The 230,686-nt window shown below is 56.0% G+C and carries 204 protein-coding genes, 1 tRNA gene, 1 other RNA gene and 1 riboswitch (1 of these 207 cut by a window edge); of the genes, 99 read left to right on the top strand and 107 right to left on the bottom strand.

The annotated features are described in order from the left end of the window. Positions 1-130 precede the first annotated feature (130 nt). From LEP6406_RS0214430 to LEP6406_RS28195, 7 genes are all read right to left on the bottom strand, one after another. Positions 131-1,279 carry a hypothetical protein gene (locus LEP6406_RS0214430; protein ID WP_008315091.1) on the bottom strand — a complete coding sequence of 383 codons (1,149 nt, stop codon included), beginning with the start codon at positions 1,277-1,279 and terminating at the stop codon, positions 131-133. Positions 1,280-1,391: 112 nt separating this feature from the next. Further along, complete coding sequence (locus tag LEP6406_RS30355) at positions 1,392-4,412, bottom strand: alpha/beta fold hydrolase (RefSeq protein ID WP_008315088.1); 3,021 nt, start codon at positions 4,410-4,412, stop codon at positions 1,392-1,394. Then, positions 4,409-7,702, bottom strand: a complete 3,294-nt coding sequence (locus tag LEP6406_RS0214420; RefSeq protein ID WP_008315086.1) for a non-ribosomal peptide synthetase — start codon at positions 7,700-7,702, stop codon at positions 4,409-4,411. The genes LEP6406_RS30355 and LEP6406_RS0214420 overlap by 4 nt, the downstream gene beginning before the upstream one ends. Positions 7,703-7,793: 91 nt before the next feature. Continuing rightward, positions 7,794-8,636 (bottom strand): methyltransferase, TIGR04325 family, encoded by an 843-nt coding sequence (locus tag LEP6406_RS0214415; RefSeq protein ID WP_008315083.1) that lies wholly within the window; start codon positions 8,634-8,636, stop codon positions 7,794-7,796. After that, entirely contained in the window at positions 8,633-15,460 is a 6,828-nt protein-coding gene (locus LEP6406_RS28200; protein WP_008315081.1) for a type I polyketide synthase, read from the bottom strand. The genes LEP6406_RS0214415 and LEP6406_RS28200 overlap by 4 nt, the downstream gene beginning before the upstream one ends. A gap of 342 nt (positions 15,461-15,802) precedes the next feature. After that, the gene (locus LEP6406_RS0214405) at positions 15,803-17,248 is read right to left on the bottom strand and encodes a PP2C family protein-serine/threonine phosphatase (protein WP_008315080.1); all 1,446 of its coding nucleotides are present in this window, start codon (positions 17,246-17,248) and stop codon (positions 15,803-15,805) included. A gap of 312 nt (positions 17,249-17,560) precedes the next feature. Then, complete coding sequence (locus tag LEP6406_RS28195; RefSeq protein WP_225886694.1) at positions 17,561-18,376, bottom strand: cobalt-precorrin-6A reductase; 816 nt, start codon at positions 18,374-18,376, stop codon at positions 17,561-17,563. A 169-nt stretch (positions 18,377-18,545) separates the two neighbouring features. Between LEP6406_RS28195 and LEP6406_RS0214395 the strand changes: the two genes are divergently transcribed. The 8 genes from LEP6406_RS0214395 (at position 18,546) to LEP6406_RS0214365 (ending at position 26,859) form a co-directional block, all read left to right on the top strand. Then, entirely contained in the window at positions 18,546-20,726 is a 2,181-nt protein-coding gene (locus LEP6406_RS0214395; RefSeq protein ID WP_027269136.1) for a pentapeptide repeat-containing protein, read from the top strand. 36 nt (positions 20,727-20,762) lie between these two features. Further along, on the top strand, positions 20,763-24,500 hold the full coding sequence (locus tag LEP6406_RS28190) for a HEAT repeat domain-containing protein (RefSeq protein ID WP_051463696.1): 3,738 nt from the start codon (positions 20,763-20,765) through the stop codon (positions 24,498-24,500). Next, complete coding sequence (locus LEP6406_RS0214385; protein ID WP_008312489.1) at positions 24,501-24,740, top strand: antitoxin family protein; 240 nt, start codon at positions 24,501-24,503, stop codon at positions 24,738-24,740. Beyond that, entirely contained in the window at positions 24,737-25,153 is a 417-nt protein-coding gene (locus LEP6406_RS0214380) for a type II toxin-antitoxin system VapC family toxin (RefSeq protein ID WP_008312490.1), read from the top strand. The genes LEP6406_RS0214385 and LEP6406_RS0214380 overlap by 4 nt, the downstream gene beginning before the upstream one ends. A gap of 137 nt (positions 25,154-25,290) precedes the next feature. Beyond that, positions 25,291-25,488, top strand: a complete 198-nt coding sequence (locus LEP6406_RS0214375; protein ID WP_008312492.1) for a hypothetical protein — start codon at positions 25,291-25,293, stop codon at positions 25,486-25,488. Then, positions 25,463-25,825, top strand: a complete 363-nt coding sequence (locus LEP6406_RS28185) for a type II toxin-antitoxin system VapC family toxin (RefSeq protein ID WP_008312495.1) — start codon at positions 25,463-25,465, stop codon at positions 25,823-25,825. Before LEP6406_RS0214375 ends, LEP6406_RS28185 begins: the two co-directional genes overlap by 26 nt. Beyond that, the gene (locus LEP6406_RS35660) at positions 25,803-25,967 is read left to right on the top strand and encodes a UPF0175 family protein (protein ID WP_202807532.1); all 165 of its coding nucleotides are present in this window, start codon (positions 25,803-25,805) and stop codon (positions 25,965-25,967) included. The genes LEP6406_RS28185 and LEP6406_RS35660 overlap by 23 nt, the downstream gene beginning before the upstream one ends. A 316-nt stretch (positions 25,968-26,283) precedes the next feature. Beyond that, positions 26,284-26,859: a L,D-transpeptidase gene (locus LEP6406_RS0214365; protein WP_008312497.1), complete on the top strand. Its 576-nt coding sequence runs from the start codon at positions 26,284-26,286 to the stop codon at positions 26,857-26,859. A gap of 130 nt (positions 26,860-26,989) precedes the next feature. Here the strand turns inward: LEP6406_RS0214365 and LEP6406_RS0214360 are convergent, their stop codons facing one another. The 3 genes from LEP6406_RS0214360 to LEP6406_RS0214350 all read right to left on the bottom strand — a co-directional run bounded on the left by LEP6406_RS0214360 (position 26,990) and on the right by LEP6406_RS0214350 (position 28,920). Further along, on the bottom strand, positions 26,990-27,532 hold the full coding sequence (locus LEP6406_RS0214360; RefSeq protein WP_008312500.1) for a late competence development ComFB family protein: 543 nt from the start codon (positions 27,530-27,532) through the stop codon (positions 26,990-26,992). A gap of 193 nt (positions 27,533-27,725) precedes the next feature. After that, positions 27,726-28,682 carry a M23 family metallopeptidase gene (locus LEP6406_RS0214355; RefSeq protein ID WP_008312501.1) on the bottom strand — a complete coding sequence of 319 codons (957 nt, stop codon included), beginning with the start codon at positions 28,680-28,682 and terminating at the stop codon, positions 27,726-27,728. A gap of 28 nt (positions 28,683-28,710) precedes the next feature. Then, the gene (locus tag LEP6406_RS0214350) at positions 28,711-28,920 is read right to left on the bottom strand and encodes an Hfq-related RNA-binding protein (RefSeq protein ID WP_008312504.1); all 210 of its coding nucleotides are present in this window, start codon (positions 28,918-28,920) and stop codon (positions 28,711-28,713) included. Between the two features lie 161 nt (positions 28,921-29,081). On the opposite strand from LEP6406_RS0214350, the gene dapF reads away from it, so the two are divergent. After that, complete coding sequence (gene dapF, locus LEP6406_RS0214345) at positions 29,082-29,936, top strand: diaminopimelate epimerase (protein WP_008312506.1); 855 nt, start codon at positions 29,082-29,084, stop codon at positions 29,934-29,936. A gap of 72 nt (positions 29,937-30,008) precedes the next feature. On the opposite strand, the gene LEP6406_RS0214340 is transcribed toward dapF, so the two are convergent. Beyond that, on the bottom strand, positions 30,009-30,503 hold the full coding sequence (locus tag LEP6406_RS0214340; protein WP_008312508.1) for a TM2 domain-containing protein: 495 nt from the start codon (positions 30,501-30,503) through the stop codon (positions 30,009-30,011). A 259-nt stretch (positions 30,504-30,762) separates the two neighbouring features. On the opposite strand from LEP6406_RS0214340, the gene LEP6406_RS28180 reads away from it, so the two are divergent. After that, complete coding sequence (locus LEP6406_RS28180) at positions 30,763-31,311, top strand: pentapeptide repeat-containing protein (protein WP_008312509.1); 549 nt, start codon at positions 30,763-30,765, stop codon at positions 31,309-31,311. Between the two features lie 7 nt (positions 31,312-31,318). On the opposite strand, the gene LEP6406_RS0214330 is transcribed toward LEP6406_RS28180, so the two are convergent. The 3 genes from LEP6406_RS0214330 to trpA form a co-directional block, all read right to left on the bottom strand. Next, a complete protein-coding gene (locus LEP6406_RS0214330) occupies positions 31,319-33,034 on the bottom strand; it encodes a diflavin flavoprotein (RefSeq protein WP_008312511.1) in 1,716 nt (571 codons plus the stop codon). Positions 33,035-33,122: 88 nt separating this feature from the next. Continuing rightward, complete coding sequence (locus tag LEP6406_RS0214325; RefSeq protein WP_008312513.1) at positions 33,123-33,662, bottom strand: VUT family protein; 540 nt, start codon at positions 33,660-33,662, stop codon at positions 33,123-33,125. Further along, complete coding sequence (gene trpA / locus LEP6406_RS0214320) at positions 33,659-34,456, bottom strand: tryptophan synthase subunit alpha (RefSeq protein ID WP_008312515.1); 798 nt, start codon at positions 34,454-34,456, stop codon at positions 33,659-33,661. The genes LEP6406_RS0214325 and trpA overlap by 4 nt, the downstream gene beginning before the upstream one ends. A gap of 319 nt (positions 34,457-34,775) precedes the next feature. On the opposite strand from trpA, the gene LEP6406_RS32890 reads away from it, so the two are divergent. Beyond that, positions 34,776-34,943 (top strand): hypothetical protein, encoded by a 168-nt coding sequence (locus LEP6406_RS32890; RefSeq protein ID WP_315874574.1) that lies wholly within the window; start codon positions 34,776-34,778, stop codon positions 34,941-34,943. Positions 34,944-35,044: 101 nt separating this feature from the next. Here the strand turns inward: LEP6406_RS32890 and LEP6406_RS0214310 are convergent, their stop codons facing one another. The 12 genes from LEP6406_RS0214310 to LEP6406_RS0214260 all read right to left on the bottom strand — a co-directional run bounded on the left by LEP6406_RS0214310 (position 35,045) and on the right by LEP6406_RS0214260 (position 52,244). Beyond that, on the bottom strand, positions 35,045-35,371 hold the full coding sequence (locus LEP6406_RS0214310; RefSeq protein ID WP_008312517.1) for a hypothetical protein: 327 nt from the start codon (positions 35,369-35,371) through the stop codon (positions 35,045-35,047). Positions 35,372-35,620: 249 nt separating this feature from the next. Then, entirely contained in the window at positions 35,621-35,995 is a 375-nt protein-coding gene (locus LEP6406_RS33855; protein ID WP_008312518.1) for a type III secretion system chaperone family protein, read from the bottom strand. A 70-nt stretch (positions 35,996-36,065) separates the two neighbouring features. Further along, entirely contained in the window at positions 36,066-36,704 is a 639-nt protein-coding gene (locus tag LEP6406_RS0214300; protein ID WP_008312520.1) for a hypothetical protein, read from the bottom strand. Positions 36,705-36,741: 37 nt separating this feature from the next. After that, positions 36,742-37,884 (bottom strand): type III secretion system chaperone family protein, encoded by a 1,143-nt coding sequence (locus LEP6406_RS32190; protein ID WP_051463694.1) that lies wholly within the window; start codon positions 37,882-37,884, stop codon positions 36,742-36,744. A gap of 338 nt (positions 37,885-38,222) precedes the next feature. Continuing rightward, positions 38,223-38,651 (bottom strand): hypothetical protein, encoded by a 429-nt coding sequence (locus tag LEP6406_RS0214290; protein ID WP_008312523.1) that lies wholly within the window; start codon positions 38,649-38,651, stop codon positions 38,223-38,225. A gap of 424 nt (positions 38,652-39,075) precedes the next feature. Further along, a complete protein-coding gene (locus LEP6406_RS32885) occupies positions 39,076-39,648 on the bottom strand; it encodes a hypothetical protein (RefSeq protein ID WP_008312525.1) in 573 nt (190 codons plus the stop codon). A gap of 11 nt (positions 39,649-39,659) precedes the next feature. After that, positions 39,660-44,180, bottom strand: coding sequence for an eCIS core domain-containing protein (locus LEP6406_RS30345; protein ID WP_008312527.1), 4,521 nt, complete (start codon positions 44,178-44,180; stop codon positions 39,660-39,662). 518 nt (positions 44,181-44,698) lie between these two features. Continuing rightward, complete coding sequence (locus LEP6406_RS28155) at positions 44,699-46,123, bottom strand: trypsin-like peptidase domain-containing protein (protein ID WP_008312529.1); 1,425 nt, start codon at positions 46,121-46,123, stop codon at positions 44,699-44,701. 355 nt (positions 46,124-46,478) lie between these two features. Further along, complete coding sequence (cobA, locus tag LEP6406_RS0214275) at positions 46,479-47,198, bottom strand: uroporphyrinogen-III C-methyltransferase (protein WP_008312531.1); 720 nt, start codon at positions 47,196-47,198, stop codon at positions 46,479-46,481. After that, positions 47,195-49,207 carry a sulfite reductase, ferredoxin dependent gene (gene sir, locus LEP6406_RS0214270; RefSeq protein ID WP_008312533.1) on the bottom strand — a complete coding sequence of 671 codons (2,013 nt, stop codon included), beginning with the start codon at positions 49,205-49,207 and terminating at the stop codon, positions 47,195-47,197. Before sir ends, cobA begins: the two co-directional genes overlap by 4 nt. Positions 49,208-49,365: 158 nt before the next feature. Then, a complete protein-coding gene (locus LEP6406_RS0214265; RefSeq protein WP_008312535.1) occupies positions 49,366-50,712 on the bottom strand; it encodes an SLC13 family permease in 1,347 nt (448 codons plus the stop codon). Between the two features lie 101 nt (positions 50,713-50,813). Beyond that, positions 50,814-50,947: riboswitch (cyclic di-AMP (ydaO/yuaA leader) on the bottom strand. 199 nt (positions 50,948-51,146) lie between these two features. Beyond that, positions 51,147-52,244 (bottom strand): P-loop NTPase family protein, encoded by a 1,098-nt coding sequence (locus tag LEP6406_RS0214260; RefSeq protein ID WP_008316468.1) that lies wholly within the window; start codon positions 52,242-52,244, stop codon positions 51,147-51,149. An 88-nt stretch (positions 52,245-52,332) separates the two neighbouring features. Between LEP6406_RS0214260 and LEP6406_RS0214255 the strand changes: the two genes are divergently transcribed. The 3 genes from LEP6406_RS0214255 to LEP6406_RS0214245 all read left to right on the top strand — a co-directional run bounded on the left by LEP6406_RS0214255 (position 52,333) and on the right by LEP6406_RS0214245 (position 56,286). Next, positions 52,333-55,236 (top strand): cation-translocating P-type ATPase, encoded by a 2,904-nt coding sequence (locus LEP6406_RS0214255; RefSeq protein WP_008316470.1) that lies wholly within the window; start codon positions 52,333-52,335, stop codon positions 55,234-55,236. A gap of 189 nt (positions 55,237-55,425) precedes the next feature. Continuing rightward, positions 55,426-55,848, top strand: coding sequence for a YeeE/YedE family protein (locus LEP6406_RS0214250; RefSeq protein WP_008316473.1), 423 nt, complete (start codon positions 55,426-55,428; stop codon positions 55,846-55,848). Positions 55,849-55,863: 15 nt separating this feature from the next. After that, on the top strand, positions 55,864-56,286 hold the full coding sequence (locus LEP6406_RS0214245) for a DUF6691 family protein (RefSeq protein WP_008316476.1): 423 nt from the start codon (positions 55,864-55,866) through the stop codon (positions 56,284-56,286). Between the two features lie 264 nt (positions 56,287-56,550). Here the strand turns inward: LEP6406_RS0214245 and malQ are convergent, their stop codons facing one another. Further along, the gene (malQ, locus tag LEP6406_RS0214240) at positions 56,551-58,065 is read right to left on the bottom strand and encodes a 4-alpha-glucanotransferase (RefSeq protein ID WP_027269132.1); all 1,515 of its coding nucleotides are present in this window, start codon (positions 58,063-58,065) and stop codon (positions 56,551-56,553) included. Between the two features lie 270 nt (positions 58,066-58,335). Here malQ and LEP6406_RS0214235 point away from each other — a divergent pair, with 270 nt between their 5' ends. Next, positions 58,336-58,764: an NUDIX domain-containing protein gene (locus LEP6406_RS0214235; protein WP_008317150.1), complete on the top strand. Its 429-nt coding sequence runs from the start codon at positions 58,336-58,338 to the stop codon at positions 58,762-58,764. Between the two features lie 11 nt (positions 58,765-58,775). Further along, positions 58,776-59,168: a RidA family protein gene (locus LEP6406_RS0214230; protein WP_008317152.1), complete on the top strand. Its 393-nt coding sequence runs from the start codon at positions 58,776-58,778 to the stop codon at positions 59,166-59,168. Between the two features lie 4 nt (positions 59,169-59,172). Here the strand turns inward: LEP6406_RS0214230 and LEP6406_RS0214225 are convergent, their stop codons facing one another. Then, a complete protein-coding gene (locus tag LEP6406_RS0214225) occupies positions 59,173-59,442 on the bottom strand; it encodes a YkvA family protein (RefSeq protein WP_008317154.1) in 270 nt (89 codons plus the stop codon). Positions 59,443-59,877: 435 nt separating this feature from the next. Here LEP6406_RS0214225 and LEP6406_RS30340 point away from each other — a divergent pair, with 435 nt between their 5' ends. Further along, a complete protein-coding gene (locus LEP6406_RS30340) occupies positions 59,878-62,157 on the top strand; it encodes a diguanylate cyclase domain-containing protein (protein WP_051463692.1) in 2,280 nt (759 codons plus the stop codon). On the opposite strand, the gene LEP6406_RS0214210 is transcribed toward LEP6406_RS30340, so the two are convergent. The 3 genes from LEP6406_RS0214210 to LEP6406_RS0214200 form a co-directional block, all read right to left on the bottom strand. Further along, complete coding sequence (locus LEP6406_RS0214210; protein WP_008317162.1) at positions 62,154-63,446, bottom strand: aminopeptidase P N-terminal domain-containing protein; 1,293 nt, start codon at positions 63,444-63,446, stop codon at positions 62,154-62,156. The genes LEP6406_RS30340 and LEP6406_RS0214210 overlap by 4 nt on opposite strands. A 132-nt stretch (positions 63,447-63,578) precedes the next feature. Then, complete coding sequence (locus LEP6406_RS0214205; protein ID WP_008317166.1) at positions 63,579-64,370, bottom strand: MBL fold metallo-hydrolase; 792 nt, start codon at positions 64,368-64,370, stop codon at positions 63,579-63,581. Positions 64,371-65,107: 737 nt separating this feature from the next. Continuing rightward, complete coding sequence (locus LEP6406_RS0214200) at positions 65,108-65,767, bottom strand: riboflavin synthase (protein ID WP_008317168.1); 660 nt, start codon at positions 65,765-65,767, stop codon at positions 65,108-65,110. Between the two features lie 315 nt (positions 65,768-66,082). Here LEP6406_RS0214200 and LEP6406_RS0214195 point away from each other — a divergent pair, with 315 nt between their 5' ends. Continuing rightward, positions 66,083-66,595 (top strand): bifunctional nuclease family protein, encoded by a 513-nt coding sequence (locus tag LEP6406_RS0214195; RefSeq protein ID WP_008317172.1) that lies wholly within the window; start codon positions 66,083-66,085, stop codon positions 66,593-66,595. 10 nt (positions 66,596-66,605) lie between these two features. Further along, positions 66,606-67,739, top strand: a complete 1,134-nt coding sequence (locus tag LEP6406_RS0214190) for an aldo/keto reductase (RefSeq protein WP_008317175.1) — start codon at positions 66,606-66,608, stop codon at positions 67,737-67,739. Here the strand turns inward: LEP6406_RS0214190 and gyrB are convergent. Beyond that, complete coding sequence (gyrB, locus tag LEP6406_RS0214185; protein WP_008317183.1) at positions 67,736-69,676, bottom strand: DNA topoisomerase (ATP-hydrolyzing) subunit B; 1,941 nt, start codon at positions 69,674-69,676, stop codon at positions 67,736-67,738. The two genes, LEP6406_RS0214190 and gyrB, sit on opposite strands and share 4 nt — an antisense overlap. Before the next feature lie 156 nt (positions 69,677-69,832). On the opposite strand from gyrB, the gene miaA reads away from it, so the two are divergent. After that, a complete protein-coding gene (gene miaA / locus LEP6406_RS0214180; protein ID WP_008317184.1) occupies positions 69,833-70,819 on the top strand; it encodes a tRNA (adenosine(37)-N6)-dimethylallyltransferase MiaA in 987 nt (328 codons plus the stop codon). Between the two features lie 74 nt (positions 70,820-70,893). Further along, the gene (locus LEP6406_RS0214175) at positions 70,894-71,457 is read left to right on the top strand and encodes a peroxiredoxin family protein (RefSeq protein WP_008317185.1); all 564 of its coding nucleotides are present in this window, start codon (positions 70,894-70,896) and stop codon (positions 71,455-71,457) included. Positions 71,458-71,606: 149 nt separating this feature from the next. On the opposite strand, the gene aroH is transcribed toward LEP6406_RS0214175, so the two are convergent. Both aroH and sppA read right to left on the bottom strand, forming a co-directional pair. Then, the gene (aroH, locus tag LEP6406_RS0214170) at positions 71,607-72,059 is read right to left on the bottom strand and encodes a chorismate mutase (protein WP_263971178.1); all 453 of its coding nucleotides are present in this window, start codon (positions 72,057-72,059) and stop codon (positions 71,607-71,609) included. A gap of 32 nt (positions 72,060-72,091) precedes the next feature. Beyond that, on the bottom strand, positions 72,092-72,943 hold the full coding sequence (sppA, locus tag LEP6406_RS0214165; RefSeq protein WP_008317187.1) for a signal peptide peptidase SppA: 852 nt from the start codon (positions 72,941-72,943) through the stop codon (positions 72,092-72,094). Between the two features lie 258 nt (positions 72,944-73,201). On the opposite strand from sppA, the gene LEP6406_RS28145 reads away from it, so the two are divergent. Beyond that, positions 73,202-74,230: a DMT family transporter gene (locus tag LEP6406_RS28145; protein ID WP_008317188.1), complete on the top strand. Its 1,029-nt coding sequence runs from the start codon at positions 73,202-73,204 to the stop codon at positions 74,228-74,230. Between the two features lie 178 nt (positions 74,231-74,408). On the opposite strand, the gene grxD is transcribed toward LEP6406_RS28145, so the two are convergent. After that, the gene (grxD, locus tag LEP6406_RS0214155) at positions 74,409-74,732 is read right to left on the bottom strand and encodes a Grx4 family monothiol glutaredoxin (RefSeq protein WP_008317189.1); all 324 of its coding nucleotides are present in this window, start codon (positions 74,730-74,732) and stop codon (positions 74,409-74,411) included. Positions 74,733-74,838: 106 nt separating this feature from the next. After that, positions 74,839-75,105 (bottom strand): BolA family protein, encoded by a 267-nt coding sequence (locus tag LEP6406_RS0214150; RefSeq protein ID WP_008317191.1) that lies wholly within the window; start codon positions 75,103-75,105, stop codon positions 74,839-74,841. 352 nt (positions 75,106-75,457) lie between these two features. Here LEP6406_RS0214150 and LEP6406_RS0214145 point away from each other — a divergent pair, with 352 nt between their 5' ends. Then, a complete protein-coding gene (locus LEP6406_RS0214145; protein ID WP_008317198.1) occupies positions 75,458-76,657 on the top strand; it encodes a glycosyltransferase in 1,200 nt (399 codons plus the stop codon). Between the two features lie 71 nt (positions 76,658-76,728). Further along, a complete protein-coding gene (locus LEP6406_RS0214140; protein ID WP_008317200.1) occupies positions 76,729-77,157 on the top strand; it encodes an NUDIX hydrolase in 429 nt (142 codons plus the stop codon). A 129-nt stretch (positions 77,158-77,286) separates the two neighbouring features. On the opposite strand, the gene LEP6406_RS0214135 is transcribed toward LEP6406_RS0214140, so the two are convergent. After that, on the bottom strand, positions 77,287-78,285 hold the full coding sequence (locus tag LEP6406_RS0214135; protein ID WP_008317203.1) for a Gfo/Idh/MocA family protein: 999 nt from the start codon (positions 78,283-78,285) through the stop codon (positions 77,287-77,289). A gap of 499 nt (positions 78,286-78,784) precedes the next feature. Between LEP6406_RS0214135 and LEP6406_RS0214130 the strand changes: the two genes are divergently transcribed. Then, a complete protein-coding gene (locus LEP6406_RS0214130; RefSeq protein ID WP_008317205.1) occupies positions 78,785-79,084 on the top strand; it encodes a ferredoxin in 300 nt (99 codons plus the stop codon). A gap of 148 nt (positions 79,085-79,232) precedes the next feature. On the opposite strand, the gene LEP6406_RS0214125 is transcribed toward LEP6406_RS0214130, so the two are convergent. Further along, on the bottom strand, positions 79,233-80,879 hold the full coding sequence (locus tag LEP6406_RS0214125; protein WP_225886537.1) for a SpoIID/LytB domain-containing protein: 1,647 nt from the start codon (positions 80,877-80,879) through the stop codon (positions 79,233-79,235). Between the two features lie 391 nt (positions 80,880-81,270). Between LEP6406_RS0214125 and LEP6406_RS0214120 the strand changes: the two genes are divergently transcribed. The 3 genes from LEP6406_RS0214120 to sipA all read left to right on the top strand — a co-directional run bounded on the left by LEP6406_RS0214120 (position 81,271) and on the right by sipA (position 84,098). Then, a complete protein-coding gene (locus LEP6406_RS0214120) occupies positions 81,271-82,875 on the top strand; it encodes a mucoidy inhibitor MuiA family protein (RefSeq protein ID WP_162160880.1) in 1,605 nt (534 codons plus the stop codon). After that, a complete protein-coding gene (gene purU / locus LEP6406_RS0214115) occupies positions 82,868-83,764 on the top strand; it encodes a formyltetrahydrofolate deformylase (protein WP_225886529.1) in 897 nt (298 codons plus the stop codon). Before LEP6406_RS0214120 ends, purU begins: the two co-directional genes overlap by 8 nt. Before the next feature lie 85 nt (positions 83,765-83,849). After that, positions 83,850-84,098: a regulatory protein SipA gene (gene sipA / locus LEP6406_RS0214110; RefSeq protein ID WP_008317216.1), complete on the top strand. Its 249-nt coding sequence runs from the start codon at positions 83,850-83,852 to the stop codon at positions 84,096-84,098. A 702-nt stretch (positions 84,099-84,800) separates the two neighbouring features. Here sipA and LEP6406_RS0214105 read toward each other — a convergent pair. Together LEP6406_RS0214105 and LEP6406_RS0214100 are read right to left on the bottom strand one after the other, a co-directional pair. After that, complete coding sequence (locus LEP6406_RS0214105; protein ID WP_008317221.1) at positions 84,801-85,211, bottom strand: putative toxin-antitoxin system toxin component, PIN family; 411 nt, start codon at positions 85,209-85,211, stop codon at positions 84,801-84,803. Further along, positions 85,208-85,420, bottom strand: coding sequence for a ribbon-helix-helix domain-containing protein (locus tag LEP6406_RS0214100; protein WP_008317223.1), 213 nt, complete (start codon positions 85,418-85,420; stop codon positions 85,208-85,210). Before LEP6406_RS0214100 ends, LEP6406_RS0214105 begins: the two co-directional genes overlap by 4 nt. 137 nt (positions 85,421-85,557) lie before the next feature. Between LEP6406_RS0214100 and LEP6406_RS35480 the strand changes: the two genes are divergently transcribed. The 6 genes from LEP6406_RS35480 to LEP6406_RS0214075 all read left to right on the top strand — a co-directional run bounded on the left by LEP6406_RS35480 (position 85,558) and on the right by LEP6406_RS0214075 (position 89,733). After that, positions 85,558-85,740, top strand: coding sequence for a hypothetical protein (locus tag LEP6406_RS35480; protein ID WP_027269128.1), 183 nt, complete (start codon positions 85,558-85,560; stop codon positions 85,738-85,740). Positions 85,741-85,855: 115 nt separating this feature from the next. Beyond that, positions 85,856-85,972, top strand: coding sequence for a DUF3368 domain-containing protein (locus LEP6406_RS35475; protein WP_263971177.1), 117 nt, complete (start codon positions 85,856-85,858; stop codon positions 85,970-85,972). 377 nt (positions 85,973-86,349) lie between these two features. Continuing rightward, the gene (locus LEP6406_RS0214090) at positions 86,350-87,009 is read left to right on the top strand and encodes a TetR/AcrR family transcriptional regulator (protein WP_008317225.1); all 660 of its coding nucleotides are present in this window, start codon (positions 86,350-86,352) and stop codon (positions 87,007-87,009) included. Next, a complete protein-coding gene (locus LEP6406_RS0214085; protein WP_008317228.1) occupies positions 87,002-87,853 on the top strand; it encodes a bile acid:sodium symporter family protein in 852 nt (283 codons plus the stop codon). Before LEP6406_RS0214090 ends, LEP6406_RS0214085 begins: the two co-directional genes overlap by 8 nt. Before the next feature lie 154 nt (positions 87,854-88,007). After that, positions 88,008-88,718 (top strand): Coq4 family protein, encoded by a 711-nt coding sequence (locus tag LEP6406_RS28135; protein ID WP_008317235.1) that lies wholly within the window; start codon positions 88,008-88,010, stop codon positions 88,716-88,718. A gap of 229 nt (positions 88,719-88,947) precedes the next feature. Beyond that, positions 88,948-89,733 carry a M48 family metallopeptidase gene (locus LEP6406_RS0214075; RefSeq protein WP_202807531.1) on the top strand — a complete coding sequence of 262 codons (786 nt, stop codon included), beginning with the start codon at positions 88,948-88,950 and terminating at the stop codon, positions 89,731-89,733. 358 nt (positions 89,734-90,091) lie between these two features. Here LEP6406_RS0214075 and gltB read toward each other — a convergent pair whose 3' ends face one another. Next, the gene (gene gltB / locus LEP6406_RS0214070; protein ID WP_008317239.1) at positions 90,092-94,768 is read right to left on the bottom strand and encodes a glutamate synthase large subunit; all 4,677 of its coding nucleotides are present in this window, start codon (positions 94,766-94,768) and stop codon (positions 90,092-90,094) included. Positions 94,769-95,586: 818 nt separating this feature from the next. Here gltB and LEP6406_RS0214065 point away from each other — a divergent pair. Then, on the top strand, positions 95,587-97,248 hold the full coding sequence (locus LEP6406_RS0214065) for a D-Ala-D-Ala carboxypeptidase family metallohydrolase (RefSeq protein WP_008317241.1): 1,662 nt from the start codon (positions 95,587-95,589) through the stop codon (positions 97,246-97,248). Positions 97,249-97,747: 499 nt separating this feature from the next. Next, positions 97,748-98,515: a hypothetical protein gene (locus LEP6406_RS0214060; RefSeq protein WP_008315643.1), complete on the top strand. Its 768-nt coding sequence runs from the start codon at positions 97,748-97,750 to the stop codon at positions 98,513-98,515. 19 nt (positions 98,516-98,534) lie between these two features. On the opposite strand, the gene LEP6406_RS0214055 is transcribed toward LEP6406_RS0214060, so the two are convergent. The 3 genes from LEP6406_RS0214055 to LEP6406_RS0214045 form a co-directional block, all read right to left on the bottom strand. Continuing rightward, on the bottom strand, positions 98,535-99,656 hold the full coding sequence (locus LEP6406_RS0214055; protein WP_008315645.1) for a beta-ketoacyl-ACP synthase: 1,122 nt from the start codon (positions 99,654-99,656) through the stop codon (positions 98,535-98,537). A 527-nt stretch (positions 99,657-100,183) separates the two neighbouring features. Continuing rightward, complete coding sequence (locus LEP6406_RS0214050) at positions 100,184-100,957, bottom strand: peptidylprolyl isomerase (protein WP_008315189.1); 774 nt, start codon at positions 100,955-100,957, stop codon at positions 100,184-100,186. A 467-nt stretch (positions 100,958-101,424) separates the two neighbouring features. Continuing rightward, a complete protein-coding gene (locus tag LEP6406_RS0214045; protein WP_008315237.1) occupies positions 101,425-101,991 on the bottom strand; it encodes a photosystem I assembly protein Ycf4 in 567 nt (188 codons plus the stop codon). 267 nt (positions 101,992-102,258) lie between these two features. Between LEP6406_RS0214045 and psbD the strand changes: the two genes are divergently transcribed. Further along, the gene (gene psbD / locus LEP6406_RS0214035; protein WP_027269127.1) at positions 102,259-103,317 is read left to right on the top strand and encodes a photosystem II D2 protein (photosystem q(a) protein); all 1,059 of its coding nucleotides are present in this window, start codon (positions 102,259-102,261) and stop codon (positions 103,315-103,317) included. Next, positions 103,301-104,683 carry a photosystem II reaction center protein CP43 gene (gene psbC, locus LEP6406_RS0214030; RefSeq protein ID WP_008315387.1) on the top strand — a complete coding sequence of 461 codons (1,383 nt, stop codon included), beginning with the start codon at positions 103,301-103,303 and terminating at the stop codon, positions 104,681-104,683. Before psbD ends, psbC begins: the two co-directional genes overlap by 17 nt. A gap of 154 nt (positions 104,684-104,837) precedes the next feature. On the opposite strand, the gene LEP6406_RS0214025 is transcribed toward psbC, so the two are convergent. Then, positions 104,838-106,037, bottom strand: coding sequence for an IS4 family transposase (locus LEP6406_RS0214025; RefSeq protein ID WP_027268829.1), 1,200 nt, complete (start codon positions 106,035-106,037; stop codon positions 104,838-104,840). Positions 106,038-106,215: 178 nt separating this feature from the next. Here LEP6406_RS0214025 and LEP6406_RS0214020 point away from each other — a divergent pair, with 178 nt between their 5' ends. Beyond that, complete coding sequence (locus LEP6406_RS0214020) at positions 106,216-107,010, top strand: hypothetical protein (RefSeq protein ID WP_008311378.1); 795 nt, start codon at positions 106,216-106,218, stop codon at positions 107,008-107,010. A 585-nt stretch (positions 107,011-107,595) separates the two neighbouring features. On the opposite strand, the gene glgA is transcribed toward LEP6406_RS0214020, so the two are convergent. From glgA to LEP6406_RS0213995, 5 genes are all read right to left on the bottom strand, one after another. Then, on the bottom strand, positions 107,596-109,017 hold the full coding sequence (glgA, locus tag LEP6406_RS0214015) for a glycogen synthase GlgA (RefSeq protein ID WP_008311375.1): 1,422 nt from the start codon (positions 109,015-109,017) through the stop codon (positions 107,596-107,598). Between the two features lie 69 nt (positions 109,018-109,086). Continuing rightward, the gene (locus LEP6406_RS0214010) at positions 109,087-109,863 is read right to left on the bottom strand and encodes a DUF4058 family protein (protein ID WP_008311372.1); all 777 of its coding nucleotides are present in this window, start codon (positions 109,861-109,863) and stop codon (positions 109,087-109,089) included. A gap of 26 nt (positions 109,864-109,889) precedes the next feature. Then, positions 109,890-110,771: a lysophospholipid acyltransferase family protein gene (locus LEP6406_RS0214005; RefSeq protein ID WP_008311370.1), complete on the bottom strand. Its 882-nt coding sequence runs from the start codon at positions 110,769-110,771 to the stop codon at positions 109,890-109,892. A gap of 251 nt (positions 110,772-111,022) precedes the next feature. Beyond that, positions 111,023-112,192: a PD-(D/E)XK nuclease family protein gene (locus LEP6406_RS0214000; protein WP_008311369.1), complete on the bottom strand. Its 1,170-nt coding sequence runs from the start codon at positions 112,190-112,192 to the stop codon at positions 111,023-111,025. A gap of 176 nt (positions 112,193-112,368) precedes the next feature. Further along, positions 112,369-113,385 carry a glycosyltransferase gene (locus LEP6406_RS0213995; protein WP_008311367.1) on the bottom strand — a complete coding sequence of 339 codons (1,017 nt, stop codon included), beginning with the start codon at positions 113,383-113,385 and terminating at the stop codon, positions 112,369-112,371. Positions 113,386-113,497: 112 nt separating this feature from the next. Between LEP6406_RS0213995 and LEP6406_RS28130 the strand changes: the two genes are divergently transcribed. After that, the gene (locus tag LEP6406_RS28130) at positions 113,498-113,797 is read left to right on the top strand and encodes a hypothetical protein (protein WP_008311365.1); all 300 of its coding nucleotides are present in this window, start codon (positions 113,498-113,500) and stop codon (positions 113,795-113,797) included. Between the two features lie 176 nt (positions 113,798-113,973). On the opposite strand, the gene LEP6406_RS0213985 is transcribed toward LEP6406_RS28130, so the two are convergent. The 4 genes from LEP6406_RS0213985 to LEP6406_RS0213970 all read right to left on the bottom strand — a co-directional run bounded on the left by LEP6406_RS0213985 (position 113,974) and on the right by LEP6406_RS0213970 (position 118,589). Further along, positions 113,974-114,648 (bottom strand): cofactor assembly of complex C subunit B, encoded by a 675-nt coding sequence (locus LEP6406_RS0213985; protein WP_008311363.1) that lies wholly within the window; start codon positions 114,646-114,648, stop codon positions 113,974-113,976. 390 nt (positions 114,649-115,038) lie between these two features. Further along, positions 115,039-116,316, bottom strand: a complete 1,278-nt coding sequence (gene ahcY / locus LEP6406_RS0213980) for an adenosylhomocysteinase (RefSeq protein ID WP_008311361.1) — start codon at positions 116,314-116,316, stop codon at positions 115,039-115,041. Between the two features lie 153 nt (positions 116,317-116,469). After that, positions 116,470-117,252, bottom strand: coding sequence for a 3-methyl-2-oxobutanoate hydroxymethyltransferase (panB, locus tag LEP6406_RS0213975; RefSeq protein ID WP_008311360.1), 783 nt, complete (start codon positions 117,250-117,252; stop codon positions 116,470-116,472). A gap of 203 nt (positions 117,253-117,455) precedes the next feature. Next, positions 117,456-118,589 (bottom strand): ligand-binding sensor domain-containing protein, encoded by a 1,134-nt coding sequence (locus LEP6406_RS0213970; protein WP_008311357.1) that lies wholly within the window; start codon positions 118,587-118,589, stop codon positions 117,456-117,458. 746 nt (positions 118,590-119,335) lie between these two features. Between LEP6406_RS0213970 and LEP6406_RS0213965 the strand changes: the two genes are divergently transcribed. The 4 genes from LEP6406_RS0213965 to LEP6406_RS0213950 all read left to right on the top strand — a co-directional run bounded on the left by LEP6406_RS0213965 (position 119,336) and on the right by LEP6406_RS0213950 (position 123,511). Beyond that, the gene (locus LEP6406_RS0213965) at positions 119,336-120,766 is read left to right on the top strand and encodes a form I ribulose bisphosphate carboxylase large subunit (RefSeq protein WP_008311353.1); all 1,431 of its coding nucleotides are present in this window, start codon (positions 119,336-119,338) and stop codon (positions 120,764-120,766) included. A gap of 186 nt (positions 120,767-120,952) precedes the next feature. Continuing rightward, a complete protein-coding gene (locus tag LEP6406_RS0213960) occupies positions 120,953-121,381 on the top strand; it encodes a RuBisCO chaperone RbcX (RefSeq protein ID WP_008311351.1) in 429 nt (142 codons plus the stop codon). Between the two features lie 20 nt (positions 121,382-121,401). Then, the gene (locus LEP6406_RS0213955) at positions 121,402-121,749 is read left to right on the top strand and encodes a ribulose bisphosphate carboxylase small subunit (protein WP_008311348.1); all 348 of its coding nucleotides are present in this window, start codon (positions 121,402-121,404) and stop codon (positions 121,747-121,749) included. Between the two features lie 172 nt (positions 121,750-121,921). Then, the gene (locus LEP6406_RS0213950; RefSeq protein ID WP_317133838.1) at positions 121,922-123,511 is read left to right on the top strand and encodes a cation:proton antiporter; all 1,590 of its coding nucleotides are present in this window, start codon (positions 121,922-121,924) and stop codon (positions 123,509-123,511) included. Positions 123,512-123,989: 478 nt separating this feature from the next. Here LEP6406_RS0213950 and LEP6406_RS33595 read toward each other — a convergent pair whose 3' ends face one another. Both LEP6406_RS33595 and msrA read right to left on the bottom strand, forming a co-directional pair. After that, entirely contained in the window at positions 123,990-124,130 is a 141-nt protein-coding gene (locus LEP6406_RS33595; RefSeq protein ID WP_008311344.1) for a hypothetical protein, read from the bottom strand. A 160-nt stretch (positions 124,131-124,290) separates the two neighbouring features. Continuing rightward, positions 124,291-124,908 carry a peptide-methionine (S)-S-oxide reductase MsrA gene (msrA, locus tag LEP6406_RS0213935; protein ID WP_008311342.1) on the bottom strand — a complete coding sequence of 206 codons (618 nt, stop codon included), beginning with the start codon at positions 124,906-124,908 and terminating at the stop codon, positions 124,291-124,293. Positions 124,909-125,086: 178 nt separating this feature from the next. Between msrA and fabD the strand changes: the two genes are divergently transcribed. The 7 genes from fabD (at position 125,087) to LEP6406_RS0213900 (ending at position 132,700) form a co-directional block, all read left to right on the top strand. Beyond that, on the top strand, positions 125,087-125,977 hold the full coding sequence (gene fabD / locus LEP6406_RS0213930) for an ACP S-malonyltransferase (RefSeq protein ID WP_008311339.1): 891 nt from the start codon (positions 125,087-125,089) through the stop codon (positions 125,975-125,977). A gap of 1 nt (position 125,978) precedes the next feature. Continuing rightward, entirely contained in the window at positions 125,979-126,620 is a 642-nt protein-coding gene (locus LEP6406_RS0213925) for a lysophospholipid acyltransferase family protein (protein WP_008311338.1), read from the top strand. Positions 126,621-126,679: 59 nt separating this feature from the next. After that, positions 126,680-126,997: a DUF2288 domain-containing protein gene (locus LEP6406_RS0213920; RefSeq protein ID WP_027269125.1), complete on the top strand. Its 318-nt coding sequence runs from the start codon at positions 126,680-126,682 to the stop codon at positions 126,995-126,997. Positions 126,998-127,337: 340 nt separating this feature from the next. Continuing rightward, a complete protein-coding gene (locus LEP6406_RS0213915; RefSeq protein ID WP_008316990.1) occupies positions 127,338-128,342 on the top strand; it encodes a homogentisate phytyltransferase in 1,005 nt (334 codons plus the stop codon). A 60-nt stretch (positions 128,343-128,402) separates the two neighbouring features. Beyond that, a complete protein-coding gene (locus LEP6406_RS0213910) occupies positions 128,403-129,626 on the top strand; it encodes an aldo/keto reductase (protein ID WP_317133837.1) in 1,224 nt (407 codons plus the stop codon). A gap of 361 nt (positions 129,627-129,987) precedes the next feature. Beyond that, positions 129,988-131,730 (top strand): ATP-binding protein, encoded by a 1,743-nt coding sequence (locus LEP6406_RS33340; protein WP_008316987.1) that lies wholly within the window; start codon positions 129,988-129,990, stop codon positions 131,728-131,730. A gap of 205 nt (positions 131,731-131,935) precedes the next feature. After that, on the top strand, positions 131,936-132,700 hold the full coding sequence (locus tag LEP6406_RS0213900; RefSeq protein ID WP_162160878.1) for a DUF3153 domain-containing protein: 765 nt from the start codon (positions 131,936-131,938) through the stop codon (positions 132,698-132,700). A gap of 290 nt (positions 132,701-132,990) precedes the next feature. Here LEP6406_RS0213900 and LEP6406_RS0213895 read toward each other — a convergent pair whose 3' ends face one another. After that, positions 132,991-133,326 carry a hypothetical protein gene (locus tag LEP6406_RS0213895; RefSeq protein WP_036028448.1) on the bottom strand — a complete coding sequence of 112 codons (336 nt, stop codon included), beginning with the start codon at positions 133,324-133,326 and terminating at the stop codon, positions 132,991-132,993. A 111-nt stretch (positions 133,327-133,437) separates the two neighbouring features. On the opposite strand from LEP6406_RS0213895, the gene LEP6406_RS32175 reads away from it, so the two are divergent. From LEP6406_RS32175 to LEP6406_RS0213875, 5 genes are all read left to right on the top strand, one after another. Further along, positions 133,438-133,689, top strand: a complete 252-nt coding sequence (locus tag LEP6406_RS32175) for a Uma2 family endonuclease (RefSeq protein WP_008316980.1) — start codon at positions 133,438-133,440, stop codon at positions 133,687-133,689. Between the two features lie 367 nt (positions 133,690-134,056). Further along, entirely contained in the window at positions 134,057-134,221 is a 165-nt protein-coding gene (locus LEP6406_RS31270) for a DUF433 domain-containing protein (RefSeq protein ID WP_071992237.1), read from the top strand. Continuing rightward, the gene (locus LEP6406_RS35270) at positions 134,221-134,427 is read left to right on the top strand and encodes a DUF5615 family PIN-like protein (protein ID WP_162160877.1); all 207 of its coding nucleotides are present in this window, start codon (positions 134,221-134,223) and stop codon (positions 134,425-134,427) included. The genes LEP6406_RS31270 and LEP6406_RS35270 overlap by 1 nt, the downstream gene beginning before the upstream one ends. After that, positions 134,393-135,448 carry a dipeptide epimerase gene (locus LEP6406_RS0213880; protein ID WP_027269122.1) on the top strand — a complete coding sequence of 352 codons (1,056 nt, stop codon included), beginning with the start codon at positions 134,393-134,395 and terminating at the stop codon, positions 135,446-135,448. The genes LEP6406_RS35270 and LEP6406_RS0213880 overlap by 35 nt, the downstream gene beginning before the upstream one ends. Next, positions 135,429-136,490, top strand: a complete 1,062-nt coding sequence (locus tag LEP6406_RS0213875) for an N-acetyltransferase DgcN family protein (RefSeq protein ID WP_008313706.1) — start codon at positions 135,429-135,431, stop codon at positions 136,488-136,490. The genes LEP6406_RS0213880 and LEP6406_RS0213875 overlap by 20 nt, the downstream gene beginning before the upstream one ends. Before the next feature lie 28 nt (positions 136,491-136,518). On the opposite strand, the gene LEP6406_RS0213870 is transcribed toward LEP6406_RS0213875, so the two are convergent. Continuing rightward, positions 136,519-139,074: a glycogen/starch/alpha-glucan phosphorylase gene (locus LEP6406_RS0213870; protein WP_008313705.1), complete on the bottom strand. Its 2,556-nt coding sequence runs from the start codon at positions 139,072-139,074 to the stop codon at positions 136,519-136,521. On the opposite strand from LEP6406_RS0213870, the gene LEP6406_RS0213865 reads away from it, so the two are divergent. Continuing rightward, on the top strand, positions 139,073-139,327 hold the full coding sequence (locus LEP6406_RS0213865; RefSeq protein ID WP_027269121.1) for a hypothetical protein: 255 nt from the start codon (positions 139,073-139,075) through the stop codon (positions 139,325-139,327). The genes LEP6406_RS0213870 and LEP6406_RS0213865 overlap by 2 nt on opposite strands. A 355-nt stretch (positions 139,328-139,682) precedes the next feature. Then, positions 139,683-140,054, top strand: an RNA gene (gene rnpB / locus LEP6406_RS30705) — RNase P RNA component class A. A 235-nt stretch (positions 140,055-140,289) separates the two neighbouring features. Here the strand turns inward: rnpB and LEP6406_RS0213860 are convergent. The 4 genes from LEP6406_RS0213860 to ebsA form a co-directional block, all read right to left on the bottom strand. After that, positions 140,290-140,781 (bottom strand): YajQ family cyclic di-GMP-binding protein, encoded by a 492-nt coding sequence (locus tag LEP6406_RS0213860; protein WP_008313704.1) that lies wholly within the window; start codon positions 140,779-140,781, stop codon positions 140,290-140,292. Between the two features lie 187 nt (positions 140,782-140,968). After that, positions 140,969-141,484 (bottom strand): DNA-processing protein DprA, encoded by a 516-nt coding sequence (locus tag LEP6406_RS0213855; RefSeq protein WP_008313703.1) that lies wholly within the window; start codon positions 141,482-141,484, stop codon positions 140,969-140,971. A gap of 131 nt (positions 141,485-141,615) precedes the next feature. Beyond that, positions 141,616-142,704 (bottom strand): phosphotransacetylase family protein, encoded by a 1,089-nt coding sequence (locus LEP6406_RS0213850; RefSeq protein ID WP_008313702.1) that lies wholly within the window; start codon positions 142,702-142,704, stop codon positions 141,616-141,618. A gap of 653 nt (positions 142,705-143,357) precedes the next feature. Next, positions 143,358-143,738, bottom strand: coding sequence for a type IV pilus biogenesis protein EbsA (gene ebsA, locus LEP6406_RS0213845; RefSeq protein WP_036028444.1), 381 nt, complete (start codon positions 143,736-143,738; stop codon positions 143,358-143,360). Between the two features lie 706 nt (positions 143,739-144,444). Here ebsA and LEP6406_RS0213840 point away from each other — a divergent pair. Then, entirely contained in the window at positions 144,445-145,845 is a 1,401-nt protein-coding gene (locus LEP6406_RS0213840) for a glycosyltransferase family 2 protein (RefSeq protein ID WP_008313700.1), read from the top strand. Between the two features lie 51 nt (positions 145,846-145,896). Here the strand turns inward: LEP6406_RS0213840 and LEP6406_RS0213835 are convergent, their stop codons facing one another. The 3 genes from LEP6406_RS0213835 to sigC all read right to left on the bottom strand — a co-directional run bounded on the left by LEP6406_RS0213835 (position 145,897) and on the right by sigC (position 150,074). Beyond that, complete coding sequence (locus LEP6406_RS0213835; protein WP_027269119.1) at positions 145,897-146,472, bottom strand: DUF2808 domain-containing protein; 576 nt, start codon at positions 146,470-146,472, stop codon at positions 145,897-145,899. Between the two features lie 121 nt (positions 146,473-146,593). Further along, positions 146,594-148,390: a phosphodiester glycosidase family protein gene (locus LEP6406_RS0213830; RefSeq protein WP_027269118.1), complete on the bottom strand. Its 1,797-nt coding sequence runs from the start codon at positions 148,388-148,390 to the stop codon at positions 146,594-146,596. Between the two features lie 352 nt (positions 148,391-148,742). Beyond that, positions 148,743-150,074: an RNA polymerase sigma factor SigC gene (gene sigC, locus LEP6406_RS0213825; RefSeq protein ID WP_008313692.1), complete on the bottom strand. Its 1,332-nt coding sequence runs from the start codon at positions 150,072-150,074 to the stop codon at positions 148,743-148,745. Between the two features lie 419 nt (positions 150,075-150,493). On the opposite strand from sigC, the gene LEP6406_RS0213820 reads away from it, so the two are divergent. Further along, the gene (locus LEP6406_RS0213820) at positions 150,494-151,147 is read left to right on the top strand and encodes a CHRD domain-containing protein (protein ID WP_008313690.1); all 654 of its coding nucleotides are present in this window, start codon (positions 150,494-150,496) and stop codon (positions 151,145-151,147) included. A gap of 389 nt (positions 151,148-151,536) precedes the next feature. Here the strand turns inward: LEP6406_RS0213820 and LEP6406_RS0213815 are convergent, their stop codons facing one another. The 3 genes from LEP6406_RS0213815 to recA form a co-directional block, all read right to left on the bottom strand. Then, positions 151,537-151,920 carry a cupin domain-containing protein gene (locus LEP6406_RS0213815; protein ID WP_155834817.1) on the bottom strand — a complete coding sequence of 128 codons (384 nt, stop codon included), beginning with the start codon at positions 151,918-151,920 and terminating at the stop codon, positions 151,537-151,539. A 462-nt stretch (positions 151,921-152,382) separates the two neighbouring features. After that, positions 152,383-152,958 (bottom strand): thioredoxin family protein, encoded by a 576-nt coding sequence (locus LEP6406_RS0213810; RefSeq protein WP_008313686.1) that lies wholly within the window; start codon positions 152,956-152,958, stop codon positions 152,383-152,385. Between the two features lie 4 nt (positions 152,959-152,962). Beyond that, entirely contained in the window at positions 152,963-154,009 is a 1,047-nt protein-coding gene (gene recA, locus LEP6406_RS0213805; RefSeq protein ID WP_008313684.1) for a recombinase RecA, read from the bottom strand. Between the two features lie 160 nt (positions 154,010-154,169). Here recA and xseA point away from each other — a divergent pair, with 160 nt between their 5' ends. Both xseA and xseB read left to right on the top strand, forming a co-directional pair. Then, positions 154,170-155,447, top strand: a complete 1,278-nt coding sequence (gene xseA / locus LEP6406_RS0213800; protein ID WP_008313682.1) for an exodeoxyribonuclease VII large subunit — start codon at positions 154,170-154,172, stop codon at positions 155,445-155,447. 112 nt (positions 155,448-155,559) lie between these two features. After that, positions 155,560-155,793: an exodeoxyribonuclease VII small subunit gene (gene xseB / locus LEP6406_RS0213795; RefSeq protein ID WP_008313680.1), complete on the top strand. Its 234-nt coding sequence runs from the start codon at positions 155,560-155,562 to the stop codon at positions 155,791-155,793. Positions 155,794-155,854: 61 nt separating this feature from the next. Here xseB and LEP6406_RS0213790 read toward each other — a convergent pair whose 3' ends face one another. Further along, a complete protein-coding gene (locus LEP6406_RS0213790; RefSeq protein WP_008313678.1) occupies positions 155,855-156,577 on the bottom strand; it encodes a hypothetical protein in 723 nt (240 codons plus the stop codon). A gap of 510 nt (positions 156,578-157,087) precedes the next feature. Here LEP6406_RS0213790 and LEP6406_RS0213785 point away from each other — a divergent pair. Together LEP6406_RS0213785 and LEP6406_RS0213780 are read left to right on the top strand one after the other, a co-directional pair. After that, positions 157,088-157,282 carry an NblA/ycf18 family protein gene (locus LEP6406_RS0213785; protein ID WP_027269116.1) on the top strand — a complete coding sequence of 65 codons (195 nt, stop codon included), beginning with the start codon at positions 157,088-157,090 and terminating at the stop codon, positions 157,280-157,282. 279 nt (positions 157,283-157,561) lie between these two features. Next, positions 157,562-158,449, top strand: coding sequence for a universal stress protein (locus tag LEP6406_RS0213780; protein ID WP_008313674.1), 888 nt, complete (start codon positions 157,562-157,564; stop codon positions 158,447-158,449). Here LEP6406_RS0213780 and menB read toward each other — a convergent pair. Continuing rightward, positions 158,446-159,279: a 1,4-dihydroxy-2-naphthoyl-CoA synthase gene (gene menB / locus LEP6406_RS0213775; protein ID WP_008313672.1), complete on the bottom strand. Its 834-nt coding sequence runs from the start codon at positions 159,277-159,279 to the stop codon at positions 158,446-158,448. The genes LEP6406_RS0213780 and menB overlap by 4 nt on opposite strands. 187 nt (positions 159,280-159,466) lie before the next feature. Between menB and hemJ the strand changes: the two genes are divergently transcribed. Further along, positions 159,467-160,087 (top strand): protoporphyrinogen oxidase HemJ, encoded by a 621-nt coding sequence (hemJ, locus tag LEP6406_RS0213770; RefSeq protein ID WP_317133836.1) that lies wholly within the window; start codon positions 159,467-159,469, stop codon positions 160,085-160,087. A 121-nt stretch (positions 160,088-160,208) separates the two neighbouring features. Here hemJ and LEP6406_RS28115 read toward each other — a convergent pair whose 3' ends face one another. After that, positions 160,209-160,562, bottom strand: coding sequence for a CU044_2847 family protein (locus LEP6406_RS28115; protein WP_155834692.1), 354 nt, complete (start codon positions 160,560-160,562; stop codon positions 160,209-160,211). Positions 160,563-160,614: 52 nt separating this feature from the next. Then, positions 160,615-161,439 carry a class I SAM-dependent methyltransferase gene (locus LEP6406_RS0213760; RefSeq protein ID WP_008313665.1) on the bottom strand — a complete coding sequence of 275 codons (825 nt, stop codon included), beginning with the start codon at positions 161,437-161,439 and terminating at the stop codon, positions 160,615-160,617. A gap of 58 nt (positions 161,440-161,497) precedes the next feature. Here LEP6406_RS0213760 and LEP6406_RS34815 point away from each other — a divergent pair, with 58 nt between their 5' ends. Then, entirely contained in the window at positions 161,498-161,629 is a 132-nt protein-coding gene (locus LEP6406_RS34815; protein ID WP_008313664.1) for a hypothetical protein, read from the top strand. Here LEP6406_RS34815 and LEP6406_RS28110 read toward each other — a convergent pair. The 5 genes from LEP6406_RS28110 to LEP6406_RS0213730 all read right to left on the bottom strand — a co-directional run bounded on the left by LEP6406_RS28110 (position 161,626) and on the right by LEP6406_RS0213730 (position 166,157). After that, a complete protein-coding gene (locus tag LEP6406_RS28110; RefSeq protein WP_008313662.1) occupies positions 161,626-161,922 on the bottom strand; it encodes a hypothetical protein in 297 nt (98 codons plus the stop codon). The genes LEP6406_RS34815 and LEP6406_RS28110 overlap by 4 nt on opposite strands. 189 nt (positions 161,923-162,111) lie before the next feature. After that, positions 162,112-162,912, bottom strand: a complete 801-nt coding sequence (locus LEP6406_RS28105) for an NYN domain-containing protein (protein ID WP_008313660.1) — start codon at positions 162,910-162,912, stop codon at positions 162,112-162,114. Positions 162,913-163,930: 1,018 nt separating this feature from the next. Next, positions 163,931-165,097 carry an NAD(P)/FAD-dependent oxidoreductase gene (locus LEP6406_RS0213740; RefSeq protein ID WP_008313658.1) on the bottom strand — a complete coding sequence of 389 codons (1,167 nt, stop codon included), beginning with the start codon at positions 165,095-165,097 and terminating at the stop codon, positions 163,931-163,933. A gap of 93 nt (positions 165,098-165,190) precedes the next feature. Beyond that, on the bottom strand, positions 165,191-165,835 hold the full coding sequence (locus LEP6406_RS0213735) for an HAS-barrel domain-containing protein (protein WP_008313656.1): 645 nt from the start codon (positions 165,833-165,835) through the stop codon (positions 165,191-165,193). Between the two features lie 130 nt (positions 165,836-165,965). Then, positions 165,966-166,157, bottom strand: coding sequence for an NAD(P)H dehydrogenase subunit NdhS (locus LEP6406_RS0213730; protein ID WP_008313654.1), 192 nt, complete (start codon positions 166,155-166,157; stop codon positions 165,966-165,968). A gap of 374 nt (positions 166,158-166,531) precedes the next feature. Between LEP6406_RS0213730 and murG the strand changes: the two genes are divergently transcribed. After that, the gene (gene murG / locus LEP6406_RS0213725; RefSeq protein ID WP_008313652.1) at positions 166,532-167,599 is read left to right on the top strand and encodes an undecaprenyldiphospho-muramoylpentapeptide beta-N-acetylglucosaminyltransferase; all 1,068 of its coding nucleotides are present in this window, start codon (positions 166,532-166,534) and stop codon (positions 167,597-167,599) included. Positions 167,600-167,811: 212 nt separating this feature from the next. Here the strand turns inward: murG and LEP6406_RS0213720 are convergent, their stop codons facing one another. Next, positions 167,812-168,255 (bottom strand): DUF4079 domain-containing protein, encoded by a 444-nt coding sequence (locus LEP6406_RS0213720; protein WP_008313650.1) that lies wholly within the window; start codon positions 168,253-168,255, stop codon positions 167,812-167,814. A 424-nt stretch (positions 168,256-168,679) separates the two neighbouring features. On the opposite strand from LEP6406_RS0213720, the gene LEP6406_RS0213715 reads away from it, so the two are divergent. Beyond that, the gene (locus tag LEP6406_RS0213715) at positions 168,680-169,678 is read left to right on the top strand and encodes an IS110 family RNA-guided transposase (protein WP_027268693.1); all 999 of its coding nucleotides are present in this window, start codon (positions 168,680-168,682) and stop codon (positions 169,676-169,678) included. A 47-nt stretch (positions 169,679-169,725) separates the two neighbouring features. Here LEP6406_RS0213715 and LEP6406_RS0213710 read toward each other — a convergent pair whose 3' ends face one another. The 3 genes from LEP6406_RS0213710 to LEP6406_RS0213700 all read right to left on the bottom strand — a co-directional run bounded on the left by LEP6406_RS0213710 (position 169,726) and on the right by LEP6406_RS0213700 (position 171,001). Further along, positions 169,726-170,472, bottom strand: a complete 747-nt coding sequence (locus tag LEP6406_RS0213710; protein WP_008316406.1) for a gas vesicle protein GvpF — start codon at positions 170,470-170,472, stop codon at positions 169,726-169,728. A gap of 19 nt (positions 170,473-170,491) precedes the next feature. Continuing rightward, positions 170,492-170,563: transfer RNA gene (locus tag LEP6406_RS0213705), tRNA-Cys, on the bottom strand. 66 nt (positions 170,564-170,629) lie between these two features. Then, entirely contained in the window at positions 170,630-171,001 is a 372-nt protein-coding gene (locus tag LEP6406_RS0213700) for a hypothetical protein (protein ID WP_008316409.1), read from the bottom strand. Positions 171,002-171,127: 126 nt separating this feature from the next. On the opposite strand from LEP6406_RS0213700, the gene LEP6406_RS30325 reads away from it, so the two are divergent. Then, positions 171,128-171,928, top strand: coding sequence for a lysozyme inhibitor LprI family protein (locus tag LEP6406_RS30325; RefSeq protein ID WP_008316411.1), 801 nt, complete (start codon positions 171,128-171,130; stop codon positions 171,926-171,928). A gap of 22 nt (positions 171,929-171,950) precedes the next feature. Next, complete coding sequence (gene recN / locus LEP6406_RS0213690) at positions 171,951-173,801, top strand: DNA repair protein RecN (RefSeq protein WP_008316413.1); 1,851 nt, start codon at positions 171,951-171,953, stop codon at positions 173,799-173,801. A gap of 457 nt (positions 173,802-174,258) precedes the next feature. Here recN and LEP6406_RS0213685 read toward each other — a convergent pair whose 3' ends face one another. After that, entirely contained in the window at positions 174,259-175,614 is a 1,356-nt protein-coding gene (locus tag LEP6406_RS0213685) for an IS110 family RNA-guided transposase (RefSeq protein WP_008307734.1), read from the bottom strand. Positions 175,615-175,929: 315 nt separating this feature from the next. Between LEP6406_RS0213685 and LEP6406_RS0213680 the strand changes: the two genes are divergently transcribed. The 10 genes from LEP6406_RS0213680 (at position 175,930) to LEP6406_RS0213635 (ending at position 187,669) form a co-directional block, all read left to right on the top strand. Beyond that, complete coding sequence (locus LEP6406_RS0213680) at positions 175,930-176,958, top strand: endonuclease/exonuclease/phosphatase family protein (protein WP_008315955.1); 1,029 nt, start codon at positions 175,930-175,932, stop codon at positions 176,956-176,958. Then, positions 176,955-178,868 carry a serine/threonine-protein kinase gene (locus tag LEP6406_RS0213675; RefSeq protein ID WP_008315957.1) on the top strand — a complete coding sequence of 638 codons (1,914 nt, stop codon included), beginning with the start codon at positions 176,955-176,957 and terminating at the stop codon, positions 178,866-178,868. Before LEP6406_RS0213680 ends, LEP6406_RS0213675 begins: the two co-directional genes overlap by 4 nt. Positions 178,869-179,359: 491 nt before the next feature. Next, on the top strand, positions 179,360-180,271 hold the full coding sequence (locus tag LEP6406_RS28095) for a pentapeptide repeat-containing protein (protein WP_008315287.1): 912 nt from the start codon (positions 179,360-179,362) through the stop codon (positions 180,269-180,271). Between the two features lie 151 nt (positions 180,272-180,422). After that, on the top strand, positions 180,423-181,097 hold the full coding sequence (tsaB, locus tag LEP6406_RS0213665) for a tRNA (adenosine(37)-N6)-threonylcarbamoyltransferase complex dimerization subunit type 1 TsaB (RefSeq protein ID WP_008317017.1): 675 nt from the start codon (positions 180,423-180,425) through the stop codon (positions 181,095-181,097). A 122-nt stretch (positions 181,098-181,219) separates the two neighbouring features. Continuing rightward, positions 181,220-181,579 carry a dihydroneopterin aldolase gene (folB, locus tag LEP6406_RS0213660; RefSeq protein ID WP_008317016.1) on the top strand — a complete coding sequence of 120 codons (360 nt, stop codon included), beginning with the start codon at positions 181,220-181,222 and terminating at the stop codon, positions 181,577-181,579. A gap of 616 nt (positions 181,580-182,195) precedes the next feature. Beyond that, positions 182,196-183,587, top strand: coding sequence for an NAD-dependent succinate-semialdehyde dehydrogenase (locus tag LEP6406_RS0213655; protein WP_008317013.1), 1,392 nt, complete (start codon positions 182,196-182,198; stop codon positions 183,585-183,587). Positions 183,588-183,596: 9 nt separating this feature from the next. Then, on the top strand, positions 183,597-184,256 hold the full coding sequence (locus LEP6406_RS0213650; RefSeq protein WP_008317011.1) for a type II toxin-antitoxin system toxin DNA ADP-ribosyl transferase DarT: 660 nt from the start codon (positions 183,597-183,599) through the stop codon (positions 184,254-184,256). A 16-nt stretch (positions 184,257-184,272) separates the two neighbouring features. Next, a complete protein-coding gene (locus LEP6406_RS0213645; protein WP_008317008.1) occupies positions 184,273-185,352 on the top strand; it encodes a type II toxin-antitoxin system antitoxin DNA ADP-ribosyl glycohydrolase DarG in 1,080 nt (359 codons plus the stop codon). A 72-nt stretch (positions 185,353-185,424) separates the two neighbouring features. Beyond that, on the top strand, positions 185,425-187,062 hold the full coding sequence (locus LEP6406_RS0213640; protein WP_008317006.1) for an acetolactate synthase large subunit: 1,638 nt from the start codon (positions 185,425-185,427) through the stop codon (positions 187,060-187,062). A gap of 127 nt (positions 187,063-187,189) precedes the next feature. Further along, the gene (locus tag LEP6406_RS0213635; RefSeq protein WP_036028438.1) at positions 187,190-187,669 is read left to right on the top strand and encodes an AAA family ATPase; all 480 of its coding nucleotides are present in this window, start codon (positions 187,190-187,192) and stop codon (positions 187,667-187,669) included. Positions 187,670-187,751: 82 nt separating this feature from the next. On the opposite strand, the gene LEP6406_RS0213630 is transcribed toward LEP6406_RS0213635, so the two are convergent. Further along, on the bottom strand, positions 187,752-188,546 hold the full coding sequence (locus LEP6406_RS0213630) for an IS5 family transposase (RefSeq protein WP_027268711.1): 795 nt from the start codon (positions 188,544-188,546) through the stop codon (positions 187,752-187,754). 291 nt (positions 188,547-188,837) lie between these two features. On the opposite strand from LEP6406_RS0213630, the gene LEP6406_RS28090 reads away from it, so the two are divergent. The 9 genes from LEP6406_RS28090 to LEP6406_RS0213575 all read left to right on the top strand — a co-directional run bounded on the left by LEP6406_RS28090 (position 188,838) and on the right by LEP6406_RS0213575 (position 194,567). After that, positions 188,838-189,347: an ATP-binding cassette domain-containing protein gene (locus LEP6406_RS28090; RefSeq protein WP_263971176.1), complete on the top strand. Its 510-nt coding sequence runs from the start codon at positions 188,838-188,840 to the stop codon at positions 189,345-189,347. A gap of 412 nt (positions 189,348-189,759) precedes the next feature. After that, positions 189,760-190,158, top strand: coding sequence for a hypothetical protein (locus tag LEP6406_RS28085; RefSeq protein ID WP_008315871.1), 399 nt, complete (start codon positions 189,760-189,762; stop codon positions 190,156-190,158). 10 nt (positions 190,159-190,168) lie between these two features. Further along, on the top strand, positions 190,169-190,555 hold the full coding sequence (locus LEP6406_RS28080) for an LIM domain-containing protein (RefSeq protein ID WP_008315873.1): 387 nt from the start codon (positions 190,169-190,171) through the stop codon (positions 190,553-190,555). Next, positions 190,552-190,923 carry an HNH endonuclease gene (locus LEP6406_RS30320; RefSeq protein ID WP_008315875.1) on the top strand — a complete coding sequence of 124 codons (372 nt, stop codon included), beginning with the start codon at positions 190,552-190,554 and terminating at the stop codon, positions 190,921-190,923. The genes LEP6406_RS28080 and LEP6406_RS30320 overlap by 4 nt, the downstream gene beginning before the upstream one ends. 685 nt (positions 190,924-191,608) lie before the next feature. Further along, complete coding sequence (locus LEP6406_RS31260) at positions 191,609-192,553, top strand: IS630 family transposase (protein ID WP_027268853.1); 945 nt, start codon at positions 191,609-191,611, stop codon at positions 192,551-192,553. Then, a complete protein-coding gene (locus LEP6406_RS28065; protein WP_008309280.1) occupies positions 192,543-192,869 on the top strand; it encodes a type II toxin-antitoxin system VapC family toxin in 327 nt (108 codons plus the stop codon). The genes LEP6406_RS31260 and LEP6406_RS28065 overlap by 11 nt, the downstream gene beginning before the upstream one ends. Positions 192,870-193,066: 197 nt before the next feature. Then, positions 193,067-193,303, top strand: coding sequence for a type II toxin-antitoxin system Phd/YefM family antitoxin (locus LEP6406_RS0213585; protein ID WP_008309278.1), 237 nt, complete (start codon positions 193,067-193,069; stop codon positions 193,301-193,303). Then, positions 193,300-193,563: a Txe/YoeB family addiction module toxin gene (locus LEP6406_RS0213580; protein WP_008309276.1), complete on the top strand. Its 264-nt coding sequence runs from the start codon at positions 193,300-193,302 to the stop codon at positions 193,561-193,563. Before LEP6406_RS0213585 ends, LEP6406_RS0213580 begins: the two co-directional genes overlap by 4 nt. Before the next feature lie 455 nt (positions 193,564-194,018). Further along, complete coding sequence (locus tag LEP6406_RS0213575; protein ID WP_155834691.1) at positions 194,019-194,567, top strand: hypothetical protein; 549 nt, start codon at positions 194,019-194,021, stop codon at positions 194,565-194,567. Positions 194,568-194,668: 101 nt separating this feature from the next. Here LEP6406_RS0213575 and LEP6406_RS0213570 read toward each other — a convergent pair whose 3' ends face one another. Both LEP6406_RS0213570 and LEP6406_RS0213565 read right to left on the bottom strand, forming a co-directional pair. Further along, a complete protein-coding gene (locus LEP6406_RS0213570; RefSeq protein WP_008309272.1) occupies positions 194,669-196,273 on the bottom strand; it encodes a bifunctional ADP-dependent NAD(P)H-hydrate dehydratase/NAD(P)H-hydrate epimerase in 1,605 nt (534 codons plus the stop codon). 43 nt (positions 196,274-196,316) lie between these two features. Then, complete coding sequence (locus LEP6406_RS0213565; protein WP_027269113.1) at positions 196,317-197,147, bottom strand: hypothetical protein; 831 nt, start codon at positions 197,145-197,147, stop codon at positions 196,317-196,319. 215 nt (positions 197,148-197,362) lie between these two features. Here LEP6406_RS0213565 and mnmA point away from each other — a divergent pair, with 215 nt between their 5' ends. Next, positions 197,363-198,457, top strand: coding sequence for a tRNA 2-thiouridine(34) synthase MnmA (gene mnmA, locus LEP6406_RS0213560; RefSeq protein WP_008309268.1), 1,095 nt, complete (start codon positions 197,363-197,365; stop codon positions 198,455-198,457). A 142-nt stretch (positions 198,458-198,599) separates the two neighbouring features. Continuing rightward, a complete protein-coding gene (locus LEP6406_RS30315) occupies positions 198,600-198,878 on the top strand; it encodes a hypothetical protein (RefSeq protein ID WP_008309266.1) in 279 nt (92 codons plus the stop codon). 357 nt (positions 198,879-199,235) lie between these two features. Here the strand turns inward: LEP6406_RS30315 and LEP6406_RS0213550 are convergent, their stop codons facing one another. Continuing rightward, a complete protein-coding gene (locus LEP6406_RS0213550; protein ID WP_008309265.1) occupies positions 199,236-199,496 on the bottom strand; it encodes a hypothetical protein in 261 nt (86 codons plus the stop codon). A gap of 177 nt (positions 199,497-199,673) precedes the next feature. On the opposite strand from LEP6406_RS0213550, the gene LEP6406_RS28055 reads away from it, so the two are divergent. Both LEP6406_RS28055 and LEP6406_RS0213540 read left to right on the top strand, forming a co-directional pair. After that, positions 199,674-199,826, top strand: coding sequence for a plasmid partition protein ParG (locus LEP6406_RS28055; RefSeq protein ID WP_155834690.1), 153 nt, complete (start codon positions 199,674-199,676; stop codon positions 199,824-199,826). A 273-nt stretch (positions 199,827-200,099) separates the two neighbouring features. Beyond that, positions 200,100-201,161 (top strand): adenosine deaminase, encoded by a 1,062-nt coding sequence (locus LEP6406_RS0213540; RefSeq protein WP_008309263.1) that lies wholly within the window; start codon positions 200,100-200,102, stop codon positions 201,159-201,161. Between the two features lie 156 nt (positions 201,162-201,317). Here LEP6406_RS0213540 and LEP6406_RS0213535 read toward each other — a convergent pair whose 3' ends face one another. Beyond that, positions 201,318-201,791: a DUF4399 domain-containing protein gene (locus LEP6406_RS0213535; protein ID WP_008309261.1), complete on the bottom strand. Its 474-nt coding sequence runs from the start codon at positions 201,789-201,791 to the stop codon at positions 201,318-201,320. 307 nt (positions 201,792-202,098) lie between these two features. On the opposite strand from LEP6406_RS0213535, the gene LEP6406_RS30310 reads away from it, so the two are divergent. Then, positions 202,099-203,223: a GGDEF domain-containing protein gene (locus LEP6406_RS30310; RefSeq protein WP_155834689.1), complete on the top strand. Its 1,125-nt coding sequence runs from the start codon at positions 202,099-202,101 to the stop codon at positions 203,221-203,223. 14 nt (positions 203,224-203,237) lie between these two features. Here the strand turns inward: LEP6406_RS30310 and LEP6406_RS0213525 are convergent, their stop codons facing one another. The 13 genes from LEP6406_RS0213525 to LEP6406_RS0213465 form a co-directional block, all read right to left on the bottom strand. Further along, a complete protein-coding gene (locus LEP6406_RS0213525; RefSeq protein WP_008309257.1) occupies positions 203,238-203,900 on the bottom strand; it encodes a Na(+)/H(+) antiporter subunit B in 663 nt (220 codons plus the stop codon). After that, a complete protein-coding gene (locus LEP6406_RS28045) occupies positions 203,897-204,553 on the bottom strand; it encodes a DUF4040 domain-containing protein (RefSeq protein WP_008309255.1) in 657 nt (218 codons plus the stop codon). The genes LEP6406_RS0213525 and LEP6406_RS28045 overlap by 4 nt, the downstream gene beginning before the upstream one ends. Next, positions 204,550-204,846, bottom strand: a complete 297-nt coding sequence (locus LEP6406_RS0213515) for a monovalent cation/H(+) antiporter subunit G (RefSeq protein ID WP_008309253.1) — start codon at positions 204,844-204,846, stop codon at positions 204,550-204,552. The genes LEP6406_RS28045 and LEP6406_RS0213515 overlap by 4 nt, the downstream gene beginning before the upstream one ends. Positions 204,847-205,580: 734 nt before the next feature. Further along, entirely contained in the window at positions 205,581-205,832 is a 252-nt protein-coding gene (locus tag LEP6406_RS0213510) for a hypothetical protein (RefSeq protein ID WP_008318024.1), read from the bottom strand. Then, positions 205,829-206,212, bottom strand: a complete 384-nt coding sequence (locus LEP6406_RS0213505) for a Na+/H+ antiporter subunit E (protein ID WP_008318022.1) — start codon at positions 206,210-206,212, stop codon at positions 205,829-205,831. Before LEP6406_RS0213505 ends, LEP6406_RS0213510 begins: the two co-directional genes overlap by 4 nt. Further along, complete coding sequence (locus LEP6406_RS0213500) at positions 206,197-207,669, bottom strand: cation:proton antiporter (RefSeq protein ID WP_008318020.1); 1,473 nt, start codon at positions 207,667-207,669, stop codon at positions 206,197-206,199. Before LEP6406_RS0213500 ends, LEP6406_RS0213505 begins: the two co-directional genes overlap by 16 nt. Further along, positions 207,666-208,001: an NADH-quinone oxidoreductase subunit K gene (locus LEP6406_RS0213495; RefSeq protein ID WP_008318017.1), complete on the bottom strand. Its 336-nt coding sequence runs from the start codon at positions 207,999-208,001 to the stop codon at positions 207,666-207,668. Before LEP6406_RS0213495 ends, LEP6406_RS0213500 begins: the two co-directional genes overlap by 4 nt. A 280-nt stretch (positions 208,002-208,281) precedes the next feature. Continuing rightward, positions 208,282-209,190, bottom strand: coding sequence for a beta-carboxysome assembly protein CcmO (locus tag LEP6406_RS28040; protein ID WP_008318015.1), 909 nt, complete (start codon positions 209,188-209,190; stop codon positions 208,282-208,284). 97 nt (positions 209,191-209,287) lie between these two features. After that, a complete protein-coding gene (locus LEP6406_RS28035; protein WP_008318012.1) occupies positions 209,288-209,908 on the bottom strand; it encodes a beta-carboxysome scaffolding protein CcmN in 621 nt (206 codons plus the stop codon). A gap of 21 nt (positions 209,909-209,929) precedes the next feature. Further along, a complete protein-coding gene (locus tag LEP6406_RS0213480; protein WP_225886527.1) occupies positions 209,930-211,885 on the bottom strand; it encodes a RuBisCO small subunit-like domain-containing protein in 1,956 nt (651 codons plus the stop codon). Between the two features lie 222 nt (positions 211,886-212,107). Beyond that, positions 212,108-212,410, bottom strand: a complete 303-nt coding sequence (locus LEP6406_RS0213475; RefSeq protein ID WP_008318008.1) for a beta-carboxysome shell vertex protein CcmL — start codon at positions 212,408-212,410, stop codon at positions 212,108-212,110. Between the two features lie 10 nt (positions 212,411-212,420). After that, positions 212,421-212,759 carry a carbon dioxide-concentrating mechanism protein CcmK gene (locus LEP6406_RS0213470; RefSeq protein WP_008318006.1) on the bottom strand — a complete coding sequence of 113 codons (339 nt, stop codon included), beginning with the start codon at positions 212,757-212,759 and terminating at the stop codon, positions 212,421-212,423. A gap of 241 nt (positions 212,760-213,000) precedes the next feature. Next, positions 213,001-213,309: a carbon dioxide-concentrating mechanism protein CcmK gene (locus LEP6406_RS0213465; RefSeq protein ID WP_008318005.1), complete on the bottom strand. Its 309-nt coding sequence runs from the start codon at positions 213,307-213,309 to the stop codon at positions 213,001-213,003. A gap of 617 nt (positions 213,310-213,926) precedes the next feature. Here LEP6406_RS0213465 and LEP6406_RS0213460 point away from each other — a divergent pair. The 5 genes from LEP6406_RS0213460 (at position 213,927) to LEP6406_RS0213440 (ending at position 221,677) form a co-directional block, all read left to right on the top strand. Further along, on the top strand, positions 213,927-215,762 hold the full coding sequence (locus tag LEP6406_RS0213460) for an NAD(P)H-quinone oxidoreductase subunit F (protein WP_008318001.1): 1,836 nt from the start codon (positions 213,927-213,929) through the stop codon (positions 215,760-215,762). A gap of 3 nt (positions 215,763-215,765) precedes the next feature. Continuing rightward, complete coding sequence (locus LEP6406_RS0213455) at positions 215,766-217,319, top strand: NADH-quinone oxidoreductase subunit M (RefSeq protein ID WP_008317998.1); 1,554 nt, start codon at positions 215,766-215,768, stop codon at positions 217,317-217,319. Next, entirely contained in the window at positions 217,316-218,461 is a 1,146-nt protein-coding gene (locus tag LEP6406_RS0213450; RefSeq protein WP_008317996.1) for a CO2 hydration protein, read from the top strand. The genes LEP6406_RS0213455 and LEP6406_RS0213450 overlap by 4 nt, the downstream gene beginning before the upstream one ends. A gap of 300 nt (positions 218,462-218,761) precedes the next feature. Then, a complete protein-coding gene (locus LEP6406_RS0213445) occupies positions 218,762-220,156 on the top strand; it encodes an ABC transporter substrate-binding protein (protein WP_225886525.1) in 1,395 nt (464 codons plus the stop codon). A gap of 90 nt (positions 220,157-220,246) precedes the next feature. Next, entirely contained in the window at positions 220,247-221,677 is a 1,431-nt protein-coding gene (locus tag LEP6406_RS0213440) for an ABC transporter substrate-binding protein (RefSeq protein WP_036030448.1), read from the top strand. A 66-nt stretch (positions 221,678-221,743) separates the two neighbouring features. On the opposite strand, the gene LEP6406_RS0213435 is transcribed toward LEP6406_RS0213440, so the two are convergent. From LEP6406_RS0213435 to LEP6406_RS0213405, 7 genes are all read right to left on the bottom strand, one after another. Next, positions 221,744-222,874 carry a DegT/DnrJ/EryC1/StrS family aminotransferase gene (locus tag LEP6406_RS0213435; protein WP_008317989.1) on the bottom strand — a complete coding sequence of 377 codons (1,131 nt, stop codon included), beginning with the start codon at positions 222,872-222,874 and terminating at the stop codon, positions 221,744-221,746. A gap of 404 nt (positions 222,875-223,278) precedes the next feature. Next, positions 223,279-223,998, bottom strand: a complete 720-nt coding sequence (locus LEP6406_RS0213430; protein ID WP_008317986.1) for an ABC transporter ATP-binding protein — start codon at positions 223,996-223,998, stop codon at positions 223,279-223,281. A 130-nt stretch (positions 223,999-224,128) separates the two neighbouring features. Beyond that, positions 224,129-225,634: an ATP-binding protein gene (locus LEP6406_RS0213425; protein ID WP_317133835.1), complete on the bottom strand. Its 1,506-nt coding sequence runs from the start codon at positions 225,632-225,634 to the stop codon at positions 224,129-224,131. Positions 225,635-225,850: 216 nt separating this feature from the next. Continuing rightward, the gene (locus LEP6406_RS0213420) at positions 225,851-226,465 is read right to left on the bottom strand and encodes a cytochrome c oxidase subunit 3 (RefSeq protein ID WP_008317982.1); all 615 of its coding nucleotides are present in this window, start codon (positions 226,463-226,465) and stop codon (positions 225,851-225,853) included. Between the two features lie 241 nt (positions 226,466-226,706). Then, the gene (ctaD, locus tag LEP6406_RS0213415; RefSeq protein ID WP_008317980.1) at positions 226,707-228,356 is read right to left on the bottom strand and encodes a cytochrome c oxidase subunit I; all 1,650 of its coding nucleotides are present in this window, start codon (positions 228,354-228,356) and stop codon (positions 226,707-226,709) included. Between the two features lie 10 nt (positions 228,357-228,366). Further along, positions 228,367-229,413 carry a cytochrome c oxidase subunit II gene (locus tag LEP6406_RS0213410; protein ID WP_008317977.1) on the bottom strand — a complete coding sequence of 349 codons (1,047 nt, stop codon included), beginning with the start codon at positions 229,411-229,413 and terminating at the stop codon, positions 228,367-228,369. A 571-nt stretch (positions 229,414-229,984) separates the two neighbouring features. Then, a protein-coding gene (locus LEP6406_RS0213405) for an iron uptake porin (protein WP_225886524.1) crosses the window boundary here: on the bottom strand, positions 229,985-230,686 show its 3' end. It continues 816 nt past the right edge of the window; the window shows 702 of its 1,518 coding nt (coding positions 817-1,518); the start codon falls outside the window, past its right edge; the stop codon is at positions 229,985-229,987.

Here is a 230,686-nt window from a genome sequence, read left to right as displayed (position 1 = left end):
AGTAGGCTGGATTTCGGCTATCTCAGCCGCCAGAAGCCCGCGCTACGGAGTAGTGGCAGCCTTACTGGCAAAGCAAAGTAATGGGGGGACGGCGCGCCCTCAGAAGAATGGCTATGACAAAGACATGATTCTACGCAGACTGAGGAGATTGGGGGCTGGGTTGTAGGGTGAATTGTTGTGCAAATACCTTGGCATTTTCTCGGAGGCTGTGGCTCTCGTACCAGGTGTGGGCTGTGGTAGCAATCCCTTGAAGTTGTTCTGGGCTCATCGATGCCCGTAGGGTTTCGGGGGTAAGGTAGTGTTGGTTGAGATGTAAGCCGTCGCCTTCCGAAGGATTGTAGACCGTAGAAATAGGCAAAACACCATGGGCTGTGAAGGCAGCAAAGACTGTGGATTTCCCGAGGTCGCCGGGAAAGCGAGTGTAGTCAATCATGCCTGCGATCGCGGTTAATAGCATCTGGCTCACCACTTCAGCAGGCTGAAACCCCATTTCTATTAAGCGAATATCCCCAAAATCTTGGGCATTTAAGGCGAGAGGTCTGCCGATATCTACAATTTCCTGAATAGCTAGGTGTTTACAGATGCTCAGGAGTTTCGGCAGATGATATTTGTAGACGCGACCACGATCATTACCGCCGAAAATAACAATACGGCGCTGGCGATCGCTCAGGGGTGGAATGATGCTGGGTTCTCCAACGGTAGAGAAATCTGGGATGCAGGGAATGGAGTTGCGAGTCCATCGCGAGAGATAGGCTTGGAACTGGGCACTATCGGTAATGACCCCGTGGGCAATTTTCGTTAACCACCGTGATATGTGAATTTGCAGGGGATTGATTATCTTGAAGGTTTTGATCTTGAGAGTGGGGAGTTCATGAAACATGACTACCAAGGGAATTTGTCGCTGGTGAATTCCTTGCTCTAGTGCTTTGGGTAGCCAGAAGGGTAGATCAAGGGGACTTTTCAAATAGGGGTAGTTGCTGTAGTGCAGGATGATACCCTGGGCGGAGACGGGGAGGGTGGAGAGCAAGGCGGTGATACTGTGCTCTGCCAGACTATGAATCGGGAAACCGCTCTCTAAGGGAGTAAATTCCAGTCCTGTGGTAAAGACCAGAAAATGGGAGTAAATGCGGTGATCGGCCCAAAGTTGTTCACTAAGCCGGAGGGCATAGTCCCCCACACCATCGGTATGGGGGGGGAGCCGGGGCACAATCTGTACAATTTCCAAGGATGCTGTCGAGGGTTGGACAGGGACGGGTAAATTGGCCGGTTGGAGTGCCATTTTCTAAGAAAAACAGGGTAGGTGCTAAGTAGGACGAAAACTCATGCGAGTTATACCAAGTCCGATGAAATGACTACACAAATGTATTTCAGGAGTAGGGGCGAAAGGCTTTTTAGCTGAGATAGCTTGACAAGGCTTTGACCAAGTGGGGCAGAGCGGCTTGATTAAATAAATTGCCGGTGAGGCCCGGAATGATCTTCAATGTCACCTGGCCAGTAAGTCCGGAGTCCCAACCCTGAAGTCTGCCATAGCGCCAATTTTCTAATATTGTACTGGGTCGCAGAATTACGACTGGATCAGGGTAAGGCTGGGGGACATAGGCTTGGCGTGCGCTCCGACAGGCTTCTTCCGCCAGAGCATAGCGAACTTCATAGGGAAGATCAGGTAGTTCGGCTTCCCTTTTGGAGGAGGAAGTTGGAGATTGGGTTTGGTATTGGCTGTAGGCTTGTTGTTTTTGGCGCGCAAACTGGGCCTTTTGCTGAGCACGCTTCCACAAGGTCAGCCATTGTTGAGTAAACTGCCCCCAGCCCTGGACTCTAAGGTAGTAGTGGTAGGTTTTTTTGAACCAGAAAATGGCTCGGTCACACTGGCAATAGAGCTGAAGTAGGGGCGCAGGTAGCTTGAGTTGGGGGACGATCGCCTCAGGGGCATAGGCATCCACTAAAGTCAGCAGGGCAACTGTTTCCCCCTCGGCGCGGAGGCGTTGGGCCACTTCCACCATTACCATGCCGCCGAAACAATGGCCCGCCAGATGATAGGGGCCGTGGGGTTGTATCTGGCGAATGTCTTCCAGGGCTAGGGCCGCGATCGCCTCTACGGAATCATCCTCTAAGGGTGGACCATTCAGGTCAGGCCGTTCTAGGGCGTAGAAGGGTTGGTCGTGCCCTAACTGGCGGGCAACGTTGGCCCAGGTCAGGGCATCGGCAGCACCGCCATGGAAAAACAGGGGGGGACGGGTGCCCTGGGGTTGAATTGGCACCAGGCTGGTCCAGGTGGGGGTCCAGTCCTTTTGGCGCAGGACCTGAGCTAGGGCCTCAACGGTGGGAGCTTGGAATAGCAGGTTGGGTGGGAGATCTTGGTCAAAGCGGCTTTGAATATCGGCAAACAAGCGGATGGCGAGTAGGGAATAGCCCCCCAACTCAAAAAAGTTGTCGCGGATGCCGATGGGATGAATTCCCAGGGTGGCTTCCCATAGTTCGACCAGTTGTTGTTCCAACCCATCGCGAGGGGCGACGGGAGCAGATCGCTGCGGTTGTTCAGCTACGCGGTCAGCATCGAGGATCAGGGTACCGTTGCCATGGCGGCGACCCGTTTGCCCGGTGGGGTAGAGGGCGATCGCGCTTTGATCGGGGCTGATTGGGTAGGTCAGGGTCGATGCTGCTGTGACGGGTAATATCCCCTGCGATCGCCCCTGTTCCGTTAAATACACCTGGCCTGGAATGCCCGTGGGTAGAAACTGGTGGTGGGTATCGAGCACCACCGCCTCCGGCCAGTCTGCCAGCATTTGCTGCTGGGTAGCGGTGGACATCAGGGGTAGGCGATCGATGGGGTGATCGGGATTCGCCACAATGCCTTCCAGCAGCGCCTGAAACTGATCAATTAAGTGCTGAATCGTGATCTGGTCGAATAGGTGGGTGTTGTAGACAAAGACCAGCCTTAGCCCTTGGTCGGTCTCCCGCATGGTGAGGGACAGATCGTAGCTGGTCGTGCCGATGTACACATAGCCAAAGAGAGAACCCAGGGTAACGCCAGGTAGCTCACATTGGGAGGTGATGCCCTGATTCCCCTTCCAAGGGGGGTTGAGGGCAAAGGCAGCTTGGAACAAAGGAGCCCCCCCCCGCACCCCATCCGGGCGCAGGTCTTCCACCAAACGCTCGAAGGGCAAATCCTGATGTTGGTAGGCGGCGAGGGAAACCTGGCGCACCCGCTCTAGGATGTCGCGGAAGCTGGGCACGACTTCAGGGTGGCTGCCCTCTAGGGACGTGCGCAGAATCAACGTATTGCGGAGATAGCCCAACATGGTGTCTACCCCCGACTGTTGGCGATTGGCGATCGCAGCATTCACCACCAAGTCCGTTTGACCGCTGTAGCGATAGAGCAACACTTTGAAGGCCGCTAGCAGGGTCATAAACAAGGTTGTACCTGCCCCCTGGCTGACTTTGTTGAGCCCGTCATTTAATGCCTTGGGCAACAGACGGGCACAGCGATCGCCTTGATTAGAGGGTTGCAGTGGGCGGGGGCGATCGGTGGGCAGGGGCAGCACAGGCAGCTTTTGGCTCTGGCTCTGCCAATAGTCCAGCAACCGTTCTAGGGTTTCCCCCTGTAGCTGCTGGCGCTGCCAATGGGCAAAGTCGGCATATTGAATGGTTAAGGGCGGCAACGGGTCTGGTTGCCCCTGGGCAAAGGCGGTGTAGAGGGCCACAAACTCCTGGAAAAAGCGATCCAGAGACGTACCGTCGCAGATGATGCTGTGGAAATTCCACAAAATAATGTGGTTGTCGGCCTCCAGCACTAGCAGGTGAAACTGCACCAACGGACCTTGGGCAAGGTCGAAGGGTAACTTGGCCAATTGGTTGGCGCGGTCCTGAGCAACGGCTTCCCGATCCTCCGGGGGGACATGGGTGAGGTCGATCCATTCCAAGGGCAGGGACAAGTGAGCGGCAATACGTTGGCACACCTGCTCACCGTCGGTAACAAACGTGGTGCGCAGAATCTCATGGCGTTGCAGGATTCTGGCCAAGCTCTGCTCCAATACCGCCCGATCTAACTGGCCTGTAAACCGATAGGCCATGGGCATGTTGAAGCCGGGGCTCTGGGGATGGAGCTGGGCCAGGGACCAAAACCGTTCTTGGGTAAAGGAGAGGGGCAGGGGCTGCTGCCGATCGACCTGGGTAATAGTGGGAACCGGATCGGTCTCGGCGGCTACGGTTTTGAGGAAGGTAATGATGTCTAATTTGCGATCGCGCAGTTCCTCCATCAGCACCGGGGTCAGGGCTCCCTTGGGGGCTTTGTAGCGGAGGCGATCGCCCTCCATCCACACCTGCACCCCAGCCTGCCGCAGATCCGTCAACAGATCAGCCAGGGGACGCGGGGGCGCTGCGGTCACGGCGGTTTCCAGGTTCAGGGTATTCACAGTTCGCCCTCCTCAAAATCAGCGTCATCATCAGCGGTCATGGCCGTGGCTGGGGTGGCCGCAGCCCAACAGATGGTTTCAATGTGGCTGGCTAGGGTCGCCACAGTGGGATGTTCAAACAGGGCGGGCATCCGCAGGTTAATGGCAAACACCTGCTGCAACTGCACCACAATCTGCACCGCCAGCAGGGAGTGACCGCCGAGATCAAAAAAGTTGTCGTGGCGGCCTACCGCGTTGACACCCAATACATCACACCAAATGGCGGCAACTTGCTGTTCTGTCTCGGTTTCCGGCACCGCGAAACGGGTCTGGGCATTGGCATCCTTTTCTGGGCGAGGCAGTTGTTTCCGATCTACCTTGCCGTTCGGCGTCAGGGGTAAAGCTTCTAAGGTCACCACTGCGGACGGCATCATGTATTCGGGCAGGCTTGCCTTCAAAAAGGCGCGGAGGTCACTGAGGGGCAACCCAGCATTATCGTCGGTCACAACGTAGGCGACTAAACGCTGATCACCTAGACTATCTTCCCGAGCAATGACAACGGACTGTTGAACCCCTGGATATTGATTGATAGCGGCTTCGACTTCCCCAGGTTCAATGCGAAACCCCCTGAGGTTGATTTGGTGATCACACCGCCCCAGAAATTCCAGGTTGCCATCCATTAACCATCGCACTCGATCACCGGTGCGATAGAGCTTTTCAGAGGATCCAGCGAGGGGATGATTGACAAATCTTTCTGCACTTAATTCAGGTCTTTGGTGATATCCAGCAGCAACACCAGGGCCGCCAATAAAGAGCTCTCCTGGCACCCCAATGGGACAACATGCTTGAACAGCATCTAAAACATAGAGCTGAACATTTTGAATGGGTCTGCCAATGGGTACCACCGGATGATTTTGAGGAATCTCCTCTAAGCTTGCAATGGCGTAGCTTGAGCAGGCAATAACGGTTTCTGTTGGCCCATATTGGTTAAAGAAGCTGGCCTGTGGCAACAGCGTTTGCTTCCAGATGAGGGCAAGATCGGTTCTAAGTTGCTCGCCTCCCATTACAACTAGGTGCGGAATCTGACTAATTTCACGTTGCCCGACTAACCCCAGAATGGTTTCTGCGTGAGCTGGGGTAATTTTGAAAACCCAGGGTTGCGTTTCGGTGCGAAGAGCTTGAATGAGGGTGTCTATCTCATGCTGTCCTGCCGGTAGCAGGGATGTCGTTTTTCCTGCGTACAGTGGCCCCAGCAATGTCGTCAGGGTTCCGTCAAAGGCCAACGATGAGCTGACAATTCCGCCTAGGGTTTGGGTGTAATAACGCTGGCTGGCATAGGCTAAATAGTTGGCTAGGCCGCGATGGGTGATGTTGGCGGCTTTAGGCTTTCCCGTGGAGCCGGAGGTGTACATGACATAGGCCAAAGAACTGGCTGTCATGGTCGTTTCTAAATTGTGGGGGGGATACGATGACAACTCAGTCCAGTCAGGGTCGAGTTCCAATCGACGTAGGGAGGAACTGAAGATATTGTCTTGCCCATGGGCGGGCACCAAGAGCAGATCAACCCCGGCATCCGTCAGCATGTATTGCTGACGTTCAGGGGGATAGTCTGGGTCGATGGGGACATAGGCTGCACCCGCTTTGAGAATGCCTAAAATGCCCATCACCATCTGGGGGGAGCGCGGTATGCAGATGCCCACGAGACTGCCGATACCAATGCCCAAAGATTGCAAATGGTGGGCAAGTTGATTAGACCGGGCATTCACCTCGCCATAGGTCCAGGTTTGGCCTTCCCCAACCATGGCTAGGGCTGTCGGCGTTTGACTAGCCCATTGCTCAAACTTTTGATGAATCGGCAGATCTATCGCCTTGGGGTCACCTTGCTGATGCCACTGATTGAGTAAGGTTTGCTCTGACTCAGGGAGTAACGGTAGCTGGGCGATCTCCCGTTGCGGGTTCTGAACCATGCCCCGCAATAGGGTTTCCAGTTCTGCCAGACGGCGCTGAATCGTGTCCCGCTGGAACAGGTTGCTGTTGTACTGGCACTCTAGGGTGACTTTGCCCTGGGCTTCTGTCGCGTTGATGAAAAACTCAAAGTTTTCAAAGGTACGGGGGTTGGAGGCAAGGGAAGCGTCGAGCCCCTCAAAACGCAATTGCTGGGGATCCAGCGCTTGATCCAGGTTGAAGGTAACGGAGACCAAGGGAATACGGCTGGCATCCCGAGGCAGCGCCAAGCGCCGCACCAAACTGCCAAAGGTAAACTGCTGGTGATCGTAGGCATCCAACAGGGCTGACCGCCGCCGTTGCAGGTAGGTTTGAACAGGCTGCTGGGGATCAATCTGGCTACGGATCGGCAGCAAGTTTACGCAGTGGCCCACCAGATGGTAAAGCCCTTGCGCCGCTTGCCCTGCGGCGGAAATTCCCACCGTTAGGTCCGCCTGCCCAGTCAGGCGATAGAGAAAAACCTCAAACCCCGCCAGCAGCGTGGTCATGAAACTACAGCCATTGGCTTTGCCCAACTGTTTCAGTTGGCTAACCAGTTCCCCATCCAGTTGCCAATCTTCGCGGGTGGAGTCAAAGGTGCGCAGGGGTGGGCGGGGGGCATCGGTGGGGAAGTCCACCACGGGTACCGAGTTCGCAAACTGATCCAGCCAATATTGCTCAATGGCAGCGGTTTCAGCGCTCTGGGCAGCGGCCTCTAGTTGTAGGGCGTACTGGCTAAAGGGCTCTGGCTCCGGCAGGTCAGCGGTTTGCCCTTGGCTGAGGGCGCTGTAGAGTTGTCCCAACTCCGGTACCATCACCCCCCAGGACCAGCCATCGCAAACGATGTGGTGGGCGGTCAAAATCACCTGGTGCAGGGCGGGCTCTAGGCACAAGATTTCCGCCCGAAACAGGGGGCCATGCTCTAAGTCAAAAGGGGTGGAAACCGCTGCGTGCAAGCAGTGATCGACCTTGGTTTGCTGCTCAGTAGGGGATAGGGTGGACCAGTCCCGCAGGGGCACCGTCAGGGCTTGCTGGACCTGGGTGCAAAGGGTGGTGCCGTCGGGACTGAGGGTGGTGCGGAGGGCTTCATGGCGATCCACTAGGGCCTGAAGGGCTGCTTGCAAAGCGTCCACATTCAACTGCCCCCGCAGGGTCAGGGTTTGGGATTCGTTGTAGGCGCAGTTAGCCTCATCCCCCATCTGCACCGAGGCCCAAATTTCCCGTTGGGACTCGGTGGCGGCGGCGGTATTAACCAGTTCCCCCTCGGCAAAGGGGTCAAAGTCAACGGCCACATAGTTGGCATTTAACGGGTTCGGAGACAGCACCATAACAACCTCAGGACGACAATCAGCGATCGCACACATCAATTCGTTGAAGCCAGACGCTGGCTACAGGTTTCAGCCACTACCGGAATGCCCATCAGGCATCCCCTCGACGAAAGTAAAAACTGTGGTAACCATTCACAAAGCGCTGGGGGTGAAAAGGAATCACACAGATTCGATCATTTTTCCAACTCTCGACCAGTTCATAACCCAGCGCCTCCAGATCACCGATGAACCGATCACGATTTTGAATCTTATAGGGGCAAATTGCGGCCAACTTATAGGGTCTTTTAGAGGCCAAAATACTTTGCAGAGTGAAATATTCTGGCCCGTCATAAAAAGGGACGCGGGCGATAAACAAATGCCTTGGTTTCTCCCCTAGAGGCGCAATTATTTCCGCTAAAGAGGGTTGGATGTATTGGAGTGCTCCGCAGGTAATGAACACATCTGCACCATCCGCCGCCTCTGGCTGGGTGGTAAATGAAAGGTTGGTCGCCCCTTTTTCCTGAGCGAATTGGGTGCCCGCCGCTACGGCGCTGGATACTTCACCCACCTGCCATTGCAGGTGGGGTGGATACTGCACATGGTTCTGATAGGTGTAGTATCCCTGGCCAATGCTGCCCCCTAGATCAAAGACCCGCTGACTCTCGGCTAAGGCACGGTTGAGGTGGGGCAACAGGGGGCGATCGCTGGGGTTAAGTTGATTGAACGTCTGCCTTCGGGATTTGTGGGCTAACGCTGTGTCATAACCTGTTTTGGCAGATTGAGGGATCGCCTTTTCGGCTGCCTCAAAGGTGGTAAAAATATCCCGAAATCCATTAGCGATGCGCGGGAAACAGAAATAGCCGTACGCATCTCGAATAGCGGGTAGGGCTAAGAATTGTCCTAACAGTTGCCGCACTTTGAGCTTGGTTGTGGAGCCGATGGCAGTGGCAGTCATGATACGGCCCCCACTTGCAGATATTTACCAGGGCGATCGAGGTCGGGAATGTACCAGGCGGGGTTGCCTTGGGGATCTTTGCCCAGGCGGGCACCCGGTTGAGGCGGGCGATTACGGTCTACCGTCCCATTGCCAACCAATCCCTGATCAGCGCTGGGGATGGACCCACTGAGGAACCCGGCGATTTGCAGTTCCGCCACGCTGTCCTTAAAGGCGCGGATGACAAACTCAATGTCGGCCTCCGTGTGGGCCAGGGTAAAGAAGCAGGGGCGGTGCTCCCACACATGCACCCCCTTCTCCCGCAGCAGATAGAACAGCAAGCCACCGTAGGGTTCGCCCTCGTCATACTTCACATAGAACATGGAGGTGAAATGGGCAATCTTGACGGGGGCCTGTACCCGCTGGAAGTGGTCGTTGAGGTGATTAGCGAACCGAGTGACCTTATCCGCCAGCGATCGCTGGGCTTCCGGTCCCAATGCCTTGAGCTTCGTTAGCACCGCTTCCGCTGCTGCGAGGGCCATGGGGTGACGCACAAAGGTGCCGGCAAAGAACGTGACCCCCACTTCCGGGATGGAATCATCGCCAAACTGCCAGAAGCCCCCATCCAGGGCATCCATATATTCAGCCTTGCCCGCCACCACGCCAATGGGCAGACCGCCGCCGATGATCTTGCCGTAGGTGGCCAAGTCCGCCCGAATGTCGAAGTAGGCTTGGGCACCACCGGGATGCACCCGGAACCCCGTCACCACTTCGTCGAAGATGAAAGCCGTGCCCGACTGTTCCGTCAGTCGCCGCAGGTCTTGCAGAAATTCCTGGGGCTGCAAATCGGGGCGGCGGCTCTGGACCGGCTCCACCAAAATGGCGGCTAGGTCATCGGCCTGACTCCGCAGCACCTCTAGGGATTCCGGGGTGCCGTAGTCCAGCATCAGCACGTTTTCCACCGCTGATGCCATAATCCCCGGTGCCGCTGGGAAGGATCGGTGGTTTGGCCCACCCCGCACAATCACCTCATCAAAGGTGCCGTGGTAGCCGCCATTAAAGATGGCCACTCGATTGCGCCCCGTCACCGTACGGGAAAGGCGCAGGGCCGCCATCACCGCCTCGGACCCGGTGTTGCAAAAGGCCACCCGCTCCATGCCCGTGAACTCGCTCACCATCTGGGCCACCCGGCCCGCCAGGGGCGTTTGGGGACCAATTTCAATGCCCCGCTCCATCTGGGCCATGACTGCCTGCTGGACAAAATCTGGGGACCAACCAAAGAAGTTGAGGCCAAAACCGTTGGTCAAATCCACATACTCGTTACCGTCCACATCCCACAGTTTGGACCCCGTCGAGCGATCGGTGGCAATGGGGTAGACCATCTCCTTCAGGAGGGGACTAAAGCCAGACACCGTGCGGGGATCCGCCAGGGCACGGCGGTGGGCTTGAGCCTGCTGCTTAGAGGTTTGGGTGCGGGTGGTGTAGCGGGCAATGAAGCGATCCAGGGCCGCCCGCTGCTCCGCCGAGAGATCGGTGGATTTGCTTTTCTCGATGCGGGCACCGGGGCCATGGATTTTCTTGGGTGCCACGGCCTCCGCCGGGGGGGCGGACGGAGGCACAACTGGAGACGCGCTAGGGGCAGGGGTGCCGTTTGCGGCTGGCACCACCGTCATTGGAGCCGCCGGAGCCGTAACGGAGCCAGCGGGGCCTGGGGCACCCTGACCCAGCAGGGCCAATTGCTGCTGCATGATCTGCAACTGCTGGGCCACCAGGGCCTGGACAGCATCTGAGGGGGGCGGGGTGGAGGTCATGGGGATGAAATTCCCATAGTGGTGGCCATTGCCATTGCCGTTGTGGCCGTTGCTGGGGGCGGTCGGCGGGGCCATGGGCTGGGGTGAGGTTGGGGCGGCGGCGACGGGCGCGACGGGGGCAAAGACCTCCGCTGGCAACACGCTATCCAGATGGGTCGCGAGGGTGTCCAGGGTGGGAAAATCCTCTAGCAACTGGCGGAAGGTGATTTTCACCCCAACTTTTTTCTTGAGGGCAATGCCCACCTGGGTCAGGGATAGGGAGTCGAGGCCCAGGTCCAGGAAGGTCAAGGTGGGATCGGCCCCGGCCAGGGCCAGACCAGAACTTTCCTCCAAGACCTCGTGGATGGCGGTGAAGATTTGGGGCTTACGGCTTTGGGTCATGGCAGAAGTGGGGTGGGAAAGTTTTGAATTTTGAATTTTGAATTTTGAATTCTCCGGCGGTGATCCATGCAGGGGATTTTCCCGGTCAACATCTACCGCTGGCAGCGGATCAATCCAGTAGCGCTGACGCTCGAAGGGATAGGTAGGTAGGGGCAGGCGATCGCGCCGTTCCTGGTGATATACCTGCCCCCAGTCGATGGCGACCCCGGCGGCCCAGAGGCGACCCACGGCTCCCCAGAGGGCCTGCCATTCCGCCCCATCCTCAGCGGTGGTACCCAGGGAAGACAGGGCCAGTTGCTGCTGGGGGTTCTGAATTTGGCGGCGGGCCAGGGTGGCGGCGGTGGTGCGAGGCCCCACCTCCAGCAGGATGCGATCGGGCTGCTGCCAGAGGGTGGCAATGCCATCGGCAAAGCGCACGGTGGCGAGGGAATGATCGGCCCAGTAGGCGGGGTCTGTGGCCTGGTCGGCGGTGAGCCAATCCCCAGTCACAGTGGAGACGATGGGGATTTGGGGCGCGGCCAGGGGCACCCCCTGCAACAACTCCAGTAGGGGCTGCCGCACCGGGGCCATCATCGGGGAATGGAAGGCGTGGGAGGTGTGGAGGGCACGGCAGGGAATGTCCGCCGCCTCTAACCGCTGCTGGCAGGCGGCGATCGCCCCGTAGGGACCCGAGATGACGCAGAGGCCGGGGGCGTTGATGGCGGCGATCGCCACCCCATCCTCTAAATAGGGCTCCACCGCCGTTGCCTCCGCCCGCACCGACAGCATCGCCCCCGTGGGGAGGGCATCCATCAACTGTCCCCGCAGGGCCACCAGCGTCAGGGCCGCCTCTAGGGGCAGGACTCCGGCCAAACAGGCGGCGACAAATTCCCCAATGCTGTGGCCAATTAGGGCGCTGGGCTGCACTCCCCAGCTTTGCCACAGGCGGGCCAGGGCATAGGTCACCGCAAACAGGGCGGGCTGGGTCCAGCGGGTCTGGGTCAACTGCTCGGTGGCGGCGGCTTCATCCTGTTGGGGGTAAACCAGGGTGCGGATGTCCCGCTCCACCACGGGCAGCAGTAGCGCTGCGCAGGTGTCGAGGGCCTCTTGGAACACGGGCTCATGGGCGTAAAGATTCGCCCCCATGTGGAGGTACTGGGAGCCCTGACCGGGGAACATGAACACCACCTGCCGGGAAGCGCGATCGCCCTGGCGACCCCCGCTGTGGTTGGGGTCCGGCTGGGCCAAGGCGGCTGCCGCCTCCCCTTGGCGACACACCCACCAGCGTCGATGGCCATAGACCCGCCGTCCCCGTTGCAGGGTATAGGCCACATCCGCCAGGGACAGATCGGGGTGGGCGGTCAAATGGGCTTGCAGGTTGCGACTGGCCTGATCCAACGCCGTCGGGGTTTTCGCTGACAGCAGCAGCAGGTGGTAGGGGCGGGCGGGGCTGGTGCAGACCGGGACCGGGGCTTCCTCTAGCACCACATGGGCATTGGTGCCCCCCACCCCAAAGGAACTCACCCCTGCCCGTCGGGGCCGATCGCCTTGGGGCCAGTCCGTTGCCTGGGCCTGCACATAAAAGGGGCTGTTGGCAAAGTCGATGTGGGGGTTGGGGCGGTGGAAATGGAGGCTGGCGGGGAGTCGGCGATGGTATAGGGCCAGGGCGGTTTTAATCAGCCCCGTCACCCCAGCAGCGGCCACCAGATGCCCCACATTGCTTTTCACCGACCCAATGGCGCAGAACTGCTTGGCCTCCGTCTGACGGCGGAAGGCTTGGGTCAGGGCTTCAACTTCAATCGGATCCCCCAGGGGGGTAGCGGTGCCGTGGGTTTCCACATAGCCAATAGTGTCTGGCACAAACCCTGCCTCGGCCTGGGCGGCGGCGATCGCCTTAGCCTGGCCGCTGACGCTGGGGGCGGTGAAGCTGACCTTATCAGCCCCGTCGTTATTAACGCCCGTGCCATGGATAACGGCGTAGATGCGATCGCCCTCGCGCTGGGCATCGGATAGCCGCTTCAGCACCACCACCGCCGCCCCATCATTAAACAGCGTGCCCTGGGCATCGGCGTCAAAGGGGCGACAGTGGCCGTTGCCGGAGAGCATACTGCCCTCCTGGTAGAGGTGGCCGCTGGCCTGGGGGGTGGTGATGGAAATTCCCCCCGCTAGGGCGATGTCACATTGGCGATCGCGCAGTCCCTGAAAGGCTTGAATCACCGCCACTAGGGAGGTGGAACAGGCGGTATTGACGCTCACCACCGGGCCTTGCAGGTTGAGTTTGTAGGCGGCGCGGGTGGTGACAAAGTCCTTCTCATTGGCCAACATCACCTGAAAGTCCCCCAGGCGACGGATCACCTCCGGGCGACCACAGAGGTGGCGGGCAAAGTAGGTGTTGTGACCCGACCCGGCATAGAGGCCGATAGTGGTGTCAGGCGTGTCGGGGCTATACCCGGCATTTTCCAGGGCTGCATAGACCACCTCCAGAAATACCCGCGCCTGGGGATCCATCACCTCTGCCTCCCGAGGGGAGATGCCGAAGAAGGCCGCGTCAAACTGGTCGGCGTTGTCCACAATGCCCCGCACAGGCACATAGTTGGGGTCCTGGCGCAGGTCGGCGGGGATGCTGGGGTCCAACTGATCCAGGCTAAAGACGGTGTGGGACTCGACGCCATCGCAGAGGTTCTGCCAAAAGCGATCGACGGAATCAGCGCCCGGAAAGCGGCCCGCCATGCCCACAATGGCGATGCCCTCTTGGCTGGGGACAGCAGCCACGGTGGGGGCAGCCAGCGCCGCCGGTTCCCCCGCCGCCAAATACCTAGCCAAAGCAGCAACGGTGGGATGCTCGTACAGTTTGACCACCCGAAAATCAGGGCTGATGTGCTGCTGAATCCGGAGGGCCACCTGCATCCCCAGCAGGGAGGTACCGCCGATGTCAAAAAAGTTGTCCTGGGTGCCGACGGTGGCCACCCCTAGCACCCCTGCCCAAATTGCCCCCAGGGTTTCCTCCAGTTCAGTTTGAGGGGGGTTACTAGGGACGCTGGCAGGGATCGGGGTTTCTGGGGGGATGGGCAGGGCGCGGCGATCGGCTTTGCCGTTGGGGGTGAGGGGCATCTGGTCCAACACAACGATCGCCTCCGGCACCATGTAGGCGGCGAGGCAATCGCGCAGTGCCGCCTTTAGCTTTGCCGGGTCCAGGGTTGCGGCATTATCCGCCGTCACATAGGCCACCAGGCGCTTGCGGCCAGGGGTGTCTTCCCGCAACACCACCAGGGCGGTGTGGACGCGCTGGTGCGCCATCAGGGCCGCCTCAATTTCCCCCAGTTCAATGCGGAAGCCCCGCAGTTTCACCTGGTTGTCTTGGCGACCGATAAACTCAATCGCCCCATCGGGTCGCTGCTGCACCACATCCCCGGTGCGATACAGCCGCGCCTGGGGATCGGCGGCGAATGGATTAGGAATAAAGCGATCGGCGGTCTTCTCCGGCAAGTTCAAATAGCCCTGGGCGAGGCCATCGCCGCCGATGTAGAGTTCCCCTGGCTGCCCAGGGGCGACGGGCTGCTGCTGCGCGTCTAGGATGTACACCTGGGTGCGGTTGATGGGGTAGCCGATGGGGATGTTGGTGCAGTCCGCAGGCAAGGGTCGAGGAATGCGGTAGCAGCAGGTGAAGGTGGTGCTTTCTGTGGGGCCGTAGCCGTTGATCAGTTGGGTATTGGGCAACCGTTCCTGGGCGCGGCGAATGTGGGGCACCGACAGGGCTTCCCCCCCCGTGAGTAATTCCTGCACCGGGGCCAGCACCTCCGGGGCCTCCATGATCAGGGTGTTGAACAGGCTGGCGGTGAGCCAGAGGGTGGTGACGCCATGGTCCCGCAGCACCCATTCCAGATCGCGGGGATCGGGTAGACCACTGCCGGGGAACAGGACGCAACGCCCGCCATTCAACAACGGCCCCCACAGTTCCAACGTGGCCGCATCAAAGGAGATAGGGGCCAGTTGCAGCAATACGCGATCGCAATCCAGCGGCGTGTAGTCTGCCCCCAACACCAGCCGTAGCACCCCTCGATGGGGCACCGCTACGCCTTTGGGCCGCCCAGTGGAGCCGGAGGTGTAATTGACGTAGGCCAGAGCATCCTCAGGTACGAAAACCGTTGTGAACTCGGTATCTGGGTGCCTATCGACCCCCCAACCCGCCTCTAGGTACATCACCGTAGCAGCACTGGCAGGTAGCCTAGCGGCAAGGGATGCCTGGGTGAGAATGACCGGAGCCTGCACATCTGCCAGCATGAAGGCCAGCCGATCCTGGGGATAGGCGGGGTCCAGAGGCACATATACTCCGCCAGCTTTCAGAATCCCTAGAACTGCGACGATCATCTCTAGGGAACGGTCTAAACAAAACGCAACAAAATCCCCAGGCTTAATACCCAGAGATTGCAGATCACAGGCTAATTTACTACTGCGAAGATTTAATTCTTGATACGTTAGGGTGTGGGGCGACGGCGAATTTTTAGCGGGTAGAATAACCGCGATCGCATCAGGTGTTTTCTGGGCTTGGATCTCGAAGGTTCTATGAATACAGCTACTTATGGAGCACTTGGGGTTGGTTTGCTCCCATTCTGGCGATGACCAGTGCTGCTCTGATTCTGATAGCTGTTGCGTTTGGCCAATCAGTTCAGCCATCTTATGTCCTCAAGCACCCTATTGCTCAAAGAACCTACAGACTATTTTGAGTATTTAGCCGCAGTTCTTATTCAGCTAAACTAGAGCCTAGGGATTGAGGTGAGCAAGAATTTGTCCGTACCTTCACTTAATCTTTATCGATAGTGCGGTGTAGCTTTATGCAACAGATAAACTCTGACACCGATAAATTCAGTAGTAATGCGGAATCATTATGAAATCGAAAACAAGAAGGTCTTCAGCAATCAAATAGGATTACTATTTGCTATCCGTCGATATTGCCTCGTCCCCTCTGCTGCAAGCTAGACTTCGCCACAGGCAGCAGAACCTCCATCACAGGGAAGCCTATTCCTGAAACAGCCGGAGCTGGAGTTCAGGCTTGACCCGCATCACCACCAGGGTGACATCATCTTCGGCAGTGCGATCGCTACCGAGGAACTTTTTCAGCAGATCAAATAAGTAATCCAGAATCTCTTGGGCAGAATGGCGGTTGCGGCAAGCCCACTGGAGGGCATTGATCAGGTTGTCCTCATCAAAGCGTTCTCCCTTGGCATTGGCGGCATCAGTAAAGCCATCGGTGTAGTAAATGACCGTATCCCCTGGCTGAAGCTGGACCCGCTCCTCGTAGTAGTGGGTTTCCATATCCAGCCCTAGCAACATCCCCACCGTATCCAGACGGGTGACAGTATTGGTGGCGGCCTGCCACAGAAAGGGGGGGTTGTGGGCGGCATTGCTGTAGGCCAACTGCCGGGATTGAGGGTCGTACTCGCCGTAAAACAGCGTGACAAACCGACTGGAGTTTTCCAAGTCGGTGTGCATTACGTGGTTGAGGTGCTGCAATATCTGGGCGGGGGCATGGCCGTGAAGCACCTCCGCCCGCAGCATTCCCCGCACCATGGTCATGATCAGCCCAGCGGGCACCCCCTTGCCCATCACGTCGCCAATGGCAAAACTCCAGGGGGCTAGGGCGGATTGTTGGGTCTTGGGTTGGCGCAACTGGCCGTAGGTGGTGGGGATGAAGTCGTAGTAGTCTCCCCCGACCTTATTCGCGGTGTGGCAACGCGCCGCCAGATCAATACCCTCAATGGCAGGAAACTGGCGCGGTAGGAGTTGGAGTTGAATTTCCGCCCCAATTTCCAATTCCCGTCCCAGGCGTTCCTTTTGGCGCAGGGCCACCGTTAGCTCTTCGTTTTCAATGGCGACGGAGGTTTGGTCTGCCACCAATCGCACCAGTTTTTGGCGGGTCTCGCTCCAGCTATAGTCGGCATCGCGGCTAAAGACGTAGAGCCGCCCCCGTTCTCCATTTCGCACGATGATGGGGGTGCCAAAGATCTGGAAGTCTGCCCCCAAATACCGATGCACATAGCGGTCGAGGGAAGTCATGGCACTGCGGGCCACGGTCACGGTGCTGTCGGCGGACGCAGAGGCAAAGGAAGCGGTCACTTGGCGGGTGGCAGCTTCTAGAGCCATTTTGACATCTTGGCAATGCTGGTTGCTCTGGCAGTGCATTCGCTCTAGCCGCACCTGACCATCGGGGCGAAACAATACGAGGGCTCCGCCAGTGGCATCGGTGACCCGGCTGGCAATCATGGGAATCAGTTCCAGGAACTGATTGAGATTATTTAGACTCCGGAGGGCAAAGCCTAGGGAACTCAGGAGGTCTTGAATTTTATATTGTTCGCGCTGAAGACGCGCCACCAGTTCCCGTAGGGCAAAGGCAGGGGTAGCCTCTGGTCGTGGGTCTTGACCAGTTGCATCAGAGGGACCAGATGGCATGGGCACAGTGGTCATGGAGGAGTCAGCAGCACAGGATAGGTCGTCAAGCACAGGCCACGATAGGCGATCTTAGGGGGCGGGGGGTCTCTCTAAGGATGGAATTAAATTAAAGATGGCGTTACTACGGTGAAATCTGGATGACGGTAGGCGGTCTCACCCTAGGGGCCAACTTTGGAGAATAAGCATAGCATTCTCGGAGAAAAGCGATCGCGGCGATCGCAAATCCTGAAAAATCCAGGGTTTACAGGACTTTGGCGGCAGAAATTTCTGCTTAGAAGCAGAGATATCCAATTCGGATTCGGTATTATTCTTTGCTCCGGCGTTATCTTAACGAACCATGGTGCCTTTGGTTGCATCCAGATGCCCCATGGTCAAGACAAATGTCCCTGCGGCCTCAAGGGTCTGGGTTTGGGCTGGATACTGCACTGGGGGGCGCGCCAACACTAGCAACCGCAGCCCCAGGCGGGCGGCTAGGTCTCGTTTTTGCGCCTCCCCCCCCGCTGTGCCGGAGGCTTTGGTCACCACCTGGGTAATTTGCCACTGCTGCCATAGGGCTGTTTCTAATTCAGGACTTACCGGAGGCCGCAGGGCCACCAATCGCTGAGGTAAAAAGCCGGCTGCCAGTGCTGCCTCTAATGCCTGGGGTTGGGGCAGAACCCGCGCAAAAAGGGTGGTTTGGTTGTGCCAGGGGGCAAAGGCGGCAAGCTGACGGGTGCCGACTGTTAATAGGGTGCGATCGCAGGGTGTCAAATACTGGGGCTGGAATAGATCGGCCCAGCGGTGGAGCAGAACTAAGCCCTCGCGATCGCAGCGATCGCGCCAAGGTTCCCCCATCGTCGTTGCCGGACGTTCGTAGCGCAAATAGGGTAGGTGGTGCTGCTGAGCCAAATCAATGGCCCGTTGGGAAATTTCCGTGGCAAAGGGATGGGAGGCATCCAGAATGGCCCCAATACTGTGGTCCTGGATAAAGGTGGTCGCCACCGCTGGAGTAACCTGCCCCACCCAGACCTGAATACCAGGATGGTCGGGATAAAGTGCGATCGCAGTTGGCGTCGTCACCGTCACCAAGAGCGGCGGGATGCCATCGGTCCCCCGCTGGAGCACCTCAGCGACAATCTGGCGACTCTCCTGGGTACCCCCAATCAGCCATAAACGAGACCAGGATTCAGGATTGCAGTAAGTATTGCAGCGAGTGTTGCAGTGAATGAAGTACCCCCTTCAATTTCCCCAGATCGGGAATACGTCCTGTCACATCTGCCCGCAAATTCCCAGTGCAATGGTACAACAGGGGCTACAGCACCCAAACTGTGCCATGCTGCGATTCTTCCGATCCGCTTCCGCGTCTACAAGTTCAGCGCCGAGTTCAGAGGCCAAAACCTCCCCCCGACCCTTTGCCCACCGCGTACCCACGGTGGGGCGACGGTGGCTTGCGTGGAGTTTAGAGGCAGCGATCCTAGCTGCCAGCATTGGCGTGCCCTTGGCCCTAGGGGGGTCTGTAAATCAGCGCAGTGCCGAGGAACCCCAGCCCCCCCTCAGCCCTGCCCTGCGGGTAGCGCAAACCCACACCGCCCGACTTTTGGGACTCCCCCAGCGATTGCTCCCCCAGTCCGCCCCCCCCCTGACCCAGGTGCTGTGGTCAGGGGCCGTAGGACTGCCCCTGATCTTGATTGGAGCCCACCTATACGGCATCAGCCGCCGGGGTAGCAGCGGCCCCAAGCGCTGGCTGGGACTCCAGATCGTGGCCCTAGATGGACAGGTGCCGGGGTGGCGGCGAATCCTCCTGCGGGAGGGTCTGGGTCGCTGGGGAGGGCCACTATTGGTGGCCTACGGTCTTTGGCGTGTGAGTGGCGGGTTTCCCAGTCTACTGATTTTCTCCGGGCTAGGGGCTTTGATACTGGTGGGCGAGAGTCTGACCGGGTTGGGAAATCGGCCCCGACGCTCCTGGCATGACTGGCTAGCAGGCACCTGCATTGTGGATTGTGAAACCGGAGCGATGGTGCGCCTTGCTGCCCGTTGGAGAGAGACAAAGGATTTGGGGGATTTGGGGTCTCCCGATCTGTCTGGAGCCTTGATCTGGACTGAGCACACGGGGGGGTTGACCTCCAGGGTCATGAGTCCTCGGCGAGAGAACTGGCAAGAGCGGCCCCGCCTACCCCTAGCTTGGATCTTGATCGGGGGCTGTCTAGTCGGCATCAGCGGTTATTCCCTGTGGCAAAACCACAGCGCTAGGTCTGCACACCAAACCCTATTTACCGATCTGGTCACCACGCTGACGAGTCCAGAGAGCAACGGGGAATCCCGACGGGCGGCGGTGTTGGCCTTAGGTACTGTGGCAGATCATCGAGTCACGCCCTTATTGGTGGATCTAATTGCCCAGGCGGAGGATCCGTTATGGCTCGACACGCTGCAACAAGCGGTGGTGCATCGAGGTCCAGCAGCTTTGCCTGCCCTCAAGCGCCTAAATCAAAGTCTCAGCCGCGATCTGACGGTGCAGTCCGATCCGGCGTTGCGGCGATCCTTGGCGATCCGGCTGCGGGCGGTAAACCGCATTCTGGCGCAGTTGATTGCCTTAGCGGGGGATCGCGCCCCTGAATTTGACCTCAGTGGGTTGAATCTGGGGTACCTCGTCGCCGATCAGGGCAACTTTGCCCTGACATTACCCCAACAAGCGCTGGCAGGAATGCGCTGGCGGGGCACAGTGATGAATCGGGCACAACTTCAGGGGGCCAAATTCTTTGCCCCCGGCCCCGACCACCACACCGATACCTATGACGACTGGATTGCGGATCTGAGTGGCGCAGACCTGACGGATGCCGACCTGAGTGGCGCAGATCTGACCCTGGTGCAGTTATCGGGGGCCAGTTTGCTCCGGGCCAAGCTGCCCCAGGCCCAGTTAACTCTGGCAAATCTAAAGGGGGTCAACCTGGAGCGGGCAAATCTGATTCAAGCCCATCTGGAGCGGGCTACCCTGACCCAGGCTCGCCTGATTGCGGCTGACTTGACGACGGCCCAACTGCCCCAGGCCAAGCTGCGGGAAGCCCGGATGCGTCAGGTCATTGCCGATGGGGCTAATTTTTCTGAGGCCGATCTCCAGGCTATTGAGGCTCAGGATGCAAGGCTTATCGCCGCTAATTTGAGTCACGCCAATTTGCAGGGAGCCGATCTGACAGGGGCTAGTTTGGTGGGGGCCAATCTTCAGGGGGCGAACTTACAGGCTGCGAGTCTTCAGGGGGCAGATTTGCGGGAAGTGCAACTGCGGGGAGCCAATCTAGCGGGGACCAATTTGGCGGGAGCCATTCTGTCTCACGAGAGCCCGATTGTGACCGATGGTTTTGTCACCCCTGTGCCGGACCTAAAGCAGGGCGATCGCTTTGCGGGGGTGGATTTCAATGTGGCCCGCAACATTGATGCGGCCCAGCTTGCCCATATTTGTGCCCAGGGAGGAATTCACAACGCCTGCGAGTCCCCTAGCCCTCTGGGAGGAGTGCCATAGTGGAAAGAGGCGTTTCGTCTTACCTGAACTGTCGCCATGATGGAATTGTGGGCTATCCCGGCGGGTATTGAGCTGGGCAAAGTGGTCTTAACCCAGGTGCTGGGCTTCACCACGGCGGCGCTAGAAAGCTATGTCGAGGATTTCTTCAAGGGCTGTCTCACCAGCGGCGTGGCCCGACTCAAGGCATCGACCCTGAAGCAGCCGATGGCGGAGGCGATCGGCTTTTTTCTCCAGCGGTTTATTCAAGAACTGAAGGACAACGAAGTTCCTGACACCAGCATCAATCACTTTTATCGGGATGCGGCAAAACAGTTTGTTAAAGATGTCAACGTCCGGCCTCTCCTGGGGCAGGCGTTTGTTGACGGCAACGCCACCGTAGACGCTGCCCGCCTCAAGCAGATTTGGGAAGAAACCTACCTCAATCCTCAGTGGGGGTTTCCCGTTGAGGATTTTCGGTGGCGGCGCATCACCCAGAAATACCAGGAGGCCGTTGTCGGCATCATTGAAGCGGATGCCGATCTGCGCGAGGTGCTGAATATTCAGCTCCAGAAGCGTCAAACCGAGAGTCTGAAGCAACTGGCTGGGCGAACGGTGGGCTTTGACCTCACCCGCTATCGCAACGCCATTCTGGAACAGTATGGGGCGCTGAAGCTGGAGAGCCTGGGCAGCAGCCAGTACGAGCGGGAGGGCACCAACTACCGCAGCCTATCCCTCTGGGATGTGTTTGTGGCCCAGGAGGCGCGGGAATGCCAAGAGTACCTGCCCCAAGCCTATGAAATTCCCAAGGAGCATTTGCGGCGCTACCAGCAGGCGGGAATGCTGGATGACCTAGCGGAAGCGGAAGTTGAACGCCGTCGGGACTTCTATCGCCAAGCGGTACCGGAGTCTGTTTTGGCGATTGTGGGGGCAACGGCAGACCTCGTCCCGGTGCAGCCCCGCCATCCCTACCTGGTGATCCTGGGGGATCCGGGGTCGGGGAAATCGACGCTGCTGCGGTATCTGGCGGTGCAGTGGGCGCGGCAGGGCACCGAGGCACAAATTCCTCTGTTGATTGAGCTGCGGGGCTACAGCCAGAGCCGGGAAAAGGGCGAATGCCAGGACTTTATTGACTTTGTTCACCGGGGCAGCAATTGGGTCAACCACCTGGATCAGCATCAGCTAGAGGACTGGCTGACCCAGGGCAAAGCGCTGGTGATGCTGGATGGGTTGGATGAAGTGGTGGATCGCCAGCAGCGGGGCACGGTGCTGACCCAGATCCACAACTTCACCCAGCGGTACCCCCAAGTGCCGGTGGTGGTCACCTCTCGCATCATTGGCTACCGGGCGGAAGCCCTGCGGGAGGCGGGATTCCACCACTTTATGCTGCAAGACCTGGAGGAGGCGCAGATCGCGGACTTTTTGCAGCGGTGGCACGACCTCACCTACCGCGACGAGGCCGAGCGGCAACGAAAACGGGAACGATTGAACGCCGCCATTACCCGCTCTAAAGCGATTCGAGAGCTGGCGGGAAACCCGCTGCTGTTGACCCTGATGGCAATTTTGAACCGGGGGGAGGAGCTACCCAGGGATCGTACCCGGCTCTATGAAAAAGCCTCGGAGGTGTTGCTGTACCAGTGGGATGTGGAGGAAAAGCTGCTGAAGGATGCCCGCCTGGAGAAATACCCCATTGAGCTAGACCACCGCGACAAGCAGCGGATGCTGCGACGGGTGGCAGCGCGGATGCAAACCAGCCCCAAGGGGCTAGCGGGAAACTTTATTCGCCACCAGGACTTGCTGGACTGCCTGACGGACTACCTGAAAACCATCAAGGAAGCCCCCAACGCCCCCAGCATTGCCACCCTGATCATTGACCAACTACGGGAGCGGAATTTTATCCTCTGCTACCTGGGGGATGATGCCTACGCCTTTGTCCACCGCACATTTTTGGAGTATTTCTGCGCCGCTGAAATCAAGGAGCGGTTTGATAAGCGGGGAGCCGAAGGAGGGTTGACCTTCGAGCAATTACGGGATCAGGTCTTTGCCCCCCACTGGCAGGATGCCACCTGGCATGAGGTGCTGCGGCTGGTGACGGGCATGGTAGACCCAGAGTTTGCAGAGGGCTTAATTCAGTGGGTGATGGCGCAGACAATCAACCGGGCCGAGCATTTGGATGAGGATTCCGATCTCCTGGAAAAGTCCGGGCTGCTGAATTTGCTCCTGGCGGCAGATTGTTTAGGGGAGGTGCGCGATCGTGCCACCCTTACCGCCCTGGATACTGACCTATTGCAGCAGTTACAAACTGAGGTCGAGCAGGAATATCCTTACAACTTCACCCTGGAGGCCGCAGAGGCCATGGTGGGGGCAATCGTGGCTCACTGGCCCGATCATCCCCCACTGCCCCCATGGCTAGAGCGATGCGTGGTTTTTTCGACTGCCTCTTATTCTTCTGTCCCAGTAGCAGCAGTGGGAGCGATCGCCACCCTCAAGGCTGGGCAACCCCAAACCCTCATCTGGCTCAAAACCTGCGCCCAAACCGATAAGAATTGGGCTGTCCGCGTTACGGCTGTGAGTGAGTTAGCGCAGGGCTGGAAAGACGACCCCGACACCTTGCCCATCCTCAAAACCCGCGCCCAAACCGATAAGGACTCGGATGTCCGCCGTGCGGCAGTGAGTGAGTTAGCGCAGGGCTGGAAAGACCACCCCGACACCTTGCCCTGGCTCAAAAGCCTTGCCCAAAATGATGAGAATTGGGCTGTCCGCAGTACGGCTGTGAGTGAGTTAGCGCAGGGCTGGAAAGACGACCCCGACACCTTACCTTGGCTCAAAAGCCTTGCCCAAAGCGATGAGAATGAATCTGTCCGCAGTGCAGCGGTGAGGGAGTTAGCACGGGGCTGGAAAGACGACTTCGACACCTTGCCTTGGCTCAAAAGTCGCGCCCAAACCGACAAGCATTGGAATGTCCGGCGTGCGGCTGTGAGGGAGTTAGCGCGGGGCTGGAAAGACGACCCCGACACCTTACCTTGGCTCAAAAGCTATGCCCAAAGCGATGAGCATTGGGCTGTCCGCAGTACGGCTATGAGTGAGTTAGCGCGAGGCTGGAAAGATGACCCCGACACCTTTCCCATGCTCAAAACCCGCGCCCAAAGCGACAAGCATTGGAATGCCCGCAGTACGGCTATGAGTGAGTTAGCGCGAGGCTGGAAAGACGACCCCGACACCTTACCTTGGCTCAAAAGCTATGCCCAAAGCGATGAGCATTGGGCTGTCCGCAGTACGGCTGTGAGTGAGTTAGCGCGAGGCTGGAAAGACGACCCTGATACCTTGCCCATCCTCAAAAACTGTGCCCAAACCGATGAGGACTTAAATGTACGCAGTACGGCAGTGAAGGAATTAGCACAGGGTTGGAAAGACGACCCCGACACCCTGCCTTGGCTCAAAAGCCGTGCCCAAAGAGATGAGAATGAATATGTTCGCCGTACGGCAGTGAAGGAGTTAGCGCAGGGCTGGGGTGCTGTCCCGGAGTTGTTTGAGTGTTTTCACAGCGTTACCCTGAACGATCCCTTTGAGCGTAAGGAAAGCTGGCAAGACAATCCTCGTCAGATTGCCCTCAAAGTACTGATCACCCACCATCGTCACCAACCCCAAACCCTTGATCTGCTGCGCGACAAAGCTACCCATGACCCCGACGAACAACTGCGGCAATGGGCACAGGATCAGTTAGAGCACTTAGAAATTCAAAATGCCCTATTGGCAGGCCGCAGCTCTACAGAATCAAAAAGCGAGGAGGATGCATAGATGGAGCAAGTTATCGAAGCAATTTATGAGAATGGTGTTTTTAGACCTTTGAAAACTCTGGAGTTTTCAGAAGGCCAAGCAGTTCAACTCATCATTCACACAAAAGCAGAAATTCCACCCGATAAGATGCTTCAGTTAGCGGCTGAAGTCTATGCAGGGCTTTCCGATGACGAAATTGATGAGATTGAGCAAATCGCACTTGATCGCAGGAATTTCTTTGAAGAAGAGACTGAATCATGACCGGAATACCTGTACTTCTAGATACGGATATTCTCTCTGCCATTCTCCGTAGAGATCCTGTCGTGATTCCCAAAGCTCAAACTTATTTGTCAACTCAAAGACAGTTCACCTTTTCCATCATTACTCGATACGAAATCCTGAGAGGGTTAAAGGCTAAGAACGCGACAAAACAATTGACGGCCTTTGAGCGCTTCTGTGACGCAAATATTGTTTTACCGCTGACAGATGAAATGATCATCAAAGCATCAGATATTTATGCATTCCTTAAACAACGTGGAAACTTAATTGGAGATGCCGATATCTTGATTGCATCCACTGCTTTGGTGAATGGTCTTCCAGTCGTGACAAATAATTTAAACCACTTTGAACGAATTTCAGAATTGTCCATCCAAAACTGGCTGCAAAATGAGTAAGGAGTTTGCGATCTTGCCATCAATGACTCCGACAAAAAATTGTGACAATGGATACAGAAGCAGCTAGAGAAATTAGAAATGCAAAATACCCTACGGGAAGGGCATAGCCCTACAGAATTCAAAGAGGAATCAAGTTTATGAAAGGCATTATTAAAGACAAAACAATCATTCTCATAGAGCCCTTGCCAGAAGGCTTTCAAGACGGGGACGAGATTGAAGTGGCGATCGTGCCCATTCGCAGAGAAGCTTATCCCTTTCCAGTCTTCGACCTCGGCATCAAAGATGACTATTTAGAGCGAGAGCATATTTATGACACAGACTCGTCTCTTTCTTGACACCAACGTGTTGGTGTATGCCCATGATGCTTCATCACAGCACCATGATACCTCTGCTGCATTATTGTCAGCGATATTTGCCAGAGAGTTTAGTGGCGTGATAGCTGAACAAAATTTATTCGAGCTTTACCGAATTCTGACCAACCCCATAGCCATGAAAAATAAGCCGCTAACCGCTGAAGAAGCTAAGGCATTGATCGAAACTGTCTATCTAGGTGGAGTGTTTCAGGTTGTATATTTAACACAACCAATTCTTCATCAAGCGTTTTCTTTGGCAGTCCAGAGAAATATCATCGTCGCGGGAGCTATCAATATTGGCAGCCGTCAAGTTGTTTGAATTAGGGAAACTGTCTTCAGGAAGAGCTGCTCAATTAGCTCAAGTGTCACGGGTTGAATTCCTCACATTACTAGGCCGATACCAGGTTTCCCCGTTTGCACTTACCCCTGAAGAACTTGAGCAAGATGTCCTTAACGCCTAACTGCTTTGAAGCTAGCAGGAGAAAATTAGTAATGATAAACGGAAATTAGCAGAGTTGGCTAGAGAGGCTTGCTCCGTCAAAGAAATTCAAAATACTTTACGGGAAGGGTACAGCCCTACAGAATTTAAAAGGGAGAACAATTCATGGGAGTGATGCCGAACTAGAAACGGTTATCCTGAGAAGTGAAGATAGCTTCGGCCAATGTGCCCACGATACCCGGCACCCCTCTGATGCTTAGGGGCAAAGTAAATTGGATCGCAGGATCGCAGTCTGGTCGTAACCAGACTGGCAACCGCTATACCGAGATTCTAGGACCATGCTGACCCAATCACCGCTTCGTCGCTGTGCTATGGCGCTCTGTTTTGGAGCGTCGGCAGTGTTGCTGTCGGGGCAGTGGAGCAATCTGCGATCGCAACCCTCACAAATCCTGTGGCAGCCCTCTTCGATACATCGCCTGGAATTCATCCTAGAGCGCTCCCCCGTAGCGGCCAGAGTGAGCCGGACCCGCGTAGTGATTCGCCTCGATCGCCGGGAACTGGAACTCTACGAAGGGGAGACCCGCATCCATACCTTCCCCGTCGCCATTGGTAAAGATGAGTGGGAAACCCCCATCGGTCACTTTACCGTGCTCGATCTACGGGAAGATCCGGTGTGGCAGCATCCTATCACCGGAGAAGCCGTCAGCCCCGGCCCAGACAATCCCCTAGGCTCCCGTTGGGTGGGCTTCGCCTTTGCCCCCAATAATTTTCGAGTCGGCATCCATGGCACCTATGCAGAGGAATTAGTCGGAGAGGCCGTGTCCCATGGCTGTGTGCGAATGCGCGATCGCGATATTCAGACCCTGTTTGCATACCTGAGCATCGGCACCCCCATCTCCGTGCGCCCGCAATAAAACCCCCAGCAGAAACCCAAAAAAAAGGTCGGCAGAGCCGACCTTAACCGAGGGAGTTGCTAGAGAGCGTTACGGACAAACTGAGAGTGGAGACAGGCAGAAACCGTTTCCTGGAAACGAGAAACCTGAACTACTTGGGCTCTAACTTGGGCTCAAACTTGAAAGCATGATCCTTCAGCAGGCTGCTGACCTGGCCCAAGACATCGTCACCCTTGCGAATAGTTTGACGCTCGGGATAAAACTCCGGCTGGTTCATATTGCAGGCAATAGCATCCTTCACTTGGTCAGAAATCAGGACCGCCAATTCAGCCCGCGCCTTATCCCGTTGATAATTGGCACCCTCCTCCGTGGTGGCATAGAGAGGCGGTAGCCGGTTGAGAGCGTAGGCCGCAATATCTCCCAAATCTAGAGTATTGTCGGTGCTAGCTTCGATTTCCGCTACCCGCGAGATGGCCTCCGTTAGCACCAGCTCCTCCATCACGTTGATGAACTGCTTGCGGGGAACCGCCACAACCTCTCCCGTGAGTAGGGCACCCATCAGGCGATCGAGGGCCATGTACTCTTCAATGGAGAGTTCAGAAGCGGTGTCACAGATTCGCCCCACCTCCGCTTCCATGGCGGGGGTCAAGTAACCGTCTTGGAGCGCCTGCTCCACAATTTTCTCAATAGTCATAATTTTGTGATGTCCCCATGCTCCGTTGTCATATCAGCGCAGATGTGGTCAGAAGCCGGGTAAGAATCAGGAACCCATCTTCGTTTTGCTGCGCCTATTGTGCCCCTGACCTACCCAAAGCTGACATGGTGATCCATAACTTTAGGGTGTTCTAGCTAAATTCCTGCCCCAGGTCTGGATAGGGCTCAACTGCCTAATCCATTCGACGGTTTAGCCACGGACCCGGATCAACCGCCACCCCATTTACATAGAGCCCCCAATGCAGGTGTGGCCCAGTGGAAGCCCCAGTGTTGCCAATGGTACCGATAGTCTGTCCGGGCTGGACAAAATCTCCCTCCTGTACCGCAATGCTGTTGAGATGGATGAAAATACTAGCAACCCCTTGGCCGTGGTCAACGCCAATGGTGTTGCCATGGAGTTCAAAGCCATCTGCTACACGCCCCACGAGGGCTACCCGACCGGCTGCAGGAGCAATAACGGGGGTACCCGTGGGGGCGGCATAGTCTATGCCCCGATGGTAATAGTTTTCAGCAAAGACGCCATTGTAGTAGCGGCGCACCCCATACTCGGAACTGACTCGCCCTTGGCTAGGCCGAAGAAAAGCCCCATTCCAATGCTGTTCAGGCGTGATCAGGGCTTTGAAGGCATCCACTCGGTTAAATTCATGATCGGTGCCCAGATTTCTGCTACTGGCGGGCAGGGTAATCCGCTGGATGCGAAAGTTCCGACGGCTGAGCCAGAAAGCGGGGTTGCGCGTGTCCTCAGGGCCAGTCACCCTGACCACATAGCGCCCCGAGGGTTGGAGCGGACTAGTGGGGACAAAGGCGCGATAGCGATCGCCGCCCAGGGCAAAGGTGGGGTAGGTCTCGCCGTTGACGGTAATGGTGGGGGGCTCAGCGGCTCCCGTGCGCCCCGTCACGAGAATCGAGACCGTGTCTCCCTGACTTGGCCCCGCCGGATCAATGGTCACTTCGTAGGCTAGGGCGGGGCCTTGACTCAGGAACACCAGCAGGGTGGTAATCCCCGCCAGTAGCAGCAACAGTCCTGATCGCCATCGGGAAGGTCGTCGTAAAAGCCGGAGTTTAGGCGTCAGGGTGCGATGGCCCATGGGGGCCGGTTGCTGACTATGGCAGTTCAGGAAATCGTTCATGGCCGGTGGCGGTGGGGGTCAGACTCCATCAGACAGCTTTAACGTAGGCGATCGCAGTGCGCCAGAGCACCACAGATTGCCCCTCTGCTTCGATACAGACACAATCTGGATCCTGCCAGCGAAGCGTCCCGTTAAAGGTATCTCCGGTGGTGAGCTTGATTTCGAGGGTCTGCTTATCCCGCAGAAACCCCTGCATCAGCTTTGTACTTGGTAGGCCCGTATCCAGTTCTAAGCTCATGGCAAGTGCTGCCCCGTCGAGCAGCCCGTAAAACACATTGGTTTTAACTTACCCGGTTTCCCCCAGGTTGAACCGGAAGCCCCAGGAAAGTTCTAGGATAGGGACGGTTTGGGGGCGATTAAAGCGCCCCATTTATGCGCATTATGCGCAGGATGAAGACCATGGCCATCGCCTTTAGCAAGTACCACGGCTTAGGAAATGACTTTGTGTTGGTGGATAATCGCCACCAGTCAGCACCCTGCCTGACCCCAGAACAGGCGGTGAAATGGTGCGATCGCAACTTTGGCATCGGTGCTGACGGCGTCATCTTTGTGTTGCCGGGGCAGCAGGGCACAGACTACACCATGCGGATTTTCAACTCCGATGGTTCCGAGCCAGAGATGTGCGGCAACGGCATTCGCTGTCTAGCTAAATTCATCGCCACCCTAGAAACGGCAGACGGCCAGCCCGCTGCACCCCCCAAAGCCTATACCATCCATACCCTAGCGGGTACCATCACCCCCACCCTGCAACCCGATGGCCAAGTCACGGTAGATATGGGCGAACCCCAGTTGCTAGCAGGGGAAATTCCCACCACCCTGGTAGCCCCAGACCAGCGGGTGATCAGCCAATCTTTGGGGGTGGATCAACAGCCCTGGGTGGTGACCGCCGTCAGCATGGGCAACCCCCACTGCATCACCTTTGTCGAGGATGTTGCCAGCCTGGATTTAGCGACCCTAGGGCCAAAATTTGAGCACCACATTGCCTTTCCCCAGCGCATCAATACCGAATTTATCGAAGTCATGGCGCGAGACTATCTCAAAATGCGGGTGTGGGAACGGGGGGCCGGAGCGACCCTGGCCTGCGGTACGGGGGCCTGTGCCGCAGTGGTGGCGGCGGTGTTGACAGAGCGGTGCGATCGCATTGCCACAGTGGAACTTCCCGGTGGTCCCCTGCGGATTGAATGGTCCGCCCCCGAGAACCGAGTGTATATGACCGGCCCCGCCGAGCAAGTCTTCACCGGAGTCATGGACTAAGGATGGGGAGATTTGTGTCTCCAGAGCCACTAGCATCAGCGAGATTCGCCTGGGGTAGGGGCTAGATTTTTCCTATACCGTCAGTTCATCGAAGTGATACACAACCACCCCAGTACTGGGATGATTGCTGACGGCAACGTAGCCCCTTTTGACCATATCCCTGAGGAGTGTTTCCGTTTCTTCAAAACCCAACTCCGTCTCCATCACCGCCTTGGTAACGGAAAGCTGACCCCCATGCTTGGCAGCGGCCCTGAGAAGTTTGGCCATTTTCTGTTCTGGGGTCTCGGGAACGGTGACGGTAGGTTGAGGCTGGGGATCTAAAGGGCCAAAGGGACTGTAGCCATATTTAGCCCGCAGTTTGAACTGCTGTTCCTCCGCCATCCCCGGTACGAAGAAAACATCTATAAACTGACCCACACCAAAAAGACCCCAGGTACATAACCACAGCAATCCACTACCAATCTTGCCGTTGTAAAGGCGGTGTAGCCCCGCAAAAGGACTCATAAATCCTGCAATCCAGAGGATGTAGGACACCGTTAACTGCCTCTGTCCTGAAGGTGCCGCCATGGATGTTCTCCCGCTGCCCGAGGTGTGGGTGGTTCACCCCCAATTATAGGCGGGAAATCTAGGAGCCTCTAGAGCCCAGGGGGCGGACTTCTCCCCCTGGTGCAGGCAGATTGCCGCCCTTCTAGCCCCGAATCCCTTGCCGACATCCTGAAAGGTTGTTACATTACTTAACGTTTGCTGTCTAACGTTATGCCGCCTGTATTCCTGGAGGGCCGCAACACTTGTCGGGGATGGGGCTGGAATTGTGGGGAACACCAAGATGGAAATGGTCCAACTCCTACGGGGTTACGCGGAGGGACGACGGGATTTTGGCCAGGTAGATCTTCGTGAAGCCTGGTTGCCGGGTATCCAGTTGCAGGGCGTGCAGCTAGTCCAAGCCGATTTAGCGGGGGCTAACCTCAGCTACGGTCTCTTCCAGGAAGCGGACTTGACCGGGGCCATGCTGTGGCGGGCCAACCTGACCCACGCCTGCCTAGAGGCCGCTTGTCTGGACCGAGCCATTTTAATTCGCAGTCAACTTGTGGCAGCGCAACTGTCGGGTAGTCGCTGCACCCAGGCCGATCTACGATTGGCTAACCTGCGGGGAGCCCAGTTGCAAAATGCGGTCTTGAGCCACAGTCGCCTGTGCTACGCCGACTTAACGGGCAGCAACCTACGGGGGGCTGACCTGCGACATGCGGATTTGACCGGGGCAATTCTTCATCGGGCGGATCTGACGGGATGCCGTTGGCAGGGGGCCTATGGACAGCGAACAGACCTGTCCCAGGCTGTTGGGGCGGATGTGGATGGTCAACTGACGCCGGTTTAATTCCGATTTAATAATGGGTGCCGGTTTTACGGGAATGGACGGCGGTTTTGCCCTCAGTCTGAAGTAATTCCCCGGTGGTTACCGTGGCGTAAACGACCCAATGATCGCCGCATTCCATGCGGTTGGCCACCTCACATTCCAGATAGGCGATGGCATCTTTGAGGATGGGGCTACCGTTTTCCCCTATCTTTGTATCCACTCCCACGAAGCGATCCTCCCCTGGGGCAAAGGGCTTGAGGAAGTGTTTCATCAACCCTAGGTGCTGACCTTCCTGGAGAATATTCAGCACAAAGGCGTGGCCGGGGTACATCAGGGACTCGATGGCCCGATCCTTGGCGACGGCAACGGTAAACCCAGGGGGGGTAAAGGTGGCTTGGGAGACCCAGGAGGCCAACATGGCGCTGCTGAGGTCTTGGTGGCGAGTGGTGACCACGCAGAGGGAACCGACGATGCGTCCCACGGCTTGCTCTACCGATGTGGCGGGGGTGCGGGGAGCTTTGGCCCGCTTTACCTTTTTCAGGGCTTGGGCAAAGTCGGTGCCCACCTCTTCACAATATTTCAGGGTGACTTCTGTGGGTTTGAATTTGACCCGAATGGGGTCAAAGGCTAGGGAATAGCCTGCGTCCTTGAGCTTGCCCTCTAGCAGGTCAATCGCTTCACCACTCCAGCCAAAGGATCCAAAGACTCCCGCCAACTGGGTTTTGGAGGCGGTAGACAGGACAATACCTAGGGCGGTTTGAATCTGGGTGGGGGCATGGCCGCCCAGGGTGGGGGAACCGATTAGGAAGCCCGCTGATTTTGCGATCGCGGATTTGATCTCGTCGGGGTCAGCCTGTTCGGCGTTGATGGCCTCCACCGTCACCCCGGCCTTCGTGATTCCCCGAGCCAGGGTTTGGGCCAGGGTAGCCGTGTTGCCGTAGGCAGAGGCGTAGATCAACGTCACAGAAAGCTCCTGCCCCGTTTGCTGTTGGCTCCAGGTACGGTAGGCTTGCACCGTTTCCCGGACACTGTGGGCGACCAGGGGACCATGGCCGGGAGCCAGTAGCCGAGGCGTCAACCCCTCCAAGCGGTCCAAAGCCACGCTGACTTGGCGCACGCTGGGGGCCATCAGGCAATCAAAGTAGTAGCGGCGATCCTCCTGGAGCGCAGCGGGATTCAGGTCATAGATGGCATCTTCGCAGCGATGTAGGCCAAAGAATTTATCGCTAAAGAGGGTCTGGGTGTAGTCGTCATAGCTCCAGAGACCACCGGGCCACCGGGCCGTGGGTACAGGCAGAAATCGGAGGCAATGGCCCTGGCCTAGATCTAGGCTGTCGTCGCTGCCTTTGATTACGAGGGAGGCATAGGGCCGATCCCCCAGCAGGTCTTCCAGGGCTTTTGCCGCCGGGTTAGAGCAGACGAGGGTAGCTTGGGGAGCTTTGTCTAGCAACACCTTAAGGGTTTCCACCCGGTTGGGGTTAACGTGGCCCAACACGATGTAATCCAAATTCTCCGGGGCAACCTGTGCCGCCAAGGCAGTCAAAAAGGCGTCGGTGAAGGAGGCTCCAGGGGGATCGAATAAGGCGATGCGATCGCCCCGAATCAGATAGCTGTTAGCGGTGGTGCCCCGCTCTAGGGCGTATTCAATCTCGAAGCGGAGGCGATCCCAACTGCGCGATCGCAGCACCTCAGTATCGGCGGCTATGGTCAGCACCTGAACATCGCGCACTGAAGCGGCAGTCATGGCAAGAATCCCTGGGGAACAATTTCCATCCCCATCCTATCGGGCCAGCTTCCCTCCCTGCTATCCACTCCCCCAATTGGATCGAAAATTAGGAGGTCTGCCAGATAAACTTGCCCTCTTTCCACAGAGCCGCGATCGCGCCAATAGCGTACTTAGTGATGGTTTCGCCAAAGAGCAGGGACACAATCTCCCAGGTAGGCAACACCCCCGCAAAGGCCACAAGGCTGAACAACAGCGTATCCAGAGGCACGGACACCGCATTGCTCCCCGCCACCCGCACGAGCCAGGGGTAGGGCAGTAGCTTTTGATAAATTTCCGTATCCGCCGTTTCCGCCAAGACGATGGCGAGAAAACTGGCCAGGATAATGCGAAAGGGCACGTCCAGGACAGCACTCATTGCCACATTAGCCAGAGCTGCTATGGCAATGGTGAGGTAAACTCCGCCCCGCCCCGCACTGTGGAGGCGATCCCGTTGGGTAAAGGTGATGCCAAAGATAAACGTCCCCACCGCCACCTGGCCAAAGAGGGGGAAGGGTAAAAACCAAGTCGCCGTATAGTTGGCCCCCAGGGTCGCCAGGATATAGATGGCTGCGTTAATCCCGTGGGCTCGGGAAAACCGTAGGGTCATGACTGAATGGCAGCCTTCAGTTCGGCACAAAAGGTTGAGAGCGCCTTCAATCCCTCCTCGGGGGAGCCCTCCGCCAGCCGTTGCACAAAGGCACTCCCCACCACCACTCCATCCGCACCCCAACTGCGAAGTTGGGCCGCCTGCTCCGGTTGGGAAACCCCGAAGCCCACAGCAACGGGTTTGTCAGTACTGGCCTGTAAATCCTGGAGTAAATCCTGAACCCGGCTCTGGATTTCCCGCCGCACCCCCGTCACCCCCGTCACACTGACGAGGTAGATAAATCCCTGGGCCTGGGCCGCGATCGCCTGAATTCGCTCCGGGGGACTGGTGGGGGCCACCAGCAAAATCACCTCTACCCCCGCCCCTTGGGCCGCCGTCAGCAGGGGATTGACCTCCTCCAGCGGCAAATCGGGGACCACCAACCCCCGCACCCCCGCAGCGGCCACCTCCTGAAGAAAGGATTCAATGCCGCGATTCAGAATCGGGTTGTAGTAGGTAAACAGAATGATGGGGGACTGGATATCCGGCGTCACTTGCCGCACCACCGTCAGCACATCATCCAGGGTGACGCCCCGGCCCAAGGCCCGCGTGGAGGCGGCCTGAATAACCGGGCCATCTGCCAAGGGGTCAGAGTAGGGCACCCCCAGCTCGATCAGGTCTGCCCCCTGCTGATCCAGCAGTTTGAGGGCAGCGATGGTAGTGTCTAAGTCGGGATCGCCAGCGGTGATAAAGGGAATCAGGGCACATTGACCGCGATCGCGCAGCGCCTGGAACTGTTCAGATACCGATTTCATTCTTGTCCCTTCCACAACCGTGGTTCTCCGCAGACAGCCCTTCTGAATCTAGGGCAAGATGCCGCCCCAGTCTATATGGAACACTCTCAGGTTGCGTCTCCCGAAGAGAGAAAACCTGGCCACTGAGTAAACCATTAATTCCCAGATCTCTAAGCGAGTTAAACTTAGAGCAGTTTGGGACTGATAAACCACCCTGGTTCAGGCTGTTTCCCAGGTCACGACATTTGATGAATTCATCGCCTGGTACCCAGAATAGGGGCGCTATGAACTGATCAATGGCAGGGTACAAGAGGTCAAGCCAACTGGAGTCTACAAGCAGGTGGGCGGCTATCTGAATGGTTGGCTAGCGGTGGAAATTGCCCGACTAGAACTGCCCTATTTCATTCCCAAGAGCTGTACGGTTAAACCCTTCAGTGAACAGTCGGAGTATTTCCCCGGTGGGGTAGTGGTGGATTCAACTCAGCTCAAACATGAACCCCGCTGGTAGCGAGAATCTACGCTGACCCGAGGGAAGTCGATGCCCTATCGCTATATCCTCAAAGCCCCCTATAGCGACTGGCATCAGCACCAGTCGCTATAGAGTCACCGCTACATTCGAGCCAGAGCAGCGACCTTTTTCTGCTTAGCAGGCTCTAGCCCCTCTAGATCTGCTAGACTGAGCCAGCCCTCACGCACCAACTGAGAAAAGACAAAGATCAGGACAGAATAACGGTAATCATACTTGCCGTCTATATCGTGGCGACGAGCACTCAGGTAGTCGTGTAAGCGCCAGAGATCCTCTAAATCTGAAATATGATTGATCTTGTCTTTTACGTCCTTCATTAAAGCACTAACTTCCTGCTCATAGGCTTTTTGAAATGCCACCTGAGCAATTTTCTTCTCCGTTTTAGTCCAGTCCTTATCAATCGCTTGCATCCGTAAACCTGAGTCTTATCAATAGTTACCATTGTGCCGCGATTTCTCGGCAAAAGCTACCCAGATCGGGAGATTTCAGCGGGTATCGCGGTCGCCAGCCTAGTACTCTGCGGCGTCAATACCCTAACCGTTCTATCGTGGTACACCTCGGCCCCTCACCGTTCGGCTGAGCTCACGCCGAAGCCCTAGCCGTCTCCCAAGGGGAGAGGGGACCGGAAAATGTTGGGCTGGTGCGACAGAATAGCAAGCCTATTTCAGCCTAGGTGTACTAGTTAGGATCCGCGCAAAACAACTCCCGTCCGTAGGGGCAACTCTTGTGGTTGTCCGCCCACCGGGCAACCACAGAGATGGGATGCTGTCTTGAATTGCACGTCCCTCAGTAGATTCTCCTGTCTCGACCCAGTGAATAGCATCCTCAGGGGTGGTGGTGCTCTCTAGCACGGCGAGGAGGCCGGGGCGATAGGTGTCCATCATCATGACGTTGGCGTAGACGAGGCGTTTGATCAGGGCAGGGGTGAGTCTGTCCCCCTCCACGTCGATGCTGGTCTTGTAGCGAATCTCGCCATCGCTCCATCGGCGATCACTATCTCCGAGCTGGTGCGTTCCCATGAAAGGGTTGGACATGAGCCCCGAAGCCTAATTGGAGTGGGAACCACTTCAGGAATGCCGCTACGAATACATCGACAAGGTTTAGTTAGGATTGCAGCATGATTAGGCGAATTTGTTTGAGGATTTTCAGGATGTCGTAGAGTTGGTTACGTTGAGGAATCAGTAACGAGAAAACGTTGGAAAGGTCATACTGGGGTAAGCCTTGGGTGACTATTTTGATAAACATAAATTCGTCCCCATTTGCGACCAACCCATAAACAGGGCGATCGGGATTGGGGTTTGCCATCATGTAGGCCATGGTTTGGGGTAAGGCGATCGAGAAGGCAATGGTGGACTTCGACTCGATGACCAAAACCCAAAACTGTTGCTGAATAATCAGCGTATCGATGCGTCCCCGCAAAATTTCATCGCGATCTTCTAGTTCAATTTCCAGACTGGGTTCTGTCGATACGAAGAATGGCGCATCATACAATCCAGCGATTGTTAGTAGCGGCGAAATCAAGAGTTGATTAATGGTGCCTTCAGCGAGAGAGCCTTGGTTTCTGTGGCGATCGAATCGGGCTTTAACTTGATCAAGGGTATCGGTTTCTACGGCAGTTAATTCTGGTAGATTGCTTGCCCATTCCAGGAAGAATTGTGGATCTTGGCTCGGCACTACACCGAATCGCTGCTGTAGTGCTGCCATGGTGAGGATGGTTTTGGAGATGGCAAGGCTTTGAGTCATGTTTGCAGCCAAGAGCCAAGGGTCGGAAGTCTTGCTATTATACGGGATTCGTCACGGGGGGTTCGACAAGGTCGATCGCGGCTTCTGGTTCGACACCTGTTTCAAGTATGGCTTGGATGCCGGGGAAATAGGTGTCCATCATCATGACGTTGGCGTAGACGAGGCGTTTGATCAGGGCAGGGGTGAGTCTGTCCCCCTCCACGTCAATGCTGGTCTTGTAGCGAATCTCGCCATCACTCCAGTCCATCTCAAAGTTGCCAATGATTAGGCCGTAGTTGGCGCGGGTAATGAATTCCGCTACGGCTAGGCGCTGTTCTGGGGCAGCCTGGAGGGAGCACACAGAATAGAACACCACCTGCTGAGCTGCTTCCCTGACTTTGGCATAGCAATTCCATTGACCCTTTTCCCCTTGGCAGGCTGTGCGCAGAGCCGATTCCCCTTGCAGCTTGGTAAAAGACCAATCATCCTCAGTGAAAAACTGAATCAGGGTGGTCAGCAACGGCTCTGGGGTCACAGCGTCGGCAATGTCCTCCAAGCCGCGATCCACCGCCTCGGTGAAAACGTTGCCCAACTCCTCCAGCAGTTGACTGGTTGTATCCTCCACCACGCTGCCCAAGTTCGCCTCTGTCCAGTCGGCAAAAAAGCGGGTCAAGGCTGGGGTGATATCAGCCTCACTCAGAGTGCCAGCGGCCAGAGCCGCAGGGTTAAGGGTGTGCCACAGTGTCGTAAAACCCACCTCTCCCGTTTCCTGCTGCTGGGTCACCGACAGCGCCAGCCAGTTTTCGGTCTGGAGCAGCGGATGCTCTGGGGTGGTTTGGCTCAGTGCCAATAAGTAGTTTGCCGCTGCCTCCGCCGTCTCCGCATGGGGAGCCAACTCCGCGAGAAAATCGGGCTTCAGCGTCACCACGATCTCCACATCTGCATCGGGCAAGAATGCTCCCCCACCCATCGCCCCCCGCAGTTCTGGCTTGAGGTTAAACAGCGCCTCGCGATCGATTTGCTGGTAGAGGTCTGGCGTCGCTTGAAAGTCCATGCGGCACTCGATCACCTGATCCTGCTTACGGACACAAGTAATACCGTTGACATCCGTTGCCCAAGAATCTTGAGCGTTCCGAAATAGAGTAATCGAACGCCCCACCTGAAAATGGGTACAGCCTTCAATCTCAGCTAGGGAATCCATCAATGTTCGCTTCTGAGTCATTGTCTTTCAATACCCGACCTACGGATATTCCTGCTTAAGAATTAGCCTGATTTCAGGTAAGTGTCCCCTGAGCGGCGTCGTTGGCTTTGCCGCCCCAGAGGGGCTAGGGGACATTTTGCGTGGGTTGTGGCTTTCTCCCTCGGGGAGACGCAAGGCGAATGACTTCGCTCAGTCAACGTAACCTTAATGATTCAATCCCCTCCTGACTAAACCGCTACAACCCTTGATCCCTCGTTTGAAGGTAGGGGGAGATGTGAACGGTCACCTCTCATCATGAATTAACAGATAAAGTAGTGACAAAATAGTGACAAAATAATTTAAGCGGGCAATTCAATCTGCTCTAGCTGATCAGTCAACACTAGACCATATACATCCACGGTTGACTGCTTATATAGTGCTAGTTTTCCTGAGGGAAAGATGACATTCCAAAGGTAAGGATCATGGTCTTGATAATGGCCAAGATCTTGTCCTTCAAAAGGCTCAACTACAACGCAGGTTTCATATCTAGCAGCAATATTTTTGGCTATATCCAAAAGATTTACATCCAATTTCAAGTGATCTGACCAATTAACCGTGATGCCAAGCGGCAAGCCGTTATCATAGTCCATAATCATTGCAAAGCCATTGGCCTCGTCGTTGGGATAGTTAATCGTTTCCACTGCAATTCCCAATAACTTTGACAAACAATCCAGGAATTCCTTTTCTGGAACTACTTTTTCAAGATAAATCTGTATACTCTGTGTCATGCCTCTAAACCTCACTAGATATAGGGTTCACTTGATAAAAAAGGCACTTAAATAAATCCGAATTGCTTAGCTAGCTGTTCAATTTCCTGAGCATCGTCTATCCTAATAATTCCTTTGCTTTGTTGAGCTGATAGTTGCTTACGTGCATTTTCAGGATCTCTCTTAAATACAAGCAAGAGATTATATTTGTATGACTCTAATTGGATTATTCCTGGACCATCTATTGGATACAAAATAGCGTCATGAAAGGAATATTTTCTTCTAGCTAGTCTTTTTAGCAAATACAGAAAAAGGCTTTAATATAGGTCGAAAAAGAATCCTGAACTCTCCTAAAAAGATTAAGTGAGCGCTCAATCTTGAAGTCAGTAAACCTTTAAGCTTAAATATAGCTGTTATCATAATCATGAATCTTGCTATATCTAGTTCATGAGTACATCAAGAATTCTTGTAAACCTTCTAGCTCCATATCCAAAAGTTCATCATGTAGAGCTAATAGCTCTGTCAGCTTACAATGTATTAAGGCAATTTGGTCGGCCTTAAAAGTTTCCAAAAGATTATTTTCATGCATTTTTGCAATAACAGCAATAGCACCACTTTGTACTGGTATGGATTGTTTTAGGCAATGCATTAAAAAAGGGTGTAGACATCGAGGAGGATTTTGAGTAGAATTCCACGAAATTTCATTAATAAGCTGTCGCTGAATAGCTGTTAAGCAGTTAATTAGGGATGATTCATCATTTTTACAGTGGATCTGCTCAACCAAAGAAAATAATAACGAAGAAATTTCTGGGTTTGGCGAAGAGCTTGCCACTGAAAGTAGAAAAGAGAGCGAACGTATCATTATTGGGTTTTGAGAGCTACCATAACGTACTACAAGCGTTCGCAAACCTGATATTGAAGAGCCAATTTCCTCCATTAAATTAAGCACCTCTGTATCGGTCTTTCGATCTCGTTCAAGAGCTTCTAGTTTGTCTAGGCGTTCTAAGATGGCTGACATAAAAATAATCCCTATTTTACAAATGCCTTACCTGTTTTTACCTCAACATCAACACGAGCATCTTTATTTTTTTTTGGCAGGTTATCATTCTGAAAAGTTAAGCTGACTGGTGCATCTACTCCGTTACCTTTGGATGATTTGTTTATGTATGCTTCAGCCTTCTCGAAAGCTTTGTCTCTCAATTTTAGCTCCGTCTTATTTAATTGGCTTTTTAAGCTATTAAGACCGACAATAGACTCTTGAGCATTTGGTGGCGTAGGTCTTGCCCAAGGCCAAGATAGTTCTAAACCTCCACCCTGAACCTGTAATCTTCCCCGATGAGCAGTTGGATCTTCTTCTTGTTTTTTCCCTCCCTTTTCTCTAGCAAGAGCAATATAGTCATAATCCCAAGTGTTTACTCCATCAACTACTGTGATTGATGTAAATACAGGATGAGTTGCTTTAACGTTGGCAGCAGCCTTCTCCGCATCCTCCTTAGAAATTTTTCCTTCTTTAGTATACTTTTTCTCTTCTTGATCTAAAGCAGTTAAACCACCACGAATCTTTTGTTTCTTTTCCGGATCAGTTACTTCGTTTACAGTATTTTTCTCTTTATCCTTGCCAAAACCAAGCTTCCTAGCAAAGGCGATCGCTTTGCTGATGACCCAGCCGATCGCCTTGTTGATCGGCTTTCGTACCTTCTCAATAATAGATTGAATTTTCTGGCTGATGCCACCGAGCCCCAGCAGGCTGGCCATAAAGCTGATTACCACAGGCACCGACTTGCCCAATGCCCCTTCAATGGCAGTCGCTGCAACCCCCATTGCCCCCTCTGCCATGGCTGAAATTGAGCCCGTCACCGCCGCCACGAGGTCAGCAATCTGCCTGCCCCGTTCGATTAAGAACTTGACGATATTGACGATCGCCATACATGCCTTGACAAAGGCCGAGGCTGGGTTCAGCAAGCTCAGAATCCAGGTAATACCCGCCTTGATGACGCTGTTGCTAACAAAATCCTTGATACCGCCGATCACCGTCTCCTGGAGATCGCCGACCTTGTCCTGAATGTACTGCCAGAGACCCGCGATGCCCTCATTCTTCAAGATGATGAACATCTCGAAATGCTTCTCTAGGAAGCCGACGACGGGTTCACCGACCAGCTTCGCCACCTTCTGGCGAATCATGTTGTAGACCAGCCCCAGCACCTGCATCACCAAAGTAAAGATGCCCTTGAGGTCTAGTTTGTCGGGGAGTTGGATGCCCGCCCCCGCGATCTCACCCGTCAGCCAGCCCAGCAGACCATTTTGCAGGTGTTCTCCAATCTTGGCCGAGAAATTCTGGAAGCCCTGCTTTACCCCAGCAATCAAGTTACCCAGGAAGCCGATGGGATCCTGGATGATTTTATTTACGGAGCCAGCGGCACCCGCTAATGCTCCCATGAGCATATTTTTGAGTTCAGCAATTGTATTGAGGGCTCCCCCGACCGCATCCTTGGCCTTATCCCATAGCCCACGGTTGGCCGCCTGCATTTCGGTGATGCGCGCATCCACCGCCTGGATGCCCTCGCTGTAGCTTTGGGCAAGGGAATCAATTAACTCCTCTTGCTTATCGTTGACACTCTCCTCTAGGTCATCGAACTGGGCTTGAATATTCTCCGCCGCTTCCCGGCCAAACTCTTGGAGTGATTCTGGCAGGCCGGTTACATAGTCGTGAATTTGCTGCCGTCCCTCGGCAATGCGGTCCTTGGCTTGATTCAGCGTATCGGCGACTAGGTTGGCAATGTCCGTAAGAGCCACATCCATCTGGTCGATGTAAAGCTGTTTGCCCTCAACAAAAAATTCGTTAACCTCTGGAGGAAGACTAGTCAAAGCATCCCAAGCGCGAGTGCCATATCCACTCACGTCATACCACTCGCCATAGCGCTCCTTCTTCCAAGCATCCATCTTGCGCTTGACATGGTTCTCAAAGGCTTGCTTGGCTTTTTCCGCCGCCACATCAAACTTGCTGGTGACGCCATCCTCTAGACCGTCTAGGGTTGCCTCAACATCGGTTTTGGTTTGCTCGTAGATTCCATTGATCTCATTGGCGACCTTTGCCCGCTCGGCCTCATCCTGGGTTTGGGTGTCGGTCTGTTGGTTCACGACCTGGCCAAGGATGGCTTCGCGATCGCCATGCATCGCCGTCAACTGCTGCTGGCTCTCCGCCTGGGCATCGGTTTGAGTTTGCTCAATAACGCCTTGTTCTTCCTGGCGGTAGGCAACTGGAGCCGTAGCGGCATGGGTTCGCACCTCATCCCGAGCCGTTAGGGCTGATTGAAACTCCGGCTCATTGGAATTGGCCAGTTGCTCCTCCGTGACATTGGCCTCCGCCATCTGTTGATCAACAGATTGGGCATTGGCCGCCAGCGGTGCGGAGACGACCGCCTCCGGTTGCGGCGTTGGGGCCGCCCGCTCTGCCCCAACCTCAGTCATCGCGGTTCCCGGTTCCGCCGGAACCAACGGGGTTTCTACCCGAGGTTCAATCCCGCTTGTATTGGGCTCCGCTTCGCTGGCTTCACGAATCGCGCCCGACGCCTGCTCCTGTTCTGTTGCCACCTGAGACGATACGCCGCTACGAACGGAGTCCAGTTCGTTATTGTTGCCAAAATTGTCCGCAGCCTCTTCTGTTTCAGGAATGACCGCTGCAATTCTTGCTAAAAGCGTCGCCTTAAAAGCTTCGGCGTTGAAGCTGCCGGGGGGCTGTTGATTCATGACATCAACCTGCTGCCCCTCGGCTTGGCTCTCCACCTCATTGTCAGGGGACTGGGCTGCGGCTTGGGCGGCTTCTGCCTCGGCCTCGGCAGGTTCGTGGGCCTGTTCTGCTTCTGCGACAGTGCCTACATCTGCCACCACCGCTTGAAAACCAGGATTTTCCTCAGCCGCTGGTGTTACTGCGCCACTCGCACTGGCCGCAGCACCGACAGCCGATCCGCTGACCGCTGCTGCTCCAGGAGCGGTAGCAGCGGAGTTTTGGGCAGCAGCGGCAACATTCCCTGGATTTTCCTCTGGTTGATTCTCCTCTGGCTGGGATGCTGCCGTGGCCCCTGGGGCTGCGGGTTCTGGCGGGGCTGCCTCCGGCTGCGGGGCTGTCTCTTCGGAGGCTTGCGAAGACGGAGACTTGTCCTCTTGGTTGGGAGAGGACTGAGGCTCCGCTTTCTGGGAGGAGGGTTTGTCCTTTTGGTTGGAAGAGGCTTGAGGCTCCGCTTTCTGGGAGGAGGGTTTGTCCTTTTGGTTGGGAGAAGACTGAGGCTCAGCTTTCTGGGAGGAGGATTTGTCCTTTTGGTTGGGAGAAGGCTGGGATTCGGCCTTTTCCGTGGCAGGGGCATCAGCAACCTTGAACTGGAGCTTGTGAGGCTTCCGTTGCAGTTGGCTCCCGGTTTGCTGGATCGTGTGGGTAAGTTCATGGGCCAGGAGCTGCTTACCACTATCGGCATCGGGGGCATATTTCCCAGCATTGAAATAGAGGCCAGTGCCATGGGTGAAGGCTTGCGCCCCCACCTCTTTGTTCATCTGCACCGCCTCTGTGCCCGTATGCACCCGCACCTGGCTGAAATCCGCGCCAAAACGGGGCTCCATGAAGCTGCGGACATCCTCCGACAGGGGGATGCCGCCGCCTTTGCTGCGTTGGAGGCGAGTTTCCAGATCATGGCTTGCTGTGAAACCCCCCTTGGCGGATCGCTGCACCGTAGCCTTGAACTGCACCGGCTCCTCTTCTGGGCCTGCGCTATCTCGCTGGAGCAGTTTGGCCTGGAGAAGTTCTTCGTCTTGGGGGAACGCCTCCCGCTGGAGTCGCTTCGCTTGGAGGGGTTCCTCATCCTCTAGAAAAGCATCCCGTTGCAGGAACTTGGTTTGGATCGGCTCCTCGGTTTCTAGTAAGGCGTCCCGTTGTAGAAGCTTGGCCTGTAGCGGCTCTTCCTCTTCGGGCTCTTCCGTATCGGGCAAAGCGTCCCGTTGCAGGAACTTGGCTTGGACCGGGGTGATAGTGACGGCGATCGCCTTGGCCTGAATCTGGTCTGGGTCCGGCTCCGGGGTCTCGGTATCTAGTCGCTGTATTGGAGCGGGGTCGGACATGGCCATGACTTGGGCTGCTACCCGATCCGCTTCCTGTTCATAGGGATCATTGGGGGCACCAATGGCAATCTTGGCCTGAATCGAGTCGTGGGTTTGCTCTTGCTCTTGCTCCGCCTCGCAGCCATCGCATTGCCGCTGCACTGGAGGTGCAGGGGTGGCTGCTTTCGGAAAAATACTGATGTGGGCAATGTCGAAACCCCGAGCGTGGGAGACCCGTGGGGCGGTGCTTCCACGGCGCTCAAAGCCAGAAGTCCAGGGGCGTTCTTCCCAGAGCTGCGATCCCCTGGAGGGCACCGTAGGCCCTAGGGGTCGGGATAGCATCTGCCCTGGACGGGGCTCAAAGACATCCCCCACTGGGTTGTAGGGGGATGGGGCGAGTGTAGCCTGGGCCGGTGCAGCAGGCGTAACTTGGGGAGAAGCCGTCTCTGGAGTGTGACCTGACATCGGCACTGGGAGCCCAACGGCCCTGCATGCTGCTTGTTACTCATGATGCCATGAGTGCCCGGTCTAGAGCCTTCGTAAGTCAAGAAATCTTGGATTAATGAGCCAATTTACGATCAGCGATTGGAGCGTCTTGACCTAATCCCACGCTGGAACGTGAAATTAGGTCGGTACTTTATTAGATTGCACCTCCCTTAGCGTGGCTACGGTGTACACACAAGTCACTGCTTGATGCAAATTCCCGGCCTGACCCCCTCTACCTCCCCCTTTCCAAGGGGGAGGACAAGAGCAATTCCGGTCTCCCCCCTTGCCAAGGGGGGACTAAGGGGGGTTTGCAAGAAAATAAGATACCTATTGCCATATTGCCTATTGGTGCATTGCTTCGCGTTTCGCAAGCGACATAAAAGGCGAAGCCGCGCCTTAGCGCTATGCACCCTACAGTGATCAATGCTTCCGGTACTTTATTTAGACGCACGGCTCTTAGCGTGGGGGCCGTAAAGGGTAAGGGGGATCGCAATGCTCTAACGCACCATGAGGAGATAGTTTCCTAGGTCATTGGGACGCAATCCATTGACAATAATCGTATAGGTGCCGTCTTGAGGGAGCGTGATCACCACCTCGGAATTGGTGGTATTGGGATGGGCGTCATTATTGCTGGCCAGAGAATTTCTATCTGGATCTAGCACCGCCAGATAGGTGTCAAACTCATCGCTTTCCAGGGTGATGATGACCTGTTGGCCCGCACGTCCTTGGAACTGATGCAGATCGTAGTAGGTATTGTCGGGAGCGAGTTGATCCCCCGTATCCAAACGCCCCTGACGACGGAGGACGAAACTACCGTTGGATCCGGTGGATCCGCTAGAGGAACCTGGTGTAGAACCACTGGGACTGCCGCCGATGGTACTTAGGCGTAGGCTATAGCTGCCTTCTTCTTCAGGGCCAAAGGAGTTGGCCAGGATGGTGTATCTACCGTTGGCGGGGAGGGTGGCTACAATCCGGGCGTTGAGGTTACCGCCGCTGTCGTCATCGTCGAGGCGAAAGTCGCTGTTGTCGGTTCCCACCAGAATTAGGTAGGCATCTACATCGCGGCTGGTCATGTCGATCTGGATCTGCTGCCCCGCTTGTCCCTCAAAAATGTAGGAATTGAAGAAGCTGCCATCGGGCAGTACATTGCTACGGTTATCTAATCGCCCCTGAACTTGACTATTCAGAGTGATGGCGGTGGGCTGGCGATCTTGGCGTGGGGGGGGGGTGTTGGTGGTGGTGGCGGCGGTGCCATTCCGCACAGCGGTAATGAAGGGAAGGACTTGGTCCGTGGGGATGGCGAAGCCGATGCCGATGCTGCCGCCCTGTTCTCCGGTGGTGAAGATGGAGGTGTTGACTCCAATCAATTGCCCAGAACTGTTGAGAAGGGGACCGCCGGAGTTACCGGGATTGATAGCGGCGTCGGTTTGAATCAGGTTGCGATCGCGATCGATACGGCTGACGATGCCAGTGGTGAAGGTGCCTTGGAGACCAAAGGGGCTCCCGATGGCAAAGGCGAGTTGTCCCACCTGCACCGATCCGGTGGGGGCAATGGAGACGGTGGGTAGGCCCGTGGGATTACCTCGCAGCCGAATCGCCGCCAGATCCAGACGGTTGTCACCGTAGCCTACAACATCGCCGGTAAACTCCCGCCCATCTAGGAGGCGCACTTGCACCACCTGGGATCGCCGTACTACGTGAGCATTGGTGAGTACCAAGCCGTCGGCGGTGATAATGCTGCCGCTCCCCCTGCCGCCGTTGGCCTCTACCGCTACTACGGCGGGGCTAGCTTGGCGATAGACCCGAATGGAGGTGGCTTCATCAACGCCCTGGGCTTGGGCCGTACGGGGACCAAGGCCCAAGTGGGGCGTAACTGGGGCGATCGCTGAGGTTAGGGTGAGCCCTAGGGTGGTGCCTAGCATAACCGCACCCCTACTCCAGCCTTGACACTGTGTTGTCCAAGTCATCGTTCTGCGATCGCGTCTCATGGGGTCTGATTTGGCTATTGTGCTTATTAAATACGGCGCTTTTGCGCGGAGTCCGGTCTGGCGGAATTTCTCAAGATTCTTTCCAGACCCATAGCCTATGACTACATCTTTTCCGGTTCAGTTTCCACTGAACACCGAGAATGTTTCTCGATACCTATAGCGACATGACCCATAGCGACATGCGGTTGGATTGCGTACATCCCTGAGGGCGCACAGCCGTGCGCCCCTACCGTGGGCCTACTGGATTGAGATGAATACCGCTGCTATATGTATCCCTAATCCCTGTGCTCTATTGGACATAGGGCCGCAGCCCCGCCACTTCCCCCACGACGATGACACAGGGCGAGAGGGATTCCCCCCGCGTGTGCTGGACAATGGTGAGTAGGGTACCCTCCCAAATCTGTTGTTGGGGTTGACTGGCTCGACGGATGATCACCACTGGAGTGTCGGGACGTTTGCGCCAGTGGATCAACCGTTGGCAAATGGCGGGCAGGGAACGCCCCCCCATGAGAATGACCAGGGTAGCCAGTTGGGCCAGGGCTTCCCAGTTGTGGAGGTCGAGGTCGTGGGCCGTCAGCACGGCAAAGTTACTGCCCAGGACCGGATCGGTCAGGGGAATGCCCGCCAGTAGGGGAGCCCCCAGGGCAGAGGAGATTCCCGGTACCACTTCAAAGGCACATCCCGCCGCCTTCAGAGCTTGAATTTCTGAGGTGGTGCGGCCAAAGATGAAGGGATCGCCACTTTTGAGCCGCACTACCTGCAACCCCTGCTGACAGAGGGTGACTAGGCGCTGATCTATCTCTGTCTGGGGGGGACTGGGTTGTCCCCCCCGTTTGCCGACATTAATGCGATCGCAGTGGGTGGGCAGCAGATCCAGCAGAGCCTCATCCACCAAAGCATCGTGGACGAGGGCCTGGGCCTGGGTCAGGAGCCGATGGGCACGGAGGGTCAAATGGTCTACCGCCCCCGGCCCCGCCCCTACCAAGTACACTTTTCCTGCCGGGGTCAAGGGTGTCCGTCCCCAGTCGTATCAGCGGCTGGGGCCTCAGCGAAACTAGCAGAACTGGCCTCGGTGGCTGGAGCTTCGGTAGTTTGGGCCAGATAGACCCGAATCGCATCCGCCGTCACCTGGGACATGGGGCGACCTTCCCGATCCGCCGCCAACTTGAGCAGGGCGTAGGCATCTTCGCTAATCCCGATGCGGTGGCGTCGATCCTTCTTGGCGGGTTTGTACTGGGTGGGGTCGTAGGTCTCAGAGAACTGGCGCAGGGCGTCAAAGCCGACGCGATCGCAGAAATCTCCAAAGCTTTCCCCAGACCACCGCTGATCTCGAAAATAGACCAATAGGGGCTCCAGAAAGGTTTCCAGATCCTTCTCCGGCAACCGTTCCACATAGGCCCGCGCCAGTCGGGTTTGGTTGGGGGATCCCCCTAGCCAGATCTGATAACTCTCCGGTCCACTGCCCACAAACCCCAGTTCCGCCATGTAGGGGCGGGCACAGCCGTTGGGACACCCCGTCATCCGGACCACAAAATGCTCGTCCTGGAGTCCGAGCTGGGTAAGTTGCGATCGCAGTCGGGCCAGAATGCTGGGAATCACCCGTTCCGACTCCGTGATGGCAAGGCCACAGGTGGGCAGGGCGGGGCAGGCCATGGCATAGCGCACCAAGGGATCCAGATCCTCTGGCTCGATCACGCCATAGCGGGTGAGGATAGCCTGGATTTCCGCCTTGTCTTGGGGCTGAATTTCGTAAAGTACAGTGCTTTGGCTACCCGTGACCCGCATCGGCACTCGGTAGCGCTGCACGATTTCCCGCAGGGCAGTGCGGAGTTTCAGGCTGCCATTATCGTAGATGCGACCATTGTCGATGTTAATGCCAACAAACCAGTTGCCATCTCCCTGTTCGTACCAGCCCAGGTAATCTCGCAGCTCCCACTGGGGCAGGGGGCGAAAGGGTTTCAGCGGCTTACCCAGGTATTCCTCCACCTTCTGCCGGAAGACCGCCACCCCCCAATCTTGAATCAAATACTTCATGCGGGCATGGCGACGGGTGACACGATCGCCATAATCCCGCTGGGTAGCAACAATAGCCTTCACCGCCTCATAGATATCCGCCTTATCCACATAGCCAATCTCATCGGCAATGCGGGCAAAGGTCTCCTCCTTATTATGGGTGCGGCCCATACCGCCCCCCGCCAGAATATTGAAACCCTGGAGATCTCCCTGACCATTGGTGATCACCACCAAGGTCACATCCTGGGTATAAACATCAACGGAGTTATCCCCCGGCACCGTTACCGCAATCTTGAACTTGCGGGGCATATAGTGGGTGCCGTAGATGGGCTCCACACTATCGGGGAAAGTGGTGCCTCGGACGTGATTGGCGCGGGCTGCTACCACATCGGGATGCTCCTCGACGGTGACCGCCTTTTCCCCATCTAGCCAAATCTCGTAATAGGCTTCAGTCTGGGGACGCAGCAGATCGGCAATATTGTCGGCATAGTCCCGCGCCAACACATACTCCGGCTTGTCCTTAAAGGGGGCAGGCGGGGCCATGACGTTGCGGTTTAGATCCCCACAGGCTCCCAGGGTAGAGCCCAAACTTTGAATAATGGCGGCAACGGTAGCCTTGAGATCCTGTTTCAAAATGCCGTGGAGTTGGATGCCCTGGCGGGTCGTGGCCCGCAGGTTGCCATAGCCGTAGCGATCGCTCAGATCATCCAGCGTCAAATAGAGATCGGGGGGAATAAAGCCACCGGGATTCCGGGTCCGCAACATCATGCGGTAGTCCTTTTCTTGGCCCTTCACCCGGTTATCCCGGTTGTCCTGCTGATAGGAGCCGTGGAACTTGAGGATTTGTACCGCTGTATCGGTGAAGTGGGTCGTGTCGGTCTGTAATTCTGTGGCGAGAGGTTCCCGGAGGAAGTTACTGCGCTCTTTGATGCCTTCTAATTTGGATGGGGTTTTCTCAGGGGTGCCTGAAACGTTCTGAAGGGGACGAATGGGAGTCTGAACCATGACAAACCTAGGGGATGCAGAGGAAATCTACGGCACAAGAGAGGCACCGCAATCGCTTAGGGAGAACGGCCTTCGAGGGCTGCTCTGGACGATTGTACGGTAATCCGGTCGGGATTAAGGTGAATACACCCAATCTTAACACTGGATCCGGTTTGCCCCTAGGCGGGATTGATCAAAAAGCGGACTAGCAAATACACCCCAGCGGTGGTAATCTGCACCGCCGTTACAGGCAGACCGTACTGCAAAAAGGTTTGAAAGGAGATGCGTTTGCCATGCTGCTCCGCAATACCCGCCGCCACAATATTAGAGGAAGCCCCCACCAGAGTTCCATTTCCCCCCAAGGTGGCTCCAAACATCATGGCGTAGAAGAGGGGCAATACCACCACTGGTAGGTCGCCAGAGAAGTCCGGGACCAGAATATCAGAGGAGGCTAGCCCCACATTTACCACATACTCCTTCAGCAGCGGCACCATAGCCACCACTAGGGGGATATTGGGCACCAGGCTAGAGAGCAGCCCCACCAGCAGCAACAGGAGAATCGATCCAAGGGCAATATTACGACCTAGTACTAGGGCTAAGACCCCAGAGGCGGCACTGAGGACGCCGGTTTTCTCTAGGGCTCCGATCAGCACGAATACGCTCATGAAAAAAATTAGCGTGCTCCAGTCCACATCCCGCAGGATGTTTTGAATGGAGTCGATGCGACTGTGGTGGGTGAGTAAGAGACAGAGGGCGGCTCCCAAGAGGGCAACGGCGGCGGGGGAAATCGGGAGGGGTAAGGACTCGCCGATGACAAAAAAGAGTAGGACTAGGGCAACGACAAGACCGCCTAGGGTTAACATCCGGGGATGGTTGATCTGGGGATGGGGTAGGTGCTCTAGGTCGCTTAGTTGCTTTTTCCAGATGCCAGGAAACAGCACGGGTAGCATCAGGGTCACCACGAGAACCGCGATCGCACCTCCCAAACTCAAATTTCGCAGGTAGTCCAAAAAGCTGATGTTGATCGCATCCCCCACGATGAAGGTGGCCGGATCCCCCACCAGGGTCAACAGTCCAGCACTGTTGGCCACCAGCACCATCAAAATCAACAGCGGCACAAAATTCACTCCCAACTCTGTGGCAATGGGAGGGATCAGCGGAGCCAGGAGCATTACCGTGGTGGCATTGGGCAATACCGCGCAGATGGGGGTGGTAATGGCCACAATGCCCAGTAACAGCCGTTTCCCTTGCCCCTTGGCCAAGAGCACGATCTGGGTAGCGAGATATTCAAAGATGCGGGTGGGTTCAAAGGATCTCACCATCACCATCACCCCAAAAAATAGAGCCAGGGTGGCATAGCTGCGAGCAATGTAATCCGCTGCCTCGGATAGGGTGATCACGTTGAGAAACATCAACAGCATTGCTCCTAACATGGCCGCAATGGTCAGTTGGATCCATTCGGTCGCAATGCAGACAAGGACACCGACAAATACCGCTGACGCCGCCACGGCTTGCCAACTCTCCATAGAGCCTCCTGGGATGGGGTAGTTTTTTCGCGATGGTCAGGGACCGGCCCCAAAGGGTCATCGCAACCCGGAGATAGGCTCAAAAGCAAAGCTTTTAGAGCTGGTCTCCTCTCAACGCCGACGAAGTTAGCTGACGGGCTAGGAGTCAGAGTTCTCCCTCCTGCCAAAGCAGGATGCGCCCCAAGGAATGGATCCTCCGCTCCGGTGCAGACACCGGATTAGGCTGACTAGCTGAAGTACATTTGCGAATGCACTTCCTGAGATTAGCACTATCTTATAGAGTTGGATCTGTTGGGAGGGGTGTGGGGATAGAGATCCCGTAGGGGCGGGTTTAGCTCTTGTCTACTGGGAAATCCCAAATGGGAGGCTCAAAACCCGCCCGACCCAGTGCCTTATTGCCGGATGACCCGTGATGGGGTGTTGGCGGAGATCGCCTAGGTCAAGCGCCGCTTGAGCCAAAAATCCAGCAAAGGCAGGGCAATGCGGTAGCCCAATTGGGGACCGTAGATCAGCCCCTTATGCTCCAGGCTGTTAAGCGCCCCCTGGAGTCCGCCCCCTCGGGAGAGTTGGTGTTTCTTGATATAGGCTTGGGCCTGAGGACTCTCGGTGGGGTCCAGGGCCAAACTCTCTAGCACCCTTGCTTGGGTGAGGGGCAACAACAGCAACAATGCCTCGAAGGTCGTGGCCATATCCTGTACTAGGGCCAACATACTGCCCTGAACTTGATGGGCCTGAATCACCCTCTGACCCTCCATATCTCCATTGGCTCGGACCTCCAGCCAGAGGCGGTGAGCCAGACTGGTGGCATCGTTAACATGGCCCTGGATATAGCTCAGAAACAAATCTAGAGCTGGACTATCGGCATCCAAAACCAGCCCCACTGCCCCTAGGGTTGAGATCAGCCAGGGCTGCAATTCCCGATCGCTGAGGGGAGAGAGGGAAATGACCGGGAGATGGCTGACATACATCCAGGGCTCTGCCACCGTCGAAATCAGGGTGTAGCTCACCCGACTCTGGCTCTGGATTTCCTGCCGCAGGTAGCTCTCCCACTTGCCCTGGCGATCCCAAGAACGGATATGGGGAAAGTTGTGAAAGACAATCACCACTTGGCAGTCCAACCATTCGGCAAGCTGCTGGGGCAACGTCAACAGACCCGTAAACAGTGGCCACTCTTTCCCCGATGGCGTGGGCCATAGAAGGCGGGCTGGAGAGGAGAGGACTTGATCTAGGGTCAGGGGTTGGGGCAGGCTCCACTGCTGGATGTACCCCAGTTCCACAGGGTCGGAAAATACCTGGGTAATGCTATCCGCTAAAAATCGCAGAAATTGTCCACTGTTGCGGCAGCGCAGACAGTCAATCTCCAGAATTCGGGAGCCCAACTGCTGGACCGCTGCGCGAATGAGGGTCCGCCGCCCAATACCCGGTGGCCCGGTCACGACAAAATCCCGATCTTGCTGCAACAGGTCACGTACCTGGGCCAGTTCTATTTCTCGACTAATTAGGGCTTGGGGAATAAAGGGTTGGGGAACCACCGAAAAGTTAACACTATTTTTTAGTGCTATAAAGGTCTATTAGGCACTTGTCGATAGTAGCATCCGTTTTCTAAGGTCATACATTCCCATGATTCCCCCACCCTTTTCCAACCCCAAATCGCTTCCTAAAACGACGGCAGCGGTTTTTCCTGTCTGGCATACGATGACCCCCCAGCAGGCAATGGGTGTCCTGGAAAGTCGGGTTCAGGGGCTAAGTGCGGCGGAGATCAGCCACCGTCAACAGCACTATGGCTTGAATGAACTGCGGGACAGTGTGCTTCGCAGTCCCTGGATCATTCTGTGGGACCAGTTTAAGAACATCATGCTGCTGATGTTGATTGCGGTGGCCCTGGTGTCTCTGGTGCTGGATGTGCGCCAGGGGAGCTTTCCTAAGGATGCGATCGCAATTTTTGCCATTGTGGTGCTGAACGGACTACTGGGCTATCTGCAAGAGAGCCGAGCCGAAAAAGCCCTCGCCGCCCTCAAGACCATGACCCCTTCCCGAGTCCGGGTGATCCGGGGAGATCAGACCCAGGAGGTCGAGGCCCAAACCCTGGTGCCGGGGGATATTTTACTCCTGGAAGCAGGGGCACAAGTCCCCGCCGATGGCCGCTTACTGGAGGCCATCCATCTCCAAATTCGAGAGGCCACCCTGACGGGGGAAGCAGAAGCAGTGGTCAAACAGGCGGAGGCACCGCTCCCCGCCGATCTGGCCCTCGGGGATCGCCTCAATCTCGTTTTTCAAGGCACTGAAGTGGTTCAGGGGCGGGGGACAGTCCTCGTCACCCAGACGGGAATGACCACCGAACTGGGTCAGATTGCCGCCCTACTCCAAGCTGTAGAAACAGAATCCACCCCCCTCCAGCAGCGCATGGCCCAGTTGGGGAACGTCCTCGTCTCGGGGTCTCTGGCCCTGGTGACCCTAGTCGTCATCGTGGGGCTGGTGCGCACCGGCGACCTCAGCCTATTTGACGATCTCCTAGAGGTTTCCCTCAGCATGGCAGTGGCAGTGGTGCCCGAGGGACTCCCCGCCGTGATCACCGTGACCCTGGCCCTGGGCACCCAACGCATGGTGCGCCGCCATGCCCTGATTCGCAAACTTCCCGCCGTTGAAACCCTGGGCTCCGTCACCACCATCTGCTCGGACAAGACGGGCACCCTAACCCAAAACAAAATGGTGGTGCAGACGGTCCAGACTCCCGAAACCCAGTTTCACATCGGCGGCGAAGGCTATGCCCCCTACGGTGAGATTCGACAGGGGGACGGCAAAATCCTCATGGGCGACGCTACTGCTGGGGAACTAGATCGATCCCAAGAGACCCTGTTGACCCAGGACTATCCGACCCTATCAGCACTGATGGCAACCTGCGTGCTCTGCAACGATGCCACCCTCCAACATGAAGGTAGCCTGTGGACGATCCTGGGCGACCCCACGGAAGGGGCATTGCTCTCCCTCGCCGGCAAAGGGGGCTATCAACAGGCTGACCTGACCCACCGCTACCCCCGGATTGGAGAAATTCCCTTCACCGCCGAGCGCAAGCGTATGAGCGTTGTGGTGCAGGTTCCCGCTGACTCGTCCGCCACTGATGCACCATTGCCCTCCCCCCCAGGTACCCCGATTCTCCTGACCAAGGGGTCTCCAGAATTAGTGCTGGAGCGATGCCGGAGCATATATGCCAGTCAGGAAAGCAGTGGGAATGGCACCCCCATGCCCCTAGACTCGGACCTGCGGCAGCAAATCCTGGCCCACAATGGAGCGCTGGCGGCTCAGGGTCTGCGGGTACTGGGGTTTGCCCTGCGCCCCTTGGCGACCGTCTCCCCAGACCTGGACTTGGAGACGGAGGAGCATGACCTGATCTGGCTGGGGCTGGTGGGGATGTTGGATGCACCTCGACCCGAGGTGCGGGTGGCAGTGGCCCAATGTCGGCAGGCAGGCATTCGCCCCATCATGATTACGGGGGATCATCCCCTAACTGCCCATGCGATCGCACTTGATCTAGGCATTGCCCAACCGGGGGACAAGAGCTTAACGGGACAAGAGCTTGCCCGCCTTACTGCCGAGGAACTAGAGGAAACGGTCTCCCACATCAACGTCTATGCCCGTGTGGCTCCAGAACACAAGCTGCGGATTGTGCAGGCACTCCAGCGACGAGGAGAATTTGTCGCCATGACCGGGGATGGTGTAAACGACGCCCCGGCGCTGAAGCAGGCGGATATCGGCATCGCCATGGGCATCACCGGCACCGATGTCAGCAAAGAAGCCAGCGATATGGTGCTGCTGGATGACAATTTTGCCACCATCGTCGCCGCCACAGAGGAAGGCCGGGTGGTATACGACAATATTCGCCGCTTTATCAAATACATTCTGGGCAGCAACATTGGGGAGGTGCTGACGATCGCCGCTGCACCTTTGATGGGGCTGGGGGGCGTACCCCTGTCGCCCCTGCAAATCCTCTGGATGAATCTGGTCACCGATGGCGTGCCCGCGCTGGCGTTGGCGATGGAGCCCGCCGAGCCGAATATCATGCAACGCCCACCCTACAACCCCAGGGAAAGCATTTTTTCTCGGGGGCTGGGAGCCTATATGGTGCGGGTGGGAATTGTGCTGGCAGTGCTCACCATTGGGCTGATGGGCTGGGCCTATGACCATACCCACAGCGCCGCCTATACTGGCGACCCCGACACCTGGAAGACGATGGTGTTTACCACCCTTTGTCTGGCTCAGATGGGCCACGCCTTAGCGGCCCGTTCTGAAACTCAATTGACAGTACAGCTTAGCCCCCTCTCGAACCCCTATGTGTGGGGTGCGGTGCTCCTGACCACGGGGCTGCAAGTGCTGGTGGTTTATGTGCCGCCGCTCCAGGAGTTTTTCGGGCTCCAGGTGATGTCGGGGCTGGAGTTGGCGGTGTGTTTTGGCTTTAGTGCCCTCGTTTTTGTGTGGTTGGAGGCTGAAAAGCTAGTGGTGAGACGCTCAGGCTGCGCCCACCTGTAATGGCGTCTTTAGGGAGCAAGTCCGATCCGGGGGTATGTTATTTTCCTGCAAGTTCCGTATCTAGGAAAGGTGCCCTGAAACTGGCCTAGTTTTGTCGGGTAATTCAGATGGAATATATATTACTATATAGTCAGATAGTCTAAATTTGCCCAGTTGGTCAAGCTTAGCGAAATTCCAGAGGAAGATACTATGGCGAACGTGCATTGGCTAGGCGGATTAGTTGGGGGGGGGCTGATTGGCCTCAGTGCCACCCTACTCCTAGCCCTAAATGGACGAATTGCGGGCATCAGCGGCATGATCAACGGAGCCCTAGGTTTTACTCGGGCTGAACAGTGGCGCTGGTGGTTTCTAGCAGGTCTCTTGGCTGGGGCGGGACTCTACGAATATCTCTTGGCCCCCCAGCCCACCCCTGTTTCCCAATTTGCGCCAGTGGCGATGGTGCTAGGCGGCTTTTTGGTGGGCTTTGGGACACGTATGGGCAATGGCTGTACCAGTGGCCATGGGGTCTGTGGCCTCGGACGGCTTTCGGGACGCTCCCTTGCAGCGGTCCTCACGTTTATGGCGAGTGGTATTGTCACGGTCTTTGTCACCCGTCATCTCTTGGCCTTTTAAAAAAAATTGCAACCCATGTATCAACTCACTGCCCTACTGTCGGGATTGATGTTTGGCCTCGGTTTAGGCATCTCTCAAATGATGGATCGCGATCGCGTCCTCGGGTTCCTGGATCTGGCAGGAGCCTGGGATCCGACCCTAGCCTTTGCCATGGGGGGTGCCGTTATCGTCACCCTCATCACGTTTCGGTTTATTCTCAAACGTTCCCATCCCTTGCTGGGAGGTCGTTTTTACCTGCCCAGTCGCAATACTATTGACCCCGTTCTATTAGGGGGGGCGGCTCTATTTGGCATTGGCTGGGGTATTGCGGGGTATTGCCCTGGTCCCGGCATTGCCGCTTTGACCCTGGGTATTTGGAACCCAGTTCTATTCCTGCTTTCTCTGATCGCCGGGTCACTGAGTTATCAAGCGCTGTCCAAGAGGATTCCAGCTAAATAAATCTTGCCCAAGTCCAGAAGTAGAGTTTTCCCGGTGGGGAATCTCCAGATTTCGAGCTGGACTTGGTATTGCTAGCCATTCTGCGCCCACCCTGGGGAAAGGGTGGGGCCGTATAGCGGTTCCCTAATGGATGAGGTACAGCTCAACTTGATGGCAATTCGGGGAACAAGGGGCTTAAGCCCCTTGCCTGTACTTAACCCGAGTGAGAACCGCTATAGGTTTGCAAAAGTTGAGATGCGCCCGACCTCATATCTCGACAGGACATTAGGAATACCAGTGGCGGGGGGCGCGGCCCGTTAGACGGGTGAGTTCCCGCAGGCGATCGCGCACCTGTTCATCCAACACTGATTGACGATAGCGCCAGCCCCAGTTGCCATCGGGTTTTCCGGGGGAATTCATGCGGGCAGAACTATCTAGACCCAAAAGATCCTGAAGGGGGACGATGGCCTGATTGGCGATGGAGGTGAGGGCTAGACGAATCATGGCCCAATGAATGCCATCCTCACCGAGATGCCCCAGGTAGCGATAAATGCGATCGCGCTCATAGTCCCCCACCTGATTGAACCAACCCACCGTCGTATCGTTATCGTGGGTGCCCGTATAGACCAGAAAATTCCGCCCATAGTTGAAGGGTAGATAGGGATTCATGTGGTCCCCACCAAAGGCAAATTGCAGGATCTTCATGCCAGGGAAATCAAACTGATCCCGCAGCGCTTCCACCTCTGGCGTAATCACCCCCAGATCTTCAGCCAAGATGGGTAGGCTGCCCAACTCCGCCTTCACCGTGTTGAAAAATGCTTCTCCAGGAGCCTCGACCCATTTCCCATTCATGGCGGTGGTTTCTCCCTCGGGTACGGCCCAATAGGCTTGGAACCCCCGGAAATGGTCAATGCGAATCAGATCCACATAGTCCAGCAATGCCTTGAGGCGCTGGAGCCACCAGCGAAATCCCTGTTTTTCCACAGCGTCCCAGTTATAGGTGGGATTGCCCCAGAGTTGCCCTGTCTCACTGAAATAATCCGGCGGCACCCCGGCCATCTCCGATGGTGCTAGGGTTTCCTCATCCACCATAAAGTTATGGGGAAAGGCCCACACATCCACACTGTCATGGGCGACATAGATAGGCTTGTCACCAATAATCTGGATATGGTTCTCATTAGCGTATTTCTTGAGGCTGCTCCACTGGCGATAGAACTCGAACTGCAAGTACCGATGCATATCGATCAGCGGGGCCAGTTTCTCGCGCCACTGGGCCATGGCCTCAGGTTTGCGACGGGCGATAGCCGGATCCCACTCCGTCCAACTCGCGCCATTATGAACCCGTTTCAAGGCCATAAAAAAGGCATAGTTATCTAGCCAAAAGGCCCGATCAGCACAAAATTCATCAAATTCAGCCCGATCCTCCGCCGAGGCTTGATGCTGAAATGCCGCCGCCGCCTTTTCCAACAGGTGCAGCTTAGCGGGCATGACGGCAGAGAAATCTACCCAATCTTCTGGAAAATCTGGCAGGCTGTCTAGATCCGCTTGGGTCAGCAAATCGCGATCGCGCAATTGCTCCAAACTGATCAAAAAGTGGTTTCCCGCCATCGCAGAGTAGGACATATAGGGCGAGTTACCATGCCCCGTTGGCCCCAAAGGCAACATTTGCCACAACTGCTGACCCGTCTGCGTTAAAAAATCAACAAATTCATAGGCACAAGGGCCAACATCCCCCATGCCAAAGCGTCCTGGAAGGGATGTGGGATGGAGGAGAATGCCGCTAGCACGTGGAAAAGGCATCGGCTCTTCAGTTACAACCCATTGACTGTAGCACGGGGTTTCTATCCAAATCCCCCTCATCTGTCAGAGTTTAGAGCGCCTTCAAAAAGATAGGCGGAGCAAGGCTTTGCACCCATACTTGTAGAACCTAGCAGGACGGCTTTTGGGTGGCCTAAAGCGGTTGTTCCAAAGCGATTGGGCAGTGGAATATAGAACGCCCCTGAGGGGCCAGAATCAGAGGGTACGCTGGAAGACGCGCCCATACCCTATGCTCCGGAGGGATCCCCAACCATGGCCTATCGCAACCCCGCCCCCACAGTGGACCTGATTATTGAACTGCGCGATCGCCCCCATCGTCCCATTGTGTTGATCGAGCGGCGGAATCAGCCCTGGGGGTGGGCGCTACCGGGGGGCTTCGTGGACTATGGAGAAGCGGTAGAAACCGCCGCTATTCGCGAAGCTCAGGAAGAAACGGCCCTAGCGGTCACCCTAGTAGAACAATTTCACGTCTACTCAGACCCCAGCCGAGACGCCCGTCAACACACCATCAGCATTGTTTTCCTCGCCACCGCCACCGGGGAACCCCAAGCGGGGGACGATGCTAAGGGTCTGACGGTATTCAACCCTTGGGAACTGCCCACCCCCCTGTGCTTTGACCACGATCGCATCCTGCGCGATTATTGGCAGTATCGCCATTACGGTCTCCGCCCCAGAATTTAGGCCCTTTGTTCATGACCCGCAAAATTATTCGCACGGACCAAGCCCCTGCCCCCGTTGGCCCCTACAATCAGGCCGTTGTGGCCTCAGGGTCACTGATCTTTGTTGCAGGACAAATTCCCCTTGATCCCGTTACCGGGGAGCTGGTAGGGGGTGATGATGTCGCCGCCCAAACAGACCAAGCGATCGCCAATCTCCAGGCCATCCTAGTGGCCGGAGGGGCTAGCCTTGGATCCGTGGTAAAAACCTCCGTTTTCCTCAAGGACATGAACGATTTCGCCGCCATGAATGCAGTCTATGCCCGCTACTTTGGCGATACCGATGCCCCAGCCCGTGCCTGTGTCGAAGTGGCTCGCCTGCCTAAGGACGTGCGGGTAGAAATTGAATGTGTCGCGGTGGTGTCCTAAAGATTCAGGCCCTGGAATCATCGCGAGTGCCGTCTTTTTGGGCTGCCTTGCGAGCCTTGACTTCACGGCGGCGCTCCAAAACCGTCTCGGTAATGCCAGCAGCCATAACGGTGGCTAGAACGCCATCATCTATCCAGCCGACAATGGGGATGACATCGGGCACGAGGTCTACAGGGCTGATCAGATAGACTAGGGCGGCTAAAATCACAACCCATCGGCCAACGGGGTGGCCGAGGAGGGTACGGTGTAGGCGGTGCCATATAGCATTCAGCATAGCTAAGAGTCCTGAGAGTATTTCAGCTTAAAGGTATCCCGTTGATCGATTAAGTCTACTGCCCTAGGGATTGGGTCTCTGGATCGTTGATGAACATTTTGAACCAGTCTTGCGCTGGAATACGCAGATAGGCATCTCTGATCTCCATCGTGATCCCCAGGTGGGGATGAACATTCTGAAGCAGTCTTGCGCTGGAATACGCAGATAGGCGTCTCTGATCTCCATCGTGATCCCCAGGTGGGATCGATTCGGGAGAATTGGTAACAATAATTGCAAAACCCCTGTTATTTCACGGAAAGAGATCGCTCACAGGGCACTCTAATATAGGAATCCCCTCTATCAGTGTTAGGTTGACCTGTGCACCACGTCGTCTCATCCCCCTATCCTGACGGTGCAGACGGATTGGGCTCTGTTGCCGACTTTGTTAATGGGAATATGGCCCCAACGACGGAGATGGCTGCAAGGCTAGAGTGGGTGCTGGCGGAGGCGACGGATGCCGTATGGGTAGTAGGGCGGGGTAATTACCTCCTCCATGTCAACCGAGTGGCGACGGAGATGGCGGGCAGGGATGCCATTGACGCCTATCTGCAATGGTCAGAGACCGCCCCCAAGGGAGCATGGTCAGAGACCGGCCCAAAGGGGCTGTCACAACAGCCCCTTTGGGCATCTGTGACGGTGCGGGATGAGGCAGGGCAAGCATTGCCCCCCTCCAACTGGCCTCTGTATCGGGTTCTAGCAGGGGAGGTCATCACCCAAGAGGTGATTCATTGCACCTGGCCTTCGGGCCAGACCGGCTGGTATCGGGTTGAGGGAGTTCCCCTGCGGAATGATGCGGGACAAGTAGACATAGCCCTAGTGTTATTGCAGGAGGTGACCCCAAACCACCAAACCATCCACAAATTGCGGACTCGCCTCCAAGAGATGCAACGGTTTACCGATGCCGTCCCCACTATGATCGCTTACCTGGATGGGGCGGAAATCCATCGCTATGTTAACCAAGCCTACGCCCTCGGCTTTGAACAGTGCCCCGAAGCCATTCTGCACCATTCCCTTCTAGAAGTGGTAGGCCCCCAGGTCTATCCCCAACTCCAGCCCCACCTTAAAACCGTCCTGGGGGGAAAGGCGGTCAGCTTTGACCTACCCTTGCGGGCTCCCAGTGGGACGTGGCAGTACAAACACGTCAGTTTTCTGCCCCATCGGGTAGATAACCAACTTCTGGGGTTCTACGCCCTGTTTAATGACATCACCGCCCATAAGCGGATGGCGGATTTGTTGCAGGACAACGCCGAGCATTTTCGCTACGCCCTAGAGGGAGCCTCGGTAGGTATTTGGGACTGGAACTTGGTTACGGGGGAGTTGACCTGGTCCCAGCAGCAAGAAATTCTGCTGGGGTTGCGTCCCGGTACCTTCGATGGCCAGTACAGTACCTTTCTCCAACAGGTGGAGGCGGCGGATCGCCAGCAGGTTGATGAGAATTGGCAGGCTGCTAGCAAGGGATCTCGGTGCATCCATACTGAATTTCGAGTCCGCGATCGCGATGGCGAGATCCATTGGCTGAGCAGCCGGGGGCAAGTCTTTGTGGATTCCCAGCATCAACCGATCCGCATGGCTGGGGTCACCGTTGACATTACCGCCCAACGGAGTACCCAGGATCTCCTGCACCACCAGGTTCGCCGGGAACGGTTGGTGGCCAAGATTTCCCAGGAAATTAGCCAGACTCAAGATCTCCAGGAAATTTTGCAGCGGACGTTGTCGGAGGTCAGGGCTTTTCTAAAACTGGATCGGCTCATGATTGTGGCTCTCCACGGTGAGATGAATGGACAAATCACGGTGGAATCTCGGGCAACTGGAGTAGAGTCTCTGCTGCAATGGCGGTTTCGCGACCCCCTGGTGGTGGAGGAAAAGTACCAACGCCTCTATCGTCAGGGACGAATAGTGGCGGTGAATAACGTCCATGACCAAAATCTCAGCCGCAGTAACCTAGATTTTCTAGCCTATTTTCACATTCAGGCCCAAGTGCTGGTGCCCCTGAAACAGGAAGCAGAGTTGTGGGGGCTGTTAGTGGCCCACCAATCAGCCCCCTGCCCTTGGCAACCAGATGATATTCGCCTGTTGACGACCCTGGCGAACCAGGTGAATCTGGCCATCCAACGAGATCGACTCCATCGTGACCTAACTCGCGCCAACCAGGAACTCAAGCGCCTTGCCTACCTGGATGGACTCACCCAGGTAGCTAATCGTCGTCGCTTTGAGCAGTATCTCCAGCAGGAATGGCGGCGTCTATTGCTAAATACCGCTCCTATAGCGGTGATTATGGCGGATATTGACCATTTCAAAGCCTATAACGACCTCTACGGTCATCAGGCTGGAGATGACTGTCTACAACAGGTAGCAGGGATTCTGCGGGGGGCGGTGCAGCGTCCGGGGGACCTAGTTGCCCGCTATGGGGGAGAGGAATTCGTTATCGTTCTGCCCCAAACCGACCTAGAGGGGGCGATGCAGGTGGCGGAAAAAGTTTGCACCCTGGTCCGGCTCCAACGCATTCTCCATCAGGGCTCCGATACCCATGGCATTGTCACCCTAAGTCTGGGGGTCGCGGCAACCTATCCCCAGGGCCTACAGTCCCCGGAAGACTTGGTGCAGGTAGCAGATACGGCGTTGTACGAGGCAAAACACGCAGGCCGCGATCGCGTGGTGGCAGGTAAGTGGACTTAGATTGCTTTCGGCACCCCAGCGGTCAAAATTTCATGTCCATCGGGGGTGACCAGTACGTCATCTTCAATGCGAATGCCAATGCCTAGCCACCGCTCCGCCACCGCTGGCTGCCCTTCTACCGGCTCGTAGTCAGGGGAGATATAAATTCCCGGCTCCACCGTCACCACATTCCCAGCTTCAAAGGGTTGCCAGGTCTTGTCAGGATTTCGCAGAATACCCGCATCGTGGACATCCAGACCCAGAAAATGCCCGGTGCCATGCATGAAAAATGCCTTATGCTTCTTCTCCTCAATCAGCGTGTCCACATCCCCCACCAACAGCCCCAGTTCCACAAAGCCCTCGGTGAGGGTGCGAGTGGCGGCATCGTGGAAGGCGTTGAAGGGCTGACCGGGGCGCACTTGATCGATCGCCCGAAGCTGCGCCTCTAGCACCAATTCGTACAAAATCCGCTGCTCGGGGGTAAAGCGACCCTCGACGGGAAAGGTGCGGGTAATGTCAGCGTTGTAATAGTCACAGCAACAACCCGCATCGATCAGTAGCAGATCCCCGGCCTGCATCTGGCGATTGTTTTCGATGTAGTGGAGGATGCAGGCATTGTCCCCCGAGGCGACGATGGAGGGATAGGCAGGGCCACCCCCAGCGAGGCGGAACAGGTGCTCCATTTCCGCCTGGATTTCATACTCGTAGCGACCGGGCTGGGCCAGTTCCCGAGCATGGTTGTGGGCCTTGACGGACACCGCCACGGCTTTCCGAATGAGGTCTATTTCTTCAGGTTGCTTAACCCGTCGCAGAGCTTGCAGCAGCAGGTGGGCGTCGGCGATGGCTCTGGGGCCGGTACCTCGCTTGGCATAGGTTGCCAGCAGTTTCTGCCAATGGTGCAGAATTCTGCCGTTTAGCTTGGTGTTGTGACCAAAGTGGTAGTACAGGGGGTCAGCCTGCTTCAGGTACTCCGGTAGCTTTTCGTCCAGTTCCGCAATAGGGAAAACCGCATCGGCTCCCAAGCGCTCCTGGGCTACCTCTACCCCCAGACGACGGCCCGACCAGGTTTCTTTTTCCTTATCCTTGGGCCGCACAAATAGCACGAAGTGATGTTCTTCGTGGTGGGGGGCGAGAACTGCGATCGCACCGGGCTCATCAAACCCGGTCAGGTAATAAAAGTCGCTGTCTTGGCGAAAGGGATGCTCGACATCGTTGTGCATTACCGCTGGGGGAGCACTGGCGAAAATCGCCGTGCCCTGGCCAATCTGGGCCATCACCCGCTGGCGGCGCTGCTGGTAGACCATCTGCATAGGCTTAGGGCGTGTCATCAATTAATTCTAGAAACCTTGTGGGATAAGCATTCCCACGCCCGTCCCAATTTCATAAGCTAGGGGGTGCAACCCTTGTTTTCTAAGCATTAGGCGGCTAAATGATGGCAGCCCCTAGCTAAAGGGGTAGGTCAGCAATTGAATGATCATGCCGTCTCCCCCTGGGAGGTTGGCTGTCGTCAAAGTGACAGAATCGCCTCCCGCTTGACGAGTGGGCACCGTCCGCATCAGGTCCAAAAAGGGTTGCAACCCTGCAATATCACAGGCTTCCGCTGGGGCCGCATCGGCAGCCCGAGTGCGGAAATGGGTGGGAATGACCATGCGGGGATTCAGGGTACGGATCGCCTCCAGGGCTTCTTCGGCATCATAGGCTTTGGGACCACCGCCCACGGGCACCAGCAGCACGTCGGGCCGCCCCAGCAAGATTTGCTCCTCAATGTCCATGGGGGCAGCAGCTCCGCCCATGTGGACGATATTGAGGCCACCCTGTTGCCAGCGCCAGATGAGGTTCTGGCCAAAGCGCCGTCCCCCTTGGCGATCGTGGGGGGTAGAGATAGCCTGGAGCCGAATTGGGGGCAGGTCGTAGGCTCCCGCCTCCGACAGCACATCGGGATTACCGGGAAGCCCTTGCAGCGTGCCCCCTTCATCAAAAAGACGGCTGCTGATCAACACCACATCCGACGACACATTGGGCACCCGATATCCAGCGGTACAGCCCAGGGCACGAAAGGGGTTGACCAGAATCCGGCGACCACTGCCAGAGAACAAAAAGCAGGTGTGGCCCAACCAGCGAATCTCGACCCCAGAGGTCTGGGCTTGGGCCGGCAGCAAGTTTGCAGCTAGTCCTAGGCCCAATGCCGACACAAAGCCCGCCCCAAACTGTTCTACAAACCGTCGTCGATCCATTATTCGTCTCTCTCCCTATAACGGGCTGTGAATGCCCTATGACTGCCTGTGAATGCCGATGTTAGACGGGTGGAATTGCCCTAGTGCTGGGCAGCAGAAATACTCTAATCGTTCTATCGTGGCACACCTCGGCCCCTCACCCTAGCCCTCTCCGAGGGGGAGAGGGGACCGGAAAATGTTGGGCTGGTGCGACAGAATAGCAAGCCTATTTCAGCCTAGGTGTACTAGTACTGGGCGGCGGAAATACCCTGGCCGTTCCATCGTGGCACACTCGGCCCCTCACCCTAGCCCTCTCCCACGGGGAGAGGGGACCGGAATAAGGTTGGGCTGGTGCGACAATAGTGGGCTGATTTACGCCCTGCGGTACTAGTACTCTACAGCACAAATAACTCACCTAATTGGATAGAGCAGGAGCCCTCGGAAGACAAGGAATTCCCTTTCATCCTTCTGACTTCTGCCTTTCTGTACCAGTCTAGGCCCTGGGTTTTTACCTATAGGCGACACTATCCTATCGCGTTGACGCGATTGCCCGTCACCAGGGTTCCATTTCAGGCGGAATCAGGCAATTCAAGGGACGACGGGGACAATACCTTAAACTTGTAGCGGATGTCATCACTTCTGTCACCTTCCCAGGGTTGTCATTAACCGTGGATCAGATTTTTAAGTGAACTCTATATCCCCTACAGGGTTCAGCACCCTGGCTCTCTGACTTTGAAATATGGATTACGCATCACCTCTCACAGATAGCCATGGTGGGTTAAAAAATCCATGGAGATGTCGGGGGCATCAGTGGCGGCGGCGGGGCCGAGGCGCAGAAATTTCTCGACGTACTTGCCCAGGATGTCGCCTTCTAGGTTGACTGCCTGACCGGGTTGGAGGTCTTGCAGGGTGGTTTCCCGATAGGTAACGGGGATGACGGCGACGGTGAACCAGGTGCCGCGATCGCAACAATCTGCCACCGTCAGGCTAATGCCATTCACGGCGATGCTGCCCTTAGGGACGATGTAACGGGCTAGGGTCGGGTCGGGCACCCGAAAACGGATCTCCCAGGAGGTGGCAGTTGCGATCGCACTTTCCAGATAGCCCAGGCCATCCACATGGCCCGTAACAAAATGGCCCCCAATCTTGCTACCCACCCGCAGAGAATCCTCCAAATTGACCCGCGCCCCTGACTCTAGGAGCCCCAGGGTAGAGCGCTGAAGGGTTTCGGGGGAGGCTGTGGCGATAAACCCGTGCCCCAGACAAGACTCCACCGTGAGACAAACTCCATCCACCGCCACGCTGTCGCCCTCGTCCAGATTTCCCAGAGCCTCAATTTGGGGCGACCATTCCACCCGCAGGTGGGTCGGGCCTAAGGGAGTAAGGGCACCAATGGTCTGAACTAGGCCAGTAAACACAATGCTTTAATCAAATCCTTAGGGTCGGGGCTGCCAATTCAGGTCAGGATCAGGTCATACTTGAGAGTAGTGACCTTTTCCCTGAGATACTCTGGTTCCTAGGGCTTACCCATGGAAAGTTCCTCATGAATTCATGGTACAGGTTGCCCAGGGCTGCTCTGGCATCTGGCTACCCTAACCCTGGATTTTGCGACTCAAAGTACTGCTACATATCAAAATTATTATTTAGATCTGTACTCCTCTGTAAAAATCTCCCGTACATTCTGGGGAATCTAAAGTACCGACTTGGTTCAGCAGAGTCTAGAGGCTAAGCTCATGATTGAGATGAAGGTCGCCGGAATTGCTTTGGATGCGATATCACGCAATCCGGTTGTGCTTCTACGAGATACAACCGATCGACGAGCGTTGCCTATTTATATCGGCCAAGAGCAAGCTAAGTCCATCATCAACGCCCTGGAAAATCAGCAGGCTCCCCGGCCCCTGACCCACGATCTGTTTATCAATCTGATTGATGATTGGGACATGTCCCTAGAGCGGGTGGTGATCTATGCCCTGCGAGACAATACCTTTTTTGCGCTCCTAACCTTGGCTAAGGGAGAGGTTCGCAAGGAACTGGATGCCCGCCCCAGTGATGCGATCGCAATTGCCCTCCGCACCGACGCGCCGATCTGGGTGATGGAAGAGGTGATTGCCGATGCCTCGATTCCCGTGGACCGCGACGCCGATGAGGCGGAGACTAAAGCCTTTCGCGAGTTTCTCTCCAATCTGAGCCCAGGGGACTTTACCCAGCGACGCGGCCCCATCAGCAACGATCCCTACGAGTCCTAGTGCCGCAAGAATGCAGTACCGCCGTTTTGGCAAAACTGGGCTCCGCCTGTCGGTCTTTTCCCTGGGGACAATGCGATCGCTGGCCGCAGAGGATAGTTTTCGCGCCACGGTCCAGGCCGCGATTCACCAGGGCATCAACCATTTAGAAACGGCGCGGGGCTATGGCCAGAGTGAAGTACTCCTAGGGCGACTATTAACAAGCTTGGAGCCAGAGGCGCGATCGCGCCTCGTCATCACCACCAAGATTCCCCCCACGCCGGACGCCGCCACCATGGCCCACCACCTCGGGGAGTCCCTAGCCCGACTTCAGGTGGAGCGCATCGACTGTCTAGCCCTCCATGGCATCAATACCCCAGAACATCTAGCCTGGGTGCAGGATCCCCAGGGCTGTATGGCGGTGCTACGGGCAGCCCAGGACGCAGGACAGATCGGCCATCTGGGCTTCTCGACCCATGGTTCTCGGGAGCTGATTGCAGCGACCATCGCCACGGGACAGTTTGCCTTTGTCAATCTCCACTACTACTACTTCTTCCAGCGCCACGACCCGGTGGTGACCCTGGCCCAGGAGCGAGATATGGGGGTGTTTATCATCTCCCCAGGAGACAAGGGGGGTCAGCTCTACACCCCCCCCGAGACCCTGCGGCACCTGTGTCAGCCCTACGATCCCCTGATCTTGACCTACCGCTGGCTCCTCAGTGATCCCCGTGTCACCACCCTCAGCGTCGGTCCTGCCTGCCCCGAGGAGTTGCAGTGGCCCCTGAGCATTTGCGATCGCACCGATCCCCTGACGGAGCAGGAACAATCGGCGTTTACCCGCCTCACTGAGCACGCGCAGCAAACCCTAGGGACAGACCACTGCCACCAGTGCTACGCCTGCCTGCCCTGCCCTGAAGGCATCGCCATTCCCGAAATATTGCGACTGCGAAACCTAGCGGTGGCCTATGACATGACCCCCTTTGGCCAGTACCGCTACCGTATGTTGGAAAATGCAGGCCACTGGTTTCCTGGACGCCGGGGAGATCGCTGCACCGACTGCGGCGACTGCCTGCCCCGCTGCCCCATGGATCTCCCTATTCCCGACCTATTGCGGGAGGCCCATAATCGCCTGCAAGGCCCCCGCCGCCGCCGCCTTTGGGAAGATTAAATATCCAGATCCTCTAAATTGAGGCGGGGGCCGTATTTCTCGATGAACTCCCGGCGGGGGGCCACCCGATCGCCCATGAGTACCGTAAAGATGCGGTCGGCTTCGGCGGCGTCCTCAATTTCCACCTTTTTCAGGGTGCGGCTTTCTGGGTTCATGGTGGTTTCCCAGAGCTGGGTCGGCATCATTTCCCCCAGACCTTTGAACCGCTGGGTGGTGTAGTTGGCGTTGGCGGGGAACTCGTTTTGGATCAGTTGGTCCCGTTCGCGATCACTGTAGCAGTACCAATGGTTGCGTCCCCGCTCAATTTTGTAGAGGGGGGGGCAGGCGATGTAGACATAGCCCTGGTCGATCAGTGCCCGCTGGTAGCGGTAGAAAAACGTTAGGAGCAGGGTGCGAATGTGGGCTCCATCCACGTCGGCATCGGTCATGAGACAGATGCGGTGGTACCGGAGTTGGGACACATCAAACTCTTCTCCCTTGATCCCCAGCCCTAGGGCGGTGATTAGAGCCTGGACCTCAGTGTTTTTGTAGATCTTGGCGTCATCGGTTTTCTCGATGTTCAGGATCTTGCCCCGCAGCGGCAGGATGGCTTGGAATTTGCGATCGCGCCCCTGTTTGGCACTGCCGCCAGCGGAGTCCCCCTCTACGATGAAGATTTCCGACTCGCTGGGATCGCGGCTGCTACAGTCCGCCAGCTTTCCGGGCAGAGTCGAGGACTCTAGCACCGACTTGCGGCGCACCAGTTCCCGTGCCCGCCGTGCAGCTTCCGCCGCGTTAAAGGCTTGGATAGCCTTGTCCAGGATGGCATCCCCAATATTGGGATGGAAATCCAGATACTCCGTCAGGGTTTCCCCAATCACGGATTCCACAATGCCCCGAACTTCGGTATTTCCCAGCTTGGTCTTGGTCTGGCCCTCAAACTCGGGATCCGGCACCTTGACGGAAATTACCCCGGTTAGCCCTTCGCGGATGTTTTCTCCACTCAGGTTAGACTCCCCATCCTTGCGCTTGCTGCGCTTGCGGGCCAGGGTGTTGAGGGTGCGGGTCAGGACCGCCTTCAGGCCCTCTAAGTGGGTGCCACCGTCGATGGTGCGAATGTTGTTGGCAAAGCCCAGTAGGTTGTCGGAGTAGGCGTCTACACACCATTGCAGGGCGGCTTCTACTTGGACGCCATCCTTCTCACTTTGGACATGGATGATGTCTTCGTGGAGGGGCTGCTTGTCGTTGTTGATATAGGCCACATATTCCCGGATGCCCCCTTCGTAGTAGAAGCGAGAGACCAGGGGTTGGTCGCTTTTCAGGACATCCAGGCGGAGATCAGTAAAGGTGACATCCACCCCGGCATTCAGGTAGGCCAGTTCCCGCAGGCGATTGGAAATGGTGCCGTACTCAAATTCCGTGCCGGTGGTGAAGATAGTGGCGTCGGGGCTGAAGGAGACCAGGGTGCCCCGGCGACCGCTGTTGTCGGGAACGGACTGGAGGTCGCCCATGGACACCCCCCGCTCGAAGCGCTGGGTATGTTTTCTCTGCTCCCGCCAAACGGTGACCTCAACCCATTCCGACAGGGCATTAACTACGGAAATGCCGACGCCATGGAGCCCCCCGGAAACCTTGTAACCGCCACCGCCAAACTTGCCCCCAGCGTGGAGCACCGTCAGGACCGTTTCTAGGGCAGACTTGCCGGTTCGGGGGTGAATATCGGTGGGAATGCCGCGTCCGTCGTCGGATACGCTAACGGAGCCGTTGGCGTTGAGGGTGACCTCAATGTGGCTACAATAGCCTGCGAGGGCTTCGTCAACGGCGTTATCCACGACCTCGTACACCAAGTGGTGTAGACCCCGAGGTCCGGTGCTGCCGATGTACATCCCTGGTCTTTTACGAACGGGTTCCAGCCCTTCAAGAACCTGGATTTGATCAGCACCGTAATTGGTTGCCATAAAGTCTTTACTCCTGAGGCGGCTTAGACGCCAATGTAGCGTTTTTCCAGAAAAACGCCCTAAAATTCTAACACAAACCCTCCAGAGGGGATTATGGGGCTGAATCTGAAGAGATCTGGGATGGGGGTACAGCCTGCATGATATTCACGGGAAGCTATGGTGGCGGCATGCGATCGCGAATCGAGTTCTAATGCGAGTTCTAATGTACCTATTCTACTGGTCTGTGGGGGAGCCACCGCTACGGGTAAGACGGGCCTCTCTCTGGCGATTGCCCCGCGCCTATCTGCCCGCATCCTCAGTGCTGATTCGCGGCTGGTGTACCGGGAGATGGATATTGGCACCGCTAAACCTACCCCAGCGGAACGGGCACAGGTTCCCCACTATTTAATAGATATTTGCCCGCCTACGGTGACGCTGACGCTGGCGGAGTATCAGGCCCTCGCCCAGGGGCTGATCGCCCAGGCCCATGGTGGAGATCCTGAAAATTCCTGGGTGCCCTGGTTGGTGGGGGGGACAGGGCTCTATATCGATGCGGTGGTGCAGGGATTGAAAATTCCCCCGGTGGCTCCCCAGCCGCAACTGCGATCGCAACTCCAATCCTTGGGTCAGGCCCACTGCTATGAGTTGCTGGCACGGGTGGATGCGATCGCGACCCAGCGCATTCACCCCAATGATTCCATCCGCACCATCCGCGCCCTAGAGGTGGCCTATGTAACGGGCAAGCCCCTCTCGGTCCAGCAGGGCCAGCAGCCCCCGCCCTACCCCATCTTCTATTTCGGGTTGGATTGTGATGGCATGGCCCTAGAGCGGCGAATTGAGGCCCGTACTGCCACCCTATTTGACCAGGGGCTAGTGGCGGAGGTGGAAACCCTGGCTCAGCGCTATGGCCCCGACCTACCGCTGCTGCAAACCCTAGGCTATGGCGAGGTACTGGGTTATTTGGCGGGAGACTATTCTCTGGCGGCAGCGCGGGAACAGGTGGTGCTCCACACGCGCCAGTTTGCTAAGCGCCAACGCACCTGGTTCCGCAAGCGACCCATTCACTGGTTCGATGCGGAGGCCCCGGATCTCGTAGATCAGGTGTGGAATGCGATCGCAGATCGAACTAACCCGATACTGCCCCCTATACTGGGTACATCTTGAGCGCGATGGCCCCTTTAGGCCGGTCCCTGACCATTGCAGCGGCGAGTGCAATATTCTTTTTTCCCTAGCATGTCATGGAGCATTTGTTATTGCGCTTACCCTTGCCTTCCCTCCTGCTGAGTCCCCGGTTTTGGCAGAATTTTTGGCCTCTGCCAGCGACATCACGGTTAGCCCTCGGCGATCGCGCCCCTGATTTTTGTCTCACGGAGGTCGTCAAGCAGACCCCCCTGCGGTTGTCCCATTACTGGGGCGATCGGCCCGTCGTACTGGCCTTTACCCGCATCTTTACCGAGCGTCATTATTGCCCCATTTGCTTTCCCCACCTGTTGGCCCTACGGGATGCCTATAGCCTGATTCAGCAGGCAGGGGCGGAGCTGCTCCTGATTACCAGCACCGACTTGGCCCAAAGTCAGGATGTTGTCAAAGATCTGGGGCTGACGATGCCAGTACTCAGCGATGCCCAGTGCCAGGTCTTTCATCAGTATGGAACGGGGCAGGCTCTAGGGGCTCCTCTACCAGCCCAGTTTGTCCTAGACCGCTACGGACGAATCCGCTTTTGGCACCATTTTTCCTTCTGGGTGCCCAATGCTAACCCCACCCGGTTGCTTTATGCCCTCTCTACCTTGCCGCCTAGGTGATGAAGGGTGAAGGGTGAAGGGTGAAGTGCTGCTAAGGGGACGGGTTCCTAGTCACCAGCTTGGGAAGAGTAGAAAGATCTTGCTCAGGAACCCGTCCCCTGATCCCCACCAGCAAAGAGGCAGAACCCCCAAATTTACGCCGCAGTCTACTAAGGCTGGCAGTCCACTAGGGTAATGGGGGCACCCGCTAGGTCAGGCCGCAGCGATCGCGCTTCTCGCAGATACACATGGCATACGTCCCCGTGCAGGATCGGCAACTGAGCGTGGATCAGAAGGCGTACACAGCGGCTTAGGCTACCGGGCACATACATTTGCTGAACATCCAGCAGGGGGACTGCATCCCATCCTAGGCGGTGGCGGGCGGCGGCGGCAGGAAACAGGGCATCGAGGTCGCGGGTGACGGAAAAGGTGACGCTAATTAAATATTCAGGGCTGAGGCGGTTTTGGTGTTCAACCACGTCTAGGAGTTCATGAACGGCTTCCGAAATGGCGTCTGCGGTGTTGTCTGGAACAGTAATTGCCCCGCGAATTGCCTGAATGCGCCACTCCACACTGCCATCCTCCTGTCCAAAATATTCCCTCAATCGTAGCAGGCTGCCCAAATAGACCTCACCCCTGGTTGATCCAGCAGTCTCTAGGGGCGGTAGAGCCACAGAGGCAGACCACTGGTACTGAGTTCAAAGTCGATCCAGTCCGCAGCCGCCAGGAGTTTAGCCCCGGTGTGGGGCGCGATCGCAAGGGCCAAACTGCTGCCACTGCGCCCCGGCAAGAAGCGTTGCCAAGAGGGTTTACGGGCCTTGAGGGTATGGCATTCCGTCTTATCGGGGTCTAGGTCTGCCAGTTCTGCCGCCCAGCGACGGGCATCTTCCTCCGTACCCAGCCGATCCACCATCCCCAGTTCTAGAGCCTGCTCTCCGGTGAAAATGCGCCCATCGGCAAAACTCCGCACGGTTTCTTCCGGCAAGTTGCGCCCCTGGGCCACGGTTTTCACAAACTGGCCATAGCTGACATCAATCAACTGTTGCAGAATGTCCTTTTCTGGATCCGTCAACTCCCGGTCAAAGGCCAAAATATCTTTGTAGGGGCCAGATTTGATCACCTTGAAGGAGACACCGACTTTTTCTAAGAGGCGCTCCAGATTGTTCCCCCGCAGAATTACCCCGATGCTGCCGGTGATAGTGCCGGGATTGGCCACAATATGCTGCGCCCCCACCCCGATGTAGACCCCCCCCGAAGCGGAAATATTGCCAAAGCTAGCCACCACAGGAATCTTTTCCCGCACGCGCTGGAGGGCGGCGTAGATTTCCTGGGAGTCCCCCACGGTGCCCCCAGGGCTATCGATACGTAGGAGTAGGGCGGGGAATTTTTTCTCCTCGACCTCCTTGAGCGCCTCTAGGACTTGCTTGCGCATGGAGGCAGCAATTGCCCCTACAACTTCAATGCGGGCAATAGACTTGCGAAAGCGGGATTTAAACGGCCAAATCATAGGGGACGGCACAATCACAATAATGACGGGTTTGGGTCCAGCGGCAGGCAGGGATAGGAACGATTTTCCCCTCTACCACGGGCGTAAAGCCCATTGTAGTCTCCTTCTTCCAGCCCCCGACCTGAGCCCTCGACCTGAGCCCTCGACCTGAGCCCTCGACCTGAGCCCTCGAACAATGGCCCCCGAAGGGCGGCCTACCCAACTTGGCCAGGGAGGTTAACATTCCTTAAGATAAGGAACATTGTCCTCAGGTTTTCCATGGCCGTTTCGTTGCCCCAATTCCGACCGCTCCCATCGGCCCTGCTGTTAATTTCCCCCTTCTTTCTCTGGGGGACAGCGATGGTGGCTATGAAGGGAGTGATTCCCGATACGGAACCATTTTTTTTGGCGGGGATGCGTTTGTTGCCTGCCGGTGTGCTGGTGCTGCTGGCAGCGCGGGTGATGGGGCGATCGCAGCCCAAAACCTGGCAAGGCTGGGCCTGGATTAGCCTGTTTGCCCTGGTGGATGGGGCCTTATTTCAAGGGTTTCTCGCCCAGGGACTTGTGCGTACTGGGGCGGGCTTGGGGTCCGTGATGATCGATTCCCAACCCCTGGCGGTGGCTCTGATGGCCCGTTGGCTCTTTGCGGAGCAGGTGGGGCCAGTGGGCTGGCTGGGACTCGCCTTTGGCCTAGCGGGCATTAGTCTGTTGGGGCTCCCCGATGCCTGGATTTTGGGCCTTTTTCAGGGGCAGTTGGTGTGGCAGGATCTGCCTGCCGATGCCCTGTCTCTGGTGCGCCTACTCTTTAACCAGGGGGAATGGTTAATGCTGTTGGCGGCCCTGTCAATGGCGGTGGGGACGGTCCTCATTCCCTATGTGGCCCGCCATGTGGACCCGGTGGTGGCGACGGGATGGCACATGATCTTGGGCGGGGTACCCCTGTTTGTCCTCTCGGCTTGCTATGAAACCACGCCTTGGGCAGGCATTCACCTATCGGGATGGGGTGCGATCGCATATTCCACAATCCTAGGTAGCGCCGTGGCCTATGGCGTGTTTTTCTACCTAGCGGCCCAGGGCAATCTCACCAGCCTCAGTGCCCTCACCTTTTTGACCCCAGTATTTGCCCTGCTGTTTGGCAGTTTGTTTTTGTCGGAAAGCCTGAGCCCCCTGCAATGGTTGGGGGTCAGCCTTACCCTGGTGAGCATTTACCTGATCAACCAACGGGCAGCGCTAGTTGATTTCCTCAAGCGCCGTTGGCGATCGCTATTTCCCCCTAGTCTAGAGTCCGAGGGCGATGGTTCGGCATGATTCGGGTAGGAGCAGAGACGTCTTTGAGGGGTCAAGGACGGTTGCTTGACCCTGCTGCTCCGAGGTTTCATTCCCCCAACCCCCCTTTTTCTACGCCGAAGGCGCATAGGGGGGCAGCCCCATCCAGAACTGGGGTAGCCCCCTTGAAAAGGGGGCGGCGATAGCGGGGGATTCGCCACTAGGAAGCGAGGGCGACCTCGACCTTCTCCTGAAGTTCGCCCTTCTGGTACAGCTCGATCAGAATGTCAGAGCCCCCCAGAAACTCGCCACTCACGTAGACCTGGGGAATCGTGGGCCAGTTGGAATATTCCTTGATGCCTTGGCGGATCTCAGGATCGCTCAGCACATCAAAGGTTTCAAAGGGAACCCCCAGTACATTGAGGATTTGCACCACATTATTGGAAAAGCCGCACTGGGGCATAAGCTTGTTGCCCTTCATAAACACCACAATCTTGTGGGCATTAATCAGGGTTTCGATCCGGTCTTTGACCTCTGGAGTCATGGCTTTAACACTGGGTAGGGGTGGTTAGAATTGGGTCCTAAAAACGTGGCTAATCGCCGCCGCCTCAGGATTTTCCTCGATCGAGGATGAACTGGGTAGCTAAGGATTAGGCATTTGCCGTTGCTCCCGTCGCCGCCCAGGTTTGGGGGGTGTAGGTCTTGAGGGCAAGGGCATGGATGGCCTCAGAAGACATGGCCTCTTGGACGGCCCGGTACACCATTTGATGTTGCTGCACTAGGCTGCGCCCTTCAAAATCCGCTGAGATTACCGTGACCTCAAAGTGATCGCCGCCGCCGGTGAGGTCATTCACGTGAACCTGGGCCTCCGACAAGCCGTTTTGGATCATGCTAACAACCTGCTCTGAACTGACCATACTGCCTTCCTATGCCTGCAAATCTTAACTGCAAATCCGAACTCAGTTCGAGTTTAGCGAAAAAGCGGAACCCGCTTAGGAGTAGAGAGCCAATAACGTGGGATAGCCGTCCTGGCTGTCTACCCAAAAATTTACCGTTATGCTCACCAAACAGTCGCGAGCCAATAACGTGGGATAGCCGTTCCGGCTGTCTACGGTCAGGCAAGATGCCTGACCCACAAGAGTTTCACATTAAAGGATCCGGATCCCTTAGAGCGTTCCAGCTAAACCCGGAGAGCCCTGATCCAGCTTGACCTGTATTTACAGGTAGGATGTCCATACTCCTTTGTGTGGTCTATTACAATTTTCTAGCGTGCTGATTGAATCTCCCACTGGTTCTCTGCGGATCCCTCCGCCGTCGGCCTTAGCTCCAGCGTCGGTCCTGTTTTCCTTGGTACTTCCGACCTACAACGAGTCTCGGAATGTGGCGGCGATCGTGGCCCAGATTAGCCAACTTCTGGACCAGCAAATTCCGGACCAGTACGAGCTGCTGCTGGTGGATGATGACAGCCCGGATTACACCTGGAAAGTGGCGCTGGAGTTGTCCGCGGCCTATCCGGCCCTGCGGGTGATCCGTCGCGTAGACGAGCGGGGTCTGTCTTCGGCGGTGGTGCGGGGGTGGCAGGCGGCGCGGGGAGAAATTTTGGGGGTGATTGATGCGGATTTGCAGCATCCCCCAGAGATGGTGCTGAAGCTATTGCACGCCGTGGAGACGGGGGCTGATTTGGCGGTGGCTAGTCGCCATGTGGCTGGGGGCGGCGTCAGTGAATGGAGCTTTACCCGGCGATTTCTGTCTCGGGGAGCCCAGACCTTAGGGTTGGCGATTTTGCCCCGTGTGGTGGGGCGAGTGTCGGATCCGATGAGTGGATATTTTTTGGTGCGGCGAAGTGCGATCGCAGATGTCACCCTATACCCCAAGGGCTACAAGATCCTGCTGGAGGTGATTGGCCGGGGCCAAGTGGGGGAGATTGCCGAGGTGGGCTATGTCTTCCAAGAGCGGGTGGCGGGGGAAAGCAAGGTCACTTGGCGGCAGTATGTGGACTATCTGCACCATCTGTTGCGACTGCGATCGCGGGGACGCATCGCCCAGTTTCGGGCTAAATTCCCGGTGGATCGCTTTCTGCGCTTTGGCGTGGTGGGGTTCAGCGGTCTGTTTGTGGACTATACGGTCTTCTTTTTGTTGTTCGGTCAAGCGGGTTTGGGGCTGACTACCAGCAACATCCTGTCGGCGGAAACCGCCATTATCAATAACTTCATCTGGAATGACGCCTGGACCTTTGCTGACTTTGCCCAGCAGCAGTTGGGCTGGGCTGCTCGCTTCAAGCGCTTTCTCAAGTTCAACCTAGTGTGCTTGGCGGGGTTGGTCCTGAATACCCTCTTGGTGAACCTATTTTTCAATGTTTTTGGGATCAACGCCTATCTGGCCAAGTTCTTGGCGATCGTTATCGTTACCTTTTGGAACTTTTGGATTAATCTCAAGTTGAGCTGGCGGGTCACCCAGCCCCCGAAATAACGGCTTGGTAGTGCTGATTATCGTCTGATATTGTCAGAGCCGTCTACGTTAGAACGTTCCACTGAGGATCTATGGGCAAGAAGCGACGGATTCGACCCATCGCGATTTGTGTGTTTCGCCACCGCGATCGCATTCTGGTGTACGAGGGATGTGACCCAACGACGGGGATGCGGTTTTGTCGGCCCTTGGGGGGCGGCATTGAACTAGGGGAACACAGCCGGGAAGCAGTGGCGCGGGAGATCCAGGAGGAACTGGGAGCAACGGTGACGGATCTAGAGCCTCTGGGGATTGTGGAATCCATCTTTATGTACCAAGGAGAGCAACGACACGAGATTGTGTTTGCCTACAACGGTCGCTTTGTGGATGGGTCTCTCTATGACCAAGAGACCCTGGCGGTTGTGGAGGGAAACCTGACATTTGAAGCCCGATGGCGATCTCTGGACGACCTGCGCCGGGGTGATCTCCACCTCGTTCCCCCCGGACTCTGGGACTACTTGTAATCCCCCCAAAGCTGATACCGTTGGCGAAATCTATAGCGGTTCCCGAATGTATGAGGCGTACCTCAACTTAAGGACACTTCGGTGAACAAGGGGCTTCAGCCCCTTGCCTGGACTTAACCCGCAAATCTCTTATGTAAGGACATTAACGCCGACGGGTTCCCCAGTCCGCACTGATTCCTGGGCCGCCGCCGCCACCCGCAGGGCATAGAGACTATCCTCTGGGGAGACGTAGAGGGGCTTACCCTCTACTAGGGCATCCAGCACCGCCGCCGTATCCTTGGCAAACAAACCGCGCCGTCCCGCCACCTCGATCGGACGAGACTCTCCCTCCAAAAGCAGTTCACCGCGATCACCTGTAAACACCATCGCGCCCTGACTGCCCTCGATCACCATATCTCGGGATGCAACCCAGGTTTGCTCCCCCTTGGCATAGAGCAACTCCGCCACCATGCCCTGCTGAAACTGGAGTTGGGCAACGCAGCGGCAGGTGGTGAAATAGTTTGCCGGTGGTCCCGAGCGACCATAATCGTATTGCAGGCGGCAGAAGACCGTCTCCACGGGGCCAAAGAGGTTTGTAAACCGATGCACCCGCGATACTGCCCCCATCAAGGGAAAGCCAAACAGGGCCGGGGCGTAGGTCCATTTTTGAGGCGCGGGGGTCTGGGGCATGACGGTGCTGTAGCGCCCATAGAGGGGGGTGCCAATGGCAGATAAATGGGTCTGCATGGCCTGGTGGAGGCCCCCCAGCAGTTCGATATGCTCCACATGGAGAAACTGGCCGGAGGTCTGGGCTAGGGCAATCAGCTCTGCCGCCTCGGTCACCGACAGGGCCAGGGGATATTCCACCACCACCGCCTTTTGGGCTTGGAGCGCAGCTCGCACCACGGCGGCATGGTCACGATTAACATGGCACACCACAATCAAGTCAATGTCGGGGGCGGCGACCATTTCGCGCCAGTCGCTCCAGGGCGTTGCACCATAGGTCTGGGCAAAGGTGGCGGTAGACTCGGGGCGGTGACCCGCGATCGCAACCAACTGCGATCGCGCCTCCGCCTGGAGCGCCTCTGCCCGTAGGCGAGCGGCATAGCCTGTGCCCACAATGGCGGTGCGAATAGGTAACTGAACCAAAGCAAGCCCTCCCTAGTGAAAATCTATGATCTGAAAATCTGTGATCAATTAAACATCTGTTTTTCATACCTGATCCTGTCTTTCCGGCTTCCCCAGCCGCAGCCCTGAAACCGCATTAACCCGGTGGCTGACCATGAAAAACATTGCTCGAAATAGGGGTATAAGTCAAAATTATCAAAGGAATAATTATTGATAACAATATTCGCCAAATAAATCGCCTTAGGTCCGGCCCTAGCCGTAGATACGAGTTGTGAACCCCTTGATTTTCAAGAAAAAGCTTTCTCCATCCCCTCCTATCCATAAGGCTAGAAGTGGGTAAATTGAGAATTCGATTATGAATCCCTTTGCCCCAAGTAGGGATCTCCCCCCCTGCTAGATTAGGTTTTCCCGTAGTATCAGGAAGGAGTTAACCCACAGCCCCGATCCTTCAGCGAATAGCGTGATAGGGTGTTTGTGGATTTTGAAGACCATTGTTTTCATTTGCTGAGAGGATTGCAGCATGGCAAGTTATAAAGTCACTCTGAAAAACGACGCCGAAGGTCTCAACAGCACGATTGAAGTAGCTGATGATGAGTACATCTTAGACGCGGCAGAAGAGCAGGGCATTGACCTGCCCTACTCCTGTCGGGCTGGAGCTTGTTCCACCTGTGCAGGCAAATTGGTGTCTGGCACCGTGGATCAGTCTGACCAGTCCTTCCTGGACGATGATCAGATCGAGCAGGGCTTCGTGCTGACCTGTGTGGCTTACCCCACCTCCGACTGCACCATCGAGACCCACAAAGAGGAAGACCTGTACTAGGTCTAGCCCGCTTCCGCTGTAGACGCCCAAGGCGCTGAAGCCATCGACCGATGCCTATCGGTAACGGCTAAGCAGCAGGATAATCAACTAAAAGAGCCGGGAAGGTTACTTCCCGGCTCTTTTACTTTGAATCTACGTCAATTCGGCATCAGTTGGGATCCCCATTGGGTTGAGTACGGGACTCCACAGCCGCAGGCGTCTCCAGATAGGGACTGCGCCAGAGCACCAAGCGATCACTGATGGGCTGTAGCTCGGTGCCGGGATAATAGAACTGCAAAATCCGGGGACTAGACCAGCCCAAATCCCCCAGGTGATAGGCTCCGGTTTGGCTCATCCCCACCCCATGACCCCAGCCCCCGCCAACAAAGCGATACCCCTGCAACACCGGCTCTCCGCCGCCACTGGGTCGTTCATAGAGTCCTTCGAGGTAAAATAAAAGCCCCAAGGGAGCAGCAATTCCCCGCAAGACCTCATCTTTTTCTAGGGTGACGGTACCCAGATTGGTGGCAATGGCCAGCTTTTGCACCCGCCCCGAGGCGGATCGTTCCATCACCACCAGCCGCTCTACTGTGGAAAAATTAGCCAGGGGGTGCTGGCGACCCTGGAGATAACTACGAAGATCCTGGCTGATTTTTGTCAGAGAGGCATCCTGTTGCCAACGAAAATGGTTCCAGGTTTCAGAATTGAAGCCTCGATCGAGGGCCAAGAAGGCGCGGATATTGGCCTCGGTATTCAGGGGGCGCAGGGCTAGATCCCAAGCATTTTGGACTGAATCCACCACTGGACGCAGGTAGGGGCGATCCGGGCCATGCCAGACATCGCTAAAGGCAGCGGTAATGCCCCCAGCATTGGAGGAGTAAAGGGCATCTACTAGCTCGTCCTCGTAGGTCAGCACCTGACCCTGGGTGGCGGTGATGGCGCGATCGCTGGCGGGTGCTGCTCCGCCTACGCCCCAATACACCTGGCATTGGGTATCGGCACAGAGCTGGTAATCATCAATGGCAAAGCGCCGTAGATTCCGCAGTACATAGGTGCGGGCCAAAATGGCTTGGGCCTCAATCGTAGTTGGGGGAGCCCCTAGCCCAATCTCGTGGGGCACCACCCCCCGCAGGTAGGTTTCTGTGGGGACAAAGTTCACCAGGGTATAGGTGCCGTAGGCATTGGGTTGGAGTCGCAGTCTACCCCCATAGAGACGGTTGGATTCCTGCCGATCCCCCACCTGTCGAGTCACCCGCACTCGCTGATTGGCAGTGGTGATGGTGACGTGGTCCCGGTTGTAGCGAAAGCCATTGGCAATAAAGGCCGCTTGGGGTACCGTCGCCGTAGGCCGACTGTCGAGAAACACCTCTCTATACCCGGTGGATTGCAGACTGTTGAGTAACAGCCGCCGTATCAGAGGCGTACTGTACACCTCCCGTTTGGCCCAGACCTGCCAGTTGCCGGGTTGGGCAATTTCTGTGGAAATTCCCAACTGCTGCCACTGTTGAGCACTATCCTCCGCCGACTCAAAACTGCGGTGGGTGCTCAGCACGACCCATTCCCGCAGTTCCGGTTCCGCCAAAGGGTGGGGGGCTGTCTCAAATACCATGCGCCCAGTGGTCAGGGTTTCGACCTGTCCCCCAGTGATAAACTGCACCGTTAGGCGATCGCCACTCAGGGGCTCTAGTACCAGGGTCTCGCGGGGCTCCGCACCAAACCGCTGCACCACGCCAATCTGTAAGATTGGATTTTGGGGGGTCTGGGCCAGGGTGGCGGGGGCTCCTATCCATAGGCCCAGGGCTATCCCAAGGCCCATAAGGGGGGCATTCCAGGGGGTTGCCCGTTGTCTAGTCTTGCGCGATCGCACCATGCTTTCAGGGCTCTTTAAGGGCTTAATAGATGGGAGAAAAGAAGTATAGGGGAAATGCAGGAGCAAAAAGCAATGGCCCCACCCCCAGCAGCTTAGAACTTTACGGAAATTGATGGGGAACCATGCGGGTAAACGCTTGAGATCGCCGTAGAAAGGGATGGATTCACCGACAGCCTTGGGGCATGATGAGGCAAGACGACGATCATCCCCCTCTGGTTTCCCCAAGACTTCCGGAAATTCCCCTCATAGTCCCCCATCCTTTGCCTTGGTTTGGCCCATGGTACTAGGTCGATTTTGGGAAGGGCTTTGCCTTCCCCCAATGCCGGAGATATTCCCTGTGTGTACGACTGGTCAATCCCCTCAGGTTGCAACAACGATTCTAGAAACCCGTTTGGTTGCTGTCACGGTGTACCCTCAGCAGGCGCGGGTCACCCGCCGGGGTCGAGTGGATCTGGAAACCGGAGATACTATCCTGATTATTGACGAATTACCCGCCACCCTTCACGCCGATAGCGTCCAAGCCCGTAGTGGAGGCACCGCCCAGATATTGCTGCAAGGGCTCCAGATCAGTCCCCGCCCCTTGCCCTTAGCCGGGTCAGCGGCGAGCCTGACCCTCATTGATCGCCTGCACAAACTGGAAGATAGCTTTCGGCAAACCAAGGATCATATTGCTGCCCTCACCCTCCAGCGGGACTTTCTCACCACCCTAGCCGAGCGTGCCGCCCGCACCTTTGCCCAGGGACTGGCCCAGGGACAGGCAGATCTGACTACCGTAACGGAACTGTTAGCCTATCTGGGTCAACAGCACACCAATTTGGGGGAAGAAATCGCCCAAAAAGAACGCCACAAGCAAAATCTTGACCACCAGCTAAAGGAGATGCGTCAGCAAGTCCAGGCGGCCCAATCCCAATCTCCAGCCTCGGACTACCAAGTCCAGATTCCTCTGCGGACAGTGACCCCAGGCACTCTAGAGCTGGAGATTATTTATGGCGTTGATGGGGCTACCTGGGATCCTGCCTATGATGTCCGGTTTGGATCTGAACCCGATGGGCTTCAGCTCGACCACATGGCCCTAGTGCAGCAGCACACCGGAGAAGACTGGACCCAAGTCAGCCTGACTCTTTCCACCGCTGCGCCCGATAAGAGCCCTACCCTGCCCCAAACCCAGGTGTGGTACATCAATGGCACTGCGCCCAATGAACAGGGGCGGGGGGGGCGCAACCGCAGTCCCATTCTGCAAGACACCTACCGTATGTTAGGGGCGCTCCCCGGCAGTGAGGTGCCGCCCCCAGAGTACTACGCCGAGCCCAATGGTCAGGGAATTCCCACTGCGATCGCAGTGGTGAGCATTCAGGCTCCCCAGCCGGTCACAATCCCTGGAGATGACCATCCCCATCGGATTCCTATCGGCCAAGGAAATTTTTCTGGCAAGTTTACCTACGTCTCCCTGCCCTATCGCTGTGATGCCCCCTATCTTCAAGCCCACCTGACTAATCCCCCAGAAGGCGTGCCCCTACTCCCCGGTGTTGCCCACCTCTTTCTAGATGGAGGCTACCTGGGTCAGGAGCGGTTCGATTACGTTGCACCGGGACAATCCTTTCAGCTCAGTCTGGGGCTAGATGAGCGCATTCAAGTCCAGCGAGAACTGGTTCAGCGCCAGACTGATGCTGTTGAACCCTGTGCCATCATCCTGTCCTATCGCCTCAGTTTCCATAATCCCCTCCCCCATCCGGTCAAGCTCACCGTGCTAGAGCGCATCCCTGTCAGTCGTAGCGACCAAGTTCAGGTCCGACTGGTCCAAGCCCAGCCCACTGCCACCTTGAAGGAGGACGGAATCTGCCAATGGATCCTAGACCTCCCAGCAGAAACAGTCCAGCAGGTGCAATATCAATACACCGTCGAGTATCCCTGCGAGGTGACCGTTCTGGGTCTAGATGTTTAGACGACACACCCCCATGCCCACCGCCACCCTCCTAATCTCCTGCCCTGACCAAAAGGGACTTGTCGCCAAGCTGGCTAATTTCGTCTACGCCAATGGCGGCAATATTGTCCATGCAGACCAGCATCGGGATGGGGAATCGGGGCTCTTTCTCTCGCGGCTGGAATGGGAACTGGCGGGGTTTAATTTACCTCGGGATCGGATTGGTCCCGCTTTGGGCGCGATCGCGCAATCCCTGGGAGCCACCTGGCAACTCCACTTTTCCGATACGGTGCCCCGCATTGCCATTTGGGTCAGCCGTCAGGACCACTGCCTGTTAGACCTACTCTGGCGACACCGGGCACGGGAGTTCACCGCCGAGATTCCCCTGATCATCAGCAACCATGGGGATTTAAGTAGGGTGGTCAGAGACCGGCCCAAAGGGGCCATCGCAGATCAATTCTCCATTGACTATCACCACCTACCCATCACCCCTGAAACCAAGGCAGCGCAAGAGGTTCAGCAATTAGATCTGCTACGGCAGTACCGCATTGATCTGGTCGTTCTAGCCAAGTACATGCAAATTCTCAGCCTCGATTTTGTGCGCCAGTTTCCCCAAATCATCAACATTCACCATTCCTTTCTACCCGCCTTTGTCGGAGCCCAGCCCTACCACCGCGCCCACGAACGGGGGGTGAAAATCATCGGAGCCACGGCCCATTACGTCACCGAAAACCTGGACGCAGGGCCAATTATCGAGCAGGATGTGGTCCGCATCAGCCACCGAGACGGCGTTCCAGACCTGATTCGCAAAGGCAAGGATCTGGAGCGCATGGTGCTGGCCCGAGCAGTGCGCCTCCACCTCCAAAACCGCGTCCTAGTCTACGGTAACCGTACCGTGGTCTTTGGCTAACGGGAAAAATCCCCCCGGTTAGGATATGGGGAACAGAACCAACAGAACATATTGTGTAGATTAGGTTGTAGATAGAGTATTGCTGATGACGACTTCTTTTGCCATGGGCGATCGCGTGCGGTTGAAGGCATCTCCCCCCTACTTCAAAACCGCCGAACCCATGCCCATGCTACGCCCCCCCGATCTCATCCAAGTCGGAGCAGTAGGTATTGTCCTAGACCAGCGCCCCAGCGGCTATTGGAGCATCAAATTTGACCGAGGAGCCTTCCTGGTAGAGGCTCAATATCTAGAGGCTGTCTCCCCAGCCTCTTCCCAATCCTGTGAGGAAGAATAATCTCCAACCGTCGGTCACCCTGCAATCGGCCACTATTCAAAACGATTCGTCGATTGTCGATGCCTACGCCCTATCCGTCCCAGCCCCCTAGTCCAGAGCCCTGCCTTGCCACTATGAGGGCTCTACCAAGGGCCTATCATACGCTATGCCAGGGCTACCATCAAAGCCAATATGCCTTTTGGGGATGTGAGAATGTTGAGTGTTCGGGGAGGTGGTTGGAGGTGGGGGAGCGAGTTTGAGCGGTGGGCAATGCCCGCCCTACGACTACTAGTAGATCGTTTGCTTTGAATGTGGCCATTAACTTGCTGACTCAAGCCCCTGCTACCACAAGCTTCAGGAGCGTTCAGGAATGGCTATATTCATTCCGAATGACCCACTAGCAGTCGAGGTCCAATCCGATCAAGTGCTGATTGATGAGTGCCGAGGTCGGCTAATGGCAAACAGTCTGAATCTACGACACACAGGAACTTTAGAAGTCTTGGTCGAAGCGAAAAGCCAAGGCTTGATTGCTGAAGTGAAGTCTTTACTGAGATGCGTTGATTAATGAGGCTGGATTTTGGGTGACAGAATCTTTATATAGCTGTAATTCATCATAGCAAGGCTTTTAATCTTACCTATTGACCCCGTCGGCCTCAGGGACTATGTTAGCCCGGTGCGATCTTTGCCGACTATCTCCATGCCTAGCCAGAATCAGTTTTACTCCTAGTCAGTGCCAAACTGCTCTTCATAAGCCTCAAACTCCGAAGGAGCGAGAATATCAATATCACCAAACTTTTTCAGGGTCAGCAGATCTTTATCACCAGTAACGATGCAAACTGCTTTGCCCGTAAGCGCTGTCGCCAGAACAGTGTCATCGTCAGGATCGCGACACACATTGCTTTCCAGGGGTGTTGGGTCAACTACCCTCATCCTAGAGCGCAACAGCACTTCAACTGCGATCGCATTTTCATCAGAGTATTTGAATTTTCCTGTTAACTTTTCTCTCAGTTCATTAAGAATAAATTCCGAAACTATGACAGAATGCACCCGTAAGCATTGTTCGACAAGGGTATGACAAAATCCTTTGGCAATAAAGGCAGCAATCAGAACGTTGGTGTCTAGCACTAAATTCATGACACCATTTCAAAAATATCGTCATCTGTGTAGGGAGTCTGCGCTTTCTGTATCAGTTGAGCGCGTAATACTCGAAATTGACGGATGAACAAATAGTCTTGAATAGCAGCTTGAACCAGGTTCTCCGGGGAAATGCCTTCAGCATGGGTGAGAGTATCAAGAGTTGCCTTGAGTTCTGGGGTCAGGGTAATTGTGATGGTATCTTCCATACAATCAGGCTCCATGCGTCGTATCAGTATACCTTATCAAAGTCAAGCCATCTTATCCAGCTAGTTTCTCTACCCAGAGCAATCAGGTTTAATGGAGCATACATTGGTTCAGGGGAGCACGTCTGAATATTTGGATCTTGGTTAACACCGAAATCAAACGCAGAGAGCGAAAATCATTATTTGCTGTTGCAGGTGCGACCGAAGTACAAACCTTTGAGTGGATTCAAACTCGTGTTGTTGACAATCGCACCCTAATCGAAGCCCTGAGCAGTGAACTTGATATCGGAGCAGCAGAAGCGATCGCTCGCACTAGCAGTTGAGAGCCAAGCCGATCAAGTGCTGATTGAGGAGTGCTGAGGTCGGCTAATAGCAAACAGTCTGAATCTCCGATACACAGGAACTTTAGGAGTCCTGGTCGAAGCGAGAAGCCAAGGCTTGATTGCTGAAGTAAAGCCTTTACTGAATGCGTTGATTAATGAGGCTGGATTTTGGGTGGCAGAATCTCTACGCAGTAGGGTTTTACAGCTTGTTAACGAAGTTGATGCACGTTGACCTTAGGGCTAACAGGTGAGCTTTTAGAATGCCTCACAGATAGGATAGATTCAGCTAACGGCACAATGCAGCGGCAGCAGATAACCCCGAACTCAGCACAAGCGGCTTTCGTCTGTCCGCTGCCATGACGTGTTAGCTTGCCCCTACACCGATCGCCCCCCAATACCCCCTCACCGATCGTCTCCTGAGTGTTTTCGCAATCACCGATTGCCCGTCCGTACGCTGCACCGATTGGTTATGCCGAGTATGGTGCGATCGCCCTTTCACCCATGACCGGCTGAGGTTTTTACGCGAGAGTTTGACAAATTCAAGTGCTTGCCATAGGATGTGACTGGATAGTCATGTGACCGGTCGGTCATATTCTTGTGGTGGAAATTATGCCATCCCAAACCTTTTTTAATCTGTCTGATGTGAGGCGGCAGATCATTATTGATGCAGCGATCGCAGAGTTCGCTAGCCATAGCTATGAAGCGGCGTCGATTTCAAGTATTGTTAGCCAAGCAAAAATCGCCAAAGGTAGTTTTTACCAATACTTTGAAGATAAACAAGACCTGTATCTCTACCTGGTTGATTTGGCGCTGGAGGTAAGGCGCGCCTTCATTGCCACGTCCAATCTTCCGAGTATTCAAGCTGGGTTTTTCGTGTATTTGCGAGCCTTATTTCAAGCAAATTTAGAGTTCCAATTGGCGAATCCAGCTTTTACTCAGATTCTGTTTCGGGGACCTCATTTTGGCGACGTGCCGTTTCGGGAGGAAGTCTTTAGGCGAACAAAGGCTGGCTTAATCGAATTTATGCGACGGTGCGTGCAAGAGGGCATTAACCAAGGGCAACTTTCAGATCAGATCAATCCTGATATTGCGGCAATCATGATTGTCACCTTGGGCACTGAAATAAGACGCTTTATTCCGATTGTTCTCGGAATAGACACAAATCAATTGATCAAGGATAGCCCTAATGTAGACAGGGACGCTATTAGCAAAATCATAGACGACTTCGTTCGTATCTTAGAGCGCGGTATCGGAGGAAGCGATGATTGAGAATCCATTGCCTAGTTCCATCCAAATAGTTACTTTCTTGTTTCTTTTTGCATTTCTCTTGTCCGTAGCACTAGAGAAACCGAAGCAGGAAATTCTGACGATCATGAAATCAAGCTTGATGGGGCGATCGCTGTTCGCAAATTTCATTCTGCTGCCGATATTGAGCCTGATTTTAGTTTGGTTATTCAGGCTGCCGCCCGAAATTTCTGTGGGCTTTCTGATGGTTGCACTTGCCCCTGGAGGACTGCTGGGCCTGCATTTTGCTCGTATTGCCAAAGGCAACCTCGCCTACGCAGTGGGGTTGATTGTTCTGTTGTCGCTACTATCCATCGTTATTACACCGACGCTAATTTATCTGATTTTTCCTGACATTGCCGCAACAGATGGATTTATTGTTTCACTCATCGGTCGTCTGTTGTTCTTGATTATTCCCCCGTTTCTGGCAGGACAGATCATTCAACATTGGCTAGCGCCGATCGTCACGAAATTGCAAAAGCTATCTTCCTTTTTATCGATTGTTCTCTTCATTACACTGACGATTCTCACATCTAGTCTCAAAGTTCTGGATACTCAAGCACTGGCATGGAATGGGGTGGCTGCGATCGTGGTGTTTATTGGCATGGCTTGGTTCGTCGGTTGGCAACTGGGCGGGCCGGAACTTGCAAATCGTAAAGTGTTGGCAATCAGTACCAGCATGAGAAATGTAGCAATTTGCTTGTTAATTGCTACGAACAATGTGGTCAATCAAAATACTGAGTTGACGATGCTTGCGTTTAGTGCGTTGCTGACTCCGATGAACCTAGTCTTTGCGATCGCCATGAATCGCATCAAGCCAAAGTCTTAAAAGGAGGTAAACCAAGCAGATGCTGATTAGTTCTCTTCTAGGGTTACTGCTGCCGCAATGCCGGGATCCCCCGACTTGTCCATATTGCTAACACCAAATCAATATTTCCTCAACATTCTGACCAACTACAAAATCTACAATCTAGGAGAAACCAATGCTGAAACGATTTGAAGAGCTGAGCCGTACCATTCGTAATCTACACTCTGTTACAGATTTGCTCAAATCAATGGGGGAGAATACCGACAGCGTATTTGACATTGAAGATAACTTTCGAGGCAGCAAACAGATGAACGTCTGTGTCGATCGTGTCAAGGCGATTCCTGAAGCCCGCGCGCTGATGGAAAGTCGTTATCTTGGTCCAGCGATCGATCTTGAAGCCCTATCTCAATTGTCTCGCGGCACCCTCGGCCATACTTATGCCACGGTGATGAAGGCACTGGGCTTTGACCCGAATTTCTTCCGCCAGCGCGAGATCGAAAGGGATGAAGACTGGTTGACCATGCGCCTTCGCAAAACCCACGATCTCGTCCACCTACTGACGGGATTTGGGCCTACAGGTGGAGAGTTGGGTGTGCTCTCTATTCAAGCAGTGCAAATTGGTTATCCGAGTGCTGTAGTGCTTCAGGTTGCCAGCATCGGTATGGCGCTGAAGCAACAACCGGAAAAACTTCCAAATATAACGCAGCAAGTGGCGAGGGGCATGGGGATGGCAATCCAAATGAAGCCGCTCATTGCTCAGCGATGGGAAGATGGTTGGGACAAAACAATTCGTCAATGGCGCGAGGACTTGAACATTACTGATCCAGTCATTGATGAACCCTACAGCCTCAAAAATCGTCTACCAGATCTGAATCTGGATTGGTAAAAACTAGCAACCCTCTTCCAACCCTCTTCAAAGGGGCAGACTTCCAACCTAATTTTTGGCCTAGTTCCCCCTTTTTTCTAGATCATCTCAATCATCATGTCTCCAACTCATCTCAATCATTATGCCTCCAACTCTTAAATCTCAACTCAGTCTCGGTTGTCAAATACTTGGACAGTCTCCAGGATTGCGAAAGCGGCTGGGATACTTTCTTCTAGCAATTGTTACCGCAATGAGCCTTTGGCTTGGTCAAGCTCAGGTATCCCAGGCATTCAGTTTGCGAGGTCGGATTCGAGGCGGCACTCAGACCACCGAAGCGGTTCAGCCCAACCGCCTGTCTCCGGAGCAGGAGATGCGAGTGGGTCAAAAAATGGATCAGGATTTGTTGAGGAGTGGTGAGTTCACGCTCTACCAAAATCCTGACATTCAGAATTATGTTGTAGGGATTGGTGAACGTTTATTACCCTACAGCGATCGGGCTGACGAGCTAATCTATACCTTTCAAGTCATAGAAGATGACCAGGTAAATGCCTTCGCCACCATGGGGGGATATGTGTATGTCACAACGGGCCTCATGGCATTTGCAGGCAATGAAGCTCAACTCGCCAGTGTTATAGGTCATGAAATCGGCCACATTGATGGCAAGCATCTGTTAGAACAAATTCGTGCGGATGCAGTTCGTCGAGGACTTATGACGGCTACGGGACTCGATGAGAGTACGATCGCTCAGATTGGTGTCGAACTGCTCCGAGAGCGTCCCAATAGTCGTGAGGCTGAGTATGATGCAGACCAACGGGGCCTAGACATGATCGGGGATGCTGGCTATGCCCAATCGGCGATGCCAGACTTCATGCAGAAGCTAGCAGACCAAGGCGGCTCACCACCAGAGTTTCTGAGTACTCACCCTGACCCAGAGAATCGGGTTGAAGCCCTGGAATCTAGCATTGATCCGAACCAACGGAATGGGGATGGGTTGGATTCAACCGCTTATTACAATCGCACTCAGGCCCTACGCTAAAGTTTTAAGGATAAGCCTTTTGAGCCCAGGGGGTTGAAGTTGTACTTTTTTACCCCTAGTTAAGTAAGTCTTGCCAACTATGTATTAAGTATCAAAAGTGACGAATAAGTTCGGTGTCGAGGGTGTTATCCGTCACTTTTGACAGATAAGTCCGAGATGCTGAGCATTTACCCGTTGTGTTTACTCGCCATGAGGTTAGGCAGATTGGCTTACCTAGATGGTGTACATCATATTTTGATGGGTGAGGGTGGGGAGGGGGCTGTTTGAGGACTGAAAAGAACCGCGATCGCCCCTTCGGGCCGTTCCCTGATCATCGCACCACCCCTCCCCAGCAGCACGATCGCGGCCATTTCCTGTTCTACTGCACCGGAGACAGCACCTTGTCCTGAGCGATCGCATCGGGGCTGGCTTCCGGGGACTCCGCCTCCGACGGGGGCACCACCTGCCAGAACTGGGGCAGGTACGTGGCCCAGTTGGCCAAGATGTGAGCCGCCTTCGCGCTACCCGTGCGGGCAGCATGGGCCTCGATCATGCCCTTCAGTTGAGCTTCCCCAGCCGGAGTGATCACCCGCTGCACCTTGACGATTTCCGGGTTTACCCGCGTCGGGAACGTGCCCTCCTGATCCAGGAAGTAGGCCAGCCCACCCGTCATCCCAGCCCCCACATTGCGACCCACCCGACCCAGCACCACCACAGTGCCCCCGGTCATGTACTCGCAACAGTGGTCCCCGGCCCCTTCGATCACCGCTTGGCCCTTAGAATTGCGCACCGCGAACCGTTCCCCGGCGATGCCCAGGGCATAGAGGGTGCCGCCAGTGGCTCCATAGAGACAGGTGTTGCCGATGATCACATTCTCCGAGGGATTGTAGGCAATGCCGGGGGCGGGTTTGACGATCAGTTCACCGCCATGGATGCCCTTGCCCACATAGTCATTGGCTTCCCCGATCAGGGTCAGGGTCATGCCGGGGAGGTTAAAGGCTCCGAAGCTCTGACCGGCACTGCCCTCGAAGGTGAAGTCAAGCTGACCTTCAAAACCGCCGTTGCCATACTGGCGGGCGATCGCCCCCGCCACCCGTGCGCCGAGGGTGCGGTCTGTATTCACCACCTTGTAGGTTTTCTGCACTGTGCCCTGGTTTGCGATCGCAGTTTTCACCTCAGGATCCGCCAGGATCTGATCATCCAGCACCGGGCCGTTGCTGTGGATGTCACCATGGTCGAGCCAAGTGCGATCACCAGAAACATCCGGCAAATCCAGCAATGTTGCCAGGTTGAGGCCATCGGTCTTGGTCAGGGTCACCTCTGAACGGGGCTGGAGCAGATCCGTGCGACCCACCAATTCCGGTAGGGAACGGTAGCCCAACTGGGCCAGGATCGAGCGCACCTCCTCAGCGATGAAGGCAAAGAAATTCACCACATGCTCCGGCAGACCCATGAACCGAGCCCGCAGATCCTCCCGCTGGGTGGCTACGCCCACAGGACAAGTATTGGTATGGCAGACCCGCGCCATAATGCAGCCCTCGGCGATCATGGCGATGGAGCCAAAGCCAAACTCCTCCGCCCCCATCAACGCCCCCATGACCACATCCCAGCCCGTCTTGAGGCCGCCATCTACCCGCAGCAGAACGCGATCGCGCAATTGATTTTGCAATAGCACCCGATGCACCTCCGTCAGCCCCAATTCCCAGGGCAATCCGGCGTGCTTAATGGAACTGAGGGGGGAAGCCCCAGTGCCGCCATCGTGGCCAGAGATTTGGATCACATCCGCATTGGCCTTGGCCACCCCAGCGGCGATGGTGCCGATGCCAATTTCCGCCACCAGCTTCACCGACACCCCCGCCTCAGGATTGATCTGGTGCAGGTCAAAGATGAGCTGGGCCAGATCCTCAATGGAGTAGATGTCGTGGTGGGGCGGGGGGGAAATCAAAGACACTCCCGGCTTCGAGCGCCGCAGCATGGCGATGTAGGGGCTCACCTTCTTCCCAGGCAACTGGCCCCCCTCTCCCGGCTTGGCCCCCTGGGCCACCTTGATCTCGATCTGCTTAGCATTCATCAGGTATTCCGGGGTGACCCCAAACCGCCCTGAAGCCACCTGCTTAATGGCGGAACTGGCCTTGTCCCCGGTGCGCAGTCCCTTCAGGTTGGGATAGAGGGAAGATCGCCCTTCTCCATCCACCTCCGTCAGGGCGATGAAACGACGGGGATCCTCGCCCCCCTCCCCGGAATTGGACTTGCCGCCAATGCGGTTCATGGCGATGGCTAGCACCTCATGGGCCTCCTGGGACAGGGCTCCCAGGGACATGCCCCCGGTACAGAACCGGGTCATAATCGTGGCCACCGACTCCACTTCCTCTAGGGGAATGGGGGTGCGATCGCTCTCAAATTCCAGCAGATCCCGCAGGGCCGTGGGGGTGCGCCCCGCCAGTTGGGCCTTGTAGACCTGGTAATGGTCGTACTGGTTCGAGGCTAGGGCCTTGTGCAGCACCTTGGTCATGGCCGGGTTGTTCATGTGGTATTCCCCCCGTGGCATGGCCTTGACAAAGCCCATGTTCTCCAAGCGCTTGCCGCTGAGTTCGGGGAAGGCCCGCTGGTGGAAGGTATTGGTCTCCTGGGCCAGGTCGCGGATCGTCAGCCCCCCCAAGCGGGAAGTGGTGCCCCGGAAAGCCAGATCCAAGAGGTCATCGCCGATGCCCACCGCCTCAAAGATTTGTGCCCCCTGGTAGCTGGTGATCAGGGAAATGCCCATTTTGGAAAGGATCTTCAGCAGGCCATTTTCCACCGCCATGCGGTAGTTGTCCTGGGCTCCGTTGAGGGTGACGGGGCTGAGTTTGCCCGTTTCCATCAGTTTTTGGGTGCGGCTGTCGTGCCACCAATGGCGCACCGATTCCAACGCCAAGTAGGGGCAAATGGCGCTGGCCCCGTAGCCCACCAGACAGGCGAAATGGTGGGTACTCCAGCACTGGGCCGTATCCACCACCAGAGAGGCTTTCATCCGCAGCCCCGCCCGAATCAGGTGATGGTGGACGGCCCCCACCGCCACCAGGGGGGGAATATAGGTGGTGTCTGTCGTCAGGGCCGCTGTGCCCTGACCCGCATCGCGATCGCTGAGGATGAGCACGGTTTTACCCGCCTCCACCGCTGCCACCGCGCGATCGCACAAAGCCTCGACCGCTAGCTTCAGCCCCTCCGGCCCCCCCTCCAGGGCATAGAGGGTAGACAGGGTCGCCGTGGGGAACCCCGACTGCTGCACCTGTTCCAGTTCCGACTCGTTCAACACCGGGGATTCCAGCCTCAGCAGCTTGGCATAGTCGGGATGCTCCTCCAGCAGGTTGCCCCGTGCCCCCAGTTGAGTGGTCAGGGACATCACCAACCGCTCCCGTAGGGGATCAATGGCGGGGTTAGTCACCTGGGCAAAGCGCTGCTTGAAATAGTCGTAGAGCAAGTGAGCCTTAGTGGACAGCACCGCCAGGGGAATATCATCCCCCATGCAGAAGGTGGGCTCCTTGCCCAGGGAAGCCATGTCCTGGATGATCATTTCCAAATCTTCAGCGCTGTAGCCAAAGGCGGTCTGCTGTTGCAGGAGGGTGGCGCTGTCCAGGGTCCGATCGTCCTGGAACATCTGGGGAGACAGGGTGTGTCGGTATTGCCCCAGCCACTTCCCATAGGGCTGCTGGGCGGCCACCCGCTGCTTGATATCCCAGTTCTTGAGAATCTCGTGGGTTTCAAAATCCACGGCAATCATCTGGCCGGGGCCAAGGCGACCCTTTTCAACGATGTCGGCCACCGCCACATCCACCACCCCCGCCTCCGAGGAGACGATGATCAGACCGTCCTTCGTGACGGCGTAGCGGGCGGGGCGCAGGCCATTGCGATCCAACGTCGCCCCCACCTGCTTACCATCGCTGAACACCACCAGGGCGGGGCCATCCCAGGGTTCTTGCAGGCCGCTGTAGTATTCGTAAAAGTCCGTGATTTCGGGATGCTGCTCCAGTTCCGGCTGATTCTGGTATGCCTCTGGCACCATGATCATCAGCGCTTCCAAAGGACTCCGCCCAGAGCGCACCAGCAGTTCCATCACCCCATCCAGGTTGGCGGAGTCGCTGTTGTCCATATTGACAATGGGCATCAACTCTTCGATCAGGTCGCCCCAGACGGGATGGGCCAAATCCGCTTCCCGTGCCCGCATCCAGTTGATATTCCCCACCAGGGTATTGATCTCGCCGTTGTGCCCCACCAACCGCATGGGGTGGGCCAGGGGCCACTTGGGCATGGTGTTGGTACTGAAGCGGCGGTGATACACCGTGAAGGGGCTGACGTAGGCGGGATTTTGCAAATCCTGATAAAACTGCCCCAGCACCTCGGAGCGCACCATGCCCTTGTAAACAATGGTGCGGCAGGAGAAGGAACAGATGTAGGTCTCTTTGAGAGGATCGGCAATGGCGGCCTCCCCAGCCCAGGCGATCAACCCCCGGTGGGCCAGCCGTCGCACCCGAAACAGTTCCCGCTCCATCTCGTCGCCGCTGAAATGGTCAGACTGGACAAAGAACTGTTCAATGTGGGGCTGATGCTGCTTGGCCTGGAGGCCCAAGACCTGGGGCTGCACGGGTACGGGTCGCCAGCCCAGCACCGTCAACCCTGCCTCCTTGGCGACCTGCTCAAAGGTCTGACGGGCGATCGCGGCGGCGGCCTCCAGCCGGGGTAAAAAGATCATCGCTACCCCGGTATTTTCCGGCGTTAGCTCAGCGGTCCAGCCCGCTGCCGTTGCCCAGTCTTGGAACAACCCCCAGGGCATGGCGGTCATGATTCCCGCCCCATCCCCAGAATCCTTGTCAGCGCAACAGCCCCCCCGATGCTCCATACAGGTCAACGCCCCTAGAGCCTGCTGTACCAGGGTATGGCTAGCGCGCCCCCGCTGGTCGGCCACAAAGCCCACCCCACAGGCATCCCGCTCCTCCACCAACCACCGAGGCCCCCATGACGTAGATGAAGATTCCTGATGGTTGGCGGATTGATTCCAATTCACACGTGTATTTCCCATGAGATGGCCTTGTACAGTGACTCTTTCAACAGTGACTTCTTCGATAGTGGCTTTTTTGACAGTGGCTGCAAGTGCAGGTTAAACGCCGTTTCTCGGTCTGCCCAGATCAACCCCCCGACAACTTTATGACGATTGTGTTAAAAAACGGATCGCCGAGTGGCACTCGTTATTAAACCGGGGCAGACTCAATCAGGGCAGGCAACCGTGAACATTCGGAGCTTCGATTGTCAGCATTCGACCAAATGCCAGGGAAAAAGACCTAAATACCGCTAATAAGTCTCCCACTCCCGAGGACGGTCCTCCAAGAGCAAGTGAGGGTATAAGGTCTATTCTCACTCTGCTTTTACTTTCCTCAGAACCCGCCCTGTCCATTGGAGTTGAAACGGAACGGGGAAGAAAGTCCGTTACGGCGTTGTTTCAAAATGCCAGGATCATAGATTATACCTGTGACCTAGGGTGGGTTGACTGTAGTTATTGCTGCACTTTCTTGCCCGCCGGGGATTTGTCCCATTGTGATTCGCGAATTTCAGGGCGAAATTCCCCCTAAGGGATCTGCGGGTTAATAGTGTACCTAGTGGCCAGGTTTTCTCCCAGAGGGAGCAAGCCCGATCGGCGGGTAGTTTATTTTCCTGCAAGTCCCTAAGCGGACTAGCGGCACCCACGGCTCCCACCGCGCGATCCCCAGATATCCCAAATTAGAGAGGGAATAGACCATTTCCAGATGGCTGGCCCCCACCTCCCGGATAAAACCGTGTGATTTTGCCGCAAACGTCCTAAACTTTGGGAAAGATTGCAGGCACTGTCTATAATTTCGCCCTATGGTAGGTCTGGCACCGGATCAGCGCAACTACTACTACCTGATTGAAGCTGCCCGTGGCGGCATCCACAAGCCGATTCTAGCGGCGCTTTACGTGGCTCATCAGGCTCCCCCCCTAGAGGATGGAGAAACGGGCCTTGGCATTGCCCCGGCCAACCGTATTCCCGCCTCCCAGGTCAGTACCTTTCCCCAGCAGGTGCAGTACGCCACAAACACCCTGCGCAGCCTGACGGATTCTCTAGCCGCCAGTGGTTGGCAAGGGCAGGATCTGTGGGACGGGACAGCAGGACGCTATAGCGATCGCTTTCTCCGCCGGATTGCCGAAGGCTTCAGTCCCCCTGTCACCGCCACCGCTGCGGCTCGCCTGGAACCCACCAGTGCAGACAAGCTTATTGCGGCCTATCTCGCCGATGTCAGCACCGACTACCGGGCGGATCAGCTGCCCCAAAATCTGGTCTACCTGGATCGGGCACTTCTGACCTTTGCCGGTCGAGTGGCTGCGAATTACAATCGACTCTCTTTTCAGCGCCAAGCCCTGTTGGAGTCTGCCCGCCTCTGGCGCAAACTGGATAGCCATGCCGCTGTGATTGAGGCATTCCAACTCGCCAGTGCCAATGGCACCGTGGATGAAGCCGCCCTAGATCGGGCCTTGATCACCTTTATTCAGCAGGCGGAACGCTATTTTTCCGGCTATCCCCACCAGCGGGAAGCCCTGCTGCGCTTGGTACAAATCTGGCGGCAGACCGATTCCCGAGAGGCCGCCATCAAGGGTCTTGCCCAGGAGAATCCCCACAGCCATGAGACCAATCTGGAAATTGTGGATCCGGCCCTGATGGCCTTTGTGCAACGGGTACCGGAGTTTTATCGGGGACTGGGAGATCAGCGCTTTGCCTTAACGGAAGCCTATCGCGCTTGGCAGGGTTTGGATTCTCGCACGACAGCCATCAAAGCCTTGGGCCTTGATCCCAATGCCCTGCTGAATGCCAGTGGCAATAACGCTGCCTTGGCTGCTGCTGCCACCCAGATTGATCAGGCACTGTTGGCGTTTTGGAGGCGGGTTCCTACGGAGTACCAGGGCAAGGAGCAGGAGCGGGAAGCCCTGATTCGTCTGGTCCAGATCTGGCGGCGGATGGAGGGCCGGATTCCCACAATTCAGTCCCTGTTTGACGATCTGCGCCGCATGGAGCGAGCCAATCGCGACTCCATTGAGGCCATGCCCCCCCCTGTTCCCCCGCCTCAGCCGGCCCGTCCGGCCCGCTGGACCCCCAGTAACCTGAAGCTGGAAATGTCAATTGTGGCCAATGGCAACTTCACCTGGGCGGAGGCGACGCGGGCGGGTACCCGTATGCCCAAGGACCAGGCAACGGTGGATGCCATCATTCGCATCGCCACTCTGGGTCAGGAAGCCCGCGATCGCATTGGTCGTCCCTTTTTGATCACCAGTTGGTATCGCCCGCCAGCGGTCAATGCCCGCGTCGGAGGCGCATCGGAAAGCCGCCATATTGTGGGAGATGCCATCGACTTTTACTGCAATGGCATCACCGGACAGCAACTCTACTGGTCGCTAGACCCTTGGTGGCCGGGGGGACTGGGTCGCTATAGCCAATATCCCTACCTGTGTCACCTGGATGCTCGGGGCTACCGCGCCCGCTGGCTCCATTAAGGCCGTTTTCCGAAAAAAAGTCCCTGAATTGGGGACGCAGCGGTTTTGTTGGATCTAGTACACCTAGGCTGAAATAGGCTTACTATTCTGTCGCACCAGCCCAACATTTCTGGTCCCCTCGCCCCCTGGGAGAGGGCTAGGGTGAGGGGTCGCACCAGCCCAACATTTCTGGTCCCCTCGCCCCTTGGGAGACGGCTAGGGCTTCGGCGTGAGCTCAGCCGAACGGTGAGGGGTCGAAGTGTGCCACGATGAAACGGTCAGAGTATTTACGCCTTTTTTCCTGTTTCCCAGGCTCTGCCTGGAAATCCTTACCGAGGCTCTGCCTCGTCGTTAGAAAACGACAAGGATATTTATTTATGCCGCCCAGTACTAGCTTTGTCGGACCTAATTTTGTCGCACCATAGATTTCATCACATCTATGGGAAACATAGGTTTATCTGAAATCATTCCGGGTAGTCTGTAGGTATAGGTAACCTACAGGTAGCATTTTCACCTGACCATGGCACCTTCCCCTACTTCTTCATATCCCCTAATCCTGGCCCAGACAGAGCCAACACCGCCTGTTGCCCCAGAAGAGTCCTTCAGCCTTCCCAATCTGTGGATGCTGTCCTCCGGGGTATTACTGGTGCTGCTGATCGCCCTTGGCGTCTACAGCCAGATGCAGCAAAAGAAACTCAATAAACAGATCAAATTTGAAACCTATAAGAATCGCGAACTCCAGAAAAAGATCAAAATGGCCCTCGGCACCATCACAAAGATGGAGCGCAACCCTGATCTGGTCCATTCTCGCGAATTCAACCTAGACTACCTCCGACTCCGGATGGACGAAGAACTCTTTCACTTTGCGATCGTGAACCAGCTCAAGGTGAAGGTGAATCAGGAACTCACCGTTGCCCTGCGGCCTCGGCAAGCTGAGTCGGGGATGGTGGGGATTGCGAGTAAGCCCCGGCCTATTAATCAAATTTTTGATGTGCAGTATAAGCCCCAAGATCGCCCTGATGCCAAAGAGCGGGTGCTGTTTCGGATTCAAATCCAGCTTTCGAAAATTCCCACCCAGGCCACCTCAACCACTGTTAGCCAAGTCATTGACTGTATTGAAAATTTCCTGAGTCCCGATGCAGAAAAGAATGCATGGCAGCCCACAATTCAGGGCCGTATTGCTCAAATGCACTGGGATCAAAAGGCAAAACCCACGCCGTTGCTAATCTTGGCCCAGTCTAATGACGGGGTTAACGTCACCCTTCGCAGCAAAAATCGCATTGCTTAGGTAATCTCCAGAAATTACCCTACGCCCCTTTGCCGAAAGCCAACACCGCATTCTGTCCGCCGAACCCAAAGCTGAAACAGAGGGCAGCGGCAAGGGGAGTAGCCTGGGGCTGTCGGAGAAAATTCAGGTCAAAGGCGGGGGTTTCGAGGCCCGCGCAGGGGGGAAGAAGTTGATGGTGTAGGGCCAGCAGACAGACCACGGCCCCCATGGCTCCCGAAGCCCCTAGGGTATGACCCGTAGCCCCTTTGGTCGCTGTGATGGGGACAGGGTGGGGGAAACTTTTCTGAATCAGGGCAGTTTCGTAGGCGTCGTTAAGCTGGGTACCCGTGCCATGGGCATGGATCAGACCGATTGCCTCCAGCGGCAAGCCACTGCGCTGCAAGCTGGTGTGAATTGCCCGCAAACCGCTCCCGGTAGTGAGGGTAGGGGCGCTGATGTGGCGGGCATCAGCAGTGAGTCCAGCCCCCAGGATTGTGCCATAGGCAGGGGCATTCCGGGCCTGGGCAACGCTGTCTCGCTCCAAAATCAATACGGCTGCCCCTTCCCCCAGAACAAGGCCCTCTCGTCGTTGATCAAAGGGGTAGCAGCCGGTCGAGGCCAGGGCACGCATTTGTTCAAATCCCGCCAGGGTCAGGGGAGTGATGGCGGCTTCCCCCGCACCGACAAGAACGCGATCGCACTGACCACGACGAATCAGCTCGGCTCCCTGGGCAATGGCCCACAGCCCCGTTGCACAGGCCGCCATCGGAGCCAGCACAGGCCCCTCGGTGTGGATTTGGCGGGCAACTGCGATCGCACCTGCCGCAGGCAAAGTTTCTAGCCAGTGGGTGATGGGCTGCCCTCGGGCAAAGGCTTCCCACTGGGCCTGGGGACCACGACTGCTACCGATCACCACCCCGGTTTCCGGCAAGGGAGCCGCCAGCTTAGCGTCCTGGAGCGCAGCCTGAGTTGCCCGTACCAGGAGATCCTGAAGCTTTTGAGGCTGATCCGCCACCAGCCCCAAGGGGCGTGGGGGCAACTCGGGAAAAGGCTGACCGACTGCGATCGCCGTCTCCCCCCGCAGCAGTCGCTGCCATTGGACCTCTACTCCGCTACCCAGCGCAGAAACCCAGCCCATGCCCGTTACCACCACTGCGGTCATCAGGACTCTAAGGAATTTGCACAAAAATAAAGTCCCATCCCACCCCCGCCCCTAGCCCTAAGCCCTATGCCCTATGCCAAAGGCAGGCTCCTCGCCAACGGGCAGGCTAACTCCCAGGGAGTGGCTTCGCCAACGCCAACACTGGGTCACTCGCCAACAAGGGCAACCACCCTATGCCCTCTGGGCAGGCTCCGCCCTAGCGTTAGCCATGCCCGAAGGGCTATACGACTCCGTTGCTCCTGCGGAGCCGCTACGCGAACAGGACAGGCAAGGGATTGCCCCTACGGATCCAGATCAATATCGGTCACCCGGCACTGGGTAGGGCGGGTTTTGAGCCTCCCATTTGGGATTTCCCAGTAGACACGAGCTAACCCCGCCCCTACGGGATTTACCCCAATACCCCATCACCCCATCACCCCATCACCCCATCACCCCAATACCCCATCACCCCAATACCCCAATACCCCATCACCCCATCACCCCATCACCCCATCACCCCAATACCCCATCACCCCCACACTCCCTACCTACCCCGCCTCCTTCAAATTCTCACCCCCAGCAGTCACCTCCGCCGATTCAATCACATCCCCCTGTTGAATCTGGTCTACCGCCTCCATGCCCTCAGTCACATAGCCGAATACGGCATAGCTGCCGTCCAGGAAGGGGAGTTCCGCCAGGGTGATGTAGAACTGGGACGAGGCGGAATTGGGAGCCTGCGATCGCGCCATCGCCACTGCCCCCCGCCGATGGGACAGGATCGGAGCCGCCGCCACCCTCGCCTCGGCTAAGGTCTGGCCATAGAGGGGTTGATCGGCCCCCTCCGGTTGAATTTCCAGGGGAATTAATCGAGATTCCTGGGTCTCTGGGTCGATAAAGCTACCCGTGCCCAGCATTTGGGGGGGTACAGAAGGGTCGGCACTCTGGGGATCTCCTCCTTGCACCACGAAGGGTTCCGGCTCCCGCACGACCCGGTGAAAGACGAGATTGTCATAGACGCCCCGCTGCACCAAGTCCACAAAATTGCCCGCTGTGACCGGGGCGTGGTCACCATCCACCTCAATAACAATGGAACTACCATTCACTTGCAGCACCACCGTCGCGGTTCCCTCTAGTCGGGGCAAACCCACAGCAATATCTAACCCAGTGTTAGCCGTCACCACCTCCGGCTCCGGCAAAACCTCTTCTGGGTTAGTGGGCTGCACAGCCTCGGGGGCAGTCGTTTCGTTACCCGTGCAAGCTCCTACCAGCAATAAAGCCACCAAGCAGATTGCCAATCCCCAGCGTCGTATGTAAGAAGTCATTACCTATCCTTGTAGTATCTTCTTGCCCTTGCCCCGGATGCTGCCCCCAGGTGGGAGAACCACTTAGTACCGCAGGGCGTAAATCAGCCCACTATTGCCGCGCCCGCCCAACCTTCTCCGGTCCCCTCTCCCCCTGGGCTACTGTATATACATAAGTCTTCGGTTGAGTCTTGTTTAGGGTTTGATCCCCCCAACCCCCCTTTTTAAGGGGGGCAGTCCTATCCAGAATTGGAGTAGCCCCCTTGAAAAGGGGGCGGCGATCGCGGGGGATTCGCCAAAATGTGACTGCTCAGAGAGATGTGTGTACACAGTAGCCCCGTGGGAGAGGGCTAGGGTGAGGGGCCGAGTGTGCCACGATGGAACGGCCAGGGTATTTCCGCCGCCCAGTACTAAAGATTAACCGGATCCGGCTCATCCCTAAAGCGCTCCCAGTGTAGCCACAAACAAGCCCTAGAAGAGGTGAGTCGCTATAGGCCCTCTAGGGGAACCTGTAGGAAGCGGGCCAGTTCCGCCCCCTGGTTTTCCAATTCCGAGAGAGCAAGGGGCTGCCCCACTCGGGTCAGAGGCACGTCAGGCCGTCCCTTCAGCCGCAGATAGATTACGCGCTTGGGATTCAACCCTTCGCGGATATCTACCCGCACCGCCAGCACTTCTGAAAGGGGATGGTCGATTTCCACCCGTCGGTTTTCTCCGGGAAAACCGGAGCGAAAAATCTTGAGTCGCCCTGTATCTTGGTTGAACTCGTTATAGCCACCTCCCACATCCCACAGAATAATTAGCCAGAGGTAACTGGCCAGCAGGAGTGCCGCAACGCCGTAAAAGCCCATGGCAATGCCCTGGGGAATAAAGATCAACTGGGTCGGATCAGAAAAGGGAAGCAGATTCACGTGAAGATAGCTGGAGAGGCCCGCCAAGAAAAATCCTGTGCCCCCTAGGGTCACGACCACCGCCCACCAATAGTTGCTGAGACGACGTGCCCCCAGAACCGGGCGCTTCAAAACCTTCGTAGACAATGGTTGTATTGATGTCGTCATAACCTGAGAATATAGATGTCGGATTGTAAAAATCGGGATCTCTCCCTATCATAATTAGAAACCTGTACCCCTTGATCCTGACATCTCTAAGATGTGGCTCAAGGATCCACCCCAAGGATCCAGCGCTTAAGTCCTAGATCAGCCCAAGCTGATAGATGGTCTTCATCCGCTGGGGTGACCGCTTCGCATTCATGTGTCACCTGCATGGGCGAGGCTTGCATGTTTTTGGACATGCTGGACTCCTTGCCATAGATAAGAGGATTTGACATGACCATAGCAATGGGACGCGCACCCGCTCAGAGAGGATGGTTCGACGTCCTCGATGACTGGCTAAAACGCGACCGATTCGTCTTCATCGGGTGGTCCGGACTCCTGCTATTCCCCTGCGCCTTCATGGCCTTGGGGGGCTGGCTCACCGGCACCACCTTCGTAACCTCCTGGTACACCCACGGACTTGCCTCTAGCTACCTAGAGGGCTGCAACTTTCTGACCGTTGCCGTTTCTTCCCCCGCTGACAGCATGGGTCACTCCCTACTGCTGCTGTGGGGACCCGAAGCCCAAGGCGACTTTGTGCGCTGGTGTCAGATTGGTGGTCTGTGGAGTTTCACTGCCCTCCACGGAGCCTTTGCCCTCATCGGCTTCATGCTGCGCCAGTTTGAAGTAGCCCGACTGGTGGGACTACGCCCCTACAATGCGATCGCGTTTTCCGCGCCGATTGCCGTGTTCGTCAGCGTATTCCTGATGTACCCGTTGGGCCAGTCCAGTTGGTTCTTTGCCCCCAGCTTTGGGGTAGCGGCCATCTTCCGTTTCATTCTGTTCCTGCAAGGTTTCCATAACTGGACCCTGAACCCCTTCCACATGATGGGAGTAGCCGGAGTATTGGGGGGAGCCCTGTTGTGCGCCATCCATGGTGCCACCGTTGAGAACACCCTGTTCAAAGATGGTGAGAACGCCAACACCTTCCGCGCCTTCGAGCCCACCCAGGCCGAAGAGACCTACTCCATGGTGACCGCCAACCGCTTTTGGTCCCAGATTTTTGGGATTGCCTTTTCCAACAAGCGTTGGCTGCACTTCTTCATGTTGTTTGTGCCCGTCACTGGGTTGTGGATGAGTGCAGTAGGGATTGTGGGTCTAGGGTTGAACCTGCGGGCCTATGACTTTGTCTCCCAAGAGATTCGCGCTGCTGAAGACCCTGAGTTCGAGACGTTCTACACCAAGAACATTCTGCTGAACGAGGGCATCCGGGCTTGGATGGCTCCCACCGACCAGCCCCATGAGAAGTTTGTATTCCCCGAAGAGGTACTGCCCCGTGGTAACGCTCTCTAGTAATTCCTACCTTGGTGGGCGCGATCAAGAATCTACCGGGTTCGCCTGGTGGTCTGGTAACGCTCGCTTAATCAATCTGTCTGGCAAACTGCTGGGTGCCCACGTCGCCCACGCTGGCCTGATTGTGTTCTGGACCGGTGCGATGACCCTATTTGAGGTCGCCCACTTTGTCCCTGAGAAGCCCTTGTATGAGCAAGGCTTCATTCTTCTGCCTCACTTGGCTACCCTGGGCTGGGGCGTTGGCCCTGGTGGTGAAGTCATTGACACCTTCCCCTACTTCGTTGTGGGTGTGTTGCACTTGGTTTCATCCGCCGTCTTGGGCCTAGGCGGTATTTACCATGCCGTTCGTGGCCCTGAAACGCTAGAGGAATACTCTGCGTTCTTTGGCTACGACTGGAAAGACAAGAACAAGATGACCACCATCATCGGCATCCACCTCATCCTGTTGGGATGTGGAGCTTTGTTGTTGGTGATTAAGGCTTGTTTCTTGGGTGGTGTCTATGACACCTGGGCTCCTGGTGGAGGCGATGTGCGGGTAATTACCAACCCCACCTTGAATCCCGCTATCATCTTTGGCTACTTGGTTGGTTCTCCCTTTGGCGGCAACGGCTGGATCGTTGGCGTCAACAACATGGAAGACATCATCGGTGGTCATATCTGGATCGGCCTCATCTGCATCGGTGGCGGTATCTGGCATATCCTGACCAAGCCCTTTGCCTGGGCACGCCGTTCTCTGGTGTGGTCTGGTGAAGCCTACCTGTCCTACAGCTTGGGCGCGTTGTCCCTGATGGGCTTCATTGCCTCTTGCTTTGTGTGGTTCAACAACACCGCTTACCCCAGTGAGTTCTACGGTCCCACCAACGCAGAAGCCTCTCAAGCTCAAGCCATGACCTTCCTGGTGCGCGACCTGCGCCTAGGGGCCAACATTGGTGCAGCCCAAGGCCCTACGGGTTTGGGTAAGTACCTGATGCGCTCTCCCACTGGTGAAATCATCTTTGGGGGTGAAACTATGCGCTTCTGGGACTTCCAAGGCCCCTGGCTGGAGCCCCTGCGGGGTCCCAATGGCCTGGATTTGGATAAGCTAAAGAACGACATTCAAGACTGGCAGGTGCGGCGGGCCGCTGAGTACATGACTCATGCGCCTAATGCCTCCATCAACTCCGTGGGCGGCATCATCACGGAAATTAACTCCGTGAACTTTGTCAACCCCCGTCAGTGGTTGTCTACCTCTCACTTCGTTCTGGGCTTCTTCTTCCTCGTGGGTCACCTGTGGCATGCAGGTCGTGCTCGGGCGGCTGAAGCTGGTTTTGAGAAGGGGATCGATCGTTCCTCTGAACCCGTCTTGTCCATGGGCGACCTAGACTAACGCTTTGGTCTAACGTCTGAGGATAGAGGATAATTAATCCCGCAAAAACCCTGGTGCTCAGCACCAGGGTTTTTGTTTGGGGACGAGACTGAGGGAGGCTCCATAGGGTGAATAAGTCTCTGGTAGTCAGAAACCTTACAGGGTGACAACCCCCCTAGAGAGCTTGCTGGATAAGGGATAGAGCGTGAAAACCTCGCTGAAAATAGCGGTGTTTATGGGGTTTAAGGGCCACCAGCTTGAGCGCCCAATCGGCCCATAAGTCCATGGCATAGAGCCATCGTTGGCCATAGAGACTGAAGCTAAAGTCACTGTGCCGTGGAGCCTTATCTTGGTGCTCTTGGAGACGTCCGGCATACTGAGCTAGCTTGGCCTCCTGCATCCACTGGCCGTGGAGAGTCGCCAAACTGTAAGCCAGAGCGATCAGTAAAACTAAGGCTAAGAATCGGGTGTCATTGACCTTGGTATCCTCCAAGTTATAGCCCCCAGTCTTAAAGTCTTTGAAGAGCTGTTCAATGCCCCAGCGACATCGATAGACCGCTAACGCTTGCTTCAAGGTGGGCAGATTAGTCAGGATATACCACGGCTCCTTCGGCCCCTTCTGGCGATAGGAGCGCTTCCAATACACCGCTAAATTAAACGGGCCCATACCATCGCCCTTGTTGCACAAAACTCCCTCATAAAATCGAGACTGGCCCGGTTTGAAGCCAACGTTTTTGAGGACTTGATAGTCGGTATCGGTATCGGTCTTGAAATGGAAGTCCTTTTTCTGTCGGAGTGCAAAGGACACCCCGCGCTGATCCAACCATTCCGCCAGTTTAGGGCTATGGAACTCCCGGTCACCCAGCAGTAGAACCGGGTAGGACTTAAACAAGGACAGGGCCGCTTTCAGCAGTCGCCGTTGCGTTTTCAGGTCACTCGTACCCGCCCGCCCTAAACGCTCCCAATAGACGGGTAAAGCATGAGTCCCCCACACCACGCTGACCATGAATATATTTCGCCCTTTCCATTCCGTGCGGTCCATTGCCAGAATCCAATAGCCGTGTTTATGGTGTTTGAGCGTTCTCAGACGACGGCGTTGGTCACGGTTCAAGCCCCGTCCCGTTTCCACTTGGCGGATCCAATATTTGAGCAGTGGAAACCACAGCACCTTGAGCGTGAGTTTGGGTAAGGCTAAAAAGCGTTGTAAGTTCCGTTTGCGACTTTGATACTGAATGGGCTGAGGAAAGACGCTGGCTAAGACGGAGAGTTTGACTTGGCGATGCGCTTGTAGCAATAACAACAGTAACTGGAAGGTCAAGTACTGTTTTTCATTGAGATGGGTGAGAAGGGTAGTTTGGTAGAATGTAGGGAACATATTTGGTTGGGGGAGCTGTACTGAGGCTCCCTTTTTTTTGTCCCCTCCATTATCTCAAAACCCTGTACCGTATGACGTTGAGTGCCCTTGTCACCCGTTAAGGTCAGAAACATTCTCTGGTAATTACACCGCGATGACCTTCATAGCATCGCGGCACCACTCACCAGAAACTTGTGCCATGCCATCTACCTTGCCCCCATCCTCTAAACTTGATCAACTCCTCAAGGGACTCTCCATTCCCGTCGCCCTCTCCCTTGCGGCTACTCTGTTTTCAGGCAATACGTTCAACCTGCTCAATGATTGGGACTGGTTCAATGGGTCTTTCAACTCCACCACTAACCCCCCACCGCAGCACGATGCCTCTGGTGGTGAAACTAACTCGACTGCCATAGACCCGTTGACTCCCGACATTTCCATCCAGGTCAACCCCAGCATTGTGGTGCATTCTGGTGCTTTGAATGCTTGGCAGCAGGTGGAGATAGGAGATGGCCCTGCCATCACCCTAAACAATGACAATGACGTGGATAACCGCAGCCAGTCCAATCCCGTTATCGAAAACAGCCCCCAGTTTGATTGGGTGTTTCCGATTGAGGTAAACCAATGGATGCAACCCCAGAACCATTACCCTGGTTTATCCCTAGTGGTTTCTGGTCCTTTTCAGCACCAGAATGCCAACCTTTTTCCAGGGGAGAATCGCCACTTTTGGGCAGATCAACCCAGCCGAGGTGGGTTCGGACTGGTCATAGGTTCCGGTAATGCAAGGGAAAGGCCCCAGCCTGGGGGGGAAATACTTTCCCCCTCCTCTGGAGCTGGCTTGGGGGCAGCGACCTGTCTCCCTACAGCCAAAGCAGAGTTTGTTGAGTCAGCTCCAACAGCGGTTCCAGAGGCGAAGATGATCTTGGGGCTGAGTCTGGTTGGGGTAACCCTGTTGAGCCGTGTGTACGTTCAGCATGGGCGTGAACTCGTTGGGTGAACGTCCGCTAGGGGAGCACCCGCCATCCAAAGAATCGAAAGTAACCCTTGTTGGACAAGCTCTTTGTAGGGTGGGCATTACAAAGGCCAACGGGGTCTGACCTATTCCATGGTCAGACCCCGTTAACGTAGTGATTTCAAAACTAATAAAGCGTCAATCGAATGCAGTCAGTATGTTGAGTTGACCAATGAGAGAACGCATTACAAAGGGTTTTCAGGTTGACTTTACAACGCTTGCCATCTGCTTAGATTGGGTGGACTCGAAGTCGTTTACCCCGATTTAGATGTCGTTTAAAGCCATGAAAGTTTGGTTTTTGGGCCGTTCACCAGCTCATCTCTAAAAGAGTTGTATTGAGCTTGTATGGATATTTAGTTGTCCTTTGTTATTTCCTAAGTTATCACAGCCTTTCCCTATTCAGGACTGTATTCACGCAAGTTAACGATGGGTTAAATAACTTGGTACTGTGAATAATATTTTCCCCAAAGAGTTTCAATGGTGCTACGGGATACCGATGGGTGGACCTGGGAAACGGGGCCACTGCACCTTGACTTCCCCAGGGATTTCTCGCATCGGATCTTTAGAACTCTATCGGTTGGTGGGTTCGGTGGGGGCCAATTGCAACTGGGTCTTGTAATCTATTCCCAGGATGTCTGAGTAGAGCTTGATATACTCCACCGCTGACTTATCCCAGCTAAAGTCCTGGTTCATCGCCCGCTGCTGTAGCGCTTGCCAAGCATCCTTGTAGCGATATCCTTCCCAAGCCCGCACCAGACAAGTGTAGAGATCTAGGGGTTCATAGCGATCAAAGCAATAGCCCGTCCCTAAGCCATTAGTGGGGTCGTGGTGGGTGACGGTATCTACCAGTCCGCCAGTCCGGCGGACAATGGGGATGCAGCCGTAGCGCATGGCAATCATTTGACTAATGCCGCAGGGCTCAAAGCGGGAGGGCATGAGGAAGGCGTCGGTGCCACCGTAGATGCGACGACCGATGCCGTCACTGTAGAGCAGGTACACTGCTACTCGCCCCCGATAGCGGGTGGCTAGCTCCCAGAGCTGGTTTTCGTAGTAGCGATCGCCGGTTCCCAGGAGTACAAACTGGGCATCGGTATAGGCCAGGAACCGATCAAGGGTTTGTAGGATCAGATCCAGCCCCTTTTGCTCCACTAGTCGCCCGACCATGCCCACCATGAAGGCTTCTGAGTTCACCTCTAGGCCCAGTTCCTCTTGGAGCGCAACTTTGTTGGCCCGTCGCCGCTCTAGAGTATCGGCGGTGAAGGTTTGGGTTAACTGGGTATCGGTTTCGGGGTTAAACAGCTCCATATCGATGCCGTTGAGAATGCCGCTGAGCTTGCCACTGATAAAGGACAGCAACCCCTCTAGTTCTTCGCCGTAGTCGGTGGTTTGGATCTGTTGGGCATAGGTGGGGGAAACGGTGTTGACGCGGTCGGCAAATTGGACTGCCGCTGCCATGGTGTTGTGGCCCTGCATATACCAGGGGCACCAGGTTATCTTTTCCAGTTTCCAGCGCCAGGGGCCTTGGTAGGCCAGGTTGTGAATGGTGAAAACCGTGCCGATATCGGAGGTTTGGTTCATCCACACGGGGATCATGCCGGTGTGCCAGTCGTGGCAGTGCATGATTTGGGGCTTCCAAAAATTCCAGGCAAACTCTGCCGCACCGTTGGCAAAGAAGGTAAACCGCCAGTCTTCGTCATCGCTGCCGTAGACGGTTCGGGCATCAAAGGCAGGGTGACCAAAGAGGTACAGGGGAATGTCGGTTCCCGGTAAGGTAGCCTCATACACGGCAAAATCGTTGAACATGGCGTATCCCCACCAGACGGGTTCTTTGGGGATATCAATTTTGTCGGGCAAAAAACCGTAGTAGGGCATGAAGATGCGGACATCATGGCCCATTTTTCGCAGTACTTTGGGCAATGCCCCGACTACATCCCCCATGCCCCCGACCTTGGCGAGCGGTGCTGCTTCTGCTGCCACAAACAAAATCCGCATGGTTCTGCCTTTAGAAATCTTTTCAATATCCCCATCAGTCTACGAGGGCACGGTTACCCTGCATAGGGGCTAGCCTAAGGTCGCTAACCAAGCCCCATCGACGGCACTGACAGGGGGCTCTGGCGGCTGGGAATAATCAATCGCGAGATCCAGGGCAGCTTCCTCATAGGCCCGCTCTAGCACAGCGGCTAAGTCGATGGCGGGCTCCTGATCTGCGATGGTCAGGGGCAGGGCAAAGATGGGGATCGGCTCCCGCAAGTCAAAGGGATACCGTTCCGCAGCGGGCCGTTCATCAGCTCGACTGACCAGGATTTGATAGCTGGCTTGGCGACCTCCTTGCACTGGCATGGAATCTCCCGTTCTAAGGAGATCGATCTCCACCAGATGGGTCTGGCTATTGAGGAGGGTTTGGCGTTTTTTCAAATACCGGGATCTCCCTTCCCCTAGACGCTTATTTTTGGGGGAGAGTATTTCAATGACGGTGATCACCTTGCGGGTCGCGATCGCGCGAATTTCCAGAAAATACTCAGTGACTTCCTCTAGCATCGGCACGCCTACGCGCTCTGGTTGGCTCAGAACGGGTTGCCTGACAACGGTGGTGGAAATAGTGGTAGCAGTGCGGGGGCTGTTACCGCCAAGTCGTTGCTGAAGAACTGCTGTATCGGGGATGCCGACTAGAAGGGCATCTAGATACACCCGTTTATCAACTGCGGCTCGATATTTGGGGGTCAGTATCGGGTTCAGGGTTCTCATCAGCCCGCTAATCAATCCATAGTGGACTTCTGGCCAGAGGTCTGGCCGTTCCAGGTACGGATTCATCCCAGGGAAAGCAGGCTTGCTAGTCATGGTTTCATTCTAGAAGTGCAAGTCGCTTATTTCCCTAAAGGCGGTGTGAGCAGGGCAGTGAGGGCCTGTTCTAGTTGCGCGATCGCACTATCGATCTTGTCCCGGCGGGGGCGTTTTTCTTGGGGAAACTGGAGAGGTGGCCCAAAGCGTAGGGTCAAGGTTTTGCGAAAGGACAGGTGGCTGGTGCCCCGGATCGCCACCGGGGTAATGGGCACCCCTGATCGCAGGGCATAGATCACCGTACCCCGCTTTAGGGGGAGATGGAGTTTGCCCTCTTGACTACCGAGGCGACCTTCGGGAAAGAGCAAGATGCTATCCCCCCGCCGCAAAATACCCTGCACCGCCTGATCGATCTGGCGCAGTTGTTGAATGGAGTTGCCGCTGGGGACGTGTTTTTCGATCGCTTCCGCCAAGGGTTTCAGATCGGGGCGATCACCCTGGGCCACAGCCATCACCGCCATCTCCTCCTTCCACCACCGCTCTAGGGGAATCACTCCGCCCGCCTTGCCAAATAGCCAACGCTTCCACCCCTGACCAAAGAGGGTACGGGCATCTCCCAAACTGTAGTAGTAGGGATGGGGCGGCACCGTGGCCAGGAGAAGGAAGGGATCGAGGTGGCTGAGGTGATTGGCCACCAGCACACCGCGCTGAGTGGGGATAAATTCCGGCTGCTCTACCCGCACCCGAAACGCGAGTCCGATGGCCATTCTCAAGGCCCAGCGCCGCAAGGTGCCACTAACCCGCCGCTCCTTGGTGCTGGAGTTCACATCCCCCAGTTGGGCCAAGCTCTCTTGAATATGGCGCTGCACTTGGGGCTTCTGGGCAATGGCTATCCCCGCCTCCACCTGACGAATCATGGCGGCGGTCAGGGGGACGGCGTCTAGGTCTGGGTTCGGGAGTACCGCCATGCCTGTGTATCCTCCTGATGTTGCTGAACTGAGCGGCATCGGCCCCCCTTAGTCCCCCCAATTCTGGGGGGAGACCGGAGTTGAAAGTCCCCCAGAATTAGGGGATCTAGGGGGCTAGATCGCTGACAAGGCACTATAGACAACTTATGTATACACAGTAGCCCAGGGGGAGAGGGGACCAGAAAATGTTGGGCTGGTGCGGCAGAATCGCAAGCTTATTTTCGCAAATCGGTACTAGCTTTGGCATGAATTTAGGCTGAAGACTCTTCCCCCAACACATTCTCATCCTCGTCTTTATCTTCATCTATGACATCTTCATCTATGACAGATCCCCATGGCAATTGAGGATATTGCTGTCTAATATTTTTTAGCTCGCTCAATGCCTCCAGAAAAAAATCCTCAATTGCAGACACATGATCTTCCATGGACAAGAATTCTCGCAGACTTCTTTGCAAAGTAATTCCTGACCAAGTACTAGAAGCATCTAGGTTATATGAATGCCAGCTAGAATCATTAGCTATTTGCCTTAATCCGTTAATAATCTCTTGGCGCTTAGGCGACTTTGGTTCTACTTGTAGTACAAGCTGAACACTCGGATATCCAGAAGAGTCAACAGATTCAACGGGTTGCATGAAAAAGCCCATAAAGCATGACCATCCGTCAGGCATCTGAGAAACTAATATGTAGCGTCCGTGCCACTGAATCCATTGGAGTGCATGACGCTTTGCGATTTCACGCTTTTTATTCCTTCCCAGGACTTTTTCAAATTGTGCTACAACCTTGCCCCACATTACTGCTTCCATCAGTTTTAGTGCTGGAAGGAAGTTTACTAGTGCTGATATGTCAACAGGGGAAAACTGATTACTCTGGGCCATCCGGTGCTCCTGCATGAAGATAGTGATTTCTTGACTAATTTCAGAATTAACTTGAGTAGTTAGGAACTGATAAAACTGATGCCAGCGCAACTGTTTGAATTTAACGTTGAAATTCCTAATGACATCAGGAATATTTTCAAAGATTTTCGATTCTTTTTTCGGATCAAAATCCCTGGTTACATATATTAAAAACTTGTGTCGATATTCAGGTAGCTGATTTAGGATTTCAGCGTAGTCAGATAGTTGATTGTATCCTTCAGATGATCCTACTTTGCTTTCGATAAAAATAAGATCACAGCTTTCTCCATTCGATAGTTCTATTACGATATCAGGTCGCTTGTCGCCGTTGATAGGATGCTTGTAGGTTTTCTGTGTGGTGATGTCAGCCGCTAAGTAATCTTCTGAATTCAGAATGTCATTGTGCTTAAGCCAAGAAAATAAGATTTCTTTGTTTTTACTCAAAAAATAGGCCACAACTTCAGTGAAGAAATCCTCTAATGGAATGTTGCCTTTATGAAGTCTTAGGAGCTGACTAAAAAGGGCCATGATTGGCTAACTCGGGTAGGATATAAGTTGGACTAGTACATGATGGCGGCAATGCTCTAACCGTTCTATCGTAGGACATCTCGGCCCCTCACCCTAACCCTCTCCCACGGGGAGAGGGGACTAGAAAATATTGGGCTGGTGCGGCAGAATCGTAAGCCGATTTCTGCCTCGCGGTACTAGCTTCGGACCAGCTTTTGCCAGCCCTTGGTCCAAAGGCGCTGGCCTTGGAGGCGCAATTGTCGCAGGGGGGAGAGTCCCGGTACATCTGCTGGGTGGGTGGTGGCGTGGTCAAAGAAGTGATTGATTTCCTTCAAAATGTGACGGCAGCGGGGGAGGAGTTGAGCCTGCCGATAGGGTGTAAAGAAGCTTTCTGGTAGGGAGAAGGGCTGGGGATTGGCCACCGCTGCAAGGATGCGCTCCACATCATAGGCGGTGGAGTAGACGCCAATCTTTTCACAGTTAAATCCCGGATCTAGATAGTCCGCTAGGGCATGGTTGACGCTGGAAAATACCTGGCACCCACAGGCTAGGGCTTCCATCGGAGGCAGGCCAAATCCTTCAGATACCCCTGCGATCGCCCAATGTTCTGCCGAGTCGTAGAGGTATACCTTGGCCCGGTTGAACAGTTCCCCTAAATCCTCGACGAAACTATCCAGGACTACCACTCGGCAGCGCTTTTCCAGGGCGGGGACCAATTGATTGAGCAAATACTGGGATGATTTTCGTCCCTGCACCAGCACGTCAATGTCTCGGGGTAAACCGCGATCGCAAAAAGCTTCAGAAATATGGTTCGGCAAATAGTAAATCGGCGCATTGGGGGCACGCTGCCCCCAGTAGCCCATCGTGTTGCGGCTGACGGTAAGAATGGGCACCGAGGCAGGAAGGCGAAACCCATAGCCCGCACTGTGGGCATGGTGCAGCAGGGATCGCCCCCGCAGCCGCGCCACCAATTTGGGCACATCAAAGCCCCAACTGACCACAAAAATGGCGTCCCGAGCAGCCTGACGCTTCAGCACATCAGATAAAAACAGGGTGTCAGGCTCCCGCTGCCGGTAGGTCACCACCGCCGCTTCAGTCACCTGCTGCACGAGGGCCAGGGTCTTGAGTTCCGCAAACAACCCCCCACAGAGATACCGACCGCTGGTACCGGGCAACAAAAAATAGAGGGGACGCATACTATCAATTTTCTGCATACAAGCCATTCACGAGATGCTTAGGTTCTTTGGGATCGCCCCGTTAGATTAGGGACATAGGCGCAGTACGCACCGCCAGAACCCGCCTCACCCATTGCAATAGGAGGTTGTTATGAACAGCTACACCCACTACACCACCACCCTACTGGACCAACAGCGGCAACATCTAGATACCCTCGTGTCTCGGCCCGATGAAACCGCATTTCAGCCCTCTCGCTTAGGGGAGGTTGTGGCCCAGATTGGCCATGCCCTAGTCAACTATTTTGCCACTGGTTCTCACCCTCGGATTAGCCAAGCAGTACGACAGGGTCATGCAGTGTGGAAGGTCTATGACCCCATCAGCGATCGCGTTCACTACTTCGATCATGAAGATGAGGTTCGGGTCTGGCTTGATCAGCGCTTTTACGAGTAGGACAGGCGAACCCGACAATTTTCATGCTCATTCGTCACCCCCACTCTGTCCTACATCAATACCAAATCTTGGTTATAGACCTCCGATTCGTTAAGTGCATCTCCATGAGCCCCTAAGGGTTTCTGTTGAAAAACGGGGGTGAATTCGGATTCTGGATAAAACCGATTAGGGGACTGCTACGGCAGTCCCTTTTTTGTGTTCCCTGACACCACCATCCGATCCAGGGTTTCCCCTACCTTGTCGGCAATGCCCTCAATCCAGGCTTCATCCTGCTGGGTATAGCTGCGGGGGGCATTGGCCCCTAGAATCAGCACCCCTTGTGAGCCCAAGGGCTGACAGATGACTCCCTGGGTGTTTTCCGGCAGGTAAGTAAACTCCACCCGCCCCGGATACAGCCGCAGATCTACGAGGTAAACGGCTTTCCCTGTTGCCAATACCCGCTTTAGGATCGTCCCTGGCGTCACCGTCGCCGTTGGTCCCAGAACTCCCCGCCGCAGCAAAACGCGATCGCAGTGGTAAACCAACAGCGATCGCGTCACCGTATTCGTCAACAATAAATGGGAAACCCAAGCCAGTTCCGTCTGCACTTCCTCCGGTAGATCTGGAACCAGATCAAATCCCGTTTCCCCCACCAGGGTTACCGCTTCTGGCGAACGGGGCTGTACCCGCTGCCACAGCAACCCCGTCAGCACCAAAACGGCACTCAGAACAATTCCCATCACATCGGATCGGGCCTGGGACTCCGTTAGCGCTGGAGTCAAGACCCGATTCAACACCAGGAGAGAACTGCCCAAGATGCCCACCACGAGGGGCAACCGCCGCAGAACCCGATTGGGATCCGATGAAGCCATAGCATTTGCCTGAGCTTGACAGAACCTAGTGGTCTGTCAATCCTAAATTTGTAGGTTTGGTGGCGCGACAGCAGAACCCAACAAGGCTTACTACTGTTGGGTTCCACTTCGTTTCACCCAACCTTGTATGGAATTCTTGTGGGGTGGGCCTCCGGCCTGCCCAACTTGAGTAGGACAGCCAAGATGGCTATCCCACTAATACCAGACAGCCAAGATGGCTATCCCACAAGAATTCTACAAAGTGCTGCACCCAACCTACGAGTACCCTAATCTTTAGTCTTGACGCTGCACTAGTACCCTGCGGCGTCAAGACACTAACCGTTCCATCGTGGGACACCTCGGCCCCTCACCCTAGCCCTCTCCCACGGGGAGAGGGGACCAGAAGTAGTACTAGGTGCCGGTGTTCCAGGAATTGATATAGATTTCCTGCTCAGCCGTGAGACTGTCGATATCAATACCCATGGCCTGGAGCTTCAGACGGGCGATCTCCTTATCCACCGCCTCCGGGATGGAATGAAGACCCGGTTCCAGAGAACCCTTGTTCTTCACCAGGTATTCGCAGGCCATGGCCTGGTTGGCGAAGCTCATGTCCATAACGGCGCTGGGGTGACCCTCCGCCGCCGCCAAGTTAACAAGGCGACCTTCCCCAAGCACGATCACGGACTTACCGCTGGGCAGGAGGTACTGCTCAGTGAAGTTGCGGACCTGCTTGACTTCCGTAGCCATCTCTCCAAGGGATTTGAGATCAATCTCGATGTCGAAGTGACCGGAGTTGCAAACGATCGCACCGTCTCGCATGGCTTCAAAGTGCTCCTTGCGGATGACGTGCTTATTCCCCGTCACGGTGATGAACAGATCGCCTTGGGCCGCAGCCTCTTCCATGGGCATGACCCGGAAACCATCCATGACGGCCTCAAGAGCGCGGGTGGGGTCAATTTCGGTGACGATGACATTCGCCCCTAGACCCCGCGATCGCAGTGCCGTCCCCTTACCACACCAGCCGTAGCCCGCAACTACGATGTTTTTCCCCGCCAGCAATACATTGGTCGCGCGGATGATGCCATCCAGAGTCGATTGCCCAGTGCCGTAGCGGTTGTCAAAGAAATGCTTGGTGTCGGCATCATTGACATTCATGGCGGGGAAGCTCAGCACCCCATCCTTGAACATGGCCCGCAGGCGAACGATGCCCGTGGTGGTTTCCTCCGTGGTGCCGATAATATCCGACAGTTGGGCCTGACGCTCCTGCACCAGAGTCGCCACCACATCACTGCCGTCGTCAATGATGATGTTGGGGCGATGATCGAGGGCAACTTCCACGTGGCGGTGGTAGGTGTCGTTGTCTTCCCCCTTGAGGGCAAAAACGGGAATGCCATAGTCGGCCACGAGACTGGCCGCCACGTCATCTTGGGTAGAGAGGGGGTTGCTGGCGATCAGCACCGCATCGGCTCCACCAGCCTTGAGAGCGATGGCCAGATGGGCGGTTTCCGTCGTGACATGGCAGCAGGCGGAAATGCGAATGCCCGCAAAGGGCTGTTCTTGGGCAAAACGCTCTTGGATCTGGCGCAGCACGGGCATTTCCCGGCCAGCCCACTCAATGCGCTGTTTGCCCTGGGGAGCAAGGGAAATATCTTTAATATCGTACTTCTGTTGCACTTGGGTAGCAGTCATAGATTCTCTGGCTTCGCCTTTGGCGTAATGGGCAGTTATCTTGTCGGAGCCTGGGACCATAAAGTCACACCGACTGTGGGACCAGTCCCGTCTCCGGTTCACGCGATAGACCCACAGCCTTCTTAGCATATCCAACTGGTCTACCCCTTGTCCCTAGGCGGTCGGAAACTGGCGCGATCGCACCTCCTCACAAAACTGCTTCGCCGCCGCAATGCCCACCTGGCGCAGGTCAGCATAGGACTTCGCAAACGGGGGATGCCAGTCCGACAGCCCCAGTACGTCAGCCGTGACCAACACCTGGCCATCACAGTCAGGGCCAGCACCAATGCCAATGGTGGGAATCGTCAGCTTAGCCGTGATGGTTTGGGCCAGAGTCGGGGGAATGTGCTCCAGCACAATGGCAAAGGCCCCCGCCCGCTCAATCGCGATCGCCTCCTGAAGTATGCGCTCCGCCGACTCGGGAGAAGTCCCCTGTCGGCGAAACCCCCCCACCACATTGACCGACTGCGGCGTCAGCCCCACATGGCCCATTACCGGAATCCCCGCCTGCACTAAAGCGTGAATCGTGTCCGCCATAACGGGATAGCCCCCCTCCACCTTTACCGCTTGCACCTCCGCCTCCTTCAGTGCCCGCCCCGCAGATCGCAGGGCATCTGCCACAGACGCCTGATAGCTCATAAAGGGCAAATCCATTACCAACAGGGCATTCCTGACCCCCCGCCGCACCGCCCGCCCATGGTGAATCATTTCCTCTAGGGTCAGGGGCAGCGTGGTGTCATAGCCCAACGCCACCATTGCCAAGGAATCCCCCACGAGAATCAAATCCGCCCCCGCCTGATCCGCCAAGTTGCCAGAGATGACATCCCACGCCGTCAGCACAGCGATAGGCCGCTGCTCTTGCTTCCAGCGCAAAACCTGCTGCATTTTTACCGCCATCCCACCCCACTCCACCTACTTGGTGTCCGTCAATATTCCCCAGCCCCTTCTCCCGTTGGCTTCGACTCCGCTCAGCCAACGGGAGAAGGGGATCCGGATTCAAAGTCCCTCTCCCAGGGAGGGAGAGGGATTTAGGGTGAGGGCCAGAAGCATTGCGCTGTGAGGGTTTCACCTTAGGCTTGCTCCATGACTCACGCCTTGGCCTAACGCTGAAAAAACTGAGGATTAACAAAAGCCCCATGAACCGATGCCTGCCCAGTGCTCAGACTCACCCAAGCCAGCCCTTCACTGGTGCCCACCCACACCTTATTGCCAACCCCCGGTGCCAGGGCTAACACCCGTGCAGCCGGTAAATTCCGCACCTGCCCCAGCATGGCCCCATTGTAGGGGTTGAGCTTGAACAACCCATCCTGGGTGCCAACCCAGAGGGCACGGGTGCTATCAAATCCGATGGATAGCACATTTTTGCCCTGCATCACACCGACAGATCGGGTCAAACTCCCCGTACTGGGATCCACCACCAGCAGTGCATTTGGGGTAGCCACCCAGAGATCGCCATGGGGGCCAAGAACCATATCCTGCACCACTTGCCCCGGCAAATCCCTGATCCGCCGCATGGGATAGGCACTGGCGGTATTAATCTGCACCAGCCCCTCTAAAGTGCCGACCCAAAGATGACCATTGTCATCCAAGGCCATGGCATTGGCGCTGACACCGGGCAAGTTTTCTAAGGTAGTCATCAGCAGGCCCTGATCGGGGCTGATCATGGCCAAACCGCGATCGGTGCCCACCCAAAGAAACCCTCGGGTATCGATTAGCAGATCCAGCACCCGGTTAGAAGGCAGGGAAAAGTTTTGGGCCGTGACGGCATTACTGCGGGGGTCAATGCGGATTAGGCCCGTGTAGCTACCCACCCAAATACGCCCCACCCGATCCTGGGCCATGGCCTCAATGGCACGGCTGGGAATATTCACGCGGGCCAGAATATTGCCTGTTTCTGGATTAATGCGGGCCACCTGTCCCTGCCAAGTCCCCACCCATAGGCTGCCCGTGAAGTCTTCCTGGAGGGTGGGAATCCGATAGTCTGCCTGGGGTTGCTCCTCTCCAGGTCGCTGGGAGGGGAGAGGATCCGCGTTGTTGGGGGGTAGCTCCGGGGTGTATACCCGTTCAGGGGCCGGATTTCCCGAGGGGGTTTGGGCCAAGACTGTCGCACGAGGTTCCTGAGGTAGGGCTCCTGTGGTGCCCGCTAGGGCTACTGCGGCCCACCCCTGCCCCAGGCTACCCACGCTGCCGAGAAGCAGCCCCACCAATCTCACCTGTAACGCTGTTTTACCCATGACCCTCTACCCTTGGCCTGCCATAACGTTCATTGCGCTGTTGTAATGCAAACTGTGTGATGCTTTGCTTAAAGTTTATGTAGAAAGCTCCGCGATCGCTATTAACCCGCCATTATTGCGGGCAAGAAAGGGAAAACCCGCTGGATAATCTCCCGTCAACCTATTGTCTCTAAGAAGTCATCCCCTGGATTTATAGCGGTTCCCTAATGGATGAGGTCCAGCTCAACTTGATGGCAATTCGGGGAACAAGGGGCTTAAGCCCCTTGCCTGGAATTAACCCGAGTGAGAACCGCTATAGGTGGCAAGCGTTGCTCTGGCAGGTTCACGCCTTGTCTCTGCTTGGATTTGGGACGGAACTTTAGCGAGAACAGGCTAAATCCTGTACCGGAGCATTATCGGAATACCGAGTTACATAACGAGACGCTGCTCAATGGTCCGTGATGGACAGCGATAAACTTAAGTTATGAATCTATACAGAACTTCCGAAACCAAACTTATCTAATCGCTGATAGTATTCTTAGGGCGTGGGTTAATGCAGGATGCCCACAGTCCAGGAAGAAAGCCGATTTCAGCCACCGCGCTAGGCCCAAAACTGGAATTTTGTCAAACATCACCTGTCTACGGAACGATTTTCAGGAGATTCCTGAATTTTCATGCTGTAGGCAACTTCGGAGAGACCCAGTGCCAGGTTTTGGCACCGGGTCTGGGTGGTGGCCGTTATGGATTTACAGGACAGGAAGGGAGATATGTCTTACTCTCAGACAACGACTCAGTCAAAATCGGGCTATAAAGCTGGGGTTCAGGATTACAAACTGACCTATTACACGCCGGATTACACCCCCAAGGATACGGACATCCTGGCGGCCTTCCGGATGACACCGCAGCCCGGAGTTCCCCCCGAGGAATGTGCGGCGGCAGTAGCGGCGGAATCCTCCACCGGAACGTGGACTACGGTGTGGACCGACCTGCTGACGGATTTGGATCGCTATAAGGGCCGTTGCTACGATATCGAGCCTGTCCCTGGCGAAGATAACCAATACATCTGTTATGTTGCCTACCCCCTCGATCTGTTCGAGGAGGGCTCGGTGACCAACCTTCTTACCTCCTTGGTGGGTAACGTGTTTGGCTTTAAGGCCCTGCGGGCGCTACGTCTAGAAGACCTGCGAATTCCCGTGGCCTACCTCAAGACCTTTCAGGGACCACCCCACGGGATTACCGTAGAGCGCGATCGCTTGAACAAGTACGGTCGTCCTTTGCTGGGTTGCACCATTAAGCCCAAGCTAGGTCTATCGGCGAAAAATTACGGTCGTGCGGTGTATGAGTGCCTGCGTGGCGGTCTGGACTTCACCAAGGATGACGAGAATATCAATTCCCAGCCCTTCCAGCGCTGGCGCGATCGCTTCCTGTTTGTAGCAGATGCAATCCACAAAGCCCAAGCAGAAACTGGCGAAATCAAGGGTCACTACCTGAACGTGACCGCCGCGACCTGCGAAGAGATGCTGAAGCGGGCCGAGTATGCCAAGGAACTCGACATGCCCATCGTCATGCACGACTTCCTCACCGCTGGTTTTACTGCCAACACCACCCTTTCCCATTGGTGCCGGGACAATGGCATGCTCCTGCACATTCACCGCGCTATGCACGCTGTGATTGACCGTCAGCGCAACCACGGGATGCACTTCCGGGTATTGGCTAAGTGTCTGCGGATGTCCGGGGGTGACCACATCCATACCGGTACGGTGGTGGGCAAGCTAGAGGGCGATCGCGAAAGCACCCTTGGCTTCATCGACCTACTGCGGGAAAACTACATTGAGCAGGACAAGTCTCGCGGGATCTACTTCACCCAAGACTGGGCTTCCATGGGTGGCGTCTTTGCTGTGGCTTCTGGTGGTATCCACGTATGGCACATGCCTGCTCTGGTGGAAATCTTTGGTGATGATTCTGTGCTTCAGTTCGGCGGCGGTACCCTGGGTCACCCCTGGGGGAACGCGCCCGGTGCAACCGCTAACCGCGTTGCCCTGGAAGCCTGTGTCCAAGCCCGTAACGAAGGTCGTGACTTGGTCCGTGAAGGTGGCGACGTGATTCGGGAAGCCTGCAAGTGGTCTCCTGAATTGGCCGCAGCCTGCGAACTATGGAAGGAAATCAAGTTCGAGTTTGAGACCATGGACAAGCTCTAGGGTTTGTCTTTCGTAGGCGCGATCGCGGCTATTGATCCCGAGATCGCGCCTACGACCGGCGACGATCCTAGGGGAAAACTGCTATCTAGAGCACCCATGCCCCTGGGAGCCTGAGGTTCAATAGGTGGACCTGAAGCGAACCCCTGGTGAGTTTTGGGGACTTCAACCCGCAGTGGCTTTTGGTCAATGGATCTCAAACAAACCGCTAAGGAAACAGCCCAGGTCTTGACGAGTTACTTGACCTATCAGGCTGTGCGGATCGTGATGACTCAGTTGCAGGAACTCAATCCGCCTCGGAGTTATTGGTTCAATGCCTTTGCCAAGCGGGAAAGTCTTCAGGATGGAGAAGCCTTTCTCACAGCCCTGCTGCAAGAGCAAGCCGATCTGGCCATGTGGGTCATGACCCTACGCCAGCAGCTTGCTGAGGAGGTCACCGAGTTTCTACCGGAAATGGTAGTGACGGGAATTCAGGCCGCAAATATGAACCATCGCCGCCACCATCTCGAACGGATTACCCAAATGCCGATTACTGGCCCGATGGGCAATGCCGATTCTGCTTCACAAGATTCTGAGCCACCGGGAGAACCTTCCCCCAACGCTCCTGACCACCGATAAGTATCACTATCGAGGACACCATGAAGACTCTGCCAAAAGAGCGTCGTTACGAAACTCTCTCCTACCTTCCCCCCCTGACGGATGCTCAAATTGAGCGCCAAATCGCCTATATCCTGAATATGGGCTACATTCCTGCGGTGGAATTCAACGAAACCTCCGACCCCGAGATTTACTACTGGACCATGTGGAAGTTGCCCCTGTTCAAGGCCACTAGCACCTCGGAAGTGCTGAGTGAAGTTCAGGCTTGCCGCTCCGAATACTCCAATTGTTTCGTTCGGGTTGTGGGCTTTGACAACGTGAAGCAGTGCCAAATTCTCAGCTTCATCGTTCACAAACCCGGTGCGACCTCTGGATCCTATCGCTACTAGGGAACTTGACCGCTAGGTCATCCCTCACAAAAACGCTAAGGCGGGCTAAGGCCCGCCTTTTTTTTGCTTCAGAACCCGGCAGGGGCTCCCCCCAACCATTGGACCGGCTCCAAGATGAAGTCTCCTGATCCTGTCTAATATATGGGGGCAGTGGTGTGGAGCCGATGATTGCGTGAGTTTTTCCCTGGTATTGATGGAAACTACGATGGATACTCCAGCCATTGAAGCAGGATTACGCCAGTTTTTGTTGGTGCTGTCTGTTGCCTTGGGAGTGGCCACCCTGTCACGGGCAATCTCATGGTTGCGCAGTATCCCCTATACCCTGTTGCTGTTGCTGGTGGGGTTAGGGCTGGCGGTTCTGGATGTGCGCTTTATCAACCTTTCCCCAGAGCTAATCCTGTTTATTTTTTTGCCGCCGCTGCTGTTTGAGGCTGCCTGGAATATTCAGTGGGCAAACCTGCGACGTGATCTCCTGCCCATTGGACTCTATGCCGTTGGGGGAGTAGTCATTTGTGTGGGCGGGCTGTTCTGGGGGCTCCGGGAGTTCGCTGGGGTGTCCTTGGCGACGGCTCTCTTGGTGGGGGCTAGTCTTGCCGCTACCGATCCAGTTTCAGTGGTGGCCCTGTTCCGAGATTTTGGGGTGGATAGACGGCTCACCACCCTGATGGAGGGGGAAAGCCTATTTAACGATGGTGTGGCGGTAGTGGCCTTCAACCTATTGTTGGGGTTGGCCTTGGGGAGTGATCAATTTGAGATTTCGGTGACGGTCATCCGGTTTGTAGTGTTTGTGGCCATTGGGGTCAGCGTGGGGGGGCTGATTGGCTTTGGTCTCTCCTTTCTGACCCAGCGCTTTGACCTGCCCTTGGTGGAACAATCCCTCACTTTAGTGGCGGCCTATGGCACCTATTTGATCGCGGAGCAGCTTCAAGGCTCTGGTGTGATTGCGGTGGTGACCACGGGGCTGATTTTAGGTAATTTTGGCTCCCGCATTGGTATGAATCCCCGAACGCGGCTGGTGGTGTCGGAGTTTTGGGATTTTGTGGCGTTTCTGGTCAATTCAATTGTCTTTTTGTTGATTGGCGATCAGGTGGTATTTGCGGGTCTAGGGGAAAATTTGCCGACAATTTTGATCGCGATCTCGGTCATCATCGGGGTTCGGGCCATCAGTATTTTTGGGCTGGGCTTGATCAGTAATCGGTTTGGGGCAGACATCAGTGGCCGGGGGCAGGTCGTGCTGTGGTGGGGGGGACTGCGAGGATCGGTGGCGGTGGCCCTAGCGCTGAGTGTGCCCGCTGCGATCCCAGAGCGGGAAGATATTATTGCCATCGTATTTGGGGTGATGCTGTTCACCCTGTTGGTGCAGGGGTTAACCACCAAGCCCCTGCTGACGGCCTTGGGCCTTTTGGGGGATCAGCCTCTACGTCAGCACTATGCTCAGCAGGTGGCGCGGCGCATTGCCCTCAATCGGGTATTGGTGCGGCTGCAACAGGTGTTGCGATCGCAGGAGCTTGACCTAGACTTTTGCCAGACCCAAATTGTCTTGGTAAAGGAAAAAATTGAGCAGATCCAGGCGGAAATTAACGTTCTCCAGCGCCAACATCCCGACCTACAATCCTTCGCCCTACAAGAGTTCAAAGCGGAACTGTTAGCCATCGAGGCCAACACCTATGCAGAACTGATGCGGGCGGGACAACTCAAGGATGATTTATCGCTGATCCTTCAATCCGTCCTGGTCGATCCCGAGGAATCGACTGCGGTTTGAGGGGGGGATAGGTGACAGGTTTTAGGTAACAGGTGATGGAGGGGAGTGATGGGGTGATGGGGTATTGGGGTGATGGGGTATTGGGGTAAATCCCGTAGGGGCGTGTTTAGCTCGTGTCTACTGGGAAATCCCAAATGGTAGGCTCAAAACCCGCCCTACCCAGTGCCGGGAAATCCAGGATTGAGGTTAATACCGTAGGGGCAATCCCTTGCCTGTCCTGAGCGGGTCGTATAGCCCTTCGGGCAATAGCCTCCGGCATGGCTACGCTAAGGCTAACGCTAGGGCGGAGCTTGCCCAGAGGGCATAGGGTGGTTGCCCTTGTCGCCGGGTGACCCGTAATGGGGAGACAGGGTAGGGGCGCGGTTTCCGCGCCCAAGGCAGCGGGTGACAGGAAGGGGATGGGTGACAGGACCGTTGTAGAGAGCTGGCCAATTAACGATGACGGTTTGGCCCTCCAGCCCAGGGGGGCCGGGGCTTACTACTGACCTCGGCTTTTTCTGATGTGATCCATGATTCTGCCTTTGCGGGCGTCATCCCCTTGGGCGCGGGGAGTGCTGGCGCTGAGCTTGATGGTAGAGGTCAGGGCTAGGTGCTTTTGAATTGTTTGCTTATCGGCCATGGGGTTATTCCTAAATAAGTCCCGTAAAGAAAAAGCCAGGAAGGTCTACCCATCAGGGCAGCAATCCTGGCAATCATCACTAAGAAGCACCGCTTTCCCGCGACAGGAGAACGATGGCCTTCATGGTTCTTAATATACGACAAACAGAGAAAAATTGGGGCTATTCGTGGCTGCCCCTGTCTCCCCAGAGCTGAGAGAGGCGCTGATCGCGGCCACAGCCAAACCGATAGACCTTGTAGCGCACAGGATGGGTCTGGTAATAGTTTTGGTGGTAGTCCTCAGCGGCATAGAAGGGCTGGGCTGGGCGCACCTCTGGGGCTAGGGGCTGATCAAATTGACCGGATTGCTCTAGCTCCACTTTGGACTGGGTAGCGAGACGGTGCTGAGTCTCGTCGTGGTAGAAGATGGCGGCGCGATACTGGCTACCCTGGTCGCAAAACTGGCCTCGACTATCCAGGGGATCGACATTGTGCCAAAACACCGCCAATAGTGCTTCATAGCTGACTTGGGCTGGGTCATACTGTACCTGCACCGCCTCTAGATGCCCTGTGCCCCCGGCAGAAACTTGGCCATAGCTGGGATTCTCTAATTCACCGCCGGTATAGCCAGCGGTGGTCGCGACAACGCCTGCCATGGCATCAAAGGGCTGCTCCATGCACCAAAAGCAGCCCCCGGCAAAGGTGGCGGTGGCTAGGTCTGGGTCGGCTAGAGCGGGGGCAATCCCCCCTAGGAGCCCTAGGAGCAGGGCGAGTAATGCGGCAATGCCTTGGTTGAGCATGGTGGGGAATCAAGATCCTCGGTTTAATCTTTCTGTTTAACAGCATGGCATGGGGGTGGAGGGGCCTGCCAAGCCTCCGTTCGGCTCTTTGCTAAAGGACCATTTGCTGAGAAAGTGAGGAATGGGCGTTGCAGTATGTTGCATCGACGGGCCGTCAGCAAATATTTCAGTATCAATCATGGCAAAAACAGCGTGGGTATTCCCCGGTCAGGGATCGCAGTCGGTGGGCATGGGGGCGGATTTAGTGACCTTGCCCCTAGCCGAGGCGCGGTTTGCGATCGCGGCGGATATTCTGAGCTGGTCGGTGCCACAGATATGCCAGAGCGAAGATGATAAGGTCTCGAATACGCTGTATACCCAGCCTTGTCTATACGTGATTGAGAGTCTGCTGGTGGATCTGCTGCGGGAGCGGGGCTTTAGCCCCGAGGTGGTAGCGGGGCATAGCTTGGGGGAATATGTGGCCCTCTATGCTGCCGGGGTGTTTGACTTTTCCGTGGGGCTGCGGTTAGTGCAGCGGCGGGCAGAATTGATGGCCCAGTCTTCCCAGGGCATCATGGCGGCGCTGATGGGCTTTGATCGGGAGGCGTTGGATGATGCGATCGCGGCCACTGAGGGAGTAGTGCTGGCCAATGACAACAATCCGGGACAGGTCGTGATCTCCGGCACTATCGAGGCGGTGGAGCAGATTATGGAGACGGTGAAGAGTAAGCGGGCGGTGAAGCTGAATGTCAGCGGAGCCTTTCACTCGCCCCTGATTGCTCCGGCGGCCCGAGAATTTCAGGACGTGTTGGAGGCGGTGGAATTTGCCTCGGCCCAAGTGCCCCTCCTTTCCAACGTGGACCCTACCCCGGCCACGGATAGCGCAGTGCTGAAGCAACGGCTGGCGGCGCAAATGACGGGGCCGGTGCGCTGGCGGGAGATTTCCCTGGCCCTGCCGGATCTGGCCATAGACAAGGTGGTGGAAGTGGGGCCGGGAGCGGTGCTGACGGGGTTGATTAAACGCACCTGCAAGGGACTGACCCTAGCCAATGTGGGAACCCTGGCCCAGGTTGAAGCCTTTGGAGGCTAATATGGCGGGCCGCGATCGCGAACCACCCATCAGTCTGATGCTGTATCACCTGTTCAAGTGGTCGGTGGTCAGTCCGGTTCTCCACGCCTACTTTCGCGGGCGCATCTATGGTGTGGAACGGGTACCTCGGCAGGGACCATTACTGGTAGTGGCCAATCATGCCAGTGACTTTGATCCGCCAATGTTATCTAACTGTGTGGGGCGGCCCGTGTCCTTCATGGCCAAGGAGGAGCTATTCCGAGTGCCCCTCCTCGGTCCCGCCATTCAGCTCTATGGAGCCTATCCCGTCAAGCGGGGTACGGCGGATCGGAGCGCCATCCGAGCCGCGTTGACCCAGCTAGAGCAGGGCTGGGCTGTGGGGGTATTTCTCCAGGGCACCCGCACGGGAGACGGGCACATCCCCGATCCGAAACTGGGGGCAGCGTTGCTCGCCGCCAAAGCCCAGGTACCGTTGCTCCCCGTGAGCCTCTGGGGCACCCACCGGATTTTGCCAAAGGGTAGTAAATTTCCCCGCCCAGTGCCCGTTACTGTGCGCATCGGTGAGCCCCTGCCGCCTCCCACCTCTAGCGATCGCGCAGCTCTGGAGGCCACCACCCAACGTTGTACCGAAGCGATCCATGATTTGCATGGGTTGGGACGGTAAGGACGGAGGGCGGAAAGGGAATGACGGAGGGCGGAGGACGGAGAACGGAAAACTTGACCATGACCCAAGACTTACGAACTGAATTAACTAATATGGTGGGTCCGGTAGAGTGGCACAATCTGCTACCCCATGCGGCGCGGGACAATTTGGTGATTGTGAATCCGGGGCTGGATCTGGTAGATGTGGGGCTGGCAATCGCAGGGGATAATGTCACTGCCGTCAACCGCTGGATTCGGGAAGCCCTAGTGACGAAGCCGACGGCAGAGCAGTTGACGGAGTGGGATCGAGATCGCAGTCGCCAGTTCCAGGCGCTAATCGTGCAGCCCTATGTACTGATCCAAGACCCGGCCCTTGGTAGCAGTGGCCCTCCAGTTTAGAACAAGGGGCTTAAGCCCCTTGTTCTAAACTGGCTTTGAATGTACTAAGGGACTCGCAAGAAAATAAGGTACCAATTGCCACCTTGCCTATTGGTGCATTGCTTCGCGTGGGCGAAGCCGCGCCTTAGCGCTATGCACCCTAACAGTGCTCAACGGTTCCGGTACTTTATTTAGACGCACGTCCCTAACGATAGTGACTCCTGCTATGGAAGCAGGCTTTTTAAGACCGGGCTACGAAAATCGGGTAACCCTGTAACACCGTGATTGTATTTACCCCCAACTGTACGCCAGCCAGATAAGCTGAAAGGCACGCCATGATAACGGTATCTGTGACTGCTCTATGGGCCAAAGTCTTTCCCCTAAACCTTCCCCCTCTCAACTCAGCCTGTTTAGCACCCCGTTACCCTGGCTGACGGCCTTTTGGAAGTTTTCTCGTCCCCATACGATTGTGGGCACGAGCCTAAGCGTGATTGGGGTATTTGCGATCGCGTGGACGGTGGTCTACAGTACCGTTCTCACCGCCCCCCCCGCAGTCAACCCCTTCTCGCTGATTTTGCCCCTGATCGCCTGTCTGGCGGGCAATGTCTATATCGTGGGTCTGAATCAGATCCACGATGTGGAGATCGACCGGATTAACAAGCCCCAGTTGCCCATCGCTTCGGGGGAATTTTCCCGGCAGGATGGCTGGTGGATCGTGGGGTTTGCGGGATTTTTGAGTACAGTTCTAGCGGCCCTAGGGGGCTGGTTTCTGCTGGGGACTATCCTGATCAGCCTTGCCATTGGCACCGCCTACTCTCTGCCCCCCATACGACTAAAACGGTTTCCCTTTTGGGCCTCTATTTGCATCTTGACGGTGCGGGGGGCGGTGGTGAATTTGGGGCTATTTCTCCACTACAGCGAACAATTGGGACTGCCCTTGGTGGTTCCGGCAAAAATCTGGGCACTGACGGCCTTTGTGCTAGTGTTCAGCATCGTGATTGCCATTTTCAAGGACATTCCTGACCTAGAGGGCGACCTCCGCTACAACATTGCCACCTTCACAGTGCGACTGGGTCAGCAGCGGGTGTTTAACCTGGCTCGCTGGATTCTTACGGCCTGTTATCTGGGGCTGGCCCTAGCCGCTCCCTGGATTCCGGGGCTGAATGGGGTATTTTTACTCGTGGCCCATGGCGTGATATTGGCGCTGTTTTGGTGGCGCAGTCGTCGGGTATCTTGGCCCGATCAGAGCGGAGGCTCGGACACCCTCAAATGTCCCCTATCCTTCACGGCCTTTTACCAATTCATTTGGCAACTCTTTTTTCTGGAATACCTCCTCTATCCCATTGCTTGTGGGCTAGGAAGCTAGGATTCAGTCAGGGAAATTTGAGTTTTAATGACACTTCGGCGAACAAGGGGCTTCAGCCCCTTGTCTATACTTAACCCGAGTGAGAACCGCTACATCATGCAATACCGTCGCTTTGGTCGCACTGAGCTTCAGATGCCCGTTTTTTCCTGTGGGGGAATGCGCTATCAGCATTCCTGGAAGGATGTACCGCCCCAGGAGATTCCCCAGAAGAACCAGGAGAATCTAGAGGCCACCATCCACCGTGCCCTAGAGGCGGGCATTAATCATATTGAAACGGCGCGGGGCTATGGCACCTCGGAGGTGCAGTTGGGACGCATTTTGCCCCAACTGCCTCGGGAGACTCTGATTGTGCAGACCAAGGTGTCTCCCACCGCTAACCCTCGGGAGTTTGAGCGGCATCTTCAGGAGTCCTTGGACAATTTGGGATTGGAGACGGTGGATCTCCTCGGTATCCATGGGGTAAATACATCGGAACTGCTGGACTACACGCTGCGACCGGGGGGCTGCTTGGAGGTCGCGCACCGTTTTCAGCACCAGGGCCGGGTACGCTTCATTGGCTTCTCTACCCATGCCCCTATTGGAGTCATTCGGCAAGCGATCGCATCGGACCAGTTCGACTATGTGAATCTGCACTGGTACTACATCAATCAGGACAACTGGAGTGCGATCGCAGATGCCACTCGCCATGACATGGGGGTTTTCATCATCAGCCCATCGGACAAGGGAGGCCATTTATACAACCCGCCCCAAAAGCTTGTGGACCTGTGTGCTCCTCTCAGTCCCATGGTGTTTAACGACCTGTTTTGCCTCAGCCATCCCCAGGTCCACACCCTCAGTATCGGTGCGGCGCGGCCCTCTGACTTTGAGGAACATTTGAAGACCCTGCCCCTACTGGCCCAGGCCCAGGAGATCCTGCCGCCAATTCTGGCCCGGTTGGAGCAAGCTGCGATCGCGGCCCTCGGCGAGGATTGGCTCCGCACCTGGAAACAGGGCCTTCCCACTCCAGAAGAAACCCCCGGTCAGATCAATATCCCCATCATCCTCTGGCTACACAACCTAATGACAGCCTTTGACATGGAGGACTATGCCCAGGCCCGCTACAACCTACTGGGTAACGGGGGCCACTGGTTCCCCGGTCAGCAGGCCCAGGCCGTTTCCCAACTGACCCAAGACCTAGCGGCAGTTCTGGCCAGTAGTCCCCATGCTGCTCGCATTCCAGCCCTCTTGGCGGCAACCCATGAGCGTCTCCAGGGCAAAGCAGTGCAGCGCCTCTCTGGGGCCTAGAAAATCCTACGGAAGACCGACGGAAGGTGTGGGGCAGAAGTGTCATAAGAGCAGCATTGCCTAAGTAATTCCCCGTAATTTTGCCCAACCTAACCGGAATCTAGGCAGAAAGCCAAGAAACAATGGGCATACTGCGGTAGGCGTCAGGCTCACCTCTATTGCTGAACTGATTCTTAATTCGGGCCGCACTACCGCAATTGCCGTCGCTGTCATCCCTAAGACTTGGTTTCTTAACCGTCTCGCCATCATCCACTTTGGGGCTGTAACCCTGCGGTCGGGTCTATGGTTTACCCTGAGGATTTCGGGATCTGGGGATTGAACATCGGCGCTGCTTTTGGACGATCACGGTAGCGCATCCCCCATGAAGCTTTCTAGTCTATTTCGCAAAACTCTGATGGGTCAGACCCTACTCTTTGGGCTAGTGGTCGGCACCCTCTCGATTACCTCCGCCTACAGCCTCCGCTGGTACCTGGCGGGGGAATACAGTAGCCGGGGCAGCGCCGTTGCTCGCAGCATTGCCGGGGCCAGCGCTAACCTGCTAGAAACAGATTCCCTGGAGATTTTGCCGGATCTCTTGGACGAGTTTCGGGACCTCCAGGGGGTGGCCTATGTCTTTGTCACTACCCCAGAGGGGGAAATTCTGGGCCATACCTTTGAACAGGGTATTCCTGAAGCCTTCCAACGGCCTCGATTTAAGCCTCAGGCCAACCGTAATGTTGAGGGCATTGATCCTAAGCTGCGGCGCTTTGTCCATTCTCCCAATTTTGAAAACACCGAAGGCGGCGTTGGTATCGATTACATGCTGCTTCCAGAAGTGGGCTATGTCATCAACCTATCTTTGCCTATCCAAGGTGGAGATCTGGGTTACGTCTATGTCGGGATGGATCAGGTGCGGATGATTCACCAGATTCGAGCTGCTGCTTCGATTCAATTTCGGGTTATGTTGGGGCTTTTTATCCTCAGTATTGTGGCCACCTATTTCATGGTGCGGCGTATTTCCCAACCTCTAAATCAGCTCACGGACTATGCTCAACGCCTTGCCAATCGAAATTTTTCCTCCACGGTTTCGATTACCAGCAAGGATGAAATTGGTCTACTAGCGACCACAATGCAAAGTATGGCCATGGATATTCAAATCTTTATTGGTCAGCTAGAGGATGCTTTGGCAGAATTGCAAAGCACCCAGACTCAACTGATCCAGCATGAAAAAATGTCGAGTTTGGGACAGTTGGTCGCAGGGGTGGCCCATGAAATTAATAATCCCGTCAGCTTTATTGCCTGCAATATCAACTACGCCGAAGACTATGCCAAAAGTTTGATGGCCCTAGTTGCCCATAACCAAACCCAACTCCAACTTCTCTCAAAGGATTTTCAGGCTGAGGCTACGGACCCAGATTCAGATCTGGATCTGAATTTCGTCATGACCGATTTTCCCAAGGTGCTTGATTCCATGCGTCTGGGGGCCGATCGTATTCGCACTATTGTTCAGTCCCTACGGAATTTCTCCCGCCTGGATGAGTCTGATGTGAAGGCGGTGGATATCCATGAGGGCATCGATAGTACTCTGATGATTCTCAACAGTCGGCTCAAAAATCCTGTCAACGGGGCCGCGATGGCCAGAGGTCGGTCGACGACCATCGCAGTTGAAAAGCACTACGGTGACTTGCCCAAGGTGGAATGCTATGCCGGACAGCTCAATCAGGTCTTTATGAATATCTTGGGCAATGCCATTGATGCTCTGGACACTGAACCCCAGATAGCTCCTCCCGTCATCACCATTTGCACCGAACGTCACGGTGACTACGCCCACATCACCATCCACGACAACGGCGGCGGCATCTCTCCAGAGGCCCAATCTCGCCTCTTTGATCCTTTCTTCACCACAAAACCCGTGGGCAAGGGAACCGGGCTGGGGCTCGCCATCAGCTACCAAATTGTTGTGGACCGCCACCATGGCCAGCTTCACTGCACCTCTGAACCAGGTACTGGTACCACCTTCACTATTGAGATTCCAGTGCGGCAGTCGGGGGGGGGGAAGTTGGCGTTGGTGGGGAGTGGGGGAGTGGGGGAGTGGGGGAGTGAGGGTGATGGGGTGATGGGGTGACAGAGAATTTTGAGTTTTGAGTTTTGAATTTTGAGTTGATGGGGTAGGGGCGCGGTTTCCGCGCCCAATGCAGGATGTCGCCGTGGGGGTGCGGTGCCTGCGCCCAAGGCAGGATGCCGCCGTGGGGGTTCTTCAAAACCTGCCCTATCCAGACAGATGGGAATTAGCGCATAATGCCCATGAAATCTTGGTAAGCCCAAACCCTATGGCGATGCAAGTTACCCGATGGCTGCGATTACTGGTGGTGCTGGGGACGCTGTTATTGACGGGTTGTATTCAGTACGACCTGGATCTGAAATTCGATAGCCAAACCCATGGCCAAGTGGTGCAGCGTCTCCATTGGGTCGGGGGGGCGGCGACTGCGCCGGAACTGCGTCAAGACTGGCAGCAGGCGTTGGCGGCGCGATCGCGTCAGGTTGGGGGGCGGCTGCGGTCTCCTAGCCCAGACACGTTGGAAATTATTGTGCCCTTTAACAATGGCGGGGATTTGGCCCATCGCTTCAATCAGTTCTTCGGCAGTGAGGGGACGGGAACCCCCTTGACGCTGCCCAGCGGCGAACCTGTCTCAGCCCACATTGATCTCACCCAGGGCAACTGGATTGTGGCGATCTACACTCACTTGACGTTGAGCTTGGATTTACGGGCGGTGCCTGATGGCGCGACATTACCTGCATCCCGACTGCAATCGGTGCGGTGGCTGACGGGACAGGTAAGTTTCACCACACCCTGGGGTCTGCGTTGGGCGCAGACATCCCAGGGGACGGAGGCGGAAACTGAGGGAACTGAAAAAATTGCAGAAACGAATGGGGGCAATCAGCCGCCAGAATCCAACCCCTGGCCCTTGATCCCTGGGCAGATCAACACCTATGAGGCTGGATTTTGGGTTCCCAGTCCCATTGGTATTGGCGCGATCGCGATCGCACTATTTGTCACCATGGGCTATGGCTTCAAGTATCGCGATCGCAGATAAAAAATCCCCCTCTGTTTCTGCATTGGGAAGAGAGAGAGAGGGGACTGGAGTGGAAGATATGCCGTGTTAGAGAGGAAAGCTAATAGAGATCTCTAGCCTAAGAGGATATTTGGAAACTCAGCTCAAACCCTTGGCACAGCTAGCTCCTAGCGATTTTAGCTGAAACCATTGTCATACAAGGAATCCAGAGGACTTTCCAAATATCCTCTAAGACACGTTGCTTAAAGCGAAGACCAATCCCCATCGCTGCCAAGGGGCCCAATAGCGTCATAGGTTGGGGATGTCACCCATCAGGATTCAGTATTTTCTGGCTCAGGGGCTTTCGGGGTGGAGCGTTGCCGATCTCGCCACCAGCGCGATCGGGTCAGGTTTTGCCATGCCATCATCGCCCCAGTCGTCATCATCCATAGCAGCCCTAAGCCGTTGAGAAGGACATAGATAGGCTCTAGGGTGGGGCCAAGGTATTCCCCCTCATGAATCGTCATGAGAATGTGGACTTGGTCGCGACTTAGGCCAAACCAGCTTTTGCCTAAGCGATAGGATACCCCCGTCATCACCGTGACCAGCAAGGGCAGCAGCACGATGGGGGCTAAAGCAGCATGGAACTTACGCACAGTCTTCAGCATGGACAGTGCCATTGGGTTAATGGTCTCTGCAAAATAGGGGAGCAGACTAAGATAAGAAGCACAACTGGCCGAAATAAAAGACCTGCTGTACGAGAAGCCCCAGTAACTGCCATGATGCAAACGGCTGAACGAATCTATACTACCGAAGAATATCTAGAGTTAGAACTCAACTCAGCAGAGCGCCATGAATTTGTGGATGGAGACATAAGGCTGATGACTGGGGGCACACCCGACCACAATGTTATTGCTGGCAATCTGCTGTTAGTGCTTAAGCTGGCCCTGCGCGGCAAGTCCTACAGCACCTTTGTAACTGACCAACGCCTGTGGATTCCGGCCTGTAATCTCTACACGTCATTGATGTAGCCTACGATATCCGCGCCAAATGGCCAACGCCTGTGGATTCCGGCCTGTAATCTCTACACGTATCCCGATGTGATGGTGATACCCCAAGCACTGAAGCTACAGACAGGGCGCACCGACTTAGAATTGCAGACTTATACGAGGATATTGATTTGCTCAACACCTAAATCAGTCCTTTGCAAACAATAGGAGCTTACCTATGATTGCTTTTGACCGTATTGCCGTTGATCCCAAGAAGATGGCAGGGCAAGCTTGCATTCGAGATATAGCGGTTCTCACTCGGGTCAAGTCCAGACAAGGGGCTTAAGCCCCTTGTTCGCCGAAGTGTCATTAAGTTAGAGGTGTACCTCATACATTAGGGAACCGCTATATACGAGTTCCAATTTCGCTAGTTTTGAATCTTATTGCTAATGGTAAGACCACAGAAGACATTATCAAAGACTATCCTTATCTAGAGCCTGAGGATATACAGCAATCCCTGAAATATGCGGCTTGGCTAGCTTCAGAGCGAGCTTACTGGGCTGTTGGTGCTTAATGAGGTTTCTTGCGGATATGGGTATCTCGCCTCACACAGTTGAGTGGTTAAGGAATCAAGGCTACGATTCCGTTCATCTTGCTGAAGAGGGACTCCAATGTCTCTTGGATGAAGAGATCATTCACAAAGTTAGAATTGAAAATCGAATTGTCCTTACAATTGAGATTGCCCATGGAGGTTACGGTTACCCCAATCACGGTCCATAAGCGCGTGCCCCTAACCATTAGTCGGGGTACAGCTTCGCAGTCTACAAATCTTTGGGTGCGGATTCGTCAGGATGGCATTGAGGGCTGGGGGGAGGCGACGCCCTTTTCTATTGGCACCCAGACCCAAACCACTGCCGCGATCGCAGCCGACCTCACCCGCCTCATTCCGCAGTTGGCATCCCTGCATCCCCTCGATCGCCAGCGGCTGGAGCCCCACTTGCGCCCCCTCAACTCCGCTGCACGGGCGGCGGTGGATGTTGCCCTCCACGACTGGTTGGGTAAACAGGTAGGACTCCCCCTGTGGCAATTGTGGGGGCTAGACTGCGATCTCATTGGCCCCACCGCCGTCACCGTCGGCATCAACACCCCAGAAGCAGCCTGCCATCGCCTGCGCCAATGGCAACAGCAGGTGCCCGAATTACAGTCCGTGAAACTCAAGCTGGGTAACCCCGTCGGGATTGAGGCCGATCAGGGCTTGGTGACGGCCCTACTGCCCCTGATCACGACAGGGTGCAAGATCAGCGTCGATGCTAACGGCGGCTGGTCCCTAGGGGATGCCCTGATCATGGCAGACTGGCTGGCAGCGCGGGGAGTGACCTACATTGAGCAGCCCCTCCCCGTCGAACAGGATGGGGATTTGGGTCAACTTTCAGCGCGATCGCCCCTGCCCATCTTTGTAGACGAAAGCTGCTTCACCAGTGGGGATATTCCCCCCTTGGCCGGACAGGTCCAGGGCATCAACATTAAGCTAATGAAGTCCGGAGGGCTGTCGGAGGCGCTACGGATGATCCACACCGCTCGCGCCTGCGGGTTGCAGGTCATGTTCGGCTGCTATGGCGACACCGCCCTGTCCAACACCGCCCTGTCCCACCTAGCTCCCCTAGCGGATCATTTAGATCTCGATAGCCACCTGAATTTGCGGGATGATCCCTTCCACGGGGTTACCCTTGCTGCCGGTTGTCCCCATCCCCCTACATTCCCCGGTCTGGGCTTGACTCACCATGAACTACCTCACCCCTAATCACCGTCTTGCCCTGTTGATGCACGACGGCACCGATAATAGTGGGGGCAAAACGGGCCTCGCCCTGTTGCGCTATAGTCCTTTGCCCATCGTGGCGGTAATTGACCGACGGCGAGCGGGGGGAAATCTGGCCCAGATCACCGGCATTCCCCGAGAAGTACCCATCGTGGCTTCTCTCCAGTCCGCCTTAGCCTATGACCCCACGGTACTGGCCATCGGCATTGCCCCCTCTGGCGGAGCCCTACCCGACCCCTGGTATCAGGAGGTGAAAGCGGCGGTGGCGGCGGGTTTGTCGGTGGTGAATGGCCTCCATAGGCCCCTTGGTCAAGATCCAGCCCTGCCCCTAACCCAGCCAGACCAGTGGATCTGGGATGTGCGCCAAGAACCGCCGGGGTTATCGGTGGGTATGGCCCGCGCTCGAACGCTGGCCTGTCGTCGAGTGCTGGCGGTGGGCACCGACATGGCGGTGGGAAAAATGTCCGCCAATCTAGAACTGCATCGGGCCGCTAGGGCTCGGGGTCTGAGATCTAAGGTAATCGCCACCGGACAAACTAATTTGATGCTGGGGGATGATGGGGTTGCCCTGGATGCGGTGCGGGTGGATTTTGCTGCCGGGGCCGTGGAGCAGGTGGTGATGCGCTATGGTCCGGATCACGACATCCTCTTTATCGAGGGTCAGGGATCTCTCTTCAATCCAGCCTCGACGGCGACGCTACCCCTGATGCGGGGTAGCCAGCCCACCCACCTGATCTTGGCCCATCGGGCCGGACAAACCCATATCAAGAATTGTCCTGAGATTCCCATTCCCCCGCTGCCGGAGGCGATTCGCGTCTGTGAAACCCTGGTGACAGCGGGGGGCGCGTTTCTAGCGGCGCAGGTGGTAGGGGTAGCGTTGAATACCCATCATCTGGGAGAACAAGATGCGATCGCGGCCATCCAATCCACCCAGACGCAGACGGGACTGCCCTGCACCGATGTTCTCCGCTTTGGCCCAGATCCCCTCCTAGCGGCCCTGTTAGCCACCCCCATGCCCAAGGGCTAAGGCCACAGGGATGTTTCTGAGGACACGCTTAGACCGATAGCATGGCGTTGGCTTGAACATAGGGCTTCATCTCCACCGCAACAGGCTGGACATTCCAGATCTCGTCGCAGTATTCCTGAATAGCGCGATCAGAAGAAAAGTACCCCATGCGGGCGGTATTGGTGATACTCATCCGGGTCCAAACATCGCGATCGCGATAGGTCTCACTGACCCGAGCCTGACAGTCCACATAGGATTGGTAATCCGCCAGCAACAGGTAGGGATCGTGGTAGACCAGAGAGTCCACCAGGGGTTTGAATAATTCGCGATCGCCTTGGGAAAAGACCCCGGCATTGATCAAGTCAATCACTTCCTTCAGTTCAGGATTTTGGCTGTAGTAATCCCAAGGGTTATACCCCTGGGCCTTAGTCTCTTCCACTTCGGGAGCCGTCAGCCCAAACAAGAAGAAGTTTTCTGGCCCCACCGCATCGCGGATCTCCACATTGGCCCCATCCAGAGTGCCGATAGTGAGGGCTCCGTTGAGGGAAAACTTCATATTTCCAGTACCCGAGGCTTCCTTGCCAGCGGTGGAAATCTGCTCCGACAGGTCAGCGGCGGGGTAGATGCGCTGGCTATTGGTGACGTTGTAGTCCGGCATAAACACGACCTTAATGCGATCGCGAACCGCCGGATCATTATTCACCACCGCTGCCACCGACGTAATCAACTTAATGATGCGCTTGGCCACAAAATAGCCCGGAGCCGCCTTGCCCCCAAAGATAAAGGTGCGGGGCACGATATCCAGGTTGGGATCGTGGCGAATGCGATCGTACAGAGTGATGATATGCAGAACATTCAAGTGCTGACGCTTGTACTCGTGAATGCGCTTCACCTGAATATCAAAGAGAGAATCAGGATCCACCTGAATGCCCTGGGTGCTGTAGATGTAGTTAGTGAGATCTACCTTGATGGCCCGCTTAATGTCGCGCCAGTGCTGACAAAAAGATGGATTTTGGACATGGCCTTCAAGCTGCTTTAACTTATCCAGATGCTTGATCCAATCCGACCCAATGGTGTCCTTCAGCAGCTTCGTCAGGCGGGGATTACTCAACACGATCCAGCGGCGCGGCGTCACCCCATTGGTTTTATTGCTGAACTTCTCGGGATACAGCTCATAAAAGTCCTTTAGCACCGTCTGCTTCAGCAACTTTGTATGCAGAGCGGCGACGCCGTTAATGGCATGACTACCCACACAGGCTAAATTGGCCATGCGGATGTACCGTTCTCCCCCTTCATCAATCAAGGACAGACGGGCCATTTTCTCTTCATTGCCCATGTACTGAATCCGCACCTGATCCATGAAACGGTGATTGATCTCAAAGATGATCTGAAGATGGCGGGGTAGGCTTTGGCCAAAGAGATCTAGGGGCCACTTTTCTAGGGCTTCGGGCAGCAGCGTGTGGTTGGTATAGGCAAAGGTACGGCGGGTGACCTCCCAGGCCACCTCCCAATCCAGATTATGCACATCCACCAACAACCGCATCAGTTCCGCCACGCTAACAGCAGGGTGGGTGTCATTGAGTTGGGCCGTAAACCGCTCATGGAAGGTCTCTAGGGTGCGACCAGACAAGAGGTGCAGGCGAATCATGTCCTGAAGGGCACAGGAGACAAAGAAGTACTGCTGCTCTAAACGCAGTTGTTTACCCTGAATTGGCTCATCGTTGGGATAGAGCACCTTGGTGAGGTTTTCAGACATCACCTTTTCCCCCACGGCCCCGTAGTAGTCGCCGACGTTGAAGGATTGGAAGTTAAAGGATTCTACTGCCTCTGCCTTCCAAAGACGGAGAGTGTTTACGGTATTGACCTCATAGCCCATGATCGGCGTGTCGTAGGGGATGCCCTGGACAACTTGGTGGGGCACCCACCGCACGCGGTACCGTCCTTCGGTGTCGGTGTAGGATTCGGTACGGCCCCCAAAACACACCTCTACCGAGTATTCAGGACGGGCCATCTCCCAGGGGTAGCCGAACTGGAGCCACTTATCCGTGACTTCCACCTGCCAGCCATCCTGGATTTGTTGATCAAAAATGCCAAATTCGTAACGAATACCGTAGCCGATGGCGGGAATTTCTAAGCTGGCGAGGGAGTCCATATAGCAGGCAGCCAAACGACCCAGCCCCCCATTACCTAGGCCCGGTTCTTCTTCTTGGGCCATGAGGGCATCGAAATCCAGTCCAGATTGCTTGACCGCTTCCCGCACCTCGTCTTCAATACCAAGGCTGATCAAGTTATTGCCCAGGTGTGGCCCCAGCAAAAACTCCGCTGATAGATAGCAAACGATGCGGGCCTGGGGGTGACGGTAGAGGCGACTGGTATTTAGCCACCGCTGCAACATGCGATCGCGCACTACATAGGCCAAGGCCATGTAGAGATCATTTTGGGTCGCAATTTCCGGCCACTTGCCCTGGAGATAGAACAGGTGGTCGGCCCAAGCCCGACGCAGGGTTTCAACACTGAGACCGGTACGGTCATCTTCCACGGCAACCGTGGGACAGTTCTCGGGAACCTCGGTCGAAGGGGGAATAAATTCTGGAAGGGTGGTCATGGGCCTACCTTACAAACAGTTGCGAGAGTTTCCCCCCCTGGTGGCAGCAGGACTGCCCTGGGAATCTCAACTCAGCACTCCGGAGCCGATGGCCAAGGGGAAAGGCGAAAACGCCCTGGTTATCTTCTATTTCAGTAATAGAGGCAACCTAGCCCAGAGCCCCGATTCTCAAGGAAGCCTTAGGAATCTTGGCCCTGGTCCTGCTGATGACTTGTATATACACAATAGCCCTGCGGGGGAGGGGCAGGAATAAGGACGCTAAAGGGATGCCGCCCAATTCCGGGTTCTGGAGGATAGCTGCCAGTTCTCCCCACCATTGGCAGAGCATTCCATAACCTGAGTTCGACTTAAGCTTCGCTGCTCATCCGCCAGGGAATAAATTGCCCTGGCTCATAGCAGAAGTCCGTTAAAACGGACTCGCCCCCCTATCCCCACCCCAGATCCCCGTCCATTCTGAATGGCCATTAAAAATGGACTAGAGCCTGTTAGCCGGGAATTTTGAATTCCCAGCGGGGTGACAGCGCTGATACCGAATTGATGTTCCATACGCTGCTGGTGGATGGAGAATAAATCGGGACACGAACTAGGCTCTAAACTAGAGGCAGGAAAGAGTCGGCGTGGGGGTTGCGGGTTGGCAATGCCAGCCTGAGGAAAGTCCGGGCTCCCAAAGGACCAAACTTGCTGGGTAACGCCCAGTGCGGGTGACCGTGAGGAGAGTGCCACAGAAACATACCGCCGATGGGGTTTTGGCCCACAGGTAAGGGTGCAAGGGTGCGGTAAGAGCGCACCAGCAGTATCGAGAGGTACTGGCTCGGTAAACCCCGGTTGGGAGCAAGGTCGCAGGGGCTATGGTTGGTCTTTTTCCAGCCCCGTTTTTGGTGTACCGCAAGAGGCGTCTGGTAACAGGCGTCCTAGATAGATAACTCCCGCCCTGGATGCAAGTCCAGGGAACAGAACCCGGCTTATGTCCGGCTCTTTCCCACCCTTTTGTGACGATCCCATACCTTGGCCTCGCATACCCAATCCAGATACACTATCCCGCCGACATGGATTCCCGTTTACGGCCTCTGGTCACGCTAAGTACAAAGCAATCGCAAAGCGAACGCGGAAAACGGGAATGACGGGACTACAGATTTCGATGTCGTCCCGGCTGTCCACGGTCAGGCCAGATGCTCAACCGGCAAGACTTTCACATTAATAAAGGATCCGGGCTCCTTAGCGATAGTTCGTGAACTGAAGTGCCACGGGCCAATCCTCAGACTTAATCACCTGCATTGCTGCTTGCAGATCGTCCTTAGACTTAGCTGAGACCCGTACCGTATCTCCCTGAATCGAGGACTGAACCTTCTTAAAGTTGTCCCGTAGAAGCTGGGTCATTTTCTTCGCCAGTTCCTTATCGATTCCCTTTTGCAAGGTCACCTGCTGGCGAACGCGATTACCACTAGCGGATTCCACCTCGCCAAAGTCGAAAATTTTGAGGGAAAGTTGTCGTTTCGCCGCCTTAGTCTGAATCACGACCTGCACCGCTTGCAGGCTTAGATCGCTATCAGTTTCCAGAGTAATCGCCGTCTCCCCTAGATCAATCTGGGTCTTCGTGTCCTTGAGGTCGTAACGGGTGATGATTTCTCGACGTGCCTGGTCTAGAGCATTCACCAATTCTTGACGGTCGAAGTCACTGACAATGTCAAAGGAGTAGGTGGAAGCCATGGGCAAGAAATTATTGAAGCAGCTAAACGAACAGAACCTTGAATTTGAGGGCACAGTGCTAAGTCAACCCTCCGCACCCCGGCACAAAACTCTGAATTAATTATCCAGGACAACAATGTTCCAGACCGAGAGTCCCAGACCGAGACCTTTGCGCTCTGCTGACAAAAAAGCAGCCCCTGATTACACCCTAATCAAAATAGAACAGGGTGACAATTTTGCGCTGGTCTTCCGCATCTTGGCAGGTTTGCAGCAGGGTGTGACTGTCATGAAAGGCAAAGCAGATCAATTGCTGACAGCGGGAAATGATTTCCTGGTTGCAGAGGGCACTGGCCTCCGCTAGGGAGAGGGCATCATTATCGGCATTTTCCACCAAGTGCATGACTTGGTCCAACTGTTCCTGGGATTCTCGCGGCTGGCGAGAAAGGCTTTGGGGCAAAATCACTGTCAGCAGATTAGAGTTCGCCTTGAGGGCACCTCGAATCACGGCAGAATTTGTTCCGGTCGCCCCCGAGGTCAAAACTGTATTGCCCGCCATCACCAGGGCGTAGGTCATCAGCTCGATCAGTTGCTGGTGGGTGATGGGGACGTGGCGAGACCCAAGGATGGCTACGCGCTTAGAGCCTGCTTGCTGAATGGCGGCAAGCTCTTGGAGGAATATGTCAACCTTGGAGGTTTCCAGTGGGGCTTCAGTGGGCTGACTCAACGGAGATACACGGATTACAAGGACGCGCCTATTGTATCAGCATCAGGTGTGTCCTCTACATTGCTGGTAATTCGACGGTATTTCCAGTCATCACGCGGATCGCAGTAGGCAACCCTGGGCCTGAGCCCTGTCTATGCGATCGCAGGGGGAGGCAGAGCTAACAGGGACATCAGCCGCACAATATCCACCTCCTCCGCCATCAATTCCCGTACCAGACGGACCTTGTCGGGGTTATTGAGGGGCACATGACCAAAGAGGGCATCAATACTCTCTACGGTAGAGAGAGTATCTGTTGCTACCGTCAACACCGGAACCTCCTTGTCCCGTGCCAGATCAATAACATCTTTCGCTGGCGCAATCTGACCCGTCAGAATGAGACAGTGGGTCGAGGTTTCTAGGGCAGCAATCTGTAAATCCCGCCGATCTCCCCCAGTTACCACCGCCTGATGGTGGCCCTGGCTAAAGAATCGTAGGGCGGCATTGACATTCATTGCCCCAATTTTCAAACTTTCCACTATGAGGTCAAGATGGTCTGCGCAGCACAATACCTCCGCATCTAGGTGCCGCACAATCTCACTGACCCGCATCCCTCGCAAAAAGGGCATGTGGGGTAGGGTCGCTACAACAGGAATGCCCCGCTGCTCCAGGTAGGGCACGACCTTTTCACTAACCCAGACCGCGTCATCCTCTGCTACGCCATTGATCACCACCCCAATCAGCGCTTCTCCCAAGCGTCCCTGGGCAGAGATGAGCTGGTCCACCATTTGCCGGGTGTAGCGCATCACTAACAACACCGAGGCATCTAAGGCTGCTGCCATGTCTGGCAGCGATAGCTTGACTAAGGCTCCCTCCTCTAGGGTAGAAGGGCCTTCCAGCAACACCACATCCCCGGTGCAATCATCCCAATATTTCTGAAGGTCACTGTTGAAATCTGGCTCTCCCCCGGCCCCAATCTGCTCCGCCAAGACCTTTTCACTCAAGGATATAAGGGTAGGACGGCAGGCTTCCGGGGTTAACCCCAGAATGGTCGGAATGAAATTGAGATCGGTATCGGCCAGCCCTATTTTTTCCCCAGACACCTGCACCGAAGCCAGAGGCTTGCCATAGTTCAATGCTAGTCCTTGGGCCTGAAGCTGAAATGCGATCGCTAGCACCACCGCTGACTTGCCGCTACTGGCTTCCGTCGAACCGATAAGCAAATGCTTAACTAATTTGGGCACTCCCTCTGCTCCTCACCGATGCTTGCATAACTCTGGACTGCCCTTCCCATTCTGCCACCCCCTTGGAATGTTCCCAATGTCGTTCGCCATAACTTCCCCTATGCTGGGCGTTGCTGCCAAGCTGCCAATCCCCATATCTTCTCCGCATGCGACCATCCAGTAGGGGTTAAGCCATAGTTAAGTATGGTCGGTTGGGGCTAATTGCAGCTAGCCCCAAATCCCATTGCCAGAACTCGGGAGATCACCGGCTAAAACAGTACTTTGCGGCATAAATCCAATATCATTCCATCGCGCAGGCTGGGCTCATTGGCTGACTGTGCCGCAGACCTTCGGCTGAGCCTGTCGAAGCCTAGACTGCGGCAAGTAGGACCTGGCGCGACATTGATAGGTCAGTTATTTCCGCCCACTAGTAGGATGCGTTAGGTGAAACCGTAACGCATCGTAGTGGATCGACACAGCTAAAGTAGTGCATTACTTAGGGTGGGCTTTGCCCACCAACAAGGAATTCGCTGGAATTTCTAAAGCACAGTTTTAGCTATGTCGTACCAGTAGGGCGTTCAACTCGGATTGATGCGTTACACTGCCGCTCTATTTACTAAGGCAGGAACCCTTGTGTGACATGGAATTCCCTTTCCGCCTTCTGACTTTCTGGACTAGTCATCCAGACGCAGGAGCTTGCGATAGAACCCTTTAGAAAAGTCCGCCTCGCGTTTTTGTCGTAGGGCTACCACCACATCAAAGAGAAAATCGACAAATTCAAAGGTCGCCATGGTGATTTCGTAGCTTAGATCGGCATCGTCATCAAACTGAAGCCGACAGCGCGTTAAGTCCGCCGGCAAGGAAGAGATATTCCAGGTCGCTAGGAAGGGAATGCTGGAGCCCCCTTCAATCACCCGTTCCCCCTCTAAGTTTCCGCGCTTGTAAAGGCCGATGGCGTAGGGCAGGGCATTGCGCTTTGTACCCTGGTAATAGGGCATGTATACGCCAATATCCTGCTTGCCAGCGGGTTTGATCTCGTCAAAGGTTATCGTCATCGCGTCCACCGGTCCTATCATTACCACCTGCGAGATGGGTCACCCAATCGGGACCGCCCCATCAGGCCGCTATCATCAACTCAACAATCTACACAGATCTCTAAATGAGATCCCCGGAATGGCTCGGGCAATGCCCTCAGTGATACCACAAGGTCGGATACTGTGAACCTCCAGATCCCTGGGAATAGGGATCTATACGTCTAGACAAACTGTCTTCAGCAGGATCCGGATGCCCTGGATCTCTATCGGCACCGTTCCTGAAGTCCATTTGTGGGGGGCCATAACCCGTTAGGATAAGGGTTGGCATCCCTAGGAGGGGCGCTATTTTGGGATTCGTCATCTGATGTCTGGAGTCGCCATGGGGATCACAAAACCAGAGAAAGACCCAGAACAACTAGATTGTCTTGAGCGTAACGGGGCTGTTCTGATGCTATGCCTCCCTTAAGAATCAGGGATAAGATTTCCTGTAGAGGGTACCCAGAGCATCCATTGTTCAGAACAATTCCCGTAGCAGATATTTGGACTTTTCCAGAATTGGAAAAATTGATCTTTCCCAGGTTTGGGGCAAGGACAAGGGGTGAGCGATGGTCCCAGATCAGAGACCATGATTGGCCTATTCCATTGGCACCTAAGGATAGGAGCCTTGGTCAGCGTTGTTGCAGAAACCTAGGATTGAGGGTCATTCAACAGGAGAGAGAGTGCAGCCATGATTAACGGGGCTCAATCCACTATTAGCCAGCCCATTCCCTTTCACCAAAATCCCTTTCCGGGGCTGTACGGGCGTCAGTTCAAAGCTGGAGTCGTCCTCGTAGGGCTATGGCTGGCTACCATTGGGCTGCATCTCCTGGCCTGGGGACACTGGCTGGTCTACGGATGTACGGTGTTTGCGGGGTTGCACCTTGCCCGACTGCTGTTTGCCCCCATGGAAATCCTGCCAGTAGGGCTGCCAGGAAGGGATGCGGCCTTCGCCAGCGGTGGGGAGACTCCAGACTTAACCCTCTGGCCCGCTGTATCCATATTAGTAGCGGCTAAGAATGAACGGACGGTGATTGGTCGTCTTGTGGAATCCCTCGTCAGTTTGGACTATCCCGTGGAACGGTTTGAAGTCTGGATGATCGATGATCACAGCACTGATGGTACGGCAGAACTACTGGATCGACTCGCTGCTCAGCAGGCGAACATTCGTGTGGTGCACCGCAGTGACCAAGCGACGGGAGGCAAGTCTGGAGCTTTGAATGAGGTCTGGCCCCAGGCTCGGGGGAGTGTGGTGGTGGTCTTTGACGCCGATGCCCAGGTGCCTCCAGATCTGCTGCTGCGGGTAGTGCCCCTGTTTCAGCGGAAATCGGTGGGGGCGGTGCAGGTACGAAAAGCGATCGCAAATGCTGCCACGAATTTTTGGACTCGGGGTCAGATGGCAGAGATGGCCTTCGATGCCTACTGTCAACGGCAGCGGGTTGCGGTAGCGGGAATTGGAGAGCTGCGGGGTAATGGTCAGTTTGTCCGGCGGGAGGCGCTGGAAACCTGTGGGGGCTGGAATGAGGCTACTATCACCGATGATCTCGATCTGACGTTTCGCCTCCATCTCACGGGCTGGGATATTCCGGTGGTTCTGTTCCCAGCGGTGGAGGAGGAGGGGGTGACCCAGTTCAAGTCCCTGTGGCACCAGCGCAATCGTTGGGCGGAGGGGGGCTATCAGCGCTATCTGGACTACTGGCGACTATTAACCCCTCGCCGTTTGGGTCTGAACAAGACTGTAGATTTATTTTTCTTCTGGCTGATTCAGTACGCGCTGCCCACGATGGCGCTACCGGATCTAATGATGGCGGTGGCCCGCACCCGCCCTCCGGTGTTGACACCTCTTTCTAGTCTGGTGGCCACCTTTTTGATGGTGGGTATGGTGAAGGGGTTGCGGATTAGCCGGAAGGAGCCTTGGCTGATATCCGGCGTAAATGCGGTGCGGGGCATGATCTACATGTTCCACTGGCTGGTGGTGATGCCGACGGTAACTCTCCGCATGGCGCTGCGCCCTAAGCGACTGCGCTGGGTGAAGACGGATCACCTGGGGTTGGAGGAACCGCCCTTCGTTGGAGCTTCTGTCTCGGAGTAAGGGACAGGTGATTGGTCCATTCTGATGTGATCAATCACCAATCACCAACCCCTAAAACAGCCGAAAGGGGCGATCGCGGCTGTAGATGTGCATTCGGGCGGTGCCGACTCGTTGCGATCGCACTAAGTCTCCTGCGGGACTGGCTTCTAGTTCAAATAGATAAACGCCTTCCCAGAGCGGATTCTGAACGGGTCGTAGGGCCACGGTGATGTCCTGTCCCGGTGCGGCGGGTTCCGCCAGTGTCAGGGTAAAGCGCTGTTCGTCCCGGTCATAGGTGGCGGTCGCCACGGGGATGGCTTCGCCGCGATCGCCGTAGGTTCCCTGAAACGCTGCTGTCTCCTCGAGCCGATACCGCAGACCCTGGGGGCTGCCTTCGATCAGGGTAATGTCAAGGGTTGCCAGCGCTTCCTCCGCCTCCTCTGGCAGGGTGATGGTGAAGTAGTAGGTGACGTTGCGGGCTCCAGTCAGATCTCGGCTGGCCCTAAACTCCGCCAGTCGGGGCGGGCTGGTAAAGGCAACGGTACCGTCGGGGAACTGCACGGCGGGGGCGGGGGGCGGTAAGAGACTCGGTGCGATCGCAAGCATCAGCCCCAACCCTGTCGCTATTGTCCAGTGTCGATTTCCCATGGGTTCTTCCCAGTGCATCTCTTCCATTGTGACAACAGCGCCGCCCAGTGTTGTGCTGCCGGGTATTGCGCCGCCGGGTATTGCGATGGTCTTTGACCGGCCTCTGGCCATCGCAGATCCCTTACGGAGTGATGTAAACCCCGAGGGCATTGTGGATGCGGCCTACCGTCTGGGGATGACGATTGATCAGGGTACCCCCCAGATAGAGACTGGCGGAACTGCCGCCGTCTAGGTTGAGAGCATCAACGCTGCCCAGTTGGGCCATGATCTGGGCCGTCTCGGTGAGGGTGGGGCCGCGCCCACCGGGACTGTGGTGGATGGCTACGAGCAAAATCTGTCCATCCCCGGCGATACCAATGGCACTACGGGGGGCTGCCTGGGTGGCAAAGGCGTCGCTAAAGCCCTCTGTCTGGGGATTGAGGACCATACGTTGATCCTTGAGTAATAGGGGACCGCCGCCCATGGCGTGGGGCAAGTCGATGAATTCGGGGGGGCGCAGGTCAGGGGTGAGGGTCACCGAGGTGCCAGGGACTAGCGATCGCGCTGCTTCACTAAAGGAGCGCACCGCTAACAGATAGCCATCGATAGGAATCGGCACCGATCCCTGCCCCGCCGCGCCCCCAGGGCTTTGTCGCGCCACTTGATTTTGGCCCACACTCACTAGGGTTTCGCCGTCCAGGATGGGGCTGTAGGCACTGCCCCAATCGGGGGTATAGAGACCAATGCCCGCCTGTACATAGCCACTGTTGATCTGCCCGACGGTGAAGCTTTGCCCCTGACGGGTGGTGAGGGTATGGGCTAGGAAAAGGCGATTCATCACCGCCCGCCCTTGGTCATTCCACGCGATCGCACCCCGGTTCAAAATCGGCCCGGAAATCCAGCGGCCATCGCGGCGCACCGCCCCCAGGGGAAGCTGATTATTGCGGTTAAAGAAGCCCGCATTGATGGCGGCGACGGCCTGATGCCGTTGGGCCAAGGTGATAAGGGGTGTAATGCCCGGTACTTGGGGCTCACTGGCCCACAGAGGCCGCAGCGCCACGCCAGATTGGCGCAGGTTCAACCGTACCTGATGGACGGAGAAGGCCCGGTTACCCACAGATACCATTCCCGCCTGCCAGCGCACACCGGGAGCCCAGAGAATATCGCGGGGCAGGGTGTCTTGACGCACATCAATGACAATGCGGGGGGGATTGGACAGGCTCCACACCCGCACCCGCGCCTGGGTATCTACCTGGCCCTGAAGCACGAGTTGGCCGCCCCCGGAGCGCACCTGCACCCCGCTGAGGGCATTACCTGGATCTTGCAAACTATTGGCAACAAAGCCTCCCCCCGTCTGCCCCGTGACAGTGAGGGTAAAGCGATCCTGCTGTTCTTCCAAGCCCCATAGGAGGGGGCGATCGACATCTAGAACAATGCGATCGCCCCAGCTCTGGCGACCCCGACGGGCAGCGAGCACCTGTCCGGTGGGGGCTTGTAGGGTAAGGGTTCCGTTATTGCTGGGGGTGAGCTGCCAATTATGCTGTCGTGCCCAGTCGGTGATATCCAGATAGCGGTAGCCACCGCTGTACCAGGGTGTTAGAGCTGTGGCGGTGTCGGAAAACCATTGGACGGGTTGCTGCTGGGGGTTTTGGGTATTTTGTAAATCCACCCCTAGGGTTTGCATCAGGGCGATATCAGCGATGCCAATGCGATCGCCCCGCTGTTGCCAAGGCACCGCCAGTCGCTGACTACCCACCACCACCGCCCCGCCGCTGAGGGCACCAGTGGGGTTGGGCGGAGTCATCTGGGCAATTTCAGGCGGCTCGGGAACTTGAGCGATGGCGCGATCACTCAAGCTCCCGAATCCGGCCTCACTGACGATCAGCAAGCCTAAGCCAACACGGAGTAGGGGATGGAGGATCATTAGGGATTTGTACACAAATAAAGTCCCATCAGTAGGGGGGGATGGGGTGGGGGGGTGATGGGAATTTTAAGTTTTGAGTTTTGAGTTTTGAATTAAATATCCCGTAGGGTGCATTCGCGAAGCAATGCACCGCAGAGATGCCGCGCCCAATGCAGGATGGGCTGTAGGGACGTGGGGTTGCGTGGCTAATGCAGGATGCGGCTGTAGGGGTAATCCCTGTCCTGTTCGCGAGGAGCAACGGAGCCGTATAGCCCTGTGGGCAATAGCCTCCGGCATGGCTACGCTAAGGCGGAGCCTTCCCGGAGGAAATAGAGGCAGGTGGCCGATATTGGGCAGATGGGGAGATATTCAATTGTACGCCCCTGATCTACCCCAGGGCTTCTAGGTAATCGCGCACCCGGTTGCGCCGCTTGGGTTGGCGCAGCTTTTGCAGCGCCTTGGATTCAATCTGCCGCACGCGCTCTCGGGACAGATCCAGCGCCCGCCCAATTTCCGCTAGGGAAAAGGGATTGCCGTCCCCGAGGCCAAACCGCAGCCGGATGACCTCCCGCTCTCGGTCGGTGAGATCCGCCATGAGCTGTTGCAGGTCTCGCCGTAGGGCTTCTCGCATCAGCAGTTCCTCTGGAGAAATGCTGTCGGTTTCCAACAAATCCCCCAGTTCCGTATCCCGCTCTTTGCCCACCTTGGTTTCTAGAGACACAGAGCGGGGCACCCGCAGCAACACCTCCCGCACTTGAGCGGCGGTCATATCCAGTTCCCGCGCCACATCATCTAGGGTGGGGGTACGGCCTTGATCTTGGGAAATCTTGCGCTGGGCCTTTTTAATCTTGTTGAGCTTTTCGGTGATGTGGACCGGGAGACGAATGGTGCGGCTCTGGGTTGCGATCGCGCGGGTGATGCCCTGACGGATCCACCAGTAGGCATAGGTACTGAAGCGATAACCCTTAGTGGGGTCAAATTTCTCCACCGCCCGCTCCAAACCGAGGGTGCCTTCCTGGATCAGATCCAGCAGTTCCAACCCTCGGTTTTGGTACTTTTTGGCCACGGACACCACCAGGCGGAGGTTGGCCTTGATCATGTGTTCCTTCGCCCGTAGCCCTTCCCGAATAGCCTCCTCCAGTTCCGCCACCGTCAGGCTGGCCAGTTCTGCCCAGTGACGTTTACCGCTAGAGAGAGTGGGCTTCAGGTCCACTACGGAAATACCCGCCGTTTCGGCCCAGCGTTCTAGGGAAGGGCGGTGGCCTAGGTGGGAGGTGAGGCGATCGCGGGTATCCATCAAGTGGACATAGCGTTCCAGGGGACCACTAGCCTGTGCCGCCGCACTATTGCGCATCTCTAGGAGTTGCATATAGCGCTGCACCATTTGGGCTTCGGACACTTCCTCATCCCGCCGCAGGAGGCTTACCCGGCCAATTTCCTGAAGGTAAAGCCGCACGAGGTCAGTGGTGCGGCGCGATCCCGTAATGCCGAGGGCGATGGGTTCATCCTCTAGATCCTCTTCGCCAGGAGCAGCAAAGGGGTCAAAATCCTCTGGCGGGGCTATGTCTTTTAGACCTGCGGTAGCAAGGGGCTTCATATCAGGAATGGGGTGGCGGGGTGAGTCCATCATGGTGACGTTTCGGTCGCTCCGGGGGCTGCTGGCTTTATTGTGCCCAGTTGTTTCAGACCAGGCATCAGGGTCATGGGTTCCGCCCCCCATCGGATTGGCCTCTAGGAGGCTAGGGCTGTAGCTAAGCCATACTCCGACGGGTGGGGCAAAAATTATGATGATTGGATCTACTCGCTGTTATCCCCAGTTTCCTGACAGTGTTGCTGCAATCTGGCCAAAATCTGACCGCCCTCCCTACTAACCTGTCCTTAAATTTGCCCGTCGATACATCCAATTCCCCCCTTGAGACGTACTTAAGGTTGAGTTCTCATAGCTACAGCCTTGGCCAATTTGCCGAGGAGGTCGGGTACCTCTCTGATACTGCTTGCCACAGACTTACCACAGCAAATAGGTTCGCAGTCTTGTCCTAACTGGATAACGGCTGTCCTAACGATTTTGGGGCCGACCCAGGGCAGGGCAAGCTGCTGTGAACTCGGGTCTGATTGTGATACTGAGTAAGGTTAAGAACCATGAATCAATTCAAACTTCGCCTCAAAGGGGTCGTATTGACCATCCTGAGCTTTCTGCTAGTCGTCGGTTTGGGAACCCCTGCCTTTGGCAGTGTCGTGACTCGTTTCACGGCACCCACCTCCCAGAATCCTGGGGATGCTCAGATGTTAAATGTGCAGGATGTGTTGGCCAGGGAAGCCGACCTGAATGTCAAAGCTGCGGAACTGGAATTCCTGGCCCAGGGGATTCCCAGCAGCGGGCTCAAGAAGTATGTGGCGGTTATGAGCGGTAGCGAGATTGTTCCCAAGGGGGTGAGAACCGATGCCCGTGGTGCAGTGGGGGCAGCCCTTGCAGGCAATCGTCTCATTGTGCGAGGGAGCTTCCGGGCGTTGTCTAGCGGCCTGCGGGACTATGCCACCGATCCGTTGGATCCTCCTAACCCCAACATTACCTCTGCCTTACATATTCACCGGGGTAGCCCCATGGAAAATGGGCCTTTCCAGTACGCGCTGGATGTCATGGTCAACAGTATGGGAACTGGCGGCAGCGCCACAGGGGAGTACACCCTCACTGATGAGCAGGTGGCGGCTCTGAATAACAACATGCTCTATGTAGATCTGCACACGACACGCTATCGGGCCGGAGAACTCCGGGCAATTTTGATGGAGTACTAGGGTCTGTGGACAATCAAATCTAGATTCCTTGCTATGGGGCGGTTACAGCCCCTAGCTTGCTTCAGTAGGGCGGGCGTGGTCATGTCTACCCCGCAAGGGTTTTCTCGTTAATTATCCACACGCCCTAGGGCTACTTAAAAACACAAAAGATACAACAAAGCCCCCAGCTATACTGCTGGGGGCTTTGTTGTGGGAAAGTCGCAGGTGGACCTAGTACTCTGCGGCGTAAATACCCTAACCGTTCTATCGTGATACACCTCGGCCCCTCACCCTAGCCCTCTCCCACAGGGAGAGGGAACCAGAAAATGTTGGGCTGAGGCGACAATAGTGGGCTGATTTACGCACTGCGGTACTAGACGACTATCGTGTCTGAATATCTTGATATAAGGTTATTTCTGATGCTGATTCGTGCGGGCATAGTCGTCTTGGAAGCGTACGATGTCGTCTTCGCCCAGGTATTCTCCATTTTGGACCTCGATCAGAATCAGGGGAATGACGCCGGAGTTCTCTAGACGGTGGGTCGTACAGGGGGGGACGTAGGTGGATTGGTTGGCAGTGAGCAAAATTTCCTGCTCACCACAGGTGACCTTAGCGGTACCCGCAACCACGATCCAATGTTCACTGCGGTGGTGGTGCATTTGCAGACTGAGGCGGTGACCGGGCTTCACCTCAATGCGCTTGATTTTGTAGCGGCTGCCTTCTTCCAGTACCGTAAAAGAACCCCAGGGCCGCAGCTCGGTGGCGGCGACGCTCTTAGGGGCAATGGCGGGCATGGGCAGGGTAGAGGGGGTTTGGATTCGTTCTTCTGTTCTAGGCACGGTGACAATGTCCTCCAGGGTCCGTAACACGGAACGTCTGTACAGTGTGATGGCTTGATCTCTAGGTTGCCCACTCGGAAGGTATCCCTATACCCATCAAGGGTGAGGAGTGGGGGGCTCAGGGCAGCTTCACCCTGTCTCAGGAACATTCCCGATGGGGGTGAATCTTGCCTGCGAAGAGGTCATTGGCGTAGTCGCCCCGAAGGGGCTAGAGCGGTCTTTAGGGCCATCCCGATTTGCTCGCAATCTGTGGGCTGGGGGTGAGCCCTGTTCGCCAATATAGCAATGGCCACTCAACAAAAAATATCCTAAATGGACTAAACCCGATCTCTGAACCAACTCTTTACGGAGACTGTGATCCCTTCAAGGGGACTTCATGAAAGTTGATTGAAGGAATCAATGCCATTCTGCGAAGGCTTAATAGTTCGGCTCGTTCCCCGGTGTCCATTTGATATTGCAGCCGATACTGGGTTTCTGGTCGGGGGAAACCGGTTGCCCTGCAATTACCTGATCTAGGGCGGCCCGCAGGTCTGCACCAGTGACGGGCAAGCCGTTGCTGGGACGGCTGCTATCCAGTTGACCACGATAGACCAAGTCGCGATCGCGATCAAAAAGAAAGAAATCCGGTGTACAGGCAGCAGTGTAGGCTTTGGCCGTAGCCTGGGACTCGTCGTAACAGAGGGGAAAGGTAAACCCCAGCTCTAGCGCCATCGCCTTCAGGTGCTCAGGACCATCCTGGGGATGGGTCTGGACGCTGTTGGCACTAATGGCGACAATGCCCACATTTTTGGGACCGTAGTCTTGCCCCAATCGGACCAATTCTCCCTGGACATGCTTGACGAAGGGGCAGTGCTTGCAGATGAACATAACCACAAGAGCGGCTTTGTCAGCGAAGGTGGCTAGGGTGATCGTCTCACCGGAGACCACATCCGGCAGGTGAAACTCGGGGGCCGGGGTACCTAGCGTCAGCATGGTGGAACTGACCATAGCCATGGCTTTACTCTTCCTCGTCTGCTACGGGTTCTGTGGGAATGCTAGTGCGGCCTATGGCAAGTTTTTCCCGCACAAGAGCTTCCAATTCCTTGGCCAGTTCCGGCTTCTCTTCTAACAGACGAATGGCATTGTCTCGCCCCTGGCTGATATTTTCGCCCTTATAGCTGTACCAAGCTCCCTTACGGACCACTACCGCGTGTTGCTCCGCCAGATCCATGATGCAGCCTAGGGTCGAGATACCCTGGCCGAAAATGACATCAAACTCAGCGATCCGAAAGGGTGGGGCCACCTTGTTTTTAGCCACCTTAACCTTGGCCCGGATGCCGTATTCCTCCGTCCCCTTCTTCAGGGTTTGAATCCGGCGAATGTCAAGACGTACCGAAGCATAGAATTTCAGGGCATTCCCCCCTGTGGTGGTTTCAGGATTACCATAGACAACGCCGATCTTCTGCCGGAGCTGGTTCAGAAAAATGACGGTGCAGCCAGACTTGCCAATGCTGCCGGTGATTTTTCGCAGTGCCTGACTCATGAGGCGGGCCTGCAAACCAACGTGGGAATCCCCCATTTCTCCCTCAATCTCGGCACGGGGAACCAGGGCGGCCACGGAGTCTACCACTACTAAATCAATGGCGGAGGAGCGTACCAATTGATCCACAATTTCTAGGGCAGCTTCCCCCGTATCGGGCTGGGAGACCAGCAGGTCTGCCACGTTTACCCCCAGAGCCTCGGAATATTCGGGGTCTAGGGCGTGCTCGGCATCCACAAAGGCGGCGGTGCCCCCCAGTTTTTGAACCTCCGCCAAGGCATGGAGGGCAAGGGTGGTTTTCCCGGAACTTTCTGGGCCGTAGATTTCAATAACGCGGCCCTTGGGTAAGCCGCCCCCTAGGGCCAGATCGAGGGTGAGGGCTCCGGTGGGGATGGTCTCTACCTTCATGCGACTGGCATCGCCCAATCGCATGATGGCCCCTTTGCCGAAGTTGCGCTCAATTTGGTTGAGCACCATGGTCAGGGCTTTTTCCTTCTCGGAGTTGCCAGTGGTGGTTTTAGCCATGGGAAGTTAGGTTCGGTGTCTCGTGGGTTAGGGGCCAAGGGAAACAGATCAGGGTTAGTTTAACCATAATCCCAGGGATTGAGTTCTTTAATTGTACATACGTTTGTACTAAAATCTCGGGGTATTCTGATAGGGATGGTCTAAGGGTGTTTTCCTAGGCATGATGTATTCCGATAATACTGTTACGCTTCCGGCGGAAACCCTGAGTGTAGGAGGGTTGACCGCCTACCTCCAGGATTTAATTGCCCAGGATGAACACCTGTTGCGCCTTTGGGTTATGGGGGAGGTGTCCAGTGCCAGTGACCGGGGCGGTCATCTCTTTTTTACGCTCCAGGAGCCAGATGGCACGGCGGCGGTTCAGTGTGTGGCGTGGCGATCGCTGCGATCGCGTTTAGCTGCCGATCCCACTCCTGGAGAGCAGGTATTGGTGTTGGGGCAGGTGCGACTCTACCCCCAGCGCAGTACGTATCAATTGATGGTGTTTCAACTGTTGCCAGCGGGGGCGGGTCTCCAAGCTCTGCGGCGACAACAACTCCAGGATCGCCTTCAGGCAGAAGGGCTCTTTGACCCTGAGCACAAACGACCTCTGCCCCGCTATCCCCAAACCATCGCCGTGGTCACCTCACCTCAGGCTGCTGCCTGGGGCGACATCCAGCGCACCCTGGGAGAACGGTATCCGGGGCTGCGGGTGCTCCTAGCCCCTGCCATCGTACAGGGCCACCAAGCGCCCGCTGCGATCGCGCGGGCAATGGACCTTGTCGCCCAAGATGGACGGGCCGAATTGGTCATCCTGGCGCGGGGGGGCGGGGCACGGGAGGATCTGGACTGTTTCGATGATGAACGGGTCGTGCGGGCCATCGTCACCTGTCCGGTGCCGGTGATTACGGGCATCGGACACCATCGGGACAAGTCCCTGGCGGATCTGGCCGCCGATTGCTGTGCCCATACCCCCACAGCGGCAGCGGAGCAGGCGGTGCCAGCCCTAGGGGATTTGTGGCAAGCCCATTGCCAGCGCCGTCAGCAGGCAATGACCACCTTCCAATCGGCGATGCAAATGCACTACGAGCGTGTAGCAGACGCCCGCCGCCGTCTGGGGCAACTGCGGCTAGATCAGCACCTCGAACAGGAGCAACAGCGACTAGGGTGGTTGAGACAGCGCTGGGTTCAGCGGGTGCGCTATGAACTCCAGTCAGCCCAGCGCCACTGTGATGCCCTTGGGCAGACCCTGCAAAGCTTGGATCCGGAGGCCGTGTTGCGCCGAGGCTATGCCCTCGTGCGTCAGCCTCAGACAAATACTGTGGTGGCCCACGTGGATCAGGTCCAGGTGGGGGACACCCTCCACATTCAGCTTGGGGTCGGGGCCGTCACGGCCCAAGTCAGCGCTGTGCATTCTGCTCACGAGGCTCAACCGCCCCCGACAGGGGATGATCGAGGATGATTTCAGTCCTTCCAAGGTCTACCGCCGCTGATTTCGCGTCAAGGGCTTCGTCAAGGATTTCCATATCCTCTGCAACGTTTCTATCTCCTAATATCACGCTTAATCAATCTCCATGGCTAAATCCCGCACTTCCGAATCCTGCGCCCCTGATCCCAATTGGACCTATGAGCAGGCGGTCGCCCACGTTGAGGAAACCGTTGCCCGTCTAGAGCAGGGTGATCTGCCCCTGGCGACGATCTTTGAGACCTTTGAGGCTGCCGTCACTGAATTGCGTCAGTGTGAGGCTTTTTTGCAGGAAAAACAGCAGCAGGTAGATCTCTTGATTGAAACCTTGATGGAGGAGTAAGGGATCAGCGGTTACCTTATTTTCCTGTGAGTCCCTTAGCAGGGGGCGCAGAAGGAAAGCCTTAGCGAGAAAAGGTCTGGTGCCGCCATTTGTTTAACTGCCGCTCTCCCACCGCCGCCAAGGACTGCTGGTGAGCCAGATCTTGCCGGAGTTGGGTTAATTCTTGCTGCTGGGCCTGGACTTCAGCTCTGAGGGCGGATTGGGTTGCGATCGCGGCCAGGAGTTGCTGTTGTAAAGCAGGCACCGGATCGGGCGCAGCGAATACCGCTACTACTGGCGGAGCAAGGGCAGATGGGGCCGCCAACCGTTGGGCTTGGAGGTCCGCCACCTGTTGCCGCAGGGCCAATAGTTCTGGATCTGGGGAAGCAGGGACCATAACAGGAGATTCCCCCATTAGCGCCTCGGGTGACTCTTCCGGATCTGGGGAAGCGGGGACCATAACAGGAGATTCCCCCGTGAGCGCCTCGGGTGTCTCTGATGCTGAATCAATGGCTATATCCTTGCCTGTATCTGCGACTAATCTTGGGGATTCAGGGGCATCCAAGATCTCCGGCGCGATGGTCAGAGCCCGGTCCAAAGGAAGCCTCTCGACCACGGTCATGCCTGCCGGGTCGGACACCAAACGTACTGCCCACTGGGGTTCTGTCGCCATCACTGTCCCCTGGCCCTGAACCAGACTCTCCACCAAAGCCGATCGGGATAACTCGGTATGAGTCGCTAACTCATCTAAAACCGCCACAGCGGCGGGCGTTAGGGATAAACTAACCTTTTTTTTACGCGCCATAAGTCTTTGAAGGATCACAAAATACCCCTGATGTCGGGATTGGTATGGCTTTGGGCCACTTGCTGAAGACACCAGGCACCTCTCTGATGCTTCGTGCCAAAGCAAATTCGCTCCCAGTCTTGACCTAATCAGACTGGCGGCTGCTTAGATCTGTTCAAGGGCTACTACCCCCTATCAGTGTAGAAAAGCCCTGACAATCCGCAGGGAATGCTTGACAAAATGGAACGCGCTGAGATGGACGGGTTCTGGCTTTTGGGGTTCAGAGTGAGCCTTTTTCCGCGAATGCCCTTGCTACAACAGCTTCAACTCAGAGGCCAGAAAGAATCTTTATCTTTTGACGAAAGTTTTGCACCTAAAAGTAACCAATTTGTCAAACGCTTGAAATATTTTGTAAGATTATTGCCATGGCTAAGCTTTCCGCAGGTAGCACGCTGCTGGAAGCCTCGCCCAATGGCAGTACAGCGATGGCGCTTGCTACTGCTGGTTGTCTCTCAAGGTGGAGTGAGTGTTATGGATGACCAACTGTCCCTCTCTCTAGAGCAGCAGTTTAACTTGCGGTCCTTTGAAACCCAGGTTCAGAAAATGAGCCGGGAGCAGGCCCAAGACTTTCTGGTCAAGCTCTATGGGCAGATGATGATGCGGGAAAGCATGTACAAGACCTTCCTGAAGCACGAGTGGGGGCTAGAGCCTCCCCAGGTTGCCTAGGGTTTGAGGTGCTGTTTTCTGCGTTCCAGTTAATTCTGGTTGAGTAGCCACCTCCCTCTCTTGCTTGGTTCCGCGAGAAACGAGCTGGGGATGATGGGGCGTCTACTTCTATCCAGGTTCTATCTAGACACTTAAAACCCGTGTAGATCTTTTTTCTTTGAGGCGTTCATCCAGAGACCATTGAGTGTAAGCCCCGAGCTGAAGCCATGGTTATTTGCTGGAACGTTGCTAGATGCATCATTATAATGACGCAACTGTCCATAGGACGCGCCGCCTACCATGTTTCAGCGTGCTTTGATCTGTACCGATTTTTCGGATGGTCTACATCGCCTCGCCCAAGTAATGCCTAGTCTGGTTGCGGGGGGACTGAGGCACATTACATTTTTCCATAATGTAGCCGTCCAGAGTGATCGCTCCATTCCTCGGGTAGATGAGGAGGCTATGGCTGAGGCCCACCAGCGTCTAGAGGCGCTCCTAGCGGATGTGCCAGCGGGGGCCGAGGTGGAGGTGCAAGTGATGTCGGGGCGACCTAGTGACAACATCCTACGCCAGGTAGAAAGTCAGAAGGCTGATGTGGTGGTGCTGGGAATGCCGACCCGGAGTCTGCTGACGGAGAAATTATTTGGTAGCACTACGATGGGGCTGGTGGACCGGACTCCGGTGCCCCTGCTGATCCTACGGCCCCAGTTACTTTCCACCTATACCCTGGGGGAGTTGGATCTGCGCTGTCGTAACTTATTTCGCTATCTGCTGATTCCCTACGACGGTAGCGAGAGCGCTGAGCGGTTGATTGACAATCTTCAGCACCATTTAGCAGACCCGGAAGAAAACCGGGTGCTGGATCGCTGTTTGGCAGTGTGGGTGGTGGATGATGCCATCCGAGAAGAGATGCGAGGAGACCATCCCCTGGAAGCGGCTAAGAAAAAGCTCGATCATTTGGGCACTGGCCTGCGCGATCATGGTGTCACTGTAGAGACGCTGGTCAAACAAGGGGATCCCCTGGAAGAGATTATGCGGGCGGCGGAGGAGTACGATATCTGCGCGATCGCGGCCTGCCACGGTAGCGCTGGCGGCTTCATGCGCTGGTCTGCCCCCAGCCTGACGCGGGAAATTCTACGCCGCAGTTGGCATCCCGTCCTCTACATCCCCGATCGCAAATCCCGTTAGGGCAACCAGGGATAGGGGCCAAAGTCTGGCGATCGCTTGTCTAGAAATGCCTGCTTGCCCTCTGCTCCCTCCTCCGTCATGTAGTAGAGCAGGGTGGCATTCCCCGCGAGTTCCTGAATACCTGCCTGCCCATCACAGTCCGCATTAAAGGCCGCCTTCAAACAGCGGATGGCCATTGGGCTCTTTTGCAAAATTTCCCGCGCCCACTGCACCCCCTCTAGTTCCAACTCGTCTACTGGCACCACCGTATTCACCAAGCCCATCTCTAGCGCATCCTGGGCGCTGTACTGGCGGCAGAGAAACCAAATTTCCCGTGCTTTTTTTTGTCCCACGCTCCGCGCTAAATAGCCTGCCCCAAAGCCACCATCAAAGCTGCCTACCTTCGGTCCCGTCTGGCCAAAGACGGCATTCTCCGCCGCGATGGTCAGGTCACAGATCACATGCAGGACATGCCCCCCCCCGATGGCATACCCGGCCACGAGGGCAATTACCACCTTGGGCATGGAGCGAATCAACCGCTGCAAGTCCAGTACATTCAGTCGAGGCATTCCCCCCTCGTCCACATAGCCCCCCTTGCCCCGGACACTCTGATCCCCTCCGGCGCAGAAGGCGTATTTCCCATCAGTGTGTGGACCGGCTCCCGTCAGCAGTACAACACCAATGGTGGTATCTTCGCGGGCATCGGCAAAGGCGTCGTAGAGTTCCACCACCGTCTTGGGACGAAAGGCGTTGCGTTTGTGGGGGCGGTTGATGGTGATTTTGGCGATGCCCTCGGCCTTGTGGTAGAGAATATCCTCATATTGCCGAGCCGCTTGCCACTGGATAGTCATAGGGTTCTGGGAAGTGGGGTTATGGATTAGCTTAGAGTGTTCCAGCTCAATACTGGGTGAACCCGCTAGAGCGTCCCTTTTTGTCCGCCCTAGGGAAAGCTGCTTGGGGCGGAATGCTCCTTCTCAAAACGTTAAGATCCAGTCCTGCCCCCTTCCCAAGAAGAATCCCCTGGCCGACAATACAGGATTGAAACAAGCTTACAAGCAAGCGATGATGGCCTATTCCTGGTTCAAAGCGTTTCACATTATCGGAGTGGTGGTCTGGTTCGCCGGATTGTTCTACCTAGTGCGGTTATTCATCTACCATGTCGAGGCTGAGGCCGAGCCAGAACCCGCCGCCACCATTCTGAAAAATCAGTACACCCTGATGGAAAAGCGGCTCTACCGTATCATCACCACCCCCGGCATGGTGGTGACGGTAGCAATGGCCATCGGCCTGCTGGTGTTGTCTCCCGACTGGCTGAAACAGGGATGGATGCACGCCAAGCTGGGTTTTGTTGCAGTGCTGCTGGGATATCACCACTACTGTGGCCGCCTGATGAAGCAGCTCTGGCGAGGGGAATGCAAGTGGAGTAGCCAGCAATTGCGGGCACTGAATGAAGCGCCGACCCTGTTGCTGGTGTTGATCGTGATGCTGGTGATCTTCAAGAACAACCTACCCATGGATACCACCACTTGGCTCATTGCCGGGTTGGTCCTGTTTATGGCCGTCACGATTCAGCTCTATGCCCGCAAGCGCCGTCTGGATAAGGAGCGGCAACAGAGCACCCCCCTATCAGATCCAACTCCCGAGCCGGTCCAAGGTTAAGCGCATTCAAGTTCTCCCGCCGTGCCAAGGCGGCTGTTGTCGAACAGGGCATCCCCTACCCGAGAATTCCCCCCATGGTGAACTGGGAGACATAACCTAATCTGCTTCTGGGGATTCCGCATTAAAGGGGATCCGCCTTCCATACCAACTTTACCCGCAGATTACCCTCTGCCCCACTGGCCGACACCAGCACCCCGGCCTGGGCATCCACTTTAATGCCAAACTCCAACTCAAATTCAGAGGGCTGTTTTGGCAACTTGGCTAGGGTCTCCGTGGTGCGATTAGCAAGCGCTTGAATAGTTCCCATGGCCTGTCCTAAGGCTTGGGCAGATTTGGTCGCCAACTCTTGGGGATGGGGTTTGGGCGATCGTAAGGCTCCGCCCCCACTGCTGAGTTCAAACAGAACAATCGCCTCGTCTGCGGTGGTGGTGATGATTTCGCTCTCCATAGCCCTCCTAGCCAATCTTTTGGTCATTATGCCAAGTCCTGGCCTCGCGATTTTCCTGCCCTGCTGAAAAATACCCTGACTACAGATGGGCTTGGGCCTGGATCCCCACAATCCCGTGGTAAATAGCCCAAGTATGAGAATTTTGAGCATATTGACAGTAGTGCTCCACATCTAGGGGACTGGCTTTGCCCGTGGCAGTGTAGAGGGTGGCCAACTGGCGGGCTGACCGGGCCATGATCTGAGCCATGGCGGAATTGCCCCGTACCAAGGGCGCATGATTGTCTACTGTCTGCACCCGTAACCCCAAGGTTTCTAGTCGTTGCGGCAATTGCAGGCTAACGGCAGGGTCGATACCTCGGTCTACAAAGGTCTGGAGAATAGCTTGGTTGACGCGGGTCATGGCAGTGGTCAGGGTCTCTGGAGTGATCGACCCGCCCAGATCAGCCGTCATCCCGGCAGGCCGTGCAGCTAAAAAGTCCGGCTCCTCTAGCACGAGCCAGCCCCCCGACTTCAGTAATCGCACCATCTGCTCCAAGGCCACCTCGACGGTAGGAATGTGGATGAGTACGAAGCGGGCATGGATCAGGTCAAAACTAGCCGCAGGTAGCTCCTCGGTACAAATATCGCCTTCGATCACCTGCACTGAGCCGGGTAATGCTCCCTTCAGAAAGCGGGTATCCCGATCCAGTGCCGTAACCTGACCTGAATCTCCCGCGATCGCGGCTAGCCAGCGGGTGATTGAGCCTGCTCCCGCCCCTACCTCCAGACAGCTCCAGCCCCCCGTCAGCCCAGTTTGCAGGAGTCGCCGCTGACTTTGGCCGTCAAACACCGCTTCGATCAGTTGGAGGCGTTCATATTCCGGCTTAGCCTGAGTGCTGGCAAACAGGTAGTCGGGTGTGGTCATGGGCTGTCCCCTGGGCTCGCTATGCTATTCAACAGCACACTGTACCGAGAAGAACGTCATGGATACAATGCCCTGGATGGATGGGCTGCTGGGTGGCCTCGCCCTCACTATTTTGGCGGGGGGGTTGTGGATGCTCTTCAGCGGCGTTAAGGACATGGGTGGAAAGGATTTCAAGCCTCCCCGCCGTTAAGCACGGCGATCGCGCTGAATGTCGTAGATGGCCTTTTCTACGCACCAGCGTTTGGATCGATTGGGATTGTCGAAGGCTAACCGCTCAATCAGTCGTTCTGAAACTCTGCGATCGCGGGTGAGGCGGTCCAATCTCCCCATCAATCGGGGAGAGACGGTGTCACTGGAGTGCGATCGCAAAGATTGCGGACTGGCCTGAACTCTAGGATTCTGTCTCCGACCCCGGAATCGTTGTCGATTCAACCACACAATCAGACACCCCAGGGCAATCAAAGCCAAAATGATTGCGTCCATCGCTTCAGCTATGTATCAAATATTCCCATCCTGACACAGGGCATCCCCGCTGAGGGAACCCAGAACCAATCTATCCTGCGTGCTCCATACCATGGCGCACACTGACACCTGATTAGGCTTGCTATACCAAGTCCAGAAGTGGCGTTTTCCCGCCGGGAAAACGCCACTTCTGGACTTGGACAAGATTTATTAGGTCCGTTCGATTAACCGAATCGTGGTTTTCCCATCCTGTTCTCGCACCTCGAACTGGGTGGGAAACCCTTTGAAATAGCTCACCCAGCGATTGACGTTGTACTGGGCCTTGAAGATTTTTCGCTGACTCAGGTAGGCACCAATGGATTTCACATCCGCCCAGCCGGTTTTGTTTTGGTGTTTTGTGACCGCATCAATGAAGATTTGCTCTGGGAGGGCATAGCTTCCGTTGCCGTTGCCCTGGGGTGTCCCCGCTGGCAGCAGACCATGGATATCTTCCCCTTTGTCTAGGGCGGGGTGACTGGCCACCGAGATCGCAGCTAGAGATGGCCCCGCAGATCCGATACCCTTGAGCTTACTGTCGTTGCCCCCGAGAGATACGAACTCCGTACAAGACTCCCGAAACACTAAAGAGGTGCTATTCAACCGACCGAAGCCAAAGACCTGAGATCCCGATGCCATTAACCGCACCACGAGGGGAGTGTAGTCGCTGTCCCCCGCCACAATACCGAAGATATCTGGCTGCATAGTTTGCAGTAGATCCATGGCGTCAATGGTGAGGGCGATGTCGGTGGCATTTTTCCCGGCCACATAGTCAAATTGCTGAACGGGGGTAATGGCGTATTTATGAAGAATTTTGGCCCATCCCTGGAGATGATCCTTTTTCCAGTTGCCGTAGGCCCGCCGCACTCTCACTGTGCCCAGATACTTGAGTCGATCTAAAATCACTTCGATTTTAGATGCAGGGGCATTGTCAGCATCAATCAAGAGGGCAATGCGGGTTGTCGAGCGCTCCATAGGGTAGTCCTTTCATAAGCAGGGCGACCACCTAGGCAATATCGAGGCCAATCGCTTGCCCATTCTCCAGGGTGGCTTAAGTCTTTCCTGAGAATTATCCTCAATCTTAAGTGGATCGAAAGTGGATTATATCTCTCTGCGAGTCATACCCTAGGGTACCCAAACTTGTCTCAAAGGAAGATGCCCAGCAGCGTGGCAGACTTGCGACAAACTTTGCTCCGAGAGTTCCAGTTCAATACTTGTTCAGCATGTTCATCAGCAATCCAGGGGATGCAATCCCTAGCCCAGCAAGCCTCATCGGCCTACACGGTTCCATGGGGCCACTGGGGGCGGCAATATTGATGCAATCCCTAGGCCAGCAAGCCTCATCGGCCTACGGGATGATTTGTAGATGGAATACGCTAACCCACCGCTGACCCTGCCTTCCTATTGACTTAAACGCAAAAAAAGAGGAGAACCGCAAGCAGTTCTCCTTACCATCAGGGTGCATCTACATAACACAGTATGCCATATATGTAAGGGGGGTGTCACCCCTTATTTGAAGTTTCAATAAAGTTTAGCGATGGAGGCTCAGGGACAAAACTGGGTAAAGCTCTTGGCCTTAGGGATCTGCGGGTACGTTATTTTCCTGCGAGTCCCTTAGGCAGGCATTACATCCTTTCCCACCCTGGGGTGTGCGCGCCTGAACCAATCAGCCTCTTGCTGGACAAGGCAAAAAAAAGGAGAACTGCAAGCAGTTCTCCTTACCATCAGGGTGCATCTACATAACACAGTATGCCATATACGTGAGGGGGGGTGTCACCCCCTATGGGCTTTTTGTGATGACTTTGTAACAATCTGGGGCTCGGAGCAGAGCAGCTTGGCGCTGCTTATCCTGCTTTTTTTCCAATAAGGCCCAGATGGGTAGCGCCAGATGGGTAGCGATAGTGTGACCAATGCCTGCTCCATACCTTAAAGGTTGACAAGGTGGCTCAGGCGCATCCAAGTCCCTTAGTAGAGGAGCTGTGCCATCCCGGAGCTAGCGTCCCGGAGCTACTGCCGCCATTATCGATACCGAGGCCCCTGTTGCCCATCGGGCAAACTGCTCCGCGAGTCCTGGTACCAAGATAAAGGGACCGCTGAAGCCCGAAAACACCGCCAACCCCTCCACCCCAGGAATCGGACCCGCTAAGGGCAAGCCATCGCGGCTAAAGGCTACGGTACAGCCCCGCCACTGCCCTGGTACTGAGACTAGATCAGGCACATATTGTTCAATTCCGTGGCGAATTTTAGCCTCACTCTCCATTGCATCCACCGTGGGATGGGGGTTGGTGTGGATGCGGCTGATTTGGCCAATGCGGCAGTGGCCATCCTGGAACTGCACCACCCCCACATCCAGAATGGGGGCCATCAGTTCTAGATCGCCCTTTTCCCAGTGGGGCTCAGTCTCCGGTAGGGTGGCCTCTTGCTCCAACGTCGATCGGGTCAGGTTAGCGGGCATGACTAGGGTGCGGAGGGTCAGGTCTAGGGGCAGTGTCTCGATCAGTTCGGCATAGGTAAAGTAGACGGGCACCTTGAGTCCGTGGGTCTGGAGGAGGGCGCGGGTATCTCCCCCTGCCGCGATCGCAACTTGCCCCGCTGCATAGGCTTGACTCGGAGTGAGGACACCCGTGACGCGATCGCCCACCCGCACGAGTCCCGTCACTGGCGCAATTACCCGCTGTCCTCCCAGCGCCTGCAAGCCTTCGTTGTAGGCCCGCACCAACGCAGTGGGGTTGACATGGCCATGGCGCACCGTCAGCGCCCCCCCAATAGCATCGGGATTCAACAGCGGTTCTAGAGCCACCGCCTCTGCCACCTCTAGGGGCACCGGAAGCGTCTCCACCCCAGCGTAGCCCTGGGCTACGGCGACAGGATCAGCCCCCACGGGCACCGTCAGCAGCAAATCCAACTCTCGTAGTTCCGTATCGACCCCGGTTTCCTCCAGCAGAGCGCGATGGCGGGCCATCCCCGCCTTGCAAAGTTGCCGAGTGAGGTCCGTCTTGCCCGTCCAGTGGGGAATGCCGCCGTAGCTGTAGAGGGTGGCACTGGGGGGCTGGGGACTGCGGTCTAGTAGGAGGACTGAAAATCCCTGACGGGCAAGTTCATAGCCGAGGGCGGCCCCCGTCAGACCGTTGCCCACTACAATCCAGTCGAAACTTGGCATGGGTTTAGAAGATGGTTATCCGGGAGCGATGTCTGGAGCCATATCTGGCGATAAATGGTGCTGAGTGCTGGTGGCAGTGCCCATCCTACGGGTCTAGGGATGAATCTGGGAGAGAATCACCCGTAGGCGATCGTAGTCATCCTTGAGCAGCACATTCAGGGTGCGGCCCGCCGCCACCAGCCAGTCCCGATCCAATTTCCGCAGTTGGTATACGGTCCGGATCACTGCCCCAAGCAGCCCATCCACCGGGGCTCCTCCCAGATCCATCAGAATCCGCAAAAAGTCGAGCTGTTCGGTGAAGGTAATGATATCCGCTGGGTCGCAGCGATACACCGCCTGGTGGACCTGGGGAGGACGGGGCGGTAGATGTTGGTAACAGAGATTGCCTGCGGCTCCGTCTCGATAGCCGACGATCGCGACCCGAAATTCCGTCTTTAGCATGGCAAAAATCTGGGGCTGCTGCTCCCGCAGTTCCACCAAGGAGAGCCCCAAGGCGGTGGCCCGATGGACGGAATCCAGGGGACTGGTGGTGGCATGGTAGACCACGCCATAGATGGGATTGCCCGATACCTCATCCATGGCCTGCACCCAACTGCCAAAGGGGGGCATCTGGGCAAAGTCTAGGGATTCGGGGTCTAGACATTGGGCCAAAAATTCCGTGGTCGTCGTTTCTACCACTTCGGCAATGTGGCGGGGCGACCGGGCGGGGGTTGGAAATTGGGGCAGGGGCAGTCGCATATTAGGAAGGATGGGGAAGGGACGCGCTGCGGAGAACTCCCGACTGAGGAATTCCGGCGCTATACCAAGTCCAGCTCGAAATCTAGAGTTTCCCCACCGGGAAAACTCCACTTCTGGACTTGGGCAAGGTTTATTTCTTGCCGCGCCGGGAGGTGTCAATGGCTTCTAGCTCGGTAGCGTTGAAGGTGACTAGCTTATCCCAGTTGCCCCCCTCAAACAGAACCGCAATTTTGCCATCGGCAATGCGTTGCACTTGACCTTGGAATCCGTAGTAGGTGTCGTCCCCATTCACCACGCGAACCGCTGCACCGGGAAGAAGCATGGCCAGAATTATTCCTTAAAAACTGCAATACATTAACTCTCCCATCTTCTAGCACAAAACCCGCTGCTGCAATCTTCGTGGGGTAAGGACCGGGATAAAAACCGGGATATAGCGGTTCCTTAATATATGAAGTACACCTCAACCCTCAACTGAATAACACTTCGGCGAACAAGGGGCCTAAGCTCCTTAATGACACTTCGGCGAACAAGGGGCTTAAGCCGAGTGAGAACCGCGATAAAGACTGGGACACGTTCTGAAATAGGGTGTGCAAGCTCCTTGTTCTGGTCAGATTCGGGTCAGATCTCCCCAGGCCATGCCTTAAAGCAGTTGCCTTAAATCAGGTATAAAGGAGGCTTGAACAGGGAGGCAAAACCTTGACAGAGACTCCGGTAAAACTTCTCATTGCCGCTAGTGGGACGGGGGGCCATTTGTTTCCCGCGATCGCAACGGCGGAGCAGTTATCCGACTATGCTATCGAGTGGCTGGGAGTCCCCGATCGCCTGGAAACTCAACTTGTACCCGCTGCCTATCAGCTCCATAGGGTACGCCTGGGGGGCTTCCAGGGGCGGCTGGGACTGGGATACCTGCGGCTACTGGCCCAGGTGATCGCCGCGACGGTGAAGGTGCGATCGCTATTGCAGCAGGGTCAGTTTAACGGGGTCTTCACCACCGGAGGTTACATTGCCGCCCCGGCCATTTTGGCGGCGCGATCCCTGGGGTTGCCCGCTATTTTGCACGAGTCCAATGCCCTACCGGGAAAGGTTACCCGCTGGCTGAGCCCCTGGTGTTCCCTCGTGGGGCTGGGTTTTGAGGCCGCAGCCACCTACCTACCCCGTGCCAAAAGTGTGGTAGTGGGTACTCCGGTGCGATCGCAATTCCTGACCCACTCCACCGACCTGGGAGATGTGGTGATTCCCGCCGATGTGCCCGTCGTTGTCGTCGTAGGTGGTAGCCAAGGGGCGGTGGCGGTGAATGACTTGGTGCGGGCTGCCGCTCCGGCTTGGTTTGAGGCGGGGGCTTGGGTGGTCCATCAAACCGGCACCAGCGATCCAGGAGCCGACAGTCTCGACCATCCCCAATACATTCATCGGCCCTTCTTTGACCAGATGGCAGCACTATTCCAGCGGGCCAGCCTGGTCATTAGCCGCGCTGGGGCCGGAACGTTGACGGAACTGGCCTTCACCGGAACGCCCGCTCTACTGATTCCCTATCCCTTTGCAGCAGAGGACCACCAGTCCTACAACGCGGCAGCCTTTGCGGCTGCGAATGCGGCCTTGGTCAGCCGCCAGCGGGATTTGACGGTGGATGAGCTGCGGGACAAGGTGTTGAAATTGATTCAGGATCCGGCCCGGTTGGAGGCAATGGCAACAGCGGCGGCGACTCTGGCAATCCGCGACAGTGCGGCTCAGTTGGCGGGGCTGGTGCGGCGGACGATGGGGTGAGGGTGTGTGGGGGTGGGGGTGTGAGGGTGTGAGGGTGTGAGCGTAGGGGGTGTGAGGGTGTGAGGGTGTGAGGGTGTGAGCGTAGGGGCGCAGTTTCCGCGCCCAATGCAGGGGGTGACAGAAAGTTTTGAATTTTGAATTACCCGTAGGGGCGCAGTTTCCGCGCCCAATGCAGAGAGTGACAGGGCGTAGGGCAGGGTAATGCGGTGCTTCTAGGAGACGGGCAAATATTTCTGGACGACCTGCCATCCGGTCAACGTCACGATCGCAAATCCGAGGCCCAGGGTACCATTCACCGACCAATGAAGGGGGCGCGCCCAGGGGCGAGTGGGGTGGATGCGGCTACCGCTCCAGGCGGAGAGCGCCACCAAGAGCACCACCGTGATCCCGGCGATTAAATGGGGGGAATGGCCCAGACTGCCGTATTCTCCCAGGGTGCCGACAATGCCGATACTGAGCAACAGGAGTACTAGGGTAACGAGGGTGATGCCCGTGACAATGTGGAGCGATCGTACCCAAGGCGGTTGCCGATCTTTGAGCAAACGCCGGGATAGCAGCCAGCCCCCGCTAATCCCTAATAAAAAATAGGCCGATAGGGCAAACCCCATCGACCATGCAGCCATGCGCCAAAGCCAGATAAAAGAAGGTAAATCCATGGGGTGAGGCAGTCCAGAGGCGTAGCATCCCTACGGAGCCGATCTCTAGCCTACCCCGAGAACTGACCCATGACCCTAGTGGTCTGTCAACTTTACCTTTGTGAGTCTGCGTAGGTTGGGTGAAACGAAGTGGAACCCAACAGCGGTAGGCCATGTTGGGTTCCGCTAGCGCTGCACCCAACCTTGTATGTAAGCGGCCTGCCATCGAGAGTTATTTTGGAAGCAGACCGTCAGGGGAGAACTCCGAACCCAACCCCAAGCCTTCAAGCTTGTTTCGTAGATTCATTGAGCCTCCCCCCTCCCCCAAGGGCATCGCCAATCAGCCTGGACAGTATCATGAGCGGCCCGACTGGGCACCTCGAATTTAGCAAGGATAGTGCGATTGTTGAGCCCCTGCCAACCTCTATTCTCTGGAGCCAGTCCAATGAGTACAGCCCCCATCATCTTCCTCGGTATTGATATCAGCAAAGCCACCTTTGACGTAGCTTTACTGAGTGGTGGTAAGCGTAATGGCAAATCCTCTAAACACGCCAAGTTTGACAACACCCCCAGCGGCTTTGAGCAGTTGAGCCATTGGCTCCAAGGGAATGCTCTCGGGGCAATTCATGCCTGTCTGGAGGCGACCAACATCTATGGCCATGACTTAGCTACCTATCTCCATGAGCAGGGCCACCAGGTCAGTATCGTCAACCCAGCCCGCATCAAGGGGTATGCCAAAAGTCAACTCAGCCGCACCAAGAACGATGCCGCTGATGCCGCCCTGATTGCCCGCTTTTGTCGAGATATCCAGCCCAGTCTGTGGCATCCCACGCCAGCGGCGATCGCCCAGCTCCAGAGCCTCACCCGCCGTCTGAAGGCGCTGGAGCAGATGCTCACCCAAGAGAAAAATCGCCTTGAGCTCTGTCGTGACTCGGAACTGAGAACGGATATTGAGGCCCATATCGAGTTTCTCGAAAAACAGGCTAAGGCTCTCAAGGAGCGCTGCCAGCAGCATATTCAAGGGGAGGAATCGTTGGCGGAGCCCTGCCGCTTGTTGACCTCCATTACTGGCATTGCTGAACATAGCGCTAGCATTATCCTGGCGGAAATTGGCTCGATTAAGGTCTTTGGCTCTGCCGCTCAACTGGCGGCTTTTGCTGGGTTGACTCCCCAGGAGCATCAGTCTGGCTCTTCTATCAATGGCAAGGCGCGGTTGTGCAAAATTGGCAATGCCCATCTGCGCGAAGCTCTTTTTTTCCCAGCGCTGAGTCTGATGCGTCATTGCCCTGAGGTCAGAGCTTTTCGCCAACGGCTCTTGGACAATGGCAAGCACAAGATGGCGGTGGTGGGGGCGGTGATGCACAAGCTCATTCGTGTGATCTATGCGGTCTTGTCCTCTGGACAGGAATTTGACCCCAAAAAGCTAGCGCCTCAGCAGTCTTGACCCTAAGGCGCTAACACAGTATCTACAAATTTAGGATTGACAGACCCCTAGTTTAGCTGGTTGAGTTGGGCGAAATTGTAGGGGGCAGTGAAGTTGTTGTAGCGAATGCGGAGACGGTCTTCAAAGGTGGCGTCCAGGGCTTCAATCTCAGCCGCCACCTGGGGTTCGCTGTCCCAGGGAATCAGGTAGGCAGCATTGTAAATCATCGTGTCCGTGAGGGGATCGTTCTCCACCACCTGGCTCGCCAGGGGATTCAGTCGCTCTTGAAAGGCGGCGATGATCGCTTCCTTCCGGGCCTGGACCCCCCGCTCAATGGCTTGGCCGATGGTGACGATTTCATCCATGCTCAGTTGCTTGCCCTCTAGGCGATCGCGCTGTTGCCGTAGCCCCGCATCCTCCGCCATCAGTTGATTTAGCTCCTGATCCGCCGCCCACATCACCTTCACCCCCACTTCCCGTTTGCCCTCTAGCTCGGTAAAGAGCCTCTTGAGACTGTCACCATGGGGAGTGAGCAAATCGGTGACAACCTGATCCCAGGCTTCAATAATCAGCCCGAACTGGAGGGGGAGTAAGGTGCGATCGCCCGCCGTCATGGCCGCTTCCAAGACTCGCTCGTGGCCCAGCAAATGCTTGCGACTGGCCAGATAGCGACTCTGGAGGGTAGGGGAATAGAGAAAGGCAAAATCCCCAATCACGTGGGTCTGGATGGCTTGCCCGTCCAGTCCCTGGACCTCCAGGGCACCGGGACCAGGGGCGGGAAACAGTCCATAGAGATAGAAGCAGGAATCGGTCACAGGTTGTTTATTCCTTAAAAGGCGGCACCCAGATTCGAACTGGGGGATGGAGGTTTTGCAGACCTCTGCCTTACCACTTGGCTATGCCGCCGGACTCAAGGAGATAGGCATCTCCCTCGGAGTTTCAATATATCAAATAGTTAACCCTTCTCGTGCTTTAGAACCGATCCTTGAGGGCTTCCCTTAGGGTGAAGGCATCGTCATCGCTGGGGCTGGAGACAAACAGCATGACTGTGGTGATGTCGATATCCTGCTCTAGGCAGACAAAAACCGCCGTGGCATTGGCGGATTGCCCAGACACACTATTGCCCTCGGTCTGAATGTTTTGCAGCGCCTGACTTTCCAACGCTTGGCGGGCTTGGGTCGCACAGGCTATCGGACTCACCGCCAGGGACCGCCAAGCATAGTAGACCCCAGGGGCCTCGGCCCGGACGGGCGATGCCAGCCCCAATAGGCTTAAGCCCAAAGTGACCAGGGGGGGTGCTAAGGCGGTGGTCCATTGGGGAAAAACCGTGATCCGTTGTGCCATGGGTATCCAGTGCCCTTTACCAGTCCTACGTCATCCTGACGGTAGCGTATTCGGGTCATTTTCAGGTGCAAACGGCGGCAATGTCGCGGGCTATCCTGAGGATGGGGACTAAAGCGACTTATATCCATGGCAAAACGACTTCTGAAACCATCATTTTCATTGGGGGGGATTGCCCTGGGGCTGCTGCTTGCGATCGCGGCAGGCTGCCGCTCGACCCCAGAGATGGGACTTGGGGATTCCGTTCCGGCGGATTTGGCCCCATCGGTCCCAGGGGATTCCGTCCCAGCGGACGCGGCTCAAGCGCCCACCGCCTCGGATACACCGGGGATTGAAGGGGGCACCCCAACCCCCAGCCCCACGGCGACGGCCCCTGCTGTTGCACCGCCGCCGCCGTTGCCGGAGGAGTGCAACAACCCCCAGACTCAGGTCGATATGAATCGCTGTGCAGCGGCGGAGTATGCCCAGGCGGACGCCAAGTTGAATCAGGTTTACCAGGCCGTCAAGTCTCCTCTCTCGGCGGCCAAGGCGGAGCAACTGGTTTCTGCGGAACTGGCTTGGATCACGTTTCGAGATACTAACTGTGATTTTGTCCAGGCCCAGTTCGCTGGGGGTAGCATTCAACCCCTGGTGTATTCTGGCTGCATGACCACGACAACCCGCGATCGCACCGACATTCTCCAGGGCTTCACCCCCACCGCCCCGGACTATGCCACCGCCGATGCGGATTTGAACGCCACCTATCAAGCCCTCAAATCCTCCCTATCAGTGGCGGACCAATCCCTGCTCACCACCGCCCAACTGGCCTGGATTACCTACCGCGATCGCCACTGCGCCTATGCCACAGGCGACACCAATACCTGCCTTGCCATCCTCACCTTCCTGCGGACTGAAGATCTGCAAAACCAGCTCGAATCCCGCAGTTTATAGCCTCCCCAGCCCCATTGAAATTATGGCCCAGCCCCATTGGGATCATGTCATAGTAGATCTGAACTGCCGTCCTTCCCCCGCCCTGCCTATGCTAGTTTCTCTGCGGATCGAGAACTTTGCGCTGATTGACTGGCTGCAACTGGACTTTCAGGCGGGCCTCAATGTTCTCACCGGAGAAACGGGGGCGGGAAAGTCGATTATTTTAGACGCGATTGATGCGGTGCTGGGGGGGCGTGTCAGCCAGCGCATGGTCCGCGCCGGAGAAAAGCGGGCCTTGGTGGAAGCCACCTTTCAAGTGCTGCCGACGGTGGTGGATTGGCTGGGGAGCGAGGGGGTGGCCGTAGAGGGCAATCGCCTCACCTGTACTCGGGAATTGACCGCTGGACGGGGCACCGTCCGCAGCCGATCGCGCCTCAACGGCATTGCGGTCAACAAGCCCTTGGTGGAAGCCCTGCGGCTGCGTTTGGTGGAAATCACCGCCCAGGGCCAGACCCTCCAAGTAGGGGATCCCTTCTTGCAGTTGGAATGGCTGGATAGTGTCGGCGGCGATGCCCTAGTCCGCCAGCGCCAGATCGCTGCCACTGCTTACGCCGCCGCCGCCGAAGCCTATACCGCCTTGGAGCGCCGCCGTCGGGCGGAGCAGCAGCGCCAGGAACAGCTTGATCTCTTTGACTACCAAAGTCGGGAACTGGATGCCGCCGCCCTGGAGGATCCCGAGGAAATCCTGCGTCTAGAGCAGGAACGGCAGCGCCTCTCCCATGCGGTGGAACTCCAGCAGCAGAGCTACCAGGTCTACCAAACCCTCTATGAAAATGATCAGGGGGCACCCGCTGGGGCGGATCTGCTGGGGCGCGCGGTGCAAACCTTGGAGGATATGCTGCGCTACGACAACACCGTGGAGCCAATTCTGGACTTGGTGAACGATGCCCTAGCCCAAATTGAGGAAGCGGGGCGGCAGATTAATGCCTACGGAGAAGGGCTGGAGACGGATCCGGAGCGGTTGCAGGCGGTGGAAATTCGCATCACCCAGCTCAAGCAACTCTGCCGCAAGTACGGACGGTCTCTACCGGACCTGATCGACTACTACAGCGAGATCCAGGATTCCCTGAATCTGCTGAATGGGGAGGGCCAGTCGGTGGAGGTGCTGGAGGCAACCTATCGCGATCGCCAAGCCGAGTTGGAAAAATCCTGCGCCGCCCTGACGAAACTGCGTCAAAAAGCAGCCCGCACTCTGGAAAAGCGTTTGGTAGAGGAACTCAAGCCCCTGGCTATGGCCCAGGTCCAGTTTCAAGTTGCTCTGGAAGCCACTGCCCCTGGTCCCACGGGGGCAGACCGGGTGGAGTTTTTGTTTAGCCCTAATCCTGGGGAACCGCTGCAACCTCTGGCGGAAACGGCTTCGGGGGGGGAAATGAGCCGCTTTCTCTTAGCGCTCAAGGCCAGCTTTTCGCGCCAAGACATTGTGGGCACCCTGGTTTTTGACGAAATTGATGTCGGGGTCTCGGGGCGGGTGGCCCAAGCGATCGCAGAAAAACTACACCACCTGGGTACCGGGCAACAGATCCTTTGTGTCACCCACCAGCCCATCATCGCCGCCATGGCAGACGCCCATTTCCGGGTGGGCAAGGAGGTGATCGAGTCCCCCAGCGCTGGCAATATTGGGGGCAATAGTGGGGGCAATAAGGGCCGTAAAACCCAGCAGAGCACGGTCGCCACCGCTGACCAAGTGCGGACCGTGGTGCGGGTCGTCGCCCTTGACCACGCCACCCGGCGGGAGGAACTGGCCCAATTGGCCGGGGGACAATCCCATCAGGATTCTCTCTCTTTTGCCGATGCCCTGTTGACTCAGGCGGATGCGTTGCGTGGGGGAGTGTGAGGGTGGGGGGTGAGAGGAGTTTTGAGTTTTGAGTTTTGAGTTGGTCGGGTAGGGGCGCGGTTTCCGCGCCCAGTGCAGGGGGTGACTGGGTGACCGATATTGGGGTAGATCCCGTAGGGGCAATCCCTTGTGGTTGCCCTTGTTGCCGGGTGATTCGTGTTGGGGTGATTACCGTAGGGGCGGGTTTGGCTCGTATTCACCGGGAAATCCAACATGGAAGGCTCAAAACCCGCCCCGCCCTGTGCCGGGTGACCGATATGGGCCTGAATCCGTAGGGGCAATCCCTTGCCTGTCCTGAGCGGAGCCGAAGGATGGTTGTCCTTGTTGCCGGATGACCGGTATTAGTGGGGTGTCGTAGGGGCGAGCGGCGCTCGCCCTGTCAGAGGGTGGACATTAGGGATATTGGGGTAGATCCCGTAGGGGCAATCCCTTGCCTGCCCTGTTCGCGTAGCGGCTTCTAAGAAACTTCCGGGAGCGGGGGTTTAGGGACAAGCTCGAACCCCATCTGCTGGGCTCGCTGTTTAAGGTGCTTAAGCACTCGTTGCTGATACTGCTGTTCATAAGCATCAGCTCCAATATCGACATAAGCCTCGCCAGTTGACCATAACCGATAGAAGAGGCATGCCAGTTTGTGCGCAGTTGCGGTAACGGCTTTCGGTGCCCCAAGGCGATTGCGAATCCGTCGATAGAACGCGCCCATAGCAGTCTGACTATGAGCCAACGATTGTGCCGCTATCCGAAACGCCTTTGCCGCTCGGTTGACAACTTTACGGGTTTTGGAGCTCAAGACTTTACCCCCACTGACTCGGCTACCGGGACAGAGCCCTAACCAAGAGGCGAAGTGTTTCACCGACGGAAAGCGCCTGGGATCAAGTCCGACTTCGGAGAGAATCGTTTGCACGGTTAGCACTTCGAGACCATCAATCTGGGTGAAGTCAATGCCACAGAGGCGATAGAGATGGGAGCGCAGGTCAAACTGGGGCGCATTGCGACTGGGCTTTCGACCTTTAGGTCTTGGCGGCAACGGCGCATCCGGAGCACTCTTATCCTCAAAGGTCTCCAGACAGGCTTGAATCTGGTCGTCGCACCGGGCAATTTGCTGAAGGTAGGTGTCATATAACAGCAATTCTTGCTCCAGCACAAACACGTGTTCCCCCCGGTAGTCCCCCTCTAAAGCTGCCGCAATCTCGTCCGTACTGCGTTTGGTGCGTGGGTCTCGCATCGCCGCTAACTGGAGCGGGTCTCGTTGACCCGCCACAATGGCGCGAATAATCTTCATGCCAGTTACCCCCGTAATGTCGCTGACCACCCGAGGTAGCTGCAGATTCATTTCCGTCAACGCCTTTTGCATCCGTTGAATATGAACGCTGGCACACTCGGTCAGCCGCTCGCGCTGCCGGATATAGCTTCGTAAGACGCAGATGGCATCGTCGGGACGAAACGACGCTGCCAGTAGGCCATAACTATGCAACTGCCGCAACCACTGGCAATCTAAGACATCACTCTTTCGTCCCGGTACCGTTTTCAGATGATGCGCGTTGACCAAGCAGACCTCAAACCCTCGGATTTCTAGGATTTGAAACACCGGTATCCAATAGACTCCGGTCGATTCCATCGCGACGCTGGTGATACCACATTGTTGCAGCCAGTCCGCTAACCCATGGAGATCATTGGTAAAGCACCCAAACGGGCGGACGGGCTGCCGATCTCGCTCAGGCGGCACACTGACCCAGTGGGTATCTGCACCAATGTCAATTCCGGCGGCGTTAGGACAGAGCTGATGCACCGAACTCTTGGTAGATGGCTGAGTCATGGCAATTCTAGGAGAAGATAAGGGGCTCTAACCTGGGACGGTTGTTAGAGAGTCTTCTAAACGGGATAGCTAGGGCTTCACCAGTGTCATCACCATATATCCCAGGACCATGCTCCGTAACGGGCACTGAGGCACCAGTGGCGCTGCGGCCTTAACTGTTAGAGCTTACGATTACGATAGACCCATCCCCCTGTTTCTTCCGTGCATTACCCAACATTTTGGGTTGGGTCTGGTGCTCCGGAGGAGCAACATAGTCGTAGGGTGGTTGCCCTTGTTGCCGGGTGACCCGTGGTGGGGTATTAGGGTGATGGGGAAATGGGAAAGATTTTGTGGAAGATACTGATCGCCATTGGTGCTGGGGTAGGCGGCTTGATCGTGGCGGTGGCGCTGTTCTTTGTCTGGGCGAGTTCGGGTCGCCTGGATCCTGAACAATATGCGGAGGTGTTGTCCTACGGGGAGGCTGAGGCCGGGGGGGCTCCTGAGACGCTGAGGGTGGTGACCTATAACTTGGGCTACCTGTCGGGGTTGGGAAATGCGGCGGGGGAGGATACGGGGGATATTGTGTTATCTCCGGCGTTTTTTGAGGAGAATCAGCGTACTGCGATCGCGGCTTTGGCGGCGCTGGATCCGGATATTGTGGCTTTGCAAGAAATTGATCTGGATGCCCGTCGCTCCTATGGGGTGAATCAGGTTGAGGCGCTGGCGGCGGGGTTGAATCTTCCTGTGGGTGCGATCGCGGTGAATTGGGACAAGCGCTATATCCCCTTTCCCTACTGGCCTCCGGCGGCGCAGTTTGGACCCACCCTAGCGGCTCAAGCCATTCTCAGCCGATTTCCTATCCCCTCTCACCGTCGCCATGTTTTGGAGCCCGTGGCGAGTCAGCCCTTTTTCTATCGGGCGTTTTATCTGGATCGGGTGGCCCATGTGGCCGAGATTGCGGTGGGGGCGAAATCCCTGGTGGTGATCAATGTTCATTTAGAAGCGTTTGATGCCCCCACCCGTCGCCGCCAAACTGAGTATGTGCGGGACTTGGCGGAGGGCTATGCCGAGTCTTTTCCCGTACTGTTGCTGGGGGACTTCAACAGTGCGGTGAATCGTCCCGAGGAAGGAACGCCGCCCACCTTGGAGGTTTTGCTCCAGTCCGATGTGCTGAGTCCGGCCTTGGCTCCAGAGCAATTCACCGCGCCAGAGCAGTTCACCTTTCCCTCGGACCAGCCCGCCTATCGGCTGGACTACGGGTTCTACACCCCCGCCACCCTGGAGCTGGTGAAAACGGAGGTGGTGACTGCGGCAGCCCAAGCCTCGGACCATCTGCCCGTCGTGCTGGAACTGCGCCTGCGATGAGTCATTGCGTCAATCCCGACTGTTCCCGGCCCCAGAACCCTGAGAGCCATCGGTTTTGTCACGGTTGTGGATCTCGGCTACGGTTGGGGGAGCGCTATGAGGCGGTGCAAGTCCTGGGGGTACACACCTGGCTGGGGCGCGATCGCAATACCCTGGTTAAGCCCCAATGCCTGATCCAGCGGTTTCCCCGGCAGGAACCCCAGCAGGACCGGGCGATCGCCGCCGACCGCCTGCGCCGGGACATTGCCCGTCTAGACGAGGCTAGCCAGCATCCCCAACTGCCGCAACTGCTGGGCTATTTCGAGCAGGGTGGCCATCAGTACCTGGTGCAGGACTACGTGGTGGGGGAAAAGCTGGACCAGCGGCTCCAAGCCTGGGGCACCTTTGAACCGGAGGCGATCCGCAGACTGCTGGTGGATCTGCTGCCGGTGCTGCACCACCTCCACCACCACGGCATCATCCACCGGGACATCAAACCCCAAAACCTGTTGCAGCCACCGGGCGACCCCCATTGGTGGCTGGTGGGCCTGGGGAGTGCCAAAGCCTTAACTAAAACCCGTTTGGCCCAACCCGGCACCCTGATCGGGAGTGCGGAATATGCGGCCCCGGAGCAACTGCGGGGGGAGGCGACCTACGCCAGTGATCTCTACAGTCTGGGGGTGAGCTGTCTCCATGTCCTGACGGGACTGCGGCCCTTTGAGCTGTTTGATGGGGTGAATGGCTGTTGGTACTGGCGCAGTTTGGTGCCGGAGATGCCCCCGGCTCTGGCCACGCTGATTGATCGGATGGTGCAGCCTAACTTGTGCGATCGCGTTTCCAGTACCGAGGATCTCATGGCGATGCTGGGCCTGCCCCTGCCGGAGACGGTGCTCCAAGCGCCCCTACCCCCCTTGCGTCCCTTGCCCTGGCAGCCCCAGTCCCAACACCAGGGAATCGGTCCCCTGCTGGCGGCGACGGTCCTGGCCCGCCCTGCCCTAGTCCTACTGCTCACCCCCACCGGGGACTTGCACCTCCAATCCCCCACGAATTTGACGACCCCGCCGCTGCCTTGGCCCGACAGTCCCCCCCAAGCCAGCGCCATTGCAGCCCATCCCCAGCTTCCGGTCTTGGCCCTGGGTACCCGCCGAGGAGAACTGTGGCTGGCCCGAGGAGAAGGCGCAGAAATCACGCCCCCCTGGCGCTGGCAAGGCCCGTTTTTGGGGCATCGGGGCGGCATTACCCAGATCTGTTTCACTGCTGCCAGGTCTACTCCTGCCAGATCCACTGCTGCCGCTTCTAGTGCAACCCCCACCGCCGCCCTGGACCTAATCACGGCGGGAGAAGACGGCACCCTGCGCCGCTGGGATGGACAAACCGGAGCCCTCCGCGCCACCTGGCACGACCACGGCCCCCATCCGGTCCAAGCCCTGGCCCTAGGCGGAGATGGCCAGACCCTCGCCAGTGGCGATCGCGCCGGACGGGTCAAGCTCTGGTCCCTGAACACCGGCCTCTGTCTGCGGACCCTGACGGGCCACACCGGGGCCATCAGCGCCCTGGCTTGGTCGTCGGAAAACACAGTGATCAGCGCCGGGTGGGATGTCTGTCTCTGGTGGCGACGGGCGGCGACGGGGGGATCTCAGCAGCGGGTGACGGCGGCGGGCTTTATGCTGCCAGTGCGATCGCTCCTCTCCCTCCCGGACCAACGGGTGGTGAGCGGTAGCCAAGATGGTCATCTGCAACTGTGGTCAGGAAACACCTCAGGGAATACCTCTACTGCGATCGCCCAAGCCCAACCCAGTGCCAGCCCCATCCTGGCCCTACTGCCCCTACCGGGGGCGGCGGGCACCCCGGCCCAGTGGGTCAGCGTCAGCCAGTCTGGCACCCTCGCCCAGTGGGTCGCCCCTGATTCCGCTGAGGGATCTGCGGGTTAATCGCATACGTTGACTGCTGGCTGAGCGGAGTCGTAAGTCTTTCAGACAGGCTACGCCAACGCGCAGCGTCTCCCGAAGGGAGAAAGCCAGCCACACCACCGGCTTCTTGCCGTTCCCTAGCCCCTCTGGGGCGGCAAAGCCAACGACTCCGTTGCTCCCTAGGGGAGCCGCTAACGCGAACAGGGAACTGGATATCTGTATGGAGACAATGACAACGACGACGTGGCAGGCTTTCCAGCTCATTTCAAGACATAACCTGGCATGTCTGGTGTCATGTAATGGCTCCCCTAGGGAGCAAGTCCGATCAGCGGGTACCTTATCACCTCCCTATTCGCTACCCCAGGATTGCGCCCCCTAAAGATGGGCGGGAAAATTGTGTCATGATGACTCCTGGTGTAGCGTGGTAAACGGGCTGGGTCGCGATGGTCTCTGGCCATCGCAACTCCAGACACCACAGCATCTTAGGAGACCGACAAGGGTGAGGGCGCACCATGGCAAACGAAGACCATCTCACACAACTGCGGGCGGGTAGTGCCACCTGGAATCAGTGGCGAACCGACCACCCCGACATCGCCATTGATTTAGCCCACGCCAACCTGGGCAATTTTGACCTGAAGGGCGCTAACCTCAGCGGTGCAGACCTCACCCGCGCCAATTGTATCGGCGTCATCCTTAGCGAGGCGGATCTCAGTGGGGCGACCCTGGTGCGAACTGACCTGAGCGGAGCCGATATCAATAAAGCCAACCTCAGTGGAGCCAACCTCACCAAAGCCAACCTCCTGGGGGCCGACCTGGGGGAGACGGATCTGAGTCAGGCGATTTTGGTGGAGGCGAACCTGAATCGTTCAGACCTGAGTGGGGTCAACCTGCACCAGGCTAATCTCACTAAAGCTAGCCTCATCGGCGTCGAGTTGAACCGGGCCAACCTAAGGGAAGCTAACTTCACCGAGGCCAACCTGCGGCGGGTGGAACTCCAGCGGGCGCAACTGGGGAAAGCCAATCTTACCCGTGCCAATCTGGCCGATGCCCGCATGTTGCACGCCGACTTTAGCGATGCCATTCTTCAGGAAACCAACCTCAGCGGCGCTCGCCTCAACCGCGCCAACTTAACTCGCACAGATCTCACTGCCGCCAATCTCAAGGAAACCAATCTGCTGGGGGCCGACCTCAGCTATGCCAACTTCACCGAGGCGCTGCTCGCGGAGGCGAATCTCAGTGGTGCAGATCTCAGCTATGCCAACCTGGCGGGTCTGGATCTCACGGGGTTGAACCTAGCGGGGACCAATCTGACCCAGGCTAATCTGGCGGGGGCCAACCTCACTGAAGCCAACCTGGAGGAGGCGGTTTTAACGGAGGCCAACCTCACCCAGGCCACCATGCCCGACGGCACGGTCCACGACTAGTGCTCAGTCAATTAATGATTGACGGGTGACCGAAATCCTGGAGTTTAGTTGGGGTTGAATTTTGAGGGTCTTCGACCCGTCAAAATTTTCCTGAGGGAACACCAGTGGCGATTTTGCGTATTGGGCGTATTAAGCGGATTGAGCGGATCCTATGCTGGGCCTTGCCATTCATACTAGTGGGCCTGGGTTGGGGCTGGCCCTGGGGGGAGCCACCCTGCCCCTGCGCCACCAAACTTGGCCTCTGGGACGGGAGTTGAGTGCCTACTTGCACGCTCATCTGGCGGCGTTTATCCAACCCCAGGACTGGGGGGATCTGGCTTTTATTGCCGTGGCCCAAGGTCCAGGGGGATTTACGGGTACTCGCATTGGCGTCGTTACCGCCCGCACTCTGGCCCAGCAGCTAGATCTGCCCCTCTTTGGCATTTCCAGTCTGGCGGCGATGGCACAGCGCCACCTCCAGCGTTTTGCACCGTTAGAAGACACGTTGGAAGACAAGTTAGAAGACAGCGGTTCTAGAGCCGCCCCCACGCCGCCCCGTGACTTGGCGGTGGAATTGTCGGCCCAACGGGGGGAGGTGTTTGGGGCCATCTATACCCCTACGCCTACGGATCTTCAGGTGGCCTATGAAGAACGGGTCCAGCCTCAAGCGGATTGGGAAGAGGTGCTAGGGAACTGGCCTGTGGACTGCGATCGCATTTCTGGCGACGGGGACAGCGCCCATGCGGTAACGGGGGTACTATCCTTGGCTCTGGCCCAATGGCAGCAGCAGCATCGCCCCCACTGGTCTACGGTGCTGCCCTTCTACGGCCAACATCCCCTGGGCTAAGAATCGGGCTGAACCGGACCCTTATAATGTGCAACTCTTGTGGGTCAGGCATCTGGCCTGACCGTGGACAGCCGGGACGGCTATCCCACATTATTTGATTTGATCTCTACTCCTGAGCAACCTTGGACACCTTAGAAATTAACGACATTCGCGCCTATGGCTACACCGGAGTCTTGCCAGAGGAAACCACCCTTGGCCAGTGGTTTCGGGTAGATCTGACCCTCTGGCTGGACCTATCCCTAGCGGGGCAATCGGATCGCTTGGAGGACACCCACGACTATTGCGGTGCGATCGCGATAGTCCATGACCTGATTCGCAACCATCCCTTCAAGCTGATCGAAGTCCTAGCCAGTGCCATTGCCCAGGCCGTCCTGAAAACAGATCCCCGTCTCCAGCGGATCCAGGTGAAGTTAACAAAACTCACGCCCCCTATCCCCGAATTCACAGGGCAGATTGTCATAACCCTGACCCGTGATGCTTAGCCAGCAACGAGATGATGGGCAAGGTGTGGGGGTGATGGGGTGATGGGGTGATGGGGTGGAGGGGTAAATCCCGTAGGGGCGGGTTTAGCTCGTGTCTACTGGGAAATCCCAAATGGGAGGTTCAAAACCCGCCCTACCCAGTGCCGGGTGACCGATATTGATCTGGATCCGTAGGGACAATCTTGTGGTTGCCCTTGTTGCCGGGTGACCGATATGGGACGGGTGGTGGGGTGTGATTAATTGCAACCAAAAAGCAGCCCTGTCAAGGCTTGACAGGGCTGGAGACGCAGTTAGGAGGTATCTTGTTCGTCAACCTTAAGCGGCTCCAATTCAGAACGTCTACTCCCTTAATAACTTCTTAATGCTTAGAAGATCTAATCGTTTCAATCGTTAACATATCGCCGCAGAGTCACTGTTTGGTGACAGAAAAAATACATCTAAAACGCCCGAAACCTCAACCCATGCAAGTTTTCGAGAATTTTACTGTTAAGGGTGAACAATCTATACGATTTCATCGTGGGGGAATCCTCCCCTTGCCACAGTAGAAACAGCCTTCTGAATATCCCGCCCCCGAGATCCCCAGGCACGGCCCTGTTACGGACTAGGAGAATACGCCATGGCCATTGCCACAATTAACCCCGCCACCGGAACTCTGATTCAACCCTACGAGGCTCTGACCGCTGCCGCCATTGATCAGCGTCTGACCCAGGCCCAGCAAGGGTTCCAGACCTATCGGACTACCTCCTTTGAACAGCGATCGCACTGGCTGCATCAAGTCGCCGAGATTTTGGAGACCCAGAAGCAAGCCTACGGGGAACTGATGACCCTGGAGGTGGGCAAGCCGATTAAAAGTGCGATCGCAGAGGTAGAAAAATGCGCCTGGGTTTGTCGCTTCTATGCTGACCAGGGGGCCGCATTCCTTCAGGATGATGTTACTGAGACCGATGCCAGCCGCAGTTTTGTCCGCTATCAACCCCTGGGGGCGGTGCTGGCGGTGATGCCCTGGAATTTTCCCTTTTGGCAGGTGCTGCGCTTCGCCGCCCCGACCCTGATGGCGGGGAATGTGGCGCTGCTGAAACACGCCTCCAATGTGCCCCAATGTGCCCTGGCCATTGAGGAAATCCTTGCCAAAGCCGGATTCCCCCCTGGCGTATTTCAAACCCTGCTGGTGGGGGCGGATGCGGTGGCGAATATTATCCAGGACGATCGCGTCCAAGCGGCGACCCTGACCGGGAGTGAACCGGCGGGGGCATCCCTGGCGGCGGCGGCGGGCAAGGCCATCAAACCGACCCTATTGGAACTGGGGGGGAGTGATCCCTTCATCGTGATGCCCAGTGCGGATATTGAGCAGGCGGCGGCGACGGCGGTGACGGCCCGGATGTTGAACAATGGCCAGTCCTGTATTGCGGCGAAGCGGTTTATTTTGCACGATGCGATCGCAGATCAGTTCCTTGTCCTCCTGGTGGAGAAATTCCGCGCCCTCACCGTCGGCGACCCCAGGGATGCCGCCATTGATGTCGGCCCCCTAGCCACCCCATCCATTCGGGACGAACTGGCCCAGCAGGTGCAGGCTTGTGTGGATGCCGGAGCCAAGGCGCTGGTGGGGGGCAATCTCCCCGCCCTCCAAGCCCAATTGCCGGAGTCCCTACGGGGGGGCAGCTTCTATCCCCCCACGGTGCTGGCGGATATTCCCCCCGGCACCCCCGCCGACCAGGAGGAGTTCTTTGGCCCCGTGGCCCTGACCTTCCGAGTGCCAGATTGGGACAGCGCCCTGGCCCTGGCCAACAGCACGTCCCTGGGGTTGGGGGCCAGTGTGTGGACGGCAGATTCCTCTGAGCAGGAACGGGCGATCGCTGAGCTAGAAGCCGGAGCCGTCTTCATCAACGGCCTAGTCAAATCCGACCCCCGCCTCCCCTTCGGCGGCATCAAGCGATCGGGCTATGGCCGGGAACTGGGGCAACCGGGCATCCGCGCCTTCGTCAACGCGAAGACAGTCTGGATTCGATGAAGAGATAGTATGCCTATTCCTGAGCAGCCGAAAATCTACCATATTGTTCATGTAGATCGGCTTTCGTCGATTGTCTCAGAGGGGTGTCTATGGTGCGATCGTGAAATTCTGTGCCGCGCTCCGTCAGGAACCACCATTGGCATGAACCGCATCAAACAACGGCGACTTGAGGAATTAACCCTGCCTAGCCATCCCGATTTACGAGTCGGCGACTGTGTACCCTTCTATTTCTGTCCCCGATCGGTCATGCTGTACCTCATCCATCAAGCCAATCATTCAGACTTGACCTACCGTGGTGGGCAAGCGCCCATTATTCACTTGGAGGCAGACTTACATGCTTCAGTGGCCTGGGCAAACACTCATCAACAAAAATGGGTTTTTACGCTCTCCAATGCCGGAGCCTATTACTTTGAAGATCGCAATGACTTAGCCCAGTTGAATGATCTGAACTGGCAGGCCATACAAGCCAATCGATGGGGTGGCAACGGTATTGATCCATCGATCAAGGAAGGCAAGCAGGCAGAATTTCTCATGGAATATTGCTTTCCATGGCATTTAATTGAGCGCATTGGCATCTATTCCCAGAACATCTACCAGCAAGTGGTCAATGCCTTTCCTGGGGGTGGACATCGACCACAGGTGGAGATCAAACCAGACTGGTATTACTGAGTACAAGGCGGCTGCAATGATTAAGTATAAGTGTGGCGATATTCTCAGAGAGGACGTTGAAGCTCTAGTCAACACCGTTAATTGTGTTGGAGTCATGGGGCGAGGCATCGCGCTTCAATTCAAGCGTGCCTATCCAGAGAATTTCAAAGCCTACGCCGCTGCTTGCAAGCAGAAAATAGTGCAGCCAGGAAAGCTATTTGTTTTCGAGACAGGGCAACTGACGAACCCCCGCTACATCATCAATTTTCCCACCAAGCGCCATTGGCGAGGCAAGAGTCGACTTGAAGATATTGAGATGGGCTTGGAGTCATTGATCTTGACTATCCAGCAGCATCAAATTCAGTCTATTGCGATTCCTCCATTGGGATGTGGTCTGGGTGGATTGGAATGGTCAGTTGTGAAGGAACGGATTATCGCTGCCCTAGAACCCTTGACGGAGGTAAGTGCTGTTGTCTATGAGCCTGCTGGAGCCCCCTCAGCCGAGACTATGCTCCCTTCCCGTGAGGTTCCGGCCATGACTCCGGGAAGGGCTGTGATGGTGGAGTTGATCAGGAACTATCTGTCGGGTTTGCTGGATCCATTTGTGACGCTGCTAGAAGTTCATAAGTTGATGTACTTCATGCAGGTAGCAGGCGAACCCTTGAGACTGAGGTACCAGCAAGCCCCCTATGGTCCCTATGCTGAAAATCTCCGCCATGTCCTAAATGCTGTGGAGGGCCATCTGATTTCTGGCTATGCCGATGGTGGTGATACTCCCCACAAACAGCTCCAGTTGGTGCCTGGAGCTACTGAACAAGCAACAAGCTTTTTACAACATCACCCAGAAACCCGCGATCGCTTTGATAAAGTTTCTGCCCTCGTGGAGGGCTTCGAGTCATCCTTTGGCCTAGAACTGCTGTCTACGGTGCACTGGGTTGCGACCCACGAGCCCATCACGTCCGTAGAGGAAATCGTAAGCCATGTCTATAACTGGAATCCCCGTAAGCGCCAGTTTACCCAGCGCCAGATTGCTCTGGCCCTGGATGTATTGTCGAGGCAGGGTTGGGTAGGCGGATTTTCTGACTCAGCCATCCCCATGGGAGGCTCCGCCTCCTGAATCAAGGCGGCAGAGCCGCTAGTCAGTGTTCCTGGGCGGAGCCTGGGAACGAGAAATACCAAGGATATTGCCATGGATACCGCCACATTACTCGTCCAGTGCCTAGAAAATGAAGGGGTAGAATATATTTTCGGAGTACCGGGGGAAGAAAATCTCCAAGTGCTCCAAGCGTTAAAAAAATCCTCCATTCAATTCATCACCACCCGCCACGAGCAGGGAGCCGCCTTCATGGCGGATGTCTACGGTCGCCTCACGGGAAAGGCGGGGGTGTGCCTTTCCACCCTGGGGCCGGGGGCCACTAACCTGATGACCGGGGTGGCGGATGCCAACCTAGATCGGGCTCCCCTAGTGGCGATCACCGGGCAGGTGGGCACGGACCGGATGCACATTGAATCCCACCAATACCTAGATCTGGTGGCCATGTTCGCCCCGGTGACCAAGTGGAACGCCCAGATTGTGCGCCCCAGCATTACCCCAGAGATTGTCCGCAAAGCCTTCAAACTGGCCCAAACCGAAAATCCCGGTGCGGTCCACATTGACCTGCCGGAAAATATCGCCGCTATGCCAGTGGAGGGTAAGCCCCTACACCGCAATGGCCAGGGCAAATCCTATTCTTCCCTCCAGAGTATCCAGCAGGCGGCGGTAGCCATTTCCCAGGCGACGAATCCCTTGATTCTGGTGGGCAATGGGGCCATTCGCGCCCAGGCAAGCGACGCCCTGATCCAGTTCGCCACGACCTTGAATGTGCCCGTGGCCAATACCTTCATGGGTAAGGGGGTGCTGCCCTACACCCATCCCCTGGCCCTGTGGACCTTTGGCCTCCAGCAGCGGGACTACATCACCTGCGGCCTAGAGCGGGCCGACCTGCTGATTGCCATTGGCTATGACCTAGTGGAATATTCCCCAAAAAAGTGGAACCCTGAGGGGGAGCTGCCCATTATCCACATCAACACCACCCCGGCGGAAATTGATAGCAGCTACATTCCCCGTGTAGAGGTGGTGGGGGATATTGCCGACTCCCTGACGGAAATCTTGAAGCGGGTAAATCGCAAGGGGATGCCCGACCCCATCAACCTGACGCTGCGAGAGGAGATCCGCGCTGACTATGAGCGCTATAGCGATGATTACGGCTTTCCGGTGAAGCCCCAAAAGCTGATCTATGACCTGCGCCAGGTGATGGGGCCGGAGGATATCGTCATTTCCGATGTGGGAGCCCACAAAATGTGGATCGCTCGCAATTACCACTGCGATCGCCCCAATACCTGTCTGATTTCCAATGGGTTTGCCGCTATGGGCATTGCGATTCCAGGTGCGATCGCGGCTAAATTAGTCCACCCCAACCGTCGGGTGGTGGCGGTGACCGGAGACGGCGGCTTCATGATGAACTGCCAGGAGCTAGAAACGGCCCTGCGGGTGGGTACCCCCTTTGTCACCCTGATCTTCAATGATGGAGCCTACGGTCTGATTGAGTGGAAGCAGCAGAACGCCTACGGTGAGTCTGCCTTTGTCCACTTCACCAATCCCGATTTCGTCAAGCTGGCGGAGAGTATGGGGCTAAAGGGCTATCGCATCGAGTCCACGGAGGACTTGGTTCCAACCCTGAAGGAAGCCCTGGAGCAGGATGTGCCGACGGTGATCGACTGCCCCGTGGACTATCGGGAAAATATCCTTTTCAGCAAGCAAACCCAAGCCCTGACCTGCTCAATCTAGCCTCCAGTATCCAGGGCAGAACATGGGCGATCGCCCTATTTTTGCAACAGCTAGGGCTGCTTCCTAACAACCCATGGTGTTGTGCCGCTTACACCACCAATTCTTGATACTTCTGCTAAATCTGACCATGACCCAGCGCACACTCTATATGCTGATCGGGCCAAAAGGAGCTGGCAAGACCTATGTCGGCACCCTGGTTGCCCAAAACACGGAGATCCAATTCATTCGGGTGGAATCCATTTGGCTCGCCCTCAAACCCGGTGAAAATGGCTGGAAAAAGGTGGAGCAGGCCATCGATCAAGCCTTTGAAAGTTACCCCAAAGTGATGATTGAAAGCCTAGGGGCTGGGGAAGCCTTTGGCCAGTTTCGAGCGGCACTGGCGGAAAAATATGCCCTTAAGCTTATTCGAATCTATGCCGCCCTAGATACCTGTTTATATCGGGTTAAACACCGGAATAATGCCGAGCATATCCCCATTTCAGACGATAAGGTGGAGCAATACAACCAAATTGCTGCTGCTGTAACCTATGACTGGGACTTGGAAATTGACAATAATACTCCAGCCCCTGATCAGGACATTCTGGCTGCAATTCAAACACTGATGTAGTGATTTCGAGCGATATTGGTATTTGAGTTCCGGGTAGTCTTGATGTTAGAGGGTGTCTGAAAAGCTGGAATGTAGGTATGAATTAGCACGTTAGTCGCCTTAACATGACTCGAATATTGGCCACATAAATCCATGCCTCAGCGGTCTCTGGTAGGCGCTCATAGTCTTTACTCAAGCGGCGGCAAAAAGTAAACCAGCCAAATGTGCGCTCCACCACCCACCGCTTGGGTAACAGCACAAATCCCTGCGCACAGTCGGGGCGCTTGATCACCTCAATCACCCATCGAAAGCGGTCCATGATCTCTTTCATGAAATCGTTACCGCTATATCCCCCATCAACCCAAATGACACACAGGCGAGTGAACCACTGACTAACCTGATGCATTTTTTCTAGCACCTTTCGTGCGCCATCCCGCTCAGGGAGACTCGCTGCGGTAACCACAACCATCAGCACTAAACCCATTGTGTCGACCACCACGTTTCGCTTCCGACCTTTGACCTTTTTGTTTGCATCGAAGCCGACCGACTCCGAAATGTAGACATCGCTGTTCACCGACTGACTATCCATCACCGCTGCACTGGGAGACGCTTCGCGCCCCTCCGTTAACCGCACCAACTCCCGCAATCGGTGATTGATGTGTTCCCACACCCCATCATTGCGCCATTGGCGAAAATAATGGTAGACCGTTTTGGCCTTCGGGAAATCATGGGGTAAGCACCGCCACTTGGTGCTATTGTCCAGAACGTACAGAATCGCATTGACCACTTCTCGCATATCCGTGCTCCGAGGTCGTCCACCAGGCTTCGCCGGAGGAATCAAGAGAGAGAGAATATCCCATTGTTCATCAGTCAAATCGGTGGGGTAGGATAATCGCATTGCCCTCAAAAACCCTATCAAGTGTACTTACTGACTGATAGAGTAGCGTTTTTGAGGGCCTTTCTACTTCTCAGACACCCTCTTACGGGGGAATCCCGCCATGGCCCAAGTTCCTGCCTGGTTGACTGACAAAACTTCTGAACTGCCCGCAAAGTAAGGGGTGTAGCGTTCTGGCTGACTAAACCCTGAAAGGCGTACAGCACAGTGCTTTCAGGGCGAAACTCTTTACCACGATTGAGCCCCCATAATGCCCATCAGACAAGGAGCTTGAGCTTGATTCCTGAAACCCTTGTGACGAGAGCCTTTGGGGCTTTGAGAGGCAACTTTTGTCAGTCAACCAGAGTTCCTGCTGCGATCGCGGCTCCAGCCATTTTCCACAGTCACCACATCACCAAGATCTACCGCATGGGGGAGGTGGAAGTTCACGCTCTGCGGGCGGTGGATCTGGATTTGTATGAAGGGGAATTTGTGGTGCTGCTGGGGCCGTCGGGCAGTGGCAAGTCTACCCTGCTGAATATTCTGGGGGGGGTTAGACGTGCCCACCAGCGGGGAAGTGTATTTTCGTCAGCAAAATCTGAGTCAGGGGGGCGATCGCCTGCTGACTCGGTTTCGGCAGGAGTCCATCGGCTTCATTTTCTAGTTCTACAACCTGACCCCCAGTTTGACGGCGCGGGAAAATGTGGCTTTGGTGATGGACATCGCCCCCCGCCCGGTGTTGCCGGAGATGGCGCTGGAGTTGGTGGGGTTGGGGGATCGGCTGGATCACTTTCTCTTTCAGTAATGCGGCACAGTACCGCATAAAACTTTTGTGAAGCTGTCTGCCCAACTCCTCTGCTCAGGGTGTTTAGACAGACTGTGATCTGCCTAAACACCCCATGTAGACGAGATAGACAGATCATGATCTACCTATCTCGCTCTAGCAGAGAGATAGACAGACTATAATCTGCCTAATCCACCAATTTGGGTGCTTATAAAGACTGTAATCTGCCTATATCCCCTCAGCAGGGAGATAGACGGCACCAACTCTGCCTATCTTCCCTACACAAGGTGGATAGGCAGAGCGGAGGTGCCCTGAGCTGTCTAAAAACGAGTTAGGGTGCTTGGTTCTTGGTGGGGCAGTGCCTTGAGGTTGCCTGCCAATCTTGCAGTTGAATGTTGACTCAACTGTACGTAGTAGCTAGGATCACAAAGATATATGTTTTTCTAAACACCCGTGAACAAGTCACAGGCGATTAAGTTGCTCCAGCACGAAGGATGGACGAAAGCTGATGCTAGCCGCGCTCTAGAGTCAGTTGACTTTAGTACCAATCCTGATGAGCTTACAATCCGTAGAGTTACCTCTCCATTTGCTGGTCCTGAATTAAGCAAGCGCCAAAACCTTCAGCGCGCTCAGAAGGGTTTGGTTAAGAAGAAAACTGATGAAATGGAGCGCAGAGATAAAGAACACGCATCCAAAATTGAGAAGTATGAAAAGGATCTTAGAGAAGAGCGTGGCTTTTGGCGTGGTCTTGTAGGTCGTGTTTATGACAAGGCTAGGGAACTTGGTTCTCCAAAAGATCCGATGGTTGAACACGTTCTCAAGGAAGACGACGATGATAGCAAAGTTGCATGAGTATTAACAGATGACTCAGATAGTAACCCGTAGACAATTGCAAGCCTATGGGATGTCTAAGTATCATGCACAGATTATAACGAAGGGTTTATCTCCCCTTGGTAGGCAAGGGCAAGCTTATATATATGATTTAAGCCAAGTTATTGCCAGCATTAATGACTATATAAAACGACCACGTATTCAGAAAGCTACTCGTAAGACTTTAGAAGAAATTCTAACTGTCCTACGAGAGCTTTTAGGTAATGTCGTAGAAATTCCTTTTTCAGAAGACGGTGATCCAGAAATTCGTAAGGTAGTTGCAAAACTTACTCAGGCAATGGCTAAGACAGATGCTTCTTTAGCTGCCTTAAAAGCCGATGCTGCTGAAATAAAACAGAGATATGACGCTACACAATGAGTACTCTCCATCAAATTATTGCTGATTTGCTATCAGCAATAAAAAAGACAGATGCTTCTCTAGAGGCTTTAAAGTTAGATCGTATTGAGATAAAAGATAAATATGATCCTATCAAGTTAGCTCGTGCTCAATTTAACTCTTGGCGCGACAGTGATGATGGAAAAATCTTCAAAAAAAAGCTCTACAAAAAGCAGGAGAAGAAGTGTGCAAGTCCTACCTGTAAGATGTTAGGACATGAGTTCCATATTGACTATTTTGAGATTGATCACAAATTGCCAGTTTCGTCCTACCCTCACCTAGCATTGGACAAAAGTAATATGCATTTGCTTTGCACACCTTGTAATAAAAGAAAGAGTAAGAAGTTCTAATGTATTTCAGCCTCTTGACTGTGTTAGGAAAGTTCGCACCCTAACAACGCCCATGCACACCGACCGCCGAGAGGTTGTCTGTAAGTATCAAAAGCTATCTGCGGCGGGTGATGGGCAACGTTATGCGACTCAGTCCTCGGTGAGGCGCAACCGAGATCATTCTTGTTAGTGTTTCAAGATTCAGATAGCGTCAGTTGCAGATGTCATTGAAGTGAACCCTTTGTTGAGTCTTTTGTGAATCCGAAGAACTTACAATTGGTATACAGCAAACTCATATATCTCTAGACAAATGACATTACAAGAACTACAGAAACAAGTACTACAACTGTCAACGAGCGATCGCTGGCAATTGGTGCAAACTCTTTTGGCGTCACTAAAACGGGAACCCCCTCCCCAGTTGAAGCACAGAAACTTATCGCGGCTTCGAGGGATTGCAAAAAGTTCGGCAGTAACAGAGAAGCATGATGCCAGAGAGGATTACGTGTCCTACCTTACTGAGAAATATCAGTAATGTGAGGTCTGATTGACACCAACGTGGTTCTTGACTTTCTGCAAGAGCGGGAGCCATTTGTAGAAAATGCAGCCAGACTGTTTGAGCGCATCAATACTGGAGAGATTGAGGGATTTATAGCGGATTTCACAAAGATGTGGTACGAATAGCGGGTAGAAAAAGCGCGAGGAGCCGATGAAGGCCTACAGCACCGATTTGCGACAGAAGATTATTGAGACCTATGAGAACGAGCGCATTTCGCAGCGCCAGTTAGCCCAGCGATTTCGAGTGACTCTAAGTTTTATCGTGAAACTGCTGAAGCAGTATCGGGAAACGGGTGAGCTTGCCCCCAAGACCAGTCCTGGGCGACCGAGGGAACTGGATGAGGCGCAGATGCAGNGGGTTCAAGCCTTCGTTGAAGCGAACCCTGATCTGACCTTAGATGAGCTTCGCGCCGAAGTGGCTCAACAGTATGGGGTGACGGTGAGTCGATCCACGATGTGTCGGGTGATGAAGCGGCTTCAGTTCACCCGTAAAAAAAAAGCCCTTCACCCCAGTGACAAGGTGAGTGATCGGGTACAGCGGTTGCGAGGGGAGTACTGGGATGAGATTCGAGACATCCGAGTTGAAGACTTGGTGTTTATCGATGAGTCGGGGATTAATCTGGGGTTGATTCGGTTGTTTGCCTGGGCGCTGCAAGGCCGACGAGCCTATGGAGAACAGCCCAAGCGGGGGAAGAATGTGTCCCTGGTGGCAGGGTTAAGCTTGGCTGGGGTAGTGGCTTCGGCGGTGATTTTAGGAGCCTTTGACGGCTTGAGTTTTGAGGCATTTGTGGCCACTCGCCTGGTGCCCAACCTTTGGCCAGGGGCCTGTGTCGTGATGGACAACTGTTCCATTCATAAGGACGACATGATTCGGGAGTTGATTGAGGCCGCAGGGGCACGTCTGGTATATCTGCCGCCCTATTCGCCGGACTTCTCGCCGATTGAGAACTTTTGGTCAAAGCTAAAGTCAATTCTCAGGGCACTGGGGGCACGGACTTATCAAGCGCTATCAGAAGCCCTTGAAATAGCCTTTGAGGACATCTCTGAAGCGGACATTAAAAGCTGGTTCACCCATTGCTGCTATTGTGCCGCATAATTATGAAATCCGCTATATCGCAGCTACAATAATCACTAACATCTACTACATCCTCCGTATAGCAGCAGGGGTGGTAGTAGCTCAAGACGCAATTACCCAGGTTTTGGCAGATCTAAACATTTGTGCTGTAGATCGAGATGTATTGGAACAGGCTCTTGCACTGAACTTTCAAGATTTTGAGGATGCAGTACAGTATGTCTGTGCGGTTGTACATAACGTAGATGCAATAGTGACTCGTGATGCATCTGGTTTTGTTAGTGCGGAGATTCCAGTAGTGTTGCCTGATGAGCTTGATACTATCGGTAGCAGTGAGTGAAGCATCCAGTGCTGCCTAACATAGTCCCTGAGACCGACCGCACGCGGCGGGTGAACGGCAAGACCGTTAGCCTGCTGGGTGTTGGTCAAAATGTACTTGAAGGCTATTAGGGCAGTTCAAGCAACATGAAGTTGAATCGCTCATAATGAGGAAAGTGGCTAGAACCAGCGGACGTTATTTAAGACGGATGAAGAATTATGATCCAAGTCAATGAAGCTCAACAACAGTTGCAAGATTTGATCGATTCGGTAAACCAGTCGCATCAACCCATTATTATTGCTGGACATAATAGCAATGCAGTGTTGCTATCCGAAACTGATTGGGTATCAGTGCAAGAAACCCTGTATCTTCTTTCAGTCCCAGGAATGCGAGAATCGATTAGGGAAGGATTGGCAACACCGATTGAGGAATGTGATCGGGAGTTAGAGTGGTGAGTTGGAATTTGGTTTACACCAAGCAAGCACAGAAGGATGCCAAGAAACTGGCTTCTAGTAATTTGCAAGATAAGGCGCAAGCTTTGCTCGATGTCATTCAAACCAATCCGTTTCAGAATCCACCACCTTGTGAGAAATTAGTCGGGGATTTAGAAGGTGCATACTCGCGGCGAATCAATATTCAACATCGTCTTGTGTACGAGGTCATTGAATCTGAGAATACGGTGAAGATTTTACGGATGTGGACGCATTATGAGTAGCGGTTCTAACAGGTTGCAGGGGTTTGTGGTTAAATTCAAGAACCATAATCAGCAGATTTGGGTCAAAGTGTTTGCTACAGGCTAAGCTGTTAGGCATTTGAACTGCACTAGTACAATTGCTCTAAAAGCCTTGCAGCAAGGGTCTTGCAGAATCCACCATGCAATTTAGATGCTCAACAGCTTAACAATTCAAATGCAGCGGGCAGCTGAAAACTGCTGGTGCTGAGTTCGGGGTTATCTGCCGCCACTGATTTGAGCCGTTAGCCCTCAGTTTTGGAAACCCTAAGCTTGTCTGAGAAATTTAATTCTGATAGGACTAGAGTTATGGATGAAGCTGCATAAGGCTGCGAGGACAGCAGGCAAGGCTTTGATGCGTTACGGCTCCGCCTAACAGCATCCTACAAATCTGACCATGACCCAGAGACTATTTTTCAGAAGTCGCCTAACCACTGGTTATGGATAAGGCAATGTTGAACCTGAGTCGGGCAGAGCGGCGATTTTGGCTGCGGTGGACCTTGGCCACGATGGGGTGTATTGCCCTTGCCACCCTAATTGGCCCCTTCGGTTTTCTGGGGGGATTTGTGCCCCTAGCTACCCTGCAATGGCTGGCACTACGGGGCTACTGGCCCCAAGCCCGCTATTGGTTCTGGGCCACCTTGGTGGGGGGTGGGTTGGGCACAGTAGCTATGGTTTTTGGCTTTCTGGTGACAGCTTCGGCAGTAGGCGGTGCTGCGATCGCGGCGGCGGTACAGGGCATGGCCCAAGCCATTGCCCTGCGGGGCTCCTCTCGCCACTGGCGATGGTGGCCCCTGATCAATATGGCGATCCTGGTCCCTACAACGACGTGGGCTGTATCCCAGGGCATCCAGGCCAGTTTTTCGGGGTCGGCGATCAACCCGTGGTGGTTCTGGTCGGCCCTCGGTTTGGGCACGGGGCTCGTAGGGGGAGCAATCAAGGGATTGGCCCTGATTCTAATGCTGAGGGCACCTGCCCCTAGGACTTAGCTCGACTTTATCCCTTCGGATCTGGGTATTGATGAAGGATGAACTGGAGCCTGGGCTCAGGTAAGCGGGACGCTTGCGCGACGATGACATGGAATTCCCCTTCACCCTTCACCCTTCTGTACTAGGGCCAAGCTTGGGAGTAGAGCGGCGGCGAGGTGAGAGGGGTTGGCCCCCAGCACCGATCGTTCATCTGCGATCGCACGACCCGTCTGGGCATGCCACCAGACGCCCCCTAGGGCAGCGGCCAGGAGAGCAGCATTGGGGGAATCAGCGAACTCTCCCTGAAGGTGTTGAGCTGCCAGCCCTCCCACCAGTCCCGTCAGCACATCGCCGCTGCCGCCTCGGGCCAAAGCAGGGGTACTGTCGGGATTGATCCAGACCCGCCCATCTCCAGGGGCGATCACGGTGCGGGCTCCCTTCAGCAGCACCAGACTCTGGGTGGCGCGGGCGGCGGCCTCGGCGGCGGCGGTAGGGTCAGTTGCCGCCTGCCATAGGTCGGGAAATAGGCGGCGAAATTCTCCTGGATGGGGGGTGAGCAGGGTAGGTGCAGCGCGATGGTCCCTTGGGGCCGGTCTCTGACCATCGCGGAGTCGTTTCACCGCAGACTCCTGGGCCAGCCAGTTAAGACCATCCGCATCTAGAATCAAAGCGCGATCGCAGGTCCACACCGCCTCAAAAACAGTGCTGTCCAAAGTCATGCCGGGACCACAGGCCACTGCATCGTACTGGCTCCAGTCCAGCGTCGGGGGTAAAGTTGCGATCGCACCCGTCGCCGTTTCCGCTGCCCCCACCACAAGGGCCTCCGGCAACTGGGCCAGGGCCGTGAGCCGCAAACTTTCCGGCACCACCAGCGTCAGCATTCCCACCCCACTGGCGATCGCCCCCCGGCCCGCCAGTAGCGCTGCACCGCCATAGCGGGTTGAGCCCACAACCAACAGCAGGTGGCCCACCTGGTACTTGTGCACTGTAGGGGCACGGTGCAGGGGTAACTGGGCGATGGCGGTAGCGGCAGTCAACCGTTGCAGCGCCGGAGTTGCCCCCACCACGGCGGCGATATCAGCAGCGGGGATATCAAAAGGCAATAGCGCTAGTTCCCCGACCCAGGGCAGGGCCGCATCCTGAAGCAGCCCCCGCTTCCAGAGTCCCAGGCAGAGCGTGTGGGTCGCCCGCAGAGTTGCGCCCAGGGGTAACCCCCTATCCGTATCCAGCCCCGAAGGCAGGTCAATGCTGACCACAGGGATAGACCAGCGGTTCACGGCCTCAATCATCGCCGCGATATCCCCCATCAGCGGACGGGTCAGCCCCAGGCCAAAACCCCCATCCACGATTAACTGGCAAGCTTCCAGATCCGTCACTGTCTGCACGCGGGGGATCCCCAGGTGCTGGGCATAGATGCTGTGGGCAGCAGTAAGATCCTTGAGGCGATCGCTGAGGTAGGCCAAGTGAACGCCGTACCCTCGGTGATGTAGCTCCCGCGCCACCACCAAGGCATCGCCGCCATTGTGCCCCGGCCCTACCAGCACCCCTACAGTGGGAAATTCTGCTAGGGAATAGTGGGTCTCAATCCACTGGGCAATGCGGTCCGCCACCTTTTCCATGAGTGCCGCCACAGGCATTCCAGCGGCAAATAACCGGGCCTCCAAAGCCTCCATTTGTGCCGCCGTCACCACCGCCCGCTGCACCAAGGGCGATGGAGTCATGGGCATTCGGCCATTCCCGAGATCATGATTGACACCATCACCGTCCCTATCACCGGCGATGGACCCGAGCATCCAGCCCCGCCCCCCTCAGGTAGCGACTCCAGTCCTCCGCCAGTCCTCGCTCCGTAAAGGGACCAACGGCCACATGGGGACCACGGGGAGCCATTTGTTGCTGAATCGAGTTGGGGGGAGCCCCCAACTGCCCAATCTGGTTGGCAAGGCTAGAGAGTTGCCCGCTGCCCCCCGGCACCACCACGTAGTAACCGGGGACCAAGGCTGAAGATGGGGGGGCAGCGGCGGTCGCACTGGGGGGGGGTGGCAGGGTTCCCGGCAGGGGTTGGCCAAACTCTCCACCACTAGGGGAGGCGGCTACGGGCAACGGCGGCAGATCGCCGGCGCTACTGGCAACCGAGGCTGGATAGACCGTCCCCCCTGATGGAGCCACCCCCAGGCTATAGGGTGATATCGCGGCCACGGTGCGAATCTCTGCACCAATCCCCATTTCCCTCAGTTCCTGCACTCGTCGCTGGGCATTTTCCCAAGCATTAAACCGTCCCGCCTGGATCACCGTGCGCCCATCTACCACATTCAAAAACGCGCCAGATTCCAGGGTTTGCACCTGTTCTAACAGCAGAGGACTATTGCCATTGATGTAGACCAAATACTGTTCCCCCGTTGCCGTTGTGGGGCCACTACTGCTGTAGGACACCGGGGGGGGAGAAATCACAGGCAACTGCTGGGCCGGGGTGGCGGGGACCACTCCCAGGAATACCGTGGTGGTGAGCCCCAGAGCCAAGGATCCCCATCCTAGAAAACGGGGAGAAAGGTGGCAGTTGAGGGGACAATCTACGATGGTCAGAAATCGGCCCAAAGGGGCCATTGCACCAGAGAATTCCCAAGGGAACAGACACCGGTCCAATAGGCAGGTCAATAGGCGGGGCTCCGCAGGAGTTTTCATGGGCGGTTAGGGCAAAGGGGGCAACGGTTTAGCTTGGGGCTACAGCAGGCCGCCGTCCACTTGTCAACGGACAGCCAGCGGGAATGCTAGCCTAGGATAGGCACTTTTCCCAAAAAATTCCAGAGAAAACTAGCGGAATGAGCAAAATTGTTGTAGGTCTCTCCGGAGGGGTGGATAGTTCCGTCGCCGCCGCCACGCTCCACCGCCAAGGCCACGAGATCATTGGCCTTACCCTCTGGCTGATGAAGGGTAAGGGGCAGTGCTGCTCTGAAGGCATGGTAGATGCGGTCCAGCTCTGTGATGAACTGGGTATTCCCCACCATCTTGTCGATAGTCGGGATACCTTTCAACAGCAGATTGTGGACTATCTGGTGGCGGGGTATGGCGATGGCATTACGCCCCTGCCCTGTTCTCAGTGCAATCGATCTGTGAAGTTTGGCCCCATGTTGGATTATGCCCAGCGAGAGTTGGGAGCGGAGGCCATTGCTACGGGGCACTATGCCCGCATCACCTACGATGCCGATTTAGACCGCTATCAACTGCGACGGGCGGTGGACCTGACCAAGGACCAGTCCTATTTTCTCTATGACCTGACTCAGGAGATGCTGGCGGGTACCCGCTTTCCCCTGGGGAATCAGACCAAGGTAGAAACTCGTAAAATGGCGGCGGAGCTGGGGCTCCACACCGCTGAAAAGCCGGAAAGTCAGGATCTCTGCTTGATTGAGGAGCATGGATCTATGCAGGCATTTTTAGATCGCTACTTGGCCCCCCAGCCGGGAAACATCGTCGATACCGAAGGTCGGGTCCTAGGCCAGCACACGGGCATTCACCACTACACAATCGGTCAACGCAAGGGCATCGGTATCGCCGCCCCCCATCCCCTCTATGTGGTGGCTCTGAATGGGGGTCGCAACGAGGTGGTGGTGGGGGATCGCGCTGAGGTTCATCACCCCGATTGCACAGTTCAGCGGGTCAACTGGGTGTCGATTCCGCCGATTCAGACGCCCCAACAGGTGGCGGTACAAATTCGGTACCGCTCCCCAGCGGTGCCCGCCACGGTGATTCCGCTCTCCGCGAGTGAGGATGGGACGAACTCCGATCGGGTCAAGCTGGTGTTTGATCAGCCTCAGTTTGGGGTCACCCCAGGGCAAGCGGCAGTGTGGTACGACGACGATGTTGTTCTCGGGGGAGGTATCATCGAGCCCTGGACAATGCAGGCCGTCTTGTCCTAAGCCGTTTTGTCCTAATTAGACGGGCAACTGCCGTACCATCGAATCTGTTCATAGGAACCATGCAAGATAGTTTTTGTATCTTTCGCTACTTTTTCCTAGGCTATAGATAGCACAGCACTTAGCCCTTAGGAGGATCCAACCCATGAGATCTCAAGCATATTGGCCCAGTAATCATCTCACCGCAGACCTGCCCTCCGGGCTTGCCCATCTAGGCCAAACCTGGAAAGCCACGATGGCGGAACTGGTGCATCGTGCGATCGCATATTTGGATGTCTCCCACCAACCTCACGTCTGGAAATCTCTAGATCCTCAGGGGTGGACCCTATGGAATGCCTACGACCCCCAAAGCGGGCAATGGATCAGCAAGCTGTCTGACACTGAAATGCGGATCTGGTTAGAGCAGCGACATTACCAAGGGTAATTCGACGTTTCTTCAGGCCGTTTTTCTGAAGGTAAGTCCCTGTATGGGGGGCACCGCAGTGCGGTGCCCCCCATCTTGTTATGTACTAATGCTCAGCCAATTAATGGTTGAGGGGTGGCCGAAACCCTGGAGTTTAGTTGAGGTTAAATTTTGAGGGTCTTCGACCCGTCAAAATTTTTCTGACGGAACACTAGTACCACAGGGCGTAAATCAGCCCACTACTGTCGCGCCAGCCCCACCTTTTCCGGTCCCCTCGCCCCCTGGGAGAGGGCTAGGGCTTCGGCGTGAGCTCAGCCGAACGGTGAGAAGCCGAGATGTACCACGATAGAACGATTAGGGTATTTACGCCGCAGAGTACTAGGCCCTTGGGCTGTGATAGTTCTGAGGGGTCAGTTCCTTGCGATGGCCTGTGGTCGGTCGGAGACCATCGCGAGCCAAATAATCATTCAGGCGGTCAATGGCAGCATCTAGATCAGCGGCAGCAGCCTTGACTTGTCCATCCTGAAGCCCCGCTGCGAGACAGTGCTCTAGATGGGCCAAGTCAATCACAAGCTGCTTAACGACAGCACGAAGGCGGCGCTGATGAGGGGCGAGCAAAACGGTGGCGGTGAGAGTCATAGCTGAACTCCTAGGTGCAGAGGCAGTACACCGCAGTGATAACATGGTATGCATTGTTGCAACAACATGCAATATTTGCAACGAGTTAGGGTTGCAAATAGTGTTGTGGGCAACAGCTCTGTTGCCACAATGAACCTGTCCAAGATTCTGCCAAAAACCTACCGAAAGGATGAAACCATGACCCCCAAACCAGTGGCAATTCGGGTTCAGATGCCCGACAGTCTACGGGCCAAATTCAAGGCCCAATGTGCATTACAGGGTAAAACCATGAACGAGGTGATCATTGAGCTCATGGGGAAATGGCTGGCGGAAGCCTCCCAACCTGAATGATGCTGTTCTACTCCAGGGAAAACCCTTCCTGCACCCTGACAGGGATAGGTGGTGCTGAATTGAGGAGGAATGAACCTTCAAAAACGACGGTCTCCGGTCGGTCACAGGCCATCGCAATCCAGCATCCATGCCGCCTCATCCAGAAAATGATAAAGCCTACGATCTTATCCCTAATAGAGTGACGTTTGCGTTAAAACAATGAGATGCTGAGGTCACTTTTACAAAAGTTCAAGTTCAAGCCCTGAACTGTCCAGGCTATACAAAGGAGTCACGATGAGTCTTTATGCTGAACTGCACCGCCATCTGGGGGGATCCGTCGTCCCCCGCATCCTGTGGCGCTACTTTCAACGCAACCGCCCCGATATTTCCGAGCGGTTTCCCGACTATCCCGAGTTTGAGCAGTTCTACACCCAGCCCCGCAACACCCTGGCCGAATATTTGGAACTGCACACCCTGGTGGAAAGCGTTCAAACCGAAGAAGCCCTCCCCTACTTTATTTATCGGCTAATTCGGGGAGCCTACATTTTTGAAAATTTAGCCTACCTAGAACTGCGCTACACCCCCTATTTGCGTACGCCGGAACATCTACCCCAATCCGACCGCATTGATCAAATGGCGGCAATCGTGGAAATTGTCGGTCGGGCTAGCCAGCAAACTGAGTATCCCGTCGTCACCCGCCAAATCCTCTGTATGCACTCGCGGCTACCCTATGAGGTCAACCGGGCCATTGTGGATCTGGCCGCCCAGTATCCCCAGTATGTCTGCGCCGTGGATTTAGCCGGGGGAGACGCCCAGTATGCCGACCGACTAGAGGAACTAGCGGGGCTCTATCGCCATGCTCGGGAACTGGGGCTTAATACAACCGGGCATCTTTACGAAACCCTAGATGGCTGCTATCCCGAGTTACTCCCCTACCTGATGCGGATTGGCCATGGGATTCAAATTCCCCTGCGCCACCCAGAACTGCTACGGCAGGTAGCGGCCCAGGGACAATGTCTGGAGGTTTGTCCCACCACCTATCTCAAAACGGGCACCCTGACGGAAATTCAGCAGCTTAAGACGGTCTTTAACCGCTGCTTTGATGCGGGGGTAGATATCGCCATTTGTACCGACAATGCGGGCCTACACGATGTGCGTTTGCCCTTTGAGTACGAAAGCTTGCTCACTCAGGATGTGATCGGCTTTGATGTCCTGCAAGCCTGTCAGGAATCGGCCTTTCGCCATGCCTTTGCTTGGCCCCATCAGGAACGTCCCGCGTCTCTACTGTCAGGATTGTTGCAGGGTCAGGAGAATGGACGCTGGGCTGGAGATCGGGAAACCAACCTAGTGCGGTAAGGGACGTGCGTCTAAATAAAGTACCCAAAGAGTACCCAAAGCGTTGATTACTGTAGGGTGCATAGTGCTAAGGCGCGGCTTCGCCTTTTATGTCGCTTGCGAAACGCGGAGCAATGCACCACGGAGAAGCTCATTCGTCCGTCCTATTAGCCCGTCCTATTGGACAGTAATGGTGATGGGCTCCGACAGAACCACAGGCTGGTGGGGAACATGGGTGTAGTTGGCTAGCAGGAGTTGCAGAGTATGTTCACCAGGGGGCAGGGTGACCTCGGTCTCAGTCTGGCCCCCACCAAAGTGCTTGATCTGGTCTGTAGCGGGCAGGGGCTGGCTCAGATCGGGCAATTCCGCCAGATCAATGAGCAGATGATGGTGCCCAGTATTGTCCTTATCAACCCCAGCAGGAGCGATGCCCATGCCCGAGAGGCCAAATTTGACGGCGAAGGGACTGGTGACGATCTCGCCGTTGTTGGGGGTAATGATGTAAACCTGGGCGTCGGTAGGGGCCTGCGAAATTAGGGCTTGGGCTTGGGCGGCGGGGGCACCAAAGAGCAGACCCATCAGGAGGATGCCCAAAAGGATGAAATGTGCGATGGCCCCTTTAGGCCGGTCCCTGACTATAGAACTTTGCATAACTCTGCCTTACTACCTTTTTCCTTAACTATTTTAATCAAAACCTACCTTGGGGTAGGCTCGGGAGTTGCAGTATTATTGCTTAGCGACCCTCCATACAGTATTGGGCAGTTATCGGGCAGTCGCGGCTATGGAGCCCCGTGAGCTGAACTCAGCTCCTTCATAGTGAGATACTACCAGGACTTCAAAATTCATCCATGGGACAGACGCCAAGTCCAATGGAAAAGGAATATCGGTCTCCAGAACGGTGATCAAGGAAATAATTTCTGACAGCCCTCAATTCCAGTCATTTCAAAAGCTCCAGGACTTGCAACGACAATGGCTAAAAATTTTATTTAGCATTCTTTTAATAGCCATCTTTACCATCTGGATGAGCGAAGCTTTTGTCAATAAAAATGTCAATCTGATTGACCAAATTGCTTATCCCATCATTTTATCCTCCGTCAGTATTTCCTTGCTCGTTTTGCAATGGAAACCCCAAGCGTACGGCTTGGCCTTGTTAGGCACCGTGGGCATTATTATTGTGTATACTGTAACGTTTTTGCAGGCCATTATTTGGGGCTATATTCCCCTGAAAGATCATTATAATCTTACGACTTTTGCTCAATGGTTTCCTTTAACCTATATCCTTATATTTCTCTTTATCAGGAAGCAACAGGCATTTTTATTGTCAGTCTGCATATATCTTTCCCTCGCTGTTCCCAGCATTCTTATTGGCTGGCAAGAGCAAGATTTGGCCATAGATGCGAGGAAATTTCCTTATCTGCTCCATATGATGATGTCTCACCCCATATATATCGCAGTCTTTGTGGCAGTTGCCACCTTGCAGACATCCTTTGTTCAGGCTCATATCCAGGCATCCGAGGCCGATATTGACCACCTCACAAATGTAGCCAATCGGCGGGCCGCAACCCGTTTTCTGGAGGCAATGTTTTCCCAAATCACCACCCCAACTTCACAAGTTGGGGTGGTGTTGATAGACATTGACTACTTCAAAAAAATTAATGATACCTATGGCCATGATGTCGGTGATCGGGTCCTAATTCGAGTGGCTCAAGTATTACAAAAGGAACTGCGGAAAACGGACTTAGTTTCCCGCTGGGGGGGAGAAGAATTTCTGGTGATTCTCACGGCTTACAGCATCGATGAAATCTCCGAAACAGCGGAACGATTACGGCAGATGTTAGCTGATTACGAGTATTCAGAGGTGAAACAAGTCACCGCCAGCTTTGGGGTGGCTTTAAAACAAGTTGATGAGGAATTTGAAGCGTTGATTAAAAGGGCCGATAAAGCTCTTTACCAAGCAAAGCAACAGGGTAGAAATCAGGTGGTTATAGCGGCAGATGCCCCATCTCTTGAGATCAGCCCAGACGCTATCGTAAGCCAGCAGTGCAGGCAGGCCGAGGAATCCCGCACCCAACCCATCTCTTGAGGTCAGCTCAGGCGCTACAGTAAGCCCCGGTAGCGGATAAAAAGTAAAATTACCGCCCAGGATCCTAGGGCTACCTTGATCGCCACCAGAATATTGAGTAGGGGAATGACCCCACCACTAACCAATTGTCCCAGTTCCCCATGGGGCAGTTCCACCCCTGCCAGGGTTAACACCGCTAGCCCGATGAACAACAACACCGAGACCTTCTCCCATAGAGCAGCATTCCAGCGCTGATAGATTCCCTGCATTCCCTGGGCAGAGGTCGTAATCGCAATTAGACCAATGGCGGTCCCCCCCGCCACCCCCGCCGCAAATCCGCCGCCAGGGCTGAGGTGACCCCGAATCGCCAGTTCAATACTCACCAAAGCTGCAATCGTCGCCCCCAGCCGCGCCAGTATAATCGAGGGTTGATCGGGAAACTGATAAATACGGGCATAGGGCCGCTCATTGGCCAAGAGAAAATGGACCCCCATAATGGCAATGGTAAACACCACCACCTCAAAAATGGTGTCGTAAAGACGATTGCGAAAAATGATTCCCGATACTGCATTGGGCACGCCACTATCTGCCACTACCGCCTCAACAATGGCCCAGTCCGAGGTATTCCCTGCCCCCTTAGGCAGGAACAGTAGGGCCAAGTAGAGTCCTAGTCCCGCTGCCAAATAGAGCCATTTCATAGGGGCTTCTCCTCAGGGGTAGCAACACCGATTAAGGCAGGTATCGCCTCCGGTGTATCCGGTGCAGGGGTGTAGGTCAAGCGGATCTCAGGGGTAGCCAAGCCCCCGTGCATGATGTCGTAAAGTCGCTGGAGCCGGGTGATGATGTGGTAGGTTCCGATCTGCTGAGGATGGATGGATACCAGAGAAGGGTTAGATGCCGGTTCCATCTCGGCCTCCGAAAGAACCCCCTCTAGCAGACAAATGGCATGGATTTCCTTCTCCATTAGGGCCTGCTGCAACGCCTGCTGTGTAGGATAGGGCACTTGCTCTAGCCGGAGGTGGTACTGGCTGCACAGGGCGCGGAGGTCCGTTACCAGTTGTAGCCCCAGTCCCGTTTCTCCCTCGGTTTCCGCCGCCTCCACCCAGATCCCCAGGCGCAACACCATGGAGGAGCGCACCGCCACCGCATAGAGGGTCACCGCCAGCATCGTGCCTACGAGGGCTTCGGTCAGAGCCACATCCGCTGCCCCCAGAACGGTATAGACCAGTGCTGCCACCGCCCCCAAAATGCCCCGAATTACCAGGGCATGGTAAGGATTCACCTCGAACACTAGCAAGAAGGCGGCTACAGGCAATAGAACGACGATGGCGGTGAGTGCGATATCGGTCATCGTGGATCTCCCGGTTGGGTGCGATCGCTAGAGCAATAGGCTAGTACATAGCCCAACATCGTGTTCCAAATTGCCAGGGAAAGGATGGCTAGGATAAGCAACGGCCATTCCCTAGGGATTTGCAGCAGCAGCCCGACGACAATGCTAATGGAGCCCAGAGTATCTGCCACCGAAAGGCTGTGGAGTTTGAACAATACTGACCGCTCACCGATGAGAGGCCAGGTTCCCCAGAACCAAAAGACCAGCCCAACGACAATGCAGCCATAGCTGAGGACATTGATTAAATTCTGCATAAATCCCTATTCAAAATTCCTAGAACCCTTCACCTGTCCCCTCCTGCATTGGGCGCGAGACCTCGCGCCCCTACGGAATCCACCCATCCCCTTCACCAATATCGGTCACCCACCCACCGGGAAATCCTGCATTGGGCGCGGTTTCCGCGCCCCTATCCCTAAGCCCTATGCCAAAGGCAGGCTCCTCGCCAACGGGCAGGCTAACTCCCAGGGAGTGGCTTCGCCAACGCCTTTTTTGAATGCCGTTAGGCTATACACCGTGTCACCCGGCATAAGGGCAACCATCCTATGCCCTCTGGGCAGGCTCCGCCCTAGCGTAGCCATGCCGGAGGCTATTGCCCGAAGGGCTATACGACTCCGTTGCTCCGGAGGAGCCGCTACGTGAACAGGACAGGCAAGGGATTGCCCCTACGGGATCTACCCCAATATCCCTATTGCCTACCCCCTGACAGGGCGAGCGCCGCTCGCCCCTACCCCACCACACCAACATCGGTCACCCGGCACTGGGTAGGGCGGGTTTTGAGCCTCCCATTTGGGATTTCCCAGTAGACACGAGCTAAACCCGCCCCTACGGGATTTACCCCATCACCCCATCACCCCAATACCCCAATACCCCATCACCCCAATACCCCATCACCCCAATACCCCATCACCCCAATACCCCATCACCCCAATACCCCAATACCCCAATACCCCAATACCCCAATACCCCAATACCCCATCACCCCACTCCCCTACACATCACTCAGCCGCTTCAAAATATGGGCCAATAGCATCAGCCCCGCATTGCCTACGCTTAGGATGATCACCCCGACCACACCGATCATCCAATCATCCCGCAGCACTGCCACCACCAAGATCATGATTGAGGTCTTGGTCGCGATGCTGGCAAAAGCCAACATTGTTTGCCAGATGTTCTCATCTTGCCAAGCCTCGTAGAGGGGAATCAACAGGGCCACCACCATCACCATTAGGACTATCGTCATAGCTCTTGCCCCCGCCGCACTCGATGGACCTCGTACCAGCCTGCCTCGTGGTACTTCAACACCACAGTTTTGGGGGTAAAGGTGATCAAAAAGATATCGAGAAAGATTAGTTGGGGCGATCGCCGGGGCTGGACCCGCTCCATGACCACATCTTCCCGGCGATGGGGGCAGAGGATGATCTGAAAGGCTTCAAAGTAGGCGGTGGGGATGGCCACAAAAATTTTTCCCAGTACCCTCAGCCATTCTCGACGGCGGTCGAGATGAGGGGAGTTGCGTGGTAATAGCAGGGCAATCGTGATGCCAATTAGAATATTTGCTGGGCTCAAGCTGGCTGTCAACAGAAACCAGAGGGTCAGCCGTAAAATTAAATGTCTAACCATTTCAAGGTCACCCCCAAGAGCACTAGCAACACCAGACTCATGCCTCCAATTAAATGCTCAAATTGTTCTGCTGTACGGGATAGCTTGATCGCTAATCCTTGGATAATCAAAAGATAGGCTATCCAGCCCAGTCCAATGGTGATGAGGGGTTTCAAGATATTCCATAAAGTATAGGCTTCGTAATAGACTACATTGGCCAGCACTAGCCCACCTAAAAGTAAGATGATTGCGGGCCAAAATCCAGGTTGAATGGAGCTATTTCCCGTCTGTTTTTGATGGGGTAGAAAGATGAATTTGGCAAAGGAAATAGCTGTGCCGAAGGCTGCCAAATTCATGCCTATAATCTGCCAAGGGGCGAGATTTTTCATGGTCAAGACCTTCGCCCCAAAACCCGATAAAAGGGGGAATCCAGAGATGGAAAAACTGGCAACCACTAGGGCAATCCAAAGAGGGGTGGCCATCGACATCTGACGCAGATCCTTGAGGTTACGACTGGGTAAAATGCCCACAATCAGAAACAGGGCCGATTTTACTAGGCCATGGGCGAGGGCATAGAAGCCCCCAACCTCGGGAGCCGCAAGAATAAAGCCCAATTGGGACACGGTATGGAAGGCGAGAATACGCTTGGTATCTTTTTCAAACACGGCATACCCTACTCCCAATAGGGCGGTGCTGACACCAAAGAGACGGACAATGGGGTCAATTTCTGGCAGCATCAGGGCACAGCGCACGAGGGGAAACACACCGGCCTTGACCACCGACCCCGATAGGAGTGCTGAGACAGGAGTTTCGGATTCAGAATGGGTCAGGGGTAGCCACAGTCCGGAGACAAAGATACCTCCCTTGGCCAGAAGACCTAGACAGATAAAGGCTAGTGCTTCCGGTGGGGCTCCCCGTAGGCCGCTGTAGGCAAAGGACTGGTGGGTTTGATAGACCAAGGCTGCGCCGATGAGGTAGAACAGCATGGCGGTGTTGCTGACAAAGAGGTAGCGCAGGGCTACCCAGATGGAGCGGTCGGTGCGGGGATAGGCAATCAGTAGAAAGGTGGCGATGCTGATTACTTCCAATGCCACGTAGAGGCTAATGAAATCGGCGCAGACAAAGGCGGCGTTAACACTGCCAAAAAGAATAATGACTTGAGTGTAGAAAAATGCAGTTTTGTTGCTATGCCAACAGTAGAGAATGATCGCGGCTGTCACTAGGGCATTGGTCAAAATGAAATAGCCACTCAAGGCGTCGAGCACTAGGGTGATGCCGAAGTTGTCGAGCAAATTCAGCGTCAGGGGAGTAGCGGTTGGGTTGTCTAGGGCAAAGCCTGATGGGAAAAGCTGGAGGGCGTAGGCGATGGATATCAGGGCCACCCCTAGGGCCAAATGGCGATCTAGCCGGGGGACTAAATAAATCACGAATCCCACGAACAAGGGCAAGGCAATCCAGGCGATCGTCAGGGTGTTCATGGGGTATTACGTTTTTCGATCTCGTGGGTTTCTAGGGTGGGATTATCGTGGGCGAGTTTCATCACCCCAACCAGCATCAGAGCTTGGATAGAAAAGCCAATTACAATGGCGGTCAGAATAACGGCTTGGGGAACAGGGTCTGCATAGGCTACTGGACGACCCTGGCTCAGAATGGGAGTAAACAATCCGCCCCGCGATGCAATCAGGACATAATAGGCGATCACTCCAGTGCTCATGACATCCATGGCGATGATTTTCATGAGCAGGTTTTGCTTGAAAATGATGCCGAAAAAGCCGCATAAGATGGTGGCAAATACGCAGGCTGCTAGCATGATCCCGTTTCCCCTCTCGGTTCTGGGGGCTGATGGTCTAAACTTGACGATACACTAGAGCGAGATGGCCTTTCGCACTTGCCCGTTATTTTCCCAATCGCTGCCCCGCCATAGTAATCCTATTTGATTTCTGAGGACCTTCGCGGCACCCACGAAGAGGCTCACTCAAAGCTCATGCAGAATCGCTATATGATCCATATGATCCCAATAGCTGATGGGGTAAAACCCTTGTGTTTTCAGGGGCTCAAGGGTAGCTGGAAAAGTATTTAGCTGGAATACGCTAATCCAGATTGGCTTCTGTTAGCGGTTCGGTGTAGGGAGCGGCTTGGCGGTCTGGCATTGTTGGCAGATCTGGCAGAGGGGTGCTCTGGACTTCCGGCAGGGCTAGGGCTTGGGCAGATTCCGTTGCTGTTTCTGTCTTTGTTGCAACGGCGACGGACACCAGTTCCTTGGGTTTTTCCTCTAGTTTCAAGGGAAGGAGCATGGGGGAGGGCTCGGCGTCCATCTCCACTAGGGGCAGAGACCGCTCCAAATCGTCCAATGGGCGAGGAATCACCATCACAGCATGGAGTTCACCAATACGCTCTGCCTCATGCATTCCCGCTTCCACTGCGATCGCAACATTGGACAGAGAGCCGCGAATAATGACCGTACAGAGGCCGGAGCCAATGGTCTGGTGGGCCACAACCTGAACTTCCGCCGCCTTGGTCATGGCGTCTGCGGCCCCTACCATGGCAGGGAAGCCTCGGGTTTCTACTAGACCTAGGGCTTGATTGCCCATGCGACCCTGACCCAAACGCTCTAACTCATCCAAATGAGTACAGATCGGCAGTACTGCCTCCAGGTTGGGTAAGGGGCGAGGGATCAAGGAGGAGGAAAGGAATTGGCCAAACTGCTTGGCGGTTTCGGAACCTGTTTCTACTGCCATCCGGACATCGGCCACCCCGCCGCGCACAATGGCAGTACATTGCCCGGAGCCGGTGCGCTCATAGCCAATCAGCATCACGTCCGCCGACTTCAGCATGGCGTCCGCTGTGCCCACCACCGCTGGAAAGCTCTTCACCGACACCAGCCCCAAAGCTGCTCCTTGGAGCTTGCTGGCCCAGCGTCGAGAAGCCGGGGGAGGCGCTGTCTGGGGAGCGGCCTGCCGGGTGGTCTGGGTGGGGGAAAGGTTCAGGTTCGCAGTCATGGCGTGCCTCTACTGAGAGGGCGGAATGCCTCTACATCTTAAGAGCTTTATCCGATACTCTCTATAATTCTATGCGCTTTATTCTATGGCCGTGATTTTATGGGTGCTCGCTCGACTCGGGGACGGCTAAGGATTGGCGATGGGGAAATAGGGTCTGGATCAATTGCATCACCTGTTCCCGCCCGTAGACTACGGTGTGGGTGGCTAAAGTGCCTACCTCAGGCGGGGGTAAATTTCCATTTTCAGCCCGGTTAGGGTCTAGGGTTTCAGTCCCCTCTTTCTGGGGTGGGCTATGGGGAGACTGGTCTGGGAGAGCGCCAGTCTCTGGGGGAGAGCCAGGAGCCGTTGCGGATACGGAACAGATCTGGGGAGGGCTGGGATCCCCCAGGAGAGATCGTGCCGGCACCATCTGCTCTGGAGCAATCTGGGGATTGATCAGGGTACTGTCTGCCCCAATGCAGGCATTTTTTCCCAAAAGACCCGTCCCTAGAATGAGTCCCCCCTGGCCCACAGTAACCCCAGCCTCTAGGGACAGGGCTCCACCTCGCGCCTGGATCACCACCGCTGCGCCTAAGCAGACCCCGGTGGCAATCACGACCTGACTACCGGGGGCGGCTTGCAATACCGCACCGGGTGCGATCGCAACATCCGCCGCAATCTGCACATCTCCAGCCACATAGACTGAAGCCGTTTCTGGGCCGAGCCTATTTGGATTCATAGAAAAGGGACAATGCAGCCCCTAGGGCCGTTGAATCGTCGTCTCTAGAACTCGACGTTTAGCCTGGGGATCGATGCCGATAAGGCGCACATATTCACCATGATGCGCCCCCAGACTACGCTCTAGGGCCGCCAGCACCTCTGCCGCGCCGCGCCCTTCAATCACCCCACCGTTCTGCCACGCCCCGCTGCGATAGCGGCGCACATCGGCATGTTCTAGGCTGATGCGATAGCCTTGCCCGACCAAGTGTTGCACCTGTTGCACGACCTCGCCCCCTAGGGGACCAGCAGCCCCATTCTGAGAAGGGTAGGAGCTGTTACGGGCATTCCCATTTTGGTAGCCGGCGTTAATGGGGACCGATGGGGCTGACGCCGCTGCGGGTTTACCGTCGGGTCGCTGCACCGTAATGGGGTTATGGCGCTGTTTGGCGACAGGGTCAATGCCATAGATCCGAACATATTCGCCGGGGTGGGAGCGGATACACTGTTCTACTGCCGCGATCGCAGCCCCCTCCTGAGTAGCTTCAATGGGGGCACAGGTCTGCCACACATTGCTACGGAATCGGCGAGCATCCGCATGTTCCGCGCCAATGCGATGACCTTGGCTCACGATGCTCCGAATCTGCTGCACCATCTCCTGAGAGAGACCACCGCTGCTGAAGCTGCCATAGCCACCACCAGCCGCCGCAGCGCTGCGACCCACTGCACCAGAACCAGCGGCCATGGGCTTGTCATTAGGCCGTTGAATAGTCATGGGAGCCAACCGCTTCTTAGCCGCAGGGTCAATGCCATAGAGGCGCACATATTCCCCCGCATGATCTCGCATACAGGCTTCCAAGGCGCTGATTACCTCCGCCTCTCGGGTAGCCGCGATGGGGGTACAGGTCTGCCAAACATTGCTGCGAAAACGACGGGTATCAGCATGTTCGGTGCCGACACCATAACCCTGCTGGAGAAAACTCCGCACCTGCTGAAGCGCCTCCGCAGAAAGATGGCTGCTGCCGGGACTGGCGCTGTAGTGGCTGTAGCTGCTGGTGGGGCTAGAGGCGGCTACAGTCGCAGTTTTAGAGACGGTCACGGGCTTACCATCAGGGCGCTGAATGGTAAGCGTCGCCACCCGGCGCTTCGCCACGGGATCAATGCCAAACATTCGTACATATTCCCCTGTGTGCTCCTCTAGACATCCCTCCAATGCCGCCAACACCTCCGGTTCTCGGGTTGACTGGAGAGGAGAACAGGTCTGCCAGACATTGCTGCGGAAACGACGGGTATCGGCATGTTCAGTACCAATACGATAGCCTTGGCTGAGCAATTGCCGTACCTGTTGCACGATGTCAGAGGTCAATCTTTGAGGTTGCATGGTCCTAGATCCGTTGTCTTGACTGCTGTGGCTGTGAACTGATGGAGAAGAACTAAAGTTGGGGGGCGGAACCGGAGCGGATCCCGTAGTCCCGATGTCCGCACTGCCTAGAAAGGTGTGGGTGATTTCCTGCACCAAGGCCCAATCCTCCGGCTGCACATCGGCGAGGGCATCAGCCTGGGACTGCTGGTTAATCACCGACCCCGAGGGCACAAACTTGCCTGCCGGAATCTCTACGTCCTGGATGAGGGCGTGCATCATCACCACGCAACCCGGACCAATGCGGGCACTAAAAATAGTCGAGTGGAAACCCACAAAGCAGTCATCCCCCACGTAGGCGGGGCCATGGACAACTGCTTTATGGGCTAACCAAACCTGAGAGCCAATCCAGATGGAGTAGGGCTGATCATCATCTCCCAACACCCGACCCGCTGCCAGTCCCTGGATCGTGACCCCAGCTTCAAGCTGGGTACCTGCACCGATAAGACAGGAGGATTCGGCTTCCGCCTGCACTGAAACCCCTGGTGCGACTGTGACCTGAGGGCCAATATTCACATCTCCTGTGAGCTGCGAAAAGGGATGCACCTTGGCACTGGCATCCACCTTAGGGGCCGCCACACCTTTTTGACCACGGGGTGGCGGAGCGACTGCACCGTGGAGCCCCATATAACCCAAACCCTCCCAATGTACGTTTTAGCCCTATCGCGATAGCCCCTTGGGGCTGGTCTCTGACCATCGCAGTCCGCGCTGATCTAGCAACCCCATAGTCCACAGGAGCGGCTTACCCAACCCCAGAGGAACAGAAGTTATTCTTTGGCCCTAAAGCCCTAGCTCTAGGGCCTAGCTCCAGTCCTCACGCTTGTTGTATAGGGCTCCAGAATCCAAGGAAACTGTGTCCACAATCGCAATCACCGTCGTATCCACTGGACGCGCTTGATACCCGTCGTGCTGACGGGCTCCACTCCCTCGGGTAATGAGCACCCATTCCCCGACGCCCGCGCCTACCACATCGGCAGCTACTTCATAGTCGGGGAGGAGTTCCCCCATATCATTTAGGAGTTGCACCAGCAAAAACTTGACGCCATTCAGGTTCGGTTCCTTGCAAGTGCTGACAACCGTGCCGCGAACTTTAGCCAATAGCATTACGCTCTACCTACCGACCGTAGGGGCGAATACCGCTGACACTTTCACGAAACTGCTCGACGGCTTCGGTGTAGCGAATGGGGAGCACAAACTCCAGGTTCTCGTGAGGACGGGCAATGATATGGGTGGAGAGGACTTGACCACCGTTGACCCGCTTCACATTCTCTACGCCCGCTGCGACAGAGGCTTGGACCTCAGACACGTCGCCGCGCACGATCACCGTGACGCGCCCGCTACCAATTTTTTCATAGCCGACCAGAGTAACCCGAGCCGCCTTCACCATTGCATCCGCTGCTTCTACCACGGCTGGGAAGCCTAGGGTTTCAATCATTCCAACTGCAATTGCCATGTCAAATATTTCCTAAATAACGCCTGCTACCTGTCACTGTCTCTACCCCAAGTATCGCGACGCCCCTGACGGGTCAGTCCTGGACTGCCGCGACCTCAGTCCAACCGCCGCTGTGATCAGCCGACAAAAACCTTGGAGAACAAACCATTAGAAAAGCCATCATTCTACCGCAGAAGTATGGATCACTTCTGCGGAGAATTGCTCTCCATGGGATCTTCAGAGGGCCATGTCCCTAGCTGTTCTAAGTCCGAAATTGCTCGACGGCCTCTGTATAGCGAATGGGAAGGACAAACTCCAGGTTTTCGTGGGGACGGGCAATGATATGGGTGGAGAGGATTTCACCACCGTTGACCCGCTTGGCACATTCAACGCCCGCTGCGACAGAGGCTTGCACCTCAGAGACATCACCACGCACAATCACCGTAACGCGCCCACTGCCAATTTTTTCATAACCCACTAGGGTGACGCGGGCTGCCTTTACCATGGCATCAGCCGCTTCCACCACCGCAGGAAAACCCTTCGTCTCAATCATTCCAACCGCAATTGGCATCGTCGTAATCTCCCTCTGCTAAAGCTGATGAAACATCCCCGTTGAAAATCCATTTTTGAGTCCTTAACCAAACTCAGAAATTGAGTTGAAAACTGGCCCAGAGCGGGTCTGAAATGGCCAATTTCTCTCTGTAACGGCAGGGATGAACCCAAATAAACTCCAATGTAAGTCAAGCATAGGAGGGTGGTGACACGTTGGCAATATAAGCCTCAATGATTGTCTCTAATGTTAAATATTATTAAAACTAATGAAAGAATGGTATGGATAATTTATCTCCTGACACAATCTCTGGGGTTCAAGCCGAGGGATCGACTTTGGGGGCGGTAATTGAAACCATAGGGAATTGTGGGGATCGATCCCCTGTCCACCACGGCGGGAGGGGTAAGCAATCGGGTAAAATGGCTACTATTCAACCTATTCTGGCCACCTGGGGTCTGGAATGGGTATTGCTCTGTTGCAATGAGCGTTTGAGGCATCCGAGCCATTCCTTAACCGCCACTGTTCTAGCCGCCATGGAGTCCATTCCGTAACCCATGGCTAGGACTGAGGCGATGGCAGTTCCCTAAGTGGTGTGGTCATCGCCTTGAAGTTTGCTCCCCACAATTAGCGCATAGGTGATGACGCAATTTTTCCTTGATACCTGTTGGTGGGTGCCCCTCTATGGAATTTTGGGGGCAATCGCAACCCTGCCCTGGGCTACGGGGTTGATCCGTCGCACGGGACCACGTCCGGCGGCCTATATCAACATTGCCATGACCTTGATGGCCTTTGTCCACGGGGCACTGCTGTTTCAGGGGATCTGGAACCAAGGAACACAGACGGTGTCTGTGGTGTGGTTTGAGACCCATGATTTAACCCTGAGTCTGTCCTTTGATCTGTCAGTGATGAACCTGGGGGCAGTGCAGTTGATTGCGGGTCTGAGCCTATTGGCCCAGGTCTTTGCCTTGGGGTATATGGAGAAAGAATGGGCCTTGGCTCGGTTTTTTGCCCTGATGGGGATGTTTGAGGCGGCGATGAGTGGTGTGGTGCTGAGCAGTTCCTTGTTCTTGGCCTATTCCCTGTTGGAGGTGCTGACCCTATCTACTTATTTATTGGTGGGGTTTTGGTATGCCCAGCCTCTGGTGGTGACGGCGGCGCGGGATGCCTTTTTGACTAAGCGGGTGGGGGATGTGCTGCTGCTGATGGGGGTGATTGCTTTATCCACCTGGGCTGGCAGCCTGGATTTTGATGATCTCTATGAATGGGTGAAGACGGCGGAGTTGACGCCCTATGCTGCAACGCTGCTGGGGCTGGCCCTGATTGCGGGACCGACCGGTAAATGTGCCCAGTTTCCGCTGCACCTGTGGTTGGATGAGTCGATGGAGGGACCAAACCCGGCGTCCATTCTGCGGAACTCGGTGGTGGTCACCTGTGGAGCCTATGTGCTGATTCGTCTGCAACCGGTCGTGGTGCTGTCGCCGGTGGCGCTGTCAACCCTGGTGGCAATCGGGACAATAACGGCGGTGGGGGCGTCCTTGGTGGCCATTGCTCAAATCGACATTAAGCGTACGCTGTCCTATTCCACCAGTGCCTATCTGGGATTGGTCTTTATTGCGGTGGGGACGGAGTGGCCGGGGGTGGCGCTAATGGTATTGCTGACCCACGCGATCGCAAAGGCCCTGTTATTTATGGCAGGAGGATCGGTGATCTTGACCACGACCTGTCAAGACATCACAGAGTTGGGGGGGTTGGGGGCCAAAATGCCAGCGACAACCCTAGCCTATGGGGTGGGGGCGCTGGGCATGGTGGGATTGCTGCCCCTAGGTTGCTTCTGGGGCTATCGTCTAGGAATTGATTTTCTCTGGCAGGAACATCCGGAATTGGTGGTGGTGTTTTTGCTGGTGAACCTCTTGACGGCCCTGAATCTAACTCGCGTGTTTCGCTTGGTGTTTCTGGGACCAGCCCAGGCCAAAACCCGGCGGGCTCCGGAGGTGCCTTGGCCAATGGCGGTGCCGATGGTGTTTTTGACGGTCTTTACCCTATTGGTGCCCTTGGTGATGCAACGGCTCTATCTTTTGCCGCCCTGGCAGTATGTCAACCAGCCCGCCTTGGCCTTGCTCATTCTCTCGGGCTTTGCTGGGGTAACCCTTGGGGCGACGGTGCCCCTGAGTAAAACCCTGACGCGATCGCGCCAGCGGTCCCTACGCATTGCCCAGGATTTGCTGGCCTATGACTTCTACACGGAGCGGCTGTACCGGATGACGGTGGTAGGGCTGGTGGCCCAATTGGCCCGTGCCAGCGACTGGTTTGATCGCTATGTGGTGGATGGCTTGGTGAATGCGGTGGGCTTCGTTTCCCTCTTGAGTGGAGAGGGGCTGAAGTACAGTATTTCTGGCCAGTCCCAGGGCTATCTTTTCACCATTGTGGTGGGGGTGAGTCTGTTGGGGCTGTTGATGACTTGGACGATGTGGTGATCCATGCTCAGTACCCTGATTTTGATACCGCTGATGGGAGCCTTGGCCATGAGCCTCTGGCCCCAACCCTGGTCGGGTCACCGTGCCCGTCAGGTGGCTCTGGCCATCCAGGGCATAACTCTGGTGTGGGCGCTGGTGGTGGTGAGCCAGTTTGATATCCAGCATGGGGGGATGCAGTTTACGGAAGCATTACCCTGGGTGGAGGCGCTGGGGCTGACCTATCGATTAGGGCTGGATGGCCTGAGTTTGCCCCTCGTGGTGATCAATAGCCTGCTGGGTGCGATCGCAGTTTATGCCACCCCAGCGTCCATTCTGCGACCCCGGCTTTACTTCCCGCTGATTCTAGTGATCAGCGCCGCCGTAGCCGGAGCCTTTGTGGCCCAAAACCTACTGCTGTTCTTTATCTTTTTTGAGCTAGAACTGATTCCCCTGTACCTGCTGATTGCCATTTGGGGCGGTGCGCGGCGGGGCTATGCCGCCACCAAGTTCTTGATTTACACCGCCATCTCTGGAGCGCTGATCCTGGGAAGTTTTCTGGGGCTAGTGTGGCTGGGGGGCAGCATTAGCTTTGACTACGACCCGGTTATTGCCCAGACTCTGACCTTGGGGCAGCAGTTGGTACTGCTGGGGGCGTTGCTGATAGGCTTTGGCATCAAAATTCCCCTGTTTCCCTTTCACACCTGGCTCCCCGATGCCCACGTGGAGGCATCCACCCCCATCTCCGTCTTGTTGGCGGGGGTGCTGTTAAAGCTGGGCACCTACGGCTTACTGCGGTTTGGGCTGCAACTATTCCCCGATGCCTGGGCGATTTTGGCCCCGTGGTTGGCGGGCTGGGCGGTAGTGAGTGTGCTCTACGGCTCCCTGGCAGCCATCGCCCAAACGGACATGAAAAAGATGGTGGCCTACAGCTCCATCGGCCATATGGGCTATGTACTGCTGGCGGCGGCGGCGGCCACTCCCCTCAGCATTTTGGGGACGGTGATGCAAATGGTCAGCCATGGCCTTATTTCCGGGCTACTGTTTTTGCTGGTGGGGGTGGTGTACACCAAGACGGGTACCCGCGACCTGACGGTGCTGCGGGGGCTGCTGAATCCAGAACGGGGCTTTCCCATCATTGGTAGCCTCATGATCCTGGGGGTGATGGCCAGCGCCGGCATCCCTGGCATGGTGGGCTTTATTTCCGAATTCGTGGTGTTTCGGGGCAGCTTTTTGGCCTTTCCCATCCAGACTCTGCTGTCCATGATTGGGTCGGGCCTAACGGCGGTGTATTTTTTGCTGCTGGTGAACCGGGTCTTCTTTGGTCGCCTAGCGGTGACCCTGCCCACGGATGCAGTGGTGTTGGATCCTCTGCTGCCACGTGTTACCTGGAGCGATCGCCTACCGGCGCTGGTCTTGGCTCTGGCCATTGTGGTTCTGGGGCTCCAACCCAACTGGCTCTCTCGCTGGAGCGAAAGCACCACCCTGGCCCTCTGGCCCGTCGCGGATACTGCGATTGCCCAGGTTGCTTTTCCCCAGTCCGCCCTTCCCGCTGACGCTAACGCCTCTCCCCAGCTATGACCTATACCCTCTCGAAATCCGATCCCCAGGCCCATCCCCTGCAAGCCTATATTGATCGCCTGTTGGCGGGAGAGGCGCTGCTGCCCGATACCCCCACTAATCTGATGGAGGTGGTGGGAATTCTCAAAAGTTATGGGGTGGTGCTGGATGCCTATGCCCGTAATCTGAACTATGTGGCCACGGATCAGTTTTTAGTGCTGTTTCCCTTTTTTAAGTACTTCAATGGGGAGATAACGCTGGGAAAACTACTGCGTCACTGGTGGCATGACCGCATCAACTACGAATATGCCGAATACTGTATGCGAGCCATGCTGTGGCATGGTGGCGGGGGGCTAGATGATTACCTGGGGAGTCCAGAATTTTTGCCGGTCTGCGAGGCAGCTATCCAAGCCAAAATTCGTGGCAATCCGATGATGCAGGGGCTCCATCGCCTGTTTCCAGAGTTTTTGCCGGAGCAGGTGCGGCTGGCGGCCTATTACACGGGGCTAGGGCAGTTTTGGACGGTGATGAGTGAGATGTTTCTCACCCTGTCGGACCGCTACGATGCTGGGGAGATTACCTCCATCCCCGCTGTCGTCGCCCACGTTAAGGGGGCGCTGGTGGCGGCGGCGGCTCAGCCCATTACCTTTGCGGTGACCATTCGCGGCGATCGCTATGAGCTAATTCCCGCATCGACGGGGCTGACCTTCCTGGCGGATACCGCTATCCCCTATGTGGAGGCGGTTTTTTTCCGAGGTACGCCTTTCTTGGGGACTGTTTCCTACAATGCCCAAGCTCTCCAGATTTCACCGGAGCAGAGCCGTTTTGAATACGGAGCCCTCTATGCGGATCCGGTGCCGATCGGTGGCTCAGGAATTCCCCCCACGCTGTTGATGCAGGATATGCGCCACTTTTTGCCGGACTACCTGCACGACTACTATCGTCAGGGGTTGCGGGGGGAGGACGATGTGCGGGTGCAGATCTGCCAGAGTTTCCAAAAGTCCATGTTTTGTGTCACCTCTGCGGCACTCCAAGGTCTGTTACCCCATGCTGCCACGACGACGGATCCGGCGGAGCAGGGGTCAAACCAAGCTTTTCTAGCCTATTGGATGGACCGTCTCGCCTCCTCTCGTCTGGCGGTAGTGCAACTGCCGGGGCGTTAGTAGGGCACGGTTCAATCATCCTCGACTTGAGTACTGCCGCAGGGGCAGGGCGCATCGTCGCTGGAGTTGATCCATTCGCGATGGTCAGGGACCGGCCCAAAGGGGCCGTCGCAGATGCGACAATGGCACAAAATCACAAAATATTGTTGTGATTGGTCTGGGCCAAGGTGGCCTGCGACCTGTAAGCCCTGCGCTAGTCTTTGCGGTAGTCTTAAAGTCCCACCTAGACCGGGAGAAACACAGCCGTTACGGAATCCACAGGTTATGTCACGATCGCCCTCTGGAGGTAAGGAAATTCTAGTGCTCACTGTGTCCCTGGTGGTCACGGCGGGGATTCTAGGGGCCGGAACCTATTTTATGCGAGACACCATCAGCGGCATTTTGGGGGGAAACAGGGCAGTTCCCGGAGCACCCAATGCCGCCGATCAGACAGGGCGTGCAGGTCAGGGAGGGGGGATTAGTCGAGGGGAGCGTAGTTTGGTACCCAACGCCTCTGCCGCTAAAACTGCTGGCGTGAATGCCTATGGTCAGGGAGACTACGCCGGGGCAGTAGCCTCCTTTGAGGCCGCTCTCCAGGAAAATCGCAATGATCCCGAGGCATTAATTTACCTGAATAACGCCCGCATTGAGACCCAAACCGCCTATACGCTAGCGGTAGTAGTACCCATCAGCAACGCCCTAGATCCAGCCCAGGAAATACTACGGGGGGTCGCCCAGGCCCAGGATGAGATCAATCAAACTGGGGGAATTGGCGGGATTCCTCTCCGGCTGGTGATTGCCGATGATGGCGACGACCCGGACACCGCCCAAGCGGTTGCTACCACCTTGGCCGCTGACCCAGAGGTGCTGGGGGTGGTGGGCCACTTTAGCAGCGGTGTTACCCTGGCAGCGGAGCCCAACTATCGTCAGGCCCAATTACCGTTGATTTCCCCCACCAGTACCTCCCTGGAGCTTTCGGGCCGCAGTCCCTATCTGTTTCGCACCACCCCCAGCGATCGCTTTACGGCGACGGCCCTCACCCGCTATATGTTGAATGATTTAGGCCAGACCCGAGTGGCGGTGTTTTACAGCGGGGCGAGTGACTATAGTGTCTCCCTCAAGGACGAATTCATGACCACTGCCTTCAGCGATGGGGGCGCTGTAGTAGGGGAATTCGACTTCGAGGCAGGGGACTTCAATGCATCCCAAGCAGTGACCCAGGCGCTGGATCAGGGGGCAGAGGTGCTGATGCTGGCGGCAAATACGGGAAGCTTGGCCCAAGCGATCGCAGTGATTCAGGCCAATCAGGGGCGGCTGACTCTCCTAGGGGGCGATGGTCTTTACAATCCCCGCATTCTGGAGCAGGGACAGGCCAATGCGGCGGGGATGGTGGTGGCGATGCCTTGGCATATTTTGGCCCATGGCCAATCCCCTTTTGCCCAGGCATCCCGTAGCCTGTGGGGCGGTGATGTGAACTGGCGCACTGCCACCACCTACGATGCGATCGCGGCCTTCATTGCCGCCCTCCAAACAGCGCCCAACCCCACCCGCGAGAGCCTTCACCAGGCATTGACCAGCGCCAATTTCCAAGCCGAGGGAGCCACGGATCCAGTACGGTTTTTGCCCTCCGGCGATCGCAACCAAGCGGCTCAACTGGTAGAAATTGTCCCTGGTAGTCGTTCTGGGTATGGCTATGACTATGCCCCCGTTCCATGAGCGGTACCCGGACCAGGAGACACCCCAAGGCCGAGAGCCATCATGGCCTTCTATCCCAGCATTCCTTTTCGTTATAGAGCAGGTGTGAGTATGGCGAGGTCACCCTCGGGCGGCAAAGAAGTCCTCGTTTTAGGCGTTTCCCTCCTTGTTACCGTGGGGCTCCTCGCCGGAGGGGCTTACTGGATGCGGGATTCCATTCGTGGGTATTTCGGGGGCGGTACCCCCACCGCTGGCAATGGCTCCAACCCAGCGGATGGACAAGGGTCTCGCTTGAGTCGAGGGGAGCGTAGTTTGGTGCCCAATCCCTCTGCCGCTAAAGTGGCGGGAATTACCGCCTATGGTCAGGGAGACTACGCCAGCGCCGTCACTGCCCTAGAAGCAGCCCTCGGGGAAAATCGCAATGATCCTGAAACGTTGATCTATCTGAATAACGCCCGCATTGGAAATCAACGGGCCTACACCCTAGCGGTGGCAGCTCCGATCAGCCCCGCGCTAGACCCGGCCCAAGAGATCCTGCGGGGGGCGGCCCAGGCCCAGGATGAGATCAACCAGGCCGGGGGCATTCAAGGCATCCCGCTGAAGCTAGTGATCGCCGACGATGGCGATGACCCGGACATTGCCCAAGCGGTTGCTGCCGCCTTGGGCGCTGACTCAGAGGTGCTAGGGGTCATAGGCCACTTTAGTAGCGGCGTCACCCTAGCGGCGGAGCCCAGCTATAGTCAGGCCCAACTGCCCTTAATTTCCCCCACCAGTACCTCCCTGGAGCTCTCGGGTCGCAGTCCCTACCTACTGCGGACGACCCCCAGTGATCGTTTTACAGCAGCAGCTTTGACCCGCTACATGCTTAATGATCTGGGGGAAAATCAGGCCGCAGTGTTTTACAACGGGGAGAGCAATTACAGCGTGTCCCTCAAGAATGAGTTCACCACGGCCACCTTTAGTGATGGTGGAGCGGTAGTGAGTGAGTTTGATGTGGCCAATAGCAGTTTCAACGCTACCGAGGCGGTGACTCAGGCCATTGACCGGGGGGCAGCGGTGCTGATGCTGGCGACGAATACGGGTACCTTGGACCAAGCAGTGGCTATTATTCAGGCCAATCAGGGGCGGTTGATACTCCTAGGCGGCGACAGTCTCTACAATCCCCGCATCTTGGAACAGGGGCAGGCTAATGCGGTGGGGATGGTGGTGGCGATTCCTTGGCATATTTTGGCCCACAGCCAGTCCCCCTTTGCCCAGGCATCCCGTAGCCTCTGGGGCGGTGATGTTAACTGGCGCACTGCCACCACCTACGATGCGATCGCGGCCTTCATTGCCGCCCTCCAAACAGCGCCCAACCCCACCCGCGAGAGCCTTCAGCAGGCATTGACCAGCGCCAATTTCCAAGCCGAGGGAGCCACGGATCCGGTACGGTTTTTGCCCTCAGGGGATCGCAATCAAGCGGCCCAAGTCGTGACCATTGTCCCCGGTAATCGCTCTGGCTTCGGCTACGACTACGAACCCGTTCCCGCAACGAGCCAGTGATGCCATCCCTATCTATTGGGTGGTTAGTAGGGGCGAACGGCTGTTCGCCCTTTTCCTGACAGAACACTAGGCTAGGGCATCTTTGAGGGCATATACCACCCGTTCCTGGGCGGCGGCGGTTAGTTCGGGATACATGGGCAGGGCTAAAACCTGCTGGGCTGCGAGTTCTGACTTAGGAAAACTGCCGGGGCCATAGCCCAGATTGGCATAGACGGGTTGGTGATGGAGGGGCAAGGGGTAGTAGATCATGGAACTCACGCCTTGATCGGCAAGGTGCTGGCGGACGCGATCGCGCCATTCTCCCCCTGCGGTTGCCGCCGCCTCTAGGCGCACAGTGTACTGGTTCCACACACTACGTCCTCCCACGGGGGCTGGGGGAACAACCACACCGGGGATGGGGGCCAAGAGATTCTGATAGCGCTCTGCCACCCTTTGACGGGCGGCATTCCAATCCTCCAAGTGGCGCAGCTTGATCTGCAAAATAGCTGCTTGTAGGGCATCTAAGCGGCTATTGACCCCAATGGCTTCGTGGTAGTAGCGTACCCGGCTGCCGTGCTCCCGCAGCATCCGCACCGTCTCCGCCACCTGGGGATCGTTGGTGGTCAGGGCTCCGCCGTCACCGCAGCCCCCCAAATTTTTGGTCGGGAAAAAGCTGAAGCAACCGATATGGCCGATGGCCCCCACCTTGCGATCGCCCCATTCGGCCCCGGCGGCCTGGGCACAGTCTTCAATCACCGCTAAATTATGGCGCTCGGCAATGGCCATCACCCGGTCCATATCTACTGGACGGCCAAAGAGATGGACGGGCATGATGGCCTTGGTGCGGGGCGTAATAGCGGCTTCTAGCTGATCTGGATCCAGATTGAAGCTGTCCAGCTCAATATCGATAAAGACCGGCACCGCTCCCAGGGCACTCACCACCTCCGTTGTGGCGATAAAGGTGAAGGGGGAGGTAATGACCTCATCGCCTGGGCCAATGTCTAAGGCCCGCAGGGCTAGGTACAGGGCATCAGTGCCGGAATTGCAAGCCACACATTCCGCCGTGCCAATGTAATCTCCGAAGGCACGGGAGAATTCCTCCACAACAGGACCGTTGATATAACGCCCAGAGGCCAGAACAGCAGTCACGGCAGCCTCCACCTCCGGTTGAATTGTGCGGTACTGTTCAGTGAGGTCCAGGGGGGGAATCGTATTCACGCGCTCAATACCCAAAATTGTTGTGGGGGGTAAAAGTATTCCATCTAAAAAATCATCCCGTGGGTTGATTAAACCTTTGGCCCTAGGGGGTGTATCCCTGGATCGTTGATGAAAATTCTGGATAATGATTTAGCTAGAAGACTCTAATCGTAGTTTATAGGGGAAATGGCTACTCCGTCAGAGTTGGGGCACCCCTAATTCAACGCCCCAAGGTGGAGTTGCACCAGCGGGGCTCTATATGGCTCGGGCATCAACGTAAGCCGAGACAATATGGGCTCCGAAGAATTCAGGAGTTAGGAGCCAGTAGTCAGGAGTCAGTACTCTCCTAGATTCTGGCTTCTAACTCCTAACTCCTCCCCAAGAGATTTGTCCCGCTTTCAGTTGATACCCAGGATCTGGATCCCTTAGGGGGTGATGGCGGTGAGGGAGCCAATGGTTTCTGGGGCTAGATGGGCATTCACCACTTGGCCATCACGAAACCAAATGACACGGCGGGTGAGGCGAGCCACCTCGGGCTCGTGGGTAACCATCACCACGGTGATGCCGTCATCATTCAGGGCTTGAAACAGCGCTAGCACTTCGCGGGTGGTCTGGGAATCTAGGGCTCCGGTAGGTTCGTCTGCGAGCACTAAGAGGGGCCGATTGACAATTGCCCGTGCGATCGCAACCCGCTGCTGTTGCCCCCCGGAGAGCTGATTGGGTTTGTTCACCATGCGGTTCCCCAGCCCCACGCGCTGGAGGGCTTCAATGGCGCGATCGCGCCGTTCTCCCCCAGCCACCCCGGCGTACACCATTGGCAGCATCACATTCTCCAGCGCCGTGAGCTGGGGCAGCAGGTGGAACTGCTGGAAGACAAAGCCGATTTTACGATTACGAATGTGGGCTAGGGTGTCATTATCCAAGTCCGCTACGTTTTCCCCATCCAGGCGATAAACGCCCGCCGTAGGTCGGTCTAAGCAGCCAATGAGGTTCATGGCGGTGGACTTGCCGGAGCCCGACGGCCCCATGATGGCGCAATATTCCCCATGGTCAATGGTCAGATCCACATCCCACAGGGCATGAACCTCCGTATTGTCGATGCCATAGACCTTGCGGATCCCCCGCAGTTCAATCAGATTGGCCATACTACCGCCGTTCACTACCCCAATTGTGAACGATATTGAACTTTCGCATCAGTCTTGTTATGAGTTTTGCCATTAGCTAAACCTTGGTAGCTATTCTAGGGAGCCATACTGTCAGCAGCCCAGACCTTCACTAGGCGCGGATCACAGCGATCGCCCTCCCACTAACCGTTGCTACCCAATCGGACGAAAGCCGCTCCTCGATCGGCACAACCGAAGAGCGTCGGTCAAAAATCACGAGCCATCCCAGCCGCTGCCCCAGCCGTGCCAGATAGCCATCCAGTTGCTCCTGGCCAGCACCCAAGGGATCAGGTCTGCGGTCTCGCCACACTTTAATCTCAATGCCCAGCACCACATCCCCATAGCGCAGACATAAATCCATCCGGTCTCGCCCAATAGCATACTCCCGTTCCAACGTTCCGCCCCCGTTGGCGACCCGATGCAAATACGCCATTAACACTAGGTGTGGTGCGATCTCATGGTAGGGCGCACTGCCTAATAGGGGCTCGCCATGTTGCAGCCAGAACGCCATAAACGACTCTCGCAGGGCATCCAAATCCAACCGCCCTTCTGGTGTCAGCCAGGAAGGCGTGATCTGGGGCAGTGACGCTGCTGGCGCGATCGCAAGGGCTCTGGGCAGGATTTCGCGGTAGATCGGATTGGCGATCGCCATGCCCCCTTCGGGAAGCATCCGGCATAGCCCAAGATCAATCACAAACTGAATGTCATCATTGGCCACATTTTGCAGCGGCAACCCCGCCATCATCGGCTCGATTATGGATTGGACACGGGGCTCCAACAGCTTCTCATCCAAGCTATCGAGGTGGGTATCCCGACGTTGAATCAAGATTTCCTTGGCCTCTTCCACCATGATCAGCGTAATCAGCGTGGCTGGATTGGGCGCAATCTCTCGAACCAATTGCCGCGCCAGCCCATTCACCAGCCAAGGTTGACCTTGGGTTAGCTCAAAAACTAACTGAATCGCCTCAGGCTCAAAGCCCTGCCCCGTCGCCTCCGTATGCTGATGGTATAGCTCTGCGACTTCCCCTTGATTAAAGTTGCGTAGGGTGAGCGATTCCGCCTTGATATTAAAGGGACTGGCGGTGTTCAGTCGCGTGCTGCCTCCAGACGCAACCTTGTAGTCGCGCACATCTCGCAGTCCGATCAGCGCTAGGGATTGGGGAAATGCGTGGGGGCGATTGGGGAAACCACTGCGCAGTTGCCGTAGCACTGATAGGAGGGCTTCATCCTGGAGCGAATCAATTTCATCAATGAACAGAACTAAAGGCAAGCGAATCCCCTGTGCCCACGCTGTTAAAGCTGCCTGAACCCGCTGACCGGGAGGCGCGGACGGTGGCGGTGGCATTTGTAGGTCGGCGGGGAGTTGTAATCGAGCGTTCAGTTGCCAACTGGCGAGCAGGGCGAGTTCAGCAGCCCCTGGATCATGGCGGAAGGGGTCGCCTACTTCTGCGGACACCAACACAGCCGCGTAGTTCCCCGAGGCGGTCAATTGCTCGGCCAAGGCTTGCATTGCCGTTGTTTTGCCCACTTGCCGGGGTGCATGGAGCACGAAATAATTCTCCTCTGCAATCAACTGCTGCACGGTAGCGATCGGCAGCCGACTGGTCGCGGGGAGCATGTAGTGCTTGTGGGGTTGGCAGGGACCCGTGGTGTTGAACCAACGCGGCATGGGCAGGAAGGGCTGAAAGGGCGCAGCAGGGGTGGATCTATTGTACTGTCCCTGTGGGGAAAGGCAGAAGGCAGGTTCCCACTAACCCCTGCGGAGTGAGGACAAAATGGAAGAAACAAAATTGTCTCCTAATTGGCGACAATTCCCCTCAATTGCCCGCAGCCCCTAAATCAGCGTCAGCAGGTAGATCAGACTAAAGAGGACAACCCAGATCACATCGACGAAGTGCCAGTAGATCTCCGCCATCTCGACACCTGTGTGCTTTTCAGCGCCATAGTGTCCCTCACGGCGCGATCGCCACAACACCCCCAAAATCAACAGCAATCCGATGAATACGTGCAACCCATGGAAGCCCGTCATCAAGTAAAAGCAATTGCTAAACAGGTTCGTCGTCAGGCCGTAGCCCAGGTTCATATACTCGTAAACCTGCCCTGCTAGGAACACCGCCCCCATTAGGGCGGTGATGAGGTACCACTTCCGTAGCCCTGCAACATCACCTTTCTTGACCGCTACATCGCCGTAGTGGATGACAAAGCTACTCGACACCAGAATCACGGTGTTAATGGCGGGTAATAACAGCTCCACTTCGGTTTCCTCCGGGGGCCAAGCCGCTGCCGAGGAGCGATAGACCAGGAACAGGGCAAAGAAACCGGCAAACATCAGGAATTCCGAGGCCAGGAAGGTGATGAGACCAATGACCCGCAAATCCTGATGCTCTGCATGGGCAGGTGCGATCGCGGGGGTTGCCGACTTGGCGTTTGAGTCAACGGTGCCTTGCATAGTGCGTTACCGATAAGACAGGTTTAAGACGGATTCGAGGTGTCGTGGAGAAAAAATTGTCCCCCACAACGTCAGTATTGAGCTAGTACCCTGCGGCGTAAATACCCTAACCGTTCTATCGTGGTACATTTCTGCCCCTCACCGTTCGGCTGAGCGTTTGACTGATCTCACGCCGAAGCCCTAGCCCTCTCCCCTTGGGAGAGGGGACCAGAAAATGTTGGGCTGATTTACGCCTGCGGTACTAGGAACTAGGCATTTTCGCAGGTTCGGGCTCCTCACCATAGGCATAGGGGCCTTGGGTGAGAACGGGAAGCACCTCCCAGTTTTCAATAGAGGGAGGAGAATCGGTTGTCCATTCCAGGGTCTTGGCATTCCAGGGATTCCCGCCTGCCTTCTCGCCCCGGCTCCAGCTCCAAATAGCATTGATGAAGAAGGGCAGTACCGAAACCCCCAAGAGAAATGCCCCAAAGGTGCAAATCTGATTAATGGTTTGGAACTGGGGATCGTACATCGCCACCCGACGCGGCATCCCCTTTAACCCCAATTCATGCATGGGTAGGAAGGTCAGGTTAGTGCCAATGAAGGTCAGGACAAAGTGCAGCTTGCCCAGCCCCTCATTCATATAGCGCCCCGTGATCTTGGGAAACCAATGGTAGATTCCGGCATAGATGCCAAAGACGGAGCCGCCAAACAGCACATAGTGGAAGTGGGCCACCACGTAATAGGTATCGTGGACGTGGATATCCACTGGGGCAGTGCCCAGAGTAACGCCACTCAGACCCCCCAGCACAAACATCGCCAGCAGGCCCACGGCAAAGAGCATGGAACTGTTGTAGCGGATCTTGCCCCCCCACAGCGTTGCCACCCAGCTAAAGATCTTGACTCCCGTTGGCACCGACACGATCAGTGTCGAGATGGTAAAGAACATCCGCATCCAGGGCGGGGTGCCGCTAGTGAACATGTGGTGGACCCACACAAACAGCCCAATTAGGCAGATGGTGAGGGAAGAATAGGCAATGGCCTTATAGCCAAAGATGGGCTTGCGGGCATGAACCGGGATTACCTCCGACATAATGCCGAAGATGGGCAAAATCATCAGATACACCGCCGGGTGGGAATAGAACCAGAATAGGTGCTGGTACATGACCACATCGCCCCCCGCCTCGGGCCGGAAAAAGGAGGTACCAAAGTTAATGTCAAACAGCAGTAGCACCAAACCCGCCGCTAGGACTGGCGTGGAACATAGGGCCAGAACAGAGGTGGCCATGATTGCCCAGCAAAAGAGCGGCATGTCGTACCAGCCCATGCTGGGAATCCGCATCTTCCAGATGGTGATGATGAAGTTTACCGCCCCCAGAATGGAAGAAGTTCCCGCGCAGACAATGGCCAAAATCCACATGGACTGGGCGGTATTGGCGGTGATCAGGCTCAGGGGTGGATAGGAGGTCCAGCCAGCCTGGGCACCCCCAAAGAAGAAACTGCCCATAATCAACATCCCCGCTGGAATCGTAATCCAGAAGGCGAGGGCGTTGAGTTTGGGGAAAGCCATGTCCCGCGCCCCAATCATCAAGGGCACGAGGTAATTGCCAAAACCACCAATGGCCCCCGGCACGATCCACAGGAAGATCATGATGGTGCCATGGTTGGTCAAAAAGGCGTTGTAGAGATTGGGATCCAATAGATCGGAGGCGGGAGTGGCCAATTCCGCCCGCATGGCGAGGGCCATCAAGCCCCCAATGAGATAAAAGATGAAGGACGTGACTAGATATTGAATGCCAATCACCTTGTGATCGACGTTGAAGGTGAAGTAGTCGTACCACTTCCACTTTTCAGGGTGATGGTGGGCGGCGACTGTGGCCGTCTCCGGATTGGTCAGATTTGCTTGAGCCATAGGAGAGGTGCTATCGGGATGAAGGGTGAAGGTGGGACTGCTGGGGAGGGAGGCTGGAGGCCAACTGGGTGACGAGGCCGGGCTCGACCCCTAGGGCTTCTCCGTAGGGGGCAAGGTATTCAGGTGCAGACAGATCGGCGGGATTTTGTGCGATCGCGCTAGCGGCGGTCGGTCCCTGGGCCAGTCTCTGGTCCAACCAGGCTTGGTAATCTTCCGGGGTATGGACAATCACCTGGGTCCGCATTGCGCCGTGGTAGCCGCCGCAGAGTTCGGCACAGATGACGGGGTAGGTACCGGGCTTGATAGCAACAAACCGTAGTTCCGTATCCTTACCGGGGATTGCGTCCTGCTTGAGGCGGAACTGGGGCACCCAGAAGGAATGGATCACATCGGTGGCGGAAAGATTCAACTGCACATCCGCGTTAACAGGGACATGGAGCTCCCCATCCACAATACCGGTGTCGGGGTAGGTGAAGATCCAGGCATACTGCATCCCGGCGACATTCACCGATAGATCGGCAGTCTGGCCCTCCCTATCCAAGGGAGCGCCAAAGCCATAGACGGATTTGGCGATGAGGGTGCCGTCGCCAACGGTGCCGTCGCCATGGCCTGAGGCAGGTAGGAGATCGTGCATAGGGGTGCCGGGAGCTTGGGCCACCATAGTGCCGTGGTCATGGCCACCCATGCCCCCACCGGGACTAAAGCCCCCCATCTCTTGAAAAACCTGCACGCTGTAAACGCCAAGACCAATGACGATGACAGCGGGAATAGCAGTCCAAAAGGCTTCGAGGGGTAGGTTGCCCTCAATAGGCAAGCCATCACTGTCGTCGCCCTTGGGACGGCGAAACTGGACCATACAGTACACGATCGCTCCTTCCACCACTAAAAAGAGGGCGGTGCCGATGACGACCATGACATCGAAAAATCTATCTACGAGGACGGACTGGGCAGATGCCTGCTCCGGTAGCCAACCGTGGTTTTGACCCACCCAAAGGCTGATCAGGGTGACGGCAACACCCACCGTAAGCGTCCATATGGGCGCGGGAATCTGTTTCATGGTGAGGTCTCCCCGAGGGGAGTAGGGGTGCAATGAGAGCGCAGCCACACCGTAACACAGGCTCAGGTTGTGGCTTATGGTGCCTATGCTACGCACCCAACCCCAGAATCTAAAGCAAACTTTTGATTTCCTTCAAATAGGAAAAAATTTAGGCGAAGTTTGTAACGGTTCGTAACTTTATTGAGGAAACTCTAGTCCTCCGGGCATCAACGTAAGCCGAGACAATATGGGCTCCGAGGAATTCAGGAGTCAGGAGTCAGGAGTCAGGAGTCAGAATCCAGTACTCTCCTAGATCCTGGCTCCTGACTCCTCCCCACAAGATTTGTCCCGCTTTGGCTTGATACCCAGTCCTCCCCCTTTACAAGGGGGAGTTAGAGGGGGTTAGGCCGGGATGCACATCAAACAGTGACTTATGTGTACACCGTAGGCTCTAGGGGGGGACGCTGTCTTTGGTGCTCCTGCGCCTCTGGCTCTCCAGACGCTCCAGCGTCTGGAGAGCTGTTCCCACGCTCCAGCGTGGGAACGATGAAATCAGAGCCGGAGAGGGGGAATCCCGATTCCGGCCCTGGCTCTAGAACGTGAAGGTCGCCCGCAGCGCCCCATAGAAGTTATTGCGGTCAAAGGTGGCGTTCCGATCCAAATCCCCGTAGATCAGGGCGGGGGTTAGGGTGAGGTTACGACTCACGGGAATGGAGTAGTAGCCCTCAACCATATAGGGACGGGCATTGTAGCTAGGGAGACTAGCGTAGTAAATCCCCAGTTGGGAGCCTTCAAGGAACAAGTCGGGGAAGGCTACCCCAATCTGCCAGCTATCGGTACTCCTCGGGGTACCAGCCTCATCATGGTGGGCAAAATAACCCGCTAGGATGAATCGGCCAAAGTCAAGGCTAGCTAAGGCACCGTAAGTGCTGGTGAAGATCTGATCAGGGCCACTGTTCCCCCGCGAGTAGACCAAGGCTCCCTTGAAGAAGCTATCGGGCAGAAAGCTCAACTGGGCGATGTAGCTCTGACTGTTGGCCCCAAAGATACCACCCGCATTGGGGTTATTAGATCCGCCAAGGGGTGCTCCCCCGCGACTGCTGGAATAGCCTGCGTCAAACACCAGACTATTCGTGAGGCGGAAACTCAAGCCACCAGCGAAGCCACCACCACCACCCATGTCAAAGGGATAGAGTTGGGGCTTACCCGCGTCAGACACTGAAGAGCCATGGAAGGGCACGATAGTACTGGTAACAAAGTCTTCACGGGCAATTCCTTCGGCAGCAAGGATAGC

The sequence above is a fragment of the Leptolyngbya sp. PCC 6406 genome (genome assembly GCF_000332095.2).
In the GTDB taxonomy this organism is placed as follows: Bacteria; Cyanobacteriota; Cyanobacteriia; order Phormidesmidales; family Phormidesmidaceae; genus PCC-6406.
The sequence above is the reverse complement of the archived record's forward strand: the minus strand, read 5'-3'. Positions and strand labels throughout refer to the sequence as shown.

Bases quoted from the DNA above. Each gene is read 5' to 3' on its own strand.
- LEP6406_RS0214430 (WP_008315091.1), bottom strand. From the start codon at position 1,279: ATGGCACTCCAACCGGCCAATTTACCCGTCCCTGTCCAACCCTCGACA.
- LEP6406_RS0214420 (WP_008315086.1), bottom strand. From the start codon at position 7,702: ATGGTGCTGTCTCCGAACCCGTTAAATGCCAACTATGTGGCCGTTGAC.
- LEP6406_RS0214415 (WP_008315083.1), bottom strand. From the start codon at position 8,636: ATGACTGCCACTGCCATCGGCTCCACAACCAAGCTCAAAGTGCGGCAA.
- LEP6406_RS28200 (WP_008315081.1), bottom strand. From the start codon at position 15,460: ATGGCTGAACTGATTGGCCAAACGCAACAGCTATCAGAATCAGAGCAG.
- LEP6406_RS0214405 (WP_008315080.1), bottom strand. From the start codon at position 17,248: ATGACCACTGTGCCCATGCCATCTGGTCCCTCTGATGCAACTGGTCAA.
- LEP6406_RS0214395 (WP_027269136.1), top strand. From the start codon at position 18,546: ATGCTGCGATTCTTCCGATCCGCTTCCGCGTCTACAAGTTCAGCGCCG.
- LEP6406_RS28190 (WP_051463696.1), top strand. From the start codon at position 20,763: ATGATGGAATTGTGGGCTATCCCGGCGGGTATTGAGCTGGGCAAAGTG.
- LEP6406_RS0214385 (WP_008312489.1), top strand. From the start codon at position 24,501: ATGGAGCAAGTTATCGAAGCAATTTATGAGAATGGTGTTTTTAGACCT.
- LEP6406_RS0214380 (WP_008312490.1), top strand. From the start codon at position 24,737: ATGACCGGAATACCTGTACTTCTAGATACGGATATTCTCTCTGCCATT.
- LEP6406_RS0214375 (WP_008312492.1), top strand. From the start codon at position 25,291: ATGAAAGGCATTATTAAAGACAAAACAATCATTCTCATAGAGCCCTTG.
- LEP6406_RS28185 (WP_008312495.1), top strand. From the start codon at position 25,463: ATGACACAGACTCGTCTCTTTCTTGACACCAACGTGTTGGTGTATGCC.
- LEP6406_RS0214365 (WP_008312497.1), top strand. From the start codon at position 26,284: ATGCTGACCCAATCACCGCTTCGTCGCTGTGCTATGGCGCTCTGTTTT.
- LEP6406_RS0214360 (WP_008312500.1), bottom strand. From the start codon at position 27,532: ATGACTATTGAGAAAATTGTGGAGCAGGCGCTCCAAGACGGTTACTTG.
- LEP6406_RS0214355 (WP_008312501.1), bottom strand. From the start codon at position 28,682: ATGAACGATTTCCTGAACTGCCATAGTCAGCAACCGGCCCCCATGGGC.
- LEP6406_RS0214350 (WP_008312504.1), bottom strand. From the start codon at position 28,920: ATGAGCTTAGAACTGGATACGGGCCTACCAAGTACAAAGCTGATGCAG.
- dapF (WP_008312506.1), top strand. From the start codon at position 29,082: ATGGCCATCGCCTTTAGCAAGTACCACGGCTTAGGAAATGACTTTGTG.
- LEP6406_RS0214340 (WP_008312508.1), bottom strand. From the start codon at position 30,503: ATGGCGGCACCTTCAGGACAGAGGCAGTTAACGGTGTCCTACATCCTC.
- LEP6406_RS28180 (WP_008312509.1), top strand. From the start codon at position 30,763: ATGGAAATGGTCCAACTCCTACGGGGTTACGCGGAGGGACGACGGGAT.
- LEP6406_RS0214330 (WP_008312511.1), bottom strand. From the start codon at position 33,034: ATGACTGCCGCTTCAGTGCGCGATGTTCAGGTGCTGACCATAGCCGCC.
- LEP6406_RS0214325 (WP_008312513.1), bottom strand. From the start codon at position 33,662: ATGACCCTACGGTTTTCCCGAGCCCACGGGATTAACGCAGCCATCTAT.
- trpA (WP_008312515.1), bottom strand. From the start codon at position 34,456: ATGAAATCGGTATCTGAACAGTTCCAGGCGCTGCGCGATCGCGGTCAA.
- LEP6406_RS0214310 (WP_008312517.1), bottom strand. From the start codon at position 35,371: ATGCAAGCGATTGATAAGGACTGGACTAAAACGGAGAAGAAAATTGCT.
- LEP6406_RS33855 (WP_008312518.1), bottom strand. From the start codon at position 35,995: ATGTCCAACCCTTTCATGGGAACGCACCAGCTCGGAGATAGTGATCGC.
- LEP6406_RS0214300 (WP_008312520.1), bottom strand. From the start codon at position 36,704: ATGACTCAAAGCCTTGCCATCTCCAAAACCATCCTCACCATGGCAGCA.
- LEP6406_RS32190 (WP_051463694.1), bottom strand. From the start codon at position 37,884: ATGGATTCCCTAGCTGAGATTGAAGGCTGTACCCATTTTCAGGTGGGG.
- LEP6406_RS0214290 (WP_008312523.1), bottom strand. From the start codon at position 38,651: ATGACACAGAGTATACAGATTTATCTTGAAAAAGTAGTTCCAGAAAAG.
- LEP6406_RS32885 (WP_008312525.1), bottom strand. From the start codon at position 39,648: ATGTCAGCCATCTTAGAACGCCTAGACAAACTAGAAGCTCTTGAACGA.
- LEP6406_RS30345 (WP_008312527.1), bottom strand. From the start codon at position 44,180: ATGTCAGGTCACACTCCAGAGACGGCTTCTCCCCAAGTTACGCCTGCT.
- LEP6406_RS28155 (WP_008312529.1), bottom strand. From the start codon at position 46,123: ATGCTAGGCACCACCCTAGGGCTCACCCTAACCTCAGCGATCGCCCCA.
- sir (WP_008312533.1), bottom strand. From the start codon at position 49,207: ATGGTTCAGACTCCCATTCGTCCCCTTCAGAACGTTTCAGGCACCCCT.
- LEP6406_RS0214265 (WP_008312535.1), bottom strand. From the start codon at position 50,712: ATGGAGAGTTGGCAAGCCGTGGCGGCGTCAGCGGTATTTGTCGGTGTC.
- LEP6406_RS0214255 (WP_008316470.1), top strand. From the start codon at position 52,333: ATGATTCCCCCACCCTTTTCCAACCCCAAATCGCTTCCTAAAACGACG.
- LEP6406_RS0214250 (WP_008316473.1), top strand. From the start codon at position 55,426: ATGGCGAACGTGCATTGGCTAGGCGGATTAGTTGGGGGGGGGCTGATT.
- LEP6406_RS0214245 (WP_008316476.1), top strand. From the start codon at position 55,864: ATGTATCAACTCACTGCCCTACTGTCGGGATTGATGTTTGGCCTCGGT.
- malQ (WP_027269132.1), bottom strand. From the start codon at position 58,065: ATGCCTTTTCCACGTGCTAGCGGCATTCTCCTCCATCCCACATCCCTT.
- LEP6406_RS0214235 (WP_008317150.1), top strand. From the start codon at position 58,336: ATGGCCTATCGCAACCCCGCCCCCACAGTGGACCTGATTATTGAACTG.
- LEP6406_RS0214230 (WP_008317152.1), top strand. From the start codon at position 58,776: ATGACCCGCAAAATTATTCGCACGGACCAAGCCCCTGCCCCCGTTGGC.
- LEP6406_RS0214225 (WP_008317154.1), bottom strand. From the start codon at position 59,442: ATGCTGAATGCTATATGGCACCGCCTACACCGTACCCTCCTCGGCCAC.
- LEP6406_RS30340 (WP_051463692.1), top strand. From the start codon at position 59,878: ATGGCCCCAACGACGGAGATGGCTGCAAGGCTAGAGTGGGTGCTGGCG.
- LEP6406_RS0214210 (WP_008317162.1), bottom strand. From the start codon at position 63,446: ATGCAGATGGTCTACCAGCAGCGCCGCCAGCGGGTGATGGCCCAGATT.
- LEP6406_RS0214205 (WP_008317166.1), bottom strand. From the start codon at position 64,370: ATGGATCGACGACGGTTTGTAGAACAGTTTGGGGCGGGCTTTGTGTCG.
- LEP6406_RS0214195 (WP_008317172.1), top strand. From the start codon at position 66,083: ATGATTGAGATGAAGGTCGCCGGAATTGCTTTGGATGCGATATCACGC.
- LEP6406_RS0214190 (WP_008317175.1), top strand. From the start codon at position 66,606: ATGCAGTACCGCCGTTTTGGCAAAACTGGGCTCCGCCTGTCGGTCTTT.
- gyrB (WP_008317183.1), bottom strand. From the start codon at position 69,676: ATGGCAACCAATTACGGTGCTGATCAAATCCAGGTTCTTGAAGGGCTG.
- miaA (WP_008317184.1), top strand. From the start codon at position 69,833: ATGGTGGCGGCATGCGATCGCGAATCGAGTTCTAATGCGAGTTCTAAT.
- LEP6406_RS0214175 (WP_008317185.1), top strand. From the start codon at position 70,894: ATGGAGCATTTGTTATTGCGCTTACCCTTGCCTTCCCTCCTGCTGAGT.
- sppA (WP_008317187.1), bottom strand. From the start codon at position 72,943: ATGATTTGGCCGTTTAAATCCCGCTTTCGCAAGTCTATTGCCCGCATT.
- LEP6406_RS28145 (WP_008317188.1), top strand. From the start codon at position 73,202: ATGGCCGTTTCGTTGCCCCAATTCCGACCGCTCCCATCGGCCCTGCTG.
- grxD (WP_008317189.1), bottom strand. From the start codon at position 74,732: ATGACTCCAGAGGTCAAAGACCGGATCGAAACCCTGATTAATGCCCAC.
- LEP6406_RS0214150 (WP_008317191.1), bottom strand. From the start codon at position 75,105: ATGGTCAGTTCAGAGCAGGTTGTTAGCATGATCCAAAACGGCTTGTCG.
- LEP6406_RS0214140 (WP_008317200.1), top strand. From the start codon at position 76,729: ATGGGCAAGAAGCGACGGATTCGACCCATCGCGATTTGTGTGTTTCGC.
- LEP6406_RS0214130 (WP_008317205.1), top strand. From the start codon at position 78,785: ATGGCAAGTTATAAAGTCACTCTGAAAAACGACGCCGAAGGTCTCAAC.
- LEP6406_RS0214125 (WP_225886537.1), bottom strand. From the start codon at position 80,879: ATGGGCCTTGGGATAGCCCTGGGCCTATGGATAGGAGCCCCCGCCACC.
- purU (WP_225886529.1), top strand. From the start codon at position 82,868: ATGTTTAGACGACACACCCCCATGCCCACCGCCACCCTCCTAATCTCC.
- sipA (WP_008317216.1), top strand. From the start codon at position 83,850: ATGACGACTTCTTTTGCCATGGGCGATCGCGTGCGGTTGAAGGCATCT.
- LEP6406_RS0214105 (WP_008317221.1), bottom strand. From the start codon at position 85,211: ATGAATTTAGTGCTAGACACCAACGTTCTGATTGCTGCCTTTATTGCC.
- LEP6406_RS0214100 (WP_008317223.1), bottom strand. From the start codon at position 85,420: ATGGAAGATACCATCACAATTACCCTGACCCCAGAACTCAAGGCAACT.
- LEP6406_RS0214090 (WP_008317225.1), top strand. From the start codon at position 86,350: ATGCCATCCCAAACCTTTTTTAATCTGTCTGATGTGAGGCGGCAGATC.
- LEP6406_RS0214085 (WP_008317228.1), top strand. From the start codon at position 87,002: ATGATTGAGAATCCATTGCCTAGTTCCATCCAAATAGTTACTTTCTTG.
- LEP6406_RS28135 (WP_008317235.1), top strand. From the start codon at position 88,008: ATGCTGAAACGATTTGAAGAGCTGAGCCGTACCATTCGTAATCTACAC.
- LEP6406_RS0214075 (WP_202807531.1), top strand. From the start codon at position 88,948: ATGAGCCTTTGGCTTGGTCAAGCTCAGGTATCCCAGGCATTCAGTTTG.
- gltB (WP_008317239.1), bottom strand. From the start codon at position 94,768: ATGGGAAATACACGTGTGAATTGGAATCAATCCGCCAACCATCAGGAA.
- LEP6406_RS0214065 (WP_008317241.1), top strand. From the start codon at position 95,587: ATGGTAGGTCTGGCACCGGATCAGCGCAACTACTACTACCTGATTGAA.
- LEP6406_RS0214060 (WP_008315643.1), top strand. From the start codon at position 97,748: ATGGCACCTTCCCCTACTTCTTCATATCCCCTAATCCTGGCCCAGACA.
- LEP6406_RS0214055 (WP_008315645.1), bottom strand. From the start codon at position 99,656: ATGACCGCAGTGGTGGTAACGGGCATGGGCTGGGTTTCTGCGCTGGGT.
- LEP6406_RS0214050 (WP_008315189.1), bottom strand. From the start codon at position 100,957: ATGACTTCTTACATACGACGCTGGGGATTGGCAATCTGCTTGGTGGCT.
- LEP6406_RS0214045 (WP_008315237.1), bottom strand. From the start codon at position 101,991: ATGACGACATCAATACAACCATTGTCTACGAAGGTTTTGAAGCGCCCG.
- psbD (WP_027269127.1), top strand. From the start codon at position 102,259: ATGACCATAGCAATGGGACGCGCACCCGCTCAGAGAGGATGGTTCGAC.
- LEP6406_RS0214025 (WP_027268829.1), bottom strand. From the start codon at position 106,037: ATGTTCCCTACATTCTACCAAACTACCCTTCTCACCCATCTCAATGAA.
- LEP6406_RS0214020 (WP_008311378.1), top strand. From the start codon at position 106,216: ATGCCATCTACCTTGCCCCCATCCTCTAAACTTGATCAACTCCTCAAG.
- glgA (WP_008311375.1), bottom strand. From the start codon at position 109,017: ATGCGGATTTTGTTTGTGGCAGCAGAAGCAGCACCGCTCGCCAAGGTC.
- LEP6406_RS0214010 (WP_008311372.1), bottom strand. From the start codon at position 109,863: ATGACTAGCAAGCCTGCTTTCCCTGGGATGAATCCGTACCTGGAACGG.
- LEP6406_RS0214005 (WP_008311370.1), bottom strand. From the start codon at position 110,771: ATGGCGGTACTCCCGAACCCAGACCTAGACGCCGTCCCCCTGACCGCC.
- LEP6406_RS0214000 (WP_008311369.1), bottom strand. From the start codon at position 112,192: ATGGCCCTTTTTAGTCAGCTCCTAAGACTTCATAAAGGCAACATTCCA.
- LEP6406_RS0213995 (WP_008311367.1), bottom strand. From the start codon at position 113,385: ATGCAGAAAATTGATAGTATGCGTCCCCTCTATTTTTTGTTGCCCGGT.
- LEP6406_RS28130 (WP_008311365.1), top strand. From the start codon at position 113,498: ATGAACAGCTACACCCACTACACCACCACCCTACTGGACCAACAGCGG.
- LEP6406_RS0213985 (WP_008311363.1), bottom strand. From the start codon at position 114,648: ATGGCTTCATCGGATCCCAATCGGGTTCTGCGGCGGTTGCCCCTCGTG.
- ahcY (WP_008311361.1), bottom strand. From the start codon at position 116,316: ATGACTGCTACCCAAGTGCAACAGAAGTACGATATTAAAGATATTTCC.
- panB (WP_008311360.1), bottom strand. From the start codon at position 117,252: ATGGCGGTAAAAATGCAGCAGGTTTTGCGCTGGAAGCAAGAGCAGCGG.
- LEP6406_RS0213970 (WP_008311357.1), bottom strand. From the start codon at position 118,589: ATGGGTAAAACAGCGTTACAGGTGAGATTGGTGGGGCTGCTTCTCGGC.
- LEP6406_RS0213965 (WP_008311353.1), top strand. From the start codon at position 119,336: ATGTCTTACTCTCAGACAACGACTCAGTCAAAATCGGGCTATAAAGCT.
- LEP6406_RS0213960 (WP_008311351.1), top strand. From the start codon at position 120,953: ATGGATCTCAAACAAACCGCTAAGGAAACAGCCCAGGTCTTGACGAGT.
- LEP6406_RS0213955 (WP_008311348.1), top strand. From the start codon at position 121,402: ATGAAGACTCTGCCAAAAGAGCGTCGTTACGAAACTCTCTCCTACCTT.
- LEP6406_RS33595 (WP_008311344.1), bottom strand. From the start codon at position 124,130: ATGGCCGATAAGCAAACAATTCAAAAGCACCTAGCCCTGACCTCTACC.
- msrA (WP_008311342.1), bottom strand. From the start codon at position 124,908: ATGCTCAACCAAGGCATTGCCGCATTACTCGCCCTGCTCCTAGGGCTC.
- fabD (WP_008311339.1), top strand. From the start codon at position 125,087: ATGGCAAAAACAGCGTGGGTATTCCCCGGTCAGGGATCGCAGTCGGTG.
- LEP6406_RS0213925 (WP_008311338.1), top strand. From the start codon at position 125,979: ATGGCGGGCCGCGATCGCGAACCACCCATCAGTCTGATGCTGTATCAC.
- LEP6406_RS0213920 (WP_027269125.1), top strand. From the start codon at position 126,680: ATGACCCAAGACTTACGAACTGAATTAACTAATATGGTGGGTCCGGTA.
- LEP6406_RS0213915 (WP_008316990.1), top strand. From the start codon at position 127,338: ATGGGCCAAAGTCTTTCCCCTAAACCTTCCCCCTCTCAACTCAGCCTG.
- LEP6406_RS33340 (WP_008316987.1), top strand. From the start codon at position 129,988: ATGAAGCTTTCTAGTCTATTTCGCAAAACTCTGATGGGTCAGACCCTA.
- LEP6406_RS0213900 (WP_162160878.1), top strand. From the start codon at position 131,936: ATGGCGATGCAAGTTACCCGATGGCTGCGATTACTGGTGGTGCTGGGG.
- LEP6406_RS0213895 (WP_036028448.1), bottom strand. From the start codon at position 133,326: ATGCTGAAGACTGTGCGTAAGTTCCATGCTGCTTTAGCCCCCATCGTG.
- LEP6406_RS32175 (WP_008316980.1), top strand. From the start codon at position 133,438: ATGATGCAAACGGCTGAACGAATCTATACTACCGAAGAATATCTAGAG.
- LEP6406_RS35270 (WP_162160877.1), top strand. From the start codon at position 134,221: ATGAGGTTTCTTGCGGATATGGGTATCTCGCCTCACACAGTTGAGTGG.
- LEP6406_RS0213880 (WP_027269122.1), top strand. From the start codon at position 134,393: ATGGAGGTTACGGTTACCCCAATCACGGTCCATAAGCGCGTGCCCCTA.
- LEP6406_RS0213875 (WP_008313706.1), top strand. From the start codon at position 135,429: ATGAACTACCTCACCCCTAATCACCGTCTTGCCCTGTTGATGCACGAC.
- LEP6406_RS0213865 (WP_027269121.1), top strand. From the start codon at position 139,073: ATGGGCCTACCTTACAAACAGTTGCGAGAGTTTCCCCCCCTGGTGGCA.
- LEP6406_RS0213870 (WP_008313705.1), bottom strand. From the start codon at position 139,074: ATGACCACCCTTCCAGAATTTATTCCCCCTTCGACCGAGGTTCCCGAG.
- LEP6406_RS0213860 (WP_008313704.1), bottom strand. From the start codon at position 140,781: ATGGCTTCCACCTACTCCTTTGACATTGTCAGTGACTTCGACCGTCAA.
- ebsA (WP_036028444.1), bottom strand. From the start codon at position 143,738: ATGACGATAACCTTTGACGAGATCAAACCCGCTGGCAAGCAGGATATT.
- LEP6406_RS0213840 (WP_008313700.1), top strand. From the start codon at position 144,445: ATGATTAACGGGGCTCAATCCACTATTAGCCAGCCCATTCCCTTTCAC.
- LEP6406_RS0213835 (WP_027269119.1), bottom strand. From the start codon at position 146,472: ATGGGAAATCGACACTGGACAATAGCGACAGGGTTGGGGCTGATGCTT.
- sigC (WP_008313692.1), bottom strand. From the start codon at position 150,074: ATGGGGGGCGGAACCCATGACCCTGATGCCTGGTCTGAAACAACTGGG.
- LEP6406_RS0213820 (WP_008313690.1), top strand. From the start codon at position 150,494: ATGAATCAATTCAAACTTCGCCTCAAAGGGGTCGTATTGACCATCCTG.
- LEP6406_RS0213815 (WP_155834817.1), bottom strand. From the start codon at position 151,920: ATGCCCGCCATTGCCCCTAAGAGCGTCGCCGCCACCGAGCTGCGGCCC.
- LEP6406_RS0213810 (WP_008313686.1), bottom strand. From the start codon at position 152,958: ATGGCTATGGTCAGTTCCACCATGCTGACGCTAGGTACCCCGGCCCCC.
- recA (WP_008313684.1), bottom strand. From the start codon at position 154,009: ATGGCTAAAACCACCACTGGCAACTCCGAGAAGGAAAAAGCCCTGACC.
- xseA (WP_008313682.1), top strand. From the start codon at position 154,170: ATGATGTATTCCGATAATACTGTTACGCTTCCGGCGGAAACCCTGAGT.
- xseB (WP_008313680.1), top strand. From the start codon at position 155,560: ATGGCTAAATCCCGCACTTCCGAATCCTGCGCCCCTGATCCCAATTGG.
- LEP6406_RS0213790 (WP_008313678.1), bottom strand. From the start codon at position 156,577: ATGGCGCGTAAAAAAAAGGTTAGTTTATCCCTAACGCCCGCCGCTGTG.
- LEP6406_RS0213785 (WP_027269116.1), top strand. From the start codon at position 157,088: ATGGATGACCAACTGTCCCTCTCTCTAGAGCAGCAGTTTAACTTGCGG.
- LEP6406_RS0213780 (WP_008313674.1), top strand. From the start codon at position 157,562: ATGTTTCAGCGTGCTTTGATCTGTACCGATTTTTCGGATGGTCTACAT.
- menB (WP_008313672.1), bottom strand. From the start codon at position 159,279: ATGACTATCCAGTGGCAAGCGGCTCGGCAATATGAGGATATTCTCTAC.
- LEP6406_RS28115 (WP_155834692.1), bottom strand. From the start codon at position 160,562: ATGACCAAAAGATTGGCTAGGAGGGCTATGGAGAGCGAAATCATCACC.
- LEP6406_RS0213760 (WP_008313665.1), bottom strand. From the start codon at position 161,439: ATGACCACACCCGACTACCTGTTTGCCAGCACTCAGGCTAAGCCGGAA.
- LEP6406_RS34815 (WP_008313664.1), top strand. From the start codon at position 161,498: ATGGATACAATGCCCTGGATGGATGGGCTGCTGGGTGGCCTCGCCCTC.
- LEP6406_RS28110 (WP_008313662.1), bottom strand. From the start codon at position 161,922: ATGGACGCAATCATTTTGGCTTTGATTGCCCTGGGGTGTCTGATTGTG.
- LEP6406_RS28105 (WP_008313660.1), bottom strand. From the start codon at position 162,912: ATGGAGCGCTCGACAACCCGCATTGCCCTCTTGATTGATGCTGACAAT.
- LEP6406_RS0213740 (WP_008313658.1), bottom strand. From the start codon at position 165,097: ATGCCAAGTTTCGACTGGATTGTAGTGGGCAACGGTCTGACGGGGGCC.
- LEP6406_RS0213735 (WP_008313656.1), bottom strand. From the start codon at position 165,835: ATGCGACTGCCCCTGCCCCAATTTCCAACCCCCGCCCGGTCGCCCCGC.
- LEP6406_RS0213730 (WP_008313654.1), bottom strand. From the start codon at position 166,157: ATGCTTCTTCCCGGTGCAGCGGTTCGCGTGGTGAATGGGGACGACACC.
- LEP6406_RS0213720 (WP_008313650.1), bottom strand. From the start codon at position 168,255: ATGGATTTACCTTCTTTTATCTGGCTTTGGCGCATGGCTGCATGGTCG.
- LEP6406_RS0213715 (WP_027268693.1), top strand. From the start codon at position 168,680: ATGAGTACAGCCCCCATCATCTTCCTCGGTATTGATATCAGCAAAGCC.
- LEP6406_RS0213700 (WP_008316409.1), bottom strand. From the start codon at position 171,001: ATGGCACAACGGATCACGGTTTTTCCCCAATGGACCACCGCCTTAGCA.
- LEP6406_RS30325 (WP_008316411.1), top strand. From the start codon at position 171,128: ATGGCAAAACGACTTCTGAAACCATCATTTTCATTGGGGGGGATTGCC.
- recN (WP_008316413.1), top strand. From the start codon at position 171,951: ATGGCCCAGCCCCATTGGGATCATGTCATAGTAGATCTGAACTGCCGT.
- LEP6406_RS0213685 (WP_008307734.1), bottom strand. From the start codon at position 175,614: ATGACTCAGCCATCTACCAAGAGTTCGGTGCATCAGCTCTGTCCTAAC.
- LEP6406_RS0213680 (WP_008315955.1), top strand. From the start codon at position 175,930: ATGGGAAAGATTTTGTGGAAGATACTGATCGCCATTGGTGCTGGGGTA.
- LEP6406_RS0213675 (WP_008315957.1), top strand. From the start codon at position 176,955: ATGAGTCATTGCGTCAATCCCGACTGTTCCCGGCCCCAGAACCCTGAG.
- LEP6406_RS28095 (WP_008315287.1), top strand. From the start codon at position 179,360: ATGGCAAACGAAGACCATCTCACACAACTGCGGGCGGGTAGTGCCACC.
- tsaB (WP_008317017.1), top strand. From the start codon at position 180,423: ATGCTGGGCCTTGCCATTCATACTAGTGGGCCTGGGTTGGGGCTGGCC.
- LEP6406_RS0213655 (WP_008317013.1), top strand. From the start codon at position 182,196: ATGGCCATTGCCACAATTAACCCCGCCACCGGAACTCTGATTCAACCC.
- LEP6406_RS0213650 (WP_008317011.1), top strand. From the start codon at position 183,597: ATGCCTATTCCTGAGCAGCCGAAAATCTACCATATTGTTCATGTAGAT.
- LEP6406_RS0213645 (WP_008317008.1), top strand. From the start codon at position 184,273: ATGATTAAGTATAAGTGTGGCGATATTCTCAGAGAGGACGTTGAAGCT.
- LEP6406_RS0213640 (WP_008317006.1), top strand. From the start codon at position 185,425: ATGGATACCGCCACATTACTCGTCCAGTGCCTAGAAAATGAAGGGGTA.
- LEP6406_RS0213635 (WP_036028438.1), top strand. From the start codon at position 187,190: ATGACCCAGCGCACACTCTATATGCTGATCGGGCCAAAAGGAGCTGGC.
- LEP6406_RS0213630 (WP_027268711.1), bottom strand. From the start codon at position 188,546: ATGCGATTATCCTACCCCACCGATTTGACTGATGAACAATGGGATATT.
- LEP6406_RS28080 (WP_008315873.1), top strand. From the start codon at position 190,169: ATGACTCAGATAGTAACCCGTAGACAATTGCAAGCCTATGGGATGTCT.
- LEP6406_RS30320 (WP_008315875.1), top strand. From the start codon at position 190,552: ATGAGTACTCTCCATCAAATTATTGCTGATTTGCTATCAGCAATAAAA.
- LEP6406_RS0213585 (WP_008309278.1), top strand. From the start codon at position 193,067: ATGATCCAAGTCAATGAAGCTCAACAACAGTTGCAAGATTTGATCGAT.
- LEP6406_RS0213575 (WP_155834691.1), top strand. From the start codon at position 194,019: ATGGATAAGGCAATGTTGAACCTGAGTCGGGCAGAGCGGCGATTTTGG.
- LEP6406_RS0213570 (WP_008309272.1), bottom strand. From the start codon at position 196,273: ATGCCCATGACTCCATCGCCCTTGGTGCAGCGGGCGGTGGTGACGGCG.
- LEP6406_RS0213565 (WP_027269113.1), bottom strand. From the start codon at position 197,147: ATGGCCCCTTTGGGCCGATTTCTGACCATCGTAGATTGTCCCCTCAAC.
- mnmA (WP_008309268.1), top strand. From the start codon at position 197,363: ATGAGCAAAATTGTTGTAGGTCTCTCCGGAGGGGTGGATAGTTCCGTC.
- LEP6406_RS30315 (WP_008309266.1), top strand. From the start codon at position 198,600: ATGAGATCTCAAGCATATTGGCCCAGTAATCATCTCACCGCAGACCTG.
- LEP6406_RS0213550 (WP_008309265.1), bottom strand. From the start codon at position 199,496: ATGACTCTCACCGCCACCGTTTTGCTCGCCCCTCATCAGCGCCGCCTT.
- LEP6406_RS28055 (WP_155834690.1), top strand. From the start codon at position 199,674: ATGACCCCCAAACCAGTGGCAATTCGGGTTCAGATGCCCGACAGTCTA.
- LEP6406_RS0213540 (WP_008309263.1), top strand. From the start codon at position 200,100: ATGAGTCTTTATGCTGAACTGCACCGCCATCTGGGGGGATCCGTCGTC.
- LEP6406_RS0213535 (WP_008309261.1), bottom strand. From the start codon at position 201,791: ATGCAAAGTTCTATAGTCAGGGACCGGCCTAAAGGGGCCATCGCACAT.
- LEP6406_RS0213525 (WP_008309257.1), bottom strand. From the start codon at position 203,900: ATGAAATGGCTCTATTTGGCAGCGGGACTAGGACTCTACTTGGCCCTA.
- LEP6406_RS28045 (WP_008309255.1), bottom strand. From the start codon at position 204,553: ATGACCGATATCGCACTCACCGCCATCGTCGTTCTATTGCCTGTAGCC.
- LEP6406_RS0213515 (WP_008309253.1), bottom strand. From the start codon at position 204,846: ATGCAGAATTTAATCAATGTCCTCAGCTATGGCTGCATTGTCGTTGGG.
- LEP6406_RS0213510 (WP_008318024.1), bottom strand. From the start codon at position 205,832: ATGACGATAGTCCTAATGGTGATGGTGGTGGCCCTGTTGATTCCCCTC.
- LEP6406_RS0213505 (WP_008318022.1), bottom strand. From the start codon at position 206,212: ATGGTTAGACATTTAATTTTACGGCTGACCCTCTGGTTTCTGTTGACA.
- LEP6406_RS0213500 (WP_008318020.1), bottom strand. From the start codon at position 207,669: ATGAACACCCTGACGATCGCCTGGATTGCCTTGCCCTTGTTCGTGGGA.
- LEP6406_RS0213495 (WP_008318017.1), bottom strand. From the start codon at position 208,001: ATGCTAGCAGCCTGCGTATTTGCCACCATCTTATGCGGCTTTTTCGGC.
- LEP6406_RS28040 (WP_008318015.1), bottom strand. From the start codon at position 209,190: ATGACTGCGAACCTGAACCTTTCCCCCACCCAGACCACCCGGCAGGCC.
- LEP6406_RS28035 (WP_008318012.1), bottom strand. From the start codon at position 209,908: ATGAATCCAAATAGGCTCGGCCCAGAAACGGCTTCAGTCTATGTGGCT.
- LEP6406_RS0213475 (WP_008318008.1), bottom strand. From the start codon at position 212,410: ATGCTATTGGCTAAAGTTCGCGGCACGGTTGTCAGCACTTGCAAGGAA.
- LEP6406_RS0213470 (WP_008318006.1), bottom strand. From the start codon at position 212,759: ATGGCAATTGCAGTTGGAATGATTGAAACCCTAGGCTTCCCAGCCGTG.
- LEP6406_RS0213465 (WP_008318005.1), bottom strand. From the start codon at position 213,309: ATGCCAATTGCGGTTGGAATGATTGAGACGAAGGGTTTTCCTGCGGTG.
- LEP6406_RS0213460 (WP_008318001.1), top strand. From the start codon at position 213,927: ATGACGCAATTTTTCCTTGATACCTGTTGGTGGGTGCCCCTCTATGGA.
- LEP6406_RS0213455 (WP_008317998.1), top strand. From the start codon at position 215,766: ATGCTCAGTACCCTGATTTTGATACCGCTGATGGGAGCCTTGGCCATG.
- LEP6406_RS0213450 (WP_008317996.1), top strand. From the start codon at position 217,316: ATGACCTATACCCTCTCGAAATCCGATCCCCAGGCCCATCCCCTGCAA.
- LEP6406_RS0213440 (WP_036030448.1), top strand. From the start codon at position 220,247: ATGGCGAGGTCACCCTCGGGCGGCAAAGAAGTCCTCGTTTTAGGCGTT.
- LEP6406_RS0213430 (WP_008317986.1), bottom strand. From the start codon at position 223,998: ATGGCCAATCTGATTGAACTGCGGGGGATCCGCAAGGTCTATGGCATC.
- LEP6406_RS0213425 (WP_317133835.1), bottom strand. From the start codon at position 225,634: ATGCTCCCCGCGACCAGTCGGCTGCCGATCGCTACCGTGCAGCAGTTG.
- LEP6406_RS0213420 (WP_008317982.1), bottom strand. From the start codon at position 226,465: ATGCAAGGCACCGTTGACTCAAACGCCAAGTCGGCAACCCCCGCGATC.
- ctaD (WP_008317980.1), bottom strand. From the start codon at position 228,356: ATGGCTCAAGCAAATCTGACCAATCCGGAGACGGCCACAGTCGCCGCC.
- LEP6406_RS0213410 (WP_008317977.1), bottom strand. From the start codon at position 229,413: ATGAAACAGATTCCCGCGCCCATATGGACGCTTACGGTGGGTGTTGCC.